The organism is Halobacterium sp. KA-4, from assembly GCF_021028995.1.
Lineage (GTDB): Archaea > Halobacteriota > Halobacteria > Halobacteriales > Halobacteriaceae > Halobacterium.
On sequence record NZ_JAJJZG010000005.1, the window covers coordinates 1 to 193,451 of the forward strand.

215 protein-coding genes, 3 tRNA genes and 3 pseudogenes are annotated in these 193,451 nt (G+C 66.6%); 116 read left to right on the top strand and 105 right to left on the bottom strand.

Annotated features, from left to right (window positions below; genetic code table 11):
* The 6 genes and pseudogenes from LPA44_RS06475 to LPA44_RS06500 form a co-directional block, all read left to right on the top strand.
* A pseudogene (locus tag LPA44_RS06475) lies at positions 1-106 on the top strand (IS5/IS1182 family transposase); the annotation flags it as partial.
* 20 nt (positions 107-126) lie between these two features.
* A pseudogene (locus LPA44_RS06480) lies at positions 127-432 on the top strand (ZIP family metal transporter); the annotation flags it as partial.
* Between the two features lie 234 nt (positions 433-666).
* Positions 667-2,787: a ribosome rescue protein RqcH gene (gene rqcH, locus LPA44_RS06485; RefSeq protein WP_230888774.1), complete on the top strand. Its 2,121-nt coding sequence runs from the start codon at positions 667-669 to the stop codon at positions 2,785-2,787.
* Between the two features lie 309 nt (positions 2,788-3,096).
* On the top strand, positions 3,097-4,164 hold the full coding sequence (locus LPA44_RS06490) for an mRNA surveillance protein pelota (RefSeq protein ID WP_230888775.1): 1,068 nt from the start codon (positions 3,097-3,099) through the stop codon (positions 4,162-4,164).
* A 45-nt stretch (positions 4,165-4,209) separates the two neighbouring features.
* Positions 4,210-5,406 carry a cation:proton antiporter gene (locus LPA44_RS06495; RefSeq protein ID WP_230888776.1) on the top strand — a complete coding sequence of 399 codons (1,197 nt, stop codon included), beginning with the start codon at positions 4,210-4,212 and terminating at the stop codon, positions 5,404-5,406.
* Between the two features lie 44 nt (positions 5,407-5,450).
* Positions 5,451-5,942 (top strand): cation:proton antiporter regulatory subunit, encoded by a 492-nt coding sequence (locus tag LPA44_RS06500; RefSeq protein WP_230888777.1) that lies wholly within the window; start codon positions 5,451-5,453, stop codon positions 5,940-5,942.
* A gap of 1 nt (position 5,943) precedes the next feature.
* Here LPA44_RS06500 and LPA44_RS06505 read toward each other — a convergent pair whose 3' ends face one another.
* Positions 5,944-6,678, bottom strand: coding sequence for an MBL fold metallo-hydrolase (locus LPA44_RS06505; RefSeq protein WP_230888778.1), 735 nt, complete (start codon positions 6,676-6,678; stop codon positions 5,944-5,946).
* Between the two features lie 343 nt (positions 6,679-7,021).
* On the opposite strand from LPA44_RS06505, the gene LPA44_RS06510 reads away from it, so the two are divergent.
* The 3 genes from LPA44_RS06510 to LPA44_RS06520 are packed head-to-tail and all read left to right on the top strand — an operon-like array spanning position 7,022 to position 11,274.
* Positions 7,022-9,799 (top strand): ATP-dependent helicase, encoded by a 2,778-nt coding sequence (locus LPA44_RS06510; RefSeq protein ID WP_230888779.1) that lies wholly within the window; start codon positions 7,022-7,024, stop codon positions 9,797-9,799.
* A 40-nt stretch (positions 9,800-9,839) separates the two neighbouring features.
* Complete coding sequence (locus tag LPA44_RS06515; RefSeq protein ID WP_230888780.1) at positions 9,840-10,112, top strand: hypothetical protein; 273 nt, start codon at positions 9,840-9,842, stop codon at positions 10,110-10,112.
* A 55-nt stretch (positions 10,113-10,167) separates the two neighbouring features.
* Positions 10,168-11,274: a sensor histidine kinase gene (locus LPA44_RS06520; protein WP_230888781.1), complete on the top strand. Its 1,107-nt coding sequence runs from the start codon at positions 10,168-10,170 to the stop codon at positions 11,272-11,274.
* A gap of 5 nt (positions 11,275-11,279) precedes the next feature.
* On the opposite strand, the gene LPA44_RS06525 is transcribed toward LPA44_RS06520, so the two are convergent.
* A complete protein-coding gene (locus LPA44_RS06525) occupies positions 11,280-11,795 on the bottom strand; it encodes a hypothetical protein (RefSeq protein WP_230888782.1) in 516 nt (171 codons plus the stop codon).
* 88 nt (positions 11,796-11,883) lie between these two features.
* Here LPA44_RS06525 and LPA44_RS06530 point away from each other — a divergent pair, with 88 nt between their 5' ends.
* Both LPA44_RS06530 and LPA44_RS06535 read left to right on the top strand, forming a co-directional pair.
* Complete coding sequence (locus LPA44_RS06530) at positions 11,884-12,897, top strand: alcohol dehydrogenase catalytic domain-containing protein (protein ID WP_230888783.1); 1,014 nt, start codon at positions 11,884-11,886, stop codon at positions 12,895-12,897.
* 96 nt (positions 12,898-12,993) lie between these two features.
* Positions 12,994-13,578, top strand: a complete 585-nt coding sequence (locus tag LPA44_RS06535; RefSeq protein ID WP_230888784.1) for a type IV pilin — start codon at positions 12,994-12,996, stop codon at positions 13,576-13,578.
* Here the strand turns inward: LPA44_RS06535 and LPA44_RS06540 are convergent, their stop codons facing one another.
* Both LPA44_RS06540 and LPA44_RS06545 read right to left on the bottom strand, forming a co-directional pair.
* A complete protein-coding gene (locus LPA44_RS06540; protein WP_230888785.1) occupies positions 13,579-16,293 on the bottom strand; it encodes a DEAD/DEAH box helicase in 2,715 nt (904 codons plus the stop codon).
* 75 nt (positions 16,294-16,368) lie between these two features.
* Positions 16,369-16,746, bottom strand: coding sequence for a hypothetical protein (locus tag LPA44_RS06545; RefSeq protein ID WP_230888786.1), 378 nt, complete (start codon positions 16,744-16,746; stop codon positions 16,369-16,371).
* 98 nt (positions 16,747-16,844) lie between these two features.
* Here LPA44_RS06545 and LPA44_RS06550 point away from each other — a divergent pair, with 98 nt between their 5' ends.
* From LPA44_RS06550 to LPA44_RS06560, 3 genes are all read left to right on the top strand, one after another.
* A complete protein-coding gene (locus LPA44_RS06550; RefSeq protein WP_230888787.1) occupies positions 16,845-17,132 on the top strand; it encodes a hypothetical protein in 288 nt (95 codons plus the stop codon).
* Positions 17,133-17,179: 47 nt separating this feature from the next.
* Positions 17,180-18,340 carry a cystathionine gamma-synthase gene (locus LPA44_RS06555; protein ID WP_230888788.1) on the top strand — a complete coding sequence of 387 codons (1,161 nt, stop codon included), beginning with the start codon at positions 17,180-17,182 and terminating at the stop codon, positions 18,338-18,340.
* Positions 18,341-18,402: 62 nt separating this feature from the next.
* Positions 18,403-18,990, top strand: coding sequence for a hypothetical protein (locus LPA44_RS06560; protein ID WP_230888789.1), 588 nt, complete (start codon positions 18,403-18,405; stop codon positions 18,988-18,990).
* A gap of 219 nt (positions 18,991-19,209) precedes the next feature.
* On the opposite strand, the gene LPA44_RS06565 is transcribed toward LPA44_RS06560, so the two are convergent.
* The 3 genes from LPA44_RS06565 to LPA44_RS06575 form a co-directional block, all read right to left on the bottom strand.
* Complete coding sequence (locus LPA44_RS06565; protein ID WP_230888790.1) at positions 19,210-19,476, bottom strand: elongation factor 1-beta; 267 nt, start codon at positions 19,474-19,476, stop codon at positions 19,210-19,212.
* Positions 19,477-19,478: 2 nt separating this feature from the next.
* Positions 19,479-19,658, bottom strand: coding sequence for an HVO_2753 family zinc finger protein (locus tag LPA44_RS06570; RefSeq protein WP_230888791.1), 180 nt, complete (start codon positions 19,656-19,658; stop codon positions 19,479-19,481).
* Positions 19,659-19,719: 61 nt separating this feature from the next.
* Complete coding sequence (locus LPA44_RS06575) at positions 19,720-20,289, bottom strand: DUF2391 family protein (RefSeq protein ID WP_230888792.1); 570 nt, start codon at positions 20,287-20,289, stop codon at positions 19,720-19,722.
* A gap of 72 nt (positions 20,290-20,361) precedes the next feature.
* Here LPA44_RS06575 and LPA44_RS06580 point away from each other — a divergent pair, with 72 nt between their 5' ends.
* The 6 genes from LPA44_RS06580 (at position 20,362) to LPA44_RS06605 (ending at position 24,411) form a co-directional block, all read left to right on the top strand.
* A complete protein-coding gene (locus tag LPA44_RS06580; RefSeq protein ID WP_230888793.1) occupies positions 20,362-20,586 on the top strand; it encodes a hypothetical protein in 225 nt (74 codons plus the stop codon).
* A 64-nt stretch (positions 20,587-20,650) separates the two neighbouring features.
* Complete coding sequence (locus LPA44_RS06585) at positions 20,651-21,484, top strand: NOP5/NOP56 family protein (protein WP_230888794.1); 834 nt, start codon at positions 20,651-20,653, stop codon at positions 21,482-21,484.
* On the top strand, positions 21,481-22,110 hold the full coding sequence (locus LPA44_RS06590) for a fibrillarin-like rRNA/tRNA 2'-O-methyltransferase (RefSeq protein WP_230888795.1): 630 nt from the start codon (positions 21,481-21,483) through the stop codon (positions 22,108-22,110). The genes LPA44_RS06585 and LPA44_RS06590 overlap by 4 nt, the downstream gene beginning before the upstream one ends.
* Before the next feature lie 101 nt (positions 22,111-22,211).
* A complete protein-coding gene (locus tag LPA44_RS06595; RefSeq protein ID WP_230888796.1) occupies positions 22,212-23,321 on the top strand; it encodes a glutamate--cysteine ligase in 1,110 nt (369 codons plus the stop codon).
* Between the two features lie 76 nt (positions 23,322-23,397).
* Positions 23,398-23,895 carry a winged helix-turn-helix domain-containing protein gene (locus tag LPA44_RS06600; RefSeq protein ID WP_230888797.1) on the top strand — a complete coding sequence of 166 codons (498 nt, stop codon included), beginning with the start codon at positions 23,398-23,400 and terminating at the stop codon, positions 23,893-23,895.
* Positions 23,896-23,934: 39 nt separating this feature from the next.
* Positions 23,935-24,411: a phosphopantetheine adenylyltransferase gene (locus LPA44_RS06605; protein ID WP_230888798.1), complete on the top strand. Its 477-nt coding sequence runs from the start codon at positions 23,935-23,937 to the stop codon at positions 24,409-24,411.
* A 4-nt stretch (positions 24,412-24,415) separates the two neighbouring features.
* Here the strand turns inward: LPA44_RS06605 and LPA44_RS06610 are convergent, their stop codons facing one another.
* On the bottom strand, positions 24,416-24,724 hold the full coding sequence (locus LPA44_RS06610; RefSeq protein WP_230888799.1) for a transcription initiation factor IIB family protein: 309 nt from the start codon (positions 24,722-24,724) through the stop codon (positions 24,416-24,418).
* A gap of 119 nt (positions 24,725-24,843) precedes the next feature.
* Between LPA44_RS06610 and LPA44_RS06615 the strand changes: the two genes are divergently transcribed.
* From LPA44_RS06615 to LPA44_RS06645, 7 genes are all read left to right on the top strand, one after another.
* Positions 24,844-25,266, top strand: coding sequence for a hypothetical protein (locus LPA44_RS06615; RefSeq protein WP_230888800.1), 423 nt, complete (start codon positions 24,844-24,846; stop codon positions 25,264-25,266).
* A 39-nt stretch (positions 25,267-25,305) separates the two neighbouring features.
* Positions 25,306-25,389, top strand: a tRNA-Leu gene (locus LPA44_RS06620).
* Between the two features lie 117 nt (positions 25,390-25,506).
* Entirely contained in the window at positions 25,507-25,671 is a 165-nt protein-coding gene (locus tag LPA44_RS06625; protein WP_230888801.1) for a DUF7837 family putative zinc-binding protein, read from the top strand.
* Positions 25,672-25,757: 86 nt separating this feature from the next.
* Positions 25,758-26,354 carry a TetR/AcrR family transcriptional regulator gene (locus tag LPA44_RS06630; protein WP_230888802.1) on the top strand — a complete coding sequence of 199 codons (597 nt, stop codon included), beginning with the start codon at positions 25,758-25,760 and terminating at the stop codon, positions 26,352-26,354.
* Positions 26,354-27,778 (top strand): MATE family efflux transporter, encoded by a 1,425-nt coding sequence (locus LPA44_RS06635; RefSeq protein WP_230888803.1) that lies wholly within the window; start codon positions 26,354-26,356, stop codon positions 27,776-27,778. Before LPA44_RS06630 ends, LPA44_RS06635 begins: the two co-directional genes overlap by 1 nt.
* Before the next feature lie 44 nt (positions 27,779-27,822).
* The gene (locus tag LPA44_RS06640) at positions 27,823-28,434 is read left to right on the top strand and encodes a hypothetical protein (RefSeq protein WP_230888804.1); all 612 of its coding nucleotides are present in this window, start codon (positions 27,823-27,825) and stop codon (positions 28,432-28,434) included.
* Positions 28,431-29,789, top strand: coding sequence for a hypothetical protein (locus LPA44_RS06645; protein WP_230888805.1), 1,359 nt, complete (start codon positions 28,431-28,433; stop codon positions 29,787-29,789). The genes LPA44_RS06640 and LPA44_RS06645 overlap by 4 nt, the downstream gene beginning before the upstream one ends.
* 13 nt (positions 29,790-29,802) lie before the next feature.
* Here LPA44_RS06645 and LPA44_RS06650 read toward each other — a convergent pair whose 3' ends face one another.
* Complete coding sequence (locus LPA44_RS06650; protein WP_230888806.1) at positions 29,803-30,177, bottom strand: DUF2267 domain-containing protein; 375 nt, start codon at positions 30,175-30,177, stop codon at positions 29,803-29,805.
* Between the two features lie 142 nt (positions 30,178-30,319).
* Between LPA44_RS06650 and dacZ the strand changes: the two genes are divergently transcribed.
* The 3 genes from dacZ to LPA44_RS06665 are packed head-to-tail and all read left to right on the top strand — an operon-like array spanning position 30,320 to position 32,470.
* A complete protein-coding gene (dacZ, locus tag LPA44_RS06655; RefSeq protein WP_230888807.1) occupies positions 30,320-31,132 on the top strand; it encodes a diadenylate cyclase DacZ in 813 nt (270 codons plus the stop codon).
* A 1-nt stretch (position 31,133) separates the two neighbouring features.
* Positions 31,134-31,910 carry a mechanosensitive ion channel domain-containing protein gene (locus LPA44_RS06660; protein ID WP_230888808.1) on the top strand — a complete coding sequence of 259 codons (777 nt, stop codon included), beginning with the start codon at positions 31,134-31,136 and terminating at the stop codon, positions 31,908-31,910.
* A complete protein-coding gene (locus LPA44_RS06665; protein ID WP_230888809.1) occupies positions 31,907-32,470 on the top strand; it encodes a hypothetical protein in 564 nt (187 codons plus the stop codon). Before LPA44_RS06660 ends, LPA44_RS06665 begins: the two co-directional genes overlap by 4 nt.
* On the opposite strand, the gene LPA44_RS06670 is transcribed toward LPA44_RS06665, so the two are convergent.
* A complete protein-coding gene (locus LPA44_RS06670; protein ID WP_230888810.1) occupies positions 32,467-32,991 on the bottom strand; it encodes an acyltransferase in 525 nt (174 codons plus the stop codon). The two genes, LPA44_RS06665 and LPA44_RS06670, sit on opposite strands and share 4 nt — an antisense overlap.
* Positions 32,992-33,080: 89 nt before the next feature.
* On the opposite strand from LPA44_RS06670, the gene LPA44_RS06675 reads away from it, so the two are divergent.
* The gene (locus LPA44_RS06675) at positions 33,081-33,293 is read left to right on the top strand and encodes a helix-turn-helix domain-containing protein (RefSeq protein ID WP_230888811.1); all 213 of its coding nucleotides are present in this window, start codon (positions 33,081-33,083) and stop codon (positions 33,291-33,293) included.
* On the opposite strand, the gene LPA44_RS06680 is transcribed toward LPA44_RS06675, so the two are convergent.
* The gene (locus tag LPA44_RS06680; RefSeq protein ID WP_230888812.1) at positions 33,290-33,457 is read right to left on the bottom strand and encodes an HEWD family protein; all 168 of its coding nucleotides are present in this window, start codon (positions 33,455-33,457) and stop codon (positions 33,290-33,292) included. The genes LPA44_RS06675 and LPA44_RS06680 overlap by 4 nt on opposite strands.
* Positions 33,458-33,564: 107 nt before the next feature.
* On the opposite strand from LPA44_RS06680, the gene LPA44_RS06685 reads away from it, so the two are divergent.
* The gene (locus tag LPA44_RS06685) at positions 33,565-34,530 is read left to right on the top strand and encodes a Gfo/Idh/MocA family protein (protein ID WP_230888813.1); all 966 of its coding nucleotides are present in this window, start codon (positions 33,565-33,567) and stop codon (positions 34,528-34,530) included.
* Here LPA44_RS06685 and LPA44_RS06690 read toward each other — a convergent pair.
* Positions 34,527-36,923, bottom strand: a complete 2,397-nt coding sequence (locus LPA44_RS06690) for an ATP-dependent DNA helicase (protein WP_230888814.1) — start codon at positions 36,921-36,923, stop codon at positions 34,527-34,529. The genes LPA44_RS06685 and LPA44_RS06690 overlap by 4 nt on opposite strands.
* Positions 36,924-37,017: 94 nt before the next feature.
* Between LPA44_RS06690 and LPA44_RS06695 the strand changes: the two genes are divergently transcribed.
* From LPA44_RS06695 to LPA44_RS06705, 3 genes are read left to right on the top strand one after another with little or no spacing between them, the layout of a single operon-like run.
* A complete protein-coding gene (locus LPA44_RS06695; RefSeq protein ID WP_230888815.1) occupies positions 37,018-41,385 on the top strand; it encodes a PAS domain S-box protein in 4,368 nt (1,455 codons plus the stop codon).
* Positions 41,378-41,830 carry a response regulator gene (locus LPA44_RS06700; RefSeq protein WP_230888816.1) on the top strand — a complete coding sequence of 151 codons (453 nt, stop codon included), beginning with the start codon at positions 41,378-41,380 and terminating at the stop codon, positions 41,828-41,830. The genes LPA44_RS06695 and LPA44_RS06700 overlap by 8 nt, the downstream gene beginning before the upstream one ends.
* A gap of 5 nt (positions 41,831-41,835) precedes the next feature.
* Positions 41,836-43,881: a bacterio-opsin activator domain-containing protein gene (locus tag LPA44_RS06705; protein WP_230888817.1), complete on the top strand. Its 2,046-nt coding sequence runs from the start codon at positions 41,836-41,838 to the stop codon at positions 43,879-43,881.
* A gap of 40 nt (positions 43,882-43,921) precedes the next feature.
* On the opposite strand, the gene LPA44_RS06710 is transcribed toward LPA44_RS06705, so the two are convergent.
* Positions 43,922-45,226 carry an RNA-guided endonuclease InsQ/TnpB family protein gene (locus tag LPA44_RS06710; protein WP_230888818.1) on the bottom strand — a complete coding sequence of 435 codons (1,305 nt, stop codon included), beginning with the start codon at positions 45,224-45,226 and terminating at the stop codon, positions 43,922-43,924.
* A 44-nt stretch (positions 45,227-45,270) separates the two neighbouring features.
* Between LPA44_RS06710 and tnpA the strand changes: the two genes are divergently transcribed.
* On the top strand, positions 45,271-45,669 hold the full coding sequence (tnpA, locus tag LPA44_RS06715; RefSeq protein ID WP_230888819.1) for an IS200/IS605 family transposase: 399 nt from the start codon (positions 45,271-45,273) through the stop codon (positions 45,667-45,669).
* Between the two features lie 61 nt (positions 45,670-45,730).
* Here tnpA and LPA44_RS06720 read toward each other — a convergent pair whose 3' ends face one another.
* Both LPA44_RS06720 and LPA44_RS06725 read right to left on the bottom strand, forming a co-directional pair.
* Positions 45,731-46,726 (bottom strand): DUF5784 family protein, encoded by a 996-nt coding sequence (locus tag LPA44_RS06720; RefSeq protein ID WP_230888820.1) that lies wholly within the window; start codon positions 46,724-46,726, stop codon positions 45,731-45,733.
* Between the two features lie 54 nt (positions 46,727-46,780).
* A complete protein-coding gene (locus tag LPA44_RS06725) occupies positions 46,781-47,014 on the bottom strand; it encodes a hypothetical protein (RefSeq protein WP_230888821.1) in 234 nt (77 codons plus the stop codon).
* A 108-nt stretch (positions 47,015-47,122) separates the two neighbouring features.
* On the opposite strand from LPA44_RS06725, the gene LPA44_RS06730 reads away from it, so the two are divergent.
* Positions 47,123-47,356, top strand: coding sequence for a DUF2249 domain-containing protein (locus LPA44_RS06730; protein ID WP_230888822.1), 234 nt, complete (start codon positions 47,123-47,125; stop codon positions 47,354-47,356).
* Between the two features lie 140 nt (positions 47,357-47,496).
* Here the strand turns inward: LPA44_RS06730 and LPA44_RS06735 are convergent, their stop codons facing one another.
* From LPA44_RS06735 to LPA44_RS06745, 3 genes are all read right to left on the bottom strand, one after another.
* The gene (locus LPA44_RS06735; RefSeq protein ID WP_230888823.1) at positions 47,497-47,985 is read right to left on the bottom strand and encodes a GNAT family N-acetyltransferase; all 489 of its coding nucleotides are present in this window, start codon (positions 47,983-47,985) and stop codon (positions 47,497-47,499) included.
* Between the two features lie 40 nt (positions 47,986-48,025).
* Positions 48,026-49,222, bottom strand: coding sequence for a phosphoglycerate kinase (locus tag LPA44_RS06740; protein WP_230888824.1), 1,197 nt, complete (start codon positions 49,220-49,222; stop codon positions 48,026-48,028).
* A 151-nt stretch (positions 49,223-49,373) separates the two neighbouring features.
* A complete protein-coding gene (locus LPA44_RS06745) occupies positions 49,374-49,919 on the bottom strand; it encodes a CBS domain-containing protein (RefSeq protein WP_230888825.1) in 546 nt (181 codons plus the stop codon).
* A 214-nt stretch (positions 49,920-50,133) separates the two neighbouring features.
* Here LPA44_RS06745 and udk point away from each other — a divergent pair, with 214 nt between their 5' ends.
* Positions 50,134-50,868, top strand: a complete 735-nt coding sequence (gene udk, locus LPA44_RS06750) for a uridine kinase (protein ID WP_230888826.1) — start codon at positions 50,134-50,136, stop codon at positions 50,866-50,868.
* A gap of 91 nt (positions 50,869-50,959) precedes the next feature.
* On the opposite strand, the gene LPA44_RS06755 is transcribed toward udk, so the two are convergent.
* Positions 50,960-51,286 (bottom strand): DUF5785 family protein, encoded by a 327-nt coding sequence (locus tag LPA44_RS06755; RefSeq protein ID WP_230888827.1) that lies wholly within the window; start codon positions 51,284-51,286, stop codon positions 50,960-50,962.
* Between the two features lie 92 nt (positions 51,287-51,378).
* A tRNA-Ser gene (locus tag LPA44_RS06760) sits at positions 51,379-51,460 on the bottom strand.
* Between the two features lie 630 nt (positions 51,461-52,090).
* On the opposite strand from LPA44_RS06760, the gene LPA44_RS06765 reads away from it, so the two are divergent.
* Positions 52,091-53,275, top strand: coding sequence for an orc1/cdc6 family replication initiation protein (locus LPA44_RS06765; protein WP_230888828.1), 1,185 nt, complete (start codon positions 52,091-52,093; stop codon positions 53,273-53,275).
* A gap of 298 nt (positions 53,276-53,573) precedes the next feature.
* Here LPA44_RS06765 and LPA44_RS06770 read toward each other — a convergent pair whose 3' ends face one another.
* The 3 genes from LPA44_RS06770 to aroC form a co-directional block, all read right to left on the bottom strand.
* Positions 53,574-54,338 carry a DUF2064 domain-containing protein gene (locus tag LPA44_RS06770; protein ID WP_230888829.1) on the bottom strand — a complete coding sequence of 255 codons (765 nt, stop codon included), beginning with the start codon at positions 54,336-54,338 and terminating at the stop codon, positions 53,574-53,576.
* A gap of 146 nt (positions 54,339-54,484) precedes the next feature.
* Positions 54,485-55,117, bottom strand: coding sequence for a uracil-DNA glycosylase (locus tag LPA44_RS06775; RefSeq protein WP_230888830.1), 633 nt, complete (start codon positions 55,115-55,117; stop codon positions 54,485-54,487).
* Between the two features lie 32 nt (positions 55,118-55,149).
* Positions 55,150-56,301 carry a chorismate synthase gene (aroC, locus tag LPA44_RS06780; RefSeq protein WP_230888831.1) on the bottom strand — a complete coding sequence of 384 codons (1,152 nt, stop codon included), beginning with the start codon at positions 56,299-56,301 and terminating at the stop codon, positions 55,150-55,152.
* A gap of 146 nt (positions 56,302-56,447) precedes the next feature.
* On the opposite strand from aroC, the gene LPA44_RS06785 reads away from it, so the two are divergent.
* The 3 genes from LPA44_RS06785 to LPA44_RS06795 all read left to right on the top strand — a co-directional run bounded on the left by LPA44_RS06785 (position 56,448) and on the right by LPA44_RS06795 (position 58,565).
* Complete coding sequence (locus LPA44_RS06785) at positions 56,448-56,921, top strand: metal-dependent transcriptional regulator (protein WP_230888832.1); 474 nt, start codon at positions 56,448-56,450, stop codon at positions 56,919-56,921.
* 6 nt (positions 56,922-56,927) lie between these two features.
* Entirely contained in the window at positions 56,928-57,425 is a 498-nt protein-coding gene (locus LPA44_RS06790) for a molybdopterin-dependent oxidoreductase (protein WP_230888833.1), read from the top strand.
* Positions 57,426-57,494: 69 nt separating this feature from the next.
* Positions 57,495-58,565 (top strand): DUF2249 domain-containing protein, encoded by a 1,071-nt coding sequence (locus LPA44_RS06795; protein WP_230888834.1) that lies wholly within the window; start codon positions 57,495-57,497, stop codon positions 58,563-58,565.
* Positions 58,566-58,591: 26 nt separating this feature from the next.
* On the opposite strand, the gene LPA44_RS06800 is transcribed toward LPA44_RS06795, so the two are convergent.
* Entirely contained in the window at positions 58,592-59,845 is a 1,254-nt protein-coding gene (locus LPA44_RS06800) for an alkaline phosphatase family protein (RefSeq protein ID WP_230888835.1), read from the bottom strand.
* A gap of 89 nt (positions 59,846-59,934) precedes the next feature.
* Positions 59,935-61,218 (bottom strand): 3-phosphoshikimate 1-carboxyvinyltransferase, encoded by a 1,284-nt coding sequence (gene aroA, locus LPA44_RS06805; protein WP_230888836.1) that lies wholly within the window; start codon positions 61,216-61,218, stop codon positions 59,935-59,937.
* A gap of 399 nt (positions 61,219-61,617) precedes the next feature.
* Between aroA and LPA44_RS06810 the strand changes: the two genes are divergently transcribed.
* On the top strand, positions 61,618-62,793 hold the full coding sequence (locus tag LPA44_RS06810) for a M24 family metallopeptidase (protein ID WP_230888837.1): 1,176 nt from the start codon (positions 61,618-61,620) through the stop codon (positions 62,791-62,793).
* Between the two features lie 29 nt (positions 62,794-62,822).
* Here the strand turns inward: LPA44_RS06810 and LPA44_RS06815 are convergent, their stop codons facing one another.
* Genes LPA44_RS06815 through LPA44_RS06825 form a run of 3 tightly spaced genes read right to left on the bottom strand, consistent with a single transcriptional unit; the run spans position 62,823 to position 65,833 of the window.
* Positions 62,823-63,785 (bottom strand): PAS domain-containing protein, encoded by a 963-nt coding sequence (locus LPA44_RS06815; protein WP_230888838.1) that lies wholly within the window; start codon positions 63,783-63,785, stop codon positions 62,823-62,825.
* A 37-nt stretch (positions 63,786-63,822) separates the two neighbouring features.
* Positions 63,823-64,407, bottom strand: coding sequence for a HalX domain-containing protein (locus tag LPA44_RS06820; RefSeq protein WP_230888839.1), 585 nt, complete (start codon positions 64,405-64,407; stop codon positions 63,823-63,825).
* A gap of 49 nt (positions 64,408-64,456) precedes the next feature.
* Positions 64,457-65,833 carry an ATP-binding protein gene (locus LPA44_RS06825; protein ID WP_230888840.1) on the bottom strand — a complete coding sequence of 459 codons (1,377 nt, stop codon included), beginning with the start codon at positions 65,831-65,833 and terminating at the stop codon, positions 64,457-64,459.
* Positions 65,834-65,978: 145 nt separating this feature from the next.
* Here LPA44_RS06825 and LPA44_RS06830 point away from each other — a divergent pair, with 145 nt between their 5' ends.
* The 8 genes from LPA44_RS06830 to LPA44_RS06865 all read left to right on the top strand — a co-directional run bounded on the left by LPA44_RS06830 (position 65,979) and on the right by LPA44_RS06865 (position 73,223).
* Positions 65,979-66,710 carry a prephenate dehydrogenase/arogenate dehydrogenase family protein gene (locus tag LPA44_RS06830; protein ID WP_230888841.1) on the top strand — a complete coding sequence of 244 codons (732 nt, stop codon included), beginning with the start codon at positions 65,979-65,981 and terminating at the stop codon, positions 66,708-66,710.
* Positions 66,697-68,088, top strand: coding sequence for a small ribosomal subunit Rsm22 family protein (locus LPA44_RS06835; protein WP_230888842.1), 1,392 nt, complete (start codon positions 66,697-66,699; stop codon positions 68,086-68,088). Before LPA44_RS06830 ends, LPA44_RS06835 begins: the two co-directional genes overlap by 14 nt.
* Before the next feature lie 63 nt (positions 68,089-68,151).
* Positions 68,152-68,631 carry an Lrp/AsnC family transcriptional regulator gene (locus LPA44_RS06840; RefSeq protein WP_230888843.1) on the top strand — a complete coding sequence of 160 codons (480 nt, stop codon included), beginning with the start codon at positions 68,152-68,154 and terminating at the stop codon, positions 68,629-68,631.
* A 116-nt stretch (positions 68,632-68,747) separates the two neighbouring features.
* Positions 68,748-69,173, top strand: a complete 426-nt coding sequence (locus tag LPA44_RS06845; RefSeq protein ID WP_230888844.1) for an NAD-binding protein — start codon at positions 68,748-68,750, stop codon at positions 69,171-69,173.
* Between the two features lie 69 nt (positions 69,174-69,242).
* Positions 69,243-71,429 carry an amino acid permease gene (locus LPA44_RS06850; RefSeq protein WP_230888845.1) on the top strand — a complete coding sequence of 729 codons (2,187 nt, stop codon included), beginning with the start codon at positions 69,243-69,245 and terminating at the stop codon, positions 71,427-71,429.
* Between the two features lie 74 nt (positions 71,430-71,503).
* Entirely contained in the window at positions 71,504-72,280 is a 777-nt protein-coding gene (surE, locus tag LPA44_RS06855; protein WP_230888846.1) for a 5'/3'-nucleotidase SurE, read from the top strand.
* Positions 72,281-72,352: 72 nt separating this feature from the next.
* Positions 72,353-72,919 (top strand): GNAT family N-acetyltransferase, encoded by a 567-nt coding sequence (locus tag LPA44_RS06860; RefSeq protein WP_442903369.1) that lies wholly within the window; start codon positions 72,353-72,355, stop codon positions 72,917-72,919.
* Between the two features lie 70 nt (positions 72,920-72,989).
* Positions 72,990-73,223, top strand: coding sequence for a DUF7385 family protein (locus LPA44_RS06865; protein ID WP_230888847.1), 234 nt, complete (start codon positions 72,990-72,992; stop codon positions 73,221-73,223).
* Here LPA44_RS06865 and LPA44_RS06870 read toward each other — a convergent pair whose 3' ends face one another.
* The 5 genes from LPA44_RS06870 to LPA44_RS06890 all read right to left on the bottom strand — a co-directional run bounded on the left by LPA44_RS06870 (position 73,224) and on the right by LPA44_RS06890 (position 78,977).
* Positions 73,224-75,599, bottom strand: coding sequence for a DUF2309 domain-containing protein (locus LPA44_RS06870; protein WP_230888848.1), 2,376 nt, complete (start codon positions 75,597-75,599; stop codon positions 73,224-73,226).
* Positions 75,589-77,076: a proton-conducting transporter transmembrane domain-containing protein gene (locus LPA44_RS06875; protein WP_230888849.1), complete on the bottom strand. Its 1,488-nt coding sequence runs from the start codon at positions 77,074-77,076 to the stop codon at positions 75,589-75,591. Before LPA44_RS06875 ends, LPA44_RS06870 begins: the two co-directional genes overlap by 11 nt.
* Positions 77,077-77,273: 197 nt before the next feature.
* Positions 77,274-77,738 (bottom strand): Lrp/AsnC family transcriptional regulator, encoded by a 465-nt coding sequence (locus LPA44_RS06880; RefSeq protein WP_230888850.1) that lies wholly within the window; start codon positions 77,736-77,738, stop codon positions 77,274-77,276.
* A gap of 69 nt (positions 77,739-77,807) precedes the next feature.
* Positions 77,808-78,452, bottom strand: a complete 645-nt coding sequence (locus LPA44_RS06885) for a hypothetical protein (protein ID WP_230888851.1) — start codon at positions 78,450-78,452, stop codon at positions 77,808-77,810.
* Positions 78,453-78,497: 45 nt separating this feature from the next.
* Entirely contained in the window at positions 78,498-78,977 is a 480-nt protein-coding gene (locus tag LPA44_RS06890) for a cupin domain-containing protein (RefSeq protein WP_230888852.1), read from the bottom strand.
* A gap of 123 nt (positions 78,978-79,100) precedes the next feature.
* On the opposite strand from LPA44_RS06890, the gene LPA44_RS06895 reads away from it, so the two are divergent.
* On the top strand, positions 79,101-79,535 hold the full coding sequence (locus tag LPA44_RS06895) for a hypothetical protein (protein WP_230888853.1): 435 nt from the start codon (positions 79,101-79,103) through the stop codon (positions 79,533-79,535).
* A gap of 1 nt (position 79,536) precedes the next feature.
* Here LPA44_RS06895 and LPA44_RS06900 read toward each other — a convergent pair whose 3' ends face one another.
* Entirely contained in the window at positions 79,537-80,247 is a 711-nt protein-coding gene (locus tag LPA44_RS06900) for a DUF47 family protein (protein ID WP_230888854.1), read from the bottom strand.
* A gap of 196 nt (positions 80,248-80,443) precedes the next feature.
* Here LPA44_RS06900 and LPA44_RS06905 point away from each other — a divergent pair, with 196 nt between their 5' ends.
* A complete protein-coding gene (locus tag LPA44_RS06905) occupies positions 80,444-80,875 on the top strand; it encodes a hypothetical protein (protein ID WP_230888855.1) in 432 nt (143 codons plus the stop codon).
* Between the two features lie 124 nt (positions 80,876-80,999).
* On the opposite strand, the gene LPA44_RS06910 is transcribed toward LPA44_RS06905, so the two are convergent.
* Positions 81,000-82,124: a mechanosensitive ion channel family protein gene (locus tag LPA44_RS06910; protein WP_230888856.1), complete on the bottom strand. Its 1,125-nt coding sequence runs from the start codon at positions 82,122-82,124 to the stop codon at positions 81,000-81,002.
* Between the two features lie 490 nt (positions 82,125-82,614).
* Positions 82,615-83,309: pseudogene (locus tag LPA44_RS06915) on the bottom strand (IS6 family transposase).
* Between the two features lie 97 nt (positions 83,310-83,406).
* Here LPA44_RS06915 and LPA44_RS06920 point away from each other — a divergent pair.
* Positions 83,407-83,799, top strand: a complete 393-nt coding sequence (locus LPA44_RS06920; RefSeq protein ID WP_230888857.1) for a hypothetical protein — start codon at positions 83,407-83,409, stop codon at positions 83,797-83,799.
* 87 nt (positions 83,800-83,886) lie between these two features.
* On the opposite strand, the gene LPA44_RS06925 is transcribed toward LPA44_RS06920, so the two are convergent.
* The 3 genes from LPA44_RS06925 to LPA44_RS06935 form a co-directional block, all read right to left on the bottom strand.
* Positions 83,887-84,285, bottom strand: coding sequence for a hypothetical protein (locus LPA44_RS06925; protein WP_230888858.1), 399 nt, complete (start codon positions 84,283-84,285; stop codon positions 83,887-83,889).
* A gap of 212 nt (positions 84,286-84,497) precedes the next feature.
* Positions 84,498-84,827, bottom strand: coding sequence for a chorismate mutase (locus tag LPA44_RS06930; RefSeq protein ID WP_442903370.1), 330 nt, complete (start codon positions 84,825-84,827; stop codon positions 84,498-84,500).
* On the bottom strand, positions 84,761-85,615 hold the full coding sequence (locus LPA44_RS06935; protein WP_230888860.1) for a shikimate kinase: 855 nt from the start codon (positions 85,613-85,615) through the stop codon (positions 84,761-84,763). The genes LPA44_RS06930 and LPA44_RS06935 overlap by 67 nt, the downstream gene beginning before the upstream one ends.
* Before the next feature lie 118 nt (positions 85,616-85,733).
* Between LPA44_RS06935 and LPA44_RS06940 the strand changes: the two genes are divergently transcribed.
* On the top strand, positions 85,734-86,171 hold the full coding sequence (locus tag LPA44_RS06940) for a DUF5796 family protein (protein ID WP_230888861.1): 438 nt from the start codon (positions 85,734-85,736) through the stop codon (positions 86,169-86,171).
* 18 nt (positions 86,172-86,189) lie between these two features.
* Here LPA44_RS06940 and LPA44_RS18060 read toward each other — a convergent pair whose 3' ends face one another.
* The gene (locus LPA44_RS18060) at positions 86,190-86,324 is read right to left on the bottom strand and encodes a DUF7128 family protein (RefSeq protein WP_269069850.1); all 135 of its coding nucleotides are present in this window, start codon (positions 86,322-86,324) and stop codon (positions 86,190-86,192) included.
* Positions 86,325-86,431: 107 nt separating this feature from the next.
* Here LPA44_RS18060 and LPA44_RS06945 point away from each other — a divergent pair, with 107 nt between their 5' ends.
* Positions 86,432-87,088, top strand: coding sequence for an HAD family hydrolase (locus LPA44_RS06945; RefSeq protein WP_230888862.1), 657 nt, complete (start codon positions 86,432-86,434; stop codon positions 87,086-87,088).
* Here LPA44_RS06945 and LPA44_RS06950 read toward each other — a convergent pair.
* Complete coding sequence (locus tag LPA44_RS06950; RefSeq protein ID WP_230888863.1) at positions 87,085-87,642, bottom strand: GNAT family N-acetyltransferase; 558 nt, start codon at positions 87,640-87,642, stop codon at positions 87,085-87,087. The genes LPA44_RS06945 and LPA44_RS06950 overlap by 4 nt on opposite strands.
* Before the next feature lie 100 nt (positions 87,643-87,742).
* Between LPA44_RS06950 and LPA44_RS06955 the strand changes: the two genes are divergently transcribed.
* Together LPA44_RS06955 and LPA44_RS06960 are read left to right on the top strand one after the other, a co-directional pair.
* Positions 87,743-88,804, top strand: a complete 1,062-nt coding sequence (locus LPA44_RS06955) for a sensor histidine kinase (RefSeq protein ID WP_230888864.1) — start codon at positions 87,743-87,745, stop codon at positions 88,802-88,804.
* Positions 88,805-88,892: 88 nt separating this feature from the next.
* Entirely contained in the window at positions 88,893-89,483 is a 591-nt protein-coding gene (locus tag LPA44_RS06960) for a response regulator (protein ID WP_230888865.1), read from the top strand.
* Here the strand turns inward: LPA44_RS06960 and LPA44_RS06965 are convergent, their stop codons facing one another.
* The 5 genes from LPA44_RS06965 to LPA44_RS06985 form a co-directional block, all read right to left on the bottom strand.
* A complete protein-coding gene (locus LPA44_RS06965; protein WP_230888866.1) occupies positions 89,484-92,312 on the bottom strand; it encodes a DEAD/DEAH box helicase in 2,829 nt (942 codons plus the stop codon).
* A gap of 106 nt (positions 92,313-92,418) precedes the next feature.
* A complete protein-coding gene (locus LPA44_RS06970) occupies positions 92,419-92,970 on the bottom strand; it encodes a type 1 glutamine amidotransferase domain-containing protein (protein ID WP_230888867.1) in 552 nt (183 codons plus the stop codon).
* 48 nt (positions 92,971-93,018) lie between these two features.
* Positions 93,019-93,777 (bottom strand): metallophosphoesterase, encoded by a 759-nt coding sequence (locus LPA44_RS06975; protein WP_230888868.1) that lies wholly within the window; start codon positions 93,775-93,777, stop codon positions 93,019-93,021.
* Complete coding sequence (locus tag LPA44_RS06980; protein ID WP_230888869.1) at positions 93,778-95,400, bottom strand: RPA family protein; 1,623 nt, start codon at positions 95,398-95,400, stop codon at positions 93,778-93,780.
* Positions 95,397-96,665, bottom strand: coding sequence for a Single-stranded DNA binding protein (locus tag LPA44_RS06985; RefSeq protein WP_230888870.1), 1,269 nt, complete (start codon positions 96,663-96,665; stop codon positions 95,397-95,399). Before LPA44_RS06985 ends, LPA44_RS06980 begins: the two co-directional genes overlap by 4 nt.
* 117 nt (positions 96,666-96,782) lie before the next feature.
* Here LPA44_RS06985 and LPA44_RS06990 point away from each other — a divergent pair, with 117 nt between their 5' ends.
* From LPA44_RS06990 to LPA44_RS07000, 3 genes are all read left to right on the top strand, one after another.
* Positions 96,783-97,328 carry a DUF6149 family protein gene (locus LPA44_RS06990; protein WP_230888871.1) on the top strand — a complete coding sequence of 182 codons (546 nt, stop codon included), beginning with the start codon at positions 96,783-96,785 and terminating at the stop codon, positions 97,326-97,328.
* Between the two features lie 75 nt (positions 97,329-97,403).
* Positions 97,404-98,063, top strand: coding sequence for a 2,5-diamino-6-(ribosylamino)-4(3H)-pyrimidinone 5'-phosphate reductase (locus tag LPA44_RS06995; RefSeq protein ID WP_230888872.1), 660 nt, complete (start codon positions 97,404-97,406; stop codon positions 98,061-98,063).
* A gap of 59 nt (positions 98,064-98,122) precedes the next feature.
* A complete protein-coding gene (locus LPA44_RS07000; RefSeq protein WP_230888873.1) occupies positions 98,123-98,323 on the top strand; it encodes a hypothetical protein in 201 nt (66 codons plus the stop codon).
* Between the two features lie 38 nt (positions 98,324-98,361).
* Here the strand turns inward: LPA44_RS07000 and LPA44_RS07005 are convergent, their stop codons facing one another.
* The 3 genes from LPA44_RS07005 to LPA44_RS07015 form a co-directional block, all read right to left on the bottom strand.
* Positions 98,362-98,796, bottom strand: coding sequence for a universal stress protein (locus tag LPA44_RS07005; protein ID WP_230888874.1), 435 nt, complete (start codon positions 98,794-98,796; stop codon positions 98,362-98,364).
* 82 nt (positions 98,797-98,878) lie between these two features.
* On the bottom strand, positions 98,879-99,163 hold the full coding sequence (locus LPA44_RS07010; protein ID WP_230888875.1) for a DUF7545 family protein: 285 nt from the start codon (positions 99,161-99,163) through the stop codon (positions 98,879-98,881).
* Between the two features lie 81 nt (positions 99,164-99,244).
* Positions 99,245-100,567 (bottom strand): FAD-dependent oxidoreductase, encoded by a 1,323-nt coding sequence (locus LPA44_RS07015; protein ID WP_230888876.1) that lies wholly within the window; start codon positions 100,565-100,567, stop codon positions 99,245-99,247.
* Positions 100,568-100,688: 121 nt separating this feature from the next.
* Between LPA44_RS07015 and LPA44_RS07020 the strand changes: the two genes are divergently transcribed.
* The 8 genes from LPA44_RS07020 (at position 100,689) to LPA44_RS07055 (ending at position 105,263) form a co-directional block, all read left to right on the top strand.
* Entirely contained in the window at positions 100,689-100,964 is a 276-nt protein-coding gene (locus LPA44_RS07020) for a ribbon-helix-helix domain-containing protein (RefSeq protein ID WP_230888877.1), read from the top strand.
* Positions 100,954-101,241, top strand: coding sequence for a type II toxin-antitoxin system RelE family toxin (locus LPA44_RS07025; RefSeq protein WP_230888878.1), 288 nt, complete (start codon positions 100,954-100,956; stop codon positions 101,239-101,241). Before LPA44_RS07020 ends, LPA44_RS07025 begins: the two co-directional genes overlap by 11 nt.
* 66 nt (positions 101,242-101,307) lie before the next feature.
* Positions 101,308-101,592: a DUF357 domain-containing protein gene (locus LPA44_RS07030; protein WP_230888879.1), complete on the top strand. Its 285-nt coding sequence runs from the start codon at positions 101,308-101,310 to the stop codon at positions 101,590-101,592.
* Between the two features lie 74 nt (positions 101,593-101,666).
* The gene (locus LPA44_RS07035) at positions 101,667-101,942 is read left to right on the top strand and encodes an ArsR/SmtB family transcription factor (protein ID WP_059057013.1); all 276 of its coding nucleotides are present in this window, start codon (positions 101,667-101,669) and stop codon (positions 101,940-101,942) included.
* Positions 101,943-102,015: 73 nt separating this feature from the next.
* Positions 102,016-102,318, top strand: coding sequence for a hypothetical protein (locus LPA44_RS07040; protein ID WP_230888880.1), 303 nt, complete (start codon positions 102,016-102,018; stop codon positions 102,316-102,318).
* A 226-nt stretch (positions 102,319-102,544) separates the two neighbouring features.
* Complete coding sequence (locus tag LPA44_RS07045; protein ID WP_230888881.1) at positions 102,545-104,551, top strand: DUF7282 domain-containing protein; 2,007 nt, start codon at positions 102,545-102,547, stop codon at positions 104,549-104,551.
* An 87-nt stretch (positions 104,552-104,638) separates the two neighbouring features.
* Complete coding sequence (locus LPA44_RS07050) at positions 104,639-105,031, top strand: DUF2267 domain-containing protein (RefSeq protein WP_230888882.1); 393 nt, start codon at positions 104,639-104,641, stop codon at positions 105,029-105,031.
* 49 nt (positions 105,032-105,080) lie between these two features.
* Positions 105,081-105,263: a DUF7836 family putative zinc-binding protein gene (locus tag LPA44_RS07055; RefSeq protein ID WP_059057016.1), complete on the top strand. Its 183-nt coding sequence runs from the start codon at positions 105,081-105,083 to the stop codon at positions 105,261-105,263.
* On the opposite strand, the gene LPA44_RS07060 is transcribed toward LPA44_RS07055, so the two are convergent.
* On the bottom strand, positions 105,264-105,662 hold the full coding sequence (locus LPA44_RS07060; protein ID WP_230888883.1) for a translation initiation factor IF-2 subunit beta: 399 nt from the start codon (positions 105,660-105,662) through the stop codon (positions 105,264-105,266).
* A 136-nt stretch (positions 105,663-105,798) separates the two neighbouring features.
* Here LPA44_RS07060 and LPA44_RS07065 point away from each other — a divergent pair, with 136 nt between their 5' ends.
* The gene (locus tag LPA44_RS07065) at positions 105,799-106,038 is read left to right on the top strand and encodes a UPF0058 family protein (protein ID WP_230888884.1); all 240 of its coding nucleotides are present in this window, start codon (positions 105,799-105,801) and stop codon (positions 106,036-106,038) included.
* Positions 106,039-106,089: 51 nt separating this feature from the next.
* Here LPA44_RS07065 and LPA44_RS07070 read toward each other — a convergent pair whose 3' ends face one another.
* Positions 106,090-106,479 (bottom strand): DUF555 domain-containing protein, encoded by a 390-nt coding sequence (locus LPA44_RS07070; RefSeq protein WP_230888885.1) that lies wholly within the window; start codon positions 106,477-106,479, stop codon positions 106,090-106,092.
* Positions 106,480-106,567: 88 nt separating this feature from the next.
* Between LPA44_RS07070 and LPA44_RS07075 the strand changes: the two genes are divergently transcribed.
* From LPA44_RS07075 to moaC, 4 genes are read left to right on the top strand one after another with little or no spacing between them, the layout of a single operon-like run.
* Positions 106,568-107,458, top strand: coding sequence for a DNA-3-methyladenine glycosylase family protein (locus LPA44_RS07075; protein WP_230888886.1), 891 nt, complete (start codon positions 106,568-106,570; stop codon positions 107,456-107,458).
* A 41-nt stretch (positions 107,459-107,499) separates the two neighbouring features.
* Complete coding sequence (locus LPA44_RS07080; protein WP_230888887.1) at positions 107,500-107,778, top strand: acylphosphatase; 279 nt, start codon at positions 107,500-107,502, stop codon at positions 107,776-107,778.
* Between the two features lie 45 nt (positions 107,779-107,823).
* Positions 107,824-109,260 (top strand): NAD(P)H-hydrate dehydratase, encoded by a 1,437-nt coding sequence (locus LPA44_RS07085; protein WP_230888888.1) that lies wholly within the window; start codon positions 107,824-107,826, stop codon positions 109,258-109,260.
* Complete coding sequence (moaC, locus tag LPA44_RS07090; protein ID WP_230888889.1) at positions 109,253-109,744, top strand: cyclic pyranopterin monophosphate synthase MoaC; 492 nt, start codon at positions 109,253-109,255, stop codon at positions 109,742-109,744. The genes LPA44_RS07085 and moaC overlap by 8 nt, the downstream gene beginning before the upstream one ends.
* Here moaC and hflX read toward each other — a convergent pair.
* Positions 109,741-111,048, bottom strand: coding sequence for a GTPase HflX (gene hflX, locus LPA44_RS07095; protein ID WP_230888890.1), 1,308 nt, complete (start codon positions 111,046-111,048; stop codon positions 109,741-109,743). The two genes, moaC and hflX, sit on opposite strands and share 4 nt — an antisense overlap.
* Before the next feature lie 103 nt (positions 111,049-111,151).
* On the opposite strand from hflX, the gene LPA44_RS07100 reads away from it, so the two are divergent.
* Positions 111,152-111,469 (top strand): FUN14 domain-containing protein, encoded by a 318-nt coding sequence (locus LPA44_RS07100; protein WP_230888891.1) that lies wholly within the window; start codon positions 111,152-111,154, stop codon positions 111,467-111,469.
* Between the two features lie 25 nt (positions 111,470-111,494).
* On the opposite strand, the gene LPA44_RS07105 is transcribed toward LPA44_RS07100, so the two are convergent.
* The 9 genes from LPA44_RS07105 to LPA44_RS07145 form a co-directional block, all read right to left on the bottom strand.
* Complete coding sequence (locus LPA44_RS07105; protein WP_230888892.1) at positions 111,495-112,220, bottom strand: ribosome assembly factor SBDS; 726 nt, start codon at positions 112,218-112,220, stop codon at positions 111,495-111,497.
* Between the two features lie 55 nt (positions 112,221-112,275).
* Positions 112,276-113,073: an archaeal proteasome endopeptidase complex subunit alpha gene (gene psmA / locus LPA44_RS07110; RefSeq protein ID WP_230888893.1), complete on the bottom strand. Its 798-nt coding sequence runs from the start codon at positions 113,071-113,073 to the stop codon at positions 112,276-112,278.
* Between the two features lie 2 nt (positions 113,074-113,075).
* Positions 113,076-113,552, bottom strand: a complete 477-nt coding sequence (locus LPA44_RS07115) for an Rpp14/Pop5 family protein (protein WP_230888894.1) — start codon at positions 113,550-113,552, stop codon at positions 113,076-113,078.
* Positions 113,549-114,151, bottom strand: a complete 603-nt coding sequence (locus LPA44_RS07120; protein ID WP_230888895.1) for a class I SAM-dependent methyltransferase — start codon at positions 114,149-114,151, stop codon at positions 113,549-113,551. The genes LPA44_RS07115 and LPA44_RS07120 overlap by 4 nt, the downstream gene beginning before the upstream one ends.
* Positions 114,135-114,839 (bottom strand): RNase P subunit p30 family protein, encoded by a 705-nt coding sequence (locus tag LPA44_RS07125; RefSeq protein WP_230888896.1) that lies wholly within the window; start codon positions 114,837-114,839, stop codon positions 114,135-114,137. The genes LPA44_RS07120 and LPA44_RS07125 overlap by 17 nt, the downstream gene beginning before the upstream one ends.
* A 69-nt stretch (positions 114,840-114,908) precedes the next feature.
* Positions 114,909-115,517, bottom strand: a complete 609-nt coding sequence (locus LPA44_RS07130; protein WP_230888984.1) for a trimeric intracellular cation channel family protein — start codon at positions 115,515-115,517, stop codon at positions 114,909-114,911.
* A 57-nt stretch (positions 115,518-115,574) separates the two neighbouring features.
* On the bottom strand, positions 115,575-115,994 hold the full coding sequence (locus LPA44_RS07135; protein WP_230888897.1) for an RNA-binding protein: 420 nt from the start codon (positions 115,992-115,994) through the stop codon (positions 115,575-115,577).
* Between the two features lie 36 nt (positions 115,995-116,030).
* On the bottom strand, positions 116,031-116,993 hold the full coding sequence (locus LPA44_RS07140) for a hypothetical protein (RefSeq protein ID WP_230888898.1): 963 nt from the start codon (positions 116,991-116,993) through the stop codon (positions 116,031-116,033).
* 63 nt (positions 116,994-117,056) lie between these two features.
* Positions 117,057-118,070, bottom strand: coding sequence for a lysylphosphatidylglycerol synthase transmembrane domain-containing protein (locus LPA44_RS07145; protein WP_230888899.1), 1,014 nt, complete (start codon positions 118,068-118,070; stop codon positions 117,057-117,059).
* A gap of 161 nt (positions 118,071-118,231) precedes the next feature.
* Here LPA44_RS07145 and LPA44_RS07150 point away from each other — a divergent pair, with 161 nt between their 5' ends.
* Entirely contained in the window at positions 118,232-119,164 is a 933-nt protein-coding gene (locus LPA44_RS07150) for a hypothetical protein (protein WP_230888900.1), read from the top strand.
* 2 nt (positions 119,165-119,166) lie between these two features.
* The gene (locus LPA44_RS07155; RefSeq protein ID WP_230888901.1) at positions 119,167-120,408 is read left to right on the top strand and encodes a sulfatase-like hydrolase/transferase; all 1,242 of its coding nucleotides are present in this window, start codon (positions 119,167-119,169) and stop codon (positions 120,406-120,408) included.
* Positions 120,409-120,459: 51 nt separating this feature from the next.
* Here LPA44_RS07155 and LPA44_RS07160 read toward each other — a convergent pair whose 3' ends face one another.
* A complete protein-coding gene (locus tag LPA44_RS07160) occupies positions 120,460-120,696 on the bottom strand; it encodes a DUF1918 domain-containing protein (RefSeq protein ID WP_230888902.1) in 237 nt (78 codons plus the stop codon).
* A gap of 147 nt (positions 120,697-120,843) precedes the next feature.
* Here LPA44_RS07160 and LPA44_RS07165 point away from each other — a divergent pair, with 147 nt between their 5' ends.
* From LPA44_RS07165 to LPA44_RS07175, 3 genes are all read left to right on the top strand, one after another.
* Positions 120,844-121,401 (top strand): NUDIX domain-containing protein, encoded by a 558-nt coding sequence (locus tag LPA44_RS07165; protein ID WP_230888903.1) that lies wholly within the window; start codon positions 120,844-120,846, stop codon positions 121,399-121,401.
* Between the two features lie 32 nt (positions 121,402-121,433).
* Positions 121,434-121,895, top strand: coding sequence for a GNAT family N-acetyltransferase (locus tag LPA44_RS07170; RefSeq protein WP_230888904.1), 462 nt, complete (start codon positions 121,434-121,436; stop codon positions 121,893-121,895).
* Between the two features lie 94 nt (positions 121,896-121,989).
* Positions 121,990-122,811 carry a hypothetical protein gene (locus LPA44_RS07175; protein ID WP_230888905.1) on the top strand — a complete coding sequence of 274 codons (822 nt, stop codon included), beginning with the start codon at positions 121,990-121,992 and terminating at the stop codon, positions 122,809-122,811.
* On the opposite strand, the gene LPA44_RS07180 is transcribed toward LPA44_RS07175, so the two are convergent.
* The 3 genes from LPA44_RS07180 to pyrB all read right to left on the bottom strand — a co-directional run bounded on the left by LPA44_RS07180 (position 122,812) and on the right by pyrB (position 125,280).
* The gene (locus LPA44_RS07180; protein WP_230888906.1) at positions 122,812-123,639 is read right to left on the bottom strand and encodes a hypothetical protein; all 828 of its coding nucleotides are present in this window, start codon (positions 123,637-123,639) and stop codon (positions 122,812-122,814) included. It lies immediately after the preceding gene.
* 278 nt (positions 123,640-123,917) lie between these two features.
* Positions 123,918-124,376: an aspartate carbamoyltransferase regulatory subunit gene (gene pyrI / locus LPA44_RS07185; RefSeq protein WP_230888907.1), complete on the bottom strand. Its 459-nt coding sequence runs from the start codon at positions 124,374-124,376 to the stop codon at positions 123,918-123,920.
* Positions 124,369-125,280 carry an aspartate carbamoyltransferase gene (pyrB, locus tag LPA44_RS07190; RefSeq protein WP_230888908.1) on the bottom strand — a complete coding sequence of 304 codons (912 nt, stop codon included), beginning with the start codon at positions 125,278-125,280 and terminating at the stop codon, positions 124,369-124,371. Before pyrB ends, pyrI begins: the two co-directional genes overlap by 8 nt.
* 120 nt (positions 125,281-125,400) lie before the next feature.
* Between pyrB and LPA44_RS07195 the strand changes: the two genes are divergently transcribed.
* Positions 125,401-125,985, top strand: coding sequence for a MinD/ParA family ATP-binding protein (locus LPA44_RS07195; protein WP_230888909.1), 585 nt, complete (start codon positions 125,401-125,403; stop codon positions 125,983-125,985).
* 27 nt (positions 125,986-126,012) lie between these two features.
* Complete coding sequence (locus tag LPA44_RS07200) at positions 126,013-126,639, top strand: RAD55 family ATPase (protein ID WP_230888910.1); 627 nt, start codon at positions 126,013-126,015, stop codon at positions 126,637-126,639.
* A 72-nt stretch (positions 126,640-126,711) separates the two neighbouring features.
* On the opposite strand, the gene LPA44_RS07205 is transcribed toward LPA44_RS07200, so the two are convergent.
* Both LPA44_RS07205 and LPA44_RS07210 read right to left on the bottom strand, forming a co-directional pair.
* A complete protein-coding gene (locus LPA44_RS07205; RefSeq protein ID WP_230888911.1) occupies positions 126,712-127,641 on the bottom strand; it encodes an FKBP-type peptidyl-prolyl cis-trans isomerase in 930 nt (309 codons plus the stop codon).
* A 72-nt stretch (positions 127,642-127,713) separates the two neighbouring features.
* Entirely contained in the window at positions 127,714-127,914 is a 201-nt protein-coding gene (locus LPA44_RS07210; protein WP_230888912.1) for a DUF7511 domain-containing protein, read from the bottom strand.
* A 117-nt stretch (positions 127,915-128,031) separates the two neighbouring features.
* On the opposite strand from LPA44_RS07210, the gene cyaB reads away from it, so the two are divergent.
* Complete coding sequence (cyaB, locus tag LPA44_RS07215) at positions 128,032-128,652, top strand: class IV adenylate cyclase (RefSeq protein WP_230888913.1); 621 nt, start codon at positions 128,032-128,034, stop codon at positions 128,650-128,652.
* 81 nt (positions 128,653-128,733) lie between these two features.
* Positions 128,734-129,954 carry a methionine adenosyltransferase gene (locus LPA44_RS07220; protein WP_230888914.1) on the top strand — a complete coding sequence of 407 codons (1,221 nt, stop codon included), beginning with the start codon at positions 128,734-128,736 and terminating at the stop codon, positions 129,952-129,954.
* Between the two features lie 317 nt (positions 129,955-130,271).
* Here the strand turns inward: LPA44_RS07220 and LPA44_RS07225 are convergent, their stop codons facing one another.
* From LPA44_RS07225 to LPA44_RS07245, 5 genes are all read right to left on the bottom strand, one after another.
* Positions 130,272-131,918, bottom strand: a complete 1,647-nt coding sequence (locus LPA44_RS07225) for a tRNA uridine(34) 5-carboxymethylaminomethyl modification radical SAM/GNAT enzyme Elp3 (protein WP_230888915.1) — start codon at positions 131,916-131,918, stop codon at positions 130,272-130,274.
* Positions 131,919-131,970: 52 nt separating this feature from the next.
* Complete coding sequence (locus LPA44_RS07230; RefSeq protein ID WP_230888916.1) at positions 131,971-134,079, bottom strand: DHH family phosphoesterase; 2,109 nt, start codon at positions 134,077-134,079, stop codon at positions 131,971-131,973.
* A gap of 80 nt (positions 134,080-134,159) precedes the next feature.
* Positions 134,160-134,396, bottom strand: a complete 237-nt coding sequence (locus tag LPA44_RS07235; protein ID WP_269069861.1) for a hypothetical protein — start codon at positions 134,394-134,396, stop codon at positions 134,160-134,162.
* Between the two features lie 51 nt (positions 134,397-134,447).
* On the bottom strand, positions 134,448-135,095 hold the full coding sequence (locus LPA44_RS07240; RefSeq protein WP_230888918.1) for a YIP1 family protein: 648 nt from the start codon (positions 135,093-135,095) through the stop codon (positions 134,448-134,450).
* A 1-nt stretch (position 135,096) separates the two neighbouring features.
* Positions 135,097-135,684: a thymidine kinase gene (locus tag LPA44_RS07245; RefSeq protein WP_230888919.1), complete on the bottom strand. Its 588-nt coding sequence runs from the start codon at positions 135,682-135,684 to the stop codon at positions 135,097-135,099.
* A gap of 112 nt (positions 135,685-135,796) precedes the next feature.
* On the opposite strand from LPA44_RS07245, the gene LPA44_RS07250 reads away from it, so the two are divergent.
* A complete protein-coding gene (locus tag LPA44_RS07250; RefSeq protein WP_230888920.1) occupies positions 135,797-136,225 on the top strand; it encodes a universal stress protein in 429 nt (142 codons plus the stop codon).
* A gap of 28 nt (positions 136,226-136,253) precedes the next feature.
* Here the strand turns inward: LPA44_RS07250 and LPA44_RS07255 are convergent, their stop codons facing one another.
* Together LPA44_RS07255 and LPA44_RS07260 are read right to left on the bottom strand one after the other, a co-directional pair.
* Positions 136,254-137,261: a sodium:calcium antiporter gene (locus LPA44_RS07255; RefSeq protein ID WP_230888921.1), complete on the bottom strand. Its 1,008-nt coding sequence runs from the start codon at positions 137,259-137,261 to the stop codon at positions 136,254-136,256.
* Between the two features lie 76 nt (positions 137,262-137,337).
* Positions 137,338-138,255, bottom strand: coding sequence for an A/G-specific adenine glycosylase (locus LPA44_RS07260; RefSeq protein WP_230888922.1), 918 nt, complete (start codon positions 138,253-138,255; stop codon positions 137,338-137,340).
* Between the two features lie 114 nt (positions 138,256-138,369).
* Here LPA44_RS07260 and LPA44_RS07265 point away from each other — a divergent pair, with 114 nt between their 5' ends.
* Genes LPA44_RS07265 through LPA44_RS07275 form a run of 3 tightly spaced genes read left to right on the top strand, consistent with a single transcriptional unit; the run spans position 138,370 to position 139,944 of the window.
* Positions 138,370-139,104 carry a hypothetical protein gene (locus tag LPA44_RS07265; protein WP_230888923.1) on the top strand — a complete coding sequence of 245 codons (735 nt, stop codon included), beginning with the start codon at positions 138,370-138,372 and terminating at the stop codon, positions 139,102-139,104.
* 56 nt (positions 139,105-139,160) lie between these two features.
* A complete protein-coding gene (locus tag LPA44_RS07270) occupies positions 139,161-139,475 on the top strand; it encodes a hypothetical protein (protein ID WP_230888924.1) in 315 nt (104 codons plus the stop codon).
* Positions 139,476-139,533: 58 nt separating this feature from the next.
* On the top strand, positions 139,534-139,944 hold the full coding sequence (locus LPA44_RS07275; protein ID WP_230888925.1) for a plastocyanin/azurin family copper-binding protein: 411 nt from the start codon (positions 139,534-139,536) through the stop codon (positions 139,942-139,944).
* On the opposite strand, the gene LPA44_RS07280 is transcribed toward LPA44_RS07275, so the two are convergent.
* Positions 139,945-141,321 carry a class-III pyridoxal-phosphate-dependent aminotransferase gene (locus LPA44_RS07280; protein ID WP_230888926.1) on the bottom strand — a complete coding sequence of 459 codons (1,377 nt, stop codon included), beginning with the start codon at positions 141,319-141,321 and terminating at the stop codon, positions 139,945-139,947.
* 65 nt (positions 141,322-141,386) lie between these two features.
* Positions 141,387-142,691, bottom strand: coding sequence for an MgtC/SapB family protein (locus LPA44_RS07285; RefSeq protein ID WP_230888927.1), 1,305 nt, complete (start codon positions 142,689-142,691; stop codon positions 141,387-141,389).
* Positions 142,692-142,797: 106 nt separating this feature from the next.
* On the opposite strand from LPA44_RS07285, the gene LPA44_RS07290 reads away from it, so the two are divergent.
* The gene (locus LPA44_RS07290) at positions 142,798-143,955 is read left to right on the top strand and encodes an AI-2E family transporter (RefSeq protein WP_230888928.1); all 1,158 of its coding nucleotides are present in this window, start codon (positions 142,798-142,800) and stop codon (positions 143,953-143,955) included.
* Here LPA44_RS07290 and LPA44_RS07295 read toward each other — a convergent pair whose 3' ends face one another.
* Together LPA44_RS07295 and LPA44_RS07300 are read right to left on the bottom strand one after the other, a co-directional pair.
* Positions 143,956-144,198 carry a hypothetical protein gene (locus LPA44_RS07295; protein WP_230888929.1) on the bottom strand — a complete coding sequence of 81 codons (243 nt, stop codon included), beginning with the start codon at positions 144,196-144,198 and terminating at the stop codon, positions 143,956-143,958.
* A gap of 2 nt (positions 144,199-144,200) precedes the next feature.
* Positions 144,201-144,479 (bottom strand): PadR family transcriptional regulator, encoded by a 279-nt coding sequence (locus LPA44_RS07300; protein ID WP_058983503.1) that lies wholly within the window; start codon positions 144,477-144,479, stop codon positions 144,201-144,203.
* 175 nt (positions 144,480-144,654) lie between these two features.
* On the opposite strand from LPA44_RS07300, the gene LPA44_RS07305 reads away from it, so the two are divergent.
* The 3 genes from LPA44_RS07305 (at position 144,655) to LPA44_RS07315 (ending at position 146,894) form a co-directional block, all read left to right on the top strand.
* Complete coding sequence (locus LPA44_RS07305; protein ID WP_230888930.1) at positions 144,655-144,900, top strand: hypothetical protein; 246 nt, start codon at positions 144,655-144,657, stop codon at positions 144,898-144,900.
* Between the two features lie 64 nt (positions 144,901-144,964).
* Positions 144,965-146,557 (top strand): SLC13 family permease, encoded by a 1,593-nt coding sequence (locus LPA44_RS07310; RefSeq protein WP_230888931.1) that lies wholly within the window; start codon positions 144,965-144,967, stop codon positions 146,555-146,557.
* Positions 146,558-146,687: 130 nt separating this feature from the next.
* On the top strand, positions 146,688-146,894 hold the full coding sequence (locus LPA44_RS07315) for a cold-shock protein (RefSeq protein WP_230888932.1): 207 nt from the start codon (positions 146,688-146,690) through the stop codon (positions 146,892-146,894).
* Positions 146,895-147,204: 310 nt separating this feature from the next.
* On the opposite strand, the gene LPA44_RS07320 is transcribed toward LPA44_RS07315, so the two are convergent.
* The 3 genes from LPA44_RS07320 to LPA44_RS07330 are packed head-to-tail and all read right to left on the bottom strand — an operon-like array spanning position 147,205 to position 148,695.
* Positions 147,205-147,351, bottom strand: a complete 147-nt coding sequence (locus LPA44_RS07320; RefSeq protein WP_230888933.1) for a hypothetical protein — start codon at positions 147,349-147,351, stop codon at positions 147,205-147,207.
* A gap of 38 nt (positions 147,352-147,389) precedes the next feature.
* On the bottom strand, positions 147,390-148,298 hold the full coding sequence (locus LPA44_RS07325) for a DUF1028 domain-containing protein (RefSeq protein ID WP_230888934.1): 909 nt from the start codon (positions 148,296-148,298) through the stop codon (positions 147,390-147,392).
* A gap of 31 nt (positions 148,299-148,329) precedes the next feature.
* Positions 148,330-148,695: a DUF7528 family protein gene (locus LPA44_RS07330; protein ID WP_442903371.1), complete on the bottom strand. Its 366-nt coding sequence runs from the start codon at positions 148,693-148,695 to the stop codon at positions 148,330-148,332.
* On the opposite strand from LPA44_RS07330, the gene LPA44_RS07335 reads away from it, so the two are divergent.
* The 3 genes from LPA44_RS07335 to LPA44_RS07345 all read left to right on the top strand — a co-directional run bounded on the left by LPA44_RS07335 (position 148,600) and on the right by LPA44_RS07345 (position 150,632).
* On the top strand, positions 148,600-148,872 hold the full coding sequence (locus LPA44_RS07335) for a hypothetical protein (protein WP_230888936.1): 273 nt from the start codon (positions 148,600-148,602) through the stop codon (positions 148,870-148,872). The genes LPA44_RS07330 and LPA44_RS07335 overlap by 96 nt on opposite strands.
* 80 nt (positions 148,873-148,952) lie before the next feature.
* Positions 148,953-149,876, top strand: a complete 924-nt coding sequence (locus LPA44_RS07340; protein WP_230888937.1) for a glycosyltransferase — start codon at positions 148,953-148,955, stop codon at positions 149,874-149,876.
* A 48-nt stretch (positions 149,877-149,924) separates the two neighbouring features.
* The gene (locus LPA44_RS07345) at positions 149,925-150,632 is read left to right on the top strand and encodes a DUF7117 family protein (RefSeq protein ID WP_230888938.1); all 708 of its coding nucleotides are present in this window, start codon (positions 149,925-149,927) and stop codon (positions 150,630-150,632) included.
* Between the two features lie 19 nt (positions 150,633-150,651).
* Here LPA44_RS07345 and LPA44_RS07350 read toward each other — a convergent pair whose 3' ends face one another.
* From LPA44_RS07350 to glyA, 3 genes are all read right to left on the bottom strand, one after another.
* The gene (locus LPA44_RS07350; protein WP_230888939.1) at positions 150,652-151,545 is read right to left on the bottom strand and encodes a bifunctional methylenetetrahydrofolate dehydrogenase/methenyltetrahydrofolate cyclohydrolase; all 894 of its coding nucleotides are present in this window, start codon (positions 151,543-151,545) and stop codon (positions 150,652-150,654) included.
* 126 nt (positions 151,546-151,671) lie between these two features.
* The gene (locus tag LPA44_RS07355) at positions 151,672-154,491 is read right to left on the bottom strand and encodes a PKD domain-containing protein (RefSeq protein ID WP_230888940.1); all 2,820 of its coding nucleotides are present in this window, start codon (positions 154,489-154,491) and stop codon (positions 151,672-151,674) included.
* A gap of 172 nt (positions 154,492-154,663) precedes the next feature.
* Complete coding sequence (glyA, locus tag LPA44_RS07360; protein WP_230888941.1) at positions 154,664-155,911, bottom strand: serine hydroxymethyltransferase; 1,248 nt, start codon at positions 155,909-155,911, stop codon at positions 154,664-154,666.
* A 104-nt stretch (positions 155,912-156,015) separates the two neighbouring features.
* On the opposite strand from glyA, the gene LPA44_RS07365 reads away from it, so the two are divergent.
* From LPA44_RS07365 to LPA44_RS07375, 3 genes are all read left to right on the top strand, one after another.
* Complete coding sequence (locus LPA44_RS07365) at positions 156,016-158,094, top strand: hypothetical protein (RefSeq protein WP_230888942.1); 2,079 nt, start codon at positions 156,016-156,018, stop codon at positions 158,092-158,094.
* Positions 158,095-158,191: 97 nt separating this feature from the next.
* A complete protein-coding gene (tbsP, locus tag LPA44_RS07370) occupies positions 158,192-159,010 on the top strand; it encodes a transcriptional regulator TbsP (protein ID WP_230888943.1) in 819 nt (272 codons plus the stop codon).
* A gap of 72 nt (positions 159,011-159,082) precedes the next feature.
* Positions 159,083-160,783 carry a YcaO-like family protein gene (locus LPA44_RS07375; RefSeq protein ID WP_230888944.1) on the top strand — a complete coding sequence of 567 codons (1,701 nt, stop codon included), beginning with the start codon at positions 159,083-159,085 and terminating at the stop codon, positions 160,781-160,783.
* A gap of 398 nt (positions 160,784-161,181) precedes the next feature.
* Here the strand turns inward: LPA44_RS07375 and LPA44_RS07380 are convergent, their stop codons facing one another.
* The 6 genes from LPA44_RS07380 to LPA44_RS07405 form a co-directional block, all read right to left on the bottom strand.
* Entirely contained in the window at positions 161,182-162,318 is a 1,137-nt protein-coding gene (locus tag LPA44_RS07380; protein ID WP_230888945.1) for a DUF63 family protein, read from the bottom strand.
* A gap of 56 nt (positions 162,319-162,374) precedes the next feature.
* Complete coding sequence (locus tag LPA44_RS07385) at positions 162,375-162,824, bottom strand: Lrp/AsnC family transcriptional regulator (RefSeq protein WP_230888946.1); 450 nt, start codon at positions 162,822-162,824, stop codon at positions 162,375-162,377.
* Between the two features lie 60 nt (positions 162,825-162,884).
* Positions 162,885-163,673 (bottom strand): inositol monophosphatase family protein, encoded by a 789-nt coding sequence (locus tag LPA44_RS07390; protein ID WP_230888947.1) that lies wholly within the window; start codon positions 163,671-163,673, stop codon positions 162,885-162,887.
* Between the two features lie 145 nt (positions 163,674-163,818).
* Positions 163,819-163,903, bottom strand: a tRNA-Leu gene (locus LPA44_RS07395).
* 58 nt (positions 163,904-163,961) lie between these two features.
* Positions 163,962-166,247 (bottom strand): nitric-oxide reductase large subunit, encoded by a 2,286-nt coding sequence (locus LPA44_RS07400; RefSeq protein WP_230888948.1) that lies wholly within the window; start codon positions 166,245-166,247, stop codon positions 163,962-163,964.
* 107 nt (positions 166,248-166,354) lie between these two features.
* Positions 166,355-167,500, bottom strand: a complete 1,146-nt coding sequence (locus tag LPA44_RS07405) for an acyl-CoA dehydrogenase family protein (RefSeq protein WP_230888949.1) — start codon at positions 167,498-167,500, stop codon at positions 166,355-166,357.
* Between the two features lie 117 nt (positions 167,501-167,617).
* Here LPA44_RS07405 and LPA44_RS07410 point away from each other — a divergent pair, with 117 nt between their 5' ends.
* The 3 genes from LPA44_RS07410 (at position 167,618) to LPA44_RS07420 (ending at position 169,983) form a co-directional block, all read left to right on the top strand.
* Positions 167,618-168,619, top strand: coding sequence for a PLP-dependent cysteine synthase family protein (locus LPA44_RS07410; RefSeq protein WP_230888950.1), 1,002 nt, complete (start codon positions 167,618-167,620; stop codon positions 168,617-168,619).
* A 68-nt stretch (positions 168,620-168,687) separates the two neighbouring features.
* The gene (gene sod, locus LPA44_RS07415; RefSeq protein ID WP_230888951.1) at positions 168,688-169,290 is read left to right on the top strand and encodes a superoxide dismutase; all 603 of its coding nucleotides are present in this window, start codon (positions 168,688-168,690) and stop codon (positions 169,288-169,290) included.
* 96 nt (positions 169,291-169,386) lie between these two features.
* A complete protein-coding gene (locus LPA44_RS07420; RefSeq protein WP_230888952.1) occupies positions 169,387-169,983 on the top strand; it encodes a hypothetical protein in 597 nt (198 codons plus the stop codon).
* 3 nt (positions 169,984-169,986) lie between these two features.
* Here the strand turns inward: LPA44_RS07420 and LPA44_RS07425 are convergent, their stop codons facing one another.
* Genes LPA44_RS07425 through LPA44_RS07435 form a run of 3 tightly spaced genes read right to left on the bottom strand, consistent with a single transcriptional unit; the run spans position 169,987 to position 172,440 of the window.
* Complete coding sequence (locus tag LPA44_RS07425) at positions 169,987-170,214, bottom strand: hypothetical protein (RefSeq protein ID WP_230888953.1); 228 nt, start codon at positions 170,212-170,214, stop codon at positions 169,987-169,989.
* A gap of 51 nt (positions 170,215-170,265) precedes the next feature.
* Positions 170,266-171,282, bottom strand: a complete 1,017-nt coding sequence (locus LPA44_RS07430; RefSeq protein ID WP_230888954.1) for a halocyanin domain-containing protein — start codon at positions 171,280-171,282, stop codon at positions 170,266-170,268.
* Between the two features lie 9 nt (positions 171,283-171,291).
* Positions 171,292-172,440 (bottom strand): multicopper oxidase domain-containing protein, encoded by a 1,149-nt coding sequence (locus LPA44_RS07435; protein WP_230888955.1) that lies wholly within the window; start codon positions 172,438-172,440, stop codon positions 171,292-171,294.
* Between the two features lie 166 nt (positions 172,441-172,606).
* On the opposite strand from LPA44_RS07435, the gene LPA44_RS07440 reads away from it, so the two are divergent.
* Complete coding sequence (locus LPA44_RS07440; RefSeq protein WP_230888956.1) at positions 172,607-172,975, top strand: ArsR/SmtB family transcription factor; 369 nt, start codon at positions 172,607-172,609, stop codon at positions 172,973-172,975.
* Here LPA44_RS07440 and LPA44_RS07445 read toward each other — a convergent pair whose 3' ends face one another.
* On the bottom strand, positions 172,976-174,058 hold the full coding sequence (locus LPA44_RS07445) for a radical SAM protein (protein WP_230888957.1): 1,083 nt from the start codon (positions 174,056-174,058) through the stop codon (positions 172,976-172,978).
* A 163-nt stretch (positions 174,059-174,221) separates the two neighbouring features.
* Here LPA44_RS07445 and LPA44_RS07450 point away from each other — a divergent pair, with 163 nt between their 5' ends.
* The 4 genes from LPA44_RS07450 (at position 174,222) to LPA44_RS07465 (ending at position 177,154) form a co-directional block, all read left to right on the top strand.
* On the top strand, positions 174,222-174,485 hold the full coding sequence (locus LPA44_RS07450; protein WP_230888958.1) for an Htur_1727 family rSAM-partnered candidate RiPP: 264 nt from the start codon (positions 174,222-174,224) through the stop codon (positions 174,483-174,485).
* Positions 174,482-175,702: a TIGR04347 family pseudo-SAM/SPASM protein gene (locus LPA44_RS07455; RefSeq protein ID WP_230888959.1), complete on the top strand. Its 1,221-nt coding sequence runs from the start codon at positions 174,482-174,484 to the stop codon at positions 175,700-175,702. Before LPA44_RS07450 ends, LPA44_RS07455 begins: the two co-directional genes overlap by 4 nt.
* Before the next feature lie 53 nt (positions 175,703-175,755).
* Entirely contained in the window at positions 175,756-176,040 is a 285-nt protein-coding gene (locus LPA44_RS07460) for a hypothetical protein (RefSeq protein ID WP_230888960.1), read from the top strand.
* Between the two features lie 76 nt (positions 176,041-176,116).
* Complete coding sequence (locus LPA44_RS07465) at positions 176,117-177,154, top strand: sodium:calcium antiporter (protein ID WP_230888961.1); 1,038 nt, start codon at positions 176,117-176,119, stop codon at positions 177,152-177,154.
* Between the two features lie 19 nt (positions 177,155-177,173).
* Here LPA44_RS07465 and LPA44_RS07470 read toward each other — a convergent pair whose 3' ends face one another.
* From LPA44_RS07470 to nirK, 4 genes are all read right to left on the bottom strand, one after another.
* On the bottom strand, positions 177,174-177,413 hold the full coding sequence (locus LPA44_RS07470; RefSeq protein WP_230888962.1) for a DUF2249 domain-containing protein: 240 nt from the start codon (positions 177,411-177,413) through the stop codon (positions 177,174-177,176).
* Positions 177,414-177,463: 50 nt separating this feature from the next.
* Positions 177,464-177,637 (bottom strand): hypothetical protein, encoded by a 174-nt coding sequence (locus tag LPA44_RS07475; RefSeq protein ID WP_230888963.1) that lies wholly within the window; start codon positions 177,635-177,637, stop codon positions 177,464-177,466.
* Positions 177,637-178,173 carry a hypothetical protein gene (locus LPA44_RS07480; RefSeq protein ID WP_230888964.1) on the bottom strand — a complete coding sequence of 179 codons (537 nt, stop codon included), beginning with the start codon at positions 178,171-178,173 and terminating at the stop codon, positions 177,637-177,639. The genes LPA44_RS07475 and LPA44_RS07480 overlap by 1 nt, the downstream gene beginning before the upstream one ends.
* Positions 178,174-178,302: 129 nt before the next feature.
* Entirely contained in the window at positions 178,303-179,376 is a 1,074-nt protein-coding gene (gene nirK, locus LPA44_RS07485; protein ID WP_230888965.1) for a copper-containing nitrite reductase, read from the bottom strand.
* Between the two features lie 190 nt (positions 179,377-179,566).
* Between nirK and LPA44_RS07490 the strand changes: the two genes are divergently transcribed.
* Positions 179,567-179,872 (top strand): CGCGG family putative rSAM-modified RiPP protein, encoded by a 306-nt coding sequence (locus LPA44_RS07490; RefSeq protein WP_230888966.1) that lies wholly within the window; start codon positions 179,567-179,569, stop codon positions 179,870-179,872.
* Between the two features lie 62 nt (positions 179,873-179,934).
* On the top strand, positions 179,935-180,819 hold the full coding sequence (locus tag LPA44_RS07495; RefSeq protein WP_230888967.1) for a substrate-binding domain-containing protein: 885 nt from the start codon (positions 179,935-179,937) through the stop codon (positions 180,817-180,819).
* 6 nt (positions 180,820-180,825) lie between these two features.
* Here LPA44_RS07495 and LPA44_RS07500 read toward each other — a convergent pair whose 3' ends face one another.
* Genes LPA44_RS07500 through LPA44_RS07510 form a run of 3 tightly spaced genes read right to left on the bottom strand, consistent with a single transcriptional unit; the run spans position 180,826 to position 183,308 of the window.
* Positions 180,826-181,230, bottom strand: a complete 405-nt coding sequence (locus LPA44_RS07500) for a hypothetical protein (RefSeq protein WP_230888968.1) — start codon at positions 181,228-181,230, stop codon at positions 180,826-180,828.
* A 49-nt stretch (positions 181,231-181,279) separates the two neighbouring features.
* Positions 181,280-182,602, bottom strand: coding sequence for a hypothetical protein (locus LPA44_RS07505; protein ID WP_230888969.1), 1,323 nt, complete (start codon positions 182,600-182,602; stop codon positions 181,280-181,282).
* A 52-nt stretch (positions 182,603-182,654) separates the two neighbouring features.
* The gene (locus LPA44_RS07510) at positions 182,655-183,308 is read right to left on the bottom strand and encodes a helix-turn-helix domain-containing protein (protein WP_230888970.1); all 654 of its coding nucleotides are present in this window, start codon (positions 183,306-183,308) and stop codon (positions 182,655-182,657) included.
* 95 nt (positions 183,309-183,403) lie between these two features.
* Between LPA44_RS07510 and LPA44_RS07515 the strand changes: the two genes are divergently transcribed.
* Together LPA44_RS07515 and LPA44_RS07520 are read left to right on the top strand one after the other, a co-directional pair.
* Positions 183,404-183,682 (top strand): DUF2249 domain-containing protein, encoded by a 279-nt coding sequence (locus LPA44_RS07515; RefSeq protein WP_230888971.1) that lies wholly within the window; start codon positions 183,404-183,406, stop codon positions 183,680-183,682.
* Positions 183,683-183,787: 105 nt separating this feature from the next.
* Positions 183,788-186,109 (top strand): heavy metal translocating P-type ATPase, encoded by a 2,322-nt coding sequence (locus LPA44_RS07520; protein ID WP_230888972.1) that lies wholly within the window; start codon positions 183,788-183,790, stop codon positions 186,107-186,109.
* Here LPA44_RS07520 and LPA44_RS07525 read toward each other — a convergent pair.
* From LPA44_RS07525 to LPA44_RS07540, 4 genes are all read right to left on the bottom strand, one after another.
* Positions 186,106-186,444 carry a molybdopterin dinucleotide binding domain-containing protein gene (locus tag LPA44_RS07525; protein WP_230888973.1) on the bottom strand — a complete coding sequence of 113 codons (339 nt, stop codon included), beginning with the start codon at positions 186,442-186,444 and terminating at the stop codon, positions 186,106-186,108. The genes LPA44_RS07520 and LPA44_RS07525 overlap by 4 nt on opposite strands.
* A gap of 107 nt (positions 186,445-186,551) precedes the next feature.
* Positions 186,552-187,082 (bottom strand): peptide-methionine (S)-S-oxide reductase MsrA, encoded by a 531-nt coding sequence (msrA, locus tag LPA44_RS07530; RefSeq protein ID WP_230888974.1) that lies wholly within the window; start codon positions 187,080-187,082, stop codon positions 186,552-186,554.
* Positions 187,083-187,128: 46 nt separating this feature from the next.
* On the bottom strand, positions 187,129-187,497 hold the full coding sequence (locus LPA44_RS07535) for a hypothetical protein (RefSeq protein WP_230888975.1): 369 nt from the start codon (positions 187,495-187,497) through the stop codon (positions 187,129-187,131).
* Between the two features lie 59 nt (positions 187,498-187,556).
* Positions 187,557-187,754: a heavy-metal-associated domain-containing protein gene (locus LPA44_RS07540; RefSeq protein ID WP_230888976.1), complete on the bottom strand. Its 198-nt coding sequence runs from the start codon at positions 187,752-187,754 to the stop codon at positions 187,557-187,559.
* Positions 187,755-187,883: 129 nt separating this feature from the next.
* Here LPA44_RS07540 and LPA44_RS07545 point away from each other — a divergent pair, with 129 nt between their 5' ends.
* The 6 genes from LPA44_RS07545 to LPA44_RS07570 form a co-directional block, all read left to right on the top strand.
* Positions 187,884-188,471: an AsnC family transcriptional regulator gene (locus LPA44_RS07545; RefSeq protein WP_230888977.1), complete on the top strand. Its 588-nt coding sequence runs from the start codon at positions 187,884-187,886 to the stop codon at positions 188,469-188,471.
* A gap of 31 nt (positions 188,472-188,502) precedes the next feature.
* Positions 188,503-188,712: a hypothetical protein gene (locus LPA44_RS07550; protein WP_230888978.1), complete on the top strand. Its 210-nt coding sequence runs from the start codon at positions 188,503-188,505 to the stop codon at positions 188,710-188,712.
* A gap of 59 nt (positions 188,713-188,771) precedes the next feature.
* Positions 188,772-191,330, top strand: a complete 2,559-nt coding sequence (locus LPA44_RS07555) for a transglutaminase domain-containing protein (protein ID WP_230888979.1) — start codon at positions 188,772-188,774, stop codon at positions 191,328-191,330.
* On the top strand, positions 191,327-191,917 hold the full coding sequence (locus LPA44_RS07560; protein ID WP_230888980.1) for a DUF7269 family protein: 591 nt from the start codon (positions 191,327-191,329) through the stop codon (positions 191,915-191,917). Before LPA44_RS07555 ends, LPA44_RS07560 begins: the two co-directional genes overlap by 4 nt.
* The gene (locus LPA44_RS07565) at positions 191,914-193,275 is read left to right on the top strand and encodes a DUF58 domain-containing protein (RefSeq protein WP_230888981.1); all 1,362 of its coding nucleotides are present in this window, start codon (positions 191,914-191,916) and stop codon (positions 193,273-193,275) included. Before LPA44_RS07560 ends, LPA44_RS07565 begins: the two co-directional genes overlap by 4 nt.
* Positions 193,272-193,451: hypothetical protein (locus tag LPA44_RS07570; protein ID WP_230888982.1), on the top strand; the 180-nt coding region annotated here is incomplete at its 3' end. The genes LPA44_RS07565 and LPA44_RS07570, both read left to right, overlap by 4 nt.

Sequence of the window (193,451 nt, forward strand, 5' to 3'; positions counted from 1 at the left end):
CCACGCACGAGCGCAGGTGTTTCTTGCCCTGTGCCTTCGCCTTGTCGTCGCTATCACCAACTACGAACGCGGAGACAATCCGGGAAGCACGATCATCACGGTGTGAGAAGAGTTCTATGACACCCTCCGGAGGGACTAGCGGTCTCCGTAGCGGCCGTGAACGCCGGATTCGACCGCACGACGTACGCAGCTCTCACCGGGATTCGGGCGGGGCTAGTGGAAATTCCGCTGGTCTTGCTCGGCGCGTGGGCGGTCTCCGTCTCGGGCGCGATTCTGCCGTACGCGATGGGGTTCGCTGCTGGAGGGATGCTGTTCGTCATCAGCGACGAAATCGTCCCGGAGACGCACTCGAACGGCCACGAGCGTGTCGCCACCCTGGGCCTGATGCTCGGCGTCGTCGTCATGCTGTATTTGGACGTGAGTCTCGCATAGCTGGCTGGTTTTGGCTCGTCCGGGCACGCGGCTCGCGGGTCGCTACGCTCCCCGTTCGCTCTGACGTGCCCTCTCTGTGGTCGAGCACGCGCGCTCTCCGCTCGCATCTGGTGGCCCGGCTTCGCCGCGCCGTCTGTTCGGATCCTAGCGTCACCGCTCACCGGACCGTGCCCTCGCTCCGCTCGGGCACGCGGACCGTAAGGCAGAGGGATTCCCCCCGTCAAGTAGTAGTATATGGACCAGAAGCGGGAGCTGACGAGCGTCGACCTCGTCGCCCTCACTGCGGAGCTCAACGGCTACAAGGGGGCGAAAGTCGACAAGGCCTACCTCTACGGCGATGACCTCTTGCGGCTGAAGATGCGGGACTTCGACCGTGGCCGCGTGGAACTCCTTATCGAAGTTGGAGACACGAAGCGCGCACACGTCGCGGCACCCGAGCACGTGCCGGCGGCTCCGGGTCGCCCGCCGAACTTTGCGAAGATGCTCCGGAACCGGCTGTCGGGGGCGGACTTCCACGAGGTGCGCCAGCACGGCTTCGACCGGATTCTCGAGTTCGAGTTCCGCCGCGAAGACCAGGATACGACCATCGTCGCGGAGCTGTTCGGGGACGGCAACATCGCGGTCGTCGATCAGAACGGCGAGGTCGTGGACTCGCTGGACACCGTCCGCTTGCAGTCGCGGACGGTCGCGCCGGGCTCCCAGTACGGGTTCCCGAGTTCGCGCGTCAACCCCCTGGAACTCGACTACGAGGGGTTCGCGGCGAAGATGCGCGAGTCGGACACGGACCTCGTGCGAACGCTCGCCACCCAGTTGAACTTCGGTGGGCTGTACGGCGAGGAACTCTGCACGCAGGCGGGCGTCGAGAAGACCAAAGACATCGACGACGCCGGCGAGGAGGAGTTCCGTGCACTCTACGAGGCCAGTGAGCGCCTGCTGGACGCGATTCAGGCAGGCGACCTCGACCCCCGCGTCTACTTCGAACCCGGCGAAGGCGAGGACGAGGACGGAAAGGCGGCGCGTGGACAGCGCGTGGACGTGACGCCGCTGGCGCTCGAAGAGCGCGCCGACCTCCCCTCCGACGCGTTCGACCGATTCAACGACGCCCTCGACGACTACTTCACGAATCTCGACACCACCGAGGAGGAGGAGAGCGGGGAGGCGGTGTCGAAGCCGGACTTCGAGCAGGAGATTCAGAAGCAGAAACACATCATCAAACAGCAGGAGCAGGCCATCGAGGACTTCGAGCAACAGGCCGAGGCCGAGCGCGAGAAGGCTGAACTGCTGTACGCGAACTACGACCTCGTCGACGACATCCTCTCGACGGTACAGGACGCTCGCGACGCGGGCCACGGTTGGCAGGAAATCGCGCAGACGTTCGAGGAGGCTGCGGGCGACGTGTCTGGCGCTGACGCGTTCGCGGGCATCAACGAGTCCGAGGGTACCGTCCGCGTCCAGTTGGACGACCACACCATCGAGGTGGACCCCGCGTGGGGCGTCGAGAAGAACGCCGACGAGCACTACAAGGAAGCCAAGCGCATCGAGGAGAAGAAGGAGGGCGCACGTGCGGCCATCGAGAACACGCGCGAGGACCTCGAAGCCGCCAAGCAACGCCGGGAGGAGTGGGAGGTAGAACCCGAGGAGGCCGAGGAGGAAGAAGACCGAGATATCGACTGGCTCTCCCGGTCGTCGATTCCGATTCGCAAGCAAGAGCAGTGGTACGAGCGGTTCCGCTGGTTCCGTACCTCTGATGGATTCCTCGTCATCGGCGGTCGCGACGCCGACCAGAACGAGGAACTCGTGAAGAAGTACATGGACCGCTACGACCGGTTCTTCCACGCACAGGCCCACGGCGGCCCGGTTACGGTGCTGAAGACGTCCGAGCCAAGCGAACCCTCGAAGGACATCGAGGTACCCGAGTCGAGTAAGCGGGAAGCAGCCCAGTTCGCGGTGTGTTGTTCCTCGGTTTGGAAGGACGGCCGCGGCTCCGGTGACGCCTACATGGTATCGCCAGACCAGGTGTCGAAGACACCCGAGAGCGGCGAGTACCTGGAGAAGGGTGGGTTCGCGATTCGTGGCGACCGCACGTACTTCCGGGACCTGCCTGCGGAGTGGGCAGTCGGCATCAGTTGCGAGCCCCACACGCGCGTGCTCGGCGGCCCCATCGACGCCATCGTCGACGACGTGGAGACGACGATTGAACTCGAACCGGGCCGGTACGCGCAGGGTGACGCCGCTAAGCGCATCTACCGGGAATTCCGCGAGCGCTTCGCGGACGAGTCGTTCGTCCGGAAGGTCGCCAGCCCGGACGAGATTCAGAAGTACATGCCGCCGGGTGGAAGTCGTATTCGAGACTAGGCTTCACCTCCGACGACTCTCATTCTGCTTCATGCCGTGGGAACGCCGGGAAAGGCACGCTCAGTCCGGCCGTAACCGATTGGAAAGCCGGAATTGAGTGGACTGAAAGGGGCGGTGGGCTCGCGCCTGCGTGGCCGTCTCGCGACGCAAGCACCGCAGCGTAGCGAGGAGCACAGCGAGCGAACGACCGCGAGCCCGCCGGGGCTTTCTGGCAGACAACAGCGGGATGAGTCGTGGACGTCCCAGAGTGTCTCAGTCCAGGGCGCGAGAGTAGCAGGACACTTGGGCGTCCCGTGCCTCAGTTCAGGTATGCAACTGAAGGAACGCCGGCAGGTCGAGGGCGGCGGGGAGCGCATTACGCTCGTCCCCGAGTCCCTCGACGACCTCTGGCACCTCGCGTACATTCTGGAGCCCGGGGATCTCGTCGCGGGGGACACGCACCGCCGCATCCAGCGTAAGGACGAACAGATGCGGGACACGGGCGGCGAGCGCGAGCACATGCACGTCACCATCGACGTCGAGGACGTGGAGTTCCACAAGTTCTCGAACCGCCTCCGGGTGTCGGGCACCATCGCGGACTGCTCCCGGGAAGACCAACTCGGCCTCCACCACACGCTGAACGTCGAGGAGCGCGAGGAAATCGAGGTCGAGAAAATCTGGAAGCCCGACCAGCTCGAACGGCTCAACGAAGCCGTCGAGGCGACCGACCAGCCGGACGTCGCAATCGCCACCGTCGAGGAGGGCGAAGCCTACATCCACGTCGTCCAGCAGTACGGCGTCGACGAGTACGGCTCGTTCACGGGCACGACGGGGAAAGGCGAGTACTCGCGCTCCCGCGAGGAATTGTTCGAGGACGTCGCGAGTGCACTCTCGCACCTCGACGCGGACGCCATTATCCTCGCCGGTCCCGGGTTCACAAAGCAGGACGCCCTCGACTACATCCAAGAGGAGTACCGGAGTCTCACGGACAAGATTACGACAGTAGACACGAGCGCGGTGGGCGGCCGCGGCGTTCACGAAGTCCTCAAGCGTGGCGCCGTCGAGGACGTTCAGGAGGAGACGCGCATCGCCGAAGAGTCCGAACTCATCGACGAACTCACCGACCAGATAGCGACCGATGGGAAGGCTGCCTACGGCATCGAAGCGGTCGAGAAGGCCGTCGACTTCGGCGCGGTCGAGACGCTGCTGATTCTGGACGAACGCCTGCGCAAGGAGCGCGCGGGCGAGGGCGACTGGGACGTCGACGTCAACGACCTCGTCACGCAGGTCGAACAGCAGGGCGGCGACGTCACCGTGTTCAGCCACGAGTTCGCGCCCGGCGAACAGCTCCGAAACCTCGGCGGCGTCGCGGCCATCCTGCGCTACCGAATGGAGTAGTTTCGAGGGAAAACGGCTTTCTCGGTGGCGCTGTGAGTTGGCGGCGTGGCAGGACTGACACTGTTGGACGTCGGGCTGGTGCTGGTCGCGCTGGCGGCCGCTGGGTTGGTCGCGCGCAGGGTCGGCCAGTCGGTCATCCCCGCGTACCTCGTCGTCGGTATGCTCGTCGGGCCACACGCGCCCACGCTGTGGGGCTTCCAACCGACGCTCGTCGCCGACCCCGAGACTGTCGCGCTGTTCGCGGACCTCGGCGTCGTCCTGCTGTTGTTCTTCGTTGGACTCGAACTGAGTCTGGACGCGCTCTTCGAGAAGGGCGACCAAGTACTCGCTGGCGGTGCCATCGACGTCTTGGTGAGCCTCCCGCTGGGGTTCGCGGTCGGCCTCCTACTAGGCTTTGACTGGGTGGCGTCGTTCGTGCTCGCGGGCGTGCTGTTCAACTCCTCGACAGTCATCGTCGCGAAACTCCTGCTGGAACTGGACTGGATTGCCAATCCCGAAAGCGAGGCGATTCTCTCGATTGTGGTTGTCGAGGACGTAGCGACCGCGGGCTACCTCGCGGTGCTGTCGGCCGTCCTGCTCGGCGCAACCGACGTGGGCGCGCTCGCGACTGACGTCGCTGTCGTCGTCGCGCTCGTCGCGGCTGGCGCGGTGGTCGCGCTCCGCGGGACGAACGTCATCGAGCGCCTCCTCGACATCGAATCCGGCGAGCTGTTCGTGTTGCTCGCGCTCGGTGTCACCGCGACCGTCGCCGGCCTCGGCGAACACTCGGGCGTGGGCGCCGCCGTCGCAGCGTTCCTCGTCGGCACCGCAGTCGGCCGGACGACGCTCACCGACCGCGTCGAGGGCTTGCTGTCGCCGTCACGGGACCTGTTCGCGGCGCTGTTCTTCGCCGCAGTCGGCCTCTCCACGAACCCCGCGCTCATCACGCAGGAGGCGTGGGCGGTCGCCGTCGCGGTTGCCATCACGATTCCCGGCCAGTACGTCTCGGGCTACTACGCCGGCCGCCAGTTCGACCTCGAACCGCGGCGAGCGTTCCGCGTCGGGTCCGCGCTCGCGCCCCGCGGGGAGTTCGCGCTCGTCATCGCCGCGCTCGCCGCTAGCGTCGGCACCACGCCCGTGCTCATGGAGCGTGTCCCTGCGTTCACCGTGGGCTACGTGCTCGCGACGAGCATCCTCGGCACGCTCGCGATGCGGTACAGCGACCAGTTGTGGGCGGTGCTGCCGTGGACCGAGACACGGTGATCAGCGGCGGTGGGCTTTTGCGGCCGCGCGTCGAATCCCAAGTGATGCCTGTCCGCGAGACGGAACTCCCCAATGTCGGCCGAAAGTTCGAACTCGACCTCGCCTCCGGCGGCCGACTGTCGGTCGTCATCGGCCACGACGGCACGCGGACGCTGTACCGTCAGCCTGACGGAGACGGCGACGCCGAGCGCGTCGCCGAACTCACCGGCGAGGAAGCCCGACAGTTCGGAGCCATCCTCGGCGGCGCGTACTTCCAGCCGGCCGAGTCCGAAACCGCAAACGTCCCAGTCGGTGACGCCCGCATCGAGTGGTACGACGTCCACGAGGACTCACCGCTGGCCGGGAGCTCGGTTGGCGACTCGGAGATTCGGACGGAGACGGGCGCGACCCTCTTGGCCATTCAGCGCGGCAGCGATACTATTGCGAACCCCGGCCCAGAGGAAGTCATCGAACCCGGCGACGTGCTCGTGACGCTCGGGACCCGGGAGGAACAGCGAAACCTTCAGGCCCGCGTCAACAAGGATAGCGACGCCTGAACTACTCGGTTTCGACGACGAGACCGTCCCGCGCGAACGCGACATGCCCGTCGAAGTGCTGCTCTATTGACTCCTGCATATCACGGTGGTTGCCCTCCGTGTGGGGGTAGAGATGAGTGAGGTACAGTTCGTCGACATCCACGCCCGCGAGGGACTCGCCGAGTTGCGTCGGCGTCGGGTGGTTCGAGACGTCCACATCGTCGGGGAACGAGCAGTCGTGGACAAGCACGTCGCAGCCGTCCGCGAACTCGCCCATCCCCGCAAACGCCTCGGTATCCGCGCTAAAGGCCAGGTCGTCGTCGAATTTGTACGCCAGCCCCGGCATCGAGTGACGCGTCTCGATGGCGTCCACGTCGAACCCCGCCACCTCGAAGCTCCCAACGTCGACCTCACGTAACGTGAGGTCCACGCGGTCCTGTAAGTACTCGTGGACGTCCAGCAAGTCCGTTACGAGTCCTTTCGTCCCGGTCGGTCCGACGACGGTGAGATGTTCTTCGCCTGCGAGCCAGCGCGCCTTCAACAACGGCAACAGGTCGCTGACGTGGTCGAGGTGGTGGTGCGTGAGCAACACCGTGTCTACGCCCTCGTACCCCACGTCTGTCCGTGCGAGCGTGTGCAGCACGCCGCTCCCGCAGTCCACGAGCAGTCGGCTGTCGGGTTTTTCGAGGAGGAGCCCGGTCTGCATCCGGTCGCCCGTCGGCATCGCGCTCCCCGTCCCGAGGAACGTCAGTTGCATACCGGGAGCCGCGGACGGAAGGCGGTTAACCGTTCGGGGTGCGTGTTCGTGGCTTCGGTAGGCAGGTGCTCTCGAGAACGCCTCGAAAGTCCCACCCGTCGCCCGTTGGACAACCGGTAGCGGGGCGGATTGAAAGGGAGCGACTGGCTTCGCGAAGCACGACAACGTAAGCACTACAGCGAGCGAAGCGCGCAGCGAGCCGCTCGACCGAAGCCAGTCGGGGCTTTCGAGGTGTCGAAGACCATGGTCAGTCCAGAAACAGCGAGGCGGACCAGATACGAACAGCGCGATTTGCCTAGCGGCGTCAGACACTTGCCGTACGGGAGCCAAGCACACGCGAACGATGGGTCCCGAGTCGGAGGCGACGACGCGGTCGGCAGACGAGGACCATCAGTCCTCTGACCGCGAGATTCTGGACGCGCTCGACCCCGCTGTTAGCGAGTGGTGGGTCGACCGGTTCGGGAGCCCCAAGCAGGACGGCGGCTGTTTGACGCCGCCGCAGCGCGAGGCGATTCCGCTGATACACGCCAGCGAGAATGCGCTTGTTGCGGCTCCGACGGGCTCCGGAAAGACACTCGCGTCGTTTACGGCCATCCTAAACGAACTATTCGAGCGCGAGCAGGCCGAGGGCCTAGACAACGCAGTCCACTGTCTGTACGTGTCGCCTCTGAAGTCGCTCGCAAACGACATCGAGCGCAACCTCGCGGAGCCGCTCGACGGCATCAGTGAGCGGCTCGCGGAGCGGGGCGTCGAGACGGACGTCCGGCAGGCGATTCGGCACGGCGACACGTCCGACTACGAGCGCCAGCAGATGCTCGAAGAGACGCCACACATCCTCAACACGACGCCGGAGACGCTCGCGATTCTGTTGAACTCGCCGAAGTTTCGGGAGAAACTCCGAAACGTCGAGTACGTCGTCGTCGACGAGATTCACAGCCTCGCGGACTCCAAGCGCGGCACCCACCTCTCGGTGAGCCTCGAACGGCTCCAGCGGCTGGCCGGCGACTTCACGCGCATCGGCTGCTCGGCGACCGTCGAGCCGCTGGCAGACATTGCACGCTATCTCGTCGGATTTGAACGCGAGGAACCACGCTTCTCTGACGAGCCGAGCGGGCACCGCCCGCGAGGCAACGGCGGCGAAGCCAGAGACTGCGAAATCGTGGACGCGCGGTTCGCCCGCGACTACGACCTCCAGTTGTCGTGCCCGACGCCTGACCTGGTGAACGCCTCGAAGGGCGCCATCAACGATGCGTTCTACGCGGAACTCGGTGACCTCATCGAAGCCAACGACAGCACGCTCGTATTCACGAACACGCGGTCGGGCGCCGAGCGCGTCCTCGAGAACCTCCGCGAGCGTGGCGTCGTGAGCGAGGACGAGTCCGCGTGTCACCACGGCAGTCTCTCGAAGGACCGACGCACCGAGGTCGAGCAGCAGTTGAAGGAGGGGTCGCTGTCAGTGACGACAACCTCGACGAGCCTCGAACTCGGCATTGACATGCCCCACATCGACCTCGTGGTACAAGTCGGGTCGCCGAAGTCTGTCGCCAGCCTGCTCCAGCGCGTTGGGCGCGCCGGCCACCGACCCGGGAGGACGGTCACGGGCCGCGTCATCGCGCTGGACCGAGACGAACTCGTAGAGTGCGCGGTGATGCTGCGGCAGGCCGAACTCGGGTTCGTCGACCGTGTGCACATCCCCGAGCGCGCCCACGATGTCGCCGCCCAGCACGTCTACGGGATGGCCATCGAGGGCCCGCTCCCGGAGGCCGAAGTGCGCGCGACGTTGCGGTCGGCGTATCCCTACCGCGAGTACAGCGACGACGACTTCGAACACCTGTTCAGGTATCTCACGGCAGACTACGACGGCCTCAAAGACCGGAACGTCTACGCGAAAATCTGGCGTGACGAGAACGACCCGCCAGGCGGCGACGACGGCGACCCCGACGACCCCACGTCGGGCACGCACCACTATCCCGACTTCGACATTGGCGAGCGTCTCATCGGGAAGCGGGGCCGGCTCGCACGCCCGATTCTCCTCCAGAACCTCGGGACGATTCCGGACTCGTTCACGGTGAACGTCTACGTGCGCGGCGACGACGAGTGGGTCGGCCAACTCGACGAGAGCTACCTCGACACGCTCGAAGCCGGCGACGTGTTCGTGCTCGGCGGCGACCGATTCGCGCACCGATACCGCCGCGGGTCGAAGGTGTACGTCGACCGCACGAGCGAGCGCGCGACCGTACCGTCGTGGTTCTCCGAGCGCCTCCCGCTCTCGTACGACCTCGGCCGGGAAATCGCGCACTTCCAGGCCGACCTCCTCGACGAGTACGAGGACGGTGGTGCAGCGGCAGTCCGGCGCTGGCTCCGGGAGTTCCCCGTGGACGCGAACGCAGTCAGGGCGCTCGCCCGAATGTACGACGACCAGATTCAGTACGCGGGCACAGAGAGCGTCAGTACGACCGAGCGCATCGCCATAGAGGAGGTGAAAGACCGCGACGAGTACCGTCGGCGCTACCACGTCCGGACGCCGTACGGCCGCCGGTTCAACGACGGGCTCTCGCGGCTGCTCGCCTATCGCTGTGCGAACGAAGCGAACGCGAACGTCGCCGTCTCCGTGGCGGACAACGGCTTCACGCTCGCGATGCCACTGAACCGGAAAGTCGACGTCGCCGAGTTGCTCCGCCAAACTGACCCCAACAACGTGCGCGAAATGCTGCGCGCGGCGCTGGACGGCACTGACCTCCTGCAGCGGTACTTCCGCATCGACGCGACGCGCGCGTTGCTCGTGTTGAAGCGCTACAAGGGGCGCGAGAAGTCCGCGAGCAAACAACAGGTCGCCAGCGAGATGCTGCTCGGGTTCGCCGAAGACCTCGAAGACTTCGCAGTGCTGGATGAGACGTACCGCGAACTCATCGAGGACAAACTCAACCTCGCGGGCGTCCGCGAAGTGCTCTCGGCGCTGCAGTCGGGCGACGTCGAAGTCACCGAGACAACCCTGAAGTCACCGTCGCCGCTATCGTTCGGGCTGGCGACGCTCTCGGCCAGCGACGTCGTGCTCGCCGACGACGAGGACGCGGTGCTCCGGGCGTTCCACGAGCGCGTCCGCGAGCAGGTCGACGACTGACTGGCGAAGCGTTCATCCGGAAGTGCGATGTATTTGGGGTATGCCAGTCGTTTTCACGCCGTACCTGAAGCGCGTCGCTGGACGCGACACGGACGACGAGGAGCAACGCGAAGACGAAGAGGCAAGCGGCGGCCTATCGAAGCGACGGCTCGCCGTCGGCGCAGCCGTCGCAGCGGTCGGCGCGGCGTACACCGCGTGGCGGTTGCAGCGCACCCAGCAGTTTGAGGAGCGCCGCCAGCAGGCCCAGCAGGCCGAAGCCGCCGAAAGCGACAGCCGGCTCCGGCGGGTCGGCAAAGGCTGGATTCGGCGCTGACGGCAGCGGTGTAGAGCGCCGACGCATTAACGGACCGTGCCCCGATAGGTGGGCTATGGTGGGACTGGCTCGCGAGCGGCTGACGGACGCAGCTGCGCACTGGTGGTTCTACGTGTTCGCTGTCGTCGGATTCGTCGCCGCCGTGGGCTACGGCTACTACGTCGGGTGGAGTGTCGCTGTCGGACTCGAAGTCCTCATTCTCCTCTCGCTCGCAGCCACGCTCGTGCACTCCGGCATCGACGCCCACGGCCGGGAGATTAGCCAGGCGGGACTCGTACGAGCAACCGGACTGACCGCGCTCACGGGTGTGAGTTTCGCGTTGCTGGCGGTCGCTATCTCGCTCATCTGGCAACTGGAGGGGCACCCGGTCGTCGACACCGAGTTCATGGTGGTGTTCGCGATGTGGCTCGGACTCGCGGTCGGCGCGCAGGCGAGCCTCTACGCGGTCGGGTCCGAGGAGAAGCGCACGCGGCTGGCGGACCTCGTGAAGCTACTCACGATGAACCAGCGCGTCCTCCGGCACAACCTCCGCAACGAACTGTCGGTCGTAGACGGCCACCTCCAGAACCTCGAAGAGAAGGTCGGAAGCGACGACGAGGACGTCGCAATCGCGCGACACCACGTCGACGAACTGCTGGAGACCAGCGAGCGCACACGCCGGATTCTAGGCATTTGGGGGAGCGACGACCGCCGCGAACAGGACGCCGGCGCAGTCCTCGCGCACGCCGTCGAACGACTCCGAGAGCGCTACCCGGACGTCGACGTCGAAATTGCGGCCAGCGAAGATGCGGTGGTGTCGGCTCACTCCGCGCTCGGCGACGCGGTTTACGAGGTGCTCGCGAACGCCGTCGAGCACAACGACGAAGATGTACGCATCTCGGCGTCCGTGACGAACCCGCCGAGCGACGACGTCGTCTTCGAGGTCGCGGACACGGGGTCGGGCATTCCTGACCACGAGCGGTACATCCTCGACCAACCTGAGGAGACGACGCTCTCGCACGCCAGCGGGCTCGGCCTCTGGCTGGTCTACTGGACGGTTCGCGAGTCGGGCGGCACCGTCGACTTCGCCGACGACGCGGACGGGTCGACGGTCCGGCTCACACTGCCCGACGCGACAGTACGGCCCGGACTCTGGGGACGGCTCGTGGGCCGTTCCCGATGATTGTGTCAGTCGAGGTACGGCTGTAGCACGGCACCGAAGCCCGTGATGCCGATGGCGACCGCGAGGATGCTGCCGACGCCGGTCGCCGCGAGCGCGCCGTTGATTGTCGCAGCGACGAGCAGCGGTTTGAGCCAGCCGTCTTCGTGGCCGACCAGCCGGTCGGCGATGGCGAGGTAGGCGACGGCGGCTCCGACCGCCCAGACGACGTACGCGACGAGCAACAGCGGGAACGCGACGACGATGCCGATGATGGTGAACACGAGCACCAGCGCCGCCACGAACAGCCCGACGACGCAGAGGAGACCGTGCGCGAACGAACCGGCTGGGTCGTCGAGGACGCGCGCCATCAGGCGCTCGGTGCGTTCGGGAAACACCGCGACCGCGATAGCGCCGACCACCAGCGTCGTCAGGAACGCGCCAACCGCGCCGCCAACGAGCCCCTGCCCGATGGTGACGTCGACGTCGAATCCGGAGCCCGCCTGCGCTACCAACTTCGTTGCCGCGACTGCGAGGACCTGCATCGTGTGTTGGGTTCGCCACGCACCGAGATAAAGGCAGAGGCGACGGCCACCCGTATTCATATCCGAGCGTCGGCCGAACGTCGACGCGATGCGTGCCGCAGCATTCACCGAATTGACCGGACCGGACGGCGTCGGCGTCGTCGACCAGCCGGACCCCGAACCAGGGGCCGGCGACGCCGTCATCGACGTGGAAGCGTGCGCCATCAACCGCCACGACCTCTGGATTCTGGAGGGCGACTCTGCGATGGTCGACGCGGACGACCTCCCGTTCGTCAGCGGGCTCGACGTCGCCGGTACCGTCATGGACGTCGGGGACGGCGTGACGGCTGTCGAACCCGGAGACCGCGTCGTGCTCTGCCCGAACGAGACGTGTGGGACCTGTCGGTTCTGCCGTGAGGGCCCGGAGAACCTCTGTGAGGAGTTCTCGCTGTTCCACGGCGGCCTCGCAGAGCAGGCGCGCGTGGACGCCGGCCGACTCGTCGCACTCCCGGACGACGTCGACACGACCACCGCGGCAGCCTTGCCGACGGCGTACATGACCGCCTACCACATGCTCCGTCGTGCCGAGGTCGGGCCGAACGACCTCGTGTTCGTGCCTGGCGTCACGGGCGGTGTCGGCGTCGCTGCCGTCCAACTCGCGGACGTTCTCGGCGCGCAGACGGTTGGCACGTCGTCTTCGCAAGCGAAGCTCGACCGCGTGACCGAGTTGGGGCTTGACCATGCGATTCGGTCGACAGATGTCGACGAGATTCGAGAGGAGGTAGAGGCCATTGGCGCGCCGGACGCGGTGCTCAACCACCTCGGCGGCGAGTACACGGAACTCGGACAGACCGTGCTCCGGCGCGGCGGCCGCATGGTCGTCTGTGGCCGGACCGCGGGCGGGCGCTCGGAAATCGACGTTCCGGACCTCTTCCTCGGGCACAAGCGAATCATCGGCTCCACGATGGGGACACAGCCCGACCTACAGCGGCTCGTCGACCTCGTCGCAGCTGGTGACCTCGCGCCGGAAGTCGCCGACACCTATCCGCTCGCCGAAACCGGCGACGCGTTTGCCGCGATGCAGGACCGCGACACCGTCGGCAAGCTCGTCGTCACGCCCTAAGAGAAGCGAACCGCGCCATCAATCGAGGCTAATTCAATCGCAACGTGTAACAGAACGGCCATCGTCGTTTTCCGCGGGCAGCCAGTTTCTTCGGTGATGCGCGCTGGACGGGCAGTCAGTCCCGTCGTCGGAGTCGCACTCATGGTAGCTATCACCGTCGTGCTGGCAGCGACGGTGCTGGTGGCCGTACCGGCCATCGGAGACATCGAGATGCCATCGTTCGCGGACGGCGACTCCGACGACGAACCGAACGAGGTACAGACCGAACTCATTCGCGCAGCCGACGGTGAATCGGGTAAACTCGACGACCACTACATTCGCGTCCACATCGAGGAGGGCTCGAACGCCGTCGGGAACTCCCTGAACCAGCTACACGTCGCGTACCCGAGTTCGGCCGACGCGAGCAACGTCACGGGCTCAGACGTCGAGCGCGTCGGCATCGACAAAGACGGCGACGGCGTCCTCGAAGCCGACGCCATGGTCGACCTGAGCGGGCTCTCGACCAGCGACGACGGCAGCACTCTCGACGTCACCTTCAACGGGAACCACAACATCGAAGCCGGCGACTGGATCGTCTTGGACGTCTCGGACGTGCAGAATCCAGCGCCCGACGGCGAGTACAACGTCTCCATGGACGTCAACGGCGACGTGACCAAGGACGGCGTACTGACTATTGAATAGTCAGGAGAGCGACGCCCACTCGACCATCCGGTCGTACAGCGGCTCCGAGCGAAGCGCCCTCTCGTCGCCGACGAGAACGAGGCTCTTCTTCGCGCGAGTGAGCGCGACGTTCACGCGACGGTGGTCCTCGAAAATGGGGCCGTCGAGGCTCCCAGTCGCGACGAACGACACGACGATGACTTCCTTCGAGGAACCCTGGAAGCGGTCGACCGTGTCCACGGCGACACCGTCGGGGACATGCCGCCCGATTTCCGCGACCTGCGCGCGGAAGGGCGCGATGACGCCGATATCCTCGGGGTCGACGCCAGCGGCGACGTACTCGCGGGTGATGTCGCCGACGCGTTCTGCCTCTCTGGGGTCGACGTGTGCGTCGCTCGTCCCGGGCACGTCGTGGAAGGTGACACCATTCTGGACCGCGCCGCCAGTCTCCACGCCGAGGTCCGCGAGCGTCTGCGCGGCCACTTCGGCCGTCGCGGGGCGGAGTTGGCCGTCGTAGAACTCCTCCGAGGAGAACGCCTGGATGCGCTGGCTCATCCGGTACTGCTGGTCGAGCATCACGGACGCCTCCGGGTAGGTGTCGTGGAGGCGCTCGAACAGCGACGTCGACAGCCGGCCGCCCGAGCGCACGACGGGCGGAAGCTGTTCGTGGTCACCGACGAGCACGAAACGCTCGCCGCGGTTGATAGCTGCGAGCGTGTCCGGCTCGGTGAGCTGGCTCGCCTCGTCGACGAGCACTACGTCGAACTCCTGCTCACGCATCACCCGGGAACCACACGTCGCGGTCGTCGCGGCGACGACCTCTGCGGTCTGGAGTGCTCGCGCGCACTCCGCTGGGTCGCCGGACTGGTTCAGCCGGAGGTCCCGCATGTCCTCGCGGACGCCCGTCGACGTCCCGACGCGGACGATGTCCTCGTGCCCTTGCTCCCGCAGGGCTTCGAGGGCGTTGTCGACGGCGCGGTTCGTGAACGCCGACAGCAGTACGCGGTCACCGCGGTCGACGAATTCCCGAATCAGGGTCGCGATGGTGTACGTCTTCCCGGTGCCGGGCGGACCGTGGACGAGCGCGAAGTCCTCGGCGTTCAACGCCTTGCTGACGGCTTCGTTCTGCGCGTCGTTGTTATCGACGACGCTGTACTCGTCGTCCGCAAAGTCCGGGCTCTCGCGGTCGAACAGCACGTCTTTGCGGCGCTGGTCGCCCTTCAGGAGCCCGTCGTGGAGTGCGGTGAGCATCCGGTCGACGCTTAACTCGGAGGGGTAGACGTCGAGCCGACGGAGGTCGACGGGCTCGTCGGCGGTGACGACGACGCGGTCCGGTGCGAGCGTCTCCACGCGCGCCATCTCCGCGGTCCCCCGCACGGGGTCGCCGTCGGAGGCGAGCACGCGGTCGCCCTGTCGAATCTTGGACGCCGCGGCGGTCGGTCGCTTTGCGGTCAGCCGCCAGCGGCCGTCCGGCAGCTCCTCGTTGCCCGCAGGTTCGAGGTCCACGACTGCGCGGTCGTCGGCCGCGCGCTCTTCGGCCGTCTGCTCCCAGAGCTTGCGGTACTCGTCGTGGACGGAGTCGCGCTCGCGCTCGATTGCGGCGTAGATGTCGTCGAAGTACGCGCGTTCGTCCTCGGGGAGCGGTTCGCCGAGTTGGCCGGCCTTCGACTCCTGGTCGAGGCGACCCGACACCACCATGCAGGTGTCCTGCTCGAAGCAGTACTCGCACTTCGCGTCCGCCTCGAACCCCGTCGGCGGACTGCCCTCGTACTCGATAGCTGCGAGGTGGTTGCGCTGGCGGACGACGAAGTCGAGGAAGCCCTTCCCGATGGAGAACTCCTTGGCGGGCGAGAGGTCCCCAGACTCCTCACTGCGGTCGACGGCCGCGTTCTTCGTGTACAGGAGGGTTCCGGTGTCGGCGTTCACGCCGCGGTCGTCCAACATCAGCGCGTAACACGCCGCCTGCACCTTGTCGTGGAAGCGCGGGTCGCGGTTCGTGTTCTTCCCCGTCTTCAGTTCGACCGGCATCCCGCGACGGATGGCGTCACAGCGACCCTTGATGCCGAACGTCTCCGAAATCAGGGTGTACTCCGAGCGCCAGTCGTCGCCTGCGCGCCAGCCCTCTGCGGTCTCTTCGGTGGTGCCGCCGTCCCCGGAGAGGTGGCCCTGTTGGAGCCAGCCCTCGATGGCGGCGGCGTTCGCGCGCACGTCGGCTTCGACTTCTTCGCGGTCACGACCCAGCAGGCCGAGTTCGAGGCCGGCGTCGTCCACGCGCTCCGCGACGGACTCGTCGAGGTCGCGACCGCGGAGCAGGTCACCGAACACCTCGTGGACGATAGTCCCCTTCGTCACCGGGTACTTCAGCGGGAGTCCCGAGAGCTTGTTCAGGTAGTAGAGGCGCGGACACTGCACGAACGACCGGATGTTCGTCACGTCCACGAGGAAGTCCGGCTCGACGACGACGTACGACTCCTTGCTCGTCGAGTACTGGACGTCGCCGTTCCACTCGTCTTCCTCGGCTTCGGTCACCAGCAGGTCCATCCCGGGTTCGAGGTACTGGACGGCCTCCGTCCACTTCCCCCACAGCGTCACGCGCACGGACGCCCCAGGGTCGTCGGCGGCCGCGTCGCTGTCCGCGTCCGGCCGGACGTGGACGTCGAGCACGTCCCGGTCGCCGTACTGCGTGTTCACGGACCGCACCTCGTCGACGTCGGTCACCTCGCCCCGTACGTTCACGGGAGATGTGTGGGGAGCACCGCGAAAAACCCTGTCGCTCGCGGGAGTCCGGCGACGGAACGACGACCCCGAGGCTCACACATCCCGTTCACGACGGTCCATCAGCCACGACGCGACGGCCGCGAGCACGCCAACGACGGCAGCGACGGCGACCGTGACGTCGACGGAGAGCACCGACCGGAGGCCGGCGAGATTCACGTAGCTCACCGCTTGGAGCGTGACGATAGCGAGCCCAAACCCCGCGGCAGCGTCCACGGCGTACCGCAGTACTTCACCGGCCTGGTCGTACCGAACGGCAATGGCGGCGAAGACGGCCCCACCCGCCAGCAAGCCGGCGGGGAGACCGACGAGCGCGGAGAACTCGAAGGGCAGCAGCTCGATGACGGCGATTGCGACGACCAGAAAGGTCGTTATCCCGGCTCCGAGCGCCGACAGGACAGTTCTGGAATGCATGCAGTTCGGTGCGCTCGCTGACACGATAAATACTGGTGGTCGCCAGGATGGGCTGCCGGGCGAACAGACCTAACTCACTCGCAGCCCCTTCTATAGGTATGAGCGACGACGAAAGCGACGAGACCGTGCAGGTGTGGCTCGTCGAGCGAACGTACTCCGACGACGAACAGAACATCATCATCCTCACGTACGCGACGCCGGACGGCGAGCAGTACTTCCGCAAGGAGCGCGCGCTCACCAGTTTCTCCGACGTCCGAGATACGACCGCAGCGGTCGAAGCCGAACCCGGCAACCTCGGTGACGTCTCCGACCCCGACCTGAAAGAGCAGTACGCCGCCGAAGCCCAGCGGATGCAAGACGTCCACGACCCCGACGACGTCATCTGAGGCGCGGAACGAACAGACCTAACTCGCGGGCGGCCGACGCTCCGAGTATGAGCGACGACGACGAGCACTTCGAGACGCGAGCCATCCACGCCGGGCAGGAGCCCGACGAGGAGACGGGCGCGCTGATGACGCCGATTTACGCGAACTCTACGTACAAACAGGACGCGCCGGGCGAGCACCGCGGCTACGAGTACTCCCGCACCGGCAACCCGACGCGTACCGATCTCGAAGCGAACCTCGCGAGCCTGGAGGGCGGCGACTACGGCCGCTGTTTCGCCTCTGGAATGGCCGCCATCAACACGGTGCTGAACCTCCTGGAAGCCGGCGACCACGTCGTCGCGGGCAACGACGTCTACGGCGGCACCCACCGCATCTTCACGCAGGTCTACGAAGAGTACGACCTCGAATTCGACTTCGTGGACACGACCGACCACGACGAGGTGCGGGACGCGATGCGCGAGTCCACGGAACTACTCTGGGTGGAGACGCCGACGAACCCGCTGATGAACGTCAACGACATCGGCGCACTCGCCGACGTCGCCCACGACTACGACGCGCTGTGCGCCGTCGACAACACGTTCGCGACGCCGTACCTCCAGCGCCCCCTAGAGTTCGGCGCGGACATCGTCTGCCACAGCCTCACGAAGTACCTCGGCGGGCACTCCGACCTGGTTGCGGGCGCACTCGTCACGGACGACGAGGACCTCGACGAGCGCCTCGCGTTCTATCAGAACTCCGTCGGCGCGACCCCCTCGCCGTTTGACTGCTTCCTCGTGCTGCGCGGGACGAAGAGCCTCGGCGTGCGCATGGACCGCCACTGCGAGAACGCCCAGGAACTCGCCGAGTGGCTTGACGCCCACGACCACGTCGAACACGTCTTCTACCCCGGGCTCGAGAGCCACCCGGACCACGACCTCGCGGCCGAGCAGATGGACGGCTTCGGCGGCATGCTCTCCTTCGAGTTGGACGCTAGCCTCGACGAGGCCAGCGACTTCGTCGGTGAGACCGAGGTGTTCACGCTCGCGGAGTCGCTGGGCGGCGTTGAGTCGCTCATCGAGCAGCCCGCCGCGATGACCCACGCTGCCATCCCGAAAGAGGAGCGGGAGGCCGCGGGGCTGACGGACCCGCTCATCCGCGCGAGCATCGGCATCGAGCACGTCGACGACCTGAAGGCCGACCTCCAGCAGGCGATGGACGCCGTCTTCTAGGCGCTCAAAGCGCTCTTTAACTCCAGAGAAAGCGTTTACCCGCGCCACTCGTGGCTTCGGGTATGCACCGCCGCACGTACCTCGCGACGCTGGCGACCACGGCATTCGCCGGCTGTGTCGGCGCACCAGCCAGCGACAGCCCCGCCGACGTCACGACGAACGGGTTCCCGTACACGCTCACGAACATCCAGACGGACGACCCACCAGTCGAGAACGTCACTATCGACGTGACTGTCACCGCTGACTTCACGACCGACCACCCCGCGCGCCTCGAGGTCGCGTTCACGAACGACGCCGACGATACTCAGACGTTCGCGTTTGGGTCGCTCGTCCCGTGGGACGAGATTCGCGGCACGCACGAGGATAACGAGGCGGCGCTGCTGCTCTCGCCGAACGCCGGCGTCACACCGGACGAGCCCAGCGACGACTGCTGGCAGGCGACCGACGGCGTCGCGCTCCCTGCCGTGATGTACGAGGAGACGCTCGACCCGGACGAGACTGTCAGCCGCGAGTTCCGCGTGCTCGCCGCGCACGACAGTCAGAACTGCCATCCGACGGGAACGTACCGCTTCGAAGACAGCAACTACCTCGGGGAAGGCTGGGGATTCAGCGTGGACGTCGCGGCGTCCGAGTTGAGCGACGAGGAATAAGACGGAGCGGCACCAGATTCCGCAACGGGTAGCCGCTAGCATTCGCGGACCGAGCGGGTCGAAGACCCCGGAAGGTCCGCGGTTCACTGCGCGAACGAGCGTAGCGAGTGAGCGCAGGCCGACGACTGAGGGACGCGAAGCGGACCGAAGGAGGAGTGCTTTTCCGCGAGTTTTTGCAAGCGAGCGGCCGGAGGCCGCGAGCGCTGGAAAAAGTGCGCTTTAGATACGACCGACTTCTTCGACGGCGACGCTCTCAACGTCGTCCACGTTGGAGAACGCTTCTTCGACGGCTTCCGTGCCGCCGGCGTCGTCGGGGACGATGACCGTCGTCAGGAGCGCGGTGAGGCCGAACGCGACTTCCTCGGTTTCGACGCCGTTGATTTTCGCGCCTTCGGGGAGGGATTCCGAGAGGCGGTCCTGGAGGTCGTCGAGGTCGACGTCGGGGCTCTTCGGCATGACCTTGAGGACGGCGGCGACTTTCCCCATCGTTACGGCCCCCGGAACCCGCAGTCGGGACACTCGTAGAGGTTGCTCTGCTTGCGGCACTTCGCGCAGCGGTAAATCTGCTGGCCGCAGTCCGGGCATTTGAACGCGGCGGCGGTGGTGCCGGAGATGTTGATGCCACAGGAGACGCATTTGCGCGCCCGTTTGGCTTCGGTTTCGCTCATAAGTTGTTTTGCGCCCGGACGCGTTTTAACCGTTGTCTTTCGGCATCGCCGGCCGGAACAGCTAGCTCCCGGGGAGGATGTCGCCGAGCGCAGCGCCGATAGCCATCGGGAGGAGGGCGACGACGACGGTGGATGCGGCGAGCGTCGGGTCCGTCCACGAGATGCGGCCCCACGCGGTCAACAGCAGTATCGCGGTGGCGGTGGACGCGCCGAGCACGCCGACGAGGCGGCGCGGAATCACGCCGAGAATCGGGTCCGCGACGCGGACGTCTTGGAACTGCGCGACGTACAGCAGGCCGTAGACGATGACGACGGTGGCGGCGGCGCTACCGACGAGCAGCGGGAGGTGACTGGCGAGGAATTCGCCGGCCTCGTTGGTCCCGCCTTCGACGGCCATCGGGATGCCGAACAGGAGGCTTCCGAGGAAGGCCTCCGCGAGGTCGTTGGCGTCGAAGCCGTAGATGACGCGGCCGAACGTGCCCTCGGGCTGCATGTCGGTCGCGAGTTCTTTCACCTCCCGGAGCTGTGCGCGGGCCTCGTCGTCCTCGACGTGTTCGTCTAAGTCTTCGAGTTCGTCGAAGAGGTCCGAGAAGTCCCGCTGGCTCTCGGGTGGTCTCGGTGGCGCGCTCATGGACAGGGTGAGAGCCGCCCGCCACTTAAAATGGCCAGCAGTATCTTGGGGGGCGAGCGTGAGGACCCGTGTATGTCCGAACGGGAACCACCCGAGTACCCGCACCCGAACGAACTCAAGAAGGGACTGCACGTTGTCATCGATCAGGGGCACGACAAGGAGCCAATCGAGGGCGAAATCGGTGTGGTGCTCGGCGAAGCCGACCCGGAGGGTGCCCGCGTGAAACTGAAATCCGGTGCCGAGGGCGTGGTCCGCCGCATCAAGCCCAGCGAGGGCGGCGGTCCGCAGCCGACGTGAACAGGCGGCCGCGATTCCGAGCCACACGAGTGGGTTTAACCCCGCGCGGCCGGTACGCCTGCACATGACTGAACAGGGGTGGTTCGTCGGCGTCGAGTCCGGCGACGCCGCCGCGATGGGCGATGCCGTCCGCGAGGGCGAAGCCGACGCGCCCGCGGACTGGCCCGAGCAGGCCGTCGACGCGGGGTTCGCCGACGACACCGACGAGTACTACGAGCTGCTGCACGACGCGACGCTGGCGGGGACGCGAGCCGCCGTCCGTGAGCGCGAGGCCGCCGACGACCAGCAACTGATTCACGCGGTGCGCGCGGCCGCGGACCTCGCGGACGCTGCGAACGAGCTCGCCGAGCGCGGCACGGAGTGGGCGGGAAGCGTCTTCGAGGACGTTGACAGCGGCATTAACGGAGCACGCGACGTGGCCGAACGCGACCCCGAGAACGCTACCGAAGAGCGCGCAGTCGCGCTCTGCGAGCGTGTCGCTGACCTCGCTGACGAGCGCGACGACGTCCGCGAGTACGTCGAGCGGCAGGCACCGACGGTCGCGCCGAACCTCTCGAACCTCGCAGGACCGATGCTCGCCGCGCGACTCGTCGCGCTGGCGGGCGGGCTCGACGACCTCGCGAAACAACCCAGCGGTACCGTGCAAGTGCTGGGCGCGGAGGACGCGCTGTTCGCACACCTCCGTGGGCACGCGCCGTCGCCGAAGCACGGCGCAATCTACACGCACGACTACGTGCGCAACACCCACCCCGAGAACCGGGGGTCGGCAGCGCGCGCGCTCGCCGGGAAACTCTCCATCGCTGCGCGCATCGACCACTACTCAGGGGACTTGCGACCCGAGTTGCGGGAGGAACTAGACGAACGCATCGAGCGCATCCGCGCTCGTGATACGGAATGAGTCTCCCCGACGGCGTCCAGCGTCGCACGTTCGACAGTGAGGACGTACTCGCGACGCAGGGCGAACCAGTGTACGGCGAACCCGTCGTCGAGGGCTGGCGCCGCTGGGACGCGTACCGCTCAAAACTCGGTTCGACGTTCGAACACGGCCTCGATACCGGCCTATCTGGCGGCGACAGCGTGCTCTACCTAGGCGCGGCGAACGGCACGACGGTCAGCCACGTCGCGGACTTCGCGGGACCGACGTACGCCGTCGAGTTCGCACCCCGCCCCGTCCGCGACCTGCTCGACGTCGCCGAGGACCGCGGGAATCTCTTCCCGCTGCTGAAGGACGCGCGCAAACCCGAGACGTACGCCCACGTCGTCGAAGCGGGGTTGGACGCCATCGTCCAGGACGTAGCGACGCGCGGGCAGGCAGACGTCGCGCTGTCGAACCGCCAGTTCCTCGCCGAGGACGGCCGGTTCGTCGGTGCCATCAAGGCGCGCAGCGAGGACGTCACGCGCGAGCCCGAGGACGTGTTCGAGGACGTGCTCGACCGGCTGCGAGACGGCTACGAGGTGCTGGAGACCGAACGATTGGAGCCACACCACGACGACCACCTCGCAGTCGTCGCGACCCCGAAATAGTCACAATAGGCTCGATAGGGTCCCGTTGGTTCGCCGACACACCCGGTAACTCCGCCGACTTCCAGAACTATTTACGGCCGCCGCGGGAAACTCCCGGCAGCATGGACGTGGGTTCGCCGGAGGCGTTCGCAGAACTGGGGACGCTCGGCGTCGAGGAGGAGTTCTTCGTCGTCAGCGAGGACGGCGTCCCGACAGCCGGGACCGACCAGTTAGTCTACGAGGCCGAGCCGCCGGAGTTGCTGGAGGGACGGCTCGACCACGAGCTGTTCAAATTCGTCGTGGAGACACAGACGCCGAAACTCGACGGACCAGGCAACGCCGCTGAGGCTGTCCGTGACGTGCGGGCGGCGCTGGTCGCGCACGCCGAGGCGAACGGCTACCGCATCGCGGCTGCTGGTCTCCATCCGGGGGCACGCTGGCGCGAACACGAGCACGCCGAGAAGCCGCGCTATCGCTCCCAACTCGAACGCATCCAGTATCCACAGCACCGGAACACGACCGCCGGCCTGCACGTCCACGTCGGCGTGGACGACGCGGACAAAGCAGTCTGGGTGGCGAATCAGTTGCGCTGGCACGTCCCCGTGATGTTGGCGCTGTCGGCGAACTCGCCGTTCTGGAACGGCTTCGACACGGGACTGGCGTCGGCGCGCGCGAAAATATTCGAGGCGCTACCGAACACCGGCATTCCCACCGAATTCGACTCCTACGCAGACTTCGACCGCTTCGAGCGCCTGATGGTCGAGAACGGCGCTATCGAAGACCGCGGCGAACTCTGGTACGACGTGCGTCCACACTCCGGGCACGGCACCGTCGAAGTGCGAGCGCCGGACGGGCAGGCCGACCCGGAGAAGGTGCAGGCGTTCGTGGAATACACGCACGCGCTCGTCGTGGACTACGCGAAACGCTACGAGGACGCCGCCGACTCCGAAGTCACGGACGTCTTCGGTGACGGCGATCCGAGCGGCGCGCTCCGTCGTGAAGTCTTGGACGAGAACAAGTGGCGGGCGACCCGACACGGCCACGACGCGTTGTTCGTCCGACGGGACGCCAGCGGCGAGGTGTCGTTGGGCGAGGTCGTCGACCGCGAGTGTGAGCGGCTCGGTGTCTCCGGCATCCAAGACGTCTACGACGCCGAATCAGGTGCGAGCGCGCAGCGCCGGTTGCTCGACGAAGCGGGCGAAGCGGCGCTGTACGAGTCGCTGGTCCTGTAGCGGAGTACCGGGTCAGACCTCGGGGGGCGAAGAGTTTTTCACCCACACGTCGCTTTTGACCTGAACGAGACGACGCATGTCTGAGGACACTACCGACGAGACAGCGGGGGAGGACCAGTCGCCGCGGGACCGACTCGGGGAGGAGAAAGAGCGCGCCGTCGCGGGCTTCGACCAGGGGGTCGTCGACATTCTGTCGTGGGTGCTCGACACGGAGACGCGTGCCCGCATCTTCGTCTACCTCCGCCAGCACCCGTGGAGCACCAGCGAAGAAGTCGCCGACGGCACCGGCCTCTACCCGTCAACGGTCCGCGAAGCGCTCGCGGAACTCGCCGAAGAGGACGTCGTCGAGCGCCGCAAGCGCCAGAGCGAGGGCGCCGGCAACAACCCCTATGAGTACACCGCCATCGCGCCGAGCGACCTCGTCGGCGGCGTCGTCGGTCGCGTCCAGAACGAACTCAACACCGTGTTCAACCTCGACGCCCACCTCGGCAACGAGGACGCCGAGACCACCGACGAGCCGGTCCGCATCGAAGTCGAGGCAGCCGGCGACACCGACGACGACCAGCGCTCCTGAACCCAAACTGGTAAACGCTGCGCGTGCCTCCGGCGGCGTATGAACGTCGCCCTTGGTGGGACGTTCGACCCGATTCACGACGGCCACCGCAAGCTCTTCGAGCGCGCGTTCGAGCTCGGGGACGTCACTGTCGGGTTGACCAGCGACGAACTCGCCGCACAGACGCGTAGCGTCGACCGCGAGGTCCGGCCGTTCGAGGAACGCAAGCGTGACCTCGAAGCCGAACTCGACGCCATCGCCGACGACTACGACAGCGAGTTCGAGATCCGGAAACTCGAAGAACCAACCGGTATCGCCACCGAACCCACCTTCGACGTGCTCGTGGTCTCCCCGGAGACGAAGGTCACGGGCGAGCGCATCAACGACATCCGCACGGAGCGCGGGCTTGACCCGCTCGACATCGAGGTCGTCGACCACGTCCGCGCCGAGGACGGCGACATCATCTCATCGACGCGCATTGTACAGGGAGAAATCGATGAACACGGCAACCTTACGCCCGAACGCGATGGCCGCTAGTTTTCTACCAGGACGGCGCGTCGAAGCCGGCTTCCTCCAAGAGTTCCTTCCAGCGCTGCTGAATGACGAGCCGGGAGACGTCTGCAGCGTCCGCGACCGCGGTCTGTGAGCGCTGGTCGCCCGCGATAAGTGAACCCGCGTAAACGCTGGCCGCGACGACCGCGGGCTTCGACCGTTCTTCGCCCGGCACCGCCGAGAGGAAGATGTCCTTCGCGGTCGTTTTCGCTTCCGCATCCAGCTGTAGCTCGCCAGCGACGCTGTCGAGGTCGTCGAGCCACTGTTGTTGGTCGAACTCGTCGCCCGCACGGTACATACCCATAGGTTCGGCGCGCTACACGTAAATCTTCGCCGGCGAATTCGGGACAAATCGAGTGAATCCGGCGCGACGGTCTCGACAGTTGAAGGGCTGGAGGGACGTGGTGGCGACTACAGATGACGACACCACTCGCGTTCGCGGTCGCGTTCGTGGAACTGTTCGCCGGGTTGTCGACGCCCGCGCAGGCTGGCGGCCCAATCAACGACTCTGTGATCGTGTTCGCGGGGAGCCTGCTCGTCGGCGGCGTCGCCATCCACGTCGCCGCGAGCTACGTCGCCGGTGCGGGCGAGTACGGCGACGCGGTCCTCACCGCGCTCCTCGGTGCCATCGTGTGGGCGCTCCTTGACGGGGTGCCGCTGATCGGCGGCCTGCTCGCGCTGGTCGCGTGGGTCGGCGTCATCAAGTGGCGCTACCCCGTCGGCTGGACACGCGCGGGCATCATCGGCGTCGCCGCGTGGGCCGTCGCGACCGTCGTCCTCGCCGCGCTCACGCTCGTCGGTATCGGGTCGCTCGACGCGCTCGGCGTGCCCGGGACATAACGCAATTCTCATTTGCCTGCCTCGGATACGTCGAAGTGCGCGCGGGTAGCCAAGCCAGGAAAAGGCGTAGCGCTTAGGACGCTATCCCGTAGGGGTCCGCCGGTTCAAATCCGGTCCCGCGCATAAGCGAACGCAGTGAGCGATCATTTCTCGCATCGGGTCAAACCTGGTCCTAGCGCCCCATATTCCACTTTCACTACGGTTGGATCGGATTTTTGGGATGGGGAGCTCTGTATTCCGATGGATCCTGAATCCATGTCCACGGAATCTAAGTCCCTCGGTGTGTGCCCGGAGTGTGGTGCGGCCATCCCGTCGGGCGCGGTGCTCGTCGAGTACGAGCGGAACGGCCACCAGGTGGTGTACGCCGAGTGTCCGGACTGTGTGGAGCCGGTCCACCCGAGTTAGGGGTTCTCACGCGCGGATAGCGGCACACGGCTTCTCCCTTCCGAACGCTTTTGACTGAATAGTCAGTAAGGGCTGGTAACACCAGTATGGCGGCGCAACCGACCGACGAGATTCTGGACGCGACGTATCGTGCGCTCTGCGAGCACGGGTTCGCCGACCTCACCGTGCAGGACATCGCAGACAACTCCGAGAAGAGCAAGGCGACGATTCACTACCACTACGACAGCAAACACGACCTCTTCGAGGCGTTCCTCGAGTACCTCTACGACGACTACACCGACCACGTCGACGAAGTCTCCGGGGAAACCCATCGCGAGCACCTACTTGCACTCGTGGAGCTCTCGCTGGCGGAAGGCGGCGACGTCCCCGGCATCGACTTCCGGACGGCGATGCTCGAAATCAAGGCGCAAGCGCCCTACGACGAGGGGTTCCGGGAGCGCCTCACTGACTTCGATCAATACCTCACCGACCGCATCGAGGCAGTCGTCGCCGACGGTGTCGAAGCCGGCGGGTTCCACGACGACGTCGACCCCGAGACGACCGCGGAGTTCCTCGTGACGACCATCAAGGGCGCACACACGCGCCGCGTCTCCGTGAACCACCCGCTCGACCGAATCCGGGAGACGCTCGCCGAGTACGTCGAGACCCGCCTCGTCGCCGACGGGGCGGAGGTGAACGCCTGATGGGGCTCCGAAGCCGGCTCAACTCCATCTTCAAGGGCCAGGAGGAGTTCGACCTGACCTCCGGGGACGTCGGGAAGCCGCTGTTCTTCCTCGCGCTCCCCATCGTCGTGACGAACCTCTTCCAGACGGCGTACAACCTTGCGGACACGTTCTGGCTGGGCCAGTACAGCACCGATGCACTCGCCGCCATCAGCTTCGGGTTCCCGATGGTGTTCCTGCTCATCTCGCTTGGCATGGGGCTCTCCGTCGCGGGCAGCGTACTGGTCGCCCAGCACACCGGTGCCGGCGAGCAACGCGAAGCCGAGTACGCGGCCGGACAGACGGTGACCTTCGCGGCTATCGCGTCCGCTCTACTCGGCGGTATCGGATACTTCTTCGTCGAGGACTTCCTCCGGCTGCTCGGCGCGTCCCAGGACGTCCTCCCGCTGGCGACCAGCTACATGGAGGTCATCGCGCTCGGACTGGCGTTCATGTTCGGCTTCTTCGTGTTCATCGCGCTGATGCGCGGATACGGCGACACGATTACGCCGATGCTCGTGATGTTCGGGTCGGTCGTGCTCAACATCGTCATCGACCCGTTCCTCATCTTCGGCTGGTGGGTGTTCCCCGAAATGGGTATCCAGGGCGCCGCCATCGCGACGGTGTTCTCGCGCGCGCTGGCGATGGTCGTCGGCCTCGCCATCATGTTCGAAGGATCGCGCGGCATCGAAATCCACCTCCGTGACATGGCGCCGGACTTCGGCTACCTGCGCCGTCTGCTCCGCATCGGGCTGCCTGCCACCATCGAGGGGACAGGGCGCGCGCTCTCGATGAACCTGCTGTTGATCGTCGTCGCATTGTTCTCCGACACGGTCGTCGCGGCGTACGGTATTGGGACGCGCGTGTTCTCGGTCATCTTCCTGCCCGCTATCGCGGTTGCGCGTGGTGTCGAGACGATGACCGGGCAGAACATCGGTGCCGGCAAACCCGATCGTGCAGAGGCAGCCACCGGCATCGCCGCGAAAGTCCTGTTCGGCGTGCTCACCGCAGCCGGCATCGTCACGTGGTTCACCGCGTCCGCCATCGCGGACGTGTTCACCACCGACCCGGCGGTCGTCTCGGTCACCACCGAGTTCCTCCGGTACGTCGCGCTGACGTTCGGGTTCATCGGCATCATGCGGGCGTACACCGGCAGCTTCCGCGGGGCCGGCAAGACGCTCACCGCGGCCGCCATCTCCGTGCTGATGCTCGGCATCATCCGGCTGCCGGTGGCGTGGTTCTCCGCGCAGTCCATCGGCGAAACCGGCATCTGGCTGGCGTTCGCCGTCTCGAACGTCATCGGCGCCACCATCGCCTACCTGTGGTATCGGCGCGGCACGTGGCGCGACGCCGACCTCACGGAGTCCGAGGCGGCGAGCCCGGACGCCGCTGCGACCGACGACTGAGGACCTGCACTTCTTTTGCGTCGCGCGACGAACCCGCGACCGAGATGCCCACTTGGTCCCGACGGCGTGCCCTCCAAGCACTCGGTACGGCAGCAGCGGCAACGCTCGCAGGATGTAGCGGCGAGGAGAGCAGCGGATTCGAAGAGCCGGCGACGAGACGACGTGGTGAACCGGTTACCGACTACAGTCTCCATACTGTGCGGCAGTCGAGTGTCGAGCCGTTGTTCTGGCGAGGCGAGCGCTCGACCAGAACGGAGCGACGCCCGGGCGGCCACATCTACGTCAGCGACGAGGACGACCTCAACGACGTAACGTTCGCCGACAGCGACACCGCCGCGGAACTGGGGGCATTCGTCCAAGAGACGGACTACGACTCCGAGTCGGTGCTCGTCCAGTCGCGGGCCATCCAACAGTGCTACGACCTCCGGCTCCGCGGCGTCTGGCGCGAGGACGACGGCCTCCAGACGTCGTTCTGTTCGAGCCTCCGTCCCGCGGACGCGGCGTGCAGCCGGGACGCCGAGGAGACGGTCGGCGTGGGTATCCGGCTGCCGTTCAGCGGCGAGGACTTCTCCTCGTTCGGGTCACGGTGGAGCAAGAGCTGCGACAAGCGGCCAGCCCCCGTCACCGCCGACGACAGTAGGGGTGGTGGGGTGTGACCGAACGGAGCCGTCGGGCGTTCCTCGCGGCCGGTGCGAGCGCGCTCGCGGTGACTGCTGGCTGTTCGCGGCTCCCGTTCGTCGGGGACGACGACTCAAGCGTCTCCTACGACTCCGAACGCCTCCGCAACGTTCCGGATTTGGACGCCGTGACGATTCCGGCGACCCATCCCGGACCGGTACCGAACGCGCTCGCCGAAACCCACGCCAATCGGGCAGCGGCGCTGCTGGCGGAGGTTCCCGAGGACCCCGCGATTCCGAACGGAGTCGTCGCAGCCCGGATAGCCGACGACCGCGAGCACGCGGCCGAGAGCATCGCGGACCGGTCGACGGACGTCTCGACGCTCGAAGCGGTCGGTGGCTGGCGCTACGACCGCACTGACGCCGCTGAGGTCCGCGGTGCGTACGAGGCCGCGACCGGTTACGTAGACCCCGAAGGCTTGCGCGAACGCCAGGAGGTGATACGTGGGGACCTCCGCGCGTTCCGAGAGAACTGGGCGTACCGCGGCCGGAACGTCGTCGAGGCGGTCGCCGTCCATCGGAACGTCGAGGGCCTCGCGACGGACGCGGGGGACGCACTCGTACCCGACCAGCCGTTCCCGGCGAACCCGAAGGACGCGGTTTTCGAGGTTGGGTCGCTGGTCAGTGAAGTAGAGGATGCCCGAGCATCCGTCGACGACGCCGCGGCGCTCCGCGACGCTTACACCGACGACGAGATGGCGGGCTACCGAGACGCCATCGCGACTGCGGCAGTCCGACTGGAACGCGTGACTGACGCGACGCGACACCGCGTAGACCCGTACGTGAGCGCGGAATCCGGCGTCTCCAACTTCCAACGTGACCTCGACGACACACCCGCTGAGTGGCTGTTCTGGCGGACGAAGTCCACCGCACGAACCTCCATCGAGTCGATGGAGTCGGCCATCGAGCGCGACGACTACGCGACCGCCGTCGCGGAGAGCGGTCGCGCGCTCGTCGGGCTGCTGGCGCTCGAAGCCGTCGTCGAAGCCATCCAGAACGGCGAGTATGGCATGCCACAGTCAACGGACGCGGTCGTCGATGCGCGGGAGCGAGCCGTGGATGCAGTAGTGGAGACCGAGACGATGGAGCCCCATTCGCTTACGGACGTGCTCGCGGTGCGGGCGCGGTCGGCGCTGCGGGACGGGGAACGCGAACTCGCGGGCAACCCCGACTACGAGTCGCACGAAGACGTTCCCGACCAGCGGGACGTCCGAAACGCCGTTGCGATGTACGCGCTCGCAGTCCACGCCGCGGACGCGGTTCCGCCGGTCGCCGAACGAGTGACCGCGGTGCTCCGGGACGCGGTTCGCGGTGGGTCCGCGACGGACGGATAATCGCCCGCGAACGTTACGTCTCGACGAGCAGCCGGTCGTACTCCGGCGGGAACTGGGAGGTAATGCCGCGGAACTCCGCCTCCGGGAGGACGTCGCTGAGACCACCGAGGACGGCTTCCACGTAGTCCCAGGCGTCGTCCTCGTCGGCGTCTGCTTCCTCGGCGACGAACGCGACGAACTCGTCGACCGACAGCGACGTCGGGCCATCAGACTCGGTGGGGAGTATCCAGTCGGCGGGGTCGCCGGCGAGGTGCTCGGCGATGTCTTCGGCTTCGCCGCGGGCGATGCGTCTCCCGAGCGCGGCAAGCACGGCTCGCGTTGCGGTGCGTGCCTCCGCCTCGGAGTCGAAGTCGGCGTGCCGACGTACTGCTTCGATGAGTTCGGTCATAGTGCAACGAGCGGGAGCCGCTCGTGGGGAGCGTCGAAGCGAGCCGGAAAGAGTCTGGGGGCCACAGCCACGGCAGCCAACTGTCAGACGGGCAGACGACGGGCGCTAACCTTTTTGCGCGTGGGGCGGCTTCCTCCAGTAAATGGCTAGGCCACCGGAACTCCTCGAGGACGTGCTCGACGGCATCGACACGTTGCTCGTGTTCTCGCCGAGCGGGGCGTACTACGACCGCGTGAAAGACGTCGAGGGAGCGGACGTGGTGGTCGTCGCCACGGAGAACTCCGTCGGCGCGGAGACGTTCGTGGAGTTGCCGCTGGCGTTCGACGACGTCAAAGAGCGCATCCGATTTGGCATCGAAGGCGCGCTCACAGAGGGGGCCATCGAGGATGGCGACGAACTCGGCTGTGCAGCGCCGCTGTTCGGCGACGACATCGACATGGTCGCGCGTACGAAAGTCGACGAGTCCCGTCACTCCGGCATCTACGACCTGTTCGCGAACTCGCGGGCGGAACCCGGCGTCATCCGGGACGTCTTCGAGGTCGCCATCGAACTCGGGCAGAAGGGCCAGAAGGGCAAGCCCGTCGGCGCGCTGTTCGTTGTTGGGGACGCCGGGAAGGTGATGAACAAGTCCCGCCCGCTCTCTTACAACCCCTTCGAGAAGAGCCACGTCCACGTCGGCGACCCCATCGTGAACGTGATGCTCAAGGAGTTCTCGCGGCTGGACGGCGCGTTCGTCATTAGCGACTCCGGGAAGATCGTCTCCGCGTACCGCTACCTCGAGCCCAGCGCCGAGGGTACCGACATTCCAAAGGGCTTGGGTGCGCGACATATGGCCGCGGGCGCCATCACGCGGGATACGACCGCTGTCGCCATCGTGCTCTCTGAATCCGACGGCCTCGTGCGGGCGTTCAAGGGCGGCGAACTCGTCCTCGAACTCGACCCTGAGGAGTACTGACATGCAAGTCGATTTCAGTCCGGTACTGGACCCCGACTTCCGGTACGTGCTCGCCGTCGCGGTGCTGTTCGCAGGGCTCGCGCTCGGCTACCTGATTGGCCGTGTGAACGAGCGCCTACTGTTGGCGCTGGACGTCGACAAGGCCGTCGAGGGGACGAGCATCGAGCGCATGGCCCACGACATCGGAGCGTCCACGGTGTCGCTGGTCGCGCGGCTGACGTCGTGGATAATCTACGCGTTCGCGGTGCTGGTCGCGCTCGAAGTTGCTCGGCTCACCGTCCAGGACGCGGTCTGGTACCCAATTGTCGGCTTCCTCCCGTCGGTCGTGATTGCGGTCGCGGTGCTGTTCTTCGGCGTACTCGCGGGAGACAAGGCGGAGCTGTTCGTCAGCGAGCGACTGCGAAGCGTGAAGGTGCCGGAGATGTCGGTCCTCCCGAAGGCCGTGAAGTACAGCGTCCTGTTCGTCGCGGCGCTAGTCGCCCTCTCACAGGTCGGCGTCGCTATCGACGCGCTGCTCGTGTTGCTGGCAGCGTACGTCGGGGCGCTCATCATATTCACGGCGGTCGCCACGCACCAACTGTTGACGTCCGCAGCGTCCGGTGCCTACCTCCTGTTACGGCAGCCGTACGGCATCGGCGACCGCGTCGCTATCGGCGAGCACGAGGGCATCGTCCAGGAGGTGAACGTCTTCGTGACGCGCGTCGAGGACGACGGTCGGGAGTACGTGCTTCCGAACCACCTCGTGTTCAAGCGCGGCGTCGTCGTGGTGCGCGAATGAGTCCGGTCGCCTCCATATTGGCGATCGTGGGCTGGGCGGTGCTCACTGTCGGTGGCTACGCGATGATTGCCAGCGGCGACCGACGAGCGTGGGCGCGCGAGCACGGGTCGCGGTGGACGCTGTGGCTCGGCGCGCTCACCGGCGTGCTGATAGCCGTCGCAGCGGGGTCGTTCTCCGTGTGGGAACAGGCGGGCGTCTATCTGCTCGCAGTCGCCGGCGTACTCGGGTACACAGCAGGTGCCACCGCGGCAGCAGGCGCAGCAGGGCTCGCAGATGCTGCGACCAGCGACGGCGCACCGTTTGCACGCCGCGTACGAGCGTTCTGGTACGCGTCGGCGGTCTACTTCCGGGGGACGCGAGCGGCGTTCGCGCTGGCCTTCCTGGCGTTCGCGCTGGCCGCTATCGTCGCGGGCGTCTCCGTCAACCCCGTACTACGCACAATCGGCTCGTTCTCGGTCGGCGGCGCGTTCGCGTGTCTCACTGCGCTCGCCGCCACTGGCGTGTTCGTTCCGGGAAGCTACGACGAGGGCGCGGCGGAGCGCGTTCGCGCGACGCACTAGCGCTCGTCGTAGTCCAGCGGTTCGGCAGGGACGCCAGCGACTGTCCTGCCAGGTGGCACGTCGTCGGTGACCAACGAGTTCGCGGCGACCTGCGCGTCCTCGCCGATGCGGACGCCAGGAAGGACGATTGCGCCCGCACCGATCATCGCGCGGTCGCCGACGACGACCTCGCCGGTTCGATACTCGTCTTGGAGGAACTCGTGGCAGAGCAGCGTAGCGTCGTAGCCGACGACGGCATTCTCGCCGACGGTGACGAGTTCCGGCCAGAAGACGTCGGGCGTTGATTCCAGTCCCCACGACGCGCCCGAGCCGACCGTAACGCCGAGCCGGCGAAGTAGCCAGTTCTTCGCGCGGAGGCTCGGGCAGATGCGCGCGAGTACGACGACGACGTAGTTGAGCGCGACCCGTAACGGGTGTTTGGCGTCCGGCCAGTGCCACAGGGAGTTGCGGCGGCCGGGAGTCGGATTCCGGTCGAGGCGGTCGTGGCGCGACACGCTCGCGGGTTCGTGGGCGGCCGTCATGAACCTACGTGTTCCCCGCTGACGCCGGGTGTACGACTACTGTCGAAGGTAGGATTTATTATCGTCGAACTATAGTCGGCAAACGACGAATGTCTACTCGACAGCTGCCGACTGGGGTGGAGTCGCCGCGCGGGAAGCTGGTTTATCTCTACCTCTCCACGAACGAGAGCGCGACGCTGGACGAACTCCATGGCGAACTCGACGTCCCACGCATCACGCTGTACAGCGTGCTGAAGACGCTACGCAACCGCGGGGTCGTTGAGCAGGACGGCGACAGCTACGTCGCTGCGCGCCCGCTCTAGGACTCCTCCACGGGAGTGAACGACCCCGTGACGTCCCAGGAGTGGACGCAGTAGACGTCACCGACCTCGTCGTCGACTCGCCAGTTCCCCGTCTCGTCGTCCCAGCGTTCCGAGCGCCCACACTGCGTGCACGTGCGCTCCTTCGGGGCTCGAATTTCGGCCATCACGCGTATGCAGTCGGCCCGCCGGCTTGAGTGTTCTGTCCACGACACCGCGAGTTCGACAGCCGTCGGTCCAAACAGTTACGGCGTCGGCGCGTCCGGGTTCGGGCATGCAGTTCGGAATTCTCTCCACGGCGAACATCGGCGACGAGTCAGTCGTCCCCGCGATTCGGTCGACTGACCACAAGGTCCGCGCGATTGCCTCGCGAAGTGCGGACGCCGCAGCCGCGTACGCCGACCGCCACAACATCCCCGAGACGTACGACTCTTACGACGCCCTGTTGGACGCGAACATCGACGCCGTCTACGTCCCGCTCCCGAACGGCCTCCACGCTGAGTGGACGAAGCGGGCCGCTGACGCCGGCCTCCACGTGCTCTGCGAGAAACCACTCGCCGCGGACGCCGACGAAGCTGTCGACGTCGTCGAACACTGCGCGGACGCTGGCGTCACGCTCATGGAAGCGTTCATGTACCGATACCACCCCCGGACGGTTCGCGCCGTCAACGTCGCGCGCGAGGAACTCGGTGACCTCCGCCACGTCCACGCAGACTTCAGTTTCCGGCTCGAAGAGGGGCCGGACGTCCGCCTCGACCCTGACCTCGCCGGCGGCGCGCTCATGGACGTCGGCTGCTACCCGGTCAACGCGGCCCGCACGTTCCTCGGTGAACCCGCACTCGTCTCCGGGCACACGCACGACCGCCGCGACGCAGGCGTCGACACGGAAGTCGCGGCCACGTTCGAGTTCGACGACGGCGCGACCGCCACGATCGAGGCGAGTTTCGAAACTGGACTCCACCAGCGCTACCGCGTCGAAGGTACCGACGGCTGGCTGGAAACCGAATCGGCGTTCAACCCCGGTCAGTCAGAAACGGTGCTTCGCTGGGGTACCGACGAGAAGACCGTCGAAGAAACGTTCGACCCAGTGGACTCCTACCGCCTCGAAATCGAGCACTTCGCAGCCAGCATCGAGGCCGGCCGCGACCCCCTGACAGACGGCGAGGAAGCCGTCGCGAACATGTGCGCCATCGACGCCATCTACGAGTCGTCGGCGACCGGCGACACGATTCCGCTCTAGGCGTGCTCACTCCAGAACAGGTCTAACTGGTCGCCGAGGAACTCCGGGGTCATGCGCGTGAATTCCTCACGCTCGCCAGGGCCGAGGTACTCGAAGACGGAGTGACGCGCGCCCTCGACGTAGCGCTGGCCGACGAACGCCCGTACGCCGACCTCTTCTGGGCCACGAATCACGCGCCCGATAGCCTGTCGCGCGCGCCGCACCGCCGGCACCGTCAGCGCGTACTCGAAGGCGTGGTCCTCGCCGAACGCGTCCGCGTACGCCCGGCGAACGGCTCGCACGCGCGGCGACCCGACGTTCACGAGCGGGACGCCAACCACGGCGCACGCCGCGAGTTTGTCGCCGTCATAGTCGACACCCTCCGTGAGCGTACCGCGGGTGCTCGTCACCATGACTTTGCCATTGCCACGGAAGAACTGGCGCTTGAGCGCGTCCGTGTCCTCGTTCGAGGAGGATTCGTCGACGAGCACGGGCTTCTCGACGGCTCCCTCTAGGTAGTCGCCCGCCCACGCCGCCTCCTGGTAGTTCGGCATGCAGACGAGGACGTTCCCCGGCGAGCGTGCGATGGTGCGGAGGACGTAGCGGTACTGCTCCCGGGTCTGGTTGGCGTTTTCAGTGGTCGGGTCGCCGCGGTTGCGTGCGGTGAATGGCGTCGCGTCCACAATGAAACTCGCGCGGTTCTCCTCGGGGAATCGCAGGTCGTAGCGGCGTTCCACGACCGGCCGGGCTTCTGCGTCGCCGGCACCCGCTTCGAGCCTGTCCAGCCCCGTCACCTCGCGGAAGACGTCGAGCGGTTCCAGCGTCGCGCTCATCAGCACGCCACCGCCTAGTCCCGCGAACGTCTCGCGGAGCGCGCGCGCCGGCATGCAGTTGTACGTCATGAGTGCGGGGGTGTACGTCTCTGCCCATGCCGCGCCGGCCCGCCCGGACTCTTTGGGCGCGTGCTCGAGCTCGATTTCCCGGAAGTACGTCGCGTGGTCGCGCTCCCACCACCGCTGGAGGGTGATGCCGACTGCTCCACAGACCGCCGAGCGGTCGCCGTCGTCCTCCAGAATCGCCGCGACCGCGGTGCCGATGTCCGCCAGCGACCGCCACAGCCCACCCGTGTATCCCTCTTGTTCGGCCCAGCGTGTGAGGTCGTCGGGTTCGTCGGTCTCGGGGTCCCGGAGCGGAATTTCGTGATCGTACTCCGGGAGGTCGCGGGGTCGGTTCGGGTCGTGACCCTCGTTCGCGAGATACTCGGCGACGCGGTCGTCGAGCCACTCTGAGACGTCGCCGAGGAACTCCACGGTTTCCTTGACGGCGTCGAGGGTAACTTCGTAGCTCTTCAGTTCGTCACGGACCTGCTGGCGGTTCGACTCGCTCTGCTTGGCCGTCGTAAGCAACTGCCGGAGGTCGTTTCGCGCGCGAGCGAGCGTGTGTCGGCCCACACGGTCCGAGAGGAGGTCACGCACGCGCTCCTCCAGACGGTGGGCTTCGTCCACCACGACGAACGTCTGCTCGTCGAGTAGGTGTTCGGTGAGCCCGCGGGTCTGCGGGTCGAAGAGGTGGTTGTAGTTCCCGATGACGACATCCGCGTGGTCGAGCATGACCTGCTGGACGCGGTGCGGACAGGTGCCGTACTCGACGGCAGCAGGGAGGAAGTCCTCGCTCGTAACGACGTTGTAGTCGCCGACGTCGAAACCGACGGGCGAGCCCTTGTTCCGTCCGTACCAGTCGGCCTCAAACGGGCAGAACAGCGGCGGGTCACCGTCGGCGAACTCCTCGGGTGCGCTCGGCTGCACGGGCACGTACGGGGAGTCCGCGCCGTCGGTCCGCAGCGGATTCTCTGAGAGATTGTGGTTGGCGTCCGCGCGCGCCGACCGTGCGAGGTCCCGAGCCTTCGCGGGGTCCCACCACGGGTCGTCGAGCGCGTCCGCGGCGCGCAAGTCCACGAGTTCGCCCGCGTCCTGTCCGTCGAAACTCCCACCCTCGCCGTCGGCCTCCACGAGGCCTGCGGTGGACTCGCGGAGGTCCTCGCAGCGGTCGTGTACGCTGGCGTCCCGTGGGAACACGTCCTCGCGGCCGTACGGACAGAGGTCGCGCTTCCCGACGAGTGCGACGCCGTTCAGCGGCTCGTCGAGTCCCGAATTCATCTGCCGGAGGTCCGCGACGAATTGCTGGAGCTGCTGTTTCACGGGGGTGACGACGAACACGCGCTCGTAGTCGTCGGTGCGGCGCACGAGCTGGGCGGCCGCGGTCAGCGCCGCCATCGTCTTGCCGGTGCCGCAGGGCCCTTCCATCGCGAGATAGCCGCCGCGCTCGCCGGCGTCGATTGCCGCGTCGATGGCGTTGGCCTGCTGGTCGTAGGGCCGGTCGAACCCGAAGAAGTCGCGCCAGTCGTCGTCGCCCATTCGGTACAGGGTGGGGCACCACGAGGTATGAACGTACGGATTGCCGAACGCGACGGCCGGAGGATTCTTCCGTGGAAGTACGCATCGGATTGGTATGGAACAGGGGGAGGCGTCGCCGGACGCGAGCGCGCCACATCGACAGTACGAGGCGCTCGCGGCCGTCGTCGACGGCGGCGTCTTCGAACTCGACGCAGACCGGCAATTCACCGGCGTCAGCGAGGAGTTCGTCGAGCAGACGGGGTACACGAACGGCGAGGCCGTCGGTGAACCGCTCGCGGCGCTGTTCGGCGACGACGCCGGTCGCATCGACCACACGCTCGACAGTCTCGACGCCAGTGCGGAAGCGACGCTGGCGGTTACTGTCGAATTGGCCACTGGCGAGTCGGCCCCCTTCGAACTACGGCTCCGAGGAATCGGTGCGGACGGAGAAGGTGGCACAGTCGGCGTGCTCACACCGGCCGCTGCCGGGAACGACGAGCCCGCACACGACCCCGAAGAGCGCCAGCGTGTTCTCCGGGACGTCTACGATGTGACGACAGACGCCAGCCGGTCGTTCGAAGAGCGAACCGAGGCGCTGCTCGCGCTCGTTCGGGAGACCATCGGCACCGAGTACGCGTCGCTGTCGACAATCGACGGCGACGACTACATGTTCGAACTGGTAGACGTGCCAGCGGACGCTCCGCTCGACGCGGGCGACACGTACCACCTCGACGAGACAAACTGCGAGCGCATCGTGGAGACCGAGGCGTCCGTCGTCTTCGGGGACATCGAGGCGGACGCACCCGGGTTCGAGGACCGCGCCGCGAACGCCGAACTCGGGCTCTCGTGCTTCCTCGGCGCTCCCGTCGTCGTCGACGGCGACATCGAGGCGACGTTCTGTTTCTTCGGATCCGAGCCCCGAACCCGAGGGTTCACGGAGTGGGAGGTCACGCTCGTGGACATCGCTGCGGAGTGGGTCGGCTACGAACTCGCCCAGCAGCGCACCCGCGAGCGGCTCCAACGCCGGAACGACGCGGTCGAAGCATCGCGGCGCCGCTACGAGACGCTCGTCGAGAACGTGCCCAACGGCGCGGTTGCACTCGTGGACGACGACCTCCGGTACGTGACCGTCGGCGGGTCGCCGGCCGACACCGCCGACAGCACGGCCGCCGACCTCGAAGGCCGGTGTGTCGAGGAGGTGCTGTCAGCGGACCTCGCGGACGTCGTCGTCCCGCGGTATCGGGCCGCGCTGGACGGCGAATCGAGTACGTTCGAGCGCGAAATCGGCGGCCGCGTCAATCAGTTTCACATCTTCCCGGTGTACGACGACGGCGAGGTCACGGCCGCGATGGGGATGTCTCAGGACGTCACCGAGCGCGCCGAACGCGAACAGCAGCTCGCCCGCTACGAGACCATCTTCGAGACGCTCAACGACGGCATCTACGTCACCGACGAGGACGGTTACTACGAAGCAGTCAACGACCGGTTCGCCGACATCACGGGGTACAGCCGCGCGGAGTTACGCGGCGAGCACGCGTCACAGTTCGTCGACGAGTCGACGCTGGAACGCGCCGCCGAGATTCGGGCGGCCGCGGACGACGACGAGACGCCGACGCTGGAGACGACCATCGAGACGAAACACGGCGACGAACTCCCCGTCGAGGTGACGTTCTCCTCGCTGGAGACGCGGGACGGGGAGCGCCAGCGCGTCGGCGCCGTCCGAGACATCACGGAGCGACGCGAGCGTCGCCGCCGCATCGAGGAGAGCGAACAGCGCTATCGCACGCTCGTGGAGAACTTCCCGAACGGCGCGGTCGGCCTCTTCGACGACGACCTCCGATACACCGCGGTCGGCGGCGAACTCGTCGACGAGGGCGACGTCTCGCCGGCCGACCGCGTCGGGCGCCGCGTTCACGACATCTACCCCGACCACCTCGTCGAGGAAATCGAACCACACTTCGAAGCGGCGCTCGACGGGGAGGCACAACAGTTCGAGACGTCGTTCCGCGGCAAACACCTGTCCGCGCGCGTGCTCCCGATTCGCGGGCCCAACGGCTACGTCGACGGCGGGATGCTCGTCGTACAGGACGTCACCGAGCGCACCGAGAACCGGCGGAAGCTCGAAGCGAGCGAGCGACGCTACCGCACGCTCGCGGAGAACTTCCCGAACGGCGGCGTCGGCGTCTTCGACGAGGACCTCCGGTACACGCTCGTGGACGGGACGATGTGGGAGGACATCCCGCTGGACGCCGCCGACGTCGAAGGGAAAACCATCTGGGAGGCGCTTCCCGAAGACACCGCGGACGACCTCGAACCGGTGTTCCACGGGGCGTTGAACGGTGAGACGGGCAGCGTGGTGTCGACTCTCTCGGGACGAACGTACCGAGTGTGGGCGACTCCGCTTCGGGACGCCGACGGCGACATCACGGCGGGACAGAGCTTCGCGGTCGACATCACTGAGCAGAAGGAACGCGAGCAGTTCCTCGCGGACGCGAAAGCCCAAATGGAGGCCGCCGCGGAAGCGGGCGCGGTCGGCACGTGGGAGTGGCACGTCCCCGAGGACCGATTCGTCGCTGGCACCTCGCTCGCACGCCTGTTCGGCGTCGACCCGGAGCGCGCCCGCGAGGGTGTGCCGCTGGCCGAACTCGTCAGCTCGATTCACGCGGACGACCGCGAGCGCGTCGCCGCTGCCATCGATGAAGCCGTCGAGATGTGCAGCGACTTCGAGGAAGAGTACCGCGTCTACGACGCCGACGGCGACGTCCGTTGGGTCGTCGCGCGCGGCCACGTCGAGTGCGAGGACGGCGAGCCGGTGACGTTCCCGGGCGCGATTACGGACATCACCGAGCAGAAGCGCGCCGAGCAAGAAATCGAACAGCACCGCGAGCAACTGGAGACGCTGTTCGAGGTGTTGCCGGTGGGCGTCGTCGTGGCGAACGGCGACGGCGAACTCGTGGAAGCCAACGGCATCGCGAAACGCATCTGGGGTGGCGCGGACTTCGACGCCGATTCCGTCCAGGAGTACGACCAGTACACGGCGTGGTGGGCGGATTCGGGCGAACGCGTCGAATCCGACGAGTACGCGCTCGCTCGCGTGCTCGACGGCGAGCCAGTGGTCGAGCCCGACGTCTACGACATCGAGGGAGCGGACGGCTCCGAGCGCGTCATCGAGGTCCGCGGAATGCCGGTGTTCGACGACGGCGAGGTCGTACGCGGCGTCATCACGATGACCGACGTCACCGAGCGCGCCGAACGCGACCGGACGCTCGAACGCCGCGCGCGCCAACAGCGGGTCGTCGCGAACCTCGGGCAGCGTGCGCTTGACACCGACGACCTCGACGAACTGATGGCGCAAGCCGCCGAGCAGGTGGCTGACGCCCTCGAAAACGACTACTGCAAGGTGTTGGACCTCGACGACGACGCGCGCGAACTGCTGTTGCGGCAGGGCGTCGGCTGGGACGACGGCATCGTCGGGAACGCGACCGTGGACGCCGACGACAATTCTCAGGCGGGGTACACGCTGCTCTCCGAGGAACCCGTCGTCGTGGACGACCTCGCCGCCGAAGACCGGTTCAGTGGCCCGGAACTACTCACCGCTCACGACGTCGAGAGCGGCGTCAGCACCATCATTGGGTCGCCTGAGGTGCCGTGGGGCATCCTCGGCACCCACGACACCAGCCACAAGCAGTTCTCCGAGGAGGACGTCAACTTCGTGCAGAGCGTCGCCAACATCCTCGCGGACGCCATCGAGCGCGAGCGTTACGACGCCGAGCGCGAACAACTCGTCTCGGACTTGGCTGAATCCAACGAGCGCCTCGAACAGTTCGCGTACGCGGCCTCGCACGACCTCCAGGAGCCGCTCCGGATGGTGTCGAGCTACCTCTCGCTCATCGAGGACCGGTACGGGGACGAGCTCGACGAGGACGGACAGGAGTTCCTCGACTACGCGGTCGACGGTGCGAACCGGATGCAGGAGATGATAGATGCGTTGCTCGAATACTCCCGCGTGGAGCGCGGCGCGGAGTTCGAACCTGTCGACCTCGACGCGGTGTTCGCGGACGTCTGCCGCGACTTCGAGATGAAAATCGACGACAACGACGCGACCGTCGTCGCCGAGTCGCTGCCGACGGTCGCCGGCGACGAAGACCAACTCCGACAGGTGTTCGGGAACCTCCTGAGCAACGCCATCGAGTACAGTGAGGGGCCGCCAACGGTCCGCGTGGCCGCCGAGCGCGACGGCGACGAGTGGGTGTTCGAGGTCAGCGACGACGGCATCGGCATCGACCCCGACCACGCCGACCGCATCTTCGAGGTGTTCCAACGGCTCCACACGCACGACGAACACCCGGGGACGGGCGTCGGGCTCGCGCTCGTTCAGCGCATCGTCGAGCGCCACGGTGGCGACGTCTGGGTAGAATCGACGCCTGGCGAGGGGTCAACGTTTTACTTCAGTATCCCCGATACGAGGCAACGCGATGATTGAGCACCGCGACGGCGAGCCTGTGGACATTCTGCTGGTCGAAGACAACCCCGGCGACGTGCGCCTCACGCGCGAGGCCTTCGCCGAAGCCCGTATCAACAATGACCTCCACGACGTCAACGACGGCGAAGCTGCGCTCGACTTTCTCTACCAGCGCGGCGATCACGCCGACGCCCCCCGCCCCGACCTGATGTTGCTCGACCTGAACCTCCCGAAAGTGGACGGCCTCGACGTCCTCGAGGAAGTGAAATCCCACGACGACCTGCGGACGATTCCGGTCGTCGTCCTCACGAGCTCAGAGGCTGAGGAGGACGTCGTGCAGAGCTACGAGCAACACACGAACGCGTACCTCACGAAACCCATCGACCCCAACGAATTCGTCGACGTGATTCGCTCGTTCGAGCGGTTCTGGTTGACGCTCGTCGAACTCCCACCGGATCCTGACTGACACGCATGAGCGACGCCCGCCCACGAATACTGCTGGTCGAGGACAATCCCGGTGACGCCCGCTACATCCGCGAACTGCTCGACGACGCCGTCTCGCTGGAAGCGCGCTCGTTCGACGATGGCGTGCTCGTCGACCGCGACGACCGCGAGGAGAACGACCCAATCGTCCACGAGACGCGCCTCGAGGACGCCCTCGACCACCTCGACGACGCAGGGGCCGACGTCGTCCTCCTCGACCTCGGACTCCCGGACAGCACGGGTCTGGAGACGCTCACGACGTTGCTCGACCACGAGAAGGCCGTCCCGGTCGTCGTTCTCACCGGGCTCACCGACCGCGAGGTCGGGATGGAAGCGTTGCGTCGGGGGGCCGAGGAGTTCCTCGTCAAGGACGAGATCAACTCCGAGTTGCTCGTGCGCTCGATTCACCACGCTATCGAGCGGCGCGCGCACCGCCGCGAGCAGAAGCGCTACGAGACGCTCATCGAGGAGTCCACGGACGTCAACGCCATCACGGACCCGGATGGAACAGTCCAGTACGTCACGCCGTCCGTGGAGCACGTACTCGGCTACGACCCCGACGAGTTGGTCGGCGAGAACGCCTTCGATTACATCCATCCCGACGACCGCGTCGCGGTCCGCGAGGAGTTCGACCGGCTCGCCGGGGACCCCGACTACCGCGCGACCGTCGACTTCCGATTCCGCTGTGCGGACGACTCGTGGGTGTTCCTGGACGCGCGCGGCCGAAACCTCCTCGACGAGCCCGCGATAGACGGATTCGTCGTGTACACACGTGACGTCACCGAGCAACGCGAGTACGAGCGCCAACTGGAAGCGCAGCGCGAGCGCCTCGCCGCGCTGAACCAACTGAACGACGTCGTCCACGGGGTCGCGGGCGCGGTCGTCGACCAGTCCACCCGCAAGGAGATCGAGCGCATCGCCTGCCAGCGCCTCGCAGAGTCGCCGTCCTACGAATTCGCGTGGGTCGGCGAACCCGACCCCGAGACCCAAGCGGTGAACGTGCGCGCGAGCGCCGGCACCGACGGCTACCTCGACGAAGTGTCGCTGTCCGTCGACCCGGACGACTCGGCTAGCGAAGGCCCGACGGGGCGCGCATTGCGAACCGGTGAGATGCAGATTGTACTCGACGTCCACAACGATGGCGACTACGCGCAGTGGCGCGACGTCGCCGACGAGTACGACTTCCAGTCGTCGGCCGCCATCCCGATTCGCTACGAGGACACGACGTACGGTGTATTGAACGTGTACGCTAACCGTTCGGACGCGTTCCGCGAGCAGGAGCGAACTGTCGTCGAGCACCTCGGCCACCTCGTCGGACACGCCATCGCGGCCGCCGAACGAAAGCAGGCGCTGATGAGCGACGCGGTCGTGGAATTGGAATTCCGGATTCGAGAGATTGCGGACGCAATCGGTGCTGGCACCGTCCCGGAGACGCCGATAGAGCTGGAACGAACGATTTCCGTCGACGAGGACGAGTTCCTCGTCTACGGAACGGTCGACGACGGCGGCGTCGACGAAGTCGAACAGCTGGCGGAGACGGTGCCGTTTTGGGAGTCAGTCACCACCGTCGGCGAGGACGTCGACGGCGTCCGGTTCGAACTCCGGCTTTCGGACCCACCGCTGATGTCGGAGGTGGCGTCACTGGGCGGGTCGGTTCGCCGGGTCGTCATCGGCGAAGACCTTCGGCTGACCGCCCAGTTCCCGCAGGATACGGACGTGCGGGAAGTCGTCGACGCGCTTCAAAACGAGTACGACTCCGCGGAGGCGGTGGCACGCCGCCAAGTCACCGAGCGCGACGAGCGCCCCGGTCGCCTCGCCGACGTCTGGTCGGAGGAACTGACGGACCGCCAGCGTACCGTCATCGAGACTGCCTACTTCTCGGGGTTCTTCGAGTGGCCGCGCGCGACGAGCGGTGAGGACGTCGCTGACTCGCTGGGCATCTCTGGGCCGACGTTCTCACAGCACCTTCGCGCCGCCGAGAACAAGATTTTCGCGCGCCTCGTCGGCGACGACCCCAGCGATTCGTCGACGTAAACAGCCTCGGGCGCGGTGGCCCGAGGCTTTTGTAATTCCCTCAGCCGTGCGCTAACACTCCCTGTTCCGCGAGAGAACGGGATGAGGGTGGGCGGCTTACACGCCCCGACCCGGACAGACGCACCAACCTGACCTGCGGCTGGGTTTTGTGAGTCCGGTAATTCGTATTGTTATCGTCGAGTTTCACCTTCTCACGCCACGCGATGTTCACCGACGCATTCCGGTCAGCGTGATCCTGCACCACGCCACACTCGTCGTTCGGACACCGGAACCGCCGCCCCTGCCGATCCCCACGCTCACCACAGCACGAACACGTCTTCGAGTTGTAGTACGCGTCCACCGCATCTGTCGGAAGTTCCCGCCACGTCGCCTTGTACGAGACAAATTTCTCGAACTTGTGGAACGGCAGTTTGTGCAACCGGCGGTTCATATACGATCCGTACTGCATTTCCTCGCGGATCCCCTCCATGTCCTCGAACACGATAACCGGGTTCGGGAACTGCTCCGCGAACTCCACGACAGCACGTGAGAGCCGATGCAACACCCACTCGGTGAATCGTTCCTCTTTGCCACCGAGTTTCCGGTAGACGCTCGTCTTGCCGTGTTCCTGACAGCGTTTCGTGATCGTGTGGTAGCGTTGGCGTTCCTGCTTGACTTGTCCGTAGTCGAGGACGAGTGTGCCCTTCGTCCGCATCGTGTCACGGTCGAGGGCGGTGAGAGCCACGTTGCGCTCGTTGATGTCCACGCCAACAAGCGTGTCGCTGGTGTCGGGTTCGGGCACGTTGAACTCGCGTGTGACCGTGACGTGTAGGTAGTACACGCCATCGCGGTACAGGAGTTCGGCCTGCCCCACATCCACCTCCTCCGACGCGAGAGCGTCTCGAAGCTCGTCCATTACGTCCGGCTCGCCGCGCAGGTGGCCCTTCACCTTCTTGTAGGGTTTTGGGCTGATGCGGACCTGGACGCGGTTCGAATCGTCATCCACGGTGAGGCGGTAGCCTTCGGTGTGGGCCATCACGAGCGGATACGCACCCGATTTGTCCGTACTCGGCGGCGTCGGCTTGCCGCCATCAGGATCATCTTGGTTCTCCCACCACTCTTTGAGCGATTGGTAGGAGTCCCATGTTTGGAGGGCTTTGCCGACGACCGCGCACTTGTTGTTCCGTAAGAAGTCGTCGCGGTCAACCTCCTTCTGTATCTTGGTGCGAGTGTACCCTTGTTGTGTGAGGTGGATGGTGTCGTTGAATATCTCGCGTGACGCGAGGCGGGCGTCGTGAAGCCACGACCGCTCACCAGACGCTATGTGGAGACGCGTCTGAATGGTTTTCGTGGCTTCTTCACCCACACTTTGACAATCGATCCAGACTGTCATAAATGTAGGGAATAGGGATGGAGGAGTACCGCAGTCACGCACATTCGGTCAGTTCCTGCAAGTATCACTTCGTCTGGTGTCCCAAGTATCGCCACCCGGTTCTCGATATAATGGAGGCCGATGTGCGAGAGTTGTTTGCGGAGACTGCCGACCACTTCGGTCACGGAATTCTGGCGTTGGAGAATGCAAACGACCACGTCCACCTATTCGTGCGAGCAGACCCGAAGCACAGTCCAGCGGATATTGCCTGGCAGTTCAAGTCGTTCTCAGGAAAACACCTACTGGAACGGTATCCCGAGATTCGGGAGTCGTATTTCTGGGGTGGCGGATTCTGGAAGGTCGGATACTACGTTGGAACGACAGGAGCGGTGTCGGAGGAAGTGGTTGAACGGTATATCGAGGAGACAGAACACTGAGTCGAGTGTCGGGCTTCACCCCCAACCCCAGTGGATCGGGGAACTCGCCCTCGCAGGTTGTTTAGAATTGTGGGAGCGACAGCGGCACCGACCCCTTCGTGTAGCCGTCCACGGAGCCGTTCGGCCGCAGGCGGAAGACGACCGCGGGCCGGTGGCCGACATCGGGCTGTTCGCCGCGGATACGGCGCCACTCGTCGTCGGGGAACGACGAGCAGTCCACGAACAGGACGGCGCCGCCGCCGTGGGCTTCCAGTTGGCCGCTGGTCTTCGTCTCCGCGGTCTCCTTGACCGCCCGAATTGGCGTGTTGGCGGCGCGGTCGTTCGTCGGGACCGGTCGCGTCACCTCCACGAGGATGCCGTGTTCGCCCTCGCGGTCCGCACGGAAGTCCAGCGAGTGACCGGTTGTCACTTCGATTTCGGGTGTGATTTCGTAGCCGGCCTCGTGGAGCAGCCACGCGGCGTGGAATTCGCTCATCGCGGCGCTCGCGCGCGCCAGGTCGAGGAATTCGGAGGTGCCGAGTTTGCCCGCCATCACGTGTCGCTCGTCGTCGAGGACCCCCGTGTCGAGGAAGTCCTCGTAGAACGCGAGCGCGTCTGCGGGGTCGGCGTCCGGGAAGCCGGCGGCGTGTTCGCTGAAGAACGCGCGTGTCGTCTCGCGACCGTCCTTCGACATGAACACGGGAAGGAAGAACCACGACAGCGTGGGGTACGCCGAGAGCCACGGGTCTTCGTCGTGGAGTTCCGCGAGGAGTTCCCGTTGGGCCCACTCGGAGACCGCCTCGGGGGCTTCGGCGAACGACTGCTTGTCTGTTCGCCACAGCACTTCCGGCGTCTCGGTGTTGCCGAGCCACCACCCGCCGTCGTGGTTCCAGCAGAACAGCGCGGTGTCGCCGTTGTCCATGTCGAAGCGCCGTGCGTCGTAGCCGGCAGGGGGTTTGAACCACGGCGTCGAACTACTCGCGCCGAGGTTGTCGTCGAGGTCCCGGTAGAGCTGGTCGTGAACGCGGTCGGCACTCCACGATGCGTTCGAGCGCCGGAACCGCAACGGTTTCGCCACACGTAGAATTGGTCCGCGGCAGGGATGAGTCTGTCGTCGGCGCGCAATTCGGCATTAGACGAGTTCGAGTTCGTCGGGCCGGTAGGTGACTGCGTCGCGGCCGTAGTCGTCGAAGCGAACGACGATTCGTGGGTCGTCGCTCCCGGGACGGACGTCGGTGACGACGCCGTCGTCGCCGAAGTGCTGGTGGTGGTCGTAGCCGTGGACCGCGAGCTTCGCCTTCTCCGCCGACTGCCGCGTGACGCGTACCGGTTGTCCCAGCCGCAGGTCTGACTTCGAGCGTGCCATGACAACTCATAGCACACTAGTCGTAATGAGTGTTTCGGCGATTTCGTCGAACGCGCGAATATATTCGGGAGAACACGCACCCTCGGGGACAGCCAACTATCGACTGCGATGGCAGCGAAAACACTCGATTTGCGGGAGGTACCGCCGCCCGAACGCCACCCCAAGATACACGACGCCTTCGACGAGTTAGACAGCGGCGAAGCGCTCGAACTCGTCAACGACCACGAGCCCAAGCCACTGTTCTACGAGATGCAGGCGGAAGTCGACTCCTTCGACGCTGACGCCTACGAGGTCGAACAGCGCGGCCCCAGCGAGTTCGTCGCGAAACTGCCGAAGGTGTGAGGTAGGACAGGCAATCTACTGCATCGTGCCCACTCTCGACCGCCGGCATCACGCCGGCACTCCTGTTCACATCACCACTTCGCTCCGGCTCGCTTCACCACTTCGGCGCTGCACTCGATGCTGACTGCAGGCACAGCCGGTCAACCGTCGTCCCGCTCGGCGTCGTCAGTACCCGCATCGGTCGGTTTCTCCATCGTGACGCGGTGTGGGGCGTACCCGCGGCTGTCGTAGAGGCGGCGCGCGGCCTCGTTGTCCCATAGCGCTTCGACAGCGAGCACGTCCGCGCCGGCGTCGCGTAGTTGCCCCTCCGCGTAGTCGAGTAGTGCGGATCCGACGCCCTCACCGCGGAGGTCGGGCAACACGTAGATATTATCCACGACGCCGCGTGTGGCGTCCGTCTCGAAGAATCCGGTCTCGACGTGGAACATCACGAATCCGACTGGCTGGCCGCCGCTTCGGGCGACCGCGCAGTCCCCGGTGTGGACGTACTGCGCGACGAGGTCGCGGGCCTGTTCGCGGTTCTCCTCGGCGAGCAAGTGCGAGTCGTGAGCGCGCTGCTCGCGGGCGAGCGCGACCCACAGCTCGGTGACGGCCCCGACGTCGTCTCCGGTCGCAGCCGCCACGTCCATCAGCGGTCCTCCACGGCCAGCGTTCTCGGAGCCGCCAGCGTCATCGCAGCGCCTCCACGGCCGGGAGCGACTCGCCGGTGAGCAATCGGAGGGCAGCGCCGCCACCGGTACTCACGTGCTCGAACCCGGAGAGGCCGAATTGACGGATGGCCGCGGCCGTGTCGCCGCCGCCGACGATGGTGTACTCAGCCGCCGTCGCCGCCTCGAAGATGCCGCGCGTGCCGTCTGCGAACGACTCCTCCTCGAAGACGCCAGCTGGCCCGTTCAGGACCGCCGTTCCTGTCTCTTCGAGGATGTCGGCGTACGCGGCGACCGTGTCGCTGCCGATGTCCTTGACGGGTTCGTTGCGCGCCGGCGGGAGTTCCTCGACCCCGAGTTCGACTCGCTCGCCGTCGCGCTCGACGGCGACGTCCTCGGGTACGTGGATGTGGTTGCCGTACTCGTAGAGGAGGTCGTCCGCGCGCTCGATTTCCGTCTCGTAGCCGCGGTCGTGGACGAAATCCGTGCTCGCACGCCCGATGTCCACGCCGGCCGCTGCGAGGAAGACGTTCGCGACGACGCCAGTCACGAGCACGTTCTCCGCGAGGTCGTTCGCGAGCGCGTGTTCGATGACCGTCACGGAGTCCGGGACCTTCGCGCCGCCGACGACGTACGTCCGCGGCGTCGGCGTCTCCTCGATGGAGCCCAGCACGTTCAGTTCCGTCTCCATCACGCGGCCTGCGTACGACACTAGTCGTTCGGGGAATCCGACCAGCGACGGCTGCGACCGGTGCGCGGCTGCGAACGCGTCGTTGACGTATGCATCTAGTACGGGCGAGAGCCGCGCAACGAGGAACGTCTCCGCGGCGCGCTCGGCGGAGAACTCCATGTACTCCTCGCTGTAGAAACGCGTATTTTCGAGCAGGACAGCCGTGCCCGCGTCGAGGGCGTCGACTGCGTCCCGCGCCTCCGCGGAGAAGGTCGCGTCGCAGTACGAGACTGGGTTGTCGAGGAGTTCGTCGAGCCGGTCGGCGTGCGGTTCGAGCCGCTCGAACTCGTCACCGCCCGGGCGCCCCTGGTGGGCGAGAATTGCGACCCGTGCGCCGCGGTCGAGCAGTTCGTCGAGCGTGTCCACGTGCGCCCGCAGCCGCGCGTCGTCGGCGAGCGTTCCATCCTCGGCCAGCGGGCTATTGATGTCGACCCGCACCCCGACCGCAGTGTCCGTGGCGTCGAGGTCGTCGAGGGTCCGTATCGCCATGTGGTGGGACCGAGAGAAGCGGCGTGCATAGGCGTTTCTGTCCGCCGCGGCCAGTCGCGCGCCCGAATTCGGGTACGCAAGAACGAGTAAATATGCGGTGTCGTTGCGGGCTCAGGGAGCGGGTCGCAGGGCGGTGTCGGCGAGTGGGGCGTCAGACCGGCTGGCACTCGGGACAGAGCAGTTGGCCGTTGACGTCCACGAGTTCGTGGGCGAGTCCGCCGCAGCTCTCACAGACACCCTGTTCGCTGTAACTGTCGGCGGAGTTGGCTTGCTCGCTGCCGGTCGGCGGGGCCGACGGCGCTGCGGGCGCGCCGCGGAGTTGTTTCTCGACGGTCGGTGCGACGTCGCGCGCTTCTACGACGCCGTGGACGCCGTCGTCGTCGGCGACCAGAACGCGCGGGTCGCCAGTACGGCCCATCAGGTCCGCGGCGTCTGCCACGGAAGCGTCCAGCGAGAGCGACTCTGGCGGGCCGTCCATCACGTCCGCGGCAGTGACGGCGTTCGGGTCGTGGCCGTCCAGGAGGAGGTCCATGACGGTCTCGGCGGTGACGATGCCGACTGGGTTGGTGCCGCGGAGGACGACCGCGCTGTTAGTGTTCTCGGCCCGCATCAGTTCGACTGCGTCGAGGAGTTCGTCGGATTCGCTGACGCCGACGAACTCCTGGGAGAGCACGTCCCTGAGCGCTAACTGTGGCATGGGAATACGTAGCACGCAGTCGGGCTAAAAGGTATCCCCAAAACGCGTATGGTGTCCGGAAGCGAAGGTCTCTGGGGACGAAACCGAGCGGGTCGAGGTCCTCAGTGGGAAACCGCGTTGCGACAACTTCTGTCGCCAAGTGAGAAGGTTCCTGCGGCACGTGACGGCCACGAACCGCGGGATTCAACACCGCCGCCTCCCCTGTCGCGTAGTAATGACCATCCCGTCGTTCGCTATCGGCATCGCCGGGGGTACGGGGGCCGGCAAGACGACGGTAGCGCGCGAGATTACCGACAACGTCGAGGAAGCAGCCACCCTCATTCCGCTGGACAACTACTACAAGGACCTCAGCCACATGGACTTCGAGGAGCGGGCGAACGTCAACTACGACCATCCCTCGGCGTTCGAGTGGGACCTCCTCCAGGAACACCTCGACGCGCTGCTCTCCGGGCAGCCCGTCGAGATGCCCCAGTACGACTTCTCCGAACACCTCCGCAAAGAGGAGCGGGTCACCGTCGAACCCACCGACGTCATCGTGCTGGAGGGGATTCTGGCGCTCTACGACGAGGACGTCAACGACATGCTCGACCTCCACATCTACGTCGAGACCGACGCCGACGTCCGCATCCTCCGCCGTATCGAGCGCGACGTCGTCGAGCGCGGCCGCGACCTCGAAGGCGTGATGGACCAGTACCTCTCGACGGTCAAGCCGATGCACGAACAGTTCATCGAACCCACGAAGAAGGACGCCGACATCATCATCCCGGAGGGCGCGAACGCGGTTGCGGTCAACCTCCTCGAAGAGAAAGTCCAAGCCGAGAGTTCGGAGATGGCGGAGTGGGCAGTGCGCGGCGACGAGGAGCGCTACGAGCGCGAATTCACGGACAGCGACACCGACGACGCGGTCGAGGAAGCAGTCGACGCGAACGCAGCCGAGAACTCGGAGTAGCGCGGGAGGCGGGAGTGCTCGGTGGTTCAGTCGTTGCTACGTAGGTTCTGTCGTCGTCGGTACGTAATCGGGAGAATCGACTGTCGCCGGACTATCGCTCGGGCGGGTGGTAGTCCCAGACGTTCGCGCGGCGCAGGCCGTCTCCGACCGCCTTGTGGAAGGCCACCTTCGTCTCGAATTCGTCTTCCTCGACGTGTTCGAAGATTTCCGCCACGGAGAGTACCTTCTCGTGGTTGATGCGGACCGGCCAGTCGCCGAATTCCTCGACGAACGCCGACTTCTCTAGGGGGAAGTCGTCTTCTTCGTCGACCATCTTCGAGAGGACCGCCATGTCGTAGTTACGGCCGCCCTCGCTGCCTTTCTCGCCGTCGGGGTCGTGGACCCAGTCCCGGCCCGAGGGGTCTTCCATCTCTGCCATACATACGGCGTTCGCCGCCGGCCCCAAAACCGTTTCTCAATCCGCGCCGGAGATTCTCGGCTCCACGAGAAACGAGTTGTGTAGAATGTTAGCGGTGAGGCTGGGATTTGAACCCAGGAGGCTGACGCCACCGGTTTTCAAGACCGGCGCAATAGGCCGCTCTGCCACCTCACCACGCGAGTGACCGTACAATGAGTGCACGGGTCAACTACCCCACCAGGGTAATGGGGGGCTTGTCAGTGGACTCACCGCGTCGTACCCGAAGGACTTTCGGGCATTCACGGATCGCCATCCCTGACTTCGGGGCCGATTGACGTCGGCCCGTGACCGGCAACAACTGTTGGCCGCCGACCACCTACAAATAACTCGGGATGCCAGAACCTTCAAACCTCCGAACAACCGACAACTGTCGACTTTCTCCCTCGTTTGAAACTGTCGTTGTCTGCCCGGCGACGACGCCCCGCCCCCGAATTTCGAGTGTTCGACGGCGAGATGGTGGGGAGGTTGGGTGGACGACCTGCTCGGGGGTGAGCGAATCGTGAGAGGACACGCCCACCCCGTTTTGCAAGTGTTCTACGTAGAAATCGGAGCGGTGATGCCAGCGGTGGACGAATGGCTCGTTATATCAACACTGGAATCGGGCGATAGAGCAGTGGTTGCGTGTGTTTTGGAGTGGGTTTGCTAGCACGGGAACGTGGCAGGAACTTCGGGACGGAACGAGGGAAACAGACCGAACACACGAAACTACCGAAACGATAGAACCGAGGGTATTATAGTGGATGAGCAGAAAGCGACTCGCAAGCGATGAAGACGCCGTTCCGAGACCGCGTCGAGCTGTTCACCAACAAGGACGTCCTCAAGGACCACTACGAGCCGGAGGAAATCCTCGAACGCGACGAAGAAATCGACCAGTACGCGAACGCCCTTCAGGACGTCGTCGACGGCTGGGAACCGGACAACGTCTTCGTCTACGGGAAGACTGGCGTCGGGAAAACTGCGGTGACGCGATACATGATGGACGCCCTCGAATACGAAGCCGAGGACCGCGAGGGCGTCGACGACGTGGTGAGCGTCGAAGTCAACTGCCACCACCACCCCTCGTCCTACCAGGCCGCCATCGCACTCGTGAACGAACTCCGCGGAGACACCGACCAGGATCCCCTCACAACCGGGCTGTCGACGTCGGACGTGCTCAACGCGCTGTTCGACGAAATCGAAGCACGCGAGGGTACGGTGCTCATCGTACTCGACGAAATCGACAACCTCGGCGACGACGACATGCTGCTCTACCAACTGCCGCGCGCGAAGACGAACGGCAACATCTCGGACTCGCAGGTCGCGGTCGTCGGCATCTCCAACGACTACACGTTCCGCAACGACCTCTCGCCGAAAGTCCAGGACACGCTCTGCGAGCGCGAGATCAAGTTCCCGCCGTACGATGCCAACGAACTCGTCACGATTCTCACTGACCGCGCCGAGCGTGGCCTCCGCGGGGACGTTCTCGAAGACGGTGTCATCCCGCAGTGTGCCGCGCTCGCCGCTCGTGACCGTGGGAGCGCGCGACAGGCCATCGACTTGCTCCGCGAGGCCGTCAACGTCGCCGTCGAGGACGGACGCGAAGTCGTCACCGAGGAAGACGTCGACACCGCAGTCGAACGCGTCGAACGTGGTCGCATCAAGGACTCCATCAAGGACCTCACGACCCACGGCCAGTACGTCCTGCTCGCGGTCACGCAGATGTCAGTCAGCGGCGAGACGCCGGCCCGCGCGAAGGAACTCTACGAAGTCTACGAGGAGGTCGCCGCGGAGTACGCCGCCGAACCCCTGAGCCAGCGCAGCGTCCACGACCACCTCAACGACCTCTCGATGCTCGGCTTCCTCCGCCAGCACGACCGTAACTACGGCCGCGGCGGCGGGCAGTTCTTCGAGTACGAACTCGACGTCGACGCCGAGATGGTTCGGGAAGCGATGGCCGACGAAACCGAGTAGGGAATCGTCCTCTCCCGGCACTTCCCTCTCGCCTGACTTCTCACCTGATTCTGCCTTCCTCCCTAGTTCCCCTTTCCTGCCTTCCTCTCGACCTACCCCGTTCTCCTGCCCTGGAACATTCGAAAATCGGGGTGGGGGACCTCTCTCACTCGTCACTCCCATTCCTCTCCCCTGACCTCCTCCCGACTTCACTTGCAAAACGGGGTGGGGGCCTTCTCCAGTCACCCGCCAACTCTCGAACAACACTTGCAAACGGGGGTCCCCGAGTGAACGCCTTCCCGGCCCGAATCTGTGCTCCTTACTCTCGGACGAGCACGCGCTCGCCGTCCTCCTCCTCGACACGGAGACCGAGGTCTTCGACGTACGCGGTCGTAAATGCGGGGACGATGCGCCCGGCAGCGCGTCGCGCGCGGAGTTCCGCGACCAGCGAGACGAGGTCGTCGCCGGTCCGGACGCGGGTCTGTTCGTGGAGGAAGTCGACGTCGTGGCCGGCATCGATTGCTCGCGCGGTCACGTTCTCGATTTCCGGCGCGCTCCACGCGCCCTCGAAGTCTATCGGTTCGCGGAAGCCCGCGAAGTAGAGACTCCCGCCTCGGGACGGCCCGACGACGACCGGATTCCGGCGGAGCTTCAGCGCCGCGCTGTCGACGTGCTTGCGCGCGACCAGCGGCGCGTCGGGTTCGAGGATGGCGACCGACGCCACGCCCTCGGTGTCCAGCAGGTGCGTGACGGTGTTCCCGACACGGGCGTGCTTCGAGGACCCGACCTGCACTTCGACGCGGGCGGCCGCGGCCTCCTCTTCGTCGAGCACGTCCTCGACGAGACTCCTGACCTCTCGCTCGGCGTCCGCTCCCTCGGGAACGTGCTCGTCGGGGAGCAGGTCGTCGGGCCGGTAATTCACGAGGAGGTCGCCACCGCTCTCGGCCACCGCGCGGAACGCGTCGGCGGCCATCGCCTCGTACAGCGATACCACTTCGCGCTCGGAGAGCGGCGACGTGGCTGCCAGCTCCGGGAGTACGAGTCCTTCCCGCGGTGGGTCAACCGTGACGGCGACGACAGTCATACGTGGTCCTCGGTCCGGGGGACGCTTGAACGCCGCGATACGGCGGCCCCGTAACCACGACGGTGCTGCTCGTCGTCACAGCGTCGGTCAGGTCGTCACAGCGCCATCCAGTCGACACAGCACCGGCCACGCCGACACGGCACCGGCTAGCGACCGCGCCGACCCTTCGTCTGCCGGTAGTCGGTGTCGAGCAGGTCGAGGAAGAAGTCGACGTACTCCTCTCGTTGGTCGTCGGTCTGCTCGGCGGGATGAATCATCGGCGCGAGTTCGAACCCACGTCCTCGAATCGACGTCGCGTGGTGGTCCTCGACGTCGAGGTCGTCGGCGGGCGTGGTCGTGTACTCCTTCCCGAGTTCCGTGAGCGCGCGCTGGCCGACCGGAACGAGCACCTCGGGGTTGATGATGCGAATGTCCGCGTTCAGGTACGGTTCGCAGGTCACGACTTCCTCGTCGCTGGGGCCGCGGTCGGGGTGCCGGCAGCGGGTCAGGTACGTCAGGTAGGCGTTGTCGAGTTCCGGCTGGTCGCTGGACGGCAGCGAGTAGTTCAGGCCGATGCTACCGAGGATGTGCTGGAAGCGCTCGCCCGCCTCGTCGCCCGTGAACGGGACGCCCGTCTCCTCGGCGCCCTCGCTGGGGGCTTCGCCGACGAACACGAAGTCCGCGCCGACGTCGCCGTAGCCGTGGACGACGCGCTCGCGGACGTCACAAAGGCCGGGACAGTTCCGGCAGTTCTCGTCCATCCCGTAGGGGTTCTGCGGGCCTTCCTGGTGTGCGTCCATCAGTTGTTACGGGAGGTTCGTGCCACGGAGATTTACTCGTTACGCGGGCTGCTCGGGTGGTAGTCGGTGTCGTACTCGCCGGGCTGGTCGTCCAGTCGGTCCGGGTTGATGCGTCCGCCCAGCAGCATGAAGTCCAGAATCGTCACGTTGAGCATCGCTTCGACGACGGGGACGCCGCGCGGCGGCAGCACGGGGTCGTGGCGGCCGACGACCTGAATCTCTTTCTCCTCGCCGGTCTCCCAGTCGACGGTCTGCTGTTTCTTCGGAATCGACGTGGGCGCGTGCAGGGTCACCTCGCCGTAAATCGGCTCGCCGGTCGTGATGCCGCCCTGCAGGCCGCCGTGGTCGTTCTCCACGGGCACCGGGTCGCCATTCTCGTCGAATTCCCAGCCGTCGTTGTGCTCCTTCCCGGGAATCGTCCGGGCCTCGCGGCCGCGCCCGAACTCGAACGCCGTGCTCGCGGGCACCGACATCATCGCCTGCCCGAGCCGGGCTTCCACGGAGTCGAAGCGCGGTGCGCCGAGTCCTCGGGGCACGCCCTGAATTTCGAAGTAGATGGACCCGCCAATCGAGTCGCCACGCTCCTGGTAGTCCTCGATGAGTTCCTGCATCTCCGCGGCGGTCTCGGGATGCGCGCAGCGCACGTCGTTGTCCTCGGTGTGTTCGAGCATCTCCTCGAAGGACACCTCGGGTGCCTCGATGTCGCCAATCTGGTTCACGTGGGCTTTCACCTGCACGCCCTCGTGCTCCAGAATCTCCTTGGCGATTGCCCCTGCCGCGACCCAATTCACGGTTTCGCGCGCCGACGAACGCCCGCCGCCGCCCCAGTTGCGCGTGCCGAACTTCGCGGAGTACGTGAAGTCGCCGTGGGACGGCCGGGGCGCGGTGACGAACGGCTCGTACTTCCCGGACTCGGCGTCCTTGTTCTGGATGGTCATGCCGATGGGCGTACCCGTCGTGTAGCCGTCCTGAATCCCGGAGTTGATGGTCACCTCGTCGGGCTCCCCGCGCGAAGTTGTAATCATCGACTGGCCGGGCTTCCGGCGGTCGAGTTCGCGCTGAATCGTCTCCTCGTCGAGTTCCAGTCCCGCGGGACAGCCCGACACCACGACGCCCATGCCCTGGCCGTGGCTCTCGCCGTACGTCGTCACCTGGAACAGTCGCCCGAACCGATTACCGTTCATTACCGGAGCATACGTCCCGAGGGGCTTATGACTTGCAGTCCGCGCAACCGCCGACCGACTCCCCCTCGAAACGCGAACGCGACCCTGAATCGACACGAACGGGTTCGGGAGTCGACTTTCCCGCGTTAGCGTGCTACCCGTGCACTATGGCAGCTACGACGCAGACAGCGACGCGGTGTGGGTGCGAGCGACCACGTGACTGCGTGGACCGCCGCTCCGGCCGGTACCTCACGGCCGTCTACTGGCTCGCTGCCGACGACACACGGGTCGCTACTGGCGCTGTCAGCGACCGTCTCGGTGTCACGCCCGCGACGGTCACCGAGATGTTCGACCAGCTGGCTGCGGCCGCGCTCGTCGACTACGAGAAGCACGCCGGCGTGCGGTTGACCGAGCGCGGCCGAACCGTCGCCAGCGAGTTGGCGTGGCGACAGTGCGTCGTCCGCACGTTCTTCGCGGCGGAGCTAGACCTCGAATCCGGCGCCGACGAGGGCTACCAGTTCGGCTACGTGCTCCCCGCAGGCGGCGTCGAGACGCTGCGCGGCTTCGTCGACCACCCACGCGACGACTGCTGTATAGGGACGGACACCGACGACTGTCGCTACGAGGCGCACGCGCACTAACCCACTATGTCGGACCTCGAAGTCCACGACGTGCCTGACGGCGTCGACCCCGTCGAGTGGCGACTCGACGTCACTGGCGACGTGGCCCGTTCGCTGTCACTCGACCGCGGCGCCCTCGCCGATTTCCCGAAACAGTCGTTCACGGCGGACTTCACGTGCGTCGAGGGATGGGTCGCCGAAGACCTCTCGTGGCGGGGCGTTCGCGTCGGCGACGTTCTCGACCGCGCAGCCCCGACCGAGAGGGCCACTCACGCGCTCGTCCACGCGATGGACGGCGAATACGCGTGCTCGTTCCCTCTCGACCGGCTCACAGACGCCGTGCTCGCGCTCGAACTCGACGGCAGCTCGCTCCCCGTCGAGCACGGCGGCCCCGCGAGGCTCGTCCCGACGGGAGACGCGGACTGCTGGGAGAGCGTGAAGTGGGTCTCGGAGCTGGAACTGACCGACGGCGCCCGCGAGGACGCCGACTCTGCCGAGTCAATCGCGCTCTCGCGGATAGCGTAGGCCCAAACCTCGAACCTCCGAACATGTTCGGCTCTGACGCTATCCAGCCGCGTCCGTTCTGTCCACGTAATGGACTCGACTGTCGATGTCCGCGACACCGACCGCGCACAGCGCCGCGAGCGCGTCTTCGACCGTCTCGACGACGTCGATGTAGACGATACGGTCACCGTCACCGCCGACCGGGACGTCCACCCGACGCTCTCCCAGTACGAGATTACGCGGGATGCCGCCCTCGATCGCGCGTACGAGCGAACCGGGCCGGATGTCTGGGAAATCCGCGTCACGAAACGCCCGCTGGCGGAGGCTAACGACCCCTACGCGTTCGACGTCCGGAACCTGCCGCCCCGGCGCCGCCACACCGTGCTCACGGACACGTTCGAGTTACTCGACGTTGGCGAAGCGTTCGTGCTGGTGAACGACCACGACCCGGAGCCGCTGTACCATGAACTCCGGTCGACGCACGGCGACGTCGTCGGGTGGTCGTACGAGCACGAGGGCGACGGCGAGTGGCGCGTGGAAATTTCGAAGACCGGCACTTCGGCGGCCCGCGTGGACGACGGTGCGACGGCGACGTTCGACGTTCGCGACATCCCCAAACCCGACCGCCACCCGACCATCCACCACCGCTACGGGAACCTCGCGGCCGGCGAGTCGCTGGACATTGTCGCACCGCACGAGCCGAATCCGCTACGCCGGGAATTCCGGCAGCAGTACGGCGGCGACTTCGAGTGGGATGTCCGCGAGCGCGACCCCGGCGAGGTCCGCGTCCGCATTACGAAAGCCGCTAGTGACGACGCGACTGACACCGACGACGTGACCGACGAGAGTGACGCGACAGGGAACATCGACACGGACGACCTGACTGTCGTTCAGGAGTTGGACGTCCGCGACCGCCCGCCGGCCCAGCGCCACGAAGCAATCTTCGACGCCTACGCCCACCTCGACGCGGGCGAGGCGTTCGTGCTTGTGAACGACCACGACCCGAAGCCGCTGTACCATCAGTTCGAGGCCGAGGCTGGTCCCGAGTTCCGCTGGGAGTATCGGGCCCGCGACCCCGGTGAGTTCCGCGTGCTCGTCGGCCGGGACGCCAGCGACGACCCGCAGTCGAGTCCGCCCGAGGACGTCGAAGCACCGTTCTGAGCGACGCCCCTCGTCCCGTCACTAGCCTACACCAAGTCGTCGAGGCGCGCGACACCGAACGGCACGAGTGCTTCGTCGGGGTGGAGACCGCCGTGCATGCCAGCGAGTGCGAGTTGTTCGGGTTCGTCTGCGTACCAGAGTGCACCGTCCTGCGGAACGACGATTAGGTCGCCGCTGTTCCGCTCGAACGCGGGCCCGGGCTCCCCGCGCCCCCAGAGGTCGGCGTCGAGCGCTTCCTCGCGCGAGTAGACGAGTGCGTCGAGGTCCGCCGCTGCCAAGCGCTCGCGTGCCGCCGCGGGGTCGTCGACGCGCAAGTGAACGTTCCGCGGACCGCCCAGCACGAGCGGTGTCCCCGACCGGTCCGTCGGTACGTCCGCGAGTATCCCGATATCGTCGAGTTCGGTTCTGTCCTCGTCGCGAATGGGCACTTGGCCGTGGTCGGCGACGAGACAGACCACCGTCTCCTCTCGGACTTCCTCGTCGAGCGTCGCGAATGCTCTCTCCAGTGCGTCGCAGACGGCCGCAACCTGCATCCCGTACCGTTCGTCGTCGGGGCCGTGCTCGTGGGCGACTTCGTCGACGACCGGGTAGTATGCGTACGTGTACGACGGCGCGTCGGCCGACTGGAGCACGTCACGAATGGAGAGCGCGAAGTCGGGCGTCCGCTCGTAGTGGTGCGTCGTCGCGCCGACCAGCGCGCCGTCGTCGTACCCGGTTCCGTAATCCGGTTCGACGACGTGAGCGTCCACGCCAGCCTCCTCCAGGCGGTCGTATATCGGGTCGCCGTCAAAGAGTTCGTCGGGGCCGACAGCGATGTCGCCGTCGTCCTTGGCGGCGTACGGGAGCGTCTCGTAGACAGTATCACCGACCGGGTCGTAGCCGTTCCACCCGAGCAGCCCGTGTTCGACGGGCTCGCAGCCCGTATGCATCGTCGTTACGCACGCCGCCGTCTCGGAGGGGTACGTCGACGTGAGCGGCGTCACGCGGCCGACGTCGACGAACGACCGGAGCAGCGACACGTCGTCGTACAGGCGCTCGAACTGCCGGAACCCGAGCGCGTCCACGAACAACACCAGAACGTGCTCGGCGTTCGCGTCTTCTCCGCCACTGCCTGCCTCCGAGAGCGCGCGGTCTGGGAGCGTTTCCCCGAGGTCCGCGCCCACCAGCGACGCAGCAGTCGCCGGTACCCGCGAGAAACAGAACCCGTCGTAATCCGGACGGACGAACCCTTCCGCGAGTTCGTCGGCGGCGAGTTCCTCGGCGAGAGCGGTATCGAGCATATCCCCGAATCAACCGCACCCGTAGAAAACACCACTGGTCGTCTGACAGCCCCTCACACGACTGGTCGAACGACGCGGCCGCGCCCCGTTTACAGGTCGACGGCGGCTCCGAGGTCGTCGAGCGCGTCGAAGAAATCCGGGAAGGAGACGTCGACGTGCTCGGCACCCTCGATGGTCGTCTCGCCGTCCGCGACGAGCGCAGCAACGGCGAGTGCCATCACGATACGGTGGTCGCCACGGCCGTCGACACGCGCTCCGGAGAGGTCGCTGTCACCACCGTGGACGACGAGTTCGTCCCGCCGCTCCTCGACGTCCGCCCCGAGTTTCGTGAGTTCTTCGGCCATCGCGGCGACGCGGTCGGTCTCCTTGTAGCGGACGTGCTCGGCGTCCGTAATCGTCGTCGTCCCGTCCGCGGCCGCGCCCAACACCGCGATGGTCGGCAGGAGGTCGGGCGTATCCGCGACACCGACGGTGATTCCATCCAGGTCCGATTGCTCCACGACGATGCGCCCCTCCGAGCGCCGCCAGTCGACGTCCGCGCCCATCTGCCGGAGGATACCAACGATGGCGGCGTCACCCTGCTCGCTAGGGTACGCACCCTCGACGACGACCTCGTCGCCGCCCGCGAGCGCGCCCGCTGCCAACAGGTACGACGCCGACGAGAAGTCGCCGGGGACCGCGTACTCGCCGTCGACGGGTTCGTACGTCTGCCCGCCCGGGACGCGGTAGCCGTTCCCGTGCTCCTCGGCGTCGACGCCGAACGACGCCAGCACGTCCAGCGTGATGTCGACGTACGGCGCGGACTTCAGCTCGGTCGTCAACTCGATGTCGACGCCGCGCTCGGTCACCGCGCCGGCCATCAACAGCGAGGTGACGAACTGCGAGGAGACGTCGCCCGGCATCTCCACGCGCCCACCCTCGATGGGGCCGTCGACGATGAGGGGTGCCTGCCCGTTCTCGCGGGTCGAGCGCGCGCTCCCGCCGAGTGCCTCGATGGCGTCCAGCAGCGGACCCTGCGGGCGCGAGCGCAGCGACCGGTCGCCCGTGAGCACCGTCGTCCCGTCGGCGAGCGCGGCCGCGCCCGAGACGAGTCGCATCGTCGTCCCGGAGTTCGCGCAGTCGATGACGTCCGCGGGCACGTCGGGCGCGCCGAGGAACCCGGTGACGTTCCAGTCGCGGTCGACGCGCTCGGTGTCGCCGCCGAAGTGGTCGACGGCGCGCGCGGTCGCCTTCGTGTCCGCGCTCACGAGCGGATTCCGTACGAGTGCGCCCTCCGCGTAGCCCGCCGCGAGGAGCGCGCGGTGCGTGTAACTCTTCGACGGCGGGGCGCGGGCCGTCCCCGACACCCGGGAGTTCGCGACAGTGACGTCCATGCGTACGGCGACGGCGGGGCCCGGTATCAGGGTTCCGGCGACGGCGACTGGTGCGAGAATTTCACGTAAGTTCTGACGACGACACCACCTGAAAGCCCTCGGTCGTCTGCGCTGCCGGAAGACGTTCCGGCTCACTGCGTTCGCGGACTGCGACTTCCGTTGTCACGCTCGCAGTGCTCGCGTGACTCCCGCGTCTCGCTGCGCGCGTTCGCGATGCTCGCGTGCTTGCTTCGTCGGGGTTCCCGCAGACGCCCTCGCCCTTTCAATCCGCCGAGGGTGCCGGTTGTGTACTCCGGCGAAACACAGAACATAGGTCGACTGGTTAGGAGGTAAATCGACTACCCATGCCGAACAACCGGAGGCGGTAGGATTTTGCAGCGGCCGCGACGACTCGCGTACATGGACCCCGACTTCGCGCGGCTCGACGAGTTCCTCGACGAGCAGGGACTGGACGGGTACGCCTTCCACGACGACGGTTCGAACAGCGACCTCTACTACGTCACTGGATTCGACGCCCCAGACCCCTACTTCGCCGTCTACACGCCCGAGGAGACCGCCGTGCTCGTCTCCTCGCTGGAGTACGGCCGCGCGAAACAAGAGAGCCGCGCGGACACGGTCAAGCGCCACGCGGACTACGACTACCGCGCGAAGCACGCCGAGCACGGCGAGCGAGAGGCGCAAGCGCTGATGGCCGAGGAGTTCCTCGCGGACGTCGGGTGCGAGTCGCTGGCCGTTCAGGCCGAGTTCCCGGTCGCCACTGCGGACGTGCTCCGCGGGAAGGAAATTACCGTCGAACCCGACGAGGACGGCGTCGTTACGGACGTGCGCGCGACGAAGACTGACGAAGAAATCGAGCACGTGCGAACTGCCCAGAAGGCCAACGAGGCGGCTATGGCACGCGCCGAGGAACTGATTCGTGGTGCAGACGTCAACGACGACGGCGTCCTCGTCCACGACGGCGACGTGCTCACCAGCGAGTTCGTCAAGCAGGAAATCGAAGTCGAACTTCTCCGGCACGGCTGCGCGCTCGACGAAACCATCGTCGCGTGCGGGCGGGACGCTGCAGACCCTCACAATCGCGGCAGCGGACCGCTGGAAGCCGGCGAATTCGTCGTCGTGGACATCTTCCCGCGGGACAAGGACTCGAAGTACCACTCCGACATGACGCGGACGTTCCTCAACGGCTCTACAAGCGAAACCCAGCAGGAGTGGTACGACGTCACGCACGAGGCCATGCGGGCCGCGCTCGACGTCGTCGAACCCGGGGCTACCGGCGAGAAAGTCAATCAGGCGGTCGTGGACGTCTACACCGACCACGACTTCCCCACCGTCTACACCGACCCCGAAACCGAGACCGGGTTCATTCACTCGACGGGCCACGGCGTCGGCCTCGACGTCCACGAGCAGCCGTCGCTCTCCCAGGGCGGCGAGGAACTCCGCCCCGGCCACGTCATCACCATCGAACCCGGCCTCTACGACCCCGAGGTCGGCGGCGTCCGCATCGAGGACATCGTCGTCGTCACCGAGGACGGCTACGAGAATCTCACCGACTACGAGATTTCGCTCGCGGACTGACGGGACGCAACAACACTCTGGCAGCTCCGTCACTCGCTCTGTGGCTCCTGGGGCGTCGGTCGTTCGCTGGCCAGCCGAATCGAGTAGTTCACGAGCGCCTCCATGCGGTCCAGTGACTCCATCGCGGACGCCAACTCTGGCGTCTCGCCGGTGGCCGCCCGCGCCGCTGCCAGGTCGTCGCGGAGCACGTCGATGGATTCGTGGAGGTCCGAGGAGAGCAGGTTCGTCAGTTCGAGCAGGTGGTCGCCACGCTGAATGTCCTCGTCCTCGACGACCGTCCGGAAGTGCACGGAGAGGCCGTCCTCCGAGGGGAACGCCCGCACCTCGAACGTCTTCTCTAAGGGCTGGAAGTATTCGCGGAACGTCACCGGCTCCTGGGCGGCCATCGCGCGGTGGTACTCCGTGTAGAAACTCGTCCCGACGGCCCCGGGGAACGCCTCCCAGACGTTCTCCCCGATGACGTCCTCCGCGTCCACCTCCAGAATCTCCTCGGCGGCGCTGTTCACGTACGTGAACCGCCAGTCGCGGTCGAGCGCGAAGAAGCCGTCCGTGATGCGCTCGTAGACGTTCCGCGCGAGGTCGTTCAACATCGCAACGTCCTGTTCGGCTCTGTAGGACGCTGCTGCGTCGTGGCACGCGTCGGCCAGTGCCACCAGCGGGTCGCCCTCGTCGCCGTGTCGAACGTACTCGGTGACGTCCAGTGAAATGGCGCTGCTGGCTATCGAGTCGGCGTTCGCGGCCTCGTAGACGACGACCGGGACCGCCGGGTCGGTGTCGCGGACGAGCCGCAGAACCTGCAGGCCGTCGGTGCCGTCAGCCGCGTGTTCTACGGCGATGCAGTCGACGGCCTGCTCGGAGAGCACGCCGAGGGCGGCCGCCGCGGTCGGCAGCGCGGTCACTGTCAGCGACGCGTGTTCGGGGAGCGCGCGCTCGACCGCCGCGCGCGTCCGCTGGTGTGCGCTGACGAACAGGACGTGCATCGGTTCACCCATATCGGGGAGTCACTCGGGTGATAGGGAAGCCCGCGGGTTAGTTACTTGTGGCTTCCTCGTGGGCCTGGAGGTCGTGGAACACCGCGAGGAAGTCGTCATCGTCGAGGTCGGTGACGCGCTGGTCGAGTTTCGAGCGGAGTTCGCGAATGTCCTCGCAGAGCTGCTGGTAGCGTTCGTCGTCGGCGAGTTCGGCATCGGTCTTCGTCGTTTCGATTGTCGCCCGCTTGGACGCGAGTGCGAAGTACTGCTGGACCTCCTCGTTGTACAGCGAGCGAGCGAGCAGTTGCTTGACGAGCGCTTCGAGTTCGTCGCGCTCGATGGGCTTGACGACGTACGTGTCGAAGCCGAGTTCGAGCGTGTCGAAGTCGGGGTCGACGGCGGTCACCATCGCGACCTGGCAGTCGTAGCCGTGCTCGCGGATGGCGGCGAGCACGTCGTCGCCGGAGCGCTCGGGGAGCCGGCGGTCGAGCAGGACTACGTCGACGTCCTCGTCGAGCTCGTCGAGCGCGTCCGCAGCGCTGTACGCCGTCCGCACGTCGTAGCTGTCAGCCAGCCAGTCGGCGAACAGCTCCGCGAGTTCGCGCTCGTCCTCGACGACGAGCACCGTCGCCGGTTCAGGCATCTCGGTCTGACCAAGTTCGTCGGTTCGTTTAACTCTTTCCCGGTGCGTATCAATTATCACCCGACGGCACGCGGATGCTAACCGTATTCTCGTCGGGGACGGTGACCGCCGCGCCGCAGTGGCGGGCGAGCCAGTAGACCACCCACAGCCCGATGCCGGAGCCGTGCTGGAGCGACTCCTCGGTGAGACCGCCCAGCGCACGACGCTCGTGCTCGGGAATCCCGGGGCCGTTGTCCGACACCCGGACTTCGACGAGGTCGTCGTCACTGGCTGTGACGGTCACCCGAGGCGGGTCGGCGTCGTTGTGTTCGACCGCATTCGTCAGTAATTCACGAACGGCGAGCCGGAGTCGGGCGTCGACCTCGGCGTCGACCTTACCGTCCAGCTCGAAGCTCGCGTCTGGGTACTCCGAGCGGGCTCGCTGGATTTCCGTGTCGAGGAGACTGTCCAGGGGGACAGTACCCGCGTTTTCTTCGCCGAGTACGCGTTCGACCACCCGGGCTTTCTCGCTGACGTCGAGCAGGTCTTCGGCGGCGGTCACGATGCTGTCGACGTCCTCGTTGTCGCCGCGGTCGGTGAGTCGCTCGGCGCGGCCGAGCACGACGTTCAGCGAGTTCCGGACGTTGTGCCGGAGCACGCGGTTCAACACGCGTAGGCGCTGGTCGCGCTCCTCGCGCGCAGTGACGTCCCGGGACACCCAGATGTAGCCGCCGCTGGACATCGATGTCACGGACAACTCTTGGGGGTACGTGCGCCCGTCGTCGCGGTGCGCGGGCACGTTCCCGTGCCAGTGGTCGTCGCTTTCGCCGTTGGCGTCGAGTTCCTCGAAGACGCCCGCGAGGCGGTCCTCGGCGTCGGTCGGATAGTACGTCGTCCAGTGGGTGCCGACGACGCCCCCATCGCCGGTCGTGTGGTAGGCATCCCGGAACGCCGCGTTCGCGTACACCACGCGACGGTCCGCGTCGAGGACGGCGACGCCGTCCATCGCGGCGTCGAGCGCCTGCCTGAGGCGGGTGTGTGCGTGCGAGCGCAGGCGGTCGCGCTCGCTGTACGTACCGGCGATGGCCGCGCCGAGCGCGCCGACGCTCGTGTGCTGGATGAACACGTGGTCGACGCCGGTGCCGACGCCGTACGCGCCCACGAACATCGCCCAGAGGTCGAGCGCGAGCACGATGCCGGCACCCGCGACCGCCCACGCGAAGACGACGTCGCCGCGCGCCACGTCCGGGCCGCGCACCCAGAACCAGACGCCGTACCCGAACACCCCGACCGCTGGCAACACGGTGGCTGCGACCACGAGTGGTTCGTTGTGGCCGTGCGTGTGGAAGTGGCTGATTGCAGCCACCGTGAGGGCTGCACCGAGCACGACGACGAGCCAGTTGCGGGCAGGCTGGCGGTCGACGAGCGATACTTCAGAGGGCGACATGCTCGTCGGAATCAGTTTGGTGTATAAAAATCCACGCGCCGGATTATCAGTCTCGGAAATCACGGCACTGGACGCGCGCGCCAGCGCCGTCGCGACGGTGGCGTGAACGAACCGCTTTTGCCCGGGCGGACGCTATCGGAATCCGATGGACGTACTCGTGGTGGGGGCCGGCGACGTCGGCCGCTGGTTCGCGGACCTCGTCGACGCGCCGGTGACGTTCACCGACGTCGACGAGGACCGCGCCCGAGCGGCCGCGACGGAGCTCGACCGCCGAGCGGCGGCTGTCCCGCTGGACACCGAGGAGTCGTTCGGTATCGTCGCCGTCGCCGTGCCGATGGGGGCGGCCGTCGACGCCATCGAGCGCCACGCCAGCCGCGCCGAACAGGCGATCGTGGATTTCACTGGCGAGATGCGCGGCCCGCTGGCGGCGATGGCGTCGACGGCACCCGCTCGCGAGCGTGTGAGTTTCCACCCGTTGTTCGCGCCCGAACACGCTCCCGGCCGCATCGCGGTCGCGGAGAGTGCGCCTGGACCGGCGACCGACCGCGTCCGTGAGTGGCTCGAAATCGCGGGCAACGACCTCGTGGACGTCGGTGCCGCAGAGCACGACGACGCGATGGTGACCATACAGGGGCGAGCGCACGCGGCGGTGTTGGCGTTCGCGCTCGCGGCCGACGACGTACCCGAGGACCTCGCCACGCCGGTCTACGAGGACCTCGCGGCGCTCGCCGACCGCGTGACCGGTGGGAACGCCCGCGTGTACGCTGACATTCAGGACGCGTTCGGCGGCGCGGACGACGTCGCGGCGGCCGCCAAGCGGCTCGCTGACGCCGACCGCGAGGCCTTCGAGGAGGTGTACGACGATGCCAGTCGATAGGGAGGCAGTGCTGGACGCCGCGAAGTACCTCCGTGACGTGCGGCCACTGGACCCCGACGAACTCCGGGAGTACGTCGCCGACCAGCCCCACGAGGCGGTCGTCCGGCAGGTGCTGCGCGAGCACGCAGCCGACCTTGGTATCGTGGAGCGAGAGGACGGCACGTTCGTCCCCGCCAGCGACGAACCGGTCCACCCCGACTTCGACGGCGTGGACGCGCTCCCTCGCGAGTACGAGCGCGTCGTCGAGGACTTGCTCGTCGACCAGTGGGGGACCGACTGGCACCGCGGCGACTCCGGGAAGCGCCTGCGGGAGACGATTCGGCGCTTCAAGGAACAGTACTACCGCCAACACGCCGTCGAGTACGACGAGGAGGTCGCGCTCGGGTACGCAATCTACCACCTTGCGACGTACTACGCCGCGATTCAGTACGTGCTCGACGACCTCGCGGAGGGCGACGTGCTCTCTGGGGGCCTCCGCGTGCTGGACGTGGGCGCGGGCGTCGGCGGCCCGGCGCTCGGGCTCTTCGACTTCCTGCCCGACGACGCGCTCGTGGAGTACCACGCCGTCGAACCCAGCGACGCCGCGGACGTGCTGGACGAACTGCTCGCCGAAACCGGGCGGAACGTCCACCCGACGATTCACCGGGAGACCGCAGAGGAGTTCGACCCCGACGGTGAGTACGACCTCGTGCTCGCCTGTAGCGTGCTCAGCGAACTCGACCAGCCGGTCGAGACCGCCCAGAAGTACGTCGACGCGCTCGCCGACGACGGGACGTTCCTCGGGCTCGCGCCCGCGGACAAGCACACGAGCACGCACCTCCGCGAGGTCGAGCGCGACCTCGAAGCACGCGGTGCGACCGTCTACGGCCCGACGCCGCGGCTGTGGCCGGGCGAGCGCCCGAGCGACCGCGGCTGGACGTTCGACGAGCGTCCCGACGTCGACGTGCCGAGCTTCCAGGAGCGCCTCGCGGGGGCCAGCCAACGCCCCTCGGAGTTCTACCACACCGAGGTGCGGTTCTCATACTCGCTGTTGCGGACGGACGGCGTCCGCCAGCACGACGTTTCGCTGTCTGCCGACCGGCTGTTGAAGCTCGCGGACGCCGACGACCGCGTCACCGACCGCGTGGACGCGGTGCTCGCGAAACTCTCGCGGAACCTCGCCGACGAGGACGCCAATCCGCTGTTCAAGGTCAGCGATGGCAGCGAGAACGAGGAGTGTTACGCGGTGCTCGTCCGGCCGACGAGTCTCAACCGCGACCTCCAAGCCGCCGAGTACGGCGACCTGCTCTCCGTGGAGTCCGCGCTCGTACTCTGGAACGACGACGAGGAGGCGTACAACCTCGTCGTCGACGAGGAGACGGTCGTCGACGGGGCGTAGCGGCTGCGGACAGGTCGCCGCGCGAGGGGGTATTTTATGCGGGTTCGTCCGCGAAGGCGACGTATGACACTGGAAGGTCTCGACGACCTGGACCAGCAGATACTGCACGCGCTTCAGGAGGACGCCCGCGGCACGTCCTCGCAGAACATCGCCGACAGTGCGGGTGTGTCCGCGAGTACGGTCCGCAACCGTATCCAGCGACTGGAGGAGCGCGGGATACTGCGCGGCTACCACGCGGATGTCGACTACGAGCAGGCCGGCTACCAGTTGTACACGCTCATCGTCTGTACGGCGCCAGTGACGCGCCGCGAGGAGTTGGCGGCGGAAGCACTGAGCGTGCCGGGTGTGGTGCGCGTCGAGGAAGTGATGACGGGTGCGGAGAACGTCCACGTCTCCGCCGTGGGGACGGATAGCGACGACCTGAGCCGTATCGGTCGCGACCTCGACGACCTCGGGCTGGAGGTCGTCGACGAGGACCTCATTCGGAGTGTTCACTCCGGTCCGTACGAGGGGTTCGACACCGACGCACCGGACGAGAGGTGATTATATTCCTTATATTTTGACGACTCAGCAGAAAGTTCGGTTACTTTATGCGGTTCCGTCCGATACGAGTGGGCAAGGAGCGACACTCGAAGCGACAGGTGCGCTTACTAACGCCCATGAGTTCATCCAAACACACGACAGACCAGGCGCGACAGCGGGACGACGTGGTGTTCGTCGTCGGTGGGGCCGCCGTCGGGCGCGCCGTCGCCAACCGACTGGCGGCCGACGGCGAGACCGTGACACACGTCGGCCAGTCACCATCGACTGACCCACCTCCAGGACAGACTGCCCACGTCGTCGACACGCTAGACGCCCACTCGCTGCAGGGTGCCGGCCTCGCCGACGCGACCGCAGTGCTCGTTCTCGAACCCGACGACGCCACTAACCTCCTCGTCGCACAGCTCGCACGCACCCGATTCGGCGTCGAACGAGTGCTCGTCCGAACGAACGACCCCGACAGAGAATCTGCTTTCGAGCTCGGGGACGTCGAGACTGTCGACGCCGCCACGGTGCTCGCTCGCGCCGTCACCGACCGGTGGTAGCGTGCGAGTGAGGACACTCCCTGCCGATAGCACAGCGCGACGACCACCGCATCTCACAGTAACTTCCTCATGAAAAAACTCGAACGAGACCTCGGCCTCGGCGCGGTTTTCGCGATCAGCGTCGGTGCCATGATTGGTAGCGGCATCTTCATCCTCCCGGCGCTCGCGCTCAAAATCGCCGGCCCCGCGGTAATAGTGGCGTACCTGTTGGCGGGCTTGCTCGTGGTTCCCGCCGCCCTCTCGAAGTCCGAGATGGCGACCGCGATGCCCGAAGCCGGCGGCACCTACCTCTACATCGAGCGTGGCATGGGGCCCGTCTTGGGCACCATCGCGGGCGTCGGTACGTGGTTCTCGCTGTCGTTCAAGAGCGCGCTCGCGCTCGTCGGCGGCGTCCCCTACCTCGTGTTGCTGTTCGACCTCCCCGTGAAACCCGTCGCACTCGGGCTCGCCGCGTTCCTCATCCTCGTGAACCTCTTCGGCGCGAAACAGACCGGCCGCCTGCAGGTCGTCATCGTCTCCGTGATGCTCGCAGCCCTGGGCTGGTTCGTCGCCGGTAGCGCCACCAAGACCCAGCCCGAGAACTACCAGAACTTCTTCACTGGCGGCATCGAGGGCCTGCTCGCGGCGACCGGCCTCGTGTTCGTCTCCTACGCGGGCGTCACGAAAGTCGCCAGCGTCGCCGAGGAAGTCGAGGACCCCGGCAAGAACATCCCCATCGGCATCCTCGGGTCGCTGGCGTTCACGACCCTGCTGTACGTCGGCATCGTCGCGGTGATGGTCGGCGTTACGGAGGCCGGTAGCGTCGCCGGCTCGGCCACTCCAGTCGCGGTCGCCGCGGAAGTCACACTCGGCCAGTGGGGCGTCTACGCGGTCATCGGCGCGGCGCTGCTCGCGCTCGTCTCCACCGCCAACGCCGGCATCCTCTCGTCGTCGCGGTACCCGTTCGCGATGAGCCGCGACCAGCTCGCGCCGCCCACGTTCGCGGAGATTCACGAGCGGTTCGGCACGCCGACGACCGCCATCACGCTCACGGGCGCGGTCGTGCTCGCGCTCATCGCGTTCGTCCCCATCCTCGAGATTGCGAAGCTCGCGAGCGCGTTCCAAATCCTCGTGTTCGTACTCATCAACTTCGCGCTGGTCGCGTTCCGCGAGGGGTCGACGGAGAACTACGACCCCGAGTTCGAGTCGCCGCTGTACCCGTGGATGCAGGCGTTCGGCGTCGTCAGCGGCGTCGTGTTGCTCACTCAGATGGGGTGGGTACCGCTGGTCGGCGCGGTCGTCATCACCGTCGGGAGCGTCGCGTGGTACTTCGTCTACGCTCGCTCGCGCATCCGCCGCGAGGGTGCCGCCACAGACGTCATCCGCCGTCGGCTCGGCCGTGACGTGCTCACAGAAACCGAGGCGTTCGTCGACAGCGACTTCGCCGACGAGGACACGCCGGAGGTGTTGGTCGCGCTCACGAGGGAAGCCGACACCGAGCGGGAGCGTGCGCTCCTGTCGTTGGCCGCAGACCTCGTTCGCCCGGAGGACGGCCGTGTCGTCGTCGTTCGCTTCGACGAGGTGCCCGACCAGGTGCCCCTCGACCACGCCGCGGAAGTGCAGTCGCCCGCCGACGTCCGCTTCGAGGAGCAGACTGGGGAACTCGCCGACGAGTTCGACGTCGACGTGGAGTTCGGCGAAATCGTCAGCCACGACACGAAACACGCCATCGTGAATTACGCCGAGCACCGCGGCGTCGAGGCCATCGTCGCTGAACACGAGCGCCTCCGCCTGCGGTCGCGGCTGCTCGGCGACCCCATCGACTGGGTCGTCCGCCACGCCCACTGCGACGTGTTACTCGTCGAGAACCGCGGCTACGACGACCCCGAGCGAGTCGTTCTCGAAGGGGACGGTGGGCCGTTCGACCCCGCTACGGTCGCCGTCGCAGACACAATCGCGGGCGAAACCGACGGCCACGTAACCCTCCTCTCCCCGCTGGGCGACGACCTGCCCGAAACGCGCACGGAGACGATTCGAGCCTACCAGAGCGAACTCGCGGGGCTGCTGTCTGCACCGGTCCGAACCCGCGACCGGTCGGCCGGCGGCAGCGACCTCGACCCCGACGTCATGATTCGGACGGGCGTGCAGAGTCGCGTCCGTGGTGGCCGCGGCGACTACTCGCCGAGCGCCGCCGATTCCACCGAGGTCACCGTCTACCCCCGGGAGTCGCGACGGCCAGGGTTCGTGCGGCGGGTCGTCGAACGCCTCGTGTTCTGACTTACGCCGACACGCTTTTTCCCCACCGGGGTGACTCCCCGCCTAATGACAGACGTGCCGCCGGTGGTTCCGCGATGAGCGACGAACCCGAAATCCTCGTCACTAACGACGACGGTATTAACGCGCCCGGAATCCGAGCGCTCGCGGAGGGGCTGGACGAGGTCGGGAACGTCACCGTCGTCGCGCCGACGACCGACAAGAGTTCGACCGGACGCGCGATGTCCCACGAGGTCACCGTTGAGGAGCACGAACTGGGGTACGCCATTGACGGCACGCCGTCGGACTGCGTCGTCGCGGGACTGGAGGCGCTCGGGCCGTACCCGGACATCGTCGTCGCGGGCGTCAACGAAGGTGCGAACCTCGGGATGTACGTGCTCGGCCGGTCGGGCACCGTTAGCGCAGCTGTCGAGGCTGCGTTCTTTGGCGTCCCCGCAATCTCGTCGTCGCTGTTCCTCACCGCGGAAGACTTCGGCAAACCCACCGAGCCCTCGGACTACGAGGCAGCCGTCGACGCGACCACGTACCTCGTCGAGCACGCCGTCGACGCCGGCGTCTTCGAGCACGCTGACTACTTGAACGTGAACGCGCCCCATCCGGGCGCTGATGCGTCCGACGAGATGGTCGTGACTCGTCCCTCGCACGGGTACGACATGACCGCCGCTCGCGACGGCGGCACCATCACGCTCCACGACCGGATGTGGGACCGTATGGACGAGGGCGACATCCCCGACCCGCCTGGCACGGACCGCCGCGCCGTCGTCGACGGTCACGTCTCCGTCTCGCCGCTCACCGCGCCGCATACCACCGAGCACCACGAAGCGCTGGACGCGCTCGCGGAGACCTACGACTGACTGGCACGCGAACTCTTCCTGATTGATCCCCGCAGCCAGCTATTTATAGCGTGCGAGGGAATACCACACTCGATGTCGTCGCCGCCAGACGGAGTCCTGCCGCGCGTCACGGGGTTCGCTCGCAGGCTTGTCGCGCGCCTGCGCCCCGAGCGAATCGCGCTCACCCCGCCGCCGATGACGTTCACGGACGGCGAGGACCGCGAGGTCGACGTGCGCGCCTACGAGGATGGCGACGTCGAATCGCTCGTCACGATGTACGACGACTTCGACCCCGCCCAGCGCGCACAGGGAACGCCACCGCTCGCCGAAGACGCGATTCGTGACTGGCTCGACGGCGTCCTCGACGGCCCGAACGTCGTCGCAGTCGTGGACGGCGACGTCGTCGGACACGTGATGTTCGTCCCGGACGACACTGGTCGCCACGAACTCGCCATCTTCGTCCACCAGGACTACCAGCGCGCGGGCATCGGCACGAACCTCCTCGCGGTCGGCCTCGAACACGCCCGCCGCGAGGGCGTCGAGTACGTCTGGCTCTCCGTCGAAGCGTGGAAGCGCGACGCCCAGCGACTCTACCAGCGCGCCGGCTTCTCGACGGTGAACCCGATGGGTGCCGCCTACCGCATGTCGCGGTACCTCTGACGGGGTCGTTCGATTCCCGCGCGTCCGGACCCCAGCCAGCATTTATGTGGATGTGAACGAGTCCACCGGTATGGACGACGTCGACTTCGACGAACTCGTCTCGTCACTGACGCCGCGCGAGGAGAACAGCGCGCTCAAATCCTACCAGAACACCGTCTCTGTGTCGTGTCCCGCCTGCGGCGACCCCTTCGACGACCTCGTCGTCTGCAAGGACAACCCCACGAGTCTGAACCTCTCGCGGCAACTCGACCTCTGCGTCGGCGTCGACGACGGCCGCGCCATCATCTTCACGCACAAACCCTAGTCACTGCACGACGGGTGTCGCCAGCGTCGGCTCCCACTCCAGACCGCCTTGGTAGTGGAACGGCTCGTCGTGTTGTGGGTCGAGCACCGTCAGCGACAGCCAGCCGTTGTCAAAGAGTTCGGCGACCTCCTCGTGCTCGCGGAGGACGTCGGTGACCCGTTCGACTGGCGCGTGAATCACCGCGGTCAGCCGGAGCGGCTGGTGGTAGGGCTGGTCGTCGTCGACGTTCAGTGACTGCAGCGGCAGTCCCGTCATCAGGTCGCCGCCGTTGCCCTGCAGCACGCCGACGTTGCCGGTCGGGTTCTGCGTGGTCTTCGACCCGCTCCCGTAGACGGCGTTGTCGACGGTCGCGAAGTAGTACTGGCTGTTGATCCACTGGGTGACCACCAGCGGCCCGGTCATGATGGCTTCCAGCGCGTCGCCCTCGGCGTCCGTCGTCCAGTCGTAGGAGTGCAGGAACGCACGGCCGTCGAGGTTCTGGTCCTCGGTTAGCCCGCGCGGCCCGATGACGAACGAGGCGTTGCCGGCTAGTCCCCACTCGGGGCGCGTCTCCGCCCAGTCGGCGGTCCGGCACTCCGTCTCGCTGACTGCGTCCGCGGCACCGCCCGTGGGCATCGACTCGACACGTTCGGCCGTTGCGGCGGCGCGCGCGTCTTCGAGGTCCTCGCGCAAGCGTTCGATGTCCGCCTGGTGGCTCTCGGGGACGTCGCCGTCGAACAGCGTTATCTCGTCGGTGGTCGTGTTGTGTTCGGCGGCGAGGAACACAGTATCGTCGGGAATGTCGAACCCGCGGTCGCGGAGCGCGGACTGTACCTCGTCGTCGTTGCAGATTGTCGCGAGGACGCGCGCGTTCGGGCCGCCGGGGTTCCCGGCGCACGCCCCGCAGTCGAGACTCGACCCGAACGGGTTGTTCGTCGTCTCGCTGGCGTGCCCCGTGAAGACGACGAGGCGTGCGAACTCCGTCCAGCCCATGAGGTCGAAGGCGTTCTCGGCGTAGGTGACCCGCTCCTCGAAGGTCATCCCCTGCTGGAGGTCGCCGTGTGCTCCTGGTTCGTGCTCGACTGTGGGAGTGCAGAACTCGGCCGGTTTCGGGACGCGGTCGTCGACCGCGTTGGAGGCGCTGGCCACGGCCGACGGCAGCAGGGTCCGGGCTGTCAACGCCGCTCCGTAGGCACCCCCGCCACCCTCGACGAACGTGAACGCGGCGGCGAGGTTGCTCTTCAGCGACTTCAGGTGCTTCTGGGTCGCGGCCACTAGATTCGTCCACCGGTCGTGGGTCGCCCGTGCGTCTTGGTGGGTGCCGTTCGGCTCGTCTGTGACGCGGTGCTCGGGGTCGACAATCGGCGGGCACGCGTCGCTCTCGGCCTTCGAGTCGTATCCTTGGAAGCGCATCGGGACGCCGAAGAAGCCCGCGTACCCGTGCGTCTCGTAGGGGCCGGCGGCCTCGACGTGGCGGCGAATGACCTCCGAGCGCGTGTCGATACAGAAGACGAGTTGGGCGGCCGGCCGCGGGTCAGTCTCGGTGGACGACGAATCCGACACCGACTGGTCGATGCCATCGAGGAGGTGGTCGCGGTAGGTCTGTTCCCACGCGGTCAACCAGATTTCGGGGAGCGGGACGTCTTCGTCGACGGACGGCTCGTCGCGGTCGGGTTCGACGGGCGCGTCCAGCAGGTCGCACAGCGTCAACCGCACCGCGAGGTAGTCCAGCAGCGTCACGGGCGCTGCGTTCTGCCACGCTCCGTCGCGGTCGGCGCGCTGCTTGACGAAGCCGGTCCAGCCGGGCAGCGCGGCGAGGTGGTGCTCGAACAGCAACTCCCAGCGGTCCTGTGGGTACTCGCTCAGGGACGTCTCGAGGGCTGCACTCGCAGTCTCGGGGAGGTCCGCGGGACTGTGACAGCCCAGAATTTCGTCGTCGTGTGGGGCGAGGGTGCGCCACGCGGCGTAGAATCCGTCTTCGCGGTTCGGCATCGGCCACTCCGCCCGCCCCTCGTCGACGAACGCTGCGAGCCACTTCGACAGCACGCGGTCGACCGCTTCCGTCGCCGGGTCGACGTCGGCGCCCCGCTGGGACGCGGTCTCCATCTCGTCGAGCAGGGATTCGGGGTCGTCGGAGATTCCGTGGGCGTCCAGCTCCGCGGCGAGGCGGTCCGGGTCGATGCGGCCGTCCTCCCAGGCCTGCCGGAAGACGGCCGGCTGCGGGTAGCCGCGGCCGCCGAACAGGCGCTCGCCCTCGGCAACCGCGTCCGCGAACGGTTGGTCTTCGAACCCCGAGAGGGGGTTTGCCGTGACGAACGAGTGCAGCGGCCAGACCGAGCCGACGGACTCGGCCGCGCGCTCGATGCTGTCCTCGATGGCGTCCTGGTTACGTGTCATCGTAGTCCTCCTTGCGCGTGAGTACGGTGTCCGGAGCCGGCTGTGCGGCGTTCAGCAGTGCGACGTAGAGGCGTTCGCTGCGACGGTGCCAGTCGAACTCCGTCGCCACGTACGCGGCCACGAACATCGCGGCGGCCACGGCGTGGACGACCGTCAGTTCGGTTGCTGACTCGGCCACCGCGGCGCCCACGATTGTCGTCGAGACGGCGTTGAACGCGGCGGCGTAGCCGCCGATGGCGGTGAGGACGACGAGCGGTGTGCTGGCGAGCCTGACCGTCGGTGAGATGGTCGTCCGGCGGAGGATATCGCGCGAGGCGTGCATGGTCGTCAGGACGACGACGAACGCCAGGAAGAGTCCGCTGTCGACCTTCGTCCCCTTCCCGGTGAGCGTGGCGAACAGGACACCGCCGCCGACGGCCGTGAGAAGACTGACGAGGACGCTCGCGACGGACAGCCGGGGTTTCCCCGAGTTCTTGGGCACCGTGTGTTCGACGGCGGAGCCGGACGACAGGAATAGGTACGCCTTGTAGAAGCCGTGGAGGATGAGGTGCGTGATGGCCGCGGCGAAGAAGCCGAGCCCGCACTGGAGTATCATGAACCCCATCTGGGCGACGGTGGAGGCGCCCAATTTGGACTTCACGTCCGTCTGGACGAGCAACAGTGCCTGTCCGAACAGGGCGCTGAACGCGCCGACGAGGACGATGCCGGACATGACCGCGGGCTCGTCGACGAACAGCGGCGAGAACCGGGTGAGGAGGATGCCGCCGGCGTTGACGAACCCCGCGTGCATCAGGGCGGACGCCGGCGTCGGCGCCGTCATCGACGACAGCATCCACGTGTGGAACGGGAACAGCGCTGACTGGACTATCGCGGCGAGGAACAGACAGCCGACGGCGGCGAGCGCGAGCGGGCGTGGAATCGTTTCGAGTTGCCCGAGGATGCCGGTGATCGTCGTCGTGCCCGTCGCCCAGGACAGGATAAGTAGGCCGATGCCGAGCAGGGCGCTACTGGCGAGGAAGTACCGGCGAGCGGTCCGAGCGGCGGCTTGGGCCTGCGTCCAGTCGCGGACGTGCCCGATGAGTGACGCCATCACCAGGCCCATCGTCAGCCACGCTGCCGCGAACAGCGCCACGTGGTCGGCTGCGGTCATCGTCATGACGGCGAGTGTGAACGCGATGGTCCGCGCGTAGAAGCGGTCGAGGTCGCGGTCGCCGGCCATGTAGCGGCGGGCGTAACTGTGGACGATGCCGCTGAAGAACGTGACTGCGACCCAGACGACGGTGGTCAGCCCGTCCACGACGACCGCGTCCGCGAACGCCCACTCTCGGCCGCCTCGGACCGTCAGCGTGAGGGCGCCCAGGCTGAGGACGAACAGCAACCAGACGGCGTAGGTCGCGGCTCGCGGAAGCAGCGAAGGCGAGGGGGTCGCGGTCTCGGAGAGCGGTGCGGTGTCGTTCGACTGTGGTTGGCCAGCCATTTTCGGAGTCTCTGCTCGACCAGCGGCGTCGTCGCGTCGGCGCCACCGCAGACGAACTGGTCGACGTTACTCCACGGTAGAACAGACTGGTTATTATATCCTTCTGTACTAACGAAGTGTTCGTAGCAACTTCGCGAAGTAACAACACGGTCGATAATGTGGGTTCGTCTGGCCGGGAGCGAGAACCGCCGCAGCCTTCACTGCGACGAGAACCCCTCGAACGGGGTCGACTCGTGACTACGGACGAGCACCTCGTCGACGACGGACAGCCCCATGTCCAGCAGCGCCTGCGCAACCGGCGTGATGTCGCTGTCCGTCTCGCCGACTGCCGTCACGAGCAGGTTCTCCTCCCCAGTGACGAGCTCCTGAACAGACACCACGCCCGGGATGTCCAGCACGTCCTCGATGAGGTTCCCACGCTCCGGAATCGGCGCCGTACAGAACAACAACATCCGGAGCGGGAAGCCGGACTGCTGGTAGTCGACGTCCGCACTGTACCCCTTGACGACCGACTCCGACTCCAGTCGTTGGATGCGCTTGCGGACCGTGCTCGACGACGTGTCGGTGCGCTCGGCGATGTCGCCGGAGGAGAGATTGCGCGCGTCCTCCTGGAGCGCGTACAGAATCTCGCGGTCGGTTTCGTCGAGTTCGTACTCCGTCATACGCTCACGTCGCCGCCGAGCGCATAAGGAACTTCGGCTGCCCGACACGCCCGCCAGTCACCTCGCCGCTCACCGTGGCTCGATGCTCACCGACAGGTCGTCGACGTAGTGAGTCGCGTCGGCTTCCCAGATGACTGCCGTCCCGACCGCGAGGTAGAGCGTGTCCGTGGACAACTCGGGTGTCGTCCACTCGAACTCGTACTCGTGCCAGCCGTCCGCGAGCCACAGCGGCTCCCGCAGGCCACCGTACGGGGTCACCCCGTGCTCGGACGTGTTGACGCCCGGCTGTGGGAAGTCCTCCTCGACCTCGGGCGGTTCCGGGGCGAGGCGCATCACGGCGTGACGAATCGTGTTGAACGACTCCGACTCGCTCCAGAACTGTCCCTCGACCTCGATTTCGTACGCCTGTCCCCGTTCGACCGGAACTGGGTGGACGGCCCACGTCACGCCGTCGTCGTAGTCGCCTTCGTTCCACACCCGTAGCGACTGGTCGCCAGTCGCCGCTTGCGCGTCCGAGACGTCGACTTCCCACTCGAACTCCGCGAGGTCGACCTCCGGGCCGATGGCCGCGCCAGTCTCCCAGTCGCCGAGCCCGTCCTCGAAACTCTCGGTGAACTCCGCATCGTCGTCATCGTCGTCGCCGGGCACGACACAGCCAGCGAGTCCCGCGATTCCGGCAGCCGCACCCGTTCGAAGTACGTCTCGTCGTCGCATTACTGCAAGCCACTCCGGCTGGCGACATAACCGCTCTGGCACCCCTCACTCGCCGTCCCAGTAGTCGACGGCGTCCTCCACGCGGTAGTAGCCGTGATGCGAGCGCTCGCCTCGCCCTCCAGGTGGTGCGCCGACGAAGACGCCGACTTTCCCCGAGTCCGGATAGACGGTCACGTCGGGTTCGTTCATCGTGGAGACGGCGAGATAGCGTAGTGGTCCCTCCGAGTCGTTGATGACTTTGTGGCCGCCGGACTCGTCGGCGGGGAGCGCGGCGTAGTCGCCCGCTCGGAGCGGCTGCGTCTCCCCGTCGAGACGGAGCATCCCGGTGCCCGCGAGCACGTACAGCGCTTCCTCGTTGGCGGTGTGGTAGTGGTACGGCCACGCCGCCTCGCCCGGCGGCAGTTCGTAGAGACTGCAGCCGAGTTGGTCGCTGCACGCTGCTTCGCCCAGTTGCTTGCGGCGCACGTGCATCTCCTCGTCGGCGACGTCGGTCCAGTCGAGGTCGGCCTCGTTCACGAGGGACATGGGTCGCGCTACGGCGCGACCTGAGTTGTTTCTTCGGCCGCATCGAGGCCGCCTTTGGACACTGCGGCTATATATCCCTCATAGTGATACTTAACACGCGAGACGCAGTGAACGTCCAGTCGCATGCCCTCCACGAAGCGACGCACCTTCCTCGTCAGCTTGAGCGCGACGCTCGCTGCCGTCAGCGGCTGTACCAGCCCGACGTCCGAACAGCCCGCGCACACAGTCTCCGTGTATCTGGTCGACGAGGACGACCCGCGTGAGGTCACCGTGGCCGTCGAAGCCGAGAACGGCGACACTGTGTTCGATCGAACATACGACCTTTCCGAGCGCAACGAAGCCGACGAGGACGCGACGTTTCTCGAGTCTACAGCTCCTGAAACCGTCGTCGTGACCGTCGACGGCCGGCGCTTCGAGCGCGACTGGCCGGGCTTCGAACAGCCGGAGTTACCCTGTAATGGACAGAACTGGGCGGGAATCGAGGTCTGGGTGTCGAACGAGGACGGGGAGCCGTCCGTTCGCATCGAGCCGAACTGCCAGCACGTGACGGTGTCGTAGTTCACTGACTCTGTGGTTCCGCCGTAATCCACTCCTCGCTACTGGAGAGCAACACGAGCTGGTCGGTCACGTCCTCCATCGCGTCGACGAGCCGGTCGAACAGGGACGCGAACTCCCGGTACACCATTGGCTGGGGGATGGCTTCGTCGGCAAAGACGTCGGCGATGACGGCGTTGCGGACGCCGTCGCACTCGGATTCGGTGGCTCGAATCGTCTCTACGTGCCTGGCTATCGACCCCGTCTCGGTCGAGGAACACAGCAGGCGGACGAACTCGTGGACGGCGTCGGCGAGCGCGGCCATCGCCGTCGTCGCGTGGTCGACCATCTCTCGGTATCGTCGGAAGCAAGAGACCCGCCGTTCTGGGGCGATCGTCACGAGGTCTTCGGCGATTTGTTCGGCCGTGTTCGGAATCTCGTCGAGCAGCTGGTAGAGGCGCACGACCTGTTCGGCGTTGAGGTGCACGCGGGAGTTACGGATGCCGAACTCCCTGACGGTCGTGTTCGTGATGAGCGCGCTGAGTCGTCGGCTCTGTGCGTCGCAGTCGCTTTCGAGGCCCCGAATTTCCTCGACGAGGTGTCGGGCGGAGTCCCCGGGCTCGTAGTTCTCGACGAGTCGTGACAGCAGGTCGACGCACTCGCTGATGGCGTCGAGATACGCGTCGGTCTGCTCGACGACCTGCCTGGAGAACTCCGGAGCACCCTTGGATGACATCGATTCGAAGTCGGGTCCAGCAGTCGCAAAGAGGTTGATATGAGTGCTCCGTACCCCACAGTGTGGGACTATAGACGTGCTCGTGGCGTCCCTTCATTGATTCTCCTGCTTCGATGGAGTCGACGTCTGCCAATCGACTGGATGGGCCGTTATTTCCACGCCAGCCTTTATCGATAGCCTCAGTGTAGTGTTCGGTATGGATTCCCGAGAACGACGTCAAACCTCGACCGGCACTGCAGCACTCGTCGGGACTGTCGTCGGTCTCGGCGTGGTGTGTCTGTACCTCGGCCTCGGCCTGCTCGTCGCAGGATGGAAAATCAGCGACTTCCTCCTTCGACTTTCGCCGAGTACTGTCGGGTATTTCGTCGGCATGATTGCTCTCGTCGTCGTCTCCGTCGGCCTCCCCATCGCCGTGTTCCTCCGATTTCAGTTGGTTAGCCCGCTCGTGGTTCTCGTGCTCGCAGCACTCGCGTGGCTCGTCCTCGGCGCAGTACAGGGCTTGCTCTCACTCGAGACGATTTTCGGCCTCGCCCTCTACGCAGCGTACCTTTCGCCGATTGCCCTCGTTCTCTACGGCGTTCTCGGTGGAGGCGAGTATCTGTTCCGAACCGAGACGAGCCGCCCGTAGAACTCGTTCTACGTACGCTCTGTCCTCGTCGACTTGCGCTAGTCGCTCTGATCGTACAGCATCGAGTGAGTCCGTGGAACGAACAGCCGATACGCCGTGTCCGTATTTCGCGCCTTCGAGATTGTCAGTCAGACTGCTCCTGGCTGTCGGATTCCGGGGAGCTATCGAGGATACGGAATCCGTCATCTTCGTGGCGGCCGGTGAGTTCGCGCTGGGGGAACGGGATCTTCACGTCCTCCTGATTGAACGCGGTTTTGACGGCGTAGATGACCGCCTGAGCGGCGCGCCACTTCCGCTGGGGGGTTGGATTATCGATCCAGACGCGAATTTCGAGGACGACCGCGGAATCACCGAAACGAACCGGCAGTACCTGTGGGGCGGGATGGCTCATTATTTCGTCGAGGTCGCTGATTGCCTCACGTGCGATGGCTTCGGCGCGCTCAGGATCCACGTCGTAATCGACTCCGACCTCGATGGTGTGGCGGAGTTTTCCTTCGTCGCTGCGGTTGATGATTGTGCGGTTGCTGACCGCTTCGTTCGGGAGGACGACGTGTTCGCCGTCGAGATTCCGGAGTCGCACGTGGTTGATCGAAATCTCGGTGATGAACCCTTCGTGGTCGCCGATGCGAACCCAATCCCCGATTTCGAAGGGGCGTGAGAGCATGAGCACGAAGCCGGCGAGAATCGAGCCGAGCGTGCTCTGGAACGCCAATCCGAGGATGATGCCGAGGACGCCAGCGCCCAACAGGAGGTCGCTAATCTGGATGCCCCAGAGGGAGAGCGTAGCGACGCCGGCTGCGATGTAGATGACGACCTGACTGATGTAGAAGAAAATCCGGCGTTGGTGCTCGCTGGTCGCACGACCGTTCGAGCGGTTATTGCCGAGGAGGATGCGCTTGACGACTTGCGTAAACGTGTGGGCGGCCACGAAGAGAAAGACCGTAATGAGGATGCGAAGTGCCGTATTCAAGCCGAACTCCAGCACACCCGTCATCGAGACTAACGCGCCGGTCGCTCCCCATCGCTGAACCAGGACGACCGCGACGCCACCGGCGAGGACCAACAGCAGGAGCGAACGGGCGAGTTTGGCGTTCACCGCTCGGAAGCGTGCTTCCAGCAGCGTTCCGACGTACCAGATGCCGACACCGGCAAGCATCGCAGCAGCGATTACTGCCAGCGTTTCGTCAACCGGGATATCGGACTGTAGCGGTGTCAGCAACACCGGCTCTGTACCCGTGTACTCGGTCACGAGCGTACCTACGGAGTGTACGTCGTTAAACTACCGACAGTCGGACAGTCTGCACCGAACCCGGTCATCGCACGAAGCGGTGGTCGTGCTCCTGATTCAGAAGTTCTGTCGCAACGTCTCTCCAGCCAGGTTCGTCGGTCAAACTGGCGACGAAGTTCGTATCGACCAGAACTTTCATCGGCGCTCGCGCACGTCCCGAACTGCTTCGATGGAGTCGATATCGACGCCTGCTAGCTGATAAGTTGGCGTGCGAGTCGAGCAAAATTCGACTATTAAGTGGTCAACTTCGTCTCCAGTCTTTCGGGAGACGCCGCCAGAGTGGCAGAAATATGGCCCAAAAGGACACGAAGCTGACGACAATTGCGATGATAAGTAAATCATTACCTCTTATGCGTAGGACATCGAAACAAAAGCGGAGAACGAGGAAAACTCCGAATCCCCATATGGCAAAGGCTCCCCCTTGCCTCAGGGTCATCCACGTCGGTAGTGTTCAGATAAGCTGATTCCATGCGAAGCTGAACGATCTGAGCCAGTCGTCGGCGGTTTCTGCTTCGGCGTTGCTGAAACAGTTTGAGAAACAGAGTGTCCGTCGTTTTATCTCTCGAAAAACACGTTCGACAGCCTTCCGATTTCCATGTTTCTCGTATCTGAAATCGTAGCCGTGGCGGTGACACGCATCTTGCAACGAGTGCGAGCCATCGACGAGAAACACAGCGTTAACGAGACGCAATGCGTCTCGTTCGCACACCAGAAACGCAATGCGTTTCTGGGGACGTCTTCGACGTCGTGTTTCTCGGAGAGTTCAGCGAGAAACGAATGAGCGAGAACCTTCGTAGTCGTCGTTTCAAGCTTTGTATGGAGTAATTCGTTTGTTTCAGGATCGACAGCGGCGTACAGCCAGTACTGCTCGTCGTTGAGTTGGATCACAGTCTCGTCGACCGCGACGTGATCCGGAGACCGACCAGAGTCAGGCTGTAGATCGGCCTTGTGAACCCAATTATGAACGGTGGACCGAGCACGCTCGACACCAAATATCTCAAGAATAGAGACAGTATTTGAAAGCGATAGTCCAGCAAGATGCAGCTGAATACTGAGCTTCATCAGCAGCTGCGGTGTCGCTTCTCGCTCCACAAAACCTAACCCGATCTGGTCGATACAACCGTTGAGGCTAGCGTTCTCCGCCATGGACACGCAGAAAACGCTACGTCTCACCTTTCAATCCTTATCTGAACACCGCCATTCGGCCATTCTACCGTCAATGAACGTGTCGAAGACAAATATCGTGAAATACTGCTTCGGTCAAGAGACCAATAGAACTGCGATAGCAACCCTCCTCTCAGTAGCAGTATTCTCAGCAGTTTACATTTCGTCACTATATAACACAGATATTGTCCCGCTCCTCGTAAACACTACGCGAGGCGGCGTTGTCGTGTTGCTCCTACTGGCCGCTGCATACTACTATCACGATAATCGAGGGGTTCTGGTCGCCTTCCTCATCGTCTTCGCTCCCATCTACGCAGTTTTCATTCGACTCGTTGAACTTGGGAATATTGCACCCAGCCCCCTCAGGGAAGCAGTCGTCGAAGCCGTACCGTTAACCCTGCTGTTCGCCGTTCCAATCACTATTCTCTCTATCGGCCTCGCACTCGTCTACGAAAGATTCGCCACGAACTAACCTGGCCACGCAACAGCAACAATCTCCGTCAAGCGTCACCAGAAGGCCGGGAAGAATAGCGCGATATTCGAGTTACCGCTGAGCGAATTACCCAATTGAGAGACTGAACTCGATCGCGTTTTCTTCGATTCGCACACTGAGATACCCGCTCTGGGAGTCAGGAGTAGCGCCCCATTCGTATTGGGCTTGCTGTCCATCCTCGGTTTCGACGATAATTCGTTTCGTCCCGCTTTCCTCGAAGAGGCTCTCGTACTCCTGTGTTTTACTCGGGGAAATTGTCGGGTCGTCGGTGAACACTTGCTGTTTGGGTTCCGAGTCGATATGAAAGACCTCGATGTGAATGGTCACAGGGTTCGGACGGCTATTATAGATGCTCACCTGTGTCCCATCACCCTTCAAGCAGCCAGCCAGTCCAAGCGTCGCAGCCGAGAAAACGGCTGACGTAAACACCCGGCGAGAGATTGATTGCTCCCGGCCAGAACTCATAGCAAATCGTTCACACGGCTCCGGTAAGTGCCTTGGCTGTACTTAGCGAGATATGGTCATCTATACTGCATTCGGGGTGCTCGAAACGGTAACCGTGGCCCGTGTAGCAGTCTACTATCGAATCTTCCGGCTACTCATCGAGTCAGGAACAATCGAGAGGGGTATACCGCGACTAATACAGCGTTAGAGTGCCTGTAATGGCTGTCCTCTGACTACCGATTGCTTCTTTGCTCCACTTTGTTCAACTCGATGAGCAGTCGGAAGATGGCTTTCACGAGGTTCGGGTCGACGCCGAACGCTTCGGCGTTCCGGCCGGCGCGGTCCATCACCGCTTGCTCTTGGCTCTCGTCGGTGGTCGCCATGCCGCGTTCGTCTTTGACCTCCGCGATGGTTTCGGCGACGTACGTGCGTCGCGCGATGAGATCGACGATTTCGCGGTCGATTGATTCGATTTCTTCGCGCAGTTCCTCTAGACTCATATCGTCCGGGCCCCGTCCAACTGCGTCGTCGTCAGCCGGACTGTCCCCGGGTTCTCGTCCCATAGTGGTTTCACCTCCGTGAGTGCGTCGTGGTCGCCGACGGCGACGTAGCTCGGGCCGGTGCCCGAGAGGGACGCCCCGTCGGCGTTCGGGAGGGCGTCCACGATTGGCTCGGTCGGGTGGCCGAGCGCCGCCGCGAACGCCAGCCCGTTAATTGTCATCGCGGTGCCGTACTCGCCGTCGGCGGCGAGGTCCGCGACGTGTTCGGCCATCGGCGCGATGCGCTGGCAGCGCTCGACGTCCGCGTCCGCGGAGAAGGACTGCTCGGGCGGCGTCCACACGAGCGCCGCCCACTCGACTTCCTCGCGGAACAGCAGGTCGTCCTCGCGGTTGTCTGTCATCGTGAGCCCGCCGAGCATGCTCGCCGAGGCGTCGTCGAACGCGCCTGTCACGGTGACACCGACGTCGCGAGCGGCTTCGACGCCGAGGCGTGCCGCCTTCTCGCGGGAGACGCTTCCGACCTCGCCGAGCGCGTCCAGCGTCGCGAGCACGGCCGCGTTCGCGGCCGCGCTTGAACTCTTCAGGCCGGACGCCAGCGGCACCTCGCTGTCCGTGTGGACGGTGCCGCCCTCGCCGTGCCCGTACTGGTCGGTCATCAGCGACACGCAGCGTTCCACGAGCGCGGTGTCGGCGTCCGGGTGGTCGGCGATGCTGCCGGTGACGCCGTCGGCGGCCGCGTCCAGCGACACCTCGGCTGTCACGTCGAAGTCGAGCGCGAACGCCGACCCGATGCCCGTCGCGAGCGCGTTCAACACGGTGCCCGCGGCTGGCGCTGCTGCACGGCCGTCCATGTGTTGTCCTGCCACGGCCCGTATTTACGACTGGCGTTTCGGGCAAGGAGAGCGTGGCCGAGCAACGCGAGGCCACGCAAACGGCGGGCTTTTCCTCTCCCACCCGCAATCCACGGACATGAGCGCCCGCAACGACATCGCGCCGAGCACCCTCGGCGTCGACCTCGAAGAGGAGGGCGTCTACGTCGAGTACACGGACGGCCGCCGCACGTTCTACAACGGCGTCCCGGAGAAAGTCCACGGGACAGTGCGGTGCCGGCCGGGCAAGGACGTCCACGTCCTCGTCACGGACCCGACGGAGACGGAGGGCGTCCTCGTCTACGTGAACGACCTGAAGACGCACGACGAGATTCTCGAATCGACGGGCGTCGGCCGCGTCCTGCTCGACCCCGGCGAGAAAGAGGAACTGTTCCCGGGCGTGACCGTGCGCGCGGACGGCTACGCGACGGAAGTCGAAGCCGACCCCGAAGAGGCTCGGGGTCGTGTGTTCGTCTTCGAGGAGGACGAGCTCGGCGAGCGCTCGTTCGAGCTGTTCGCAGCAGAGTCAGAGGAGTGAACGCGCTCTGACCGCCCGTTACTGGAGATAGGAGGGGTCTTCGGCGTCACAGTTCTGTTCGTGCTGTTCGGCGTCCCCCTGGTCGTCGAACATCAACCCGCACTCTTCGCAGCGGTACCAGAGCATGCCGTCGCGCTCAGTCTCCTCGACCATGCGTGAGTCTCCGTCGCCCGAGTTAAAAACCGTTGCCCCGACCAGACACCCTCCGATACCGGGTGGTTCGCCAGTAGGCATACGTCCCCTCGCGTCAAATCCGCGGTGTGGCAAGCGCTGTCATCTTCGACATGGACGGGGTCATCGTCGACTCAGAGCGGTACTGGGCCGAGGAAGTCGAGGGCATTCTCGACGAAGCCGGCGTCGGCGACGAGGTCGGACCAGAGGACGTCCTCGGTGCGAACGTCTACGACCAGTACGACTGGCTCGCGGCCAACTACGACCCCGAGATATCGAAAGCGGAGTACTTCGAGCTCTACGACGAGCGCGCGGAAACCGTCTACACGGAGAAGTGCGACCTGCTCGACGGTTTCCACGACCTCTTGGACGAACTCGACGAGCGTGGCGTGCCGACGGCGGTCTGCACGTCGTCGTTCCCACACTGGATAGAGATGGCCTTCGACACGTTCGACCTCCACGGGCGCTTCGACGAGGTCGTCAACGCCGCCGACCTCGACGTTCCGGGTAAGCCCGAGCCGGACATATACGAGGCTGCTGCTGACGAAATCGGCGCCTCCATCGAAGACTGCGTGGTGGTCGAGGATTCCGGGAACGGTGTCGAGTCGGCTGCTCGTGCCGGCGCGCACGTAATCGCGCTCGATACGTCCGTCAACGACGACATGGACCTCTCACCCGCGGACGAACTCACGGCGGACGGCCCCGACCTCCGGGAGCGCGTGCTCGCGGCGCTCGACCGCGACTAGGGCCGCAGGCAGCGCTCGGGGTCGAACGGCAGTCCGAGGTGGTCGAAGACGTCGCGCCACCGACCGACGTCGTTCTCGTCGACGATGCAGGGCGCGTAGCCAGCGTTCAGATAGAGCGCGAGCGCCGGATAGCGGTCCGGTTCGACGCCGACGCGCACGCTATCGTAGCCCGCGTCCAGCAGCCGACGAGTGGCCGCAGCGGCGAGCGCGCGTCCCAGCCCCTCGCGCCGGTGCGCGGGGTCGACGACGAGATACGCCAGCGCGCCGCCGAACGGAAAGCGGTGGTCGCCCGCATTCGGATTGTGGACGGCCGAACACGTCCCGACGACGGCGTTCGTCGCGCGCTCGACGGCGACGAACGAGCCGTTCGGCAGCACACGGTCGCGGAACGCTTCGACACCGACGTCCCAGCCGCCCGTTTCGAGCAACCCCTCGATGGCTTCTCGGTCCCGACCGGCTAATTTGCTCGTGCGGAGCGCGTACCCGTCCGGCACGTCGACGTCCGGCGGTCGCAGGCCGTCCGGCCACAGCAAGTAGCGCGTGTCCTCGCTCATGCGCGTGGCTCGGTGCTCGCAGTTGGAACGCGTTGCGGTGTGTGCTCGGGTCGGCGTCAGAGTAATCCGGATGGTCGCCGTTCGTACTGTCGTAACTGCGATGAGCACGGACATCGAACCAGCGGGGGTTGTCGAGGACGGGTCGTTCTTCCGGACGCTCGTCGAGCACGGCTCGGACGCCATCATCAGCATCGACGCGGACAGCACGATTCTGTTCGCGAACCGCTCGGTCGAGCGCGTGTTCGGCTACGAGCCCGCGGAACTCGTCGGCGAGCCGCTCACGACGGTGATGCCCGAACGCTTCCAGGGCGCCCACCACGCTGCCATCGCGGAGTATATCGAAACGGGCGAGCGCACGCTCGATTGGAACGGCATCGAACTCCCGGGCGAGCACAAGGACGGCCACGAGGTCCAGCTCTCGATCACGTTCGAGGAACACCAGTACGAGGGCAAGCGCGTGTTCTCCGGCATCATGCGCGACATCACGGACCGCGTGGAGCGCGAGCGCAAGCTCGAACGGCAGAACGAGCAACTGGAGCGTTTCGCGGGCATCCTCAGCCACGACCTCCGGGACCCGCTGAACACGGCGCGTGCGCAGGTGGCCCTGGCGAAGAACGCCGACGACCCGACGGAGTACCTCGACGAACTCGAACACATCCACCAGCGCATGGGCGACCTCATCGAGGACGTGCTCACGCTCACAAAACAAGGCCATACCGTCGGAGAGCCCGAACCGGTCTCGCCCGCTACCGTCGCCGAGGAAGCGTGGCAGACCGTCGGCGGCTCGGCGGCGACGCTACGGGTCGAAGAAGTCGGCGTCGTGCAGGCCGACCGCGAGCGCCTGCTGTCGCTGTTCGAGAACCTCCTCGGCAACGCTGTACGACACGCTGGGGACGACGTCACCGTCGAAGTCGGCCCGCTGAGTGCCGGTGACGGTTTCTACGTCGCCGACGACGGCCCTGGCATCCCCGAAGCCGACCGTGCGAACGTCTTCGACTACGGGTTCACGACCGACGACGGCGGCACCGGGTTCGGGCTGAACATCGTCGAGAGCATCGCAGACGCCCACGGCTGGAAAGTGGACGTGACCGACAGCGAAGCGGGCGGCGCGCGCTTCGAGTTCTCGGGCGTTCGCCGGAGCGAAAACGGCGATACCGAATGACTGTTCGGACGCCTGACACCCCTGAGGCGGTGCTTCGCCGGCCTGCCACTACATCCAAGTACCGTCGAACCAAATCAGGTGGCGAGTGATGTCTACTGAAAGCGCCGCGGACGGGAGCCTCGACCACGACGCGCCAGTCGTGCTCGTCGTGGACGACGAGGCGAACGTCGCGGAGGCGTACGCGCTCTGGCTCCCCGACGAGTACGAGGTCCGAACCGCGACGAACGGGGAGCAAGCCCTCGACGCAGCCGACGAGGACGTCGACGTCGTCCTCCTCGACCGCCACATGCCGGACCTCTCCGGCGACGAAGTACTGGACCGCCTCCGCGAGCGCGGCCTCGACTGCCGGGTGGCAATGGTGACTGCCGTCGACCCGGACTTCGACATCGCGGAGATGCCCTTCGACACGTACCTCACCAAACCCGTCGACCAGGAAGAAATCCAGGACACCGTCGAGAACCTCCTCGGGCTATCGTCGTTCGGCGACCAGTCCCGCCAGTTCTTCGCCGTCTCCCGGAAGATCGCGGCGCTCGAAGACGAGAAGCGCGCGTCCCAACTGGAGGACAGCGACACCTACCAGCAGCTCGTCGAGCGCCGCGACGAACTCGACAGCGAACTCGACGACGTCGTCGGCGAGATGGACGACGACGACCTCGAAGCCGCGTTCCGCGACCTCTGACTACCAGAACGCCTTCGTACGGGCGTACTCCCGTTCGCGTTCGAGGATGTCCCGGTAGAAGTCGGCCTCGTCCTCGCGGTGGCGGTTGATGATGCGGGCGGCGTTCCGCGGGCCGACGCCGCGCGCGGACAGCGCGATAATCGCCTTCTTGCCGTGGCTCTGGACGATGCTCGCGTTCCGGAAGACGCGCTCCGTGCGGTCGCGCTGCTCGTCGTCCTTGTCGTCGGCGCGCACCGCCTTCACCGCGTCGTCGGCCCACGGCGACAGCGCGGCGACGCGCGTCGACCCACAGTGCGGGCACTCGGGCTGGTCGCTGACGCGCCGGACTTTCGTCTCGTGCTCCCAGTCCTGGCAGTGCGTGCAGAACAGTTTCACGCGGTCGTCCTGGATGCGGTCCCTAACCGCCTGGACGACGCTGGCGTCCGCGTTCTCGGGCGTGAGGAGTTCCGACCCCGACGAGCGGCCGCCGACGCCGATGGCCGTTCGTTCGCCCTCGATGGCGACCTCCAGGTCACCCGACTGAATCGCGTCGAGGACCTCGCTGGTGCGTTCGACGTCGAGGTCGGTGTGGAACACCTCGCGGACTGCCTCGTCGTAGACGGGCGTGTCTTCGAGCGCGCCCAGCAGCCGCGACAGCCCGACGCCGTCTCTGCCCTTCCAGCGCTTGAGCGCGCCGAACTTCGCGGCGACCTGCGCGAGCGTGAATTTCAGCGTCTCGGACTGCTTGAGGCTCAACTCCAGCAGCGGCTCGACGTGCTCTGGGTCCGTCTCGTGCAGCAGGTCCACGACGTCGTTCGCGCTGATTCGTGCGGGTACGTCCAACTCGACGCGGTACGGGCCGACGTCCAGTCCCACCGAAGAGCCGGTGCGCTGGCCGAGTAAGGCCGACAACAACCGGCCCACAGTCTCGTTGGCCTCGTGGCCGAGCGCCGCGTTCACGACGATAGTCTGGCCCTCTTGCTCGACGACGATGCGGTCGTCGCCCGGCATCGCGTTTCCGCTGTCGACGTGGTACTCGACCTGTTCGAGCGCCTCGCCCGCGGTGTACTCGTCAGTCGGGTAGCGCGTCGTGAATTCCCGCGCCACCCCGTCGCGGGTCGCGCCAGCGTCGAACTGGTCGGCCGCGACCTCCCGCATCTCCCCGACCTCCTGAGCGACCTCGTAGGGCACGGGAATCTCCTGGCCCGTCCACGACGGCACCTCCCCGGCGGGGTCCTCGATGGGGGAGACGTTGACCTCTTCTTCTTCCTCGTCGATGTTCGTGATTCGCCACATCTCCCCACGTTGGACGAACGTCGCGCCGGGTTCAGCAAAATTCACGACGAAGCGCTCGTCCAGCGTCCCGACCTGCCGACCCCCAGCCATGTCGTAGACGGCGTACGTCTCCTCGTCGGGAATCATCGAGAGGTTCGCGTAGTAGTACTGCCACGTCCCGCCGGACTTCGAGATGGTGTCGTCGTCCTCGTCGACGTAGACGACGCGGTTGTTGTGCAGTTCCATCGCCACCTCGCGAAACGTCTCCTCGGCGAGGTCGTGGAACGGGTACGCCCGCGTCACTATCTGGTAGGCGTGGCGCGCGCTCGTCTCTCCGAAGTCCATCACCACGCCGACGATCTGGTTCGCGACCGTGTCGAGGCTGCCGTGGTGAATCTGCATCGTCTCCACGTCGCCCTCGCCGGCGCGCCGCGCGATGGCCAGCGCCTCGAACGTGTCGTCCGGGCTGCCCGTAATCACGGTGCCGTGGCTGACCTCGTCGCGGCGGTGACCGGCGCGCCCGACGCGCTGGAGCAGACGCGCGACCTCACGGGGCGAGGAGTACTGGACGACGTGGTCGATGCGGCCCACGTCGATGCCGAGTTCCATCGAGGACGTGCAGAGCAAGCCGTCGAGGTCGCCGGCCTTGAATTGGTCCTCGACCTCGATGCGGGCTTCCTTCGACAGGGAGCCGTGGTGGACGCCAATGTTGGCGTCTAGTTCCTTGAACCGCGACCCCAGCGCCTCCGCGGTCTGGCGCGTGTTCACGAAGATTAGCGTAGAGTCGTGCTCGTCGACGATTTCCCGGATGGCGCGGACGTGACTCGCCATCGACGGCGACGTCATCAGTTCGTTGCTCAGGCGTTCGTCGCTATCGGTGACCTCCGGCTCGCGCACCGAGAACTCGACTTTCGACGTGACATCGACCTCGATAATTTCGCAGCCGCGGCCGCCGGTGAGGAACGCACCTACTTCGCTGGGGTCGCCGACCGTCGCCGACAGCCCGATGCGCTGGAAGTCGCCCGCGAGCTCGACGAGGCGTTCCATCCCAATCGAGAGCTGTGCGCCGCGCTTCGCGCCCGCGAGTTCGTGCACCTCGTCGACGACGACGTGGCGCACGTCCGCGAGGCCGTTCCGGAGCTTCTCCCCCGTAAGCATCGCCTGCAGCGTCTCCGGGGTCGTCACGAGCACGTCCGGCGGGTCGTCGGCCTGCTTCCCGCGCTGGTACTGCGTCGTATCGCCGTGCCGAACGTCCACGTCAAGGCCGAGCGTCTCCCCCCACCAGTCGAGGCGCTCGCGCATGTCGCGGTTCAGCGCGCGCAGCGGCGTCACGTACAGCGCCGCGAACCCCTCGGGTGCGCCCTCCTCGACGATGCTATTGAGGACTGGGAGCATCGCCGTCTCCGTCTTCCCGGTCCCGGTGGGCGCGACGACGAGCCCGTTCCGGCCGTCCGCGAGCGCGGGAATCGCGCGGCGCTGTGGCTCCGTCGGCGTCGAGAACCCGCGCTCGGAGAGCGCCGCCCGGACCTCGCTGCCGAGGTGGGAGAACGCGTCCATCCCCCGCGTCTCACTCATCCTCGAAACGTAGGGCCGCAACCCGAATAAGCACGTTGCCGGGCGAAGTCGCTGCCGCTGTAGGCGGCGCGAACGACAGAAAATAGCGGTGGCTAGCGGGCGAGTCTTACACGCGCGCAGCCGCGGGCTCCGCCTCGGGGTCGGCCTCCACGAGGCGCAGCGTCGCGTCCATGAACGCCGGCAGGTCGTCGGGCACGCGCGAGGTCACGAGGTTCTCGTCGACGACCACCGGCTCGTCGACGTACTCCGCGCCCGCGTTCTCCACGTCGACCTCCAGCGACCAGTAGCCGGTCGCGCGCCGCCCCGCCAGAATATCGGCGCTAATCAGGAGTTGCGCGCCGTGGCAGATGGCGGCGATGGGCTTCTCGCGGTCGTCGAACGCCGCGACGACGTCCGCGGCCGCCGGCGCCTCCGTGCGGAGCGCTTCCGGGGAGTCGCCGCCCGGCACCACCAGCAGGTCGTACTCTTCGGCGAACCACGATGGCGACTCCTCGTCGATGGCGACGTTACCGTCGAACTCGTAGCCGTGCTCGCCGGTCACGCTGTCGCCGTCGGGCGTGGCGACGTCGACGTCCCACCCCGACTCGCGGAGGCGGTAGAAGGGATAACTGAACTCGCTGTCCTCGAAGCCGTCGGTCACGAGTACGAGCCCCTTCATGGCTCAGTCGAATCTAGACTCGCGGTTCGGCAAAAATTCTACGGCCGCTCAGACGTCGCGATAGCGGCCGAGACGCGTCCCGTCCAGCAAGTAGAGCTCGGCGCCCGGGCACGCCCCGGGGAGGAACGGCGCGAGGAACTCCTGGCCCTCGACGTTCACCCACGTCCCCCCGGAGAGGTCGTTGAACGCCGGGAACACCGCGAGGTCCCCGTGCACGTCCAAGTCTTCGCCGTGGTACTCCTCGAACGGCGCGGCGTCGAGCGGCCCGCGTAGCCACGCGCGCTCGACCCGCGTCCCGCCGACCTCGTCCTCCAACCGGACCGTCGGGTGCTCGTGGCCGACACAGACTGTCTCCGCTTCCAGCACTTCGGGCGCGGGCCACGTGTGGCCGTGCGCGAATCCAACGTCACCGAAGCGCGCACCCTCCGGGGGTGTCGCGTCGAGGTCGAACTCGTCGGCGAGTCCGCCGTCGTGGTTCCCCACGACCAGCGTCACCGGGACGTCGAGCGCGTCGAACAACGCTTCGAGTTCGTCGTGTTCGGCACCCTCCGGCGTGCCGATGGCGTGCCCGAGGTCGCCGAGGAAGACGACGCGGTCCGGCCGCGTCTCGCTCACGAGGTCGAGCACGCGCTCGCGGCGCTGCTCGGCGCGGCTCTGGACTTCCAGCCCCTCGCGGCGCAACGAGCGCTCGATGCCCGCGTGGTAGTCCGCAACGACGAGCGCGCGCTCGCTAGTCGCATTCCCGTCGCGACTTCCGATGTCGGCGACCGCAGCGGGTTCGCCCAGGACCGGCTCCACCAGCGCCATCTAGATGGCTTTCAGGTGGTCGTCGCCGGACTCGTAGCAGCGCCCGCTCATCAGCGCTTCCTGGATGGCGTCCTCGATTTCGCCCTCGTCGGCGTCCCGCTCGTCGGCCGCCGTCGCGACGACATTCTCGCGGAGCGCGCCGTCGCCGTCGTCGAGTTCGTCCATCAGCTCCACGACGTAGTCTTCGAGGTCGAGGCCCATCTCTCCAGCTTCGGAGTCCTCGCTGTCGGACTCGGGCTCGTCGTACTCGTCCTCGGTGGAGTCGTCGAGGTCGTCAGCACCCTCGTCTTGGGCGTCGTCGAACGCCTCGTCGTCAGCGTCGAAGTCACCGAGGTCGCCCTCGTCGGCGGCTTCCTCGGTTGCTTCGTCCTCGCCCACTTCCTCGTCGGATTCCGGGACGTCGATGTCCGACTCGCCGGCGTCCGGAACTTCACTCCCCGTCGAGAAGCCGACGTCGTAGTTCTCCTTGACTTCCTCGCGCTCCTCCTCGGAGAGTTCGTACATCTCACCGTCCGCAGCTGCGTCGCCCTCCTCGGGCGCGGCTTCCGCAGCGACTTCGTCGGGCTCGGGCGTCTCGGCGGCTGGACCGGTCGCCGACGTCGGTTCCGACTCCGGCTCTGCCTCCGATTCGCTCGCTTCGACGTTCTCCTCGCCTTCCGGTTCGGCAGCCGACTCGGATTCGGCTTCCGGCTCGGGTGCTTCCTCGGTCTCGCTGACCGCGGGCGCAGTCTCGACTTCCGTCTCCTCGTCGCCCTCGCCGAAGTCCGCGTCTACCGTCCCCGATTCGGGCGATTCGTCGCTCTCGGCGGCTTCGGATTCCGTGGGTTCGGCGGGTTCAGTTTCAGTCGTCTCGGCTTCCTGCTCGTCCACGTCGGCCGATTCACTGTCGATATCGAGGTCGGCTGCGAAGCGCAGGTCGGCGTCGCCCTCGTCGCTCGGGGAGAGCGTGAGGTCGCCGACTTCGTCGCGTTCGCCGGCGACCACGCGCGCCGCGTCCAGGGAGAGCGTGCGAATTGCGTCGAGGTACGCTGGCGTCGTACCGTAGTGGTCGAGCGCCAGCGGAATGCCCGCCGCGAGCCCGTGCTGGACGCCCGCGGCTTCCAGAATCTCGCGGAGGTTGTCGCCGCGCTCGACGCGCTCGTGGGCGGCTGCCATCGTCGCTACGCGGTCGACGGTCTGCTCGGCCGTCGAGACGACCCAGCGGTCGCGGGTCTCCGCGTCGACCTCGCTCACTTCCTCCGGGCGGATGGACGTGTAGATGACGTCCGCGTCCTCCGGCTGGAAGGTCCGGGCCTTCCCCGTCACCGCGACGAACGACGGCGTGTCTGCAGATTCGAGAGCAGCCAGCGCCTCGGGCTGGTACTGCCCAGCGTAGACGACGAACGCGCCCGTCGGGTCGACAACCCGTGCGCGCACCACGTCGTCGCTGACCTGCTCGACTTCGGTGAGCACGCCCACGACGAACACGCGGTTGACGCGCGCGCCGGTCGGCGTCACGACGTAGTTCGGGGCGCGTTCCTCGTCGCTCTCGGCGTACGAGTAGTTCGCGTCGTCGAATTCCGCGGCGAACAGTCGGTAGGCGACCTCGCGGCGGTTGACCTCCTCGTCCTCGGAGGAACTCATGCTTCCACCTCCTGGAGGAAGGCCTGCGCACGCTCGGCCGGGTCGTCGGCGGACTCCCGGAACTCCAGCGTTTCGAGGTTCGCGCCGTAATCATCCACCGAGAGGTGGCCGCGAACCGTGTACTCGGAGCCGACGAGCTTCTCGGCGATGGTGTCCGCGACGACGGTCTGATCCATCGCGTCGCGGGCCTGCTGGCGTGCGTCCTCGATGTCGCCGCCGTACACCTCCTCGGTGAGTTCGCGGTCGAGAATCACCGTGACGGTGTCCGTGCCGTCGTCGAGAATCGCCTTCACGCGCAGGTCGTCCTCGCCCTCCACGTCGCCGTGCTGGCGGCACTGCCCCTTTTGGACGACGCGGCCGCACTCGGGACAACGCTGGATGAGCCCGGAGCCGTCCCGAACCTCGATGACGTTCCCGACGAGTTCGACGTCGTACGCGCCGCCGCGGTCGACGGCCTCCCGAATCGCCATCCGAGTCGGGCCGCCCACTTCGACGGGTTCGTCGAGCGCCGTGACCGTCGAGAACTCTGAGACGTTCACGGAGGGGACGCCGCGGAACTCGCGGACGTAGACGTCTTCGAGGCGGACGGACGCGCCCTCCTCGATTTCTGCGTGGGGGTCCCAGTCGGTGAACGGGAGTCGCGCGCTCTCGTCGCCGAGAACGCCACTCAGAATCTCCGTTTCGCCGTCTCGACCGTCGATGGTCCGGGTCTCGACTTCAGTCACGCGGACTTCGACGTTCCGGCCGCGGTCGCCCGGCGCGAGGTCGGCGAGGTCGCGGTCGCCGCCCACGTCGTAGGGCACGTCGACGTCCTCGGCCTTGCTCACGGTGGAAGACTCCCCGAAGTTGAGCTCGGGTTCACCCTCGTACTCGCGGACGCTGGCGTTCCCGATGGTGACGGTGTCGCCGGGTTCCAGACCGAAGTCCTCCCACGCAGTGTACGAGATTTTCCCGGTCTCGTCGGCGAGTTCGCCCTCGCCGATGACGTGGTCGTCGCCCTGGTAGCGAATCGAGCGCTTGCCGGCCGTCAGGACTTTGGCCGTCACGGTGACGCTGCCCGAGTCGGGGCTGACGTCCACGATGTTTTCTGCGGTCGGGCCGCTGGAGCCGCCACCCGAGTCGTCGCCGAATTTCCGACGGAGGCTACGCTTGGCCTCCTCCACGGGAACGCTGTACTCCACGAGGTTCTGCAGGTTCTCTTTGACCTCCGCTTTGTCTACACCGAGGTCGGAGGCGAGCTCCTCGGCGTGATCGTCGATGTTCATGCGTCCGTACTTCGGGCTGCCTGCCGTAAAAGGGTTCCTCGCGTGGCGCGCGAACGCGCGCGAAGCAGGTCGAATTCGGCCCGAAAACCTACCCGATTCCCGGCCGACCCGACGCTCGTGCGGCTCTACCAGACGTGGAAGAACTACGTCGCGCACGCCGGCCTCGGGGTTCCCGTCGTCCGCCAACTCGTCCGCAAGCGCATCGTCGACTACCACACCGCGTTCTTCGTCGAGCAGTCCGCCCGGAACGGCGAGGCACGGGAACCCCACCTGCGGGCGCTGTTCGATGCCAGCGTGGACGTCTACGAGCGCGCGCTCGCCGAGGGCTACCCGGAGGCCCAGGCCCGCGAAATCACACACATTCAGGCGACGCTGGACTTCCACGAGCACGGGTGGGCGGAACTGATGGAGTTCCCACCCGGCGAAATACAGACTCATTTCGACCGCTACCGCAGATTCTTCGAGCGCCACGACTGCACAATCGAGGACCCATTAGGCGAGTTCGCGCCCGAATACGGTCTCCCGTACGCGCCGGAGACACCGGACGCACTCGACGATAGTGAATTCCCGTTCGCCGAATCCGGACTGGCCGACGACGTCTACGTCCCCACCGAACACGTCGACGTGCGGACGCCCGAGGGCGTCGACTTCGCCGGCAAGTGAGCCCGACAGCACCACCGAACGGCAGCGCTGGCGAGTAGCGAAACGGGTTTCCCGCGGCCACCGCCTACCCCGGGTATGCACGTCGTCGTCAACGCCGCGATGAGCGCGGACGGCAAGCTCTCGACGCGCCGCCGCGAGCAGGTCGCTATCAGCGGCGAGGCCGACTTCCGGCGCGTGGACGAACTGCGCGCGAGCGTCGACGCCGTAATGGTCGGCGTCGGCACCGTGCTCGCGGACAACCCCTCGCTGACCGTCGACGACTCTGACCTAGTCGCCGAACGCGACCAGCGCGGCGACTCCCCCCAGCCCGCTCGCGTCGTCGCGGATTCGCACGCCCGTACGCCGCCCGACGCCCGCGTGCTCGACGGTGCTGCCGAGACGTACGTCCTCGTCGCCGAAGAGGAACCCCGCGAGCACCGCCAGACACTCGAGGACGCCGGCGCAACCGTCGTGGTTGCCGGCGAGAACCGCGTCGAACTCCCCGCAGCGCTCGACCAACTGGAAGCCCACGGCGTCGAGGACCTGATGGTTGAGGGCGGCGGCGAACTCATCTTCTCGCTGTTCGCCGACGACCTCGTCGACGACCTCTCGGTATTCGTCGCGCCCAAGATTATCGGCGGCCGGGACGCCCCGACGCTCGCCGACGGCGACGGCTTCGTCCGCGACTTCCCGGAACTCGACCTGACCGGCGTCGAACGCATCGACGACGGCGTCCTCCTCGAATACGACTGCTAGGTCGGAGTGCCGAGACGACTGACGAGTATACTTTTCCTCCTTCGCTCGGACTGTTTGCCATGGCGGACTCCGACGCATCCGAAACGCTCGCACGCGTCCGTCGGGCGAAACGGGACGACAACGCGCTGTCGATAACTGGGACGAAGATACTGCTGTTCGCCATCCAGCTCACGCTCGTCGGCGGCCTCCTCGGCGGACTAGAGCCGCTCGCGTACGCCAGCGTAGTGCTCGGTCTCCTCGGTCTGCTCGTCGCCGAGTGACGGCCTCCCCGCCGTGAACGACGAGGCTTCCCAGACCGCTATTCGCTGGCTTCCTGCGAGACGGGTACAGTAGTGACTTGCACCTCGGCCCGCCGGACCACACGCTCGGTGACGCTCCCAACGTTGAGGAACCGGTCGAGGCCGCTGCGGCCGTGCTTGCCCATCACCACGAGGTCCGCGTCGTAGTCCTCCGTGGCGTCCAGAATCTCCTCGTGGGGCAGGCCGGTTCGGAGGTGTTTCTCCACGGCGACGCCGGCGTCCTCGCCCTGCCGGCCCGCGCGGTCGAGCGCGCGCTCGGCCTCCGTTTCTGCTTCTTCGACGACGAGGTCGTAGTCCGTCGCGACGAACCGCTCGTCGACGACGAACAGCGCGTGCACCTCCGCGTCGAATCGGTCGGCTAACGTGAGGCCGACGCGCACCGCCTCGGCCGCTCCCTCACTGCCGTCTGTCGGCACGAGTATCGTCGAGTACACCCGCGGCTAGTCTCGGGCAGCGGGCAAATACGCTTCCCCGACGTGGGCTGCGCGCGAACCGCGACAGCCCGTCGAAAACGAGTTAGTGCTGGTGGCCGGTCGCTTCCGCGTACGTCTGCCCGAAGCGCTCTTCGAAGTTGTCCAGGACGGCTTCCTCGACGTTCTGCAGTTCTTCGGTGGGTTCGCCCTGGCCGTGGTGGACGAGGGCGTGAGCGCGCTGCGCGAACGCCATCAGCGCGATGTCGCCGACGACCTGTGCCTCGCTCTCGTCGTCCTCCTCGCTGAAGATTTCCACGAGTCGCGCGGGAATCGTGACCTCGTTTGTGTCGCCGTCCGGGTCCTCGATGGTGAACGTGGCTTCGTCCATGCTCGCACGGACGGGACCGCGACTAAAATGAGTGTGGTTACGGGACCGGGCCGCCGGCTCGCGCCCCCGACGACGCCGGCTTCAGTCGTCCGCGGGCGCGGCCTCGGTGCCTTCGGCGGCGGTCGCGCTCACTTCACTTTCGAGGTACTCGTCGGCGTCGAGCGCGGCCTTGCAGCCCATGCCCGCTGCGGTGACTGCCTGCTGGTAGTGGTAGTCGACGACGTCGCCGGCGCCGAAGATGCCTTCGACGTCGGTGAGCGTCTGGCCGCCGCCCTTGCCGCCGTGGGTGACGATGTAGCCCTCGTCGTCGAGTTCGACGCCCGTGTCTTCGAGGTAGTCCGTGTTCGGGGTGTGGCCGATGGCGACGAAGAAGGCGCCGACCGACAGCGAGAACTGCTCGGTCTCGTCGTCTTCGAGCTTCGCCGTCGGGTGGCCTTCGGGATGGCGCACGAGCGTCACGTCCTCGACGCCGGCCTCGGGGGTGCCGTTGACCTCGACGGCTTCCGTGTTCCACAGTACTTCCATGTCGCCGTTTTCGACGTGCTCCTCGATGCGTTCCTGCCAGTAGTCCTCCGCGCGAAGTTCCTCGCGGCGGTGGACCAGGTAGACGGTGTCCGCGAATTTCGTGAGGAAGCTCGCTTCCTCGGCGGCCGCGTCGCCGCCGCCGACGACGACCATGTCCTCGCCCTTGAAGAACGCGCCGTCGCAGGTCGCACACGTCGAGACGCCGTATCCCATGAGTTCGTCCTCGCCGGGGATGCCGAGCGTCCGGGCGCTCGCACCGGAGGCCGCGATGACGGCGTCGGCGGTGTAGACGTCGCCGTTCGACAGTTCGACGCGGAACGGCCGCTGGGAGTCGTCGACGTTCTCGACGACGCCGTGTTCCAATTCCGAGCCGAAGCGCTTGGCCTGCTCTTTCATGTTGTTGATGAGGTCCGGACCCGAGATGCCCTCCGGGAAGCCCGGATAGTTCTCGACTTCGGTCGTGAGCGTGAGCTGGCCGCCGGGTTCGTCGCCCTCGAACAGCAGCGGGTCGTTGTTCGAGCGCGCAGCGTAGATGGCCGCCGTCAGCGCCGCGATGCCCGTCCCGGTGATAATGAGCTTGCGGTGCTCGACGACGTCGTCGTCGCTATCGTCGGCGATGCCGAGTTTCTCGTCGAGTTCGCCGCTCTGGTCGAGTTCGTGGGTGTCGTCCCAGCCGCCGATGAGTTCGTCGTCGATGAACACCTCGGGGGCGGTCTCGCGGCCGTTCGCGCGCTCTTTCATCTCCGCGAACAGCTCCTCGTCACCCGTGACGTTGTACGTCACGTAGTCGACGCCCTTGGCGTCGAAGAGGTCCTTGGCCTTCTCGCAGTACGAGCAGTCTGTCTTCGTGTAGATTTCCACTCGGGGCTCGTCGGTCATACGTCCTAGTCGGTGACCGCGGTGTTTGTACGTTGTGTTGGCCGGGAAGTGTGCCGGCACATCGGACCGCCTCGTTCACGACGGCAGAACGCTTTTGCCCGAGGTGCCGTAACACGCACGTATGTCTGATGCAGATACAAACGGGGCCGGCGAACCGGAGAAGACGAACATCAACGTCCGGCTGACGGAGTCGCTGCTCGCGGATGTCGACGCCACGTGGCAGGAAGAAGGCTACAATAGCCGGAGCGAGTTCATCCGCGAAGCACTCCGAGACGCGGTCCGGCATCCCGGCCTGACTCGCGAGAGTTGGAAGGAGATTGCCGCCGTCGAGCACGCACGACGCACCGGTGACAGCGAGACGTTCTCCCGTGAGGACATTCTCGGCGATGACGAGTGACGGCGAGTGGACGTGGCAGTTCCGCGCGCCGGCGAAACGAACGTACGACGACCTCGACCCGCACGCACAGGACCGTATCACGGACAAACTCGACGAAATCGTCAACGACCAGTGGCGGGACCCGGACGACTACCTGGAACCGCTGACTGGCGTCCCGCACTCGAAGCTCCGAATCGGTGCGTTCCGCCTCGGCGCCGTGTGTGACCACGAAGCGAAACTGCTCGACGTGTACACCATCGAGCAACGTGGTAGCGCGTACAAACCCGGCGACGACTGACCCGCATTGCTGATTTCACGTCCGACTACCCAAGCGCTTACGCCCCGCGTCGCCCCACACTCGGGTATGCCCGCCGACCTCCACGAGAAGATGGACCGCTACGAGGGCCTGCTGGCCGAAGCGCTCGCGGAAGCCGAAGCCGTTCCCCCCGCGGACACACCGCTGGGGGAGGCCGCCGCCGAGTACGAGGAGATGGCGCAGTCGTACCTCGACGACGGCCGTCACTTCCGCGACCACGACGACCCCGTGAACGCGCTCGCAGCGTTCTCCTACGGGCACGCGTGGCTGGACGCGGGCGCCCGCATCGGCCTGTTCGACGTGCCCGAGACCGGCCACCTGTTCACTGTGTGAGCGTTCGCGGCCGGAACCGGCGCGCGGCGCGGGGTCGGGTAGTTTTACGGTACTGCATCCTCTCGAAGTAGTCGATGGAGGCCGCGCTCTGGTACGTGTTGACGGGGACGCGCGGCGGACCGAACCGCGTCCGCCTGTTGCGGGCGCTCGCCGACCGGCCGAGAAACGCGAACCAGCTCGCGGAGGATCTGGACCTTGATTACAAGACGGTCCGGCACCACCTCGACGTGCTCGTCGAGAACGACATCGTGCAGTCCAGCGGCGACGACTACGGCGCGGTGTACCTGCCGACGGACGCGGCCCGCGACAACTGGGACACCATCGAGGAAATTATCGAGGAGGTCGAATGATGCACGATTCTAGGGGAATACCGGCCGAATTTGGGAAAGCGTATAACTACCGCTCCTGCCAACGGTGGTGTAGATGACAGTCTGGGCGGACGTGACGCGAGCGGCGATGGCACTCAACGTCGTCGCACTGCTCGCGCTCTGCAGCGTGTGGGTTCGCAACTATAGGCAGATACAGTCGAAACACACGCTCGGCCTGCTCGTGTTCGGCCTGCTGTTGCTCGGGGAGAACGCCCTCGGGCTCTACTACTTCGTGATGCACGACGCGCTGACCGCGTGGTTCAGTGGTCTCCCGTCGATCTCCGCGACCGCGATGATGGCGTTGCGGCTGCTCGAAACTGCCGCCATCGTGTTCCTGCTGTGGGTGACGTGGGACTGACCCGATACTGGCTCGGTGCTGACCTGACATTGAACTCGTTTCTTCGACTCGCTCACGACGACCAGCCGAGCCGCAGCCACCACGCCCGAACCCCTAATCCGCCCCGTTTGACAATACTATGATATCGACGCTAGAACGTCCTAGGGGCGCAATTTGGCTGGTTTTCGGTCGAAATTGGGCCTGAATTCGGGAAATTTTCTTTCAAGTACCGGGTGTCGCCTGGGGTATGCGGGAACGCATCCAAGCACTCGTGCTCACAGCCGTCGTCGTTGGCTCGCTGTTCGCCGTCGCACCCGCGGCAGCGACGGCCGACCAGCAGGCGGCTGCGAGCGTCACGTTCGACGCACAGACTTCCGGTGGCCACACGGTCACCGTCGACAGCGCCACGCTCCCGGACGGCGGGTTCGTGACGATTCACGATAGCAGCGTGCAGGAAGGAGAGACGCTCGCCAGCGTCGTCGGGTCGTCGGCGTACCTCGAACCCGGCACGCACGACAACGTCACCGTCCACCTGGACGAGCCGCTCAGCGAGGACGACACGCTTGTCGCGATGCCGCACATGGATACCGACGGCGACCGCATCTACGAGTTCGTCTCCGGGAACGCGGCCGTCGATGGCCCGTACACGGCTGACGGCGGCGCCGTCGTCGCCGCGGCGAACGTCACCGCGTCTGCGACCGTGTCGATGAGCGACCAGCCGACCGACGGTAATTCCGTCGTCGTCGACCGCGTTGAATTGGCCGAACCCGGCTTCGTCGCCGTCCACAACGACAGCCTCCTCGACGGCGATGCGCTCGGTAGCGTCGTCGGACACTCCGCGTACCTCTCCGCGGGCGTCCACGAGAACGTCCGCGTCGAACTCGACGAGTCGGTCGGCAACGAGACGGTGATTCCGATGCCGCACGTCGACTCCGACGGTGACGAGACCTACGACTTCGTCACCTCCGAGGGCAGCGCCGACGGGCCGTTCACCGACATGAACGGGGAAGCCGTCCTCGACACCGCGATGGTCACGCAGTCGAACACGGCGTCCGTTTCCGCGATGAACCAGACCACTGGCGGTCACGCTGCGACTGTCGATTCGGTGTTCCTGCCCGACGGCGGGTTCGTCACCGTCCACGACGGCAGCGTCACCGAGGGTGCGGTCTTCGACAGCATCCGCGGCACCTCCACGTACCTCGAACCGGGCCTCCACCGGAACGTCCGCGTGAGCCTCGACGACCCGTACACCGAGGACGGGACGCTCGTGCCGATGGCGCACATGGACACGAACGGCGACGAAGCGTACACGTTCGAGGAGTCCGAGGGCAGTGAGGACGGCCCGTACACGGCTGACGGCAGCGCGGTCCTCGACACTGCGTCCGCGAACGTCGCCGCGTCCGTCAGCGTCGACCACCAGCAGTCCGACGGTCACACGGTCGTCGTGGATTCCGTTGACCTCAGCGAACCCGGCTTCGTGACGATTCACGACGCCTCCCTGTTCGCCGGCGAGACGCTCGCCAGCATCGCGGGGACGTCGACGTACCTCGAAGCCGGCCACCACGATGACGTCGAAGTCACCCTCCACGACCCAATCAACGAGTCCCAGACAGTCGTCGCGATGCCACACGTGGACTCCGACGGTGACCAGTCGTACGACTTCGTCACCTCCGAGGGTAGCGACGACGGGCCGTTCACCGCGAACGGCGGCGCCGTCGTCGACACCGCCCACGCGTCCGTGAACGCAGTCACGACCATCAGCGACCAGGAGAGCGACGGGTCGACGGTCGTCGTCGACTCGGTGACGCTCGCGAATGGCGGATTCGTGACGATTCACGACGGCACCCTCGCCGACGGCGCGGTCTTCGACAGCGTCCGCGGCACTTCTGCGTATCTCGCGCCCGGAACCCATGAGAACGTTGAGGTGATGCTGGACAGCGAACTCGACGGCGAGACGACGGTGTTCGCGATGGCGCACACAGACTCCGACGGCGACGAGACCTACGACTTCGTCGAGTCCGAGGGCAGCGCTGACGGCCCGTACGCCGCCAACGGCGCGCCCGTGATGAGTTCCGCGACGGTGGACGCGCCCGTGATGACCACCGAGACGATGGAGACGACTGAAATGATGGAGCCCACCGAGGCTGGCGACACAACCGACGGCGAATCCGGCGGAAGCGTCCCCGGCTTCGGCATCGGCATCGCGCTCGTCGCGCTCCTCGGAGCCGCGCTGCTGGCTGTTCGCCAGCAGTAACGCGCTCGGCACCGGGGCTCGGCCCGGCGAGCACGAGCGAAACGGCCACCAGCCATTTTTCAGGGGCCTGTCTACGTCCACACGTTCATGAAGCACGACGAGTTCGTCGGTGCGGTCCAGAACCGTGCCGAACTGGCCTCCCGTGGCGAAGCAATCCGAGTCACCCGCGCCGTCCTCACCACGCTCGGTGAACGGCTGCAGCCGGGCGAAGCGTCCGACCTCGCTGGCCCGCTCCCGATGGAAATCGACATCTTCCTCCACCAGGCTGACTCCGGCCAGATATTCGACTACGACGACTTCGTCCAGCGGGTCGCCGAGCGCGCGAACGCCGACTACGCCGACGCCGCGTTCTACGCGCAGGTCGTGATGGACGTCGTCGACGAGACGGTGCCCGAGAGCGAACTCCAGGACGTCACCGCCCAGCTCCCCGCGGAGTACGACGACCTCTTCGACCTCGTCGGCACCGACGAGTACTACTGAGCGAGACGGGGCCTCAACCTTTTTCCCGGCAGCCGTTCCACTGGTGAGCATGGCGCACGAGGCGTACGTGCAGTTGGTCTGTCCTGAATGTCAAAAGCAGTGGGAGAGCACGCCGAGCGAGTTGCCCACCCACGACGAGAACTTCAGCTGTCCGAACTGTCACGCCACGCGGCGGACAGCGGAGTTCATGCGAACCGACCGCGACCTCGAGAATCTGAAACGGCTACAGTAACTAGACGACCGTCCGAGCGCCACACGCTTCGCAGTGGAGGCGTTCGGTGTCGTCCTCGATTTCGAGATTGGTGTCCGGAAGCCCGCACTCGGGGCACGTGACGTACGTGTCGACGTACTCGTCGAGGACGTCCTCGACGCGGCGCTGACGGAATCCACCGGTGAATCGGGCGCGCCCGTTCTCGTCGATCTGGGCGCTCGTCCCGAGCTCGTTCTGGATGAACTTCAGCACGTGGTCCTGCTCGCGGCCGAGTCGGTCCAGCGTGTCCTGGAAGTTCTCGTACACCGTGACGTTGCCTTCCTCGCGGACATTCGGCTCGGGAACCTCGAACCGGCTCTCGCTGCCCGCGACGTCGGGCTTCTCCTGCATCGCGCGGTCGAGTTGCTCCTCGTAATCCATACCCCAACGAAGTAGCGGCCCGCACAAAAGCCTTTCAAAAGCCCGGGTCACCCCGATTTTGGCCCGTTCGGCCGAGCCCCGTGGTAACAGCTCTCAGGATAATACTATAACCCCGTGACCGTTAGAATTGGCTGCCATGAAGAAGCAGGAGCTCATCCACCTCCACGGCCTCCTCGCAGAGGTCGGGAACTACTACGAGGAGTGCGAGTCCGACGAGATTTCCCTTGACGAGTACGAGGATCTCGGCGTACGACCGACATCGATTCACAAATCGAAGACTGACCACAAAGCGGCTGTTTTCGCGCTCGCGGGCGGCATCACTTCGGCGATGGACGAACCTGAGGAACAGGAAGCCGTCCCCGCCCAAGCCGACTAACGTAGCGACACGCGACGTCTCCTTACACCTACTACCTCCCTAGCGACAGCGTTACGCCCCGTCCGCCGCGCCTTCGGACTGCCCGCTCTCTGTCTCCTCCTCGCTGACTTCCTCCTCGACTGATAGCACTTCCAGTGGAATGTTCTCGAGGCGCTGGCCGATCTCCTTTCGGGCGATGCGGGAGGCGTGTTCTTCCCGTTCGACGTTGAACACGCTCATCTCCAATTCGAGCGCGACGAGGCTCTCGTCGGCAGCGACGAACGCGGGGTCGAGGTCGTCCCCGCAGTGCGGGCACGTCCGCTCGCCCATGCTGATTTCGACGTAGTTGAGGTCGGGATTCAGCAGCTCGCCGGTCTTCGAGATGGCGATGCGCACTGCTTCGTCGGGGGTCTCGACGTCGTAGACGGGGACTGCGGCCTCGACGACCACCCTACAATCCATGGCTACGTCGAACGTTCACACGCAACGTAGAAGAACTTTGGCCCGGAATCGAACTCGTCTTCCCCCAGCGCCGCCAAGCCCGCCCGAGATGGAGCGCGGCGCCATTCCGACCGACGAGATTGCGGGCGCGGTCGACGTCCAAGCGACCCTGGAGAGCGGCCAGACGTACCTCTGGTGGCGGCCCGATGGAACCACCTACGAGACCGACGGTGCGTCCGGCGGGAGCGCGTGGTACCGCACGGTCGTCGACGGTGACGTCGTCGAAGTCCGCCAGACCGACACCGCAGTCGAGTGGCAGTCTACGACGGACGCGGACCCGCTCGTGCGCAAACTCCTCGGTTTGAACGACGATCTCCAGGAGATTCGCGCGGCCGCGACCGACGACGACCTCACGACGGCCGCGTGGGACGCCTACGACGGCCTCCGCATCGTCCGCGACCCGTTCTTCGGCTGCCTGATTTCGTTCATCTGCTCGGCGCAGATGCGCGTCGAACGGATATTCGCGATGCAGGAATCCCTCCGCGAACACTACGGCGAACCAATCGAGTACGACGGCGAGACCGTCTACGCATTCCCCGAACCAGAGGCGCTTGCAGCCGCCACCGAGGAGGACCTCCGGGAGTTGAAACTCGGCTACCGTGCGCCGTACGTCCAGCGCACCGCCGAGATGGTCGCGACGGGCGAACTCACTCAGCGCGACGTGCAGGGCCGCGCGTACGAAGTTGCTCGCGAGCAACTCACGGACTTCGTCGGCGTCGGCGACAAGGTCGCGGACTGCGTGCTGTTGTTCTCGCTGGGCTACCTCGAAGCCGTCCCACTGGACACGTGGATTCGCTCGGCCATCGAGGAGCACTACCCGGACTGCGACCGCGGCAACTACGCCGACACCTCCCGCGCGATTCGAGAGCAACTCGGCCCATACGCCGGCTACACGCAGACATACCTCTTCCACTATCTCCGGTCGGGCGGCGACGAGTAGGCGCGCGTAACTTTTTGGCGATTGCCGTCCCACCCCACTACATGAGCGAGTGGACTCGCGCACGCGTGCTGGTCTCCGGGAAGGTGCAGGGCGTCTACTTTCGGGCGAACACGCGCGAGCAGGCCCGCGAACGCGGCGTCGACGGCTGGGTGCGGAACCTCCGGGACGGCCGCGTCGAAGCCGTCTTCGAGGGACCTGCGGACGACGTCGACGCGATGGTGGAGTGGTGCCACGAGGACAGTCCCGCAGCACGCGTCGACGACGTCGAAGCCGAATACGACGATCCCGAGGGCCTCGGCGGCTTCGAGATTCGGCGCTGACGCGGACGCGGAGTTTTTACGGCGGTCCCCGCTGAACGTGCAGCCATGATTACCAGCGAGCGGATGGCCGCCGTCGACCGGAACGCGGCGGCGGTCGGCGTGCCGCGCAAGCAGTTGATGGAGTCCAGTGGGAACGCCGTCGCGCGCGCCGTCCGCGAAACCGCCGATGTGGGCGCGACCGTCGCCGTCGTCGCGGGCCGCGGGAACAACGGTGGGGACGCGTTCGTCGCAGCCAGATTCCTCAGCGAGTACGACGTCACCGTCCACCTGCTCGGGCGACCCGAAACCATCACGACGGACATCAGCCGGGAGAACTGGGACGCGCTCCAGCAAGCCGAACTCCCCACGGAGGTCGTGAAAGACTCGAAAGCGCTGACCCTCGGCGACCCGGACGTCGTCGTGGACGCCGTGCTCGGTACTGGCGTCTCGGGCGCGCCTCGAGATCCCGAAGCCTCCGCTATCGAGGCAATCAACGATGTGGACGCGCCCGTCGTCGCGGTGGACGTGCCCTCTGGAATGAACGCCGACACGGGCGAGACGCCGGGCGTCGCCGTCGACGCCGACCACGTAGTGACGTTCCACGACGTGAAGCCCGCACTCGTGGACCGGGAGGACGTTACGGTTGCAGACATCGGTATTCCAGAAGCCGCGGAACTGTTCGTCGGGCCGGGCGACCTCCAGCAGCTCGAACGCGACCCGCACGCCCACAAGGGCGACTTCGGGCGCGTGCTCGTCGTCGGTGGCGGCCCCTACACCGGCGCGCCCGCGCTGAGCGCGCAGGCCACACTACGGGCTGGCGCGGATCTCGCGTACCTCGCGGTCCCCGACAGCATCGCCGAGACCGTTCAGGGGTACAGCGAGAACCTCATCGTGGACTCCTACGTCGGGACACGCCTGCTCCCCGAGCACGTCGACGAGATTCTGGATCGCGCCGCGGACGTCGACGTGGTCGTCTTGGGACCGGGCCTCGGAGATTCGGACGACACGCTCGCAGCAGTCCGGCAGTTCCTCGCCACCTACGACGGCCGCGCGGTCGTCGACGCCGACGCGCTCCAGGCCGTCCCCGACGTCGACACCGACGCGGATCTCGTTTGCACGCCACACCAAGGAGAACTCCAGAAAATGGGGGGACCAACAGAAGACGACTGGCGTGCCCGGGCCGAGGAGGTTGAGGACTTCGCCGCCGACCTCGGGCAGACGCTGCTCGTGAAGGGCGCGTACGACGTGGTCTCGAACGGCGAGACGACGCGCGTCAACCGCACCGGGAATCCGGGAATGACCGTCGGCGGCACCGGTGACGTGCTCGCGGGCGCCACGGCCGCGATGTTCTCCACGCTCGACCCCGTTCCCGCTGCGAGTATCGGCGCGTACGCAAACGGCGACGCCGGCGACCAGGTGGTCGACGAGCACGGCTACGGCCTGCTCGCCACCGACCTACTGGATGCGCTGCCCGCGGCGCTGTGGGGTGAGGACGATGAGTGAAGACACACCCGAAGACGAACTCACGCACACCACGGAGGAGGGCGACGTGCAAATGGTCGACGTCGGGGACAAGCCGGACACCGCTCGCCGGGCGGTCGCGCGCGGCGAAATTCAGCTCTCCGAATCGACCGTCGAGGCGATTCGCGGCGACGAAATCGGGAAGGGCGACGTGCTCGCGACCGCGCGCGTCGGCGCCGTCCAGGCAGTCAAGCACACGTGGGAGACGATTCCGATGTGCCACCAGATTCCCATTACGAACGTCGAGACGGACTTCGACGTGCGCGAGGACCGGGTCGTCCTCGAAGTCGCCGTCGAGACGACCGGGAAGACCGGCTGCGAGATGGAAGCCTTGGAAGGTGTGACGACCGGCTTGAACGTCGTCTGGGACATGGTGAAGGCCGCAGAGAAGGACGACGACGGGCAGTACCCGGGCACGGCTATCGAGGGCGTGGAAGTTGTCCGAAAGGAGAAACGAGAACTCTAGGCTTGTGCGACGAGGTCGCTGGCCTTCGCGCGCGACTTCTCGACGACCGTCGGGAGCGCCTCGAAGTCGACGACGACCTGTTCGTCGCCATAGTCGACGTCGCGGACGTGGGCGTGGTCGTGGACCCACGAAACCACGCTCATCGTCTCGTCGGTCATCGGGAGCACTAGCGTCTCGCGCTCCCGAGGTGGCAACTCATCGTCGATGCGAGCTCGCAGCGCATCCACGTTGATACCGTCACGGCCGCTGACCGCGATTGGGTTCGGCGCGAGCGCGGACAGCGCCTCCTGCTTCTCCGCGAGTTCGTCGTCGTCGACCTTGTCCACCTTGTTGAACACGGTGACGATGGGCGCTTCGTTGCGTTCGTAGAGCGTGTCGTGGCTCGTCACGAGCTTCTCGCGAATCTCGTCGATGGACTCGCTGGCGTCGACCACGAGCAACACGAGGTCCGCCTGGTAGACGGATTCGAGCGTGGATTTGAACGATTCCACGAGCCAGTGCGGGAGGTCGCTGATGAATCCGACCGTGTCCGTCAACAGCACGTCCCGGCGGTCCATGTCCAATCGGCGCGTCGTCGTCCCCAGCGTCGTGAACAGCTGGTTCTGGGATTCGGCGGTGGTATCGAGGTCCGGGTGGAGTTCTTCGTTCTCGTCGATGTCGAGGTCGTCCGCGAGGCGGCGCAGCAGCGTCGACTTCCCGGCGTTCGTGTAGCCCGCCAGCGCCACCAATTCGAAGCCGGACTCGCGGCGCGTCTCGCGGCGCTGCTGTTCGGTCTTCTCGATGCTCGCGAGCTCGTCCCGGATGCGGCTAATCTGGGCTTTGATGTCCTGCTCGCGACTCTCGTCGTACTCCCCGAGCCCCATGAAGCCGGGGCGTTCGTCGCGCTTCGCGAGACTCGTCTTCGCTTCCGCGCGCGGCAGCTCGTAGCGCAGCTCTGCGAGTTCGACCTGCAGTTGCGCCTTCCGGGTGCGGGCGCGCTGTCCGAAGATGTCGAGGATGAGCCGGAATCGGTCCACCACTTCCGTGTTCTCGGGGAGCTGCTTGCCGAGGTTGTACGTCTGGTAGGGTCCGAGCCGGTTGTCGAAGACGACTCGCTCGGCGTCTGTCTCCTCGACGGCCGCTGCGAGTTCCTCGACCTTCCCCTCCCCGAGTTGGAGGGCCGGGTCGGCCGTACGCGTCTGCGTCACTTCGCCACCGACGTCGTAGCCCGCGGCGCGGACGAGGTCCCTGATTTCGGCGGTGTCGGGCGTGCCCTCGTCGACACGCTTGGCGACGACCGCCGTCTTCGTCGTTGTTCCGGTCACTTGTCACATAGTAGGTGCCCGTGCTACTTAAGCCCCGGGCGCGCCCGGTGTCGTCAGTGCGTCTGACAAAAGAGACTTACCGATCACTCGCGGATGAGCGACCATGCCGGACATCAATCTCACGACCCTCGGCCTGGAGTTCGGGGGTGGCGCTGGCATCGGCGCCATCATCGGCTTCGCGGCGAAGAAGGTCGCGAAGCTCATCGCGGTCATCGTCGGTCTCGAGCTCGCGCTGTTCAAATTCCTCGAATCACGAGGCATCCTCACCGTCGATTGGGACCGCCTCACTGGCGGAATGCTCGACATCACGCAGGGTGCCAACGGTGCCGCCCCGCCGTCGTGGGTGAACACCATCCTCTCGACGCTGTCGGTCAGCGCCGGCTTCACCGGTGGGTTCCTCGTCGGATTCAAGAAAGGGTGACGCCGAAATCGCCGCGTCGAACCGCTCAGCGCGTCCCGAGTTCGCCTTTCTCCTTGACGATTGTCGTCTCGCCTTCGCCCTCCGAAACCTCGTTGACGAGGTCGTAGAAGTCGTTCTGCATTCCCGCGGGGAAGGTCAGCACGCCGACCCACGAGCCGTCGGCCTGCCACTCCTCGCGGTCGAGTTCGCCGAATTCCCGAATTTTGGCCTGCCCGCTGCCCGCGTAGTCCGGCGGTAGGTTCACCGCGACCGTGACCTCCTCGAAGCGAATCGGAATCACGGGGCGGAGCGCGTCCAGTGCGTCGTCGACCTGGCTCTCAGCGGGCTCCATCGGGTCGACCGTGAACCCGGCTTCTTCGAGCGCGGTCTCGATGCGTTCGGGCGGATGCGGCGCGTTGTCCATCTGCGGGTTCACCGCGTTTCGCGTGATGATGTTGATGAGCTTGCGGCGCTTCTGCTCCTGCATCTCCGCGCGCTGCTCGGCGGTAATCTGAATCTCCCCGCGCTCGATGACTTCGGGGATAATCTCCATCGGCTCGGTCGTCCCGAACACCTCCTCCAAATCCTCTTCGGCGGGTCGGTCCCCGCGGGAGGCGTTCTCGAAGACGTCGCGGGCCGCTATGACGTCCTCGAGTTCGCCCTCGAACTCGCCGCGCTTCATCGCGAGCGCGGCGTCCGGGTCGACGAGCACTTCGAATCGTTCCCCGTGTGTTTCGAGGCGCGCGGTCACCGCCTCGTCGAGTGATATCATACGTGTGGCTTCGACGGGTATACTTAAAAGACCTTTTCCCACCAGGGCGACGCAGCTACTCCTCGTCAGAGCCGTCGCCGTCCGTGCTGTCACCGTCTGCGCTCGCATCGCCGTCCTCGCTTTCGCCGCCGAGCAAGTCGTGTTCGGCGAGGTACTCTCGGATTTCGTCGTCCGACAGTTCGATGAACGCCCCAGTCTCCGCGTCGATGGTCGCGACGCCGACACCCTCGGGCTGCAGCGACTCCCGAATCTCGCCGAGCGCTCGGAGCGCGAGTTCGACGCCCTCGTCGAGGGGGAGCGACTCGTCGTAGTGGTCTTCGAGGTAGCCCTGCACTGTCGACCGGTCCTCGCCGATGGCGATGGCCTTCCACTCGTAGGGTGTCCCCGAGGGGTCCGTCTCGAAGAGGCGAGGCTCTCCGTCCGTGACGCCGCCGATGAGCAACGCGACACCGAACGGGCGCGCGCCGCCGACCTGCGTGTACTGCTGGATGTGGTCGGTGATGTCCTTCGTCAGCGTCTCCACGCCAATGGGCTGGTCGTAGCGTACGCGCTCGATCTGGGCGTCGCGGCGCGCGAAGTCGATGAGTTGGCGGGCGTCGGCGACGTGGCCGGCGCTCGCGATGCCGATGTGGTTGTCGGCCTTGTGGATTTTCTCGACGGACGCTTCCTCCATCAGCGGCGAGCTGATGCGCTTATCCACGAGGAGGACGACGCCGCCGTCCGTTCGGACGCCGATGCTGGGCGTCCCTCGCTTGACTGCCTCTCGGGCGTACTCCACCTGATAGAGGCGGCCGTCCGGCGAGAAGATGGTGATACCGCGGTCGTAGGCCTGCTGTTGGTTCTGTCCTTGCATGGTTAGCAGTCGAGGTTCGTCGCGCCCACGTACCCGCCCTCGGAGTCGACGTCGACGAGGTCACCTCGGCGGACTGCCGGACGGGTCTCGCCCGCGAACGCGACGCTGGCTTCGGCTGCGGATTCACCCGGCCGTCCTAAATACTTTTCTTCAGCGGCCCGTATCGTGCCGGAGACGCCGCGTACCGCCACCCTGACGGGGTCGTCGCGAACGTCGTCGACACACGCCAGCGCCGCTCGCCCGCGCTCGACTTCGCCGTGGCGCACGCGCACCAGTGCCTCCCCGCTGCCGTCCTCGAAGGAGAACTGCAGCACGCGCAGGTCGGCGTCGGCGCTCCCCGTGTCCCCGTAGAGATTCTGCGCGGCGAACCAGACGCTGCGCTGGAAGTCCCCCTGCGAGACGTCCGCGTCGGGCCACGCCTCCAGCTCGACGGCGAGGTACCGCCATCGCGGCCGGAGGTGCTTCGGGAGGTGTTTCACGGGCGTTCGGCGACGAGCACGCCAACCTGCTCGTGAACCATCTCGACGGCCGTGACTGCGTACCCCTCGTCCGTGAACGCGTCCACGAGCACGCCGACTGTCGCCGGGTCGTCGACCTCGGGGCTGTAGAACGGCTCCTCTGGGTTCGGCTCCCCGAAGAACATCACGTCCCCGAGCACGATTCGCCGCGGGCCGAGACCGGCGATGACCGAGATGGCTTCGCGCTTCTCCTCGTCGCTGAGGTGGTGCATCGCGAAATTCGAGGTCACGATGTCGACCTCGCCGTCGTAGTTCGGCTCGCGGAACTGCCCCTGTCCGAATTCGACGTTGTCGAGGCCGCGCTCGTCGGCCTTCCGGCGCGCCTCGTCCATCATTCCCTCGCTGATGTCGCGGCCGACGACGCGGCCCGCCTCCTCGGCCAGCCCGAGCGCGATGGCACCCGTCCCACAGCCCAAGTCGAGGACGGTGTCGTCGCTGTCGGGGTTCGCGTGTTCGAGGACGAGCGCGACGCACTCGTTGTACTCCACGGACTTCTCCTCGTCGTAGTCGGCCGCGAGGTCGTCGAAACGCGCGGCGTGCTCCTCAACTGTCTTCTTCATACCTGCCGCGTTCGACTCCCGACGTGATGAAGTCCTCGGACATCCGGTGGCGGTTGCGCTCCGCCAGCTCGCCCCACGACTCCAACCCGGTCCGAATCTGGTCGCGGTCGAACCCAATCTCTTCGCCGACGGCGAGCAGTTCGCGGGGCGCGCGCAGTTGTAGGTGGGATTCGGGGTCGACACTGACGACGTACGGCGCGTCGTAGTGGTCGACGAGCTCGCGGAGCTTCCGTAGCCCACGCAACGCCTGCACGCGCTCCCCGCCGCTTGCGCGCAGCACCCGCGAGAAGTCGAACTCCAGATGAACCGCGTTCCGCTCGGCCGCCTTCACGACGACGTGGTTGACGTCGCCGCGTCCCCGCATCGGTCCGGCGAGCACGTCCACACGCTGCGATTCGCCGACGAACCGGTTCAGCTCCGGCGTGCCGCCGCGCGCGACCAATACGGTCGCCTGCTCGCGGAGGTTCGCGATGGCGCCGCTGGCCTGCGACGTGTTCTCCGCGTCGAGTTCGACGCCCGACACCACGTCGATGCCGTACTCCTCGGCCACGACTTCGTGGTCGACGTCCGGCTGGGCGTCCGACCGACTCCGCACGACGACGCCGTCGTATCCGACGCTAGCGGCTGTCGCGGCGAACCGCGCGACGGTGCTGTCGCCGTCCGGGTTGGCGTGAACGGCCTCGTACACGACCGCCAGTTCGTCGTCGGTCCGTAAAAACGCGTGCGTTCGCCCTCGCGTCTCCAGGACGAACGGCGGTTACCCACTAAACCGTCGGAAGTTCTGGACCGTCGGGAGGTGCCAGTCGTACACGACTGCAACTAATCGGGTTCCGACGGTCACAACCGCACACGCGACGGCAGCCGTACTCCCGGTCGCACCGAGCGTTCCCGCGGTCCAGTACGTAACTCCCCCAAGCACGGCACAGCTCGCGTAGAAGTCCTCGAAGAGGATGAACGGTGCTCTATCGAGGAGGATGTCCGCAAACGCTCCGCCGCCAACGGCGTTTATCGTCGCAATCGCGACGACACCGAACGTCGAAACACCGGCGTCGGTCGCGACGATGGCACCCGTCGTGGCGAACGCACCGAGCCCGACGGCGTCGGAGACGAGCGTGACTGGATGGGTATCCGGCGACGACAGCCCGACGCTCAGCGCGATGGCCAGGCCGACCCCAAGCAATCCCAGACTGACTTCGAGTGGCGACTGGAGCGCTAGCGGAACTCGTGCCACGAGGAGGTCGCGCGTCGCGCCACCGGCGAACGCCATCGCCAGCCCGACTATGACGATACCAAATACGTCGAACTCCTCGCGAATCGCCTTCGAGGCCCCGACTAGCGCGAACGCGACCAGCCCGACGGTGTTCATCACGGCGAACGGGTCGCCGAACAGCGTCGCGACGACGTCCTCAATCACTGTTCTCGACTACGAGAGCGCTTCGCGGGCGTTCTCGACGGCGGCTTCCTTCTTCGCAGGGTAGGCTTCGACTTTCGCGCGGAGCGCGATGCCGTCGCCCAGTTGGGCATCGCCGAGGAACGCCTCTTGTTTGTCGAGGTGAACGAACAGCGAGCAGTTCTCGTCGACGCGCTGGTCGAGTTCCTCGCGGATGCGCCCGATGTCCGCGCCGTCCCGGAGTTGACCGAGCACGTGGCGCATCTCGTCGGCGCGTTCGACGCGCGCGGAGAGCACGACAATACGGTCGCCGAGGTGGCCTGCGCTCTCGGCGCGTTCGAGTTCGACCTCCTCGGGGAGGAAGTGGCCGAGCGCGTCGGCGACGCGAACCTCGTCCTCCGTGCCGTAGCAGAACGCTCGGAGGTCGACGTAGTGGAACGGAACCTCACTCATTACGTAGCGGTAGCGGCCGCGGCGGTAAAAACGTCGCTACTGCGGGCTGTCCGGGAGGTACGTCGCAGCGATTTCCGCGACGCGCTTCGCGCCGTTCTCGCGGGGCTGGGGCGCTTCGACGGTGTCGAGGAGCGCTTCGACGCCCGCAATCGAGTCCGCGGCGTAAAAGCCAGGAGTGTCCGCGAGCGCGTCGACAACGCCGCGCTGTTCGGAGGTCGCCGGCATGACGATGCAGGGCGTGCCGGCGACCCCGGCCTCCATCACCGTGGAGTAGCCGCTACAGATGACGAGGTTCGCACCCACGATGAACGGCTGTAGGGACTCCTGGAGTTCCCAGTCGTCGCCGCCAACGAGCGTCACGTCCCGTCCTTGCGCCTCCAGCGCGTCCGCGAGCCGGTCGGGGTCAACGCTGAACTCGCTCGGCACCACGAGCACGTCGACGTCCTCGTCCGGTGCATCACCGGCGGGTGCCATCGGCGGCACGTCGTCAGCCCCCCCAATCGTCGGCTCGCCGGCCCAGACTTTCGGGAGCAGGAACTGCTCGGCACCACGGCCCGCGATGTGGTTGCGGACCCACGCGCCGACGCGTTCGACAGCGGAGTTGTAGAACGCGGAAGGGTCGTGCGAGATGTAGACGTAGCGCTGGCCGTACAGGGATGCCGCAATCGCCGCAGCAATGTCGTCGGTCACGAGCAGCGCGGGGGCTTCGTCGTCGAACCACGCGCGGTACTGCTGGATGCGCTCGTAGAGTGCGGGAACGCTGTTCCGGGCGACGTCAAGGAGACTCCCGTCCTGGAGGTCGTCAACGAAGTCCACGACGGTCGGCTCGAACTCGGTGTAGCCGTTTGCTTCGACGAACTTCGTGCCCGGGCCACCACCCGCGATGACCGTCTCGTAGCCGGCAGCCTCCAGCTCTTCGACGACTGCCAGCATGCGGGTTGCGTGGCCGGCGCCCTCGCAGTAGTGCGCGACGGCGACTTTCGGTGGCCGTCCACTCATGACGAAGTCACGATGCGCGTCTCTCGGGGCGCAAGCGGTATAAATCACTCCGAACGAGGCGACTCAAGCGCGTACGCCGAGCGCGCTGGTGGCAGCAGCACCGACAGTCGTCGTCAACAGGTAGCCGCCGACGCTATGAATCGTGACGACGGCTGCGATGGTCGGCGCGCTCACGGCCGTCAGCAGCGTGAGCAGTGTGACGTTGATGGCTTCCGTTCCACCGAGGCCGCCGGGCGTTGGAAGTACTGACCCAACCTTCCCCAGCGGGAGTACGAAGAAGGGGACGTAGATGGGGACGAACGAGTCGAGTGCGAGGAACGTCACCCAGAGACCGAACGCCTGGAACGCCCATCCGAGCGCCGAGCAGCTGAGGGCGGCGACGAGCCGTTCCCGGGAGACCGCAACGCGGCCGACCGCGTTCGTGAACCCGGTGATGCGCTCGGCGACGGTTTCGGCGTCGGGCAAGGAAACGCGTGGAATCGCGCCGACGACGCGGTGGACAACCGCTGCGACCGTCCCGCCTGCACGGCCGCGTATGGTCGTCCGATAGCGCCACACAACCGCTGCGACGACCGGGAGGACGACCGCCGCTCCAATCACGGCGAGCGGCAAGAACCCGAGTTCGCCGTCGGTCTCGGTGGTGACGTAGTAGAGCGAGCCGACTGCGGCGAACGCCAGCGACGGCACGACGTTGATGGCGTCGAGGCTGGTGATGGACGCGAGACTCACCTCGTAGTCGGTGTCGGCGGTTTGCGTGAGCAGCCACGCCGTCACGGGTTCGCCGCCCGCCTGGCCGAACGGCGTGACGTGGTTGGCGAACGCACCCGCAGCGTTCACGAGGAGCGCCGTGTGGACGGGAATATGGATGTCGAGCGCGCGCAGGACGTTCCAGAGTGCCAGCCCCCACGACGCGTTCCACAGCAGTATCACGCCTGCGACGGCCGCGAGCAACACCGGGTCCGCGCGGCTGGCCGCTGCGAGCACCTCGCGGGCGTCTACGACCCAGAACATGACCGCGAACACGAGGGCTGCGCCCACGAGTCCGGCTGCCGTCGCCAGCAGGTCCTCTCGCTGCACGCCTCCGAGTGGCGGGCGGGCGTGAATCAATCCATCGAATCCGTGGCTGGCGGTCGCCGCGTCCGACTGCCCCGCCAATAGGAGGTTTTTTCTCCGCCCGTCACAACCGAGTCACCGAGTACCTCTCCCGGAAATGTACGAGAAGACATCCGTATCCGCCCATGGTTGACGTACCCGCTCAGGCGGCCAACGTCGCCCGTAACCTCCGCTACCGCGGCCTCGACGCCGTCCGCGAACTCGCGTCGCTGGTGGCGTACTCGTTGCAGTCGACGACCGACCCGGACCCCGTGCTCGACGCCGACTGGGACGTCCTCGTCGTCCTGGACGCGTGCCGCGCGGACCTCTTCGCGGAAGTCGCCGCGGGCTCCGACTATGACTTCCTCCCCGCGGAGCCGGGGTCGCGGACGTCGCCTGCGAGTTCCTCCGTCGAGTGGCTGGAGACAGTGTTCGGCGGGACCGACGACGACGCGCTCGCAGACCTCGCGTACGTCACCGGCAACCCTTACTCCGCGTCGAAAATCGACCACGACCGCTTCCACACCGTCGACGAGGTGTGGCGGTACGCGTGGGACGACGATCTCGGCACTATTCCACCGCGACCCGTAACGGACGCCGCCGTCCGTACCGGCCGCGAGACGACCGCCGACCGCATGGTCGTCCACTACATGCAGCCCCACTTCCCCTCGGTCCTTGAGCGTGAGCAGCGCAGCGAGGGCGTCGAACTCGACGAGTTCGGCGACGATGAAATGTCCGTCTGGGACGACCTCCGCTTCGGCCACCGTAGCGAGGCCGACGCCTGGCAGACGTATCGCGAGAACCTCGAATACGTCTTCGACGACCTCGACCTGCTGTTCAAGAATCTCGACGCCGAGCGCGTCGTCGTCACCGCCGACCACGGCAACGCGTTCGGTGAGCACCACGTCTACGGCCACCCGGGTGGCGTCGACCTCCCCGTCCTCCGCAAGGTCCCGTGGTGCGAGACGACCGCGACGGACACACGCAATCACGACCCCGACGCCGCGGGCCACGACGACACCGGCGAGAGTGGCGACGTCATCGAAGAACGCCTCGAAGACCTCGGCTACCGAACCTGACTATGGACGACACTACCGACTCCCCGAACCTCCTACTGGTCGTGGTGGACTGCCTCCGACAGGACTTCCTGCACCGGGACGCTGTCGACACGCCGTTCCTTGATAGCCTCCGCGATCGCGGTCAGGAGTGCACTCAACTGTACGCCACCGCGACCACGACCACGCCCGCAGTAGCGAGCCTGCTGACGGGCGCGTACGGCGAACGAAACGGCATCCAGTCGCTGCGCCGCGGCAGCCTCTCCGAGGACGTCGACTCGATGCCCGAAATCCTCGGCGACGCCGGCTACCACACCGAAGCGATGGCAACTGGCCCGCTCGTTCCCGAGACCGGCCTCAACCGCGGGTTCGACACCTACGAGTGCCGAGACCGCGACGAGTCGATGTTTAGCGACTGGCGCGAGGAGGGAATCGAGAGGCTCACCGACCTCCCGGAACCGTTCGCGGCGTTCGTCCACCTCTGGGAGATTCACGAGGACATCCACGTCCCCCGCGAGTACGACAGTTCGGAGTACGGCGAGACGCCGTACGGCCGGGCGTTCTCCGCGCTCGACCGCGAAATCGAGGCGCTCGTCGACGCCGTCCCCGACGACACGGTCGTCGCGGTCGTCGGCGACCACGGCGAGAGCATCACCCACCGCAACAATCCGATTCGGCTCGCCGTGAAGTCCCTACGAGACGCCGTGAAGTACTACGGCGGCGTGGACACCCGCAGCGTCGTCGAACGCATCAACCAGTACTGCGATCAGTTCGGCCCCGACGTCGACGACCACTTCATCGAGAACGGGCACGGCGAGAACGTCTTCGACTTCACGACGAACGTTCCGTTCGTGCTCGCTGGCCCCGGCGTCGAACCCGCAACCGTGAACGCCCAAGTCCGGCAAATCGACATCCTCCCGACGCTGCTGGACACACTGAGTGTCGACCACGAGACGGACGGTGACGCCATCGAACCAGGCGTCGATGACCGCGTCGCGTACATGCGCGCGTGTGGCGCGTCCCTCCACCGTGAGCGCAACTGGGCGCGCGCCGTCCGCTACGGCGACGCCAAGTACGTCGAATACCCCGAGCGCGACTGGGAACCCGGCGTCTACGATATCGAGGCAAACTCTCAAGAACTCGAACGCACAGACGACCCCGACATCGAAGCCGAACTCCGCGAACGCCTCCCGGAGCGCGGCGTCGACCCAACGGACGTCGAGATGCTGGAAATCAACGAGCGCCTCGAAGACCTCGGCTACCTCTAACGCGACCGCTGGTCGACGGAGAACGGCGGAAAAACGAAGTGCGAAGTCGCGTTAGGCGTCGTCGACTTCTTCGTCCTCGCCCTCGTCGGGGTCCTCCTCGCTCTCGTCGTCCTCGGCGAGTTCGAGGTTGTCCTCAGGCACGCCGGCTTCCTGGCCGTCGTCGAAGCTAACGGTGTAGTTGGGCTCGCCGAACATCGTGTCGACGACCTGCGTGATGGTGCCAGTCTCGCCGTCGTACTCGCTGTGCTTGTCGTGGAGGACGACCTCGTCGTCTTCTTCGAAGCTCATGGCACGAAGTTCCCGCGGCCGATTCAAAAGCGACCCGGTTTCGCGCCTCCGAAACGGTAACGTGCGTGTCCGCCGTACGACTGGCTATGACCCTCGCTCTCGCCACGCTCGCAGCGTCCCCGAATCGCCTGCAGCCACCGCACCGCGATGCCAGTCGATGACCTCTGGTATCTCGCGACCCGTGCCGAACAGCGCGCCGAACGCGCCTACCACGCACTGACCGACGCCCACGACGACTTTCTGGAGTTCAACCGGCGGCGGTCGGTCTCCCAGGATCGCTTCCGCACGCTCGCAGAACGCGTCGAACGCACTGGTGCGCCCTACGGCGCGCACACAGTCGTCTACCGGGATAACGGCGACGTGGTGTTGGTGCGCCACGAGGATGTCGACCTCTGGGTACTCCCCGGTGGCGGCGTCGACGACGGGGAGACCTTCCGCGAGGCCGCCGAGCGCGAACTCGCCGAGGAAGCCGGCGTCGATGCTACCTACCACGGCCTCGCGATGATGACCTCGGTCGCCTTCGAGTCCAGCGGCTACTCCGCGTGGGGCGTCCTCCCCGTCTTCGAGGCGTGCGCCGACGACACTACCCTCGAAGTCCGGGACCCGGACGGCGAAATAACGGACGCCGCCTGGTTCGCCGACCTCCCCAAGGACACCCGCGACCGCCGCGACCTCCAGCGCTGGCGCGATCGAGCGTTCTCGTAGCGCTTTTCTCGTCCGTCCGCGTCCTTGCTGGCATGGACGTACGCGTGCCGGTGGACAGCGAGCGGGCGGCCGTCGCCGACCGACTGCTCCGGCCGGCGTACCGCGAGGCCGAAGCCCTTGACCCCGCGTTCAGCGACCTTGACGAGGACGTCGTCGCCGACGAGGACTGCTCGCGGTGGCTGGACGACGCCGACCGCACGATGTTCGTCGCGTACGACCCCGAGCCCGTCGGTGTCGTCTCCGGCGGCGCCACGTCGTCGCCGGCGCTGTACACCCGTGGAAAGAACTGCTACGTCGACGGCCTCTACGTCGTTCACGAGCGCCGCCGCGAGGGAATCGCGGGCCGTCTGCTCGACCGGATGAAAGCGTGGGGACAGGAGCACGACTGCGAGTACGCGAGTCTCTCCGTGCACGTCGGCAATCACGCCGCGATGGCGTTCTACGAGGACCACGGCTTCGAACCGAAGTTCCGCAGCCTCCGCCAGCGGCTCTGACTAGCCTCGTTCGCCCCGAAAGACCTTTTCCGTCACCTGTCGAACCCCGAGGCATCCCGGTTCGTCCGCTTCGCGTGGCGGCCGATTACTCAGTATGAAGTTCGACTTGTCGCTGGACCGAGTCGCCCGGACGGCCGGCTACGGACTGTTCGGTGTCGTCGGGGCCATCGTCGTCGCACTCGTATTCGCGCGCGGCCTCTCCCCGCTCCAGCCCGTGGTCTACGACGCGTTCTACCTCGTCCTCGGTCCGTGGTCGGCGACCGAGTTATCGTCCGTCCTCCACATCACTACCGTCGGCGTACTCGCGGTTACCGCGCCGGTGCTCGTCGCCGAATACACTGCTGGCGACCGGCTTCGCACGCTCGCAGTCGGTGCTGCCGTCGCGTTCGCGGTGCTCGTCGTCGTCTCGGTTCTCGCCGCGTTCGTCCACCTGCTCGGTTTTCCCACTGTCGCGGTTGCCGTCGCAGTTGTCGCCGCTGCCGCGACGGCGGGCCTTCGGCGCGTACGTACCTCCCGCGAGGCAACTGTAACGTTCGCGGGGTCGCTCCCGGTGCTCGCGCTCCTGCTCGTCCTGTTAGGCGTCGGACTCGGCTGGGGTGGCGGCTACGACGTTGTCGCCGAACCAATCGACGCGTCGGCTGTCGACGGACCAGCAGCGGACTTCGAAAACACACCTGCGGTCCGCGACGACCTGTTCTCCGCGGCCGCCTGCGACCCCGCCGACGACGGGACCTGCCGGCTCTCGCTCCGGTCATACGAACACGAACGCGAGGCCGCGCGCGTGCTCGCGGCTAACGGCGTCAGGTGTCCGTTCGTGAATACGCCGCAAAATCCAGTCTACGACCCGGACGCGTCGTTCGTCGCCGAACACGACAACCAGTACTACCGGGTGACCTGCGAAGCGTACGGCGACTGATTACTCGGGCCCGAACGACTTGCCCTCGCGCTCTTCGGCGTCCATCCGTCGGAGCGTGGCGCGGGCGTTGCTCGCCTCGTAGCCGAAGAACACGCCCTCTGCGTACTCTTCGACGACCTCAGTGGCGTGAACCAGATTCTCGACCTCGACGTCGACGGCGTACAGTTCGACGCTGAACGGCGCGTCGAGGAGGTCTTCGAAGCCGGAGGCGATGGTCTCCAGCCAGTACGTCGTCCCGTAGTTGGTGTCGTACAGCGGCACGACGAACTCGTCGACGTGCTCGGCGAGCGCTTCGACGTCGAGGCCCGCGCGCTCGTAGAGGTGTCCCGGATACGGGTCGGGGTAGAGGGTGAGATACGTCGTTCCGGGGATGCGGTCGGCGGCCTCCGCGACGAACTCCGTGATAACGCTCGCGCGCCAGTCGTACCAGTCGTCGAATTCGGATGCCTCGAAGGCACTCTCGCAGCGCTCACAGTGGCAGTACTCGCCGCGCGGGAACCCCACGTCGTCGAGGCGAACGTCGCCGTTGACCTCTGCACACGTCTCGATGACCGTTAGGAGGCCGTTGCGGTAGTCCTCGGCGAGCGGGCAGATGTACGACCAGTCGAAGTACGGCTGGTCGCGGGTGGCCTCGTTGCCCTCGTCGTCGACGGGCACGAGGTCGGGTTCGGTGCCGGCGGTGGCGTTGTCCCCGAAGCAGGACACCATGCTGACGGCGTCCTCCAGCGGGTCGGTGTGGCGGCCGGTGACGTCTTTGACCTCGTAGAACGTGCGGTCGAACTCCGGCCACTCGACTTCCTCGGCGTTCCGCGTGACGACGCCGTACATGGACGCGAGTTGGCCGGCGGGCCGCCTAAGTCGTTCGCTCTCGGCACGCGCAGAAAAAGCGGGGTGTGGGCGGCGGGATCGACTAGTCGATGCGGTCGACTTCCTGGGGTTCGGGTGCTTCGTCTCCCCCGACGACGAACTTCCAGACGAGGGCGATGACGAGCAGTGCAGCGGCGGCTTTCACAAGTTTTCCTGCCATGTTTGACACTATCGGCGGCCGGCACTAAACGCTTTGCGGGGTCGGCACGAATCCGTGATTGTCTACCAACATCTCGCGGTTAGTTCCGGAGGTGTGCGGTGATGTCCTCGCGGATAAGCTCCCCACAGTACTCACACCGCAGGCCGTCCTCCAGCACCGCGAACGTCGGCTCAACGGGTTCGCCCGCGTTCGTGATGCATTCGCGGTTCGGACAGACGAGCACGCCGCCGACCTCCTCGGGTCGTTCGACGCGGCGCTTGTCCACGACGTCGTAGTCGCGGATGATGTTGATGGTTGCCTCAGGCGCGATGAGTGACAGCACTTCGGCCTCGCTGTCGCTGAGTTCGCGGCCTTCGACCTTCACGACGTCTTTGCGACCGAGCCTATCGGAGGGGACGTTCATGCCGAGGCTCATCGGCGTGCCTTCGGTGCCATCGATGCCCAGCAGGCTGAGCACGTGCAGCGCCTCCCCGGCGGAGACGTGGTCGATGACGGTGCCGTTCTGGATTTTCGAGACGCGGAGTTCAGTGTCAGTCATCGTCGAGGAGCAAGTCGAGGAGGGCCATTCGGACCGGAACGCCGTTGTGTGCCTGTTCGAAGTACGTCGCGTTCTCCGTCTCGTCGACCGCGGCCGCGATTTCGTCCACGCGGGGCAGCGGGTGCATCACCGCGAGGTCGTCTTTCGCGGCGTCGAGGGTTTCGGGCGTGATGCTGTACTCGCCCGCGACGGCCTCGTACTCGTCCTCGTCGGGGAAGCGCTCGCGCTGGATGCGCGTGACGTACAGCACGTCGAGGTTCGGGAGGACTGCGTCGAGGGACTCGTGTTCCTGTACCTGCGCGCCCGCCTCGTGGAGGTCGTAGCGCACCGAGCGCGGCAGTTGCAGGCTCTCCGGGCTGACGAAGTGCTGGCGGACGTCGAAATTCGTGAGCGCGTGCGCCAGCGAGTGGACCGTCCGGCCGTACTTCAGGTCGCCCATGATGCCGATGGAGATGTCGTCGAGACCTGCGTGCTCGCGAATCGTGTAGAGGTCCAACAGCGTCTGACTCGGGTGGTGCCCGGCACCATCGCCCGCGTTCACGACGGGAACGTCGACGTGCTCGCTGGCCATCTTCGCAGCGCCTTGCTTGGGGTGGCGGAGCACGATGCCGTCGGCGTACCCCTCGACGACGCGGACAGTGTCGGCCAGCGACTCGCCCTTCTTCACCGACGAGGACTCCACGGAGCCCATGTCGACGACGTCGCCGCCGAGGCGTTTCGCGGCCGTCTCGAAACTCATCTTCGTACGCGTGCTCGGCTCGAAGAAGCACAGCGCGAGCAGCTCGTCGGCGTACCGCTCGCCGGCGGCCGCCGGGTTGTCGTCGAAGGCCGCCGCCCTGTCGAGGACCGTCTCGATGTCGGCCCGCGAGAGCTGTTTGGCGGTGAGGAGGTGGTCGTGACGCATCGGTTCAGTACGCGACCCCCGGGAGCGTAAAGGTCCCGGAGCACGGCCACCTCCGGGATGTGCCACCGCGCCACACTCGCGGCCCGAGGTTCAAGTACGAAGCCGGGGCCACTCACTCGCGTGCTGGCAGTCGCAGGCGGCAAGGGCAGCAGCGGGAAGACCACTACCGCGCTCAGTCTCGCAAGCGCGCTCGTCGTGGACTGTGACCTCGACGCGCCGAACCTCCACCTGCGTGCGGGCGTCCCGCGAGACCCCGGCGTGGACGCCGCCAACCCGATTGCGACCGCCCATGAGTCGACCACAGTTCCCGGCGTCGACGTGCTCCCGGTAGGCGACGCCGACGGAGACGACCTCGCCACAACACTCGACACGCTGCTCGAATCACGACTCACTATCTTGGACTGCCTCGCGGGTGCCAGCGAGGCCGCAGTCCGCCCGCTGCGCGTGGCCGACAGTTGCGTCGTCGTCGCGACCGATAGCCGAGAGGGTATCGAGGACGCAGTCAAGACCGTCGCGATGGCGCGCGCAGACGGAACGCCAGTCCGCGCTATCGGCGTCACTCGTGCGGTCGCCGTCCCTACAGGGCTCGCAGACGCGACGGCAGCCGACAATGTGCCGATTCCCGACGCCACAGCGCCACTCGAAGCATCGGAGACGGCCGCAGCGTACGCGACTCTTACCGGATACGTCGAGCCAAATACTTAACCTGCGTCCGTCTCCTACAGTGGAATTATGCGCGAGCGGCTCTCCACCGGCGTGGACGTCCTTGACCGGGAGCTCGGCGGCGGCGTGCCGGCCGGGACGGTGGTCGCCTACGAGGCACCACCCGCCAGTCAGGGAGAGCTACTGCTGTACGAACTCACGCGCCCACGACCCACGCTCTACCTCACCACGAATCGGACCGAGCAGGCCGTCCGGGACGCCTTCGAGGCGACGGACGCGCCGACGGGCGACCCCGAGGTAGGGTACATCCCGGGTGCCGACGCCATCGAGAACGCACGCCGCGCGTTCCGCAGCGTCCCCCCGGAGTCGACGATCATCATCGACCCCGCCGACGCGTTAGAGCGCGCCGACCGCGGCCGCTACGAGAACTTCGTCAACGAACTCGGCAACCACATGCGCAACGTCGGCGGCATCGCCGTCCTGCACTGTCTCGACACCGACCACGCCCCCGAACTCCGCGGCACCACCGAACACATGGCCGACGTCGTGTTCAAACTGCGCGTCGAGGAGACCAACGACGAAGTCGAGACCCGACTCACCGTTCCGAAGTTCCGCGGCGGCAACGCCCTGGACTCCTCGATAAAGCTGAACCTCGGCGAACGCGTTCAGGTCGACACCAGCCGCGACATCGCCTGACGAGACCGCGGGCTGTCGGATCGTATTTTTGCTGCAATAAATAGGCCGAGCGGCCGGAAGTGGGAGTCGCCGTTAGGCTTCGTCTTCGTCGATGTCGAGCTCCTCGACGATTTCGTCCGCGTCGACGTCGGCGTCCTCGAGGGCTTCCTCGACGTCACCGAGCCCTTCGCCGCCGCCCATGCCACCCATACCGCCCATCATACCGGGCATGCCAGCGGGCTGGCCGTCGATGATCTCCTGGACGATGACGCGGTCGATGTCCAGCATGTCGATGACCTGGTTCAGAATCTGGTCTTTGCCCATCATCCACTGCTGGTTGAACTGCAGTTCGGGGGACTGCTCGATGTACAGCGTCTCCTTCTCGACGGTTTCCGTCGTGGTCTCCGTCTCGCCTTCCTCGGTCTCCTCGGTGACTTCCTCTTCGACCTCGTCGGTCTCGAGGTGCATGTCGAGGTCGGCGTCGAAGTACATCTGGAGCAGGCCGCGGGCCTTCTCGACGGTGTCCTCAACCTGGTCGAGAATCTCGTACTCGTACTCGACGTCCTCGCCGGCGAGCGGGTGGTTGAAGTCGACGCGGGCGCGGCCGCCGATGACGGCTTCGACGTGGCCGTGCTCGCCGTCGATGTCGACGTGCGCACCGGGGTAGCGCTCGTCCTCGGGGATTTTGTTCGCGGAGACCGTGCGGACTTCGTCCTCGTCGTACTCGCCGAACGCCTGCTCGACGACGACTTCGCCGGTGTCACCGACTTCCTTGCCGATGAGGTCCTGCTCGACGTCCTCGAAGATGTGGCCCTCGCCGATGACGATGGTGCGCGGGGAGAACTCCTGTTCTTCGGTGTCGACGCCCTCTTTCTCGGCGACTTCCTCGTCGGTGGTGTCGACGAGTTCGCCGCTGTCGACCGTGTAGGCGGTGTAGGAGAGCTTAACGAAGTCCCCCTCCTGAAGTCCGCCCTGTTCTGTCTCGGATTCGTCGGCCGTCTCGGCCTCAGTTTCGTCGCTCATACCAGTACGCACTCCCGTTCCACCCTTAAGAATCACGTTTCGCGGCCGTGAGCGGCATCGCGGGTCGCGCGGTCACCGATTCTCGGCTAATGTGACGAGGGCGTCGGCGTCGACGGAGAGCCACGCGGTGAGCCGCCGGTCGCTGTCGACATTCGGCGGCGAGAGCGTGCAGCGGTCCGGCGTGTTCTGGTAGCGGACGACGGTTGCGTCGAGCGGCGTGCGGTCGACATCGTCGCGTGACTGCTGGGCACCACGGGTGCTGTCGGTGGACATCGTGAGTCGATTCGGGCTTCGCGAGACCGCGGGATAACGCCTGCTAAGAACCCCACGTAGCACTATTGAGCACTTTGAAGCGCCGTGTTTTTCCGGGGTGACCGCGAGCACTCGTGCATGTACGAAGTGGAGGTGAAGGTGCCGGCGAGCCACGATGCGGTCCGCGCGGCGCTGGCGGACAGCGACGCCGAGTGTGTCGGGACGGTGGCTCAGGCGGACACGTACTTCGACGCACCACACCGCGACTTCGCGGAGACTGATGAAGCGCTACGCGTTCGTCGGGTCGCTACCGCAGCCGAGACGTTCGAACGGGACGCTGTCCAAGGCGGGCTCACGGCCGCTATCGACGCAGTGCTCGACGGTGAGTACCGTGCGGAGGGCGAGTCCCGCGTGACGTACAAGGGCCCGCTGCTGGAGGCCGAGTCGAAGTCCCGGGAGGAGTTCGAGACGGCCGTCGGGAGCGGCGAGGAGATGCGTGAAATTCTCTCACGGCTCGGGTTCGAGCCCGCCGCGACGGTGCGCAAGCTCCGCGAGACCCATCACGTCGACGACTTCGAGGTACTGCTGGACGCTGTCGAGGACGTCGGCGAGTACGTCGAAGTCGAGACCGAGGTCGAGTCGGACAGTGAAGTCGAGGCCGCTCGTGAGGACGCGTATGCCCTCCTCCGGCAGCTTGGCCTCGATCCCGCCGACCAGATTCGGACGTCGTATCTCGGGCTCAAACTCGCCGACGCCTGACCGGAGTATGCGCACGAGGAATATTATCTCTTCTCGTGCTTTTCGCAAGTTATAGAAGCGGAGGCGGGCAACACTTGCGTAATGACCGAGCGGAACATCCAAGTGCAGTCTCTCGACCGCGGGGCGGTCGAGGACGAAGAGGTCGAAATCGTCGAACGAAAAGGCCTCGGCCACCCCGACTCCATCTGCGACGGCATCGCCGAACACGTCTGCGAACGGCTCGCCCGCGAGTACATCGACCGCGTCGGCGAAGTCCTCCACTTCAACACCGACGAGACCCAGCTCGTCGCCGGCACCGCCGCGCCCGCGTTCGGCGGCGGCGAAGTCATCGACCCGATTTACGTGCTCGTCGTCGGCCGCGCGACGAGCCACTACGTCGACGACGACGGCGTCGAGTACAACATCCCTGTCGAGTCCATCGCGCTGGAAGCCGCCCGCGACTACCTCCGCGAGAACTTCCCGAACCTCGACCTCGAAACGGACGTCATCGTCGACGTCAAACTCGGCGAAGGCTCCGGCGACCTCCAGGAAGTGTTCGTCGAAGACGGTCCCGCCGTCCCGATGGCCAACGACACCAGCTTCGGTGTCGGTCACGCACCCCTCACCGAGACCGAGCGCATAGTCTACGAGACCGAGCAGTCGCTCAATGGGCCCTACGGCGACGCCAACCCTGCTGTCGGCGAAGACGTCAAAGTCATGGGCAAACGCGAAGGCGACCACATCGACCTCACCGTCGCCGCCGCGCTCGTCGACGCCCACGTCGACGACCTCGACGACTACAAGGCCGAAGTCGAAGCACTCCGCGAGCACGTCCACGACCTCGCGACCGACCACACCGACCGCGACGTCGCCGTCCACGTCAACACCGCCGACGACTACGAATCCGGCTCCATCTACCTCACCACCACCGGCACGAGCGCCGAACAGGGCGACGACGGCAGCGTCGGCCGCGGCAACCGCGCGAACGGCCTCATCACCCCGAACCGCTCGATGAGCATGGAAGCCACCTCCGGGAAGAACCCGGTCAACCACATCGGGAAAATCTACAACCTCCTGTCCACCGAAATCGCCGAGAGCATCGTCGACGAAGTGGACGGTATCCGCGACCTCCGCGTCCGCCTCCTCTCCCAAATCGGCCGCCCCATCGACCAACCCCACGTCGCCGACGTCCACGTCGTCACCGAAGACGGCCTCGCCGTGTCCGACGTCGAACCCGATATCCAGAAGATTGTCGACGCCGAACTCGCAAACATCACCGACATCACCCAGCGCGTCATCGACGGCGAACTCGATACCTTCTAAAACGCACTTTTTCCAGCGCTCGGCGCGCGTAGCGCGCCGTCGCTTGCAAAAAATTGCGGAAAAAGCACTCCTCGCTCCTGCCGCTCGCTACGCTCGCGTTAGTCGCTCGTCGACCCGCGAGCCGAAGGCTCGCGGTGAATCGCGCGGCGAAGCCGCGCGAATGCTCGCTGCTACTGGCTGCGTAGGTTCAAATACCGGAACGGAGCCAATCCTGCGCGTGACCTGAATCTCGTCGCGGGGCGCTCCGAGCCGAGCAATCGGTACGGCGAGCGCGGCGAACGCTCCGCGAGAAGTAGCCGCCTGTGAGCCCAACCAGCCTACAGTTGCTTGCTGACGTAAGGACCGTCCTGCCGGTAGCCGAGTTTCTGCTTGTAGTACTGGCGCGCGCCGATGCCAGAGATGACGCTGAGCTTCTCGAAGCCGGCGTCGGCGGCCATCTCTTCGGCGCGTGTCATCAGGCGCTGACCGTAGCCCTGGTGCTGGTGTTGGCCGTCCGCGGTGTCGTCGCCGACACTGACTTCGCCGCCGTAGACGTGGAGTTCGCGGAGCAGCGCCGCGTCCTCCAGTTCGTCACGGACCGTGTCGTTCGGGAAGCGCAGGCGCGCGAACCCGACGAGCAGGTCCTTCTCGAAGTCCTCGAAGCTGATGAAGTGCTCCGTGCCCCCCGCGACGTCGTAGGTCATCACGTCGAGTTCGACATTCTCGGGCTCCTCGTCGTTCATCCCGGCCTCCCGGCAGCGGATACACTCGCAGGTGTAGCCGTGCTCGTCCATCTTCTCCCAGGCGAGCTGGCGGAGGTTCGACTTCCAGACGCCCGCGTCGATGTGGTCCGCGGGGATGTCCCGCTGGACGCGCTGGAGGCGCGTGTACCGCGGAATCATATCCATGATTTCCGCGACGAGCTCGGCGGCCTCCTCGTTCTGTAGCGGCTGGAACTCCTCGTTCCGCCACATGTCGTACGTGACGGTGTCCCGAACCACCAGCGTCGGGTATATTTTGAGGTAGTCCGGCTTCCACTTCTCGTCCTCGAACAGCCGCCGGAAGTCCTCCAGGCACATCTCCTTGCTCATGCCCGGCTGGCCCGGCATCATGTGGAAGCCAACCTTGAACGCGGCGTCCCGCAACCGCCGATTCGCGTCGATGGACGCCTGTACACCGTGCCCGCGGTGCATCTCGCGGTTGATGCGCTCGTAGGTCGTCTGCACGCCGACCTCCACTTTGGTGCCGCCGAGGTCGAGCATCCGGTCGACCTGCTCGGGGTCACACCAATCGGGCTTCGTCTCGAACGTCGTCCCGATGTTCCGGATGTCGCCGTGCTCGTTCTCCGCGATGACGTCTTCGAGATAGGAGAAGTCGTACTCGTCGGGGTCCTGGGCGAACGACTCCGTCTCGGAAGGGTTCGGTTCCTGATCGGGGTCGAAGTCGTTCAGCGCTTCGAGCGCTCGCTTCGCGAACCACTCCTGATAGTCGTGGCTGCGCGCGGTCATCGTCCCACCCATCAGGATGAGTTCGACCTTGTCGATGGGATGGCCGATCTCCCGGAGCTGGTGGAGTCGCAGCGTCACCTGCCCGTAGGGGTCGTAGTCGTTCTGCACGCCGCGCGCAGCAGCGGGCTCGTGGCCCGTGTACGACTGGCTCGACGAGAACTCGCTGGCGGGCCCGCCCGGACAGTACAGGCACTTGCCGTGCGGACACATGTGCGGGCTCGTCATGATCGCGACCGGCGTCACGCCCGACGCGGTCCGCACCGGTTTGCGCTGGAGGACTTCTTCGAGGTCGTCACGGCGGTCCTCGGGCGCGAAGTCCAGCAGCTCCGAGTGCTTGGGCACCTTCGGTGCGGAGTGCTCCGAACAGACTTCGAGCTTCGCGCTCTCGACGTCGTCTTTGCCGACGTCCCCGTCGAGGATTCGTTCGACGAGCTCCTCGCAGGCAGCCTCGAATGCGGGGTCGGCGTCCGCGCTCATTACTCCGTAGAAGCCGCCGCGAGCGAAAAAACGTGTCGTTGCGGGGTCGCAGTTAGGCGAGCTGGTCGGTGATGGCGTCGATGACCGCGTCGACGACCGCGTCCTTCTCGCCGGAGAGGAACTCGATGCGGCCGTCGCGTGCGCCGCGCGGCTCGACACCGGCCTCGGAGAGTTCGTCGGCGACCGTCTCGCCGACGGCGCGCACGTCCACCGCGTCATCGCTGCGGACGCGAATCTCGTCGCCGCTCACGCCGACGAGCACGTCCGCACGGTCGCGACGCCGGTAGAGCGCGTCGAGCAGCAGGTCGACCGGCGGGAAGTCGTACTCGTGAGTGTACGCGTCCACGTCCAGCGTCTCGAAGGCGACGCCGTCCTGGCCGCGCACGTCGAGGTGGGGTTCGGCGGTCGAAACTTCCGTTTCGAGGCGCTCGCGGAACTGCTCGGAAACGTGCTCGATGAGCGAGTCGTCGGCCTCCCCCCAGAGCAGGTCCGAGATGAGTTCGCGTTTGTCCTCGTAGGACTGGTAGAATGCTTCCAGCGCGATGGCGTCTCGGAGTTCGGCGAGCGTGTCCGGGCTGTAGTGGGTCTGGGCGGCGAGGTCCGCGTACGCGTCGGGCGTGTCAGCCCAGTACGCGACGGCGGGCAGGTGGTAGAGGTCCTCTCGTACGTCATCGTTGACGAACGCGGCGAGCTGCGAGCCGAGCGCCCCCGTGTTCACAGGATTCTCGCCGGCTTCCGTCGGGCTGACGAGAACGTCTGCGCCCGCAGCGTCGTCGGTGTAGCCGCCGTCGATGGCGACCGTGTCTGCGTCGTAGATGTCCAGCAGGTCGATGGCGTCCGTGGACTCGCTGGTCGAGCCGGCACCGACGAGCACGAACAGTGGGTGTTTCTCGTCGTGGCGTTCGGCGGCTTCCAGCATCGACGTCACGTCGCCGGTGGCGTCGTCGATGGTGTAGAACGCGTCGTCGAGCGGCCGCCGGTCGACGTAGTGGTATTCGGCGTCCTCGCGCTCGTGTTCGTCCCGGATGAGTGGGAGGAGCGCGCGCTCGATGGCCGTGCCGGCGACGTAGCCTTCGACGGTGGCGGTGTGGCGGACGATGACCGGACGAGATTCGACGACGGCGCGGCGGATGGCCGTCGCGGCGTCGACGAGGTCGTCGGTGACGGCTTCGACGGCGTCGTCCTCGGCGAGCAGGTTAGTCGTCTCGGGGGTGGCGCGCTCGGTGAGCGCGTCCTCCATGCGGGCTTCGACGGCTTGCGCGTCCGTGCCTTCGAGCTCGTAGAGGTCCTCGGTTTCGACCTGGAGTTCGCCGCGACGGCGCTCGACTTCGCCGACGATGCGGACGACGTCGCCCGCTTCGATGTCGGGGTAGGCGCGGACGCCCGCTTCGACGAACGCAGCGCAGTCGACGGCACCGGTCTCGTCGGCGAGTTCGAACACCGTCGGGCCGCTGGTCTGCCGGGCGTTCGCGAGCTCGCCCTCGACCGTGACGCGTTCGTCGACGTAGTCCTCGAGGTCGGCAATCGGAACGCGTTCTGGTTCGCTCTCTTCGGACTCGGCATCCGCAGATTCGCTCTCCGCGGCTTCCGCTTCGCCGTCGGCGGCTTCGGCTTCCTCGTCCGTCTCGGCTTCCTCGTCTGCCTCGGCTTCGGGCTCGGGTTCGGCGTCTTCGGATTCGCCGAATTCGAACTCGGCGTCGTCCTCGGAAACCGGCGTTCCGCCGTCCGCGGTGCTGGTTTCGGTGTCCTGTTCCTCGTCGGAATCGTCGTCGTCCTCCGGGAGCTCCGCGTTCGACTCCGCGCTCGGGTCGTCGACGAGGTGGCCGCGGAAGTCGCGGTCGTCCTGTCGAATCGACCAGCCGAGGTCGACGTTCTCGTTGTCGTGGACGTCCGTAACTTGGACGTACACTTTGTCGCCGGCGTCCCAGCCGAGCGATTCGAGGCGGCCGGGCACTTCGCTACGGTGAAGCAGGCCGGTGACAGAGTCACCGATGTCGACGAACACGCCGAAGTCGGCGAAGCCGTCGATGGTGCCTTTGTAGTAGCGACCGGGCGTCAGTTGATCGGGAGAATCTCCGCGGAACTCGAAGGCGACGTCCTCCTCGTGGGTGTCACAGACACGGCCGTCCGTGGAGGAGCCGCAGATGATACACGTACCCATTTGCTTCGAAAGAGCGGGTGCTGCCGTAAACGATTATCGAAAGCTCGTCGGTTCCACGTGGTAACACTCGCGCTCGCGAGCTACTCGAAGACCGGGCTGTCGGCTTCCAACGCTTCCACATCGTCGACGACGTCGCGAACGTCTTCGGGGAACAACGCGACCTGTACTTCGTTGCCGCTGTCGTCCTCGAAGACGAGTTTGACGCGCTTGTCGCCGAATTCGCGGGCTTCTGCGGCTTCGACGTCGAATAGTTTCGCGTCGGCGGCCGTGTTCGACGGGCCGACGTGCTTGACAGCACCGTCTTTCAGTTCGAACATGAGGTCCGAGAAGTTGACGTTGAGCACACGCCGACGTTGGCGGTGCGCCCACTAAACTCCGAGCACTGCAGCGGCCTCGACCGCGCGCCCGACCCACGGCATGTAGTCGGCCGTCCACGGGAACAGCGCAGCCGTTGCAGCGAACCAACCGAATCCGGAGCCGTACGCGAGCACGCCCGGCACGAGCGCGGTTACCGTGGCGCGCGCGAACGACGTGTTGTGAACGATGCGCGTCCCGAGCACGAGCAGCACGAACGCCCACAGCCCGCAGACGAACGTGACTACTGGGACGCTGATACCGACGAACGCGCAGGGCGCGCTGGCGTACGCGAGCACTTGCACGGTTTCGCTGACGCCACCGCGGTCGGGAACCACGGCAGCGAGCACGAGTGTTTCGACAGCTGACAGCGCGTGCAGCGCGGCGGGCGCAATCAGGAGGACGGCGAGAGCGAGTGTGAGCGTGGCGGCGAGCCACGATGGGGCCGGGAATTCCAGTGCATGCCCGGGGTTCAGTACGAGTCGCGTTCCCTGTGAGACGAGCACGACCGCCATCGCGAACACCAGCCCCGGGGCTTGGTCGCCCGGCGAGACGGCTTCCTCGAAGAACGTCGTGGGGTTCACGAGCACCTGCGTGAACGCCTTCGCGAGCCCCACCGGCCCGCGCTCGCGGCCACCCTCAGGCTCTACCCACGTAGTCATCTCAGTCCCGCTCGACGACGTGGCAGTTCCGACACCGTGCCTCGTAGGACTCCTCCGCGCCGACCATAATCGTGGGGTCGTCGTAGTGGGCTGGCTCGCCCTCGATGAGCCGCTGGTTGCGGGTCGCGGGCTCCCCACACTGCGTGCAGATGGCCTGGAACTTCTCGACGTACTCGGCGACCGCCATCAACTGTGGGATGGGGTCGAACGGCTCCCCACGGAACGTCTGGTCGGTGCCGGAGACGACGACGCGGCGGCCGTCGCTAGCGAGGTTCTGACAGACTTCGACGAGTTCGTCGGGGAAGAAGTTCGCCTCGTCGATGGCGACGACTTCCTCGCCGTTGAGGTAGCTGGGAATCTTCGAGACGCCCTCTGCGGTGGTGTCGACGACCGTTGCCTCCCACGTGCGGCCGGCGTGCGAGCCGAGCGTCGCCTCGCCGTACCGGTCGTCGATGGCCGGCGTGAACGCCGCGACCTCCTGGCCCGCGATTTCCGCGCGCCGCAGCCGCCGCAACAGCTCCTCCGTCTTCCCGGAGAACATCGACCCCGTGATGACCTCGGCCCACCCGGAGTTCGTAATCGCGTGCATGCTCACAACGGGGGTGGTCGCGGGGCAAAACGCTTGCTCATCTGCGGCGGCGATTACAGGCAGCCAGGAATCCACCCGCACCTATTTTGGGCCGGCTCACCTCTCGCGGCGTATGTACGACGACGTCCTGTTGCCGACCGACGGGAGCAGTGCCGCGGACGCTGCAGTCCCGCACGCAATCGAACTCGCGGACCGCTACGGCGCCCGCCTGCACGTTCTCTACGTCGCGGATACCACCGAGTACAGCACCGTCACCTTCGAGGACGACGTCGTCGATCCGCTGGCCGAGGAAGGCGAGCAGGTCGTCGACGACGTCGTCGAGAAAGCCAGCAACCAGAACATCGAAGCCGTCGGCGTCGTGATGAAGGGCGGTGCCTACGAGACCATCCTCCAGTACGTCGAAGACGAGGACATCGATGTGGTCGTGATGGGGACGCACGGCCGACGTGGTCTCGACCGCGCGCTCCTCGGGAGCGTCACCGAACGCATCGTCCGTACCTCAGACGTCCCCGTGTTGACGGTTCGCGAGGACGAAGCGTAGACCAGGCGTGGCCATTCGGTGCTGGCGGTCAGATACCTCGGACAGTCTCGATGACGCCGACGGATTCGAGGACCATCCATGCGAGGAACAGCGCGTACAACGCGAGGAAGCCGACGGCTTCGCGGTCGGTGAGTTCGAGGTCGGTGCGGGTGGTGACAACGAACACGAGCGTCGCGAACGCCAGGAACCCCATCGTCGGCACCGCGACGCGGAAGTCGATGGTGGCGGTGCCGGCGAGGAGGACGCCGAGCGGGATGGCGACGAGGAGGTTGAACGTGTTGCTACCGAGGACGTTCGTGACGCTGGTGACGCTCTCGTCGTTCTTCGCGGCTCGGACGCTGACGATGGCGTCCGGGAGGCTGGTCGCGGCGGCGATGACGGTGACGCCCCAGAGGAACGTCGGCGTGTTGAACGTGGCGCCGAAGGAGAGCGCGGCGCGCACGATTCCCTCGACGCCGATGCCGATGACGACGAGTGCGGCGGCGAGCACGGCCCACTCGCGGCGCGGGCGCACGTCCGGCGCTGGTTCGGGGACGTGCTCGCTCGCGTCCTGCTGGTGGAGGAAAACGTAGACGCCGTACGTCGCGAGTGGAACGAGCGCGAGCGACGGCGTGAGGATTGCCGCCCGGTTCGTGCCGCCGGGGACGTAGGTCGCACCGAGCGCGAACACCAAGAACAGCACGAGAATGGAGATGATGTAGAACTGCGCGTCCTTGTGGACGATGTCCCGCGTGGTCGACAGCTCCTCGCTGGAGAACGCGGACAGCGCAGGAATCACGAGGAGGTTGAAGATGGCACTTCCGACGATTGCGCCGACGCCCAGCGAGAATTCGCCGTGGACGACCGTGCTGACGACGACGGAACTGATTTCGGGGAAACTCGACCCGACGGCGACGACGATGGCACCGTGGACGGCGACGGGGAGGCCGTAGTACTTGCTGAGGCGCTCGGCGGAGCGCTCGAAGAAGCTGCTGCCCTTCCAGATGACGGCAGTACCAACGACGACCAGTACTAGTGGAACGAGAACCCCGGCCATGGACCGTGACGTACATTCGGCGGCCGGTTATTCGTTCTCCCTCCGGAACGACATTGCTGGCGTCGGCGCCGACTGTTCACTTCGCGAGGCGTGCGACCGTCTCCTCGCCGTGCTCTTCGAGTTCGACGAGGCCGTCCCCGGCGAGGTCTTCGAGTAAGCCACGGAGCCACTCGCGGCCGGTGTCGCCGCCGTAGTCGACGCGCACCCGCGGGCCGAGTTCGTCGAGTTCGAGTTCGCCGTGCTCGCGGAGCGCGCCGACCGCGCGCCCGCGCTTCTGCCGGCGACTCCCCTCGAACGTCGACTGCTCGGGGACGTCCGGCGCGGAGAAGTCGCCCGAGGCGTACGCCGCACACCACTCCCGCCACGGACAACCGGCCTCGTCACAACTCGGGGACTTCCCGCAGGCCACCCCGCCTAATTCCATGATGGCGTTGTTCCAGACCTCGGATTCCCCGTCCGGCATCAGCTCGTTCGCGGCTTCCTCGAAGACCGTATCGTCGTCGGGGACGTCGAACGCGCGGTAGAGCACGCGCTTGACGTTCGTGTCCACGACCGCGTCGCCGTTGTCGAACGCGAACGACGCGACGGCGTTGGCGGTGTACGGGCCGACGCCCATCAACTCCGAGAGTTCGTCGGGCGTCTCCGGGAACTGGCCATCGTAGTCGTTCTCGACCTGCTGGGCGGCCTCGTGGAGGTACTTCGCGCGGTTGTTGTACCCGAGGCTGTTCGCCGACCAGAACCCGACGACGTCCGCGCGGTCCGTAGCGGCGAGGTCGGTCGTCGTCGGCCACTTCTCGAGGAACGCGTGGTAGGCGTCCTCGACGCGAGAGAGTTGGGTCTGCTGGCTCATCACCTCCGAGACGAGAATCGCGTACGGGTCGTCGGTGCGGCGCCACGGGAAGTCCCGGTGGCCGTCCTCGTACCACGCCACCAGCGCGTCCCGAACGGCGTCGACGTCGCTGGGAAGTGCGTACTCCCCGGCCCCCTCAGTCATGGACGGCAGTTGTTCGGTCGCGCGCTTAGGGGTGCTGGTTCGCGGCCGGCCGCGAATTGCAGGCGGGGAGAACGCCCGCGAGGATTAATTTCTACGCACGGGAACTCGCGCGTGATGCGATGGAACGCCCGCCTTTCGGTCTGTGTCGCCGCGTTGCTCGTGACCGCGGGCTGTACCGGTCTCTCGGACGGCGAAAACGCGGCGGACGCCGCACAACTCCAGAGCAACGTCGTGGACGCGATGGCCGACGTCGACACCTACCGCATGGAGATGCGGATGAACGTCTCTGCGAGCGGCCAGTCGCTGTCGATGACCCAGCGCGGTGTCTTCGACCACGAGGCCGAACGAGCGCGCGTGAACGCGACTGTTCTCGGGCAGGAGACGACGACGTCCATCGACGGCACGACGGCGTACGTGAACGTCGGTGGCGTCTGGCAGACCCGCGACCTCTCGGACCGGGAGCCGTGGAATGAGAGCACCGGCATCGACCAGCAGCGCGCGCTCCTGGAGTCGGGTAACGTCACCGTCGCGGGGTCGGCGACTGTGGACGGCGTGGCGACGACCGTGCTGCGGGTCGACCCCGACCCGTCGGACGTGAAGTCCGTCGTCGCCCAGCAGCAGGGACAGGCGCTCGACGGGGTCGGCGTCGAGTCTGCCACTTACCGGGTGTACGCCGCTAACGATACACACCGGCTTCGGCAGGTCGAGATGAACCTCACGATGTCCATTAGCGGGCAGACCACGGACGCGAACGCCACGATCACGTTCTCGGAGTACGGCGAGCCGGTGAACATCTCAGTGCCCGACGCCGCTACCGACCAGGCCGCGCGCGGCCGCGCTGTCGCCTGACGCGGGCGCTGCGAGCAACGGAAAGGCGTATCCCGACGCCAGCACACGTCCCGCGTATGAGTCTCGACGACCTCGAAACCGACGTCGAATTGGCGTACGAAGACCTCGACGACTACGAGTTCCTCGACCGCGAGAGTCGCCAAGAATTGGCGATGCTGAGCGCGGCGCTGGACGCCGACACGGACGAACTGCTGCGGCGTGCGATTCACTTGCTGTTCCAGTCGACGACCGAGTCCGGGCGCCTGGACTTCCACCTGCGGTCGACGTACGACGTTACCTACGACGAATATCTTTCGGGGATGACGTTCGACGATGTGACCGGCGGCGCCGCGGTCCAGCAGCCCGACGACGACCGCCGCTACCAGTTCTAAAGCTGGACCGCCGACAGAATGCGGGGTTGTTAAATCCCGGACGCGCCGACTACGAGGTATGCGAGACCGAACGCGACGCGACGTGCTGCGAGCGACCGCAGGTATCGGCGCGACGGCCGCGCTTGCCGGTTGTCTCGGCGGTGGCGGCGGCAGCGACGACGAAGTCGACGCTCTCGACGCTCCGGAGGGCACGGAAGTCGTCGAAGTCGGCCCCGATGGGAACTACGTCTTCGACCCTGAGGAACTCACGATTTCGACGGGGACGACCGTGCGGTTCGTCTGGCTGTCCGGGACGCACAACGTCGCCGTGACGAGTCAGCCCGCGGACGCCGACTGGTCGGGCCACGACACCATCGAGGAGCGCGGCTTCTACTTCGAGTACACCTTCGAGGTGCCGGGTCGCTACGAGTACGTCTGTACGCCCCACCAGGCGCAGGGGATGACCGGCGCAATCGTCGTCGAAGAGTAGTTACTGGACGTCCTCGCTGTGGCCCGTAGTGGGTCCAGCCTTCGTGACCTTTGGGTCGTCGAGAGCATCCAGGAAGACGTCCATCGCGACGTCGATTTCGCGCTCCGTGACGTCCAGCGGCGGGAGCAAGCGCACCGTCTTGTAGCCGCAGCCGAGCAGCAGTAGCCCGCGCTCTAGGCACGCCTTCACGACGGCTTCGCGGCGGTCCTTGGTGTCGAACTCGACGCCGAGCATGAGGCCGTTCCCGCGCACGTCGGCGACGAAGCCGGGCGCGTCGTCGGCGAGAATCTCTTCGACTTGGCGGCCGCGCTCGGTGACGTTGTCGAGCACGCCGTCGCTGGTGATGGCGTCGATGGTGGCGACGCCCTGTGCGGCCGCGAGCAGGTCGCCCGCGCCCCACGTCGAGGAGAGTCGGCCGGTCTCGTCGGGGAAGAGGTCCTCGTTGGCGACGGTCGCGCCGACGCGCAGGCCTTTCGCGGACGTGATGACGTCGGGGTCGATGCTGGTGTGGTCGACGCCCCAGAGTTCGCCCGTGCGGCCGAGCCCGGACTGAATCTCGTCGGCGATGACGGGGATGTCGTGGGTCTGTTGGATGTCGGCGATGTCGTCGGCGAAGTCGTCGCTGGGGACGCGGTAGCCGCCCTCGCCCTGCTGGGGTTCGAGGATGAGGTACGCCACTTCCTCGGGGTCGATGACGCCGCGCTTGGGGTGGAGTTTGTCCGCGACGACGTTCCCACCGGGGCCGTTGGTCTTCCACCCGCACTCGCAGTCGCTCTCACAAGCGCAGTAGGGTGCGGAGACGACGACGCCGATTTCGGGGTAGCCGGTGCGGTGGACGGCCTTCGAGCGGTTCAGCGAGAGCGCGCCGAGCGTGCGCCCGTGGAACGCGCCGTCGAACGTGAACGCGCGGTGGCCGCCGTTCGCGTAACAGATTTTGATGGCGTTCTCGACGGCTTCCGCGCCCGTATTCGAGAGGAAGACCGTGTCCAGGCCGTACTCCTCGGTGATATCGGTGAGCCGGTGAAGTAGTTGCGTGGATGTCGGTAAGTCGGCGTCCTCGGGTGGCCAGCCGCCGCTGGCGTAGAAGTCCTGGCCCGCAATCTTGGAGGGGTCGACGACGTCGAACTCCGCCAGTCGGTCCATGATTTTGGGGTTGTTGTAGCCGAACGGCGCGGCCGCGACGTGGCTCGTGAAGTCCATGAGGACGTTACCGTCGACGTCCCGGCAGAACGGGCCGGCGGCGTCTTCGGTGATGTCCCAGACGAACTCGTAGACGTACGTGCTGGGTGCGGCGTGCTCGTGGTGGTAGTCGACCCACTGCCGGGCTTTCTCGCCGGGCAGGCTTCGGACGCTCGGCTCCGCGGTCTCCCTGTCCATGGTTCTGGTTGCCCGGGCCGCCGACAAAAGCGATTCGTTACGGTTGGGGCAAACTTCACCGGCCGTCAGAACGCGACGACAGCGGTCGCGACGCCACCAGCGACGAGCAGAACTGCGCTGTATCCGGCGACACGGTACGCGAACGAGCGGTTGTCGCTGGCGGCGGTGAGCGCGACCTTCACGCCGATGGAGGAGGCGGTCGCCAGCAACACGGCGATGGTGGCGGCCGTCCCCGAAATCGCGCCCGTCCGGTAGAGCACGATGGCGGACGTCGTCGCGCCCGCGCTCGACACCAGGCCGGAGAGGATGGCGGTCGCGTAGAGGCCGGCGGAACCGAATTGGGTCTGCGCGAGCCCACCCGCGACCACGACGACGAGGAACATCGCGCCGAACGCGAGCGCATTCCGCATCGAGAACGGGCTCTCCAGTTCCATCTCGACGCGCGTCGACCAGTCCGCGGTGACCGCCGCGACGCCGATACAGCCGAGGACGATGACGACGAGCGGGACCGTCGCCGCCACGAGCACGCCCGTCGAGAGCGTGAACACCACGACGATGAGGAGATTCCGGAGCGCCATCGCGGCATTTGCGAGCAAGACGCCCGCGACCGCGTACGACGCCGCCTCCGTGCGCTGGCTGACGTGGTCGAGCATCGTCCCGACGACCGCCGTCGAGGACGCCAGCCCGCCGAAGAACCCCGTGACGGCGATGCCGCGGCCGCCGTACGTCTTCACGACGACGTAATTCACGATGCCGATGCCGGCGACGAACACGACCATCAGCCAGACGACGCGTGGCTCGATTTCGACCGCGTACCGCCCCGACCCGAGCGCGACGGTGCCGGCCGGCAACAGCGGGTAGACGACGAACGCCAGAATCGCGAATTCGAACGTCGAGCGCAGCTCCTCCCGGGAGAGCCCCCACGCGAACCCGTGGAGTTCGCGCTTGAACACCAGCAGGACGGAACTGGTGACGGCGACGACCGTCGCGGGGAGCACCGCGTCGATGGCGACGAGCACGCCGACGCCGTACGCCACCATCAGGCTCACAGCGGTCGTCAGGTGGAGCCCCTCGTCCTCGTTGCGCATCCCCGAGACCATCAGCACGCCCGTAACGACAATGACGAACGCGGCACCGACGCTGGAGAGGTACGGCGGGCAGACGCCCGCGGCGTCCGCGCAACGCTCTGTATCCACCTCGGTGAAGATGGTGGCGAGAACGCTGACGAGCGCGAACGTCCGGATGCCGGCGGCCTTCTGGGCCCACTCACGCTCGAGGCCGATGAACAGCCCGAGCGCGACCGACAGCGCGAGGCGGACGACGCGGCTGTCGACCGGGGCGTCCGCCAGCAACTCGATGATTCCGGGCACTCTCTGGCGTTCATCGTGGGTGGGCAAAAACTTGCGGGCTCAAACAGGCTGCCACCCGGGCACGGCCGGCGAATCTTTTTGCGTGGCCGCGCTGCAATCTCATGTAATGGACGTCGACCGCGGTCGACTCGCGTGGTGGGTGGTGGCTGCCGTGCTCAGCGGCGTGCTCGCGTTCACCGTCTACTCGTTCCTCGGGACGTTCGTGCTCGGCATCTTCATCTACTACGCGACGCGACCGGTCTACCGCCGTCTCGGACGGTGGATACAGCAGCCGACGGTCCGCGCGGTGGTGGCGCTCGTGACGCTCGCGCTCCCCGCGATGCTGGTCGTCGCCTACACCACCGCCGTCGGCCTCCAGGAGTTCAACCAGTTCGTCGACGCCCAGAACGTCGACCTCGGGCGGGTCGGAACGCTTCTCGACCCGTATCTCGACGTCTCCTCCATCGTCCAGGACCCGCAGGCGTTCCTGAACCAGCCGTCAGTACAGGAAGCGCTGGCCTCGTCTGCGAGCAACGCGCTGGAGTACGTCGGCTTCCTCGGGACGCTGTTCGTCCACCTGTTCGCGGTTGTCATCGTCGCGTTCTACCTGCTCCGGGACGACCACCGCCTCGGCGGCTGGTTCCAGCGTCGGTTCACGGACGGCAGCGGTGTCACGGAGGCGTACGCGCGGGCGGTCGACCACGACCTCTCGACGGTCTTCTTCGGAAACATCGTCTTCGCGTTCGCCACCGGCGTCATCGCCGCGGTGTCGTACGCGACGCTGGACGCCTTCTCGCCGGCGGGTATCGCCACCCCCTATCCCGTGTTGTTCGGGCTCATCACGGGCATCGCGAGCCTCGTTCCGGTCGTCGGCATCAAACTCGTGTGGATACCGCTGGCCGGGTGGCTCGGCTTCGTCGCGTACCAGAGCGGCACCGGCTACGTGTTCGTCGCCGTCTTCGTCGCTGTCGCCGCGGTCGTCGTGGACTTCGTGCCGGACTTGCTGTTGCGGCCGTACGTCTCGGGGCGCGACATCCACCTCGGGCTGGTGATTCTGTCGTACGTCTTCGGGCCGCTACTGTGGGGCTGGTACGGACTGTTCCTCGGCCCGCTCGTGCTCGTGTTCGTCGTGCACTTCGCCCGGCTCGTGCTCCCGGAGTTGCTGGCGGGCGAGGAGATTTCGCCGGAGGCGCTCGGTGGCGACATCTTGACGGCGAGCGACGACGGCGAACAGACCGACGTCTCGGAATTCGAGTCGGATTCGGAGAACGGCGGGGGGTCGTAGTCAGCGCTCTTCGAGGCGGGTGCCGTCGTGCGGACAGTACGCGAATTCGGGATTCTGCGTCCGGAACCCGCAGTCCGGGCACTCGTAGACGGCGGGTTCCTCAGTGCGTCGTCGGAACAGCAGCGGAATCAGCGGCACTGCGAGGAAGAAGACGGCGATATCGAAGACGACCCACGCGGCGACGCTGATAGCGAGGCTCGCGAGCACGCCGACGGCGGCGGTGGCGGTCCGCGAGGAGACCACAGCTAGTCGAGGTCGACGTACTGCTGTTCCCACTCGCGGCGCGCGGCGATTTCGCGGCGGCCGCGGCGAGTGAGCGTGTAGTAGTTAGTCCGCTGGTCGAGTTGGCCTTTGTCGACGAGGCCCTTGTCGACGAGGGTGTCGAGGTTGGGGTAGAGTCGACCGTGGTGGATTTCCGACTCGTAGTACTCTTCGAGTTCTTCCTTGATGGCGAGGCCGTGTGGCTCGTCTAGTCCGGCGACGACGTAGAGGAGGTCGCGCTGGAACCCTGTCAGGTCATACATATGTCCTACTCTCGTTATGTCTTTCGTCTCGGAAAGCATAAGCGTAGGGGATTGGCGTGCCGATTGCCGATAACGACCGGGCGTGTATCGAAGTGACATGTCGATATCGGTGACTCGAACTGGCATCGCCCGCCGTCCCGCCGACTTTATGCCGGCCGCCGAGCGACACGCTCACATGGCCGGCGTGGACGCCCACAACCTCCCAGACGTCTCGCCGACAGCGTGGCGACTCCTCCGCGTCGCCGCCGACTTCAGCCAGCGCGACGTCGAGCGCGCAGTTCCGGACCTCCGGCAGGCCCACGTCTCGATGCTCGAGGGTGGAAACCGCGGGCTCTCCGGCGACCGCCTCCGTGACCTCTTCGACCTCTACGCGGCCGAACTCGACGACGAACAGGTGGCCGCCATCGTCGAGCACTTCTGAGCCACCGCACCGAGAGTAATTCCGTTAATCATTAACGATAGGAGTGGCGACTGCCCGTGTATCAATGATACAGGTGGACGTTCGCTCGACGCGTGGCCGACTCGCGGTGTTCGCGCTCGCGCTCGCGGTCACCGCCGCCATCGCGCTCGCACCGACCCCCGAGGGCCTCGGCCTCGAAGGGAAGTACGCCATCGCCACGATGGCGTTCGCCGGCATCCTCTGGGTGACCGGCGCGCTCCCACTGGCGGTCACCGCGCTCTCGATTCCCGCGCTGCTCACCGCGTTCGGGGTGTTCGGCGACCTCGACGACGCACTCGCGCCGTTCGCCGACCACCTCATCTTCCTGTTCATCGCGGGGTTCATGCTCGCGAACGCGCTCCAGAAGTACGACATCGACCGCCGCATCGCGCTGTACATCATGGCGCGCATGGGGTCCAGTCCCCGCAAGCTCATCCTCGCGGTGATGATTGCGACCGCGGTGCTCTCGATGTGGGTCTCGAACACCGCCACCAGCGCGATGATGACGCCCATCGCGGTCGGCGTGCTCGCGCAAGTCGTCGGCCGCGACGAACTCACGGAAGCCGGTGACGGGGAACCCACGACGAACATCCAGGTCGCCACCCTCCTCGGGACTGCGTACGGTGCCAGCGTCGGCGGCGTCGGCACGCTCATCGGGACGCCGCCGAACGCCGTCGTCGCAGGCGTCCTCAACGACCAGCTCGGCTACGAAATCGGGTTCGCCGACTGGCTGCTCATCGGCCTCCCTATCGTCGTCGTCACGCTCCCCATCGTCTGGTACGTCCTGACGTTCCGGCTGTTCCCGCCGGAAATCGAGGACGTCAGTGGCGCGCGCGAGGAAGCACGCCGCTACCTTCGCGAGGAGGGCGAACTGAGCACGCGCGGCCGCCGCGTCGCGTACATCTTCACCGCGACCGCCGGCCTGTGGGTGCTGGGCGGCCTCGGCGGCCCCGTCTGGTGGCTGTTCGAGACCGTCGGCCTCAGCACCGACACCGCGAACGTCCTCCACACCACGCTGTTCGGCGGCAACGGCCCGACGCTGTTCGGCACCGAAGGCGGCTATCAGGGACTGCTGTACTACGTCATGGTCGGTCTCTACGCTATCCCCGCGCTCGTGCTCGCGGACACCACCGAGTGGGAGGATCTCGTCGACATCGACTGGGGGACCATCCTCCTCTTCGGCGGTGGCCTCTCGTTGGCCTCCGGGTTCGCCAACAGCGGCGCGACGCGCTGGATCGCCGAGTCCATCTTCGGCTCGCTCACCGGCCTCCCCATCGTCGTCATCGTCGCCGCCGTCGTCCTGCTGGTCATCTTCCTCACGGAGATGACCTCCAACACCGCAACTGCCACCATCATCGTGCCAGTGCTCGTCTCTATCGGTGGTATCCTCGCTGCGACGCTCGGCCTCGCCGAGGAGTCCGCCGCCATCTTCCTGGCGGTGAGTGGCGCTATCGCCGCGAGCTTCGCGTTCGCGCTCCCGGTCGCGACGCCCCCGAACGCCATCGTGTTCGGCTCGGGGTACATCGAACAGCGCGACATGATGCGCGCCGGCGTCGTCCTCAACCTCCTCATGACCGCGGTACTGACGGTGTTCATCTGGCTGCTGTTCCAGTTCGTCTGGCCGATGTTCCTCTGGTAACGCGGCCCGACGACTCGACGCCTCGTCTTCCGGCGTCTTCGAGCAATCGCGACGGATTCGACCTCGTGGCAGTCGTGCTACCCATCCTCTCGGAACGGTTATCCGTGTATCGCGCCTCTGTTTGGTTGTAATGGCAGAAGGTAAGGTTGACTTCTTCAACGACACTGGCGGCTACGGTTTCATCACGACTGACGACGGCGACCTCGACGACGACGAAGACGTGTTCTTCCACATGGAAGACGTCGGCGGCGAAGACCTCACGGAAGGTACCGAGGTCGAATTCGACATCGAGTCCTCGCCCAAGGGGCCTCGCGCAGCGAACGTCGTCCGACTGTAATACGACGTACCTGTCGTTCACAGCGACAACCGACACTCCAATTTTTCAGACGACGATACGGCCGAGCTGACGCGCTCTGTACGTAACCGAATATACTGACGAGAACCGTCTCTGGAGCGCCTGGTGAGACGAATTCACAGTACTGCCGCTTCGAGCGTCGTGCAACGGAAAAGGATGCGGAGCCGGAAAATCCGGCCCCGCAGCCGCCCTGAATTGGTCCCCGCTGACGCTTCGGCCCTCCAAAGCGAAGCGTCACCTGGGTCAAAACGGGCGACGATAATAAACCTATCCCCGGCAGTAACGGCTGCCGCTACATGTGCTCTTCTTCCAACACCCAACCGAGCGCCCGTCGGTAGTACGTGAACATCTCGCGGACGCCCTCGTGGTTCATCTCCTCGGATTCGAGCTGTTCGACGAGAAACTCGTACTGCTCGCGGATTTCCTCCTCGCTTCGCATACCGGCTGTCGGAACGCCGGCCGTATCAATATGCCGCGCTACTTCCGGTCAAGCCGCGAGAGCCCGTGCCAGGTGGCGTTCACGAGCTCCTCGCCGTCGCCCTCGGCGTCCGTCCAACCGCGAGCGAGCGCGTCCTCCAGCGCGTCGAGGTCGTGGTTCTCGAAGTTGTTCATCCCGCGGAACGCTTCGAGTGCGTCCCGAGCGGCTTCGTCGAACTCGCCGGATGGCGTACCGTCGTAGAAGCCGAGGTCGGCGAGCGCTCCCTCGACGGCTTCGGCGGTGTCGCCATCGAGTTCGCGGTACTCCTCGGGGTCCTCGCGTTCGAGGAGCGTGACGTCGTAGACGCGGAACACGCGCTCCAGTTCGTCGATGGGGGCGTCGTGGTCGTCCACGCGGACGTCTATCCAGCGGTCGTTCCCGCCGTCGTAGCCGCCCTCCGGTTTCGCGACGTACAGCGCAGCAGACTGCTCGCCACGCTGGTCGCCGCCCGCCTCGTTGCCCGCGTGCAGCGCCGCGATGAGTTTCTCCGGGAGGCCGCCCTCGGTCGCCTCGAACGTCTCGGCCATCGCGTCCACGGTCTCACGGTTTTCGAGGATGTTCCCCTGCACGGTGTACTGTTCGCCCTGTCGGTCGCTGGCGTGGTCGAAGCACTCGTCGCCTGTGAACGCGGCCACGGAGCCGTCCTGTCCGACCACCCCTACCTGTCGCTGCGGGGCGTCCTCGTCGTCCTCGGTGAGTTGTTCGACGACTTCGTCGGCCGAATACCCCTCGCGTAGCAGGTCGAGGCCGTCCGGGCCGTACGCGACGTTCGCGAAACCCTGCGTGGCGATGGCACCCGCGTCGGCGCTGGCGAACGGGACGACCGCGCCCACGCCGACGAACTTCGACTGGACGGCGACCCCGACCGCGTCGGTCTCCGGGTCGCGCGCAACGATGGAGAACGTCATGGCCGGCAGGTGGCCAGCCGCGGGCAAAAGCCTACGGCTCGACCACCTCCGTTGCCGTCTTCTCGGCGGTCAACGGTTGCCGACTCGCCAGCGAGACATCGAACGCGGGGTGTTCAGCGAGATGCCACAACACCATGTGTCGACGGCCCGCCGTCAGCCCGCTTGCGGAGAGGTCGTCGGCAGTGAACTCCGTGGGGAGGCGCTGGCAGAGTCGCTCCAGCGCGTCGAAGGAGTCGAACACTTTGCGGTTGCCCGACGAGTCGGCGCCGCGGCGCTCCACGACGTAACTACCGTCCGGGCGGTGCACGCCGACGGTGTTCACGAACGTCTCTCGGGCGGTCAGTGCGTCGTCCAGCGAGTCGCGGAGCTCGGCGGCGTCCTCGCGGGGGAGAAGCAGTTCTTCGTCGCCGACGGTGACGGCGACCCGGCTGCCGCGGCGCTCGACGGAGAAATCAGGCGAGCGGTCGGATTTCTCGACCAGCCACGTCGCCGTGGCTTACTCTATCCTCGGCTGCCGGCGTCGTCAGATTCTGACTCGGCATCGTGGGAGACCGTTGCAGGCACTCGTAGTTAACTCCGGTGGTGGGACAGACGCCGGCTGTCCGGCCGCACTCGCCCGTTCGATTTTTCACCCGACTCCCGGAATATCGGCGTATGGCTCCGCCGACGAGCGTCCTGCTGCCGACCGTCGAGTGGACCTCGGCCTGCGACGAGGTGGCCGCCCAGCTCGGCCCCGCGGACGAACTACTCGTCGTCTGCGACACCGAGGCGGACCCCGTCGCCGACCGCGTGGACGACCTCCCCGAGCAAACCGACCTCGTGTTCGCGGGCGAGCCCGAGGGGTGTTCGGGGAAGGCAAATGCCATCGCTGCGGGCATGGAAGCCGCCGCGCACGACCGCATCGTGTGGACCGACGACGACTTCCACCATCCGCCGGACTGGCTCGACGGCCTCCACGCAGACTACGAGCGCTACGGTCCTGTCTCCGAACTCCCGTTCTTCGTCGGGCGCGACCCGCTCTCGACGCTGCTCGAACCCGTCTACGCGCTCGGCGGCACGCTCGGCGTCTACGTCGGCGACCAGGCGTGGGCCGGCGCGGTCGTCTTCGAGCGCGACGACCTCGACGTCGACGCGTTCCTGGCGGACCTCCGCCGGACGGTCAGCGACGACGGCCTGCTCGCCGAGCGCCTCGACGTCACACCGCTGCGACGCACTCGCCGCGTCGAAATCGGCGGCACGCTCCGGCAGACGCTCGAACGCCACGTCCGATTCACGCAAATCGTCGCCACGCACGACCCGAGCGGGCACGTCGTCGTCGCGCTGGTGACGCTCGCGCTCTTCCTCGCCTGTCTGCTCGTACCGCTGTACGCCGCGTCCGGCCTCACCGCGCTCGTCGCGGGCGTCTACGTAGTGTTCGGGATTCGGCGATGGACTGCCATTCTCGCGTACCCCGCAGTGTTGGCAGCGATTCCGCTCGGTGTGTACGCGCACGCCCGCCGGACGTTCGTCTGGGGTGGCCGGCGCTACCGCTGGCGCGGGAAGTTCGACGTGGAAGTCGTCGAGCGCGTCGACGAGTAGCGAGCCCGATGCACGGGGGTTTTGCCCCGCGACGCCCAACACCTGAGTATGGACGTGCGCGGCGAACGGGAGTGCAAATCGTGTGGGACGCGGTGGTCGTACTACGAGACCGGGAGCATCGAGTGCCCCGACTGCGGGAGTATGCGCAGCGTCGGCATCGGCGAGCGCAGCACGCACACGGACGGGAACGCCGACCTCGACCTCTCGGCTGCCCGCGACGCCGCCGCGGACGGCGACCTTCGCGGTGCGCTCGACCCCGCGGCGGACGCGTGCCGCGACTACTGCCAGTCCCGGGGGTTCGTCTCGGGTGGCGATCTGCTCGACCTCGATGACACGTACCTCGCGGCTCAGGAACTCCGGCGCGCGGCGGTCCTGCTCGGGGACGCGCTCCGGACGAGCGACGAGGCCGAACGCTACGTGCTCGCGCTGTTGAACGGTGCGGAGGATGGCGACCGGCCCACGCCCGACGAGGTACCCGAATCCCTGCGAGCGATTCGCGGGCTGGCGTACGCGGCGGCAGTCGACGCCTACCGCGCGGACGTGCGGACGTACTGCGACGGTGAAGTACCTGAACCCGAGCGCGGACTGCTCGAACGCCTCCGCGACCACGCCAAGCGCGTCGACGCGCTGGACGGCGACGTGTCTCCGGAGGACGCGGAACGACTGGTAGAAGCAGCGCGCGCCATCGCGGACGCGCTCCGCGGCGACGAGTCGGGCGTCGAGCGGGCGCGCACCCGCCTCGACGCGCTGGCCTAACCGGAATCGATTCGCCGGCCTACGGGAGTTCGACGTCCGTCCCAGTCTGTTCGCCGGCGGCCTTCACGGTGTTGTACAGCAACATCGCGCGCGTCATCGGGCCCACACCGCCGGGAACGGGCGTGATGGCGCTGGCTTTCTCCTTGGCGCTCTCGAACTCCACGTCGCCGACGAGCTCGTATCCCTTCTCGGTGTCGGCGTCCACGCGGTTGATGCCGACGTCGATGACGACGGTTCCCTCTGAAAGCATCGAGCCGTCCACGAGTTCGGTGACGCCGGCCGCCGCGACGACGATATCCGCGCGGCGCGTGTGTGCGGCGAGGTCCTCCGTGCGGCTGTGGCAGACCGTGACCGTGGCGTTGCCGCCCTCACTCTTCTGGACGAGGAGGTTCGCGAGCGGCTTCCCGACGATGTTCGAGCGACCGACCACGACGACCTCCTTGCCCTCGGTGTCGACGCCCTCGCTCGCGAGGAGTTTCTGGATGCCGTGGGGCGTGCAGGGCTTGAAGCGCGCGTTCCCGGCGACGAGCTTCCCGACGTTCTCGGGGTGGAAGCCGTCAACGTCCTTCGCGGGGTCGACCGCGGAGAGCACACGCTCGTCGGGGACGTGGTCGGGCGTCGGGTCCTGCACGAGGATACCATGGACGTCCTCACGGTTGTTGAGGTCGGTGACCGTGTCGAAGAGTTCCTCGGCGGGGGCGTCGGGGTCGATGCGGATGTCCTCGGCGGCGATACCGATTTCCTCGCAGTCGCGCTGTTTCATCGAGACGTACGTCTCGCTGGCCTGCTTGTCGTTCATCAGGACGGTCGCGAGTCGCGGCGTCACACCGGCGTCCTTCAGCGCGGCTACGGACTCGGCGAGGTCGTCACGGACGTCGGCAGCGACGGCGTTCCCGTCGATGATGCTGGTCATGGCGCGACTTCCGCGCTCGCCCGCCTTCAATTCGGCGGTTCGTGCATACTCACGCGGGGATCCTCAGGAAAGTATGCATAGAAGTGGCTACGTAAACCGCCGGTGGCCTCCCAGCCACCAGTCGACTCAGTCGTCGACCGCGACCGCTAGCGGCCCGTCACCGGGCAGCGTCGCGGTGTAGTGGCCGTCGCCGAGGTGAACCGTCTCGACCGGCGACCACGTACTGTTCGCGTAGCGGTACAGCGTCACGTCGGTCGCGTTCGCGCCCTCGGGGAGCGTGGCGTTCCCGACCGAGAAGCGCACCGTCGTGTTCTCGACGGTTGCAGACGTCCAGCCGTCGACCGAGAGGTTCGCGTACTGGACGGCCGACGCGTTCGTCAACTCGGCCGCCCCGCCGAGTGTCTCGTTCGCGGGGCCAGCCACAGTGACGTTCACGTCTGAGGTGTTCCCAGTCAGGGTCTCGTTCGTCGTATCCCCGACGACTTCGACGCTCGTGACGTTTGTCACGTTCGTCGCTGCCGTCGGTCCGAACGTGACGTTCGCGACCGTTCGGTTGTCCGACGTCGCGTCCGTGAGGTTCACCGCAACGCGCGTGCGGTCGTCCCAGACGGTCGCGCGGAACGCAGCAGTCGTGTCGTTCGCATTTGCAGTCGCGTCCAGGGCGTCGGTCTCGTTCCCGGTGACCTTCGTCGGCCCGGGAATGTCAAGGACCTCACGGTCGGTCGTGAACGTGTAGCCGGTCGTGTTGTTCCGGTACGCGACGACCTCGAAGTTCCCCTCGACGTCGAACTCGTGGGACCAGAGGCCATCCTCACCAGTACCGTTCCGAATCGGGAAGTACGACCGGTTCACGACGCTACGGTTGTAGAACGTCGTGTTGTTCGTGGGGCGGACGACCAGCCGCGCGTGAATCGCGTTCCCGCTGTTGTGGTCGTTTGTACTGAACGTCACCATCTGCTCGGCGCGACTCGTCATCACCTTCACCTCGATGACGTCGCGCTCGGCGGTGACGTTCACCGACCCGTTCAGGTAGTGGGTGCACAGCGTCTGGTTCTTCGTCGCGTTCACCGTCACTGCCGTCGGCTCGGCGAACGTGTACGTCGCCGTGCCGTCCGGGCCCGTGACGACCGTCTCGTCCCCGAGGTGGAGTGTGGCGTTCACGACGTTGCCACTGGATCCGTCCTTCACGGTGAACTCCACGGGCTGCCCGGGCCGCGGCTCAGTCCGGTTCGCGGAGAGCGACAACGGTACCGTCTCCCGCTCGGACGTGAGCGCGACCGTGTCGTCGCGGTACTCTGTGGCGAATGTGTCGTCCTTCGACGCGGTCGCGGTGAACTCGCCGGCGACGCCGAGTGACAACACGAGGGTGCCATCCTCGCCGGTCGTGACCGTATGGTTCGCGACGGAGACGGTGGCGTTCGCGTAGTTGCCGGTGTCGCCGCGCTTCACCACGAACTGCACGGGTTCACAAGGCCGCGGACTCGTGGTGTTGACGGAGACGTCGAGCGGGACGTCGGCCTTCTCGACGGTGACGTTCTCGGTGTCGTTGTGGTAGTCCGACCCGAGCGTGTCCGTCTTGTTCGCGACGACCTCGTACGTCCCTTCTTCCTCGAACGCGTACGTGAGCTTGCCGTCCGCACCCGTTCGGTACGTGTTGTCGACGATGGCGAGCGAAGCGTTCGCGTAGTTGGACGTGTACGCGTTCTTAGCGGTGAACGTCACTGCTTCGCCCGGCCGCACTGTCGACTCGCTCACCGACAGCGCGAGCGGTTCGTCGCGTTTCTCAACGGTGACGTCGACGGTGTCGTTCTCGTACGTCGTCGACAGCGTCGCCGGTTTCGAGGCGACCACCACGTAGTCACCTACCTCGTCGAACACGTGCTTGAGCGTGCCGTCGCTACCCGTCCACCGCGTCTCGTCGCCGAGGCGGAGGCTCGCGTTCACGTGCTCGCTGGACTTGCTGCTCTTCACGGAGAACGTGACGGACTCGCCTGGGCGCAGGGCCGTCTCGCTGGCGGAGAGTTTCAGATTCGACTCCGCACCGTTAGCGGTGACGTTCACGCTCGCATTAACGTAGTTCGTGCCCGCCGTGTCGGCCTTCTCGGCGACCACCTCGAAGGTCCCCTCCTGCTGGAAGGCGTACACGAGTTTCCCGTCGTCACCCGTGCGATAGGTGTCACCGGCGATGCGCAGCGTGGCGTTCGCGTAGTTGGACGTATCCGCGTTCTTGACCGTGAACGTCACGTCCTCGCCGGGCGTGACGCTCGTCTTCGACGCGGAGAGTTTCAGGTCGGCGCGTCGCTTCTCAACGGTCACCGTCGCCGACGCGTTCCGGTAGACGGTGTCCGCGGTACGCTCACGAGACGCCAGCACGTCGTACGTGCCCGCGTCGGGGAACGACACAACGCGCTTCCCGTCGTCACCGAGCCGGAACGTCCGGTCGCCGACGCGGAGCGTGGTGTTGACGTACGCGCTCGTCGCGGGGTGCTTGACGGTGAACGTGACCGAGTCGCCGGCGGTCACCGACGAACTGCTGACCTGCAGGGAGAGGTCGGCGACCTGCTCGGCGACGCGGACAGTCGTAGTGTCGTTGACGTACGACTCCGTCGTTCCGTTCTTCGACGCAGTCGCCGTCCACGTCCCGTTCGTCGCCGTCCACGTGACATTCCCGTCGGGGCCCGTAGCGAGCGTCTCGTTCGCTACGGTGACCGTGGCGTTCACGGGTTCACCAGTGTCGTTCCGAACGGTGTGGAACGTCACGTTCGATCCTGCTTCTACTGCTGCCGGGTCGGCTGTCAGGTTTAGTTCGACGGTCGCGTCCGCGGTGACTGTGCCTCTGGTCTCGGGGCCGTCGGCGACTCCACCGGTCATAGCCGCACCGACCGGGTGTGTGACGCCGACGAGCAGCACGACGACTAGTACTGCGATTTGTCCGTGTCGCGCCATGCAGCAGATTTCCTCACTCGGACCCCGGAAAAGAAGAGTGGCCGTCAACCAACATTCGTCACCCTACTGGTACCTCTAATGGGCCTGGGAAACCACCCGAAAGCGACTATCTACACCGCTGAATTATTCGTACTCCTACCAGAACGAAGTGAGGTGGCCGGCGACAGTCGGACTACTCGTACAGCGGGTGGTCCTGACAGAGGCGCTCGACGGTCGCGGCGACCTCGGCGTACACTTCGGCGTCGCCGACGTTGTCCACCACCTTCGCGATGCAGTCGCCGACCGTCTCCATCGCGTCCTCGTCGAACCCACGCGTCGTGAGAGCGGGCGTGCCTGCGCGGATGCCCGACGGGTCGAACGCCGACCGCGACTCGTCCGGCACGGTGTTGGCGTTCAGGACGATGCCGACCTCTTCGAGGGCTTCCTCGGCGTCGCCGCCGGAGACCTCGGGGTGGGAGTCGCGGAGGTCAACGAGCACGAGGTGGGTGTCGGTGCCGTCCGAGACCAGCGAGAAGCCGTGGTCCTGGAGCGTCTCACCGAGTACTTCCGCGTTTCGTATGACCTGCGCGGCATACTGGTCGAACGCCGGGTCCAGCGCTTCCTTGAAGCCGACCGCCTTCCCCGCGATGTTGTGCATCAGCGGGCCGCCCTGCGCGCCCGGGAACACTGCGGAGTCCACGTCGCCGGCGTACTCCTCGTCGCACATGATGATGCCGCCGCGGCCCGCGCGAATCGTCTTGTGCGTGCTCCCGGTCACGAAGTCCGCGACGCCGACCGGGGAAGGGTGTTCGCCCGCCGCCACGAGGCCCGTGATGTGCGCGATGTCCGCCATGTGGTACGCGCCGACGGCGTCGGCGGCCTCCTGAATGCTGTGCCACTCGACCTCCCGGGGGTACGCCGAGAACCCCGAGACGATCATGTCCGGCTCGAACTCCTCGGCCTTCTCGAAGAGCGCGTCGTAGTCCAGGCGGCCGGTGTCGGCGTCGACCTCGTACTGCTCGACGTCGTACAGTTGGCCCGCGAAGTTCGCGGGGTGGCCGTGGCTCAAGTGACCGCCGTGGGTGAGGTCCAGGGAGAGAATCTTGTCGCCGGGCTCCAGCACCGCGAAGTAGACGCCCATGTTCGCCGACGAGCCGCTGTGGGGCTGGACGTTCGCGTGGTCCGCGCCGAACAGTTCTTTCGCGCGTTCGATGGCGAGTTCCTCGACGTCGTCCGCGAAGTCGCAGCCGCCGTAGTAGCGCTCGCCGGGGTAGCCCTCGGCGTACTTGTTCGTGAGTTCGCTGCCCTGGGCCTCCAAGACGGCTTCGCTGACGTGGTTCTCGCTGGCAATCATCGCCAGTGTTTCGTTCTGCCGGTGGCGCTCGCCGACGAGCGCGTCTGCGACTGCCGGGTCGACGTCCCGGACGTCGTCGTAGCTCATGCCTAGAGTGGCCGGTGCGCGCGGCATAAGTCTACCGAGCCTGCCATAATTCACCCTCGGCTCTCGATAGAAATATAAGCCCACTGGCAGTACGTCTCGATCGCGTGATTCAGTGGGAGGAAACCGGAACAGGGGTGTCCGCGGCCGACGCGGCCGGGAACGAAGTGACGGTGCGAGCGCCCGACTGGCGGCAGGCCCACGGGGGGCGGACGCTCGCGTGGCCAGCGGACGCCACCACCTCCGGCATCGCCACGCAGCTTTCCGTCCCCACCAGCGACGCGTCAGTGTTCGCGGCTGGCGCTCGTGCCGATTCGCTCGGTGTGGGTGAACGCCGCCGCCTCGACGTCGGCGAGTACGTCCTCGAAGCCGGCGGTACAGTCGACGTGCTCGTTGGCTTCGACGGGCCCGCCGTCGTGGCGCAGGGCGACCAACTCGACGTCGCCTTCGACGAACCCACGGACGTCACAATCGGCTTTCGGAGCGACGTCCACGCACCCACTGAAACCATCACTATCCCGAAGACTCTGGACGGCGTCGCGACTGCGGTGACGCACGCAGCAGCCGCTCATCGTACGATGACTCCCGACCGGTCGGCGTGGCACCAGCGCTGCCACCCGCCACAATTCGCGTTCGGGGACGCCGTCAACGTGCCCGAGACGGTCGCCACGGAGACGCCCGACACCGGCATCGAACTCTTGCTCCCGCGGTCGCTGGAGGATCTGTTCGTCGCGGCACCGCTGGCGTACTACCTCGGCGCGGAGGTCACCGTCGACGCGGGCGTGACGCAGCGACTCCGCGCGCCCGTCTCGGATGTCAACTACACCTTCGACGCGCTGACCGTGGAGGTGCCGCAGTTGCTGGCGCGCGCGTTCTGGCTGGACTGCCTCGTCCGTACGGCCATCCCGCCCGAGCAGCGCCGCGCGGTTCCCACTCACGAACCCGTCGACGTGACGCTCGCCGAGCACGACTTGCTGGACGTCATCGGTATTGACCCGATCGCAGCCTACGACGCGACACCCGCCGACCGGCTCGCGACGTACCTCGATGCGCCCTTCGAGCGCATCGCCGACGACCTTCCGGAGTGGCACCTCTCGATGCACGTCGCGCCGAACCTCGACCACGTCGAAACGCTACCGTTCCTCCTCGACCGACTGGCGCTCGTCTACCCGCCCGAAACAGCCGCGTTGGAGAGCGAAGAACTGCTGGAACGCACGCTCGACGACTTCTACCGCGGGCCACCCGGTCCCGTCGCTACCGTTGAGATGTTGAAGCCGAAACTCCGTGACGGCCGCTGGCAGGGCTGGCTCGCCGACGGCACGCCCATCGACGTGTTCAAGAGCCAGCCCGAAGCCTACCACAACCACCTCGACTTCCAGCGCGAGTCCACCGATGAGCTGTCGGTCGCGGTGGTGCTCAACGACCGCAGCATGACCGGCGAGCACGAGGCGGTCGCGGGCGTCTACGAGGCGCACGCCGAGTCGCTGCCGATGGACGTCTCCTTCTTCGATGACCTCACCCGCAAGGAGCTCGCGAGCGTGCTCGGTGACCACTACGAGTTCCTTCACTACATCGGCCACTGCGAGGTCGAAGGGCTGCGTTGTGCGGACGGTAATCTCGCCGTCGACGACGTCCCGGAGACGAACGTCGAGACGTTCTTCCTGAACGCCTGCGGGTCGTACTACGAGGGCGTCGACCTCGTCGAGCGCGGGAGCGTCGCGGGCGCGGTGACGCTGCGGAAAGTGCTGGATGAGCAGGCCGCCAAGGTCGGCACTGCGTTCGCGGAGTTGCTGGTCCACGGCTTCCCCATCGAGACGGCACTCCGGCTCGCGCGCCGGCGGATCCGGATGGGGAAAGACTACGCGGTGGTCGGTGACGGCATGCAGATGCTCTCCCGGACGGACGGCGACGGCGCGAAGGTCGCGCACGTCGAACGCGACGGTACGGGTGCCTGCGAGGTGACCTACGAGTACGTCCCAGCGGACGGCCACGGTTGCTGGTACGACGTCGACGCAGATGCCGCGTTGGACCCGCGACTCTGCGGGAACCCGACTGAGTTCGAACTACCTGCGGCCGAACTCGCGGAACTGTTCGCGGACGCCGACCACCCGGTCGTCGTGGACGGCGAATTCTACTGGTCCCACGAGGCCGCAGCGCTCCTCCGGCCGAACGTGTCGACGACGTGAAACGGTCGAAAGTCGCCGATAGCGCGCGGTTCCCGCGGTTTTACTGGCTCGATGTCCGGTAAAATTAAATACGTCGTGACCCTAGACCCACGCAGAGATGTCACAGAATCTACTGGGGACGAGCGTGGACGACGTCGTCCGCACCGTCCTCGACGCCGAACCCGGCGAGCTATTCGTCGTGAACCCCGCCGGCGAGACCGTCGAGGAACTCGTCGACGTCGCCAACGCCTACGAGGGGGAGCTCCCGTCCATCCGACTGCTCGGCGACGAGCGCACGCTGAAGGACGTGATGGACGACTTCATCGTCGCTAGCAACGCCGCGAACCTCGTCGAAGCCGACGTGCTGGAACTGCGCGTGTTCGACGGCGACGCACGTTCGTCGATGCTCGTCACGGAGGACCGCACAGTCGCGCTCGTGGAGGTCGGCGGCCTCGTAGGCGGTCTCACCACTGACGACGCCGAGTTCGCCGAGACCGCCTACGACGCCGTCGCCGACGACTGGGCCGACGCAGAGCAGTTCACGCTCCGCACGCCCGCCATCGACCGCGTCCGGCAGACGCTCGACGAGGACATCAGCCCCGAAGTCGAGGAGGACTTCGAGAGCGTCCTCGAATCCATGGAGACCGCCCGCGGCGACGGCGATGGCCTCGACGAGGTCACCGTCAGTCTGCTGGTCGCCGCGAAGAACCGTGAACTCCTCTACGACATCAGCAAGTGGGGCGAGGACGTCGGCATCGCGTCGAAAGCGACGTTCTCCCGCACGAAGACGAAGCTCGAGGACCTCGGGCTCATCGACACCGAAAAGGTCCCCATCGACGTCGGCCGGCCGCGCCTCCGTCTGAAGCTCGCCGACGAGCGCCTCGAAGACGCGCCGCCCGCGGAACTCGCGAACGTCGCCCAGTCCGTCCTCTCGTAGGCCTTCGGCTGAATCCCGCACAGTTTTCCCCTCGTCTCCCCACCCCGTAGCTATGCTACTGGAGGAGTCGCCGTGACCGTCGCCGTCGTCGGCGACGGCCCGGCCGTCGAAGCCGTACGAGACGCGCTCGCGGACGTCGACGCCGCTATCGAAGCCACGGACGTCGCTGGCGTCGCCGACGCGGACTTCGCCGTCGTCGTCGGCGTCGCCGGCTCCGGCGGATTCGGTACTGCGAACGAGCACGCCCGAAGCGGAGACACGCCGCTGCTCACCGTCGAGGTCGGCGGGCTCGGCGGCCGCCCGCTCGCAGACGTCGATGCGGGCGTCTCCTTGCTCGCTCCGGAGGGGCCGTGTTTCGAATGTTTGGCGGCGCGCGTGACCGCGACGGGCCACGAACCGGCGGAATCGCCGAGCGCCGACCGGAGTGCAGTGCGGCTCGCCGGCGCGCACGCCGGCCGCCTCGCCGTCGACGCGCTCCGCGGGGACGCCGCACCTGGAACTGTCCTCGAACTCCCGCACGCCGAGCGAACGCTCGCGCCCGTCCCGAGCTGCTCGTGTGCGGACGACGGCACGAACGACGACCTCCCGTTGAGCGACGAGGCGCGGTCGCTGGACGACGCGCTCGCCGCCGCCGAACCGCTCGTCGACGACCGCGTCGGCGTGCTCTCGGCGGTGGGCGAACGAGAGTCGTTCCCCGCGCCGTACTACCTCGCCGTGGGCACCGACACGTCGCCGTTCAGCGACGCCGAAGCCTCGACGCAATCAGCGGGCGTCGCCGCCGACTGGAACGCCGCCTACATGAAAGCGGTCGGTGAAGGGTTCGAGCGGTACGCCGCCGGCGTCTACCGCACCGACGACTTCGAGACTGCGCCCGTCGACCACGAGAAGGCAGTCCCACCAGAGCGCTTCGTCCGCCCCGAAGATGCGGGCAGCGAGGCGGACGAATTCGAGTGGGTGCGCGGCCAAAATCTCGACTCGAAAGACTCGGCGCTGCTCCCTGCGGACCGCGTCGTCTTCCCGCCATCCGAGGAACGACCGGGAACGATTACGACCGGCCTCGGCCTCGGCAACTCCGGCGTCGGCGCAGTACTGTCGGGCCTCTACGAGACAGTCGAGCGCGACGCCACGATGCTGTCGTGGTACTCCACGTTCGACCCGCTCGGCCTTCAGGTCGACGACCCCGAGTTCGACGAGCTCGAACGCCGCGCGAGCGCCGAGAATCTGGAAGTTACGGCGCTGCTGTGCACGCAGGACGTCGACGTCCCCGTCGTCGCAGTCGCAGTCCACCGCGACGAGTGGCCGCGATTCGCGCTCGGTTCCGCCGCCGACCTCGACGCCGACGCCGCCGCCCGCGACGCGCTCTGCGAAGCCCTCCAGAACTGGATGGAATTGCGCGCCATGGGCCCCGAGCAAGCCGCGACGGAGGACGGCTCCATCGGCAAGTACGCCGACTTCCCCCGCGACGTCCGCGGCTTCCTCGACCCTGATACCACCATCCCCGCCAGCGACGTGGGTCCCGCCGAACCCCCGGAGGGAACCGACGAACTCGACGCCGTTCTCGACGCGCTTGCGGACGCCGACCTCGAGGCCTACGCCGCCCGCATCACGACTCGTGACTTGGAGGACGCGGGCTTCGAGGCTGTGCGGGTGTTAGTGCCGGAAGCCCAGCCGCTGTTCGTCGACCAGCCGTTCTTCGGCGAGCGAGCGCGTGAGGTTCCTCGGGAGTTGGGTTTTCAGGCGCGGTTGGACAAGCCGTTCCATCCGTTCCCGTAGGATTTTTGCGCTGCGGGCGGCTTCACCGCCCTCGGCAAAACCTCCACCAAAAGCAGTCCTCTCTCCCGTCGCGCTCGCTACGCTCGCGCGGTGAATCACGGCGCTCAGGACCTTCGGACCGTTGGCGCCGCGAACGCCTATCGCCCAATTACTCAGCCGACAACGAGCATCGGCGAGTGATCGGGTCGAAGACCCCGAGCAAAGCCGTTCATCGCGAGCCTTCGGCTCGCGGGCCGACGAGCGACTAAGCGCCGCAGCCGCACTGGAGCGAGGAGTGCTTTTTCCCCAAGTTTTTGCAAGCCAAGCGGGACCGGAGGTCCCGCTGGCCGTGCGAACGGGCGCTCCGCGCCCGTGAGAAGAGAGCGGCCGCAGGCCGCGACCGCAGGAAAAAGTGGGTTTTAGATACCGAAAGTAGCTCTGAGCATATCCCGAGAGCCGGGCCCGAGACCGACGGCGAGGACGGCGACGAGCATGAGCGTGTAGTAGCGGGGGGCTTCCTCGCGGAGTTCCGCATCGAACAGCCAGAGGACGAACAGCGCGGCGACGATTTTTAGGACGAGGAACGGCCACGCGTCGCCGGTGTAGTGGATGATGGAGGCGGGAAGGACGTTCTGGGTGATGTCGACGACCGCGGCGTTGACCGGGTGCTTCGGGACGAGGTCGTACGCGAGGCCGAGTTCGGCGGCCCAGTCGAGGCCGATGACGTTGGCGACGCCGTCGACGGCGTGGCCCCAGAGGACGACGGCGCCGGCGAACTCGGTGCCGGAGGCGATGTCGGGGAGCTGTCGGCGGACGTAGTACCAGACGGTGGCCGTGATGATGGTGGCGAACAGGACCGTGAGGACCGTGAATTGTGGGTGGAGGGAGACGTAGTCGGTGGTCGCCGCGAGGAAGACGAGGAAACCGACCGTGGCGGTGAGGATGGCGATGCCAGCGGTCGCGAGCGGGCGGTAGTAGTTCTCGAAGACGTCCGTGCGGCGCGCGAGGAGGACGCAGGCGACGAGCAAAGCGAGCGTGATGGCGAACATCACGAAGTAGATGACGGGGCTGATGATGAGCGTGTTCGCGGGATAGTCGAGGAACTGCTCGACACCCGGTGCGGCCGCGGCGGCGTCGTTGGCGTCCTCGACGACGCGGAGCGCGCCGCCCAGCAGGACGAACGGGAACAGCGCGTACAGCAGGTCGAGGTTCTCGCCGACCTTCAAGTGGTCGAGGAGGAATGTGACGCCGACCAGCGAGACGAGCAGCGTGACCGCGTACCCGACCTCGGAGACGAGCGTGTAGCCGGGGTAGGCGACGGGTTCGGTCGCGGCGGTGCACGCGGAGGAGTTGTAGAGGAGTTGGACGGCGCCGCCGTTCCAGACGGCGCACTGCGCGCCGTTGGCGTCGGCGACGACGGGACCCCAGAAGTAGTGCCAGACGAAGCCACCGTAGACGGTGTCGGGGAACAGCAGCGACCCGCCGACGAGCGCGGCGAGCGCGACGCCGACGAGCGCGGTCCACGCGCGCTCGCGGTCGGTCTCGGGGAAAGTCATGTTGGGAGACGTGGCCGGTGGCTGTTTTATCGTTGCGGTCTGTGCCCGAGCGTCGGCTACAGCGGGAGTTCGTGGGACTCGTACTCGGTGGCGAGGACGACCATCGTCTGCGAGCGTGCGAACCCGTCAACGTCCGCGATTTCCTCGAACATCAATTCGCGGAGCGTGTCGGTGTCCTCGGCGTACACGCGCAGGATGATGTCCCACTCGCCGGTCGTGAGATGGATTTCTTGCACGCCGTCGATGTCCGCGAGGCGGTCGAGGGCGTCCTGCTCGCGGCCCTGTTCAACGCGCAAGCCGACGATAGCGGAGGTGCCGAGGCCGGCGGCTTTCGGGTCGACGTCGGCGTGGTAGCCGCGGATGACGCCGGCTTCCTCCATGCGGTTGACGCGGTCGTGGACGGTCGCGCTGGACATCTCGATTTCGCGGGCGATTTCGCTGAACGGCTTGCGGGCGTCCGCCTGGAGCGCGCGCAGAATCTCGCGGTCCGTCTCGTCTAACTCCATACGCGAACCGTCGGGAGAGTCCCCCAATACGCTTACTGCTCGTCCGAGATTCGCGCTGACCTACTCCTGAATCGCCTGGGCGGCCTCAAGGACGACATTGTGAGCCTCGCCGTTCGACGCGACCAGTCCCTCACAGCCCGGTTCCCAGGGGTCGCCGTGGACGTCCGTGACGACGCCGCCGGCCTGTCGCACGAGGTGGACGCCCGCGACGGAGTCCCAGGCGTTCACGGTGACGTTCGTAATCGCGCCTTCGACCTGCCCGCTGGCGACCATCGAGAGAGTGGCTTGCGCGCAGCCGTACCGCCGCATGTCCGCGAACCGCGAGACGATGGCCTCGCAGGCTCGAGCGTACTCGTCGCGGTCGTCGAACCCCCACCAGATGGTGGGCACGACGACGAACGTCTCGGGGTCGGTCTTCTCGCTGACCGTGACTGGGTCGCCGTTGCGCGTCACTTCGCCGTCACCCGCGACGTACGTGTCGCCGAGCGCGGGCAGCACGTTCGCGGCGGCGAGCGTCTCGCCGTCCTTCACCGCGGCGACCGACGTCGCCCAAATCTGGGTGTCGCGCACGAAGTTGTTCGTGCCGTCGATGGGGTCAATGACCCATGCCGCGCCCGACTCCGGGACTTCCTTCAGTTCGTCTTCTTCCTCGCCGACGATGGCGTCCTCGGGGTGGGTTTTCCGAACCACTTCGATGACGCGGCGCTGGGCGTCCCGGTCGGCCTGCGTGACGACGTCCGTCTTCCCGGACTTGGTCTCCACGTCGATACCGGTGCGGAACGCCTCCAACGCGACCTCGCTGCCTGCGAGCGCGGCGCGTTCGGCGACGCTCGCGCGGTCCTCGTTCATGCCCGGAGTGGTGGCCCGCCGCCCCAAAGAGTCGTCGGTCCGAAACGTCGCCGTCGCTGTCCGGATAGTCACACAGAAGCGTGTTTTGCGAGGGAAGTCCGCCTCGCGGACTTCCCGCATCCCGCGGCGCGTGAAGCGCCGGCGATGCGAGGGAAGGGATTCGAACCCTCGAACTCCTACGAGAACGGATCTTGAGTCCGTCGCCGTTGGCCGAGCTTGGCTACCCTCGCACGCGTCGAGTAGTCGGCGCGTGCGGGGTTTAGGCGTTGCGAATCGGGGTGGGGGCGCTCAGTCGTCGTCGCCGAGCACGCGCGAGGCGACCGGCCCCGCCGAGGCGTCCTCCTCGACGTCACGGAGCAGGAAGCGCTTCCGCACGACGTCGTAGGCGAACACGACGGTGCCGAGGATGAGCATCGTGTCCCCGGGGAACCGCGCCCAGAAGAACAGCTGGACGAGGTCGCGGTTGTAGAACGAGAGCGAGCGCGCGACCGCGTACCCCTCCGTGAACGCGGACTCCAGTTGGAGGAAGCCCACGGGGAGCAGGGAGAGGCCGACCATCACGGCGAGGCCGGCGTTCCACAGCCAGAACGCCCACCAGAGGCGCTTGCCGTTCCACTTCTCGGGGTCGACGGAGAGCCGCAGCATGTACGCGGCCATGCCGAGTGCGAGGAAGCCGAACGCGCCGAACATCGCGGCGTGGGCGTGTGCGACCGTGAGGTAGGTGCCGTGCTCGTAGTAGTTGATGAGCGGGAGGTTGATGAAGAAGCCGAGCACCCCGGCGCCGACGAAGTTCCACACGCCGGAGGCGATGATGAACGCGAACGGGAGCTTGTAGTGGAACGTCTCGTCGCTCTTCGAGAGCGCGCGGTACTGGCCCAGCGCCTCGAAGAGGATGAGAATCAGGGGGACGAGTTCGAGCGTGGAGAAGACGCTCCCGAGTGGCACCCAGACGTCGGGCTGGCCAATCCACCAGTAGTGGTGGCTGACGCCGATGACGCCGCTCCCCATCACGAACAGCACTTGCAGGGCGACGGCTTTCTCCGCGGAGCGCTTGCGCAGCAAGCCCATGGAGACGAGCGTGATGCCGACGATGGCGACGATGAAGAACTCGAAGGCGCCCTCCACCCACATGTGGACGACCCACCACCGCCAGAACTCCGTCATCACGATGTTCGAGTCGGGCGTGTACAGCATGCCCGCGACGAACAGCAACCCGATAGAACCGCCCGCGTACAGAATCATGTGCGCGAGCCCGAAGCGCTCTTCGCGGGCGAGCAGCGGCTTGAGGCCGCGATACGCGAGGAACGCCCAGATGGCGAATCCGAGCAGGAGGCCGACCTGCCAGACGCGGCCAACTTCGACGTATTCGAGGCCTTCGTTGCCGAGCAGCCACCACAGCTGGCCGTCGAAGAAGCCCTGCGTGCCAAGGTAGATGCCGACGAAGCCGCCGACGACGACCACCAGCAGCGTACCGAGCAGGCCATTAATCGCGGACTCCTGGTGGTCGGGTTCGTGGCCGGTCAGGAGGCCAGGGAGGAACAGCCCAGCGCCAATCCACATCGTGGCAATCCACAGAATACCGAGGTCCAGGTGGTAGGTCTTCGTGAGTGCGAACGGCAGCCACTGGATGACGTCGATACCGAGTGCTTCGCCGATACCGAAGAACGCGTCGCGTTCGACGTAATAGTGCGCGAGCAACGCCCCGAGTAACACCTGTGCGACGAACAGCAACGCCGCGATGGGGATGAACCGGGTGGCTGCGCGTTGACTCGGGAGTAAGTCGACGTCCGCGGGGTCCGGAACTTCGATGCCCTTCGTGGAGGGTTCGGAGAGTTCGATGCTGTTGTACAGCCAGACGCCGAGGCCGGCACCGGCGACGAGTAACACCATCGCGATGGCGCTCCAGACCATCGTCGCGCCGGTGGGTTCGTTGCCGGCGAGCGGGTTGTACGGCCAGTCGTTCGTGTAGCTGTGGTCGGTGCCGGGCCGTTCGGCGTGCGAGACCAGCGCCGTCCACATCGCGAAGTCCGCGAACAGGCGGGCGTCGTCGGCGGATTCGACCATGCCCTCGGGGATGCCGCGCTCGGCGTCGCCCTCGTGGTAGCGCTCGACGTACACCTCGCGCACCTGCTCGTGGGCGTACGCCTCGGCGGCGGAGTACTGTGCCGTCTCGCCGGAAATCGAGCGGTCGAGGTCTGCGGTTACGCGACTATCGACGGCGGCCTGCTGCTCGGATGTGAGGTCGGCGTACGCTTCGCCGTGGCGTTCGTTCGCGTAGTACTCCTGCATGAATTGGGTCTTCAGTTGGAGCGCGTCGGCAGTGTAGTCCTCGCCGAAGTACGCGCCGTTGCCGAGAATCGACCCGTGGTTCATCAGGGCGTTCGACTGGAAGACGGCCTTGCCGTCCTGAATCGACTCGTGGGTGGCGACCACGTCGCCGTCGGGCCCGACGATTTCGTCGGGAATCGGCGGCTGGTGCTGGTAGGAGTAGGCGGCACCAGCCCCCATGACGACGAGATTCAGGACGAACACGACCGCGAGTATCTTCGCGAGCGTGGACCTAGTGACGTCCATATTGCGGCGTTCAATTCGACGCAGGAAAAGGCTGGGGCGGATTCTAAGCCCCTGGGCACGGAGCGCGAAATGCCGGATGTACCGCCGCTCGAAGATGTTCGCGTCCGCTATTCGAGGAGTTCGCGGGCGATGATGTTCTTCTGAATCTCGGTGGTCCCCTCGTAGATTTGGGTAATCTTGGCGTCGCGGTAGAACCGCTCGACGTCGAAGTCGTTGACGTAGCCGGCGCCGCCGTGAATCTGGACGGCTTCGTCGGCGACCTCGACGGCGACCCGCGAGGCGAACTCCTTGGCCATCGAGGCGAGCGCGGTGAGCTGGTCGTCCTCGTGTTCGACGCTCCACGCGGACTTCCGGGTGAGCGTGCGAGCTGCCTCGGTCTGCGTGTGCATCTCCGCGAGCTTGTGCTCGATTGCCTGGAAGTCACTGATGGGGCGGCCGAACTGCTCGCGCTCCTGGGCGTACTCCAGGGCGCGTTCGGCGGCCCCCTTCGCGATGCCGACGCCCTGCGCGGCGACCATCGTGCGCGTTTCGTCGAAGAACTGCATCAACTGGAGGAAGCCCCCGCCCTCCGTTCCAATCAGGTTCTCTTCGGGGACGCGCACGTCGTCGAACATGAGTTCCGCCGTGTCGCTGGCGCGAATGCCGAGTTTCCCCGTGATTTTGTCCGCCTCGAAGCCGTCGCGGTCGGCCTCCACGACGATTTGGCTGAAGCCGTTGTACCGGCCACTGGCCTCGGGGTCGGTCTGACAGAGCACGACGTAGAAGTCGCCCACGGAGCCGTTCGTAATCCACATCTTGTTGCCGTTGATGACGAAGTCGTCGCCGTCACGTTCGGCGCGCGTGGAGACGCTGGAGACGTCGGAGCCGGTGTCGGGTTCGCTGATGGCCGACCCCATGATGGCGTCGCCGGACGCGATGTCCGGGAGCCAGCGCTCCTTCTGGTCCTCGGTGCCGAATTCGATGATGGATTCGGCACCGAAGCCCGCGCTGGACACGCAGAGCCCGATACCGGGGTCGGCGGCGAACAGTTCCTCGGTGATGAGCGCAGCCTCGACGGGCGAGTAGCCCGCGCCGCCGTAGTCGAGCGGAATTGTCGGCCCGAGCAGGCCGGCTTTCGCGGCTTCGTCCATAACCTCGTATGGGTACTTCTCCTGTTCGTCGTACTCGGAGGCCACCGGTCGGATTTCGTTCTCCGCGAACCGGCGGACCTCCTCCTGAATCGCCTGCTGCTCGTCGGTCAACCCGAAGTCCATGTGGGAGTGTACCGAACACCGGGACAAAAACGCTCGTAAACCCCGAACAATCCCCACGGGGTTCTTCGGCGCGGACCGGCCCAACCGCTTTTGTCGGGAACTGTCGAAGCCACGGGTATGGTCGACGTGGACCCCAGTGAGGTCGGGCGGACGCCGCTGGTCGAACTCGACGTCGGGGTCGCGCCGACGGTGTACGGGAAAGCCGAGTGGTTCAACCTCGGGTCGCTGGGCCACGGTGGCGGGTCGGTGAAGACCCGCATCGGGAAGGCGATGCTGGACGCCGCGGCCGCGCGCGGAGACCTCACCTCCGAGCGCACGATAATCGAGGCGTCCAGCGGCAACACGGGCGCGGCCGTCGCACGCATCGGCGCTGCGATGGGATACGACGTCGAAATCGTGTTGCCCGATAATGCGGGTCGCGGGAAGGTCGCAGCCATTCGAGATGCCGGTGCACAACTCCGGTTCGTCGACGCCGAGGAGGGATACGACGAATTCGTCGCCGGCTGCCGGCGCCTCGTCGACGAACGGCCCGACGAGTACGTCTACCCGAACCAGTACCAGAATCCCGCGAACCCCGGCGTCCACGCGGGCACGACCGGTCCCGAAATCTGGGCGCAGACCGACGGCGAGGTGACGCACTTCGTCGCGGGCGCGGGCACCGGCGGCACGCTCGTCGGCGTGAGCCACGCGCTCCGCCCGCGCGGCGTGCACGTCCACGGCTACGAGCCGCCCGAGACGGACCACGACATCCCGGGGCTGAAGCACATGCACGGCCCCGAGACGTTCGTGCCGGAAACCTACGAATTCGACGCGCTCGACGCCCGCGAGTACGTGGCCACAGACACGGCTTACGAGTACGTGCAGCGGCTCCGCCGGCGCCACGCCGACGCCGAGGTCCGGATTCGAGACTCCGGCCAGTGGTCCCGCGAGTTCGTCCGGTCGAAACTCCGTGTGAACGGCGAGTTCCTCGTCGGCCCCTCCACGGGTGGCGCGCTCGCGATGGTCGACCGACTGGCCACCCGCGGCACGCTCGGCCCGGACGACGTGGTCGTCGTGCCGCTACCCGACCGCGGCGACCGGTATCCGGAGCGCGACCCGTACGCCGACTACGTCGACTAGTTGGATATCCAACTAAAACGCGCTTCCGGAAACCACCAAGAGGCAGGGCCACATTAGGGTAAATTGCAATGGCTAACTACGAACTGCCGCCGCTTCCGTACGACTACGACGCACTCGAACCGCACGTCTCCGAGCAGGTGCTCACGTGGCATCACGACACGCACCATCAGGGCTACGTCAACGGCTGGAACTCCGCCGAGGAAACCCTCGAAGCAAATCGTGAAGAGGGCGACTTCTCCTCCTCCGCCGGTGCCATCGGCAACGTCACGCACAACGGCTCCGGGCACATCCTCCACGACCTCTTCTGGCAGTCCATGAGCCCCGAGGGCGGCGACGAGCCCGAGGGCGACCTGCGAGCCCGCATCGAGGAGGACTTCGGGTCCTACGACGCCTGGAAGGGCGAATTCGAGGCTGCAGCCTCCGCCGCCGGTGGCTGGGCGCTCCTCGTCTACGACAGCCACTCCGAGCAGCTGCGCAACGTCGTCGTCGACAAGCACGACAAGGGCGCACTCTGGGGGTCGCACCCGATTCTGGCGCTGGACGTCTGGGAGCACTCGTACTACTACGACTACGGTCCCGCCCGCGGCGACTTCATCGAGAACTTCTTCGAGGTCGTCGACTGGGAGGAGCCCGCAGCGCGCTACGCGGACCTCGTCGAGAAGTTCGAGTAACACGACATTCGACCGTCGGCCCTACGACTCGGCATCCGGGCCGCTCGTCGGCCCGCCCCTGAAGGCTTTTATCGATTCCCCGTTTCGGTTCGCGCGATGCCCTCCAGACGCCGTCTGCTCGGCCTCGTAGCCGCCGGTACGCTCCCGTTCGCCGGCTGCCTCTCCGCGCCGAGCGACGCAGACCGAACGACCACCGAGCCCTCGACGCCCAGCACTACCACCGAACGTGAGCCGGTTCGTGGCGGTGCTGCCGAGGCTTCGGTCGAGCGCACAATTACGGACGAAGAATACCAGTACGTCGAATCCAACGACACCGTCCGGTATCCGGCGACGATGGCCGGCGACGAGGTCGTCGAGTACGACTACGAGCCGTTCGAGGAGTGGGGCCACATCCAGGGCGCGTCAGTCGCGGCCGAGTATCTCCGCTCGCTGCTGGACCAACGGCTCCCGGAAGCCGAGACACTGAGCGTCCCGGTCAGCAGTCGGGGTGAACAGGACGGCCTCCGGCTGGTCGCAGCACTGACGACCCACCTCGCCCGCGACGGCGACGTGCTCTCCGAACCGTCGGTGTCCCGCTACGAGGTCATCAGGGCGACCCCGCACACCGTCGACGCTACGATTCACTTCGCAGGACGAACCTACACAGACCGGTACCCGGTGTACGTCGAGGAACGGACCATCCAGAACGAGTAGTCGTCACCCCGTCAGTTCGACGAGGGACAACAGCAGGTCAGGGACGACGGCGAGCACGACGCCCATGACGAGGAGAATCGCGGGGAGCCACAGCAGTCCCGCATCGCCGAGCAGCCACAGCCCCAGTCCCGCGAGCACGAGTACGAGGCCGAGCAGTCGGAACAACCAGACGAACACGCCTTCGAAGCCCGAGTCAGCCGCGAGTTCGACGACTTCGAGGACTTCGTCCATACGCGAAACCGTCGCCACGAAGCCACTTATGCGGCGTGGCCCAGCGAACCGTCAGCGGCGGTTCGACGGCGACGACGAGGATTTCTTCGCGCGCAGCGCGAACGGCGACAGCAGGCCGCCGACGAGCGCGCCCGCGAACGCGAGCACGCCGATGTCGGAGTTCGTTAGCCCGCCACCGCCTCCGCCACCGCTGTTGCTCGCGCTGCCGCCGCTACCGACGACGACTGCGCCCTTCATCCCCATCGTCCGGTGGGGGTTACAGTAGTACTTCGAGATGCCCTCGCTGTCGTACGTCTGCGTGAACGTGAACCCGGACTCGTTGGTGAGTTCGCTCTCGTAGCTGCCGTCCTCGGCGACGACGTTGTGGGTACCGTTTACCCACTCGAAGGTCACCGTCGTGCCGGGGTCGACGCGAATCGCGGCAGGACCGAACCCGTACGGGCCGCCGTTGGCATCCGTGCCGACCTCGACGGTGACCTCCGAGTTTCCGGTTTTGTCCACGACACCGTCGAAGTTCTCGACGCCCTCGAACCAGCCCTCGAAGTCGACCTGCTGGCTGCTCGACCCAGAGTCCTCCGAGGACCCACTAGAGGACGACGCGCCGACGTCGACGTCCCCGACGACGACCGCGCCCTTCATCCCCATCGTCTTGTGCGGCGTACACGCGTACCGCGTCACGCCCTCCTCCTGGAACGTCTGGGTGAACGTGAACCCAGTCTCGTTCGTGAGTTCACTCTCGAAACTGCCGTCTTCGGCGGCGACGTTGTGCGACCCCTCGACCCACTCCCACGTCACCGTGGTGCCGGGGTCGACCCGGATGGCCGCGGGGCCGAAGCCGTACGGGCCGTTGTTGGCTTCGACGCCGACCTCGACAGTTACCTCGGACTGCCCGGTCTTGTCGACGACCCCGTCGTAGTTGCTGACGCCCTCGAACCACGACTGGAGGTCAGCGTCCTGCGCGAGCGCGGAGCCGCTGAACGCCGCGCCTGTGGCTGCCGCCGCGCCCGCCGCAGCCGTCGTCTTCAGCACGCTGCGCCTCGTGACCGTGGGAATGTCGTTGGGTATCATGGTCCTGAGTTACGCTTCGTAGCCCGCGTACTCCATCAGTTGGGCGAAGATGTCCGTGTCCATCGCGTCCCGGTAGACGATGCCCGAAAGCATGCCGCCGGGGTAGTACGAGCCGTTCATCACGTGGTTGACCTTGTGGCAGTGCATCAGGTAGATGCCGGGCTCGGCGTCCGCCTCGAACTCGATGGTGTGGCGCTCGGCGGGCGCGATGTTCGTGATGTCCATCTCGTGCTGGGCGGCCTCGGGAATCTGCCCGCCGTCTTTCTCTATCCGCCGGAAGCGGTGGTTGTGGAGGTGCAGCGGGTGGTTCATGTAGCCGCCGTTGACGAAGTGGATGCGCACCGTGTCGCCCTGGTCGACTATGATGGGCGAGCCGTCCTCGGGGTGGAGCGTTCGCGGCGCGGCCTTCCCGTTGACCGTGAACACGTCCGGGCTGCGCGTGCGTGGACTGTAGGAGACGTCCTCGCCGGCCATCTTCCGGTTGAGCCGGGAGTCCCAGTCCTTGACGGTCATGAAGTACTCCTTGTCCGCGGGCTCGTAGCCCTCGGGGTCGACGCGGAAGATGCCGTACATCCCCATGTCGATGTGGCGGTGGGTCTGGTAGTGGCAGTGGTAGACGTGCGTGCCGGGGACGTTGGCGGGAATCGTGTACGTGTGCTTCTCGCCGGGGTCGACGCGAATGCCCGTAGTCGTCGGGACGCCGTCGTCTTTCCAGGCCTTCTGCGTGCCGTGGAAGTGCAGCGTGTGCGGGCGCTTGCCCTCGGTGTTGTCGAGCGTGACCTCGATGTCCTCACCTTCCTCTGTCCGGACGATGGGGCCGGGGACGCTCGGGTCGCCGTCCTCGGTCGCGAACGCCCACACGCGGGGGAGTTCGACGGGGCCCCCCATCGAGTCGAGGGGGTGGGCCTGGTGGACCGCCGGCACGCTCTTTAGCGTCACCTGGTTGCCCTGTTCGGTCGCGTCGACGACTTCCGGCGGGCTCGTCGTCGGGAGGTTCGACTGCGAGGCCTGCTGGCTAGGAGTCGTGTTCGTCACGCTAGAACCCTGCTCGGCGGGAGCAGTACAGCCGGCGAGCGCGGCGACGCTCGTGCCGCCCGTCGCCGCGATGAATTCGCGCCGCGAGATGCCGGAACCGGGTGCGCCAATACGGTCACTCATGGGTACACCTCAGCGTAGACAGTCCCCGGTAAAGCCCGGGTCGGTGATTCCCGGGACCGGGAAACAGTTCCCAGTTGTTGGGAAAGTGCCGAACATATTCGACCCACTAAGTGGTAGAACATGTTCGGCCGTCGGCCTACCCTCGTCGCGGCCCGAGTAGTCGGTGATGCAGACCAACGTCGACCAGACGGACGCCGACGCGCGGCTCCGCGGCCCCTTCGAAGCCGTCGAGGAAACCGACCCTGCGGCCGTCCTCGACGCGCTCACCGACCCACTCTGTCGGCGCGTCCTCGGCTGCGCCAGCGAGCCCGTGACCGCCAGCGAAGTCGCCGACGCCGCGGACCTCTCGCTGTCCTCGACGTACCGGAAACTCCACACGCTCTCGGACGCCGGGCTCCTGGAAACGCAGACCGAACTCCGGGAAGACGGCTACCACACGACCCGCTACCGGGCGACGCTCGAAGAAGCGACCATCCGGCTCGGCGAGGACAACGACATCCACGTCTCCCTCGACCGCACCGAGGAACGGGAGTAACTAGTCGTCCGCTGGGCCCGCCTGTCGGTCCGGCAGCGGCCCGTCGTACTCTTCCGGGACGTACGGACACAGCGGGTCGCTCGCCATCGGGTCGCCGGTCACCGCGTACGCCCGCGACCGGCTGCCGCCGCAGACGTGGCGGAACGAGCACGCGCCACACTTCCCCTGCAGGTCGTCTTTTCGTCGGAGCGTCTCGAAGAGGTCGCTGTTCCGGTAGACGTCCACGACGGACTGCTCGCGGACGTTTCCTCCTGACTCGGGGAGGAACCCCGAGGGGTAGACCTCGCCGGTGTGACTGACGAACGCGAACCCGTCGCCGGCGGTGATGCCGCCACGTCGCTGCGGGCCACCCCCGCCGCGTTCCTGTGCTGCTTGGGCGCGCACGCGACGGAAGTGCGGGGCTTCCGTGGTCTTCACACCGAACTCCTCCTCGCGGGACACCTCGTCGAGGAACGCCATCACGTCCTCGGCGCGCGCCGGGGAAATCGGGTCGAGGACGCGGCCGCGACCCACGGGTACGAGGAAGAACACGCTCCACAGCACCGCACCCAACTCCCGGACGAGGTCACGGATGGCCGGCAAGTCGTCGGCGGTCTGCGAACAGACCGTCGTGTTGACTTGCAGCGGCACACCCGCCTCGCGGGCGTCGCGTGCTGCGCGGACGGTTTCCTCGAAGCTCCCGGCTTCCCCACGGAACGAATCGTGTGATTCCGGCGTCGCGCCGTCGATGCTGACGGCGAGTTGTTTCACGCCAGCGTCCGCGAGCGCCTGGACGGCCTCCGTCGAGAGCGAGCGCGTCCCGCTCGGAGTGACCGTCATGCGGAGGCCGATGTCCGTGCCGTACTCCACCAAGTCGACGGTGTCGTCGCGCGCGAGCGGGTCGCCCCCGGAGAGCACGACGAGCTGACCGTCGCCGAAGCGACGGACGTCGTCGAGCAGTGCCTTCCCCTCCGCTGTGGTGAGCTCGTCCGGGTGGCGATTCGGCGTCGCGTCGGCCCGACAGTGCTCGCACGCGAGTTCGCACGCCTGCGTCACTTCCCAGATGAGCACGAACGGGCGCTCGTCGGTGTCTACTGGCGTCATCGTTACAATCGAGGCGGCGATTGGGCAGGTGACAGGCCAGGTCCCACACGGTGGCGCCGCCTCACGTGGAGCGACGACCGGCCAGGACTTTGTTCGGCGTGTCGGTTCCCAGTGTTCGGGAACGTCCGTGGGCACCTTTTGCACGGAGGCGCTAGCCGACGACATGGACCCAGAGGACCGAACGCGGGTGCGCGACGCGCCTCGGTCGGCGACTGGCCGCGAGTGGGAGGTGTTCGTGCGCGAGGACGCCGACGGCGCACTACAGCACGTCGGCAGCGTCACTGCGGGCGACGCAGACGCCGCCCACGACCGCGCTAGCGACCTGTTCGGCTGGACCGCACGCGATGTCTGGCTCTGTCCCGCCGACGAGACGCGCCGCTACACCGCACACACGCTCGGCGAGCCCGCCGGAGGTGAGTCGGCGTGATTTCCGTCAGCAAGCTGCTCTGCGGGCTGGACGCGGAGAGCGACGGCCTGCGCTACGACGCCGCCGCCGACTCCAGCCGCGATCAGATTACCGAGCAGAAACAGCAGCGCCCGGTGGTCGTCTGGAACCTCACCAAGCAGTGCAACCTCTACTGTTCGCACTGCTACGCGGCCGCCGACACCGAGACGGCTCCCGGCGAACTCTCCACCGCGGAGGGCAAGCACCTGCTCGACGACCTCGCCGACTTCGGCATCCCCGTCGTGCTGTTCTCGGGGGGCGAGCCGCTCGTCCGCGACGACCTCGAAGAACTCGTCGCGTACGCCGCGGACCGCGGCATCCGTCCGGTGCTCTCGACGAACGGCACCCTTCTGACCGAGGAGCGCGCCGAGTCGCTCCGCGAAGCGGGCTTGCAGTACGCGGGCGTCTCCGTAGACGGCCTCCCGGAGCGCAACGACGAGTTCCGCGGCGAGGAGGGGGCCTTCGACGCGGCCGTCCGCGGCATCGAGAACAGCCTCGACGCCGGCCTCAAGACCGGGCTTCGCTACACCATAACGGAGGCGAACGCGCCCGACCTCCCGGACGTCGTGGACCTGCTGCACGACGTCGGCGTCGACCGGTTCTGCTTCTACCACCTCGACTACGGCGGCCGCGGCGCCGACATCTCGAATCTCGACCTCTCGCCCGCGGACACCCGCGAGGCCGTGCGCACGGTCTGTGACCTGACCCGCGAGTACCACGAACAGGGCGAGGAAATCGAGACGCTACTCGTCGGGAACTACGCCGACGCCGGCTTCCTCGTGGAGTACGCCCGGGAGGAACTCGGCGACACGCAGGCCGACCGCATCCACCGCTACCTCGAAGCGAACGGCGGCGACCCGACCGGCGAGCGAATCGCGGACGTCGACTACCAGGGGAACGTCCACCTGACGCAGTTCTGGCAGGGGTACTCGCTGGGGAACGTCCGCGACCGCCCGTTCAGCGAGCTCTGGAGCGACGAGACCAATCCGCTGCTTTCGGGCCTGCGCGACCGCGACGACCGACTCACTGGGAAGTGCGCGGGCTGCGGGTACCAGTCCATCTGCCGGGGCGGGTCGCGGCTGCGCGCTTTGAGCGCGGGCGGCCCCTTCGACCCGGACCCGAAGTGCTACCTCACCGAAGCCGAGCGTAGCGGCCCGGCTGACGCACCCGGTGGCTCCGGCGACGCACACGCGGACTGATTCGGCTGCCTCGCGCAACAAGACCTTTCGTCCTGTCGCCTGAATGGCTACTCATGGCCGCCGCCAACAGCCGCCCTCCGACCCGTGACCGGTTCGTTGGACCAGCAGTGCTGGGCGCATTTCTACTCGCCGCCGGTCTCGTTGCGGTCGCTCCGCTCATCGAAGTACAACTCCTCCAAATCCCGGGCTACCTGCTCGTGGTCGGCTCCGACCTGATACAGAACTCCCTTTTCCCGAGACTCTCCGGATTGGCGTACTCGGTCTTCTTCGCGATGTACCTCTACGCCGTGGCCGTCGTAGCCGGGAATCTGTATCGGTGGGCGCTCTCTCCGAAGTAGCGAATTCATCCCGCCGACCCTCCTCGACGGACTGCATTCACCAACGATTAACGTCCTACCGGTTCTGGCCGCACACATGCCTCTCGGTGGTCTTCTCCCGAACAGCCCGCTCGTGAACGTGCTCGTCGTTATCGCTGCGACCGGCCTCGTCTGGTTCGGCAGCGGCTGGCTGGAGTCGTCGGCCGAACACCTCTCGACGTACTACGGCCTCCCCGCGGTCGTGCAGGGCTCCATCGTCGTCGCCGTCGGCTCCAGTTTCCCCGAACTCGCGAGCGTCGTCTTCACGGCGCTTGCGGGTACGTTCGACATGGGCGTCGGTGCCATCGTCGGCTCCGCCATCTTCAACATCCTCGTCATCCCCGCGCTTGCGGGTATTGCCACAGACGGCCACCTCGAAACCAACCGCACCATCGTCTACAAGGAAGCGCAGTTCTACATGATTGCGGTTTCCGCGCTCGTCGTCACGCTCGCGCTCGCAGTCATCTACGTCCCCGTCTCGGACGGCCCCGCGCTGGCCGGACGGCTCACGCGCTCGCTCGCGGTGCTCCCGCTGTTGCTGTACGGGCTGTATCTCTTCGTGCAGTGGCAGGACGTCGGTGACCACGACGCACCCGCGGTGCCCGAGGGAATCGAAGTGGGCCGCGAGTGGGCGCGCCTCGCGGGCGGACTGGTGCTCATCCTCGTCGCCGTCGAACAGCTCGTCGGCGCCGTCGAGTCACTGGGCCACACGTTCGGCATCCCCGAGTTCCTGGCTGGCGTCACCATCGTCGCGGCGGCGACGAGCCTCCCGGACACCCTCGTGAGCGTGCGGACGGCGAAAGCCGGCAAGGGCATCACGAGCCTCGGGAACGTCCTCGGGTCGAACACGTTCGACCTACTGGTGGCGATTCCGGTCGGCGTGCTCATCGTCGGTGCCGTCACCGTGAATTTCGCGGTGGCCGTCCCGATGCTGGGCGTGCTCACGCTGGCGACAGTGCTCCTGTTCGCCATCCTGCGGACCGACCTCTCGGTCACCGGCGTCGAGGCGTACACGCTGCTGGCAGCGTACGCCGCGTTCGTCGCGTGGGTCGTCAGCGAGACGGTCGGCCTGACCGACCTCATCAAGGGAATCTGAGCGGCCCCGGAGCGACCGCCTAGTCGTCGGTCGTGGGCGTAATGTAGACGCGCCACTCGTCAGCCTCCGCCTGTTCGGTCTCGTACGTGAAGCCGCGGTCCGCCAGGACGTCGTACAGTGGTTCGGGCTCGAAACTATTGACCAACAGCAGCGTCTCGCCGTCGTCGAGCGCGTCCAGTTCCGCGACGATGTCGCTGAACGGTTCCCCGTCGATTTCCCGCGCGTCGAGGCGGGCATCCGTGTCGGCTGTCGTCGCCATACTCGACGTATCGACGGACAGCAGCCAAGCGGTTTCCCCGAAGGTGTTCGTCAGGCCAGTGCGAGCCGCAGGCTCTCGACTGACTTCGCGGCGAAGAAGCCGACAATCGCGGCGATGGGAACGGCACCCGTGCCGTCCGCGACGAACCCCGCGACCGCGGCGACCGCAACGGCCACGGCTTCGAGGCCGCGTCCGGCGAGCAGGCCGGCGACAGCTGGTGGCATCAGAACGGTGCGCCGGCCGGCTCCGTGCCGCCAGCGTCCTCCGCATCTTCGTCCGGCAGTTCGCCGGTTTCGAGGTAGGTCTCCTCGAGCTCGCGGAGTTCCTCGTTGATGGACTCGCTGCGCTGGTGGGAGTCGGCGACGCGCACCCGCACGAGGTCGTAGTCGTGGCGCTCGCTGAGGCCGTTCCACGCGCGGAACGAGCCGATGGTGAGCGTGTGGCTCTGCGGGCAGAACGGCGTCGTCGGCGTGAACTCCGCGCGCAACACCGAGGGGTCGTCGGCGTCGACGGCGTACCGGTAGCCTGCCTCGGTGTGGCGGGTGTCGCGGTTCAGGTCGGCGAGGTTGTACCCGAAGGTCATGTCGTAGACGCCGCGCTCGTCGAACAGTTCCCGAGTGACTTCGTGGAACGCGACGTGGTCGTCGCCGGTGAGGACGTCGTTTCCGGCGAGGAACGCGCCGGGTTCGGGATTCACGTCGGGGTCGAACTCCCCTTCGGGAGCGAGCGCGTCGTCGGACTGCGAGCCCAGGCCGTACATGTTACACAGGACGAGCTACGGCCCGCTATGCGTAGTCCCGAACGTGTTCGGCGGGTCGTGCAGAACAGACGGCAGCGCGGCTAGCGGCCGCGGGAACGGCGGATGAGTGACCGATTGGCGGTTAGCGCGCTATTCGCTCCCGGGGTCGGGGTCGAAAATCTCCTCGTCGGGCTCGCCGGCGACTTCGACCTCGGCGAGCAGGCCCTTGCGGGCGACGCGGCTGAGTGCGTGGTCGACGAGCTTGATGGTCTCGGGGACGGGCGTGTCCATCGTCCCAATCATGCAGCTTCCCGGTGGGACCTTCATCGTCTGGACGTACTCCTCGGGCGTCCCGAGCGCGCCGTCGCGGTGGGCTTCCGTCCAGACGTTCCCGATGGGGTGGAAGTTCGAGGAGACGTTCGGGCCGCCGTCCACGAGGTAGACGCGAATCGTCTCCCCGGTCTCGGCCTGCAGGCGGCCGTAACGGTCCGGCGTGAACGGGTACTTCTCCCCGTTGAAGAGGACGTATGTCGGGTCCTCGTTGGCCATCGCGTCCATGTCGAACTGGTGGTGTCCCTCCTCGCCGACCGCCTTGTTCGTGTAGAGTTCGTGCTGGCCGAGGTAGAACTCGCGGTCGACGTCCGGGAGGCCGTCCTCGGGTTCGACGAGAATCATCCCGAACATCCCACTGGAGATGTGGTAGTCCATGTTCGGGACGGCGCAGTGGTAGATGAACGCGCCCGGGTACTTCGCGGTGAAGTCGACGCCGGCGGATTCACCTGGTGCGACCGTGTTCGCTTCCGCGCCACCACCCGTCCCGTAGACGGCGTGGAAGTCGACGTTGTGCGGCATCGCGTTGCCGTCGGGGCTGTTCAGCGTGAACGAGATGGTGTCCCCGCGGCGCACCCGAATCATCGGGCCGGGAATCCGCCCGTCGAAGGTCATGTAGTTGAACGTGACCCCGGGCTCGATTTCTGCGGTGACCTCCTTCACGTCGAGTTCGACGTCGTGGTGCTTCGGCGACGACCAGTCGACCGGGTCAGGGACGTCCGTGGGGTCGGCGGCGACGCGGTCGACGTCCGGCTGGGTCGTCTGCGCTGCGGCGTTCTGCTGGGGTTGTTCGGTCGCCGGACTGTCACCGCCGGGAGCGGTACAGCCTGCGACTGCGGCGGTTCCGCCGATTCCGAGGCCTTGCAGCACGCGCCGGCGAGTGGTGTCGAACATGGGTGGGCACCTCTTCACTTGGACAATACCGGGGATACCCCTTCAAGCGGGTCTGCGTTTCCCGTTCTCCTGCGACACCCCCGAACCAGTTCGCGGCCCGTTTTATAAGTGTCTCGCGGGACCTCGAACCACATCTGAGCCGAACTTGTTCGGGGAACACCTCACCCACGTGCGCGACGAACCTACAGTTATGGCATCAACCTCGCACGAGGACGCCGAGACCGTCGACGGCGTCCATCAGAACTCGTGGTCCGCAAACCTCGAACAGGACCAACACGCCGAGAACCAGGCGCTCGTCGTCGAGGAAGCCCTCGACGCGGTCGAATCCACCGCTACCGGATACCACGTCAACCTCGTCACGCACGGCGACCACGGTCACCCCGAGACGTATCTCTACGACGAACTCGACGACGCGTTCGGCGACGGCATCGCCTACGAGTACGTCGACCAGTGTGGCTGCGGGGGCCACGTCACCCGTGTCCGTATCGTCAACTGACGTTACGTAACTATTTTTAGTTATCTCGTAACGTCTTTGTAACCACAAGTAGTTGTCCGCGCATGGACAGGCGGCGGTACCTGCAAGCACTCGGCGTCGGCAGCGCGCTGTCGGTGGCGGGCTGTCTCGGCGGGAGTGACGGGAGCAGCGCCGCCATCGCCGACCAGACGCTGACGGTCGCGGCGGCCACGACAGTCAACGACAGCGGACTGCTCGGTGACATCTCCGCAGGGTTCAAGGACGCCTTCGACACGACGGTACGCGCAGTCGTTCGGGGGACGGGTGCCGCACTCCGCACGGCTCGGGACGGCAACTGCGACGCGGTGTTCGTCCACGCACGTCCGCTCGAAGACGAGTTCCTGCGGGCGGGCCACGGCGTCAATCGCCGCACCGTGATGGGCAACGACTTCCTCGTGGTCGGCCCACCGGACGACCCCGCCGGCACGGCCGGCAGCGACCCGCTCGCCGCGTTCCGCGCAATCGCTTCCAACCGCGCGACGTTCCTCTCCCGGGGCGACCGCTCTGGGACGCACGTCCGCGAACGTCGGCTCTGGGACGAAGCCGGCGTCGAGCCCACGGGGAACTGGTACCGCGAAACCGGACAGGGAATGGGCGCAACCTTGATCGCGGCGGGCGAAACAGGCGCGTACACGCTCGTCGACCGCGGCACGTTCCTGAACACGGAGACGGACCTCGCCGCGCACGTCGCCCGTGGTCTCGACGACCCGCCCGACCTGCTCCGCAACGAGTACGCCGTCATCCCCACGAATCCCGCGCGCCACGACGTCGCGTACGCGCTCGCGATGGCGTTCGTCGGCTACCTCACCGGGCCGGGCCAGGGCCGCATCGAGACATTTCGTGTAGACGGCGAACGCGCGTTCCGGCCGCTCGCACGCTCCGAGGAGCCGGACTTCGACCAATACGTACCCGCTGAGTGGGCACCGTAGTGCTCGTCAACCCCCCGTTTCCCATCTCGTGTCGGCAGCAATCAGAGCGGCCGTCAGGAGAACGAACCCTGCGAACCACACGGGCTGGAGTGTGAGCCCTTCTCCACACCCCGACAGATCGAGACACGCCGGTCGCGGCCGCAGGCCCGCGAAAATCGCGCCGGTCGTCGCGGGCGCTGTCGCGAGCGCGGCGACCCGACGGCGCCACGTGTCCATCACGCTCGCACGGACGACCTGCAGCAGCAGGAATCCAACGAGAGCGGCGTACGTGCCGAAAATCGCGAACAGATAGGCGCCGGGGTCGAGCAGCCACCACACCACAACGTAGCCGACGAGAACACCGAGGACGAGCACGAGCGAGCGGAGGAGCGAGCGGGCCGCCCCGCGGCCGAGCAACGACGTGGAAGGCATCTGTCTGGAGCCGTCGCAGGTGCGCGGTAAGTGTCTTCGGCCAGCAGTGTCAGTCGGCGTTCTCGGGCTGGCCGTGGAAGCGCTCGGGGAGGACGCGGCCGTGCCGGTAGACGACGCCGACGAGGTTCGCGGTGAACACGACGAAGCCGACGGCGAGCGCGACGGCCCCTGAGACAGTGGCCTGCTCGGGCGCGATGCCGGTCTGTCCGAGAATCAGCGTGACCGCGCCGAGCGTGACGAGCGCGCCGTCGACGGCGGCGAGGCGGTCGTCGTAGAGGTCGTCTATCATCGGCACGGGCTCGAAGCCGAGCCGGTCGCTGTACCGGTGCACCCAGACGATGAACGGGATGACGTGGTACAGCGACCCCATCACGACGAAGCCGACGACGCCGACGAACAAGAGGTGGACGCCCGCAGTCGGGCCGAACAGCGCGCTCCGGGCGAGCGGCGCGGCGACCCACTCACGTGCGGCCAGCGGGCTCCACGCGGCGAGTGCGACGGCGACGACAGCGTACCGGGAGAGCATAGGCGTGCGCTCGACGCGACCCTCGTGGAGTTTCTTCGCGAGGAGCACGGCGAACGCGAGCGCGCCAGCGGCCATCACGAGGCCGCCGGCGACGGCGAGCGGTCGAAGCGCGAGCAGCCGTCCCGTCGCGAGCGCGACGACGCCCCCGGGGTAGGCGTACTCGGCGTACGCGAGGAAGCGCTCACGACCCTCGATTTCGGTCTGCGTGAACATCGTCGCGAGCTGGTAGAGCGCGCCGAAGACGGTCGAGAGAATCGCGCCGAACACGGCCAGTGTGGCGTGCGCGCCGACGATCTGTGGCCGCGTCACGCCCGCGAATGGCAGCACGGACGTCGAGAGGTCGAACGCGAGCACGAAGCCGAGCGCGGCGAGGACGACGAAGCAGGCGAGCGCGAACGCGAAGTGGGCCTCCGTGGCGTCGAACTCGCGGACCGGCGGAAGAGTGCGCGCGAGGTTGTACGCGAACGCCCAGATGCCGGCGACCAGCAGCCCGCCGAAGCCGTGAATCCAGTGGATGTTGGCGGCGAGGAACGCGCCCGCGAGCCCGGCGACGCCGACGGTGACGAGCGCGAGCGCGGCGTTCGAGAGCCGCCGAGAGTGGACGGGGACGTTCGACCAGACGGGCACGAACTGCGTCATCGCGCCCATGATAGTGAGACAGACCCAGCCGGCCAGTAGGAGGTGGACGTGTGCGAGCCGAGTGAATCCGGGCGCGGTACCGAGGACGGTGGCGAGGCCGACGGCGCCGCCGGCGAGCAGGAAGGCGAAGCCGACGAGGAAGTACCGTAGTGGCACCGTCATCGGTGGCTGCTGGTCGGTCGCGAGTCCGGCAGGGACGGCGCTCATGGCTGAAGTGTGGCGGTGACGGCGTGTGCGAATTCTCCCGAACGTGTTCGGTCTACGCGAGGTTCTGGTCGGCGAACCGCGGGAGGTTGCTCGCGAACTGCTTGATGGCGGTCTCTTCGGCGCGGTGCAGCGTCTCGCTGAGCGTGGACTTGGCGGTGTCGAGGTCGTCGGCGAGGTCGGTGAGCGTGCACTCGCGGGGCGTGTCGTAGTAGCCGGCCTCGATGGCGGCGCCGAGCAGTTCCTGCTGGCGCGGCGTCAGCAGGCGCTCGGAGTCCCCGGACTCGTAGAGGTAGCCGACCTCGAAGTCCATCCCGAATGCGTCCAGTTGGTCGCGCAGCGCCGACAGTTTCGCGTGCGGCGCGACGACTTCCAGCGTGGCGCTGCCGTTCGACACTTCTAGCGGCGGCTCCAGCGGGAGGCCGGCCTCCTGAAGCGTCAACAGCAGCAGCGGCTCGCTGGTCTCGAACTCGACGAGCACGGAGTCGTCGTCGCGTTCGAGCGGCTCCATGTCCTCGACGCCGTCGGCCTCGTGCATCTCGCGGAGGACTTCGACGACGTCGGGACCCGTGAGTTCGAGGAGCGCGACGCCGCGGTCGTCGTCGGGGAACGCCGCGAGAACGCGGAACAGCGTGTCGGGGTACTGTGTGGACACCGCCGAAATCCACACCGAGTCGGGCAGGTCGATGGTGAGTTGTGCTCGTGCCATGCGAAGATGTTCGTACATATCGGCCCCAGCCTCAAGAAGTATTCCCGAACGTGTTCGGGAGAACGCTGTGGGCGGCGGGAGCCGTCGGTGTAGACATGGCCACGACGACCGACTGGCACGCGCACCTCTCGGAGACACCCGTGCCGCTGGACCGCGAGCGCGAACTGCTCGACGTCCGCGAGTTGGGACCGCCGAACCCGCTCGTGCAGACGTTGGAGACGCTGCCGGACCTCGCCAACGACGTCGTGCTCGTGCAGGTCAACGACCGCGCCCCACAGCACCTCTACCCGAAACTCGACGACCGCGGGTACGAGTACGCCACCGTCGAAGCCGACGACGCCGTCGTCACCGGTATCTGGTCCCCAGACGCGTAACCGCGAGTTAACAATCCGACTGCCGATTTTTATTACAATATCCTATCTCACGCCGGCTCTGTAACAGCCGAATTAATAACTGCGTGGCTCGTAGCCTCGACTAACATGACCGACGACTCACCTGGCGGCGAGACTCCCGCCACTATGACCGCCCGGCTGTCGGTCCCCGACATGGACTGCCCGTCGTGCGCGGGCAAAGTCGAGCACGCCCTAGAGGGCGTCGCTGGCGTCCAGTCCTTCGACACGCAGCCGACGACCGGCCGCGTCGTCGTCACCTACGACCCCGACGAGGCCGACGAAGCCGAGTTGGTCGCTGCCATCGAGGCCGCGGGCTACGAGGTGACCGGCTGGTCCGGCGAGAGCGAGGGCGAGCGCACCGAGCCCGCCAGCCCAGGCTCCGTCTGGACGAGTCCGCGCGCGCTGAAGACGTGGGTGAGCGCCGTCCTCGTCGCCGCCGGCTTCCTCTTCGAGTTCCTCCTCCCCGGCTCGAACGCCGCAGTCGCGGAACTGCTCGGCAGCGACGTATTACTGTCAGACGCCGCGTTCCTCGGGGGCATCCTCATCGCGGGCCAGCCCATCGTCCGCGGCGGCTACTACTCGCTGAAGAGCCTGAACCTCGACATCGACCTGCTGATGTCCGTCGCCATCCTCGGTGCCGTCTCCGCCAGCGTCGCGTTCGGCGAGCGCCTCTACTTCGAGGCGGCGACGCTCGCAGTCCTGTTCAGCGTCTCGGAACTCCTCGAATCCTACTCGATGGACCGCGCGCGCAGCTCCCTCGAGGAGCTCATGGAACTCTCTCCGGACGAGGCGACAGTCCAGCGAGACGGTGAGGAAGTCACCATCCCCATCGAGGACGTGCGCGTCGGCGACCGCGTGGTCGTCCGGCCGGGTGAGAAGATTCCGATGGACGGCGTGGTCGTCGAGGGCGAGAGCGCCGTCAACCAGGCCCCGATTACGGGCGAGAGCGTACCCGTCGACAAGACCGAGGGGGACGAGGTGTACGCGGGTACCATCAACGAGGCGGGCTACCTCGAAGTCCAGGTCACGGCGGAAGCCACGGAGAACACGCTTGCGCGAATCGTCGAGATGGTCGAGGACGCGCAAGCAAATCAGACCGACCGCGAGCAGTTCGTCGAGCGCTTCGCCGCCTACTACACGCCCGTCGTCGTCGGCGCAGGCATCCTGGTCGGCGTCGTCCCGCCGCTGTTCTTCGGCGCGTCGTGGCCGACGTGGATTCTCCGCGGGCTCACGCTGTTCGTGCTCGCGTGCCCCTGCGCGTTCGTCATCTCCACGCCCGTTTCGGTGGTTTCGGGTGTCACGAGCGCCGCGAAGAACGGCGTGCTCGTGAAGGGGGGCAACCACCTCGAAGCGATGGGCGCCGTGGAGGCCGTCGCGTTCGACAAGACGGGGACGCTCACGAAGGGCGAACTCACCGTCACCGACGTCGTGCCGCTCGGCGACAACACCGACGAGGACGTGCTGCGCTGCGCGCGCGGCCTCGAATCCCGCAGTGAGCACCCCATCGGGGACGCCATCGTCGAGCACGCTGACGACCGCGGCATCGAGGGCCGCGCGGTCTCGGACTTCGAGAGCGTCACCGGGAAGGGCGTCACCGCGGACCTCGACGGAACCACGCACTACGCGGGTAAACCCGGCTACTTCGCGGACCTCGGCTTCGACCTCTCGCACGTCCACGCCGCCACTGACGGTGGGATGGTCACGCAGAAGAGCCGCGACCTCTGCGAGCGCAACGACTGCCTGGACCTCCTCGAAGACCTCGTGCCGCGGCTCCAGAGTGAGGGTAAGACGGTCATCCTCGTGGGCACCGACGAGGAACTGGAGGGCGTGATTGCGGTCGCCGACGAGGTCCGCCCGGAAGCGAAGGCGTCCATCCGGCGCCTCCGCGACCTCGGCGTCGAACACACCGTAATGCTCACCGGGGACAACGAGCGCACTGCCGGCGCTATCGCCGAGCAGGTCGGCGTCGGCGAGTTCCGCGCGGAACTGCTCCCCGAACAGAAGGTCGAAGCCGTCGAGGACCTCACCGACGAGTTCGAAGCGGTTGCGATGGTCGGGGACGGCGTCAACGACGCCCCCGCGCTCGCCACCGCCACTGTCGGTGTCGCGATGGGTGCTGCAGGCACGGACACCGCCCTCGAAACGGCGGACATCGCGCTGATGGGCGACGATCTCACGCGGCTCCCGTACCTCTACGACCTCTCCGGCCGCACGAACGGCGTCATCCGACAGAACATCTGGTCGAGTCTCGCTGCGAAAGCGATTCTCGCCGCGGGCGTCCCGCTCGGATTCGTGCCTATCTGGGTCGCCGTGCTCGTCGGCGACGCCGGGATGACCACCGCCGTCACGGGGAACGCGATGCGGCTCTCGCGTGTAAAACCGGAACTCGACGCGGACGGCGAGAACTAGTCGTCTGCGGGTGCGTCGGGGTCCTGACCGCTCTCCGCCACGGTCACGTCGACGGCGGCCGCCTTGTACTCGGGAATCTTCGCGCGCTCGTCAAGCACGTCGTTCGTCAGCACGTTCGCCGACGCGTCCGCAAAGTGCGGCGTCGTCCACACCACGCCCTCCTTGATTGCCTCGGTAACGTTCGCGCGCAGCGTGATTTCCCCGCGCCGCGACTGGAGGGTCACGCTGTCGCCGTCCTCGATACCGAAGTGCTCGGCGCCCTGTCGGACGCTGATGCCACAGCCCACGCCGCAGTACGGACAGATGGTCTTCGTCAGTCCCTCCTCAGTCGACACGCCGCATCGCCCCCGTTGTGGCTCCCGTCATGTGAGTCTCTAGTGGAGAGTGTGGCAGGCAGTAGCAAGAATCTTTCCGCGACGCGCAAGCAGAGACGGCCCGAGCGCTACTGCACGCGGTCCGCGAACTGCTCGCGCACTTTCGCAACCTTCGGCGCGACGTTCACCGAGCAGTACGCCTGATTCGGATGTTTCTCGAAGTAGTTCTGATGTTTGTCCTCCGCGCGGTAGAACGTCTCCAGCGGTTCGATTTCGGTGACGATGGGGTCCTCGTAGGCGTCCGCGGCTTCGAGGTCCGCGACGAACGCTTCGGCGAGGTCGCGCTGTTCGTCGTCGTGATAGAGGATAATCGAGCGGTACTGCTCGCCCACGTCCGGTCCCTGCCGGTTCAGCGTCGTCGGGTCGTGGACCTTGAAGAACACCTCTAAGAGGTCCTCGTAGGCGAGTTCGTCGGCGTCGTACTCTACCTGCACGACCTCCGCGTGGCCAGTTGTCCCGTTGCAGACCTCACGGTACGTCGGGTCCTCGACCTGGCCGCCGGCGTACCCCGAGGTGACGTCCTCGACGCCGGAGAGCTGCTCGAACGCCGCTTCCACGCACCAGAAACACCCGCCGCCGAACGTCGCAGTCTCGGTCATATCCACTCGTTCGTGGGCCCAGCAGTTAACAGACGCGGCACCAGCATCAGAGCGCGAACACGAGCGCGGCCGTGACGAGCGCCGACAGCAGCACGCTCGTGACGGTGATTTTCGCTGCGTATAACTGGTCGGTGCGGCGGTTCGCGGCGTCCGGAACCTCCTCGCGGTCGTCACCGAACGCGTACTGACCAGCCAGCGCCAGCCGGACACAGAACGACTCGTAGGCCTGGAACGCCCACTCGAAGCCGACTGCCAGCGGGACGAATACGACGAGCAACAGCGGCTCCGGGAGGGCGCCAGCGAGATACGCGGCGACCACGACGGCAGCCGTGAGGAAGGCCAGCGCGGCGATGCGAGCGCGGCGCTGGCGCTGCTCGCTGCCGATGTTACACTGACCGGGACGATAATCAGTCACGCCCTAGTTTCGGGCGTCGGGTGGTTGAGGATTGCGTCTCTCGCGACGCCTGCTGGTACTTACGCGGACGCGTCGTAGCCGGCGTCCTCGATGGCAGCGACAAGGGCGTCGGTGTCCGCGTCGCCCTCGACAGTCGCGGCGTCGTGTTCGCGGTCCGCGCTCGCAGACTCGACACCTTCGACGTCAGCGAGGGCGTCTTCGACGGTCGATTCGCAGCCGCCACAGCTCATCCCTTCGACGGTGATGGTTCGGGACATACTCGTCTATTGGTCTCGCCGCACTAATGCAGTTTCGCCTCATGACGTTCGCCTCGGACCGCCCTCGAAGTTTGGATTCGAACGTTGTTCGGCGAAATCACTTTGTGTCGTTATCGCTGAGGGGTCGGCATGACCGATCTCGACGAGACCGACCGCCGCATTCTCGAACTGCTCGCGGCGAACGCCCGCCGCCCGTACAGCGACATCGCCGACGACGTCGGGCTCTCCGCGCCCGCCGTCTCGGACCGCGTCGCGAACCTCCAAGACAGCGGCGTCATCGAGCGCTTCACTGTGGATATCGACCGTTCGCGGCTCCGCGAGGGCGCGAACGTCCTCGTAGAACTGTCCGTCCCGCCAGGCGAAGTCGAAGCCGTCCGCGAGGCCGTCGGCAGTGCGGACGCTGTCGAACACGTCTTTGTCACCGCGAGCGGCGATGTCGTGTGCTCGGTACGGCTCCCCGTCGAGGACGTCCGTGCGTGGGTGACCGAGACTGTCGGGACCGAGCGCCTCCGCGACTACGAGGTGACGCTGCTCGCGGAAGCACAGTGGCACCCCAGCGTCGGCGAGGACTTCGCGATGGCGTGCGCGGAGTGTGGGAACACCGTCACCAGCGAGGGTGAGACCGCGCACATCGACGGCGACCGCTACCACTTCTGCTGTTCGTCGTGTCAGGCGCGCTTCGAGGAGCGCTACGACCGCCACGAGGCCGAAGCCTAAACGCTAAGCGCTCGCACACGAGTTAGCGAGTGTGCGCCGGAATGCGTTCATCTCGCGCTCGTTGCTGCTGTTTACGCTCGTCGCGGCGAGCTTCGTCGTCCTCGGATTCGGCCGGCTGGTGCTCTCGTACCGCGTCGCGCGCCTGCTCGCCGCGCCACTCCTGTTCGCAGCCGCGGGCCTTGCGGTGGTGCTCGTCGCGCAAGCAGTGCTGGCGACAGTCGGAATTCTGGACGTGGACTGACAGTACGCCACCGTACCCTCCGAATCATATACGTGGCGTGGCGGCGAACGGGGAGACGAATGAGCGACGCCCCCGGTCCCGACGCGCGACGCGCCCTCCTCGCAGTCGTCTGCGCCATCGGCCTCGTCGCCGCCTCCACGGCCGCACCAGCGCTCGCTGGACAGGCCCCGCTCGGCGGCCTCGACTCGCCGCCTGCACCCGGCGAGGTCCCGGAACTCCTGCGCCAACTCCCTGGAGCCGACGCACTCCTCGGCAACGTGGACGGACAGCGGGGCAACTTCGACTTCGGGACGTCCGCGTTCGGCGCCCTCACGCCCGGGCGGACGGCGGACGTTGGTGGGCCGATGTCGCCCGGCCAGCGCGCGAACGCGACGGAGGCGCACTTCGTCGCGGAAGCCGACGAGTCGCGGTACTGGCGGACGGAAGCGTACACCACCTACACCGGCTCGGGCTGGGAGCGCCAACAGGTTAACCGCGTGCAGCCGCCGCGCCCCGTCGAGGAGCGGCCGACCGAGTGGAACGAGATTACGCTCCGCCAGCCCGCGACGTCGCTACCGACGCCGTGGCGTCCGGTCGACCTCACGTGCGGGAACGACGGCTGTGGCTCCACGGTAGCGCTGAGCACGACCGGCGGCATCGAGGCGAACCCCGCATTCTCCGAGAGCCAGACCTACCGCGTGCAGAGCGTCGAACCGCTGAACGCCCCGAGCGTGCTCGACGACGTGCGAGTCGCGGGCAGCGTCGTCGACACCGAGTACACGACCGTGGAGACGACCGACCGCGTCCGCGAGCGTACTGCGGAGGTGGTCGGTGATGCCGACAATCGCTACGACGTAGCGCGCCGCATCGAACAGCACCTCGAATCCGAGAAGACCTACTCGCTGACCGACGTCCCCGAGCCCGGCGACCAGATTACCGACCAGTTCCTCTTCGAGCAAGACGCGGGCTACTGCGAGTACTTCGCGACCGCGATGACCACCATGCTGCGCTCGCAGGACGTCCCCGCACGCTACGTCGTCGGCTACGCGGGCGGCGAGTACGTCGGCGACAACAGGTACCTCGTCCGTGGCGCGGACGCCCACGCGTGGGTTGAAGTGTACTTCGAGGACGTCGGCTGGGTACGCTTCGACCCGACGCCCGGCGACGCTCGCGAGAGCGCGCGCGACGAACTCCACGAGGACGAGCGCGACTTCGACGTCTCGCTGAACCGGACCGCGGTGCCCGGCGAGCGCGTGACCGCGACCGTGACGACCGCCGGCCTGCCCGCGCGCGACGTCGCGCTCGTCGTGAACGGCGACCGCGTCGGCCAGACCGACGAGAACGGCACAGTCGCGTTCACCGTCCCGTACGCCGAACAGTTGCGCGTCGACGTCGAGACGACAGTCAACGTCACGGCGTCCAGCAGTTCGCTCGCGCCCGCTAGTGTCGGTGGCGGCGACCGCGCGTACAGCATCACCTCGCCGGTAGTCGCCCAGCAGGACGACGGCAACGACTCCGCGCAGACGTTCGACGTGAACGCGGACGTCCGATTCGCCTTCGACGGCGACGTCGACCCAGGCACGGAGCGCACGCTCACCGTCACCGTCGCCGGACGGCCGTTCCCGGACGCCACAGTCAGCGTCGGCGGCGTCGAACAGGGCCGCACCGACGACGAGGGACGAATCACGGTCCAGATTCCCGAGGACGCCAGCGGCGTGCTCGAGGTGACGGCGTCCCGCGACGACCTCAGCGAGACGACGACCTACCCCGTCGACGCGCTCTCCGTCGCGGTGTCGCCCTCGCTCGTCGCGCCGCTCCCCGGCACGACGGCCACCGCGCACGTCACGTCGGGCGGTGAACCGGTGAGTGGTGCGTCGGTCACGGTCGTCGGCAAATCGGTCGGCATGACCGACGCGGACGGCACCGTCTCCTTTGAGATACCGTTGACGCGCGCGCCGGCCGTCGTCGCGACGGCCAGCGAGAAGACCACGACCACGTACCTCGGCTGGGTGCTGCCGTCCGCCGCAGTCGCCGTGCTCGTGGCTCTCAGCGCGCTCGCCGGCGTCGTGCTGAGCGCGCAGCAGCGCGGTATCACGCCGCGAACCGTCGTGGGTGCGCTCGTCGCCGTCGCTCGCGAGTCCGTGTCGTACGCGGTCGGTGCACTCGTCGGGCTCGCAGGCGCGCTGGACGACCTCGCGGCGGAACTGCGGACGGCCGCTGCGGACGGCTGGCGAGGCGTCCTCGCGTGGTTTGCGTCCCTCCCCGGCCGCGTCCACCTGCCGGACGTCCGCGGGTGGCTCGCCGGCGTCGCAGCGACTGCCGGCGCAGGGAGCGGCCGCAAATCCGAGCCGAACGAGCGGGGCGTCGAATCGAGCGCGGACGCCGCCGACGGCCGCCTGCAAGCAGTGTGGCAGCGGTTCGTCGCGGTCGTCGGCGTGGACCGCTGGGAGACGAAGACGCCCGCGGAAGTCGCGCGCGAGGCCATCGCGCGTGGCTTCCCGAAGAAGCCCGTGTACGCGCTCACGGCCGCGTTCCGGGACGCCGCGTACGGCGGCCGCTCGGAGTCCTCCCGGCTCGACCGCGCGGAGGAGGCGCTCGATTCGGTGCGTGAAGACGAGCGAGAGGAGGGCGAACGATGACCGCACTCCGCAGAACACTGCTGGCGGCGGTCGGCGTCGCGGGCGTCGCGGTCGCCGTCGGCGTGGTCGTTGGGCTCGCACCAGCGTCGCTGGTCGGCGCGGCGAGCGGTCTGAACGCGACGCTCGCGACCGCCGTCGTCGCCGCCGGTCTAGTCGGGTACGCGTTCCGTCGACGCCGGCAGACCGAACCCGTCACCGAGTCGTCGCTGCTCGCGGACACAGGCAGTGAGACGACTGCCGCCGACCCCGGGCAGCCGGTCGACGGCGCGCTCGACCGAATCGCTGACGGCAGCGACGCGTTCGCGGGGGAAGCGCGAACGCGCGTCCGCGAGCGAATTCGGGAGACAGCGGTTCGAGCGTGTGCGCAGAAACACGGCGTCTCGCGGGACGAAGCCACGGACGCCGTCGCGCGCGGCGAGTGGACGAGCGACCCGGTCGCCGCGGCGTTCCTCGGGGACGAACGCGCGCCACGATACCCACTCCGCGAGCGCCTGCGCGGGTGGGTACACCCCGGACGGGCGTTCCGTCGGCGCGTCGAACGAAGTGTCGATGCAACGCACGACCTCGCCACGGAGGGATCGCGGTGAGCCAGTCGCGATTCACGGGCGGCTTGCTGGCCGCGCTCGTGCTCGCCGGCGCGGGCGCAGCGAGCGGCCGGTCGGCGCTGTTCGTCGCCGCCGTGATTCCACTCGTGTTCGTGCTGTACGGCGCGCTCTCCGTCCCGCGAGCGGATGACGGAGTCCACGTTACTCGCGACCTCTCGACGGAGTCGCCGCTGCCCGGCGACCGCGTCGCGGTCGAACTCACCGTCGAGAACGTCGGTGGGAGCGCGCTCCCGGACGTCCGCGTCGCCGATGGCGTCCCCGGCGACCTCCGCGTCGTGGACGGCTCGCCGGACGCCGCGCTCGCGCTCCCGGCGGACGGCACGGCGACTGTCGAGTACACGATAGTCGCGGACCGCGGCCAGTTCCCGTTCGATTCGCCGACCGTCCGGGTCCGTGGCGCGAGCGCGACGAACGCCCGCACGGTCGACGCACCCGTCGACGGAACGGACGAACTGAACTGCCAGGTGAGCGTCGCTGACGTACCGCTTCGCCGGCAAACGACCGCACACGCGGGGACACTCCCGACGGACTCCGGCGGGCCGGGCATCGAGTTCCACTCGACGCGCGAGTACCAGCGCGGCGACCCCGCGAGCCGCATCAACTGGCGGCGCTACGCCAAGACCGGCGAACTCTCCACGGTGAACTACCGGGAGCGACGCGCGGCCGCCGTCGTGCTCGCCGTCGATGCCCGCGACGCAAGCGACGCAACCGCCCACACCGGCACGCCATCCGGCGCGTCGCTGTCTGCGTACGCCGCAGCGCGCGCCGTCGAACCGCTCGAAACCGCCGGGCACCGCGTGGGGCTCGCGGTGTTCGGTATCGACGACCCCGTGACCGGCGGAACGGACCCCGCGTGGGTGCCGCCCGGCACGGGTGACGCGCACCACGCGCGCATCGCGACCGTGCTCGACGCCGCAGTCGAAGACGGGGCGGACGACTCCGAACCGACGACGGAGGAGGCCGAACCCGAGCAGGGAGAAAAACAAGTCGCTACGGCCGACGGCGGCAGTTGGCTCGGTGCGGGGGACGACGCGCGCATCGACCGGTTTGCCGAGCGCGTGCAGCCAGGCACGCAGGTCGTCGTCTGCTCGCCCGCGCTCGACGAGTTCCCGGTCGCACTGACGCGCCGCCTCGCGGCCGACGGCCACCACGTCACCGCGGTCAGCCCGGACGTCACCGCCACGGACACGCCCGGACGAACGCTCGCCGCGACCGACCGAGCGCTCTCGCTCTCGGACCTCCGGGCGGCGGGCGCGCACGTCGTCGACTGGTCGCCCGACGAGCCACTGGCCAGCGCGGTCGCCCGGGCGACCACCACAATCCGAGGAGGACAGCGATGAGCGCCGAGACCGTGCGCCGACCGACGCTCCTCGCGGGCGCTGCGATGCTCGCAGTGGTGTTGTTCGCCGTCAACGACGCCAGCGGCACGTACGGCCTGCTGGCGTTCCTCGCGGCAGCGGGCGGCGGCGTGCTCGCTGTGGCGACCGGGCTCGCGACGCGTGAGGAGCCGCTGTCC

Coding starts and splice junctions, on each gene's coding strand:
- LPA44_RS06570 (WP_230888791.1), bottom strand. CDS start 19,658: ATGAGCGAAACCGAAGCCAAACGGGCGCGCAAATGCGTCTCCTGTGGC.
- LPA44_RS07390 (WP_230888947.1), bottom strand. CDS start 163,673: ATGAACGAGGACCGCGCGAGCGTCGCCGAACGCGCCGCGCTCGCAGGC.
- tbsP (WP_230888943.1), top strand. CDS start 158,192: ATGTCACAGAATCTACTGGGGACGAGCGTGGACGACGTCGTCCGCACC.
- LPA44_RS07075 (WP_230888886.1), top strand. CDS start 106,568: ATGGAGCGCGGCGCCATTCCGACCGACGAGATTGCGGGCGCGGTCGAC.
- psmA (WP_230888893.1), bottom strand. CDS start 113,073: ATGCAAGGACAGAACCAACAGCAGGCCTACGACCGCGGTATCACCATC.
- LPA44_RS07035 (WP_059057013.1), top strand. CDS start 101,667: ATGGAGGCCGCGCTCTGGTACGTGTTGACGGGGACGCGCGGCGGACCG.
- LPA44_RS07470 (WP_230888962.1), bottom strand. CDS start 177,413: ATGGCGACGACAGCCGACACGGATGCCCGCCTCGACGCGCGGGAAATC.
- LPA44_RS06605 (WP_230888798.1), top strand. CDS start 23,935: ATGAACGTCGCCCTTGGTGGGACGTTCGACCCGATTCACGACGGCCAC.
- LPA44_RS07050 (WP_230888882.1), top strand. CDS start 104,639: ATGAAGCACGACGAGTTCGTCGGTGCGGTCCAGAACCGTGCCGAACTG.
- LPA44_RS07435 (WP_230888955.1), bottom strand. CDS start 172,440: ATGAGTGACCGTATTGGCGCACCCGGTTCCGGCATCTCGCGGCGCGAA.
- LPA44_RS07080 (WP_230888887.1), top strand. CDS start 107,500: ATGAGCGAGTGGACTCGCGCACGCGTGCTGGTCTCCGGGAAGGTGCAG.
- LPA44_RS07105 (WP_230888892.1), bottom strand. CDS start 112,220: ATGATATCACTCGACGAGGCGGTGACCGCGCGCCTCGAAACACACGGG.
- LPA44_RS07255 (WP_230888921.1), bottom strand. CDS start 137,261: ATGGCCGGGGTTCTCGTTCCACTAGTACTGGTCGTCGTTGGTACTGCC.
- LPA44_RS07350 (WP_230888939.1), bottom strand. CDS start 151,545: ATGACCAGCATCATCGACGGGAACGCCGTCGCTGCCGACGTCCGTGAC.
- LPA44_RS06725 (WP_230888821.1), bottom strand. CDS start 47,014: ATGGCACGCTCGAAGTCAGACCTGCGGCTGGGACAACCGGTACGCGTC.
- LPA44_RS06545 (WP_230888786.1), bottom strand. CDS start 16,746: ATGCATTCCAGAACTGTCCTGTCGGCGCTCGGAGCCGGGATAACGACC.
- LPA44_RS06885 (WP_230888851.1), bottom strand. CDS start 78,452: ATGCGACGACGAGACGTACTTCGAACGGGTGCGGCTGCCGGAATCGCG.
- LPA44_RS07380 (WP_230888945.1), bottom strand. CDS start 162,318: ATGACTTTCCCCGAGACCGACCGCGAGCGCGCGTGGACCGCGCTCGTC.
- LPA44_RS06875 (WP_230888849.1), bottom strand. CDS start 77,076: ATGGCTGGCCAACCACAGTCGAACGACACCGCACCGCTCTCCGAGACC.
- LPA44_RS06630 (WP_230888802.1), top strand. CDS start 25,758: ATGGCGGCGCAACCGACCGACGAGATTCTGGACGCGACGTATCGTGCG.
- LPA44_RS06685 (WP_230888813.1), top strand. CDS start 33,565: ATGCAGTTCGGAATTCTCTCCACGGCGAACATCGGCGACGAGTCAGTC.
- LPA44_RS07270 (WP_230888924.1), top strand. CDS start 139,161: ATGAGTCTCGACGACCTCGAAACCGACGTCGAATTGGCGTACGAAGAC.
- LPA44_RS07465 (WP_230888961.1), top strand. CDS start 176,117: ATGCCTCTCGGTGGTCTTCTCCCGAACAGCCCGCTCGTGAACGTGCTC.
- LPA44_RS06880 (WP_230888850.1), bottom strand. CDS start 77,738: ATGACGGAGTACGAACTCGACGAAACCGACCGCGAGATTCTGTACGCG.
- LPA44_RS06835 (WP_230888842.1), top strand. CDS start 66,697: ATGCCAGTCGATAGGGAGGCAGTGCTGGACGCCGCGAAGTACCTCCGT.
- LPA44_RS07385 (WP_230888946.1), bottom strand. CDS start 162,824: ATGGAGTTAGACGAGACGGACCGCGAGATTCTGCGCGCGCTCCAGGCG.
- LPA44_RS06575 (WP_230888792.1), bottom strand. CDS start 20,289: ATGAGCGCGCCACCGAGACCACCCGAGAGCCAGCGGGACTTCTCGGAC.
- LPA44_RS06970 (WP_230888867.1), bottom strand. CDS start 92,970: ATGAAGGGGCTCGTACTCGTGACCGACGGCTTCGAGGACAGCGAGTTC.
- msrA (WP_230888974.1), bottom strand. CDS start 187,082: ATGACCGAGACTGCGACGTTCGGCGGCGGGTGTTTCTGGTGCGTGGAA.
- LPA44_RS06800 (WP_230888835.1), bottom strand. CDS start 59,845: ATGCTCGATACCGCTCTCGCCGAGGAACTCGCCGCCGACGAACTCGCG.
- LPA44_RS07495 (WP_230888967.1), top strand. CDS start 179,935: ATGGACAGGCGGCGGTACCTGCAAGCACTCGGCGTCGGCAGCGCGCTG.
- LPA44_RS06975 (WP_230888868.1), bottom strand. CDS start 93,777: ATGGCGCTGGTGGAGCCGGTCCTGGGCGAACCCGCTGCGGTCGCCGAC.
- LPA44_RS07545 (WP_230888977.1), top strand. CDS start 187,884: ATGACCGATCTCGACGAGACCGACCGCCGCATTCTCGAACTGCTCGCG.
- LPA44_RS07265 (WP_230888923.1), top strand. CDS start 138,370: ATGCGATGGAACGCCCGCCTTTCGGTCTGTGTCGCCGCGTTGCTCGTG.
- surE (WP_230888846.1), top strand. CDS start 71,504: ATGAGCGACGAACCCGAAATCCTCGTCACTAACGACGACGGTATTAAC.
- LPA44_RS06785 (WP_230888832.1), top strand. CDS start 56,448: ATGGCAGCTACGACGCAGACAGCGACGCGGTGTGGGTGCGAGCGACCA.
- LPA44_RS06680 (WP_230888812.1), bottom strand. CDS start 33,457: ATGGCCGAAATTCGAGCCCCGAAGGAGCGCACGTGCACGCAGTGTGGG.
- LPA44_RS07170 (WP_230888904.1), top strand. CDS start 121,434: ATGGACGTACGCGTGCCGGTGGACAGCGAGCGGGCGGCCGTCGCCGAC.
- LPA44_RS06940 (WP_230888861.1), top strand. CDS start 85,734: ATGAGCGCCCGCAACGACATCGCGCCGAGCACCCTCGGCGTCGACCTC.
- pyrB (WP_230888908.1), bottom strand. CDS start 125,280: ATGCGTCACGACCACCTCCTCACCGCCAAACAGCTCTCGCGGGCCGAC.
- LPA44_RS07175 (WP_230888905.1), top strand. CDS start 121,990: ATGAAGTTCGACTTGTCGCTGGACCGAGTCGCCCGGACGGCCGGCTAC.
- LPA44_RS07560 (WP_230888980.1), top strand. CDS start 191,327: ATGACCGCACTCCGCAGAACACTGCTGGCGGCGGTCGGCGTCGCGGGC.
- LPA44_RS07290 (WP_230888928.1), top strand. CDS start 142,798: ATGGACGTCGACCGCGGTCGACTCGCGTGGTGGGTGGTGGCTGCCGTG.
- LPA44_RS07320 (WP_230888933.1), bottom strand. CDS start 147,351: ATGCGAAGCGAGGAGGAAATCCGCGAGCAGTACGAGTTTCTCGTCGAA.
- LPA44_RS06995 (WP_230888872.1), top strand. CDS start 97,404: ATGCACGTCGTCGTCAACGCCGCGATGAGCGCGGACGGCAAGCTCTCG.
- LPA44_RS07310 (WP_230888931.1), top strand. CDS start 144,965: ATGATACAGGTGGACGTTCGCTCGACGCGTGGCCGACTCGCGGTGTTC.
- LPA44_RS07135 (WP_230888897.1), bottom strand. CDS start 115,994: ATGAGTGAGGTTCCGTTCCACTACGTCGACCTCCGAGCGTTCTGCTAC.
- LPA44_RS07555 (WP_230888979.1), top strand. CDS start 188,772: ATGAGCGACGCCCCCGGTCCCGACGCGCGACGCGCCCTCCTCGCAGTC.
- LPA44_RS06640 (WP_230888804.1), top strand. CDS start 27,823: ATGCCCACTTGGTCCCGACGGCGTGCCCTCCAAGCACTCGGTACGGCA.
- LPA44_RS06825 (WP_230888840.1), bottom strand. CDS start 65,833: ATGTCGCCCTCTGAAGTATCGCTCGTCGACCGCCAGCCTGCCCGCAAC.
- LPA44_RS07340 (WP_230888937.1), top strand. CDS start 148,953: ATGGCTCCGCCGACGAGCGTCCTGCTGCCGACCGTCGAGTGGACCTCG.
- LPA44_RS06550 (WP_230888787.1), top strand. CDS start 16,845: ATGAGCGACGACGAAAGCGACGAGACCGTGCAGGTGTGGCTCGTCGAG.
- LPA44_RS07425 (WP_230888953.1), bottom strand. CDS start 170,214: ATGGACGAAGTCCTCGAAGTCGTCGAACTCGCGGCTGACTCGGGCTTC.
- LPA44_RS06895 (WP_230888853.1), top strand. CDS start 79,101: ATGCCCTCCACGAAGCGACGCACCTTCCTCGTCAGCTTGAGCGCGACG.
- LPA44_RS07315 (WP_230888932.1), top strand. CDS start 146,688: ATGGCAGAAGGTAAGGTTGACTTCTTCAACGACACTGGCGGCTACGGT.
- LPA44_RS07405 (WP_230888949.1), bottom strand. CDS start 167,500: ATGGACTTCGGGTTGACCGACGAGCAGCAGGCGATTCAGGAGGAGGTC.
- LPA44_RS06690 (WP_230888814.1), bottom strand. CDS start 36,923: ATGGGCGACGACGACTGGCGCGACTTCTTCGGGTTCGACCGGCCCTAC.
- LPA44_RS07490 (WP_230888966.1), top strand. CDS start 179,567: ATGGCATCAACCTCGCACGAGGACGCCGAGACCGTCGACGGCGTCCAT.
- LPA44_RS07085 (WP_230888888.1), top strand. CDS start 107,824: ATGATTACCAGCGAGCGGATGGCCGCCGTCGACCGGAACGCGGCGGCG.
- LPA44_RS06815 (WP_230888838.1), bottom strand. CDS start 63,785: ATGGGTGAACCGATGCACGTCCTGTTCGTCAGCGCACACCAGCGGACG.
- LPA44_RS07130 (WP_230888984.1), bottom strand. CDS start 115,517: ATGAACACCGTCGGGCTGGTCGCGTTCGCGCTAGTCGGGGCCTCGAAG.
- LPA44_RS06735 (WP_230888823.1), bottom strand. CDS start 47,985: ATGGACGTGGCGGCTGCGACCGGAGACGACGTCGGGGCCGTCACCGAG.
- LPA44_RS07140 (WP_230888898.1), bottom strand. CDS start 116,993: ATGAGTGGACGGCCACCGAAAGTCGCCGTCGCGCACTACTGCGAGGGC.
- LPA44_RS06840 (WP_230888843.1), top strand. CDS start 68,152: ATGACACTGGAAGGTCTCGACGACCTGGACCAGCAGATACTGCACGCG.
- LPA44_RS07025 (WP_230888878.1), top strand. CDS start 100,954: ATGACGAGTGACGGCGAGTGGACGTGGCAGTTCCGCGCGCCGGCGAAA.
- LPA44_RS06770 (WP_230888829.1), bottom strand. CDS start 54,338: ATGACTGTCGTCGCCGTCACGGTTGACCCACCGCGGGAAGGACTCGTA.
- rqcH (WP_230888774.1), top strand. CDS start 667: ATGGACCAGAAGCGGGAGCTGACGAGCGTCGACCTCGTCGCCCTCACT.
- LPA44_RS07430 (WP_230888954.1), bottom strand. CDS start 171,282: ATGATACCCAACGACATTCCCACGGTCACGAGGCGCAGCGTGCTGAAG.
- LPA44_RS07045 (WP_230888881.1), top strand. CDS start 102,545: ATGCGGGAACGCATCCAAGCACTCGTGCTCACAGCCGTCGTCGTTGGC.
- LPA44_RS06950 (WP_230888863.1), bottom strand. CDS start 87,642: ATGAGCGAGGACACGCGCTACTTGCTGTGGCCGGACGGCCTGCGACCG.
- LPA44_RS06585 (WP_230888794.1), top strand. CDS start 20,651: ATGACTGAACAGGGGTGGTTCGTCGGCGTCGAGTCCGGCGACGCCGCC.
- sod (WP_230888951.1), top strand. CDS start 168,688: ATGGCTAACTACGAACTGCCGCCGCTTCCGTACGACTACGACGCACTC.
- LPA44_RS06600 (WP_230888797.1), top strand. CDS start 23,398: ATGTCTGAGGACACTACCGACGAGACAGCGGGGGAGGACCAGTCGCCG.
- LPA44_RS06890 (WP_230888852.1), bottom strand. CDS start 78,977: ATGTCCCTCGTGAACGAGGCCGACCTCGACTGGACCGACGTCGCCGAC.
- LPA44_RS06900 (WP_230888854.1), bottom strand. CDS start 80,247: ATGTCATCCAAGGGTGCTCCGGAGTTCTCCAGGCAGGTCGTCGAGCAG.
- LPA44_RS06625 (WP_230888801.1), top strand. CDS start 25,507: ATGGATCCTGAATCCATGTCCACGGAATCTAAGTCCCTCGGTGTGTGC.
- LPA44_RS07230 (WP_230888916.1), bottom strand. CDS start 134,079: ATGGGTACGTGTATCATCTGCGGCTCCTCCACGGACGGCCGTGTCTGT.
- LPA44_RS07345 (WP_230888938.1), top strand. CDS start 149,925: ATGGACGTGCGCGGCGAACGGGAGTGCAAATCGTGTGGGACGCGGTGG.
- LPA44_RS06670 (WP_230888810.1), bottom strand. CDS start 32,991: ATGACGGCCGCCCACGAACCCGCGAGCGTGTCGCGCCACGACCGCCTC.
- LPA44_RS06675 (WP_230888811.1), top strand. CDS start 33,081: ATGTCTACTCGACAGCTGCCGACTGGGGTGGAGTCGCCGCGCGGGAAG.
- LPA44_RS07505 (WP_230888969.1), bottom strand. CDS start 182,602: ATGAGCGCCGTCCCTGCCGGACTCGCGACCGACCAGCAGCCACCGATG.
- cyaB (WP_230888913.1), top strand. CDS start 128,032: ATGTACGAAGTGGAGGTGAAGGTGCCGGCGAGCCACGATGCGGTCCGC.
- LPA44_RS07250 (WP_230888920.1), top strand. CDS start 135,797: ATGTACGACGACGTCCTGTTGCCGACCGACGGGAGCAGTGCCGCGGAC.
- LPA44_RS06610 (WP_230888799.1), bottom strand. CDS start 24,724: ATGTACCGTGCGGGCGACGAGTTCGACCAACAACAGTGGCTCGACGAC.
- LPA44_RS06530 (WP_230888783.1), top strand. CDS start 11,884: ATGCGTGCCGCAGCATTCACCGAATTGACCGGACCGGACGGCGTCGGC.
- LPA44_RS07475 (WP_230888963.1), bottom strand. CDS start 177,637: ATGCCACCAGCTGTCGCCGGCCTGCTCGCCGGACGCGGCCTCGAAGCC.
- LPA44_RS07520 (WP_230888972.1), top strand. CDS start 183,788: ATGACCGACGACTCACCTGGCGGCGAGACTCCCGCCACTATGACCGCC.
- LPA44_RS07070 (WP_230888885.1), bottom strand. CDS start 106,479: ATGGATTGTAGGGTGGTCGTCGAGGCCGCAGTCCCCGTCTACGACGTC.
- LPA44_RS07540 (WP_230888976.1), bottom strand. CDS start 187,754: ATGTCCCGAACCATCACCGTCGAAGGGATGAGCTGTGGCGGCTGCGAA.
- tnpA (WP_230888819.1), top strand. CDS start 45,271: ATGGAGGAGTACCGCAGTCACGCACATTCGGTCAGTTCCTGCAAGTAT.
- LPA44_RS07030 (WP_230888879.1), top strand. CDS start 101,308: ATGCCCGCCGACCTCCACGAGAAGATGGACCGCTACGAGGGCCTGCTG.
- LPA44_RS06960 (WP_230888865.1), top strand. CDS start 88,893: ATGTCTACTGAAAGCGCCGCGGACGGGAGCCTCGACCACGACGCGCCA.
- LPA44_RS06650 (WP_230888806.1), bottom strand. CDS start 30,177: ATGACCGAACTCATCGAAGCAGTACGTCGGCACGCCGACTTCGACTCC.
- LPA44_RS06615 (WP_230888800.1), top strand. CDS start 24,844: ATGACGACACCACTCGCGTTCGCGGTCGCGTTCGTGGAACTGTTCGCC.
- LPA44_RS18060 (WP_269069850.1), bottom strand. CDS start 86,324: ATGGTCGAGGAGACTGAGCGCGACGGCATGCTCTGGTACCGCTGCGAA.
- LPA44_RS06635 (WP_230888803.1), top strand. CDS start 26,354: ATGGGGCTCCGAAGCCGGCTCAACTCCATCTTCAAGGGCCAGGAGGAG.
- LPA44_RS07440 (WP_230888956.1), top strand. CDS start 172,607: ATGCAGACCAACGTCGACCAGACGGACGCCGACGCGCGGCTCCGCGGC.
- LPA44_RS07150 (WP_230888900.1), top strand. CDS start 118,232: ATGGTTGACGTACCCGCTCAGGCGGCCAACGTCGCCCGTAACCTCCGC.
- LPA44_RS06565 (WP_230888790.1), bottom strand. CDS start 19,476: ATGGGGAAAGTCGCCGCCGTCCTCAAGGTCATGCCGAAGAGCCCCGAC.
- LPA44_RS07400 (WP_230888948.1), bottom strand. CDS start 166,247: ATGGACGTCACTAGGTCCACGCTCGCGAAGATACTCGCGGTCGTGTTC.
- LPA44_RS06765 (WP_230888828.1), top strand. CDS start 52,091: ATGAAGACGCCGTTCCGAGACCGCGTCGAGCTGTTCACCAACAAGGAC.
- LPA44_RS06830 (WP_230888841.1), top strand. CDS start 65,979: ATGGACGTACTCGTGGTGGGGGCCGGCGACGTCGGCCGCTGGTTCGCG.
- LPA44_RS06535 (WP_230888784.1), top strand. CDS start 12,994: ATGCGCGCTGGACGGGCAGTCAGTCCCGTCGTCGGAGTCGCACTCATG.
- LPA44_RS07275 (WP_230888925.1), top strand. CDS start 139,534: ATGCGAGACCGAACGCGACGCGACGTGCTGCGAGCGACCGCAGGTATC.
- udk (WP_230888826.1), top strand. CDS start 50,134: ATGACCATCCCGTCGTTCGCTATCGGCATCGCCGGGGGTACGGGGGCC.
- LPA44_RS06965 (WP_230888866.1), bottom strand. CDS start 92,312: ATGAGTGAGACGCGGGGGATGGACGCGTTCTCCCACCTCGGCAGCGAG.
- LPA44_RS07160 (WP_230888902.1), bottom strand. CDS start 120,696: ATGAGCTTCGAAGAAGACGACGAGGTCGTCCTCCACGACAAGCACAGC.
- LPA44_RS07515 (WP_230888971.1), top strand. CDS start 183,404: ATGGCCACGACGACCGACTGGCACGCGCACCTCTCGGAGACACCCGTG.
- LPA44_RS07450 (WP_230888958.1), top strand. CDS start 174,222: ATGGACCCAGAGGACCGAACGCGGGTGCGCGACGCGCCTCGGTCGGCG.
- pyrI (WP_230888907.1), bottom strand. CDS start 124,376: ATGACTGACACTGAACTCCGCGTCTCGAAAATCCAGAACGGCACCGTC.
- LPA44_RS07510 (WP_230888970.1), bottom strand. CDS start 183,308: ATGGCACGAGCACAACTCACCATCGACCTGCCCGACTCGGTGTGGATT.
- LPA44_RS07225 (WP_230888915.1), bottom strand. CDS start 131,918: ATGAGCGCGGACGCCGACCCCGCATTCGAGGCTGCCTGCGAGGAGCTC.
- LPA44_RS07240 (WP_230888918.1), bottom strand. CDS start 135,095: ATGACTACGTGGGTAGAGCCTGAGGGTGGCCGCGAGCGCGGGCCGGTG.
- LPA44_RS06850 (WP_230888845.1), top strand. CDS start 69,243: ATGAAAAAACTCGAACGAGACCTCGGCCTCGGCGCGGTTTTCGCGATC.
- LPA44_RS06560 (WP_230888789.1), top strand. CDS start 18,403: ATGCACCGCCGCACGTACCTCGCGACGCTGGCGACCACGGCATTCGCC.
- LPA44_RS06820 (WP_230888839.1), bottom strand. CDS start 64,407: ATGCCTGAACCGGCGACGGTGCTCGTCGTCGAGGACGAGCGCGAACTC.
- LPA44_RS06505 (WP_230888778.1), bottom strand. CDS start 6,678: ATGCAACTGACGTTCCTCGGGACGGGGAGCGCGATGCCGACGGGCGAC.
- LPA44_RS07245 (WP_230888919.1), bottom strand. CDS start 135,684: ATGCACGCGATTACGAACTCCGGGTGGGCCGAGGTCATCACGGGGTCG.
- LPA44_RS07060 (WP_230888883.1), bottom strand. CDS start 105,662: ATGGATTACGAGGAGCAACTCGACCGCGCGATGCAGGAGAAGCCCGAC.
- LPA44_RS07055 (WP_059057016.1), top strand. CDS start 105,081: ATGGCGCACGAGGCGTACGTGCAGTTGGTCTGTCCTGAATGTCAAAAG.
- LPA44_RS06660 (WP_230888808.1), top strand. CDS start 31,134: ATGCAAGTCGATTTCAGTCCGGTACTGGACCCCGACTTCCGGTACGTG.
- LPA44_RS06775 (WP_230888830.1), bottom strand. CDS start 55,117: ATGGACGCACACCAGGAAGGCCCGCAGAACCCCTACGGGATGGACGAG.
- LPA44_RS07015 (WP_230888876.1), bottom strand. CDS start 100,567: ATGACCGACGAGCCCCGAGTGGAAATCTACACGAAGACAGACTGCTCG.
- LPA44_RS06590 (WP_230888795.1), top strand. CDS start 21,481: ATGAGTCTCCCCGACGGCGTCCAGCGTCGCACGTTCGACAGTGAGGAC.
- LPA44_RS07100 (WP_230888891.1), top strand. CDS start 111,152: ATGCCGGACATCAATCTCACGACCCTCGGCCTGGAGTTCGGGGGTGGC.
- LPA44_RS07260 (WP_230888922.1), bottom strand. CDS start 138,255: ATGACTGAGGGGGCCGGGGAGTACGCACTTCCCAGCGACGTCGACGCC.
- LPA44_RS06520 (WP_230888781.1), top strand. CDS start 10,168: ATGGTGGGACTGGCTCGCGAGCGGCTGACGGACGCAGCTGCGCACTGG.
- LPA44_RS07020 (WP_230888877.1), top strand. CDS start 100,689: ATGTCTGATGCAGATACAAACGGGGCCGGCGAACCGGAGAAGACGAAC.
- LPA44_RS07220 (WP_230888914.1), top strand. CDS start 128,734: ATGACCGAGCGGAACATCCAAGTGCAGTCTCTCGACCGCGGGGCGGTC.
- LPA44_RS07065 (WP_230888884.1), top strand. CDS start 105,799: ATGAAGAAGCAGGAGCTCATCCACCTCCACGGCCTCCTCGCAGAGGTC.
- LPA44_RS07235 (WP_269069861.1), bottom strand. CDS start 134,396: ATGTTCGAACTGAAAGACGGTGCTGTCAAGCACGTCGGCCCGTCGAAC.
- LPA44_RS06865 (WP_230888847.1), top strand. CDS start 72,990: ATGGACGACGTCGACTTCGACGAACTCGTCTCGTCACTGACGCCGCGC.
- LPA44_RS06810 (WP_230888837.1), top strand. CDS start 61,618: ATGGACCCCGACTTCGCGCGGCTCGACGAGTTCCTCGACGAGCAGGGA.
- LPA44_RS07180 (WP_230888906.1), bottom strand. CDS start 123,639: ATGTACGGCGTCGTCACGCGGAACGCCGAGGAAGTCGAGTGGCCGGAG.
- aroC (WP_230888831.1), bottom strand. CDS start 56,301: ATGAACGGTAATCGGTTCGGGCGACTGTTCCAGGTGACGACGTACGGC.
- LPA44_RS06695 (WP_230888815.1), top strand. CDS start 37,018: ATGGAACAGGGGGAGGCGTCGCCGGACGCGAGCGCGCCACATCGACAG.
- LPA44_RS06930 (WP_442903370.1), bottom strand. CDS start 84,827: ATGGGACGAGAACCCGGGGACAGTCCGGCTGACGACGACGCAGTTGGA.
- LPA44_RS06490 (WP_230888775.1), top strand. CDS start 3,097: ATGCAACTGAAGGAACGCCGGCAGGTCGAGGGCGGCGGGGAGCGCATT.
- LPA44_RS06860 (WP_442903369.1), top strand. CDS start 72,353: ATGTCGTCGCCGCCAGACGGAGTCCTGCCGCGCGTCACGGGGTTCGCT.
- moaC (WP_230888889.1), top strand. CDS start 109,253: ATGAGTGAAGACACACCCGAAGACGAACTCACGCACACCACGGAGGAG.
- LPA44_RS07165 (WP_230888903.1), top strand. CDS start 120,844: ATGCCAGTCGATGACCTCTGGTATCTCGCGACCCGTGCCGAACAGCGC.
- LPA44_RS06510 (WP_230888779.1), top strand. CDS start 7,022: ATGGGTCCCGAGTCGGAGGCGACGACGCGGTCGGCAGACGAGGACCAT.
- LPA44_RS07040 (WP_230888880.1), top strand. CDS start 102,016: ATGACAGTCTGGGCGGACGTGACGCGAGCGGCGATGGCACTCAACGTC.
- LPA44_RS07200 (WP_230888910.1), top strand. CDS start 126,013: ATGCGCGAGCGGCTCTCCACCGGCGTGGACGTCCTTGACCGGGAGCTC.
- LPA44_RS06580 (WP_230888793.1), top strand. CDS start 20,362: ATGTCCGAACGGGAACCACCCGAGTACCCGCACCCGAACGAACTCAAG.
- LPA44_RS06525 (WP_230888782.1), bottom strand. CDS start 11,795: ATGCAGGTCCTCGCAGTCGCGGCAACGAAGTTGGTAGCGCAGGCGGGC.
- LPA44_RS07300 (WP_058983503.1), bottom strand. CDS start 144,479: ATGTATGACCTGACAGGGTTCCAGCGCGACCTCCTCTACGTCGTCGCC.
- LPA44_RS07010 (WP_230888875.1), bottom strand. CDS start 99,163: ATGGACGAAGCCACGTTCACCATCGAGGACCCGGACGGCGACACAAAC.
- LPA44_RS07305 (WP_230888930.1), top strand. CDS start 144,655: ATGGCCGGCGTGGACGCCCACAACCTCCCAGACGTCTCGCCGACAGCG.
- LPA44_RS07000 (WP_230888873.1), top strand. CDS start 98,123: ATGGCGGACTCCGACGCATCCGAAACGCTCGCACGCGTCCGTCGGGCG.
- LPA44_RS06925 (WP_230888858.1), bottom strand. CDS start 84,285: ATGAGTTCTGGCCGGGAGCAATCAATCTCTCGCCGGGTGTTTACGTCA.
- LPA44_RS06595 (WP_230888796.1), top strand. CDS start 22,212: ATGGACGTGGGTTCGCCGGAGGCGTTCGCAGAACTGGGGACGCTCGGC.
- LPA44_RS07420 (WP_230888952.1), top strand. CDS start 169,387: ATGCCCTCCAGACGCCGTCTGCTCGGCCTCGTAGCCGCCGGTACGCTC.
- LPA44_RS06705 (WP_230888817.1), top strand. CDS start 41,836: ATGAGCGACGCCCGCCCACGAATACTGCTGGTCGAGGACAATCCCGGT.
- LPA44_RS07210 (WP_230888912.1), bottom strand. CDS start 127,914: ATGTCCACCGACAGCACCCGTGGTGCCCAGCAGTCACGCGACGATGTC.
- LPA44_RS07500 (WP_230888968.1), bottom strand. CDS start 181,230: ATGCCTTCCACGTCGTTGCTCGGCCGCGGGGCGGCCCGCTCGCTCCTC.
- dacZ (WP_230888807.1), top strand. CDS start 30,320: ATGGCTAGGCCACCGGAACTCCTCGAGGACGTGCTCGACGGCATCGAC.
- LPA44_RS07155 (WP_230888901.1), top strand. CDS start 119,167: ATGGACGACACTACCGACTCCCCGAACCTCCTACTGGTCGTGGTGGAC.
- LPA44_RS06935 (WP_230888860.1), bottom strand. CDS start 85,615: ATGGACGGCCGTGCAGCAGCGCCAGCCGCGGGCACCGTGTTGAACGCG.
- LPA44_RS07205 (WP_230888911.1), bottom strand. CDS start 127,641: ATGAGCGACGAAACTGAGGCCGAGACGGCCGACGAATCCGAGACAGAA.
- LPA44_RS06740 (WP_230888824.1), bottom strand. CDS start 49,222: ATGGCGATACGGACCCTCGACGACCTCGACGCCACGGACACTGCGGTC.
- LPA44_RS06985 (WP_230888870.1), bottom strand. CDS start 96,665: ATGAACATCGACGATCACGCCGAGGAGCTCGCCTCCGACCTCGGTGTA.
- LPA44_RS06755 (WP_230888827.1), bottom strand. CDS start 51,286: ATGGCAGAGATGGAAGACCCCTCGGGCCGGGACTGGGTCCACGACCCC.
- LPA44_RS07445 (WP_230888957.1), bottom strand. CDS start 174,058: ATGACGCCAGTAGACACCGACGAGCGCCCGTTCGTGCTCATCTGGGAA.
- LPA44_RS06500 (WP_230888777.1), top strand. CDS start 5,451: ATGCCTGTCCGCGAGACGGAACTCCCCAATGTCGGCCGAAAGTTCGAA.
- LPA44_RS06700 (WP_230888816.1), top strand. CDS start 41,378: ATGATTGAGCACCGCGACGGCGAGCCTGTGGACATTCTGCTGGTCGAA.
- LPA44_RS07480 (WP_230888964.1), bottom strand. CDS start 178,173: ATGTACGGCCTGGGCTCGCAGTCCGACGACGCGCTCGCTCCCGAAGGG.
- aroA (WP_230888836.1), bottom strand. CDS start 61,218: ATGGACGTCACTGTCGCGAACTCCCGGGTGTCGGGGACGGCCCGCGCC.
- LPA44_RS06745 (WP_230888825.1), bottom strand. CDS start 49,919: ATGCCACAGTTAGCGCTCAGGGACGTGCTCTCCCAGGAGTTCGTCGGC.
- LPA44_RS06730 (WP_230888822.1), top strand. CDS start 47,123: ATGGCAGCGAAAACACTCGATTTGCGGGAGGTACCGCCGCCCGAACGC.
- LPA44_RS06845 (WP_230888844.1), top strand. CDS start 68,748: ATGAGTTCATCCAAACACACGACAGACCAGGCGCGACAGCGGGACGAC.
- LPA44_RS07460 (WP_230888960.1), top strand. CDS start 175,756: ATGGCCGCCGCCAACAGCCGCCCTCCGACCCGTGACCGGTTCGTTGGA.
- LPA44_RS07410 (WP_230888950.1), top strand. CDS start 167,618: ATGGTCGACGTGGACCCCAGTGAGGTCGGGCGGACGCCGCTGGTCGAA.
- LPA44_RS06795 (WP_230888834.1), top strand. CDS start 57,495: ATGGACTCGACTGTCGATGTCCGCGACACCGACCGCGCACAGCGCCGC.
- LPA44_RS06555 (WP_230888788.1), top strand. CDS start 17,180: ATGAGCGACGACGACGAGCACTTCGAGACGCGAGCCATCCACGCCGGG.
- LPA44_RS07280 (WP_230888926.1), bottom strand. CDS start 141,321: ATGGACAGGGAGACCGCGGAGCCGAGCGTCCGAAGCCTGCCCGGCGAG.
- LPA44_RS06955 (WP_230888864.1), top strand. CDS start 87,743: ATGAGCACGGACATCGAACCAGCGGGGGTTGTCGAGGACGGGTCGTTC.
- LPA44_RS06870 (WP_230888848.1), bottom strand. CDS start 75,599: ATGACACGTAACCAGGACGCCATCGAGGACAGCATCGAGCGCGCGGCC.
- LPA44_RS07325 (WP_230888934.1), bottom strand. CDS start 148,298: ATGACGTTCTCCATCGTTGCGCGCGACCCGGAGACCGACGCGGTCGGG.
- LPA44_RS06980 (WP_230888869.1), bottom strand. CDS start 95,400: ATGAGTTCCTCCGAGGACGAGGAGGTCAACCGCCGCGAGGTCGCCTAC.
- nirK (WP_230888965.1), bottom strand. CDS start 179,376: ATGTTCGACACCACTCGCCGGCGCGTGCTGCAAGGCCTCGGAATCGGC.
- LPA44_RS07355 (WP_230888940.1), bottom strand. CDS start 154,491: ATGGCGCGACACGGACAAATCGCAGTACTAGTCGTCGTGCTGCTCGTC.
- LPA44_RS06515 (WP_230888780.1), top strand. CDS start 9,840: ATGCCAGTCGTTTTCACGCCGTACCTGAAGCGCGTCGCTGGACGCGAC.
- LPA44_RS06665 (WP_230888809.1), top strand. CDS start 31,907: ATGAGTCCGGTCGCCTCCATATTGGCGATCGTGGGCTGGGCGGTGCTC.
- LPA44_RS06905 (WP_230888855.1), top strand. CDS start 80,444: ATGGATTCCCGAGAACGACGTCAAACCTCGACCGGCACTGCAGCACTC.
- LPA44_RS06790 (WP_230888833.1), top strand. CDS start 56,928: ATGTCGGACCTCGAAGTCCACGACGTGCCTGACGGCGTCGACCCCGTC.
- glyA (WP_230888941.1), bottom strand. CDS start 155,911: ATGAGCTACGACGACGTCCGGGACGTCGACCCGGCAGTCGCAGACGCG.
- LPA44_RS07120 (WP_230888895.1), bottom strand. CDS start 114,151: ATGAAGAAGACAGTTGAGGAGCACGCCGCGCGTTTCGACGACCTCGCG.